Annotated in this window: 226 protein-coding genes and 1 other RNA gene (2 of these 227 only partly in view); 98 read left to right on the forward strand and 129 right to left on the reverse strand. The window is 35.1% G+C overall.

The window, feature by feature from the left end:
- Positions 1–193, reverse strand: the 5' end (the start) of a protein-coding gene (locus tag ACFSRZ_RS00530; protein ID WP_379664558.1) for an amidase family protein. 1,448 nt of this gene lie to the left of the window's left edge; only the first 193 of its 1,641 coding nucleotides appear in the window; it begins with the start codon at positions 191–193; its stop codon lies beyond the left edge, outside the window.
- A 109-nt stretch (positions 194–302) separates the two neighbouring features.
- The gene (locus ACFSRZ_RS00535) at positions 303–749 is read right to left on the reverse strand and encodes an SRPBCC family protein (RefSeq protein WP_379664559.1); all 447 of its coding nucleotides are present in this window, start codon (positions 747–749) and stop codon (positions 303–305) included.
- A gap of 21 nt (positions 750–770) precedes the next feature.
- Here ACFSRZ_RS00535 and ACFSRZ_RS00540 point away from each other — a divergent pair, with 21 nt between their 5' ends.
- The 5 genes from ACFSRZ_RS00540 to ACFSRZ_RS00560 all read left to right on the forward strand — a co-directional run bounded on the left by ACFSRZ_RS00540 (position 771) and on the right by ACFSRZ_RS00560 (position 5,107).
- Positions 771–2,633 (forward strand): sensor histidine kinase, encoded by a 1,863-nt coding sequence (locus ACFSRZ_RS00540; protein WP_379664560.1) that lies wholly within the window; start codon positions 771–773, stop codon positions 2,631–2,633.
- Positions 2,626–3,363 carry a LytR/AlgR family response regulator transcription factor gene (locus tag ACFSRZ_RS00545; protein WP_379664561.1) on the forward strand — a complete coding sequence of 246 codons (738 nt, stop codon included), beginning with the start codon at positions 2,626–2,628 and terminating at the stop codon, positions 3,361–3,363. Before ACFSRZ_RS00540 ends, ACFSRZ_RS00545 begins: the two co-directional genes overlap by 8 nt.
- Before the next feature lie 141 nt (positions 3,364–3,504).
- Positions 3,505–4,251, forward strand: a complete 747-nt coding sequence (locus ACFSRZ_RS00550) for a hypothetical protein (RefSeq protein ID WP_379664562.1) — start codon at positions 3,505–3,507, stop codon at positions 4,249–4,251.
- A 226-nt stretch (positions 4,252–4,477) separates the two neighbouring features.
- Positions 4,478–4,687: a hypothetical protein gene (locus tag ACFSRZ_RS00555; RefSeq protein WP_379664563.1), complete on the forward strand. Its 210-nt coding sequence runs from the start codon at positions 4,478–4,480 to the stop codon at positions 4,685–4,687.
- A 225-nt stretch (positions 4,688–4,912) separates the two neighbouring features.
- Positions 4,913–5,107, forward strand: a complete 195-nt coding sequence (locus ACFSRZ_RS00560; RefSeq protein ID WP_379664564.1) for a hypothetical protein — start codon at positions 4,913–4,915, stop codon at positions 5,105–5,107.
- 42 nt (positions 5,108–5,149) lie between these two features.
- On the opposite strand, the gene ftsY is transcribed toward ACFSRZ_RS00560, so the two are convergent.
- The 8 genes from ftsY to ACFSRZ_RS00600 all read right to left on the reverse strand — a co-directional run bounded on the left by ftsY (position 5,150) and on the right by ACFSRZ_RS00600 (position 10,039).
- Positions 5,150–6,103 carry a signal recognition particle-docking protein FtsY gene (gene ftsY / locus ACFSRZ_RS00565; RefSeq protein WP_379664565.1) on the reverse strand — a complete coding sequence of 318 codons (954 nt, stop codon included), beginning with the start codon at positions 6,101–6,103 and terminating at the stop codon, positions 5,150–5,152.
- A 104-nt stretch (positions 6,104–6,207) separates the two neighbouring features.
- The gene (locus ACFSRZ_RS00570; protein ID WP_379664566.1) at positions 6,208–6,360 is read right to left on the reverse strand and encodes a DUF4295 domain-containing protein; all 153 of its coding nucleotides are present in this window, start codon (positions 6,358–6,360) and stop codon (positions 6,208–6,210) included.
- Positions 6,361–6,367: 7 nt separating this feature from the next.
- Entirely contained in the window at positions 6,368–6,550 is a 183-nt protein-coding gene (gene rpmG, locus ACFSRZ_RS00575) for a 50S ribosomal protein L33 (RefSeq protein ID WP_379664567.1), read from the reverse strand.
- Between the two features lie 23 nt (positions 6,551–6,573).
- Positions 6,574–6,813: a 50S ribosomal protein L28 gene (rpmB, locus tag ACFSRZ_RS00580; RefSeq protein WP_105004371.1), complete on the reverse strand. Its 240-nt coding sequence runs from the start codon at positions 6,811–6,813 to the stop codon at positions 6,574–6,576.
- A gap of 76 nt (positions 6,814–6,889) precedes the next feature.
- Positions 6,890–8,140 carry a competence/damage-inducible protein A gene (locus tag ACFSRZ_RS00585; protein ID WP_379664568.1) on the reverse strand — a complete coding sequence of 417 codons (1,251 nt, stop codon included), beginning with the start codon at positions 8,138–8,140 and terminating at the stop codon, positions 6,890–6,892.
- An 11-nt stretch (positions 8,141–8,151) separates the two neighbouring features.
- A complete protein-coding gene (locus tag ACFSRZ_RS00590; protein ID WP_379664569.1) occupies positions 8,152–8,484 on the reverse strand; it encodes a hypothetical protein in 333 nt (110 codons plus the stop codon).
- A gap of 25 nt (positions 8,485–8,509) precedes the next feature.
- Positions 8,510–9,118: a fumarylacetoacetate hydrolase family protein gene (locus ACFSRZ_RS00595; protein ID WP_379664570.1), complete on the reverse strand. Its 609-nt coding sequence runs from the start codon at positions 9,116–9,118 to the stop codon at positions 8,510–8,512.
- 81 nt (positions 9,119–9,199) lie between these two features.
- The gene (locus ACFSRZ_RS00600) at positions 9,200–10,039 is read right to left on the reverse strand and encodes a 1,4-dihydroxy-2-naphthoyl-CoA synthase (protein ID WP_379664571.1); all 840 of its coding nucleotides are present in this window, start codon (positions 10,037–10,039) and stop codon (positions 9,200–9,202) included.
- 162 nt (positions 10,040–10,201) lie between these two features.
- Here ACFSRZ_RS00600 and ACFSRZ_RS00605 point away from each other — a divergent pair, with 162 nt between their 5' ends.
- Positions 10,202–11,362, forward strand: coding sequence for an alpha/beta hydrolase (locus tag ACFSRZ_RS00605; protein ID WP_379664572.1), 1,161 nt, complete (start codon positions 10,202–10,204; stop codon positions 11,360–11,362).
- Here ACFSRZ_RS00605 and ACFSRZ_RS00610 read toward each other — a convergent pair whose 3' ends face one another.
- The 5 genes from ACFSRZ_RS00610 to ffs form a co-directional block, all read right to left on the reverse strand.
- Complete coding sequence (locus tag ACFSRZ_RS00610) at positions 11,363–11,776, reverse strand: DNA-binding protein (RefSeq protein WP_379664573.1); 414 nt, start codon at positions 11,774–11,776, stop codon at positions 11,363–11,365.
- Entirely contained in the window at positions 11,776–13,422 is a 1,647-nt protein-coding gene (menD, locus tag ACFSRZ_RS00615) for a 2-succinyl-5-enolpyruvyl-6-hydroxy-3-cyclohexene-1-carboxylic-acid synthase (protein ID WP_379664574.1), read from the reverse strand. Before menD ends, ACFSRZ_RS00610 begins: the two co-directional genes overlap by 1 nt.
- Before the next feature lie 187 nt (positions 13,423–13,609).
- Positions 13,610–14,263 (reverse strand): fructose-6-phosphate aldolase, encoded by a 654-nt coding sequence (fsa, locus tag ACFSRZ_RS00620; protein ID WP_379664575.1) that lies wholly within the window; start codon positions 14,261–14,263, stop codon positions 13,610–13,612.
- A 21-nt stretch (positions 14,264–14,284) separates the two neighbouring features.
- Positions 14,285–15,085, reverse strand: coding sequence for an SDR family oxidoreductase (locus ACFSRZ_RS00625; protein WP_379664576.1), 801 nt, complete (start codon positions 15,083–15,085; stop codon positions 14,285–14,287).
- Positions 15,086–15,191: 106 nt separating this feature from the next.
- Positions 15,192–15,290: signal recognition particle sRNA small type (gene ffs, locus ACFSRZ_RS00630), an RNA gene on the reverse strand.
- 170 nt (positions 15,291–15,460) lie between these two features.
- Between ffs and ACFSRZ_RS00635 the strand changes: the two genes are divergently transcribed.
- From ACFSRZ_RS00635 to ACFSRZ_RS00655, 5 genes are read left to right on the forward strand one after another with little or no spacing between them, the layout of a single operon-like run.
- Positions 15,461–15,982 carry a DUF4199 domain-containing protein gene (locus ACFSRZ_RS00635; protein ID WP_379664577.1) on the forward strand — a complete coding sequence of 174 codons (522 nt, stop codon included), beginning with the start codon at positions 15,461–15,463 and terminating at the stop codon, positions 15,980–15,982.
- Positions 15,983–16,037: 55 nt separating this feature from the next.
- Complete coding sequence (locus ACFSRZ_RS00640; RefSeq protein ID WP_379664578.1) at positions 16,038–16,994, forward strand: glycosyltransferase family 2 protein; 957 nt, start codon at positions 16,038–16,040, stop codon at positions 16,992–16,994.
- 29 nt (positions 16,995–17,023) lie between these two features.
- Positions 17,024–18,733 carry a phospho-sugar mutase gene (locus tag ACFSRZ_RS00645; RefSeq protein ID WP_379664579.1) on the forward strand — a complete coding sequence of 570 codons (1,710 nt, stop codon included), beginning with the start codon at positions 17,024–17,026 and terminating at the stop codon, positions 18,731–18,733.
- Positions 18,733–20,559 carry an ABC transporter ATP-binding protein gene (locus ACFSRZ_RS00650; protein ID WP_379664580.1) on the forward strand — a complete coding sequence of 609 codons (1,827 nt, stop codon included), beginning with the start codon at positions 18,733–18,735 and terminating at the stop codon, positions 20,557–20,559. The genes ACFSRZ_RS00645 and ACFSRZ_RS00650 overlap by 1 nt, the downstream gene beginning before the upstream one ends.
- Positions 20,559–21,572, forward strand: a complete 1,014-nt coding sequence (locus tag ACFSRZ_RS00655; protein WP_379664581.1) for a glycosyltransferase family 4 protein — start codon at positions 20,559–20,561, stop codon at positions 21,570–21,572. Before ACFSRZ_RS00650 ends, ACFSRZ_RS00655 begins: the two co-directional genes overlap by 1 nt.
- Here ACFSRZ_RS00655 and ACFSRZ_RS00660 read toward each other — a convergent pair.
- From ACFSRZ_RS00660 to ACFSRZ_RS00690, 7 genes are read right to left on the reverse strand one after another with little or no spacing between them, the layout of a single operon-like run.
- Positions 21,558–21,941, reverse strand: coding sequence for a nuclear transport factor 2 family protein (locus ACFSRZ_RS00660; RefSeq protein ID WP_379664582.1), 384 nt, complete (start codon positions 21,939–21,941; stop codon positions 21,558–21,560). The two genes, ACFSRZ_RS00655 and ACFSRZ_RS00660, sit on opposite strands and share 15 nt — an antisense overlap.
- 3 nt (positions 21,942–21,944) lie before the next feature.
- Entirely contained in the window at positions 21,945–23,366 is a 1,422-nt protein-coding gene (locus ACFSRZ_RS00665) for a CCA tRNA nucleotidyltransferase (protein ID WP_379664583.1), read from the reverse strand.
- Between the two features lie 3 nt (positions 23,367–23,369).
- Positions 23,370–23,927, reverse strand: coding sequence for an L-threonylcarbamoyladenylate synthase (locus tag ACFSRZ_RS00670; protein ID WP_379664584.1), 558 nt, complete (start codon positions 23,925–23,927; stop codon positions 23,370–23,372).
- A gap of 4 nt (positions 23,928–23,931) precedes the next feature.
- Entirely contained in the window at positions 23,932–24,591 is a 660-nt protein-coding gene (locus ACFSRZ_RS00675; RefSeq protein WP_379664585.1) for a class I SAM-dependent methyltransferase, read from the reverse strand.
- Between the two features lie 6 nt (positions 24,592–24,597).
- A complete protein-coding gene (locus tag ACFSRZ_RS00680; protein ID WP_379664586.1) occupies positions 24,598–25,584 on the reverse strand; it encodes a glycosyltransferase family 2 protein in 987 nt (328 codons plus the stop codon).
- Entirely contained in the window at positions 25,565–26,335 is a 771-nt protein-coding gene (locus tag ACFSRZ_RS00685; RefSeq protein WP_379664587.1) for a glycosyltransferase family 2 protein, read from the reverse strand. Before ACFSRZ_RS00685 ends, ACFSRZ_RS00680 begins: the two co-directional genes overlap by 20 nt.
- A gap of 14 nt (positions 26,336–26,349) precedes the next feature.
- The gene (locus tag ACFSRZ_RS00690) at positions 26,350–27,165 is read right to left on the reverse strand and encodes a 2,3,4,5-tetrahydropyridine-2,6-dicarboxylate N-succinyltransferase (protein ID WP_379664588.1); all 816 of its coding nucleotides are present in this window, start codon (positions 27,163–27,165) and stop codon (positions 26,350–26,352) included.
- Between the two features lie 153 nt (positions 27,166–27,318).
- On the opposite strand from ACFSRZ_RS00690, the gene ruvX reads away from it, so the two are divergent.
- The 13 genes from ruvX (at position 27,319) to ACFSRZ_RS00755 (ending at position 36,453) form a co-directional block, all read left to right on the forward strand.
- The gene (gene ruvX, locus ACFSRZ_RS00695) at positions 27,319–27,729 is read left to right on the forward strand and encodes a Holliday junction resolvase RuvX (RefSeq protein ID WP_379664589.1); all 411 of its coding nucleotides are present in this window, start codon (positions 27,319–27,321) and stop codon (positions 27,727–27,729) included.
- A gap of 179 nt (positions 27,730–27,908) precedes the next feature.
- Positions 27,909–28,496, forward strand: coding sequence for a peptide deformylase (gene def / locus ACFSRZ_RS00700; protein WP_379664590.1), 588 nt, complete (start codon positions 27,909–27,911; stop codon positions 28,494–28,496).
- Positions 28,497–28,499: 3 nt separating this feature from the next.
- Positions 28,500–28,919, forward strand: coding sequence for a DUF5606 family protein (locus tag ACFSRZ_RS00705; RefSeq protein WP_379664591.1), 420 nt, complete (start codon positions 28,500–28,502; stop codon positions 28,917–28,919).
- Complete coding sequence (mazG, locus tag ACFSRZ_RS00710; RefSeq protein ID WP_379664592.1) at positions 28,920–29,699, forward strand: nucleoside triphosphate pyrophosphohydrolase; 780 nt, start codon at positions 28,920–28,922, stop codon at positions 29,697–29,699.
- Positions 29,699–30,784, forward strand: a complete 1,086-nt coding sequence (locus ACFSRZ_RS00715) for a glycosyltransferase family 4 protein (protein ID WP_379664593.1) — start codon at positions 29,699–29,701, stop codon at positions 30,782–30,784. The genes mazG and ACFSRZ_RS00715 overlap by 1 nt, the downstream gene beginning before the upstream one ends.
- A gap of 48 nt (positions 30,785–30,832) precedes the next feature.
- Positions 30,833–31,354: a nuclear transport factor 2 family protein gene (locus tag ACFSRZ_RS00720; RefSeq protein WP_379664594.1), complete on the forward strand. Its 522-nt coding sequence runs from the start codon at positions 30,833–30,835 to the stop codon at positions 31,352–31,354.
- Complete coding sequence (locus ACFSRZ_RS00725; protein ID WP_379664595.1) at positions 31,354–31,680, forward strand: hypothetical protein; 327 nt, start codon at positions 31,354–31,356, stop codon at positions 31,678–31,680. Before ACFSRZ_RS00720 ends, ACFSRZ_RS00725 begins: the two co-directional genes overlap by 1 nt.
- A gap of 8 nt (positions 31,681–31,688) precedes the next feature.
- On the forward strand, positions 31,689–32,504 hold the full coding sequence (locus ACFSRZ_RS00730) for a mechanosensitive ion channel family protein (protein WP_379664596.1): 816 nt from the start codon (positions 31,689–31,691) through the stop codon (positions 32,502–32,504).
- Between the two features lie 54 nt (positions 32,505–32,558).
- On the forward strand, positions 32,559–33,806 hold the full coding sequence (locus ACFSRZ_RS00735) for a paraquat-inducible protein A (protein WP_379664597.1): 1,248 nt from the start codon (positions 32,559–32,561) through the stop codon (positions 33,804–33,806).
- A gap of 62 nt (positions 33,807–33,868) precedes the next feature.
- Positions 33,869–34,492, forward strand: coding sequence for a Crp/Fnr family transcriptional regulator (locus ACFSRZ_RS00740; RefSeq protein WP_379664598.1), 624 nt, complete (start codon positions 33,869–33,871; stop codon positions 34,490–34,492).
- A 70-nt stretch (positions 34,493–34,562) separates the two neighbouring features.
- Complete coding sequence (locus ACFSRZ_RS00745) at positions 34,563–34,802, forward strand: hexameric tyrosine-coordinated heme protein (RefSeq protein ID WP_379664599.1); 240 nt, start codon at positions 34,563–34,565, stop codon at positions 34,800–34,802.
- Positions 34,803–34,862: 60 nt separating this feature from the next.
- The gene (locus ACFSRZ_RS00750; RefSeq protein WP_379664600.1) at positions 34,863–35,999 is read left to right on the forward strand and encodes a serine hydrolase domain-containing protein; all 1,137 of its coding nucleotides are present in this window, start codon (positions 34,863–34,865) and stop codon (positions 35,997–35,999) included.
- A 4-nt stretch (positions 36,000–36,003) separates the two neighbouring features.
- Entirely contained in the window at positions 36,004–36,453 is a 450-nt protein-coding gene (locus tag ACFSRZ_RS00755) for an RDD family protein (RefSeq protein ID WP_379664601.1), read from the forward strand.
- Between the two features lie 355 nt (positions 36,454–36,808).
- Here ACFSRZ_RS00755 and ACFSRZ_RS00760 read toward each other — a convergent pair whose 3' ends face one another.
- The 9 genes from ACFSRZ_RS00760 to ACFSRZ_RS00800 form a co-directional block, all read right to left on the reverse strand.
- A complete protein-coding gene (locus ACFSRZ_RS00760) occupies positions 36,809–37,147 on the reverse strand; it encodes a hypothetical protein (protein ID WP_379664602.1) in 339 nt (112 codons plus the stop codon).
- A 247-nt stretch (positions 37,148–37,394) separates the two neighbouring features.
- On the reverse strand, positions 37,395–38,099 hold the full coding sequence (locus tag ACFSRZ_RS00765) for a hypothetical protein (RefSeq protein WP_379664603.1): 705 nt from the start codon (positions 38,097–38,099) through the stop codon (positions 37,395–37,397).
- A gap of 2 nt (positions 38,100–38,101) precedes the next feature.
- Positions 38,102–39,139 carry an RHS repeat domain-containing protein gene (locus ACFSRZ_RS00770; protein ID WP_379664604.1) on the reverse strand — a complete coding sequence of 346 codons (1,038 nt, stop codon included), beginning with the start codon at positions 39,137–39,139 and terminating at the stop codon, positions 38,102–38,104.
- A 231-nt stretch (positions 39,140–39,370) separates the two neighbouring features.
- A complete protein-coding gene (locus ACFSRZ_RS00775; protein ID WP_379664605.1) occupies positions 39,371–40,984 on the reverse strand; it encodes an Eco57I restriction-modification methylase domain-containing protein in 1,614 nt (537 codons plus the stop codon).
- Positions 40,971–43,985, reverse strand: coding sequence for an Eco57I restriction-modification methylase domain-containing protein (locus ACFSRZ_RS00780; protein ID WP_379664606.1), 3,015 nt, complete (start codon positions 43,983–43,985; stop codon positions 40,971–40,973). The genes ACFSRZ_RS00775 and ACFSRZ_RS00780 overlap by 14 nt, the downstream gene beginning before the upstream one ends.
- A 72-nt stretch (positions 43,986–44,057) precedes the next feature.
- Positions 44,058–45,728: a GmrSD restriction endonuclease domain-containing protein gene (locus ACFSRZ_RS00785; protein WP_379664607.1), complete on the reverse strand. Its 1,671-nt coding sequence runs from the start codon at positions 45,726–45,728 to the stop codon at positions 44,058–44,060.
- Between the two features lie 95 nt (positions 45,729–45,823).
- The gene (locus ACFSRZ_RS00790; protein WP_379664608.1) at positions 45,824–46,705 is read right to left on the reverse strand and encodes a tyrosine-type recombinase/integrase; all 882 of its coding nucleotides are present in this window, start codon (positions 46,703–46,705) and stop codon (positions 45,824–45,826) included.
- Complete coding sequence (locus ACFSRZ_RS00795; protein WP_379664609.1) at positions 46,692–47,654, reverse strand: tyrosine-type recombinase/integrase; 963 nt, start codon at positions 47,652–47,654, stop codon at positions 46,692–46,694. Before ACFSRZ_RS00795 ends, ACFSRZ_RS00790 begins: the two co-directional genes overlap by 14 nt.
- Positions 47,655–47,795: 141 nt before the next feature.
- On the reverse strand, positions 47,796–49,322 hold the full coding sequence (locus ACFSRZ_RS00800; RefSeq protein ID WP_379664610.1) for a hypothetical protein: 1,527 nt from the start codon (positions 49,320–49,322) through the stop codon (positions 47,796–47,798).
- Between the two features lie 122 nt (positions 49,323–49,444).
- Between ACFSRZ_RS00800 and ACFSRZ_RS00805 the strand changes: the two genes are divergently transcribed.
- Positions 49,445–49,834 (forward strand): helix-turn-helix domain-containing protein, encoded by a 390-nt coding sequence (locus ACFSRZ_RS00805; RefSeq protein ID WP_379664611.1) that lies wholly within the window; start codon positions 49,445–49,447, stop codon positions 49,832–49,834.
- A gap of 67 nt (positions 49,835–49,901) precedes the next feature.
- On the opposite strand, the gene ACFSRZ_RS00810 is transcribed toward ACFSRZ_RS00805, so the two are convergent.
- Both ACFSRZ_RS00810 and ACFSRZ_RS00815 read right to left on the reverse strand, forming a co-directional pair.
- Positions 49,902–51,230: a C1q-like domain-containing protein gene (locus ACFSRZ_RS00810; protein ID WP_379664612.1), complete on the reverse strand. Its 1,329-nt coding sequence runs from the start codon at positions 51,228–51,230 to the stop codon at positions 49,902–49,904.
- 125 nt (positions 51,231–51,355) lie between these two features.
- Positions 51,356–51,601 carry a helix-turn-helix domain-containing protein gene (locus ACFSRZ_RS00815; protein ID WP_379664613.1) on the reverse strand — a complete coding sequence of 82 codons (246 nt, stop codon included), beginning with the start codon at positions 51,599–51,601 and terminating at the stop codon, positions 51,356–51,358.
- Between the two features lie 120 nt (positions 51,602–51,721).
- On the opposite strand from ACFSRZ_RS00815, the gene ACFSRZ_RS00820 reads away from it, so the two are divergent.
- Positions 51,722–52,327, forward strand: coding sequence for a hypothetical protein (locus ACFSRZ_RS00820; protein WP_379664614.1), 606 nt, complete (start codon positions 51,722–51,724; stop codon positions 52,325–52,327).
- A 257-nt stretch (positions 52,328–52,584) separates the two neighbouring features.
- On the opposite strand, the gene ACFSRZ_RS00825 is transcribed toward ACFSRZ_RS00820, so the two are convergent.
- The 3 genes from ACFSRZ_RS00825 to ACFSRZ_RS00835 are packed head-to-tail and all read right to left on the reverse strand — an operon-like array spanning position 52,585 to position 55,621.
- Positions 52,585–54,231 (reverse strand): T9SS type A sorting domain-containing protein, encoded by a 1,647-nt coding sequence (locus tag ACFSRZ_RS00825; RefSeq protein WP_379664615.1) that lies wholly within the window; start codon positions 54,229–54,231, stop codon positions 52,585–52,587.
- Positions 54,232–54,290: 59 nt separating this feature from the next.
- Positions 54,291–54,860, reverse strand: coding sequence for a hypothetical protein (locus ACFSRZ_RS00830; RefSeq protein WP_379664616.1), 570 nt, complete (start codon positions 54,858–54,860; stop codon positions 54,291–54,293).
- A 2-nt stretch (positions 54,861–54,862) separates the two neighbouring features.
- Entirely contained in the window at positions 54,863–55,621 is a 759-nt protein-coding gene (locus ACFSRZ_RS00835; protein ID WP_379664617.1) for a DUF4412 domain-containing protein, read from the reverse strand.
- 164 nt (positions 55,622–55,785) lie between these two features.
- Between ACFSRZ_RS00835 and ACFSRZ_RS00840 the strand changes: the two genes are divergently transcribed.
- On the forward strand, positions 55,786–56,334 hold the full coding sequence (locus ACFSRZ_RS00840; RefSeq protein ID WP_379664618.1) for an RNA polymerase sigma factor: 549 nt from the start codon (positions 55,786–55,788) through the stop codon (positions 56,332–56,334).
- Positions 56,334–56,999: a tetratricopeptide repeat protein gene (locus tag ACFSRZ_RS00845; RefSeq protein WP_379664619.1), complete on the forward strand. Its 666-nt coding sequence runs from the start codon at positions 56,334–56,336 to the stop codon at positions 56,997–56,999. Before ACFSRZ_RS00840 ends, ACFSRZ_RS00845 begins: the two co-directional genes overlap by 1 nt.
- Here ACFSRZ_RS00845 and ACFSRZ_RS00850 read toward each other — a convergent pair.
- The 8 genes from ACFSRZ_RS00850 to ACFSRZ_RS00885 form a co-directional block, all read right to left on the reverse strand.
- Positions 56,943–59,624 carry a CHAT domain-containing protein gene (locus ACFSRZ_RS00850; protein WP_379664620.1) on the reverse strand — a complete coding sequence of 894 codons (2,682 nt, stop codon included), beginning with the start codon at positions 59,622–59,624 and terminating at the stop codon, positions 56,943–56,945. The two genes, ACFSRZ_RS00845 and ACFSRZ_RS00850, sit on opposite strands and share 57 nt — an antisense overlap.
- Before the next feature lie 137 nt (positions 59,625–59,761).
- On the reverse strand, positions 59,762–60,055 hold the full coding sequence (locus tag ACFSRZ_RS00855) for a hypothetical protein (RefSeq protein WP_379664621.1): 294 nt from the start codon (positions 60,053–60,055) through the stop codon (positions 59,762–59,764).
- Positions 60,052–60,561: a relaxase/mobilization nuclease domain-containing protein gene (locus tag ACFSRZ_RS00860; RefSeq protein WP_379664622.1), complete on the reverse strand. Its 510-nt coding sequence runs from the start codon at positions 60,559–60,561 to the stop codon at positions 60,052–60,054. Before ACFSRZ_RS00860 ends, ACFSRZ_RS00855 begins: the two co-directional genes overlap by 4 nt.
- A 41-nt stretch (positions 60,562–60,602) precedes the next feature.
- Positions 60,603–61,004 carry a hypothetical protein gene (locus ACFSRZ_RS00865; protein WP_379664623.1) on the reverse strand — a complete coding sequence of 134 codons (402 nt, stop codon included), beginning with the start codon at positions 61,002–61,004 and terminating at the stop codon, positions 60,603–60,605.
- Positions 61,004–61,402, reverse strand: a complete 399-nt coding sequence (locus ACFSRZ_RS00870; protein ID WP_379664624.1) for a DUF2958 domain-containing protein — start codon at positions 61,400–61,402, stop codon at positions 61,004–61,006. Before ACFSRZ_RS00870 ends, ACFSRZ_RS00865 begins: the two co-directional genes overlap by 1 nt.
- Before the next feature lie 18 nt (positions 61,403–61,420).
- Entirely contained in the window at positions 61,421–62,161 is a 741-nt protein-coding gene (locus tag ACFSRZ_RS00875; RefSeq protein WP_379664625.1) for a hypothetical protein, read from the reverse strand.
- 21 nt (positions 62,162–62,182) lie between these two features.
- On the reverse strand, positions 62,183–62,482 hold the full coding sequence (locus ACFSRZ_RS00880) for a hypothetical protein (RefSeq protein ID WP_379664626.1): 300 nt from the start codon (positions 62,480–62,482) through the stop codon (positions 62,183–62,185).
- Entirely contained in the window at positions 62,466–63,929 is a 1,464-nt protein-coding gene (locus tag ACFSRZ_RS00885) for a type IV secretory system conjugative DNA transfer family protein (protein WP_379664627.1), read from the reverse strand. Before ACFSRZ_RS00885 ends, ACFSRZ_RS00880 begins: the two co-directional genes overlap by 17 nt.
- Positions 63,930–63,950: 21 nt before the next feature.
- Here ACFSRZ_RS00885 and ACFSRZ_RS00890 point away from each other — a divergent pair, with 21 nt between their 5' ends.
- Positions 63,951–64,112, forward strand: a complete 162-nt coding sequence (locus ACFSRZ_RS00890) for a hypothetical protein (RefSeq protein ID WP_379664628.1) — start codon at positions 63,951–63,953, stop codon at positions 64,110–64,112.
- Here the strand turns inward: ACFSRZ_RS00890 and ACFSRZ_RS00895 are convergent.
- The 4 genes from ACFSRZ_RS00895 to ACFSRZ_RS00910 form a co-directional block, all read right to left on the reverse strand.
- A complete protein-coding gene (locus tag ACFSRZ_RS00895) occupies positions 64,099–64,800 on the reverse strand; it encodes a hypothetical protein (RefSeq protein WP_379664629.1) in 702 nt (233 codons plus the stop codon). The genes ACFSRZ_RS00890 and ACFSRZ_RS00895 overlap by 14 nt on opposite strands.
- A complete protein-coding gene (locus tag ACFSRZ_RS00900; protein WP_379664630.1) occupies positions 64,797–65,885 on the reverse strand; it encodes a hypothetical protein in 1,089 nt (362 codons plus the stop codon). The genes ACFSRZ_RS00895 and ACFSRZ_RS00900 overlap by 4 nt, the downstream gene beginning before the upstream one ends.
- Before the next feature lie 126 nt (positions 65,886–66,011).
- Complete coding sequence (locus ACFSRZ_RS00905) at positions 66,012–66,812, reverse strand: response regulator transcription factor (protein ID WP_379664631.1); 801 nt, start codon at positions 66,810–66,812, stop codon at positions 66,012–66,014.
- Positions 66,813–66,833: 21 nt separating this feature from the next.
- Positions 66,834–68,831 (reverse strand): tetratricopeptide repeat-containing sensor histidine kinase, encoded by a 1,998-nt coding sequence (locus ACFSRZ_RS00910; RefSeq protein ID WP_379664632.1) that lies wholly within the window; start codon positions 68,829–68,831, stop codon positions 66,834–66,836.
- 403 nt (positions 68,832–69,234) lie between these two features.
- Here ACFSRZ_RS00910 and ACFSRZ_RS00915 point away from each other — a divergent pair, with 403 nt between their 5' ends.
- The 5 genes from ACFSRZ_RS00915 to ACFSRZ_RS00935 all read left to right on the forward strand — a co-directional run bounded on the left by ACFSRZ_RS00915 (position 69,235) and on the right by ACFSRZ_RS00935 (position 75,841).
- On the forward strand, positions 69,235–69,366 hold the full coding sequence (locus ACFSRZ_RS00915) for a hypothetical protein (protein ID WP_379664633.1): 132 nt from the start codon (positions 69,235–69,237) through the stop codon (positions 69,364–69,366).
- 33 nt (positions 69,367–69,399) lie between these two features.
- Entirely contained in the window at positions 69,400–70,989 is a 1,590-nt protein-coding gene (locus tag ACFSRZ_RS00920; protein WP_379664634.1) for a tetratricopeptide repeat protein, read from the forward strand.
- Positions 70,990–71,118: 129 nt separating this feature from the next.
- Positions 71,119–75,042 (forward strand): RHS repeat-associated core domain-containing protein, encoded by a 3,924-nt coding sequence (locus ACFSRZ_RS00925; RefSeq protein WP_379664635.1) that lies wholly within the window; start codon positions 71,119–71,121, stop codon positions 75,040–75,042.
- A complete protein-coding gene (locus ACFSRZ_RS00930) occupies positions 75,039–75,374 on the forward strand; it encodes a hypothetical protein (RefSeq protein WP_379664636.1) in 336 nt (111 codons plus the stop codon). The genes ACFSRZ_RS00925 and ACFSRZ_RS00930 overlap by 4 nt, the downstream gene beginning before the upstream one ends.
- 2 nt (positions 75,375–75,376) lie before the next feature.
- Positions 75,377–75,841, forward strand: coding sequence for a T9SS type A sorting domain-containing protein (locus ACFSRZ_RS00935; protein WP_379664637.1), 465 nt, complete (start codon positions 75,377–75,379; stop codon positions 75,839–75,841).
- Between the two features lie 200 nt (positions 75,842–76,041).
- Here ACFSRZ_RS00935 and ACFSRZ_RS00940 read toward each other — a convergent pair whose 3' ends face one another.
- The 3 genes from ACFSRZ_RS00940 to ACFSRZ_RS00950 form a co-directional block, all read right to left on the reverse strand.
- Complete coding sequence (locus ACFSRZ_RS00940; protein WP_379664638.1) at positions 76,042–76,533, reverse strand: hypothetical protein; 492 nt, start codon at positions 76,531–76,533, stop codon at positions 76,042–76,044.
- A gap of 43 nt (positions 76,534–76,576) precedes the next feature.
- Positions 76,577–76,933 carry a helix-turn-helix domain-containing protein gene (locus tag ACFSRZ_RS00945; RefSeq protein ID WP_379664639.1) on the reverse strand — a complete coding sequence of 119 codons (357 nt, stop codon included), beginning with the start codon at positions 76,931–76,933 and terminating at the stop codon, positions 76,577–76,579.
- Positions 76,934–77,213: 280 nt separating this feature from the next.
- Positions 77,214–77,546 carry a hypothetical protein gene (locus ACFSRZ_RS00950; protein ID WP_379664640.1) on the reverse strand — a complete coding sequence of 111 codons (333 nt, stop codon included), beginning with the start codon at positions 77,544–77,546 and terminating at the stop codon, positions 77,214–77,216.
- Positions 77,547–77,655: 109 nt separating this feature from the next.
- On the opposite strand from ACFSRZ_RS00950, the gene ACFSRZ_RS00955 reads away from it, so the two are divergent.
- The 3 genes from ACFSRZ_RS00955 (at position 77,656) to ACFSRZ_RS00965 (ending at position 80,059) form a co-directional block, all read left to right on the forward strand.
- Positions 77,656–77,838 carry a hypothetical protein gene (locus ACFSRZ_RS00955; RefSeq protein WP_379664641.1) on the forward strand — a complete coding sequence of 61 codons (183 nt, stop codon included), beginning with the start codon at positions 77,656–77,658 and terminating at the stop codon, positions 77,836–77,838.
- Between the two features lie 4 nt (positions 77,839–77,842).
- A complete protein-coding gene (locus ACFSRZ_RS00960) occupies positions 77,843–78,799 on the forward strand; it encodes a tyrosine-type recombinase/integrase (RefSeq protein WP_379664642.1) in 957 nt (318 codons plus the stop codon).
- Positions 78,800–79,165: 366 nt separating this feature from the next.
- Positions 79,166–80,059 (forward strand): tyrosine-type recombinase/integrase, encoded by an 894-nt coding sequence (locus ACFSRZ_RS00965; RefSeq protein WP_379664643.1) that lies wholly within the window; start codon positions 79,166–79,168, stop codon positions 80,057–80,059.
- On the opposite strand, the gene ACFSRZ_RS00970 is transcribed toward ACFSRZ_RS00965, so the two are convergent.
- The gene (locus ACFSRZ_RS00970) at positions 80,045–81,223 is read right to left on the reverse strand and encodes a type IV secretory system conjugative DNA transfer family protein (RefSeq protein ID WP_379664644.1); all 1,179 of its coding nucleotides are present in this window, start codon (positions 81,221–81,223) and stop codon (positions 80,045–80,047) included. The genes ACFSRZ_RS00965 and ACFSRZ_RS00970 overlap by 15 nt on opposite strands.
- A gap of 141 nt (positions 81,224–81,364) precedes the next feature.
- Here ACFSRZ_RS00970 and ACFSRZ_RS00975 point away from each other — a divergent pair, with 141 nt between their 5' ends.
- The 5 genes from ACFSRZ_RS00975 to ACFSRZ_RS00995 are packed head-to-tail and all read left to right on the forward strand — an operon-like array spanning position 81,365 to position 83,639.
- The gene (locus tag ACFSRZ_RS00975) at positions 81,365–81,832 is read left to right on the forward strand and encodes a JAB domain-containing protein (protein WP_379664645.1); all 468 of its coding nucleotides are present in this window, start codon (positions 81,365–81,367) and stop codon (positions 81,830–81,832) included.
- A 44-nt stretch (positions 81,833–81,876) separates the two neighbouring features.
- Positions 81,877–82,665: a DNA adenine methylase gene (locus tag ACFSRZ_RS00980; protein WP_379664646.1), complete on the forward strand. Its 789-nt coding sequence runs from the start codon at positions 81,877–81,879 to the stop codon at positions 82,663–82,665.
- A 30-nt stretch (positions 82,666–82,695) separates the two neighbouring features.
- Positions 82,696–82,854 (forward strand): hypothetical protein, encoded by a 159-nt coding sequence (locus ACFSRZ_RS00985; RefSeq protein ID WP_379664647.1) that lies wholly within the window; start codon positions 82,696–82,698, stop codon positions 82,852–82,854.
- A 25-nt stretch (positions 82,855–82,879) separates the two neighbouring features.
- Positions 82,880–83,236 (forward strand): hypothetical protein, encoded by a 357-nt coding sequence (locus ACFSRZ_RS00990; protein ID WP_379664648.1) that lies wholly within the window; start codon positions 82,880–82,882, stop codon positions 83,234–83,236.
- On the forward strand, positions 83,208–83,639 hold the full coding sequence (locus ACFSRZ_RS00995; RefSeq protein ID WP_379664649.1) for a hypothetical protein: 432 nt from the start codon (positions 83,208–83,210) through the stop codon (positions 83,637–83,639). Before ACFSRZ_RS00990 ends, ACFSRZ_RS00995 begins: the two co-directional genes overlap by 29 nt.
- A gap of 102 nt (positions 83,640–83,741) precedes the next feature.
- Here ACFSRZ_RS00995 and ACFSRZ_RS01000 read toward each other — a convergent pair whose 3' ends face one another.
- The 3 genes from ACFSRZ_RS01000 to ACFSRZ_RS01010 form a co-directional block, all read right to left on the reverse strand.
- Positions 83,742–84,809 (reverse strand): tetratricopeptide repeat protein, encoded by a 1,068-nt coding sequence (locus ACFSRZ_RS01000; RefSeq protein WP_379664650.1) that lies wholly within the window; start codon positions 84,807–84,809, stop codon positions 83,742–83,744.
- A gap of 69 nt (positions 84,810–84,878) precedes the next feature.
- Positions 84,879–89,537, reverse strand: a complete 4,659-nt coding sequence (locus tag ACFSRZ_RS01005) for an RHS repeat domain-containing protein (RefSeq protein ID WP_379664651.1) — start codon at positions 89,535–89,537, stop codon at positions 84,879–84,881.
- A gap of 6 nt (positions 89,538–89,543) precedes the next feature.
- Positions 89,544–92,738 carry a hypothetical protein gene (locus tag ACFSRZ_RS01010; RefSeq protein ID WP_379664652.1) on the reverse strand — a complete coding sequence of 1,065 codons (3,195 nt, stop codon included), beginning with the start codon at positions 92,736–92,738 and terminating at the stop codon, positions 89,544–89,546.
- 420 nt (positions 92,739–93,158) lie between these two features.
- Here ACFSRZ_RS01010 and ACFSRZ_RS01015 point away from each other — a divergent pair, with 420 nt between their 5' ends.
- The gene (locus tag ACFSRZ_RS01015) at positions 93,159–94,034 is read left to right on the forward strand and encodes a hypothetical protein (protein ID WP_379664653.1); all 876 of its coding nucleotides are present in this window, start codon (positions 93,159–93,161) and stop codon (positions 94,032–94,034) included.
- A gap of 35 nt (positions 94,035–94,069) precedes the next feature.
- Here ACFSRZ_RS01015 and lon read toward each other — a convergent pair whose 3' ends face one another.
- The gene (gene lon / locus ACFSRZ_RS01020; RefSeq protein ID WP_379664654.1) at positions 94,070–96,526 is read right to left on the reverse strand and encodes an endopeptidase La; all 2,457 of its coding nucleotides are present in this window, start codon (positions 96,524–96,526) and stop codon (positions 94,070–94,072) included.
- A gap of 279 nt (positions 96,527–96,805) precedes the next feature.
- Between lon and ACFSRZ_RS01025 the strand changes: the two genes are divergently transcribed.
- From ACFSRZ_RS01025 to ACFSRZ_RS01045, 5 genes are all read left to right on the forward strand, one after another.
- Complete coding sequence (locus ACFSRZ_RS01025; RefSeq protein WP_379664655.1) at positions 96,806–97,978, forward strand: threonine synthase; 1,173 nt, start codon at positions 96,806–96,808, stop codon at positions 97,976–97,978.
- 171 nt (positions 97,979–98,149) lie between these two features.
- Positions 98,150–98,716 carry an RNA polymerase sigma factor gene (locus ACFSRZ_RS01030; protein ID WP_379664656.1) on the forward strand — a complete coding sequence of 189 codons (567 nt, stop codon included), beginning with the start codon at positions 98,150–98,152 and terminating at the stop codon, positions 98,714–98,716.
- A complete protein-coding gene (locus tag ACFSRZ_RS01035; protein WP_379664657.1) occupies positions 98,706–99,236 on the forward strand; it encodes a hypothetical protein in 531 nt (176 codons plus the stop codon). The genes ACFSRZ_RS01030 and ACFSRZ_RS01035 overlap by 11 nt, the downstream gene beginning before the upstream one ends.
- Positions 99,220–100,305, forward strand: a complete 1,086-nt coding sequence (locus ACFSRZ_RS01040) for a hypothetical protein (protein WP_379664658.1) — start codon at positions 99,220–99,222, stop codon at positions 100,303–100,305. The genes ACFSRZ_RS01035 and ACFSRZ_RS01040 overlap by 17 nt, the downstream gene beginning before the upstream one ends.
- 25 nt (positions 100,306–100,330) lie before the next feature.
- Positions 100,331–101,059, forward strand: coding sequence for a head GIN domain-containing protein (locus ACFSRZ_RS01045; RefSeq protein WP_379664659.1), 729 nt, complete (start codon positions 100,331–100,333; stop codon positions 101,057–101,059).
- Positions 101,060–101,112: 53 nt separating this feature from the next.
- Here ACFSRZ_RS01045 and ACFSRZ_RS01050 read toward each other — a convergent pair whose 3' ends face one another.
- From ACFSRZ_RS01050 to rpmH, 4 genes are all read right to left on the reverse strand, one after another.
- Positions 101,113–102,288, reverse strand: a complete 1,176-nt coding sequence (locus ACFSRZ_RS01050; RefSeq protein WP_379664660.1) for a GlmU family protein — start codon at positions 102,286–102,288, stop codon at positions 101,113–101,115.
- 110 nt (positions 102,289–102,398) lie between these two features.
- Positions 102,399–103,178, reverse strand: a complete 780-nt coding sequence (locus ACFSRZ_RS01055; protein WP_379664661.1) for a choice-of-anchor V domain-containing protein — start codon at positions 103,176–103,178, stop codon at positions 102,399–102,401.
- Between the two features lie 296 nt (positions 103,179–103,474).
- On the reverse strand, positions 103,475–106,330 hold the full coding sequence (gene carB / locus ACFSRZ_RS01060; protein ID WP_379664662.1) for a carbamoyl-phosphate synthase large subunit: 2,856 nt from the start codon (positions 106,328–106,330) through the stop codon (positions 103,475–103,477).
- A gap of 106 nt (positions 106,331–106,436) precedes the next feature.
- A complete protein-coding gene (gene rpmH, locus ACFSRZ_RS01065; protein ID WP_349554834.1) occupies positions 106,437–106,595 on the reverse strand; it encodes a 50S ribosomal protein L34 in 159 nt (52 codons plus the stop codon).
- 222 nt (positions 106,596–106,817) lie between these two features.
- Here rpmH and ACFSRZ_RS01070 point away from each other — a divergent pair, with 222 nt between their 5' ends.
- Together ACFSRZ_RS01070 and yidC are read left to right on the forward strand one after the other, a co-directional pair.
- Entirely contained in the window at positions 106,818–108,431 is a 1,614-nt protein-coding gene (locus ACFSRZ_RS01070) for a CTP synthase (protein WP_379664663.1), read from the forward strand.
- Positions 108,432–108,697: 266 nt separating this feature from the next.
- Positions 108,698–110,575: a membrane protein insertase YidC gene (gene yidC / locus ACFSRZ_RS01075; RefSeq protein ID WP_379664664.1), complete on the forward strand. Its 1,878-nt coding sequence runs from the start codon at positions 108,698–108,700 to the stop codon at positions 110,573–110,575.
- A gap of 47 nt (positions 110,576–110,622) precedes the next feature.
- Here the strand turns inward: yidC and dsrP are convergent, their stop codons facing one another.
- The 6 genes from dsrP to ACFSRZ_RS01105 are packed head-to-tail and all read right to left on the reverse strand — an operon-like array spanning position 110,623 to position 116,852.
- The gene (gene dsrP, locus ACFSRZ_RS01080) at positions 110,623–111,840 is read right to left on the reverse strand and encodes a sulfate reduction electron transfer complex DsrMKJOP subunit DsrP (protein ID WP_379664665.1); all 1,218 of its coding nucleotides are present in this window, start codon (positions 111,838–111,840) and stop codon (positions 110,623–110,625) included.
- A gap of 12 nt (positions 111,841–111,852) precedes the next feature.
- Entirely contained in the window at positions 111,853–112,971 is a 1,119-nt protein-coding gene (locus tag ACFSRZ_RS01085; RefSeq protein WP_379664666.1) for a 4Fe-4S dicluster domain-containing protein, read from the reverse strand.
- A 6-nt stretch (positions 112,972–112,977) separates the two neighbouring features.
- Positions 112,978–113,592 (reverse strand): cytochrome C, encoded by a 615-nt coding sequence (locus tag ACFSRZ_RS01090; protein ID WP_379664667.1) that lies wholly within the window; start codon positions 113,590–113,592, stop codon positions 112,978–112,980.
- On the reverse strand, positions 113,585–114,280 hold the full coding sequence (locus ACFSRZ_RS01095; protein ID WP_379664668.1) for a nitrate reductase cytochrome c-type subunit: 696 nt from the start codon (positions 114,278–114,280) through the stop codon (positions 113,585–113,587). Before ACFSRZ_RS01095 ends, ACFSRZ_RS01090 begins: the two co-directional genes overlap by 8 nt.
- 3 nt (positions 114,281–114,283) lie before the next feature.
- The gene (locus tag ACFSRZ_RS01100; RefSeq protein WP_379664669.1) at positions 114,284–116,569 is read right to left on the reverse strand and encodes a molybdopterin-dependent oxidoreductase; all 2,286 of its coding nucleotides are present in this window, start codon (positions 116,567–116,569) and stop codon (positions 114,284–114,286) included.
- A gap of 43 nt (positions 116,570–116,612) precedes the next feature.
- A complete protein-coding gene (locus tag ACFSRZ_RS01105) occupies positions 116,613–116,852 on the reverse strand; it encodes a hypothetical protein (protein WP_379664670.1) in 240 nt (79 codons plus the stop codon).
- Between the two features lie 280 nt (positions 116,853–117,132).
- Between ACFSRZ_RS01105 and ACFSRZ_RS01110 the strand changes: the two genes are divergently transcribed.
- On the forward strand, positions 117,133–117,468 hold the full coding sequence (locus ACFSRZ_RS01110; protein WP_379664671.1) for a winged helix-turn-helix domain-containing protein: 336 nt from the start codon (positions 117,133–117,135) through the stop codon (positions 117,466–117,468).
- Between the two features lie 117 nt (positions 117,469–117,585).
- Positions 117,586–118,863 (forward strand): acetyl-CoA hydrolase/transferase family protein, encoded by a 1,278-nt coding sequence (locus ACFSRZ_RS01115; RefSeq protein WP_379664672.1) that lies wholly within the window; start codon positions 117,586–117,588, stop codon positions 118,861–118,863.
- Between the two features lie 72 nt (positions 118,864–118,935).
- Here the strand turns inward: ACFSRZ_RS01115 and ACFSRZ_RS01120 are convergent, their stop codons facing one another.
- The 5 genes from ACFSRZ_RS01120 to ACFSRZ_RS01140 all read right to left on the reverse strand — a co-directional run bounded on the left by ACFSRZ_RS01120 (position 118,936) and on the right by ACFSRZ_RS01140 (position 128,020).
- On the reverse strand, positions 118,936–120,198 hold the full coding sequence (locus ACFSRZ_RS01120) for an alginate export family protein (RefSeq protein ID WP_379664673.1): 1,263 nt from the start codon (positions 120,196–120,198) through the stop codon (positions 118,936–118,938).
- Between the two features lie 283 nt (positions 120,199–120,481).
- Positions 120,482–121,786 carry a sugar MFS transporter gene (locus ACFSRZ_RS01125; protein WP_379664674.1) on the reverse strand — a complete coding sequence of 435 codons (1,305 nt, stop codon included), beginning with the start codon at positions 121,784–121,786 and terminating at the stop codon, positions 120,482–120,484.
- Positions 121,787–121,788: 2 nt separating this feature from the next.
- Positions 121,789–122,790: a N(4)-(beta-N-acetylglucosaminyl)-L-asparaginase gene (locus tag ACFSRZ_RS01130; protein ID WP_379664675.1), complete on the reverse strand. Its 1,002-nt coding sequence runs from the start codon at positions 122,788–122,790 to the stop codon at positions 121,789–121,791.
- 6 nt (positions 122,791–122,796) lie between these two features.
- The gene (locus tag ACFSRZ_RS01135) at positions 122,797–125,109 is read right to left on the reverse strand and encodes a GH92 family glycosyl hydrolase (protein WP_379664676.1); all 2,313 of its coding nucleotides are present in this window, start codon (positions 125,107–125,109) and stop codon (positions 122,797–122,799) included.
- Position 125,110: 1 nt separating this feature from the next.
- Complete coding sequence (locus tag ACFSRZ_RS01140) at positions 125,111–128,020, reverse strand: GH92 family glycosyl hydrolase (protein WP_379664677.1); 2,910 nt, start codon at positions 128,018–128,020, stop codon at positions 125,111–125,113.
- Positions 128,021–128,061: 41 nt separating this feature from the next.
- On the opposite strand from ACFSRZ_RS01140, the gene ACFSRZ_RS01145 reads away from it, so the two are divergent.
- Genes ACFSRZ_RS01145 through ACFSRZ_RS01155 form a run of 3 tightly spaced genes read left to right on the forward strand, consistent with a single transcriptional unit; the run spans position 128,062 to position 133,589 of the window.
- Positions 128,062–130,344 (forward strand): beta-N-acetylhexosaminidase, encoded by a 2,283-nt coding sequence (locus tag ACFSRZ_RS01145; RefSeq protein WP_379664678.1) that lies wholly within the window; start codon positions 128,062–128,064, stop codon positions 130,342–130,344.
- A 1-nt stretch (position 130,345) separates the two neighbouring features.
- The gene (locus tag ACFSRZ_RS01150; protein ID WP_379664679.1) at positions 130,346–131,065 is read left to right on the forward strand and encodes a copper homeostasis protein CutC; all 720 of its coding nucleotides are present in this window, start codon (positions 130,346–130,348) and stop codon (positions 131,063–131,065) included.
- A complete protein-coding gene (locus ACFSRZ_RS01155) occupies positions 131,058–133,589 on the forward strand; it encodes a beta-mannosidase (protein ID WP_379664680.1) in 2,532 nt (843 codons plus the stop codon). Before ACFSRZ_RS01150 ends, ACFSRZ_RS01155 begins: the two co-directional genes overlap by 8 nt.
- On the opposite strand, the gene ACFSRZ_RS01160 is transcribed toward ACFSRZ_RS01155, so the two are convergent.
- From ACFSRZ_RS01160 to ACFSRZ_RS01205, 10 genes are all read right to left on the reverse strand, one after another.
- A complete protein-coding gene (locus tag ACFSRZ_RS01160; protein ID WP_379664681.1) occupies positions 133,528–134,484 on the reverse strand; it encodes a glycosyltransferase in 957 nt (318 codons plus the stop codon). The genes ACFSRZ_RS01155 and ACFSRZ_RS01160 overlap by 62 nt on opposite strands.
- Positions 134,485–134,564: 80 nt before the next feature.
- Positions 134,565–135,380: an enoyl-ACP reductase FabI gene (locus ACFSRZ_RS01165; protein ID WP_379664682.1), complete on the reverse strand. Its 816-nt coding sequence runs from the start codon at positions 135,378–135,380 to the stop codon at positions 134,565–134,567.
- Between the two features lie 112 nt (positions 135,381–135,492).
- Complete coding sequence (recN, locus tag ACFSRZ_RS01170) at positions 135,493–137,145, reverse strand: DNA repair protein RecN (protein WP_379664683.1); 1,653 nt, start codon at positions 137,143–137,145, stop codon at positions 135,493–135,495.
- A 24-nt stretch (positions 137,146–137,169) separates the two neighbouring features.
- Positions 137,170–138,057, reverse strand: coding sequence for a type IX secretion system protein PorD (gene porD, locus ACFSRZ_RS01175; RefSeq protein ID WP_379664684.1), 888 nt, complete (start codon positions 138,055–138,057; stop codon positions 137,170–137,172).
- Positions 138,050–139,261 (reverse strand): bifunctional phosphopantothenoylcysteine decarboxylase/phosphopantothenate--cysteine ligase CoaBC, encoded by a 1,212-nt coding sequence (coaBC, locus tag ACFSRZ_RS01180; RefSeq protein WP_379664685.1) that lies wholly within the window; start codon positions 139,259–139,261, stop codon positions 138,050–138,052. Before coaBC ends, porD begins: the two co-directional genes overlap by 8 nt.
- Complete coding sequence (locus tag ACFSRZ_RS01185) at positions 139,261–139,581, reverse strand: DNA-directed RNA polymerase subunit omega (protein WP_379664686.1); 321 nt, start codon at positions 139,579–139,581, stop codon at positions 139,261–139,263. Before ACFSRZ_RS01185 ends, coaBC begins: the two co-directional genes overlap by 1 nt.
- A 2-nt stretch (positions 139,582–139,583) precedes the next feature.
- On the reverse strand, positions 139,584–140,405 hold the full coding sequence (locus ACFSRZ_RS01190) for an outer membrane protein assembly factor BamD (protein WP_379664687.1): 822 nt from the start codon (positions 140,403–140,405) through the stop codon (positions 139,584–139,586).
- 116 nt (positions 140,406–140,521) lie between these two features.
- Entirely contained in the window at positions 140,522–141,037 is a 516-nt protein-coding gene (locus ACFSRZ_RS01195; protein WP_379664688.1) for a ferritin, read from the reverse strand.
- Between the two features lie 8 nt (positions 141,038–141,045).
- A complete protein-coding gene (dapA, locus tag ACFSRZ_RS01200) occupies positions 141,046–141,921 on the reverse strand; it encodes a 4-hydroxy-tetrahydrodipicolinate synthase (RefSeq protein WP_379664689.1) in 876 nt (291 codons plus the stop codon).
- Positions 141,922–142,035: 114 nt separating this feature from the next.
- Positions 142,036–142,551 carry a DUF6913 domain-containing protein gene (locus ACFSRZ_RS01205; RefSeq protein WP_379664690.1) on the reverse strand — a complete coding sequence of 172 codons (516 nt, stop codon included), beginning with the start codon at positions 142,549–142,551 and terminating at the stop codon, positions 142,036–142,038.
- 64 nt (positions 142,552–142,615) lie between these two features.
- Between ACFSRZ_RS01205 and ACFSRZ_RS01210 the strand changes: the two genes are divergently transcribed.
- The 3 genes from ACFSRZ_RS01210 to ACFSRZ_RS01220 are packed head-to-tail and all read left to right on the forward strand — an operon-like array spanning position 142,616 to position 144,716.
- A complete protein-coding gene (locus tag ACFSRZ_RS01210; protein ID WP_379664691.1) occupies positions 142,616–143,368 on the forward strand; it encodes a 5'-nucleotidase C-terminal domain-containing protein in 753 nt (250 codons plus the stop codon).
- A gap of 2 nt (positions 143,369–143,370) precedes the next feature.
- Positions 143,371–144,282, forward strand: a complete 912-nt coding sequence (locus tag ACFSRZ_RS01215) for a bifunctional metallophosphatase/5'-nucleotidase (protein ID WP_379664692.1) — start codon at positions 143,371–143,373, stop codon at positions 144,280–144,282.
- 47 nt (positions 144,283–144,329) lie between these two features.
- Positions 144,330–144,716 carry a DoxX family protein gene (locus ACFSRZ_RS01220; RefSeq protein ID WP_379664693.1) on the forward strand — a complete coding sequence of 129 codons (387 nt, stop codon included), beginning with the start codon at positions 144,330–144,332 and terminating at the stop codon, positions 144,714–144,716.
- A gap of 57 nt (positions 144,717–144,773) precedes the next feature.
- On the opposite strand, the gene ACFSRZ_RS01225 is transcribed toward ACFSRZ_RS01220, so the two are convergent.
- The 6 genes from ACFSRZ_RS01225 to ACFSRZ_RS01250 all read right to left on the reverse strand — a co-directional run bounded on the left by ACFSRZ_RS01225 (position 144,774) and on the right by ACFSRZ_RS01250 (position 153,200).
- A complete protein-coding gene (locus ACFSRZ_RS01225) occupies positions 144,774–145,433 on the reverse strand; it encodes a lysoplasmalogenase (RefSeq protein ID WP_379664694.1) in 660 nt (219 codons plus the stop codon).
- A gap of 139 nt (positions 145,434–145,572) precedes the next feature.
- Complete coding sequence (locus ACFSRZ_RS01230; RefSeq protein ID WP_379664695.1) at positions 145,573–147,348, reverse strand: ATP-binding protein; 1,776 nt, start codon at positions 147,346–147,348, stop codon at positions 145,573–145,575.
- A gap of 123 nt (positions 147,349–147,471) precedes the next feature.
- Positions 147,472–149,469, reverse strand: a complete 1,998-nt coding sequence (gene ligA, locus ACFSRZ_RS01235) for an NAD-dependent DNA ligase LigA (protein WP_379664696.1) — start codon at positions 149,467–149,469, stop codon at positions 147,472–147,474.
- 4 nt (positions 149,470–149,473) lie between these two features.
- On the reverse strand, positions 149,474–150,055 hold the full coding sequence (locus tag ACFSRZ_RS01240; RefSeq protein WP_379664697.1) for a hypothetical protein: 582 nt from the start codon (positions 150,053–150,055) through the stop codon (positions 149,474–149,476).
- A 188-nt stretch (positions 150,056–150,243) separates the two neighbouring features.
- The gene (locus ACFSRZ_RS01245) at positions 150,244–151,686 is read right to left on the reverse strand and encodes a glyceraldehyde-3-phosphate dehydrogenase (RefSeq protein WP_379664698.1); all 1,443 of its coding nucleotides are present in this window, start codon (positions 151,684–151,686) and stop codon (positions 150,244–150,246) included.
- A gap of 131 nt (positions 151,687–151,817) precedes the next feature.
- Positions 151,818–153,200 carry a S1C family serine protease gene (locus tag ACFSRZ_RS01250; protein ID WP_379664699.1) on the reverse strand — a complete coding sequence of 461 codons (1,383 nt, stop codon included), beginning with the start codon at positions 153,198–153,200 and terminating at the stop codon, positions 151,818–151,820.
- Between the two features lie 133 nt (positions 153,201–153,333).
- On the opposite strand from ACFSRZ_RS01250, the gene dapF reads away from it, so the two are divergent.
- The 5 genes from dapF (at position 153,334) to ACFSRZ_RS01275 (ending at position 157,230) form a co-directional block, all read left to right on the forward strand.
- Positions 153,334–154,110, forward strand: a complete 777-nt coding sequence (gene dapF, locus ACFSRZ_RS01255; protein WP_379664700.1) for a diaminopimelate epimerase — start codon at positions 153,334–153,336, stop codon at positions 154,108–154,110.
- Between the two features lie 2 nt (positions 154,111–154,112).
- Positions 154,113–154,634, forward strand: coding sequence for a GNAT family N-acetyltransferase (locus tag ACFSRZ_RS01260; RefSeq protein WP_379664701.1), 522 nt, complete (start codon positions 154,113–154,115; stop codon positions 154,632–154,634).
- Complete coding sequence (mltG, locus tag ACFSRZ_RS01265; RefSeq protein ID WP_379664702.1) at positions 154,627–155,655, forward strand: endolytic transglycosylase MltG; 1,029 nt, start codon at positions 154,627–154,629, stop codon at positions 155,653–155,655. Before ACFSRZ_RS01260 ends, mltG begins: the two co-directional genes overlap by 8 nt.
- On the forward strand, positions 155,655–156,554 hold the full coding sequence (locus ACFSRZ_RS01270) for a DUF2279 domain-containing protein (RefSeq protein WP_379664703.1): 900 nt from the start codon (positions 155,655–155,657) through the stop codon (positions 156,552–156,554). Before mltG ends, ACFSRZ_RS01270 begins: the two co-directional genes overlap by 1 nt.
- Before the next feature lie 115 nt (positions 156,555–156,669).
- Positions 156,670–157,230, forward strand: a complete 561-nt coding sequence (locus tag ACFSRZ_RS01275) for a peptidoglycan-binding protein LysM (protein WP_379664704.1) — start codon at positions 156,670–156,672, stop codon at positions 157,228–157,230.
- A 52-nt stretch (positions 157,231–157,282) separates the two neighbouring features.
- Here ACFSRZ_RS01275 and ACFSRZ_RS01280 read toward each other — a convergent pair whose 3' ends face one another.
- From ACFSRZ_RS01280 to dnaA, 4 genes are read right to left on the reverse strand one after another with little or no spacing between them, the layout of a single operon-like run.
- Positions 157,283–158,065 (reverse strand): hypothetical protein, encoded by a 783-nt coding sequence (locus ACFSRZ_RS01280; RefSeq protein ID WP_379664705.1) that lies wholly within the window; start codon positions 158,063–158,065, stop codon positions 157,283–157,285.
- A 17-nt stretch (positions 158,066–158,082) separates the two neighbouring features.
- Positions 158,083–158,790: an SAM-dependent methyltransferase gene (locus ACFSRZ_RS01285; RefSeq protein WP_379664706.1), complete on the reverse strand. Its 708-nt coding sequence runs from the start codon at positions 158,788–158,790 to the stop codon at positions 158,083–158,085.
- Position 158,791: 1 nt separating this feature from the next.
- Positions 158,792–159,241, reverse strand: a complete 450-nt coding sequence (locus ACFSRZ_RS01290; protein ID WP_379664707.1) for a low molecular weight protein-tyrosine-phosphatase — start codon at positions 159,239–159,241, stop codon at positions 158,792–158,794.
- An 11-nt stretch (positions 159,242–159,252) separates the two neighbouring features.
- Complete coding sequence (gene dnaA, locus ACFSRZ_RS01295) at positions 159,253–160,680, reverse strand: chromosomal replication initiator protein DnaA (protein ID WP_379664708.1); 1,428 nt, start codon at positions 160,678–160,680, stop codon at positions 159,253–159,255.
- Positions 160,681–160,850: 170 nt separating this feature from the next.
- On the opposite strand from dnaA, the gene ACFSRZ_RS01300 reads away from it, so the two are divergent.
- On the forward strand, positions 160,851–161,249 hold the full coding sequence (locus ACFSRZ_RS01300) for an acyl-CoA thioesterase (protein WP_379665496.1): 399 nt from the start codon (positions 160,851–160,853) through the stop codon (positions 161,247–161,249).
- Here the strand turns inward: ACFSRZ_RS01300 and ACFSRZ_RS01305 are convergent.
- The 4 genes from ACFSRZ_RS01305 to ribD are packed head-to-tail and all read right to left on the reverse strand — an operon-like array spanning position 161,238 to position 164,347.
- On the reverse strand, positions 161,238–161,846 hold the full coding sequence (locus ACFSRZ_RS01305) for an IMPACT family protein (RefSeq protein ID WP_379664709.1): 609 nt from the start codon (positions 161,844–161,846) through the stop codon (positions 161,238–161,240). The two genes, ACFSRZ_RS01300 and ACFSRZ_RS01305, sit on opposite strands and share 12 nt — an antisense overlap.
- On the reverse strand, positions 161,846–162,709 hold the full coding sequence (locus tag ACFSRZ_RS01310; RefSeq protein ID WP_379664710.1) for an EamA family transporter: 864 nt from the start codon (positions 162,707–162,709) through the stop codon (positions 161,846–161,848). Before ACFSRZ_RS01310 ends, ACFSRZ_RS01305 begins: the two co-directional genes overlap by 1 nt.
- Positions 162,706–163,320, reverse strand: a complete 615-nt coding sequence (locus ACFSRZ_RS01315; RefSeq protein ID WP_379664711.1) for an HAD family hydrolase — start codon at positions 163,318–163,320, stop codon at positions 162,706–162,708. Before ACFSRZ_RS01315 ends, ACFSRZ_RS01310 begins: the two co-directional genes overlap by 4 nt.
- Positions 163,313–164,347 carry a bifunctional diaminohydroxyphosphoribosylaminopyrimidine deaminase/5-amino-6-(5-phosphoribosylamino)uracil reductase RibD gene (gene ribD, locus ACFSRZ_RS01320; protein WP_379664712.1) on the reverse strand — a complete coding sequence of 345 codons (1,035 nt, stop codon included), beginning with the start codon at positions 164,345–164,347 and terminating at the stop codon, positions 163,313–163,315. Before ribD ends, ACFSRZ_RS01315 begins: the two co-directional genes overlap by 8 nt.
- A gap of 38 nt (positions 164,348–164,385) precedes the next feature.
- On the opposite strand from ribD, the gene ACFSRZ_RS01325 reads away from it, so the two are divergent.
- The 10 genes from ACFSRZ_RS01325 (at position 164,386) to ACFSRZ_RS01370 (ending at position 173,823) form a co-directional block, all read left to right on the forward strand.
- The gene (locus tag ACFSRZ_RS01325; protein ID WP_379664713.1) at positions 164,386–164,877 is read left to right on the forward strand and encodes a GNAT family N-acetyltransferase; all 492 of its coding nucleotides are present in this window, start codon (positions 164,386–164,388) and stop codon (positions 164,875–164,877) included.
- Positions 164,874–165,800 carry a peptide chain release factor N(5)-glutamine methyltransferase gene (gene prmC / locus ACFSRZ_RS01330; protein ID WP_379664714.1) on the forward strand — a complete coding sequence of 309 codons (927 nt, stop codon included), beginning with the start codon at positions 164,874–164,876 and terminating at the stop codon, positions 165,798–165,800. The genes ACFSRZ_RS01325 and prmC overlap by 4 nt, the downstream gene beginning before the upstream one ends.
- A 43-nt stretch (positions 165,801–165,843) precedes the next feature.
- Positions 165,844–166,605, forward strand: coding sequence for a cyclase family protein (locus ACFSRZ_RS01335; protein WP_379664715.1), 762 nt, complete (start codon positions 165,844–165,846; stop codon positions 166,603–166,605).
- A gap of 12 nt (positions 166,606–166,617) precedes the next feature.
- Positions 166,618–167,058, forward strand: a complete 441-nt coding sequence (locus tag ACFSRZ_RS01340; protein ID WP_379664716.1) for a PaaI family thioesterase — start codon at positions 166,618–166,620, stop codon at positions 167,056–167,058.
- A 19-nt stretch (positions 167,059–167,077) separates the two neighbouring features.
- Positions 167,078–167,587, forward strand: coding sequence for a hypothetical protein (locus tag ACFSRZ_RS01345; RefSeq protein ID WP_379664717.1), 510 nt, complete (start codon positions 167,078–167,080; stop codon positions 167,585–167,587).
- A 3-nt stretch (positions 167,588–167,590) separates the two neighbouring features.
- Complete coding sequence (locus ACFSRZ_RS01350) at positions 167,591–168,205, forward strand: hypothetical protein (protein WP_379664718.1); 615 nt, start codon at positions 167,591–167,593, stop codon at positions 168,203–168,205.
- Between the two features lie 24 nt (positions 168,206–168,229).
- On the forward strand, positions 168,230–168,907 hold the full coding sequence (gene trmD, locus ACFSRZ_RS01355; protein ID WP_379664719.1) for a tRNA (guanosine(37)-N1)-methyltransferase TrmD: 678 nt from the start codon (positions 168,230–168,232) through the stop codon (positions 168,905–168,907).
- Positions 168,900–170,378, forward strand: a complete 1,479-nt coding sequence (locus ACFSRZ_RS01360) for an ArnT family glycosyltransferase (protein WP_379664720.1) — start codon at positions 168,900–168,902, stop codon at positions 170,376–170,378. The genes trmD and ACFSRZ_RS01360 overlap by 8 nt, the downstream gene beginning before the upstream one ends.
- A 111-nt stretch (positions 170,379–170,489) precedes the next feature.
- Positions 170,490–170,840: a 50S ribosomal protein L19 gene (gene rplS, locus ACFSRZ_RS01365; RefSeq protein WP_379664721.1), complete on the forward strand. Its 351-nt coding sequence runs from the start codon at positions 170,490–170,492 to the stop codon at positions 170,838–170,840.
- Between the two features lie 757 nt (positions 170,841–171,597).
- Entirely contained in the window at positions 171,598–173,823 is a 2,226-nt protein-coding gene (locus tag ACFSRZ_RS01370) for an NADP-dependent isocitrate dehydrogenase (RefSeq protein ID WP_379664722.1), read from the forward strand.
- 71 nt (positions 173,824–173,894) lie between these two features.
- On the opposite strand, the gene ACFSRZ_RS01375 is transcribed toward ACFSRZ_RS01370, so the two are convergent.
- A complete protein-coding gene (locus ACFSRZ_RS01375) occupies positions 173,895–174,725 on the reverse strand; it encodes a mechanosensitive ion channel family protein (protein WP_379664723.1) in 831 nt (276 codons plus the stop codon).
- Between the two features lie 111 nt (positions 174,726–174,836).
- Here ACFSRZ_RS01375 and murQ point away from each other — a divergent pair, with 111 nt between their 5' ends.
- Genes murQ through ACFSRZ_RS01390 form a run of 3 tightly spaced genes read left to right on the forward strand, consistent with a single transcriptional unit; the run spans position 174,837 to position 176,942 of the window.
- The gene (gene murQ, locus ACFSRZ_RS01380; protein ID WP_379664724.1) at positions 174,837–175,643 is read left to right on the forward strand and encodes an N-acetylmuramic acid 6-phosphate etherase; all 807 of its coding nucleotides are present in this window, start codon (positions 174,837–174,839) and stop codon (positions 175,641–175,643) included.
- Between the two features lie 2 nt (positions 175,644–175,645).
- The gene (locus ACFSRZ_RS01385) at positions 175,646–175,891 is read left to right on the forward strand and encodes a DUF6095 family protein (protein ID WP_379664725.1); all 246 of its coding nucleotides are present in this window, start codon (positions 175,646–175,648) and stop codon (positions 175,889–175,891) included.
- 55 nt (positions 175,892–175,946) lie between these two features.
- Entirely contained in the window at positions 175,947–176,942 is a 996-nt protein-coding gene (locus tag ACFSRZ_RS01390; RefSeq protein WP_379664726.1) for a hypothetical protein, read from the forward strand.
- 55 nt (positions 176,943–176,997) lie between these two features.
- On the opposite strand, the gene ACFSRZ_RS01395 is transcribed toward ACFSRZ_RS01390, so the two are convergent.
- The 4 genes from ACFSRZ_RS01395 to ACFSRZ_RS01410 all read right to left on the reverse strand — a co-directional run bounded on the left by ACFSRZ_RS01395 (position 176,998) and on the right by ACFSRZ_RS01410 (position 179,827).
- Positions 176,998–177,414, reverse strand: coding sequence for a nuclear transport factor 2 family protein (locus ACFSRZ_RS01395; RefSeq protein ID WP_379664727.1), 417 nt, complete (start codon positions 177,412–177,414; stop codon positions 176,998–177,000).
- Positions 177,411–178,169, reverse strand: a complete 759-nt coding sequence (locus ACFSRZ_RS01400; RefSeq protein ID WP_379664728.1) for a type 1 glutamine amidotransferase domain-containing protein — start codon at positions 178,167–178,169, stop codon at positions 177,411–177,413. Before ACFSRZ_RS01400 ends, ACFSRZ_RS01395 begins: the two co-directional genes overlap by 4 nt.
- 79 nt (positions 178,170–178,248) lie before the next feature.
- Positions 178,249–179,292 (reverse strand): helix-turn-helix domain-containing protein, encoded by a 1,044-nt coding sequence (locus ACFSRZ_RS01405; RefSeq protein WP_379664729.1) that lies wholly within the window; start codon positions 179,290–179,292, stop codon positions 178,249–178,251.
- 37 nt (positions 179,293–179,329) lie between these two features.
- Positions 179,330–179,827, reverse strand: coding sequence for a DinB family protein (locus ACFSRZ_RS01410; RefSeq protein ID WP_379664730.1), 498 nt, complete (start codon positions 179,825–179,827; stop codon positions 179,330–179,332).
- A 235-nt stretch (positions 179,828–180,062) separates the two neighbouring features.
- Here ACFSRZ_RS01410 and ACFSRZ_RS01415 point away from each other — a divergent pair, with 235 nt between their 5' ends.
- A complete protein-coding gene (locus tag ACFSRZ_RS01415) occupies positions 180,063–180,752 on the forward strand; it encodes a hypothetical protein (RefSeq protein ID WP_379664731.1) in 690 nt (229 codons plus the stop codon).
- Positions 180,753–180,787: 35 nt separating this feature from the next.
- On the opposite strand, the gene ACFSRZ_RS01420 is transcribed toward ACFSRZ_RS01415, so the two are convergent.
- Positions 180,788–180,964 (reverse strand): CAL67264 family membrane protein, encoded by a 177-nt coding sequence (locus ACFSRZ_RS01420; RefSeq protein ID WP_379664732.1) that lies wholly within the window; start codon positions 180,962–180,964, stop codon positions 180,788–180,790.
- 116 nt (positions 180,965–181,080) lie between these two features.
- On the opposite strand from ACFSRZ_RS01420, the gene ACFSRZ_RS01425 reads away from it, so the two are divergent.
- Positions 181,081–182,055: a retropepsin-like aspartic protease gene (locus tag ACFSRZ_RS01425; protein ID WP_379664733.1), complete on the forward strand. Its 975-nt coding sequence runs from the start codon at positions 181,081–181,083 to the stop codon at positions 182,053–182,055.
- Positions 182,055–183,020, forward strand: a complete 966-nt coding sequence (locus tag ACFSRZ_RS01430; RefSeq protein WP_379664734.1) for a glycogen-binding domain-containing protein — start codon at positions 182,055–182,057, stop codon at positions 183,018–183,020. The genes ACFSRZ_RS01425 and ACFSRZ_RS01430 overlap by 1 nt, the downstream gene beginning before the upstream one ends.
- Here the strand turns inward: ACFSRZ_RS01430 and ACFSRZ_RS01435 are convergent, their stop codons facing one another.
- The 8 genes from ACFSRZ_RS01435 to ACFSRZ_RS01470 form a co-directional block, all read right to left on the reverse strand.
- On the reverse strand, positions 183,021–185,045 hold the full coding sequence (locus ACFSRZ_RS01435) for an oxidoreductase (RefSeq protein ID WP_379664735.1): 2,025 nt from the start codon (positions 185,043–185,045) through the stop codon (positions 183,021–183,023).
- Positions 185,046–185,167: 122 nt separating this feature from the next.
- On the reverse strand, positions 185,168–187,252 hold the full coding sequence (locus tag ACFSRZ_RS01440) for a S9 family peptidase (RefSeq protein WP_379664736.1): 2,085 nt from the start codon (positions 187,250–187,252) through the stop codon (positions 185,168–185,170).
- A gap of 137 nt (positions 187,253–187,389) precedes the next feature.
- Positions 187,390–188,262, reverse strand: coding sequence for a pirin family protein (locus tag ACFSRZ_RS01445; RefSeq protein ID WP_379664737.1), 873 nt, complete (start codon positions 188,260–188,262; stop codon positions 187,390–187,392).
- A gap of 24 nt (positions 188,263–188,286) precedes the next feature.
- Positions 188,287–188,724, reverse strand: a complete 438-nt coding sequence (locus ACFSRZ_RS01450) for a MarR family winged helix-turn-helix transcriptional regulator (RefSeq protein ID WP_379664738.1) — start codon at positions 188,722–188,724, stop codon at positions 188,287–188,289.
- Entirely contained in the window at positions 188,724–188,972 is a 249-nt protein-coding gene (locus ACFSRZ_RS01455; protein ID WP_379664739.1) for a glutaredoxin family protein, read from the reverse strand. Before ACFSRZ_RS01455 ends, ACFSRZ_RS01450 begins: the two co-directional genes overlap by 1 nt.
- A gap of 130 nt (positions 188,973–189,102) precedes the next feature.
- Positions 189,103–191,613: a S9 family peptidase gene (locus ACFSRZ_RS01460; protein WP_379664740.1), complete on the reverse strand. Its 2,511-nt coding sequence runs from the start codon at positions 191,611–191,613 to the stop codon at positions 189,103–189,105.
- A 146-nt stretch (positions 191,614–191,759) separates the two neighbouring features.
- The gene (locus ACFSRZ_RS01465) at positions 191,760–192,287 is read right to left on the reverse strand and encodes an NADPH-dependent FMN reductase (RefSeq protein ID WP_379664741.1); all 528 of its coding nucleotides are present in this window, start codon (positions 192,285–192,287) and stop codon (positions 191,760–191,762) included.
- Between the two features lie 5 nt (positions 192,288–192,292).
- The gene (locus ACFSRZ_RS01470; RefSeq protein WP_379664742.1) at positions 192,293–192,664 is read right to left on the reverse strand and encodes a DoxX family protein; all 372 of its coding nucleotides are present in this window, start codon (positions 192,662–192,664) and stop codon (positions 192,293–192,295) included.
- Positions 192,665–192,817: 153 nt separating this feature from the next.
- Here ACFSRZ_RS01470 and ACFSRZ_RS01475 point away from each other — a divergent pair, with 153 nt between their 5' ends.
- Complete coding sequence (locus tag ACFSRZ_RS01475) at positions 192,818–194,446, forward strand: acyl-CoA carboxylase subunit beta (RefSeq protein ID WP_379664743.1); 1,629 nt, start codon at positions 192,818–192,820, stop codon at positions 194,444–194,446.
- Positions 194,447–194,509: 63 nt separating this feature from the next.
- Positions 194,510–195,229, forward strand: a complete 720-nt coding sequence (locus ACFSRZ_RS01480) for a YebC/PmpR family DNA-binding transcriptional regulator (RefSeq protein ID WP_379664744.1) — start codon at positions 194,510–194,512, stop codon at positions 195,227–195,229.
- 13 nt (positions 195,230–195,242) lie between these two features.
- Here the strand turns inward: ACFSRZ_RS01480 and ACFSRZ_RS01485 are convergent, their stop codons facing one another.
- The 11 genes from ACFSRZ_RS01485 to ACFSRZ_RS01535 all read right to left on the reverse strand — a co-directional run bounded on the left by ACFSRZ_RS01485 (position 195,243) and on the right by ACFSRZ_RS01535 (position 205,170).
- Positions 195,243–196,274, reverse strand: a complete 1,032-nt coding sequence (locus ACFSRZ_RS01485) for an AMP-binding protein (RefSeq protein WP_379664745.1) — start codon at positions 196,272–196,274, stop codon at positions 195,243–195,245.
- Entirely contained in the window at positions 196,249–197,211 is a 963-nt protein-coding gene (locus ACFSRZ_RS01490) for a CPBP family intramembrane glutamic endopeptidase (protein ID WP_379664746.1), read from the reverse strand. Before ACFSRZ_RS01490 ends, ACFSRZ_RS01485 begins: the two co-directional genes overlap by 26 nt.
- Before the next feature lies 1 nt (position 197,212).
- Entirely contained in the window at positions 197,213–198,250 is a 1,038-nt protein-coding gene (locus tag ACFSRZ_RS01495; RefSeq protein ID WP_379664747.1) for an o-succinylbenzoate synthase, read from the reverse strand.
- Positions 198,251–198,778 (reverse strand): GNAT family N-acetyltransferase, encoded by a 528-nt coding sequence (locus ACFSRZ_RS01500; RefSeq protein WP_379664748.1) that lies wholly within the window; start codon positions 198,776–198,778, stop codon positions 198,251–198,253. It lies immediately after the preceding gene.
- 4 nt (positions 198,779–198,782) lie between these two features.
- Entirely contained in the window at positions 198,783–199,298 is a 516-nt protein-coding gene (locus tag ACFSRZ_RS01505; RefSeq protein WP_379664749.1) for an SRPBCC family protein, read from the reverse strand.
- Positions 199,299–199,324: 26 nt separating this feature from the next.
- Positions 199,325–200,224 carry a 1,4-dihydroxy-2-naphthoate octaprenyltransferase gene (gene menA, locus ACFSRZ_RS01510; RefSeq protein WP_379664750.1) on the reverse strand — a complete coding sequence of 300 codons (900 nt, stop codon included), beginning with the start codon at positions 200,222–200,224 and terminating at the stop codon, positions 199,325–199,327.
- A gap of 44 nt (positions 200,225–200,268) precedes the next feature.
- Complete coding sequence (locus tag ACFSRZ_RS01515; protein ID WP_379664751.1) at positions 200,269–201,045, reverse strand: (Fe-S)-binding protein; 777 nt, start codon at positions 201,043–201,045, stop codon at positions 200,269–200,271.
- A 12-nt stretch (positions 201,046–201,057) separates the two neighbouring features.
- Positions 201,058–202,368: a 4Fe-4S dicluster domain-containing protein gene (locus ACFSRZ_RS01520; RefSeq protein ID WP_379664752.1), complete on the reverse strand. Its 1,311-nt coding sequence runs from the start codon at positions 202,366–202,368 to the stop codon at positions 201,058–201,060.
- 18 nt (positions 202,369–202,386) lie between these two features.
- Positions 202,387–202,992: a carboxymuconolactone decarboxylase family protein gene (locus tag ACFSRZ_RS01525; protein WP_379664753.1), complete on the reverse strand. Its 606-nt coding sequence runs from the start codon at positions 202,990–202,992 to the stop codon at positions 202,387–202,389.
- Positions 202,992–203,960, reverse strand: coding sequence for an MlaD family protein (locus tag ACFSRZ_RS01530; protein WP_379664754.1), 969 nt, complete (start codon positions 203,958–203,960; stop codon positions 202,992–202,994). The genes ACFSRZ_RS01525 and ACFSRZ_RS01530 overlap by 1 nt, the downstream gene beginning before the upstream one ends.
- A gap of 61 nt (positions 203,961–204,021) precedes the next feature.
- The gene (locus ACFSRZ_RS01535) at positions 204,022–205,170 is read right to left on the reverse strand and encodes an N-acetylmuramoyl-L-alanine amidase family protein (protein WP_379665497.1); all 1,149 of its coding nucleotides are present in this window, start codon (positions 205,168–205,170) and stop codon (positions 204,022–204,024) included.
- A 132-nt stretch (positions 205,171–205,302) separates the two neighbouring features.
- Between ACFSRZ_RS01535 and ACFSRZ_RS01540 the strand changes: the two genes are divergently transcribed.
- On the forward strand, positions 205,303–207,975 hold the full coding sequence (locus ACFSRZ_RS01540) for a putative LPS assembly protein LptD (RefSeq protein WP_379664755.1): 2,673 nt from the start codon (positions 205,303–205,305) through the stop codon (positions 207,973–207,975).
- A gap of 11 nt (positions 207,976–207,986) precedes the next feature.
- A complete protein-coding gene (locus ACFSRZ_RS01545; protein WP_379664756.1) occupies positions 207,987–208,367 on the forward strand; it encodes a RidA family protein in 381 nt (126 codons plus the stop codon).
- Positions 208,368–208,413: 46 nt separating this feature from the next.
- Here the strand turns inward: ACFSRZ_RS01545 and gap are convergent, their stop codons facing one another.
- From gap to ACFSRZ_RS01565, 4 genes are all read right to left on the reverse strand, one after another.
- On the reverse strand, positions 208,414–209,406 hold the full coding sequence (gap, locus tag ACFSRZ_RS01550; RefSeq protein ID WP_379664757.1) for a type I glyceraldehyde-3-phosphate dehydrogenase: 993 nt from the start codon (positions 209,404–209,406) through the stop codon (positions 208,414–208,416).
- Between the two features lie 17 nt (positions 209,407–209,423).
- Complete coding sequence (pfkA, locus tag ACFSRZ_RS01555; RefSeq protein ID WP_379664758.1) at positions 209,424–210,407, reverse strand: 6-phosphofructokinase; 984 nt, start codon at positions 210,405–210,407, stop codon at positions 209,424–209,426.
- A 114-nt stretch (positions 210,408–210,521) separates the two neighbouring features.
- Positions 210,522–211,604 (reverse strand): phosphotransferase, encoded by a 1,083-nt coding sequence (locus ACFSRZ_RS01560; RefSeq protein WP_379664759.1) that lies wholly within the window; start codon positions 211,602–211,604, stop codon positions 210,522–210,524.
- The gene (locus ACFSRZ_RS01565; RefSeq protein WP_379664760.1) at positions 211,585–212,511 is read right to left on the reverse strand and encodes a sugar phosphate nucleotidyltransferase; all 927 of its coding nucleotides are present in this window, start codon (positions 212,509–212,511) and stop codon (positions 211,585–211,587) included. Before ACFSRZ_RS01565 ends, ACFSRZ_RS01560 begins: the two co-directional genes overlap by 20 nt.
- A 70-nt stretch (positions 212,512–212,581) precedes the next feature.
- Between ACFSRZ_RS01565 and ACFSRZ_RS01570 the strand changes: the two genes are divergently transcribed.
- The 5 genes from ACFSRZ_RS01570 (at position 212,582) to ACFSRZ_RS01590 (ending at position 218,040) form a co-directional block, all read left to right on the forward strand.
- Complete coding sequence (locus ACFSRZ_RS01570; RefSeq protein ID WP_379664761.1) at positions 212,582–214,378, forward strand: sodium:solute symporter family protein; 1,797 nt, start codon at positions 212,582–212,584, stop codon at positions 214,376–214,378.
- 139 nt (positions 214,379–214,517) lie between these two features.
- Positions 214,518–215,252, forward strand: coding sequence for a DUF4178 domain-containing protein (locus ACFSRZ_RS01575; protein ID WP_379664762.1), 735 nt, complete (start codon positions 214,518–214,520; stop codon positions 215,250–215,252).
- The gene (locus ACFSRZ_RS01580) at positions 215,242–216,165 is read left to right on the forward strand and encodes a DUF350 domain-containing protein (RefSeq protein ID WP_379664763.1); all 924 of its coding nucleotides are present in this window, start codon (positions 215,242–215,244) and stop codon (positions 216,163–216,165) included. The genes ACFSRZ_RS01575 and ACFSRZ_RS01580 overlap by 11 nt, the downstream gene beginning before the upstream one ends.
- Positions 216,166–217,722 (forward strand): polyamine aminopropyltransferase, encoded by a 1,557-nt coding sequence (locus tag ACFSRZ_RS01585; RefSeq protein ID WP_379664764.1) that lies wholly within the window; start codon positions 216,166–216,168, stop codon positions 217,720–217,722.
- Positions 217,723–217,728: 6 nt separating this feature from the next.
- Positions 217,729–218,040, forward strand: coding sequence for an S-adenosylmethionine decarboxylase (locus tag ACFSRZ_RS01590; RefSeq protein WP_379664765.1), 312 nt, complete (start codon positions 217,729–217,731; stop codon positions 218,038–218,040).
- On the opposite strand, the gene ACFSRZ_RS01595 is transcribed toward ACFSRZ_RS01590, so the two are convergent.
- Positions 218,037–222,461 carry a translocation/assembly module TamB domain-containing protein gene (locus ACFSRZ_RS01595; protein WP_379664766.1) on the reverse strand — a complete coding sequence of 1,475 codons (4,425 nt, stop codon included), beginning with the start codon at positions 222,459–222,461 and terminating at the stop codon, positions 218,037–218,039. The genes ACFSRZ_RS01590 and ACFSRZ_RS01595 overlap by 4 nt on opposite strands.
- A gap of 189 nt (positions 222,462–222,650) precedes the next feature.
- Between ACFSRZ_RS01595 and tsaD the strand changes: the two genes are divergently transcribed.
- On the forward strand, positions 222,651–223,676 hold the full coding sequence (gene tsaD / locus ACFSRZ_RS01600; RefSeq protein ID WP_379664767.1) for a tRNA (adenosine(37)-N6)-threonylcarbamoyltransferase complex transferase subunit TsaD: 1,026 nt from the start codon (positions 222,651–222,653) through the stop codon (positions 223,674–223,676).
- A 39-nt stretch (positions 223,677–223,715) separates the two neighbouring features.
- On the opposite strand, the gene ACFSRZ_RS01605 is transcribed toward tsaD, so the two are convergent.
- The 4 genes from ACFSRZ_RS01605 to ACFSRZ_RS01620 form a co-directional block, all read right to left on the reverse strand.
- Positions 223,716–224,348: a thioredoxin family protein gene (locus tag ACFSRZ_RS01605; protein WP_379664768.1), complete on the reverse strand. Its 633-nt coding sequence runs from the start codon at positions 224,346–224,348 to the stop codon at positions 223,716–223,718.
- 5 nt (positions 224,349–224,353) lie between these two features.
- The gene (locus ACFSRZ_RS01610) at positions 224,354–224,890 is read right to left on the reverse strand and encodes a TlpA disulfide reductase family protein (RefSeq protein WP_379664769.1); all 537 of its coding nucleotides are present in this window, start codon (positions 224,888–224,890) and stop codon (positions 224,354–224,356) included.
- A 63-nt stretch (positions 224,891–224,953) separates the two neighbouring features.
- Complete coding sequence (locus ACFSRZ_RS01615; protein ID WP_379664770.1) at positions 224,954–226,159, reverse strand: MFS transporter; 1,206 nt, start codon at positions 226,157–226,159, stop codon at positions 224,954–224,956.
- A gap of 21 nt (positions 226,160–226,180) precedes the next feature.
- Complete coding sequence (locus tag ACFSRZ_RS01620; RefSeq protein WP_379664771.1) at positions 226,181–226,963, reverse strand: S1/P1 nuclease; 783 nt, start codon at positions 226,961–226,963, stop codon at positions 226,181–226,183.
- 124 nt (positions 226,964–227,087) lie between these two features.
- On the opposite strand from ACFSRZ_RS01620, the gene ACFSRZ_RS01625 reads away from it, so the two are divergent.
- The 8 genes from ACFSRZ_RS01625 to ACFSRZ_RS01660 all read left to right on the forward strand — a co-directional run.
- Positions 227,088–227,948 carry an SPFH domain-containing protein gene (locus ACFSRZ_RS01625; protein ID WP_379664772.1) on the forward strand — a complete coding sequence of 287 codons (861 nt, stop codon included), beginning with the start codon at positions 227,088–227,090 and terminating at the stop codon, positions 227,946–227,948.
- 40 nt (positions 227,949–227,988) lie between these two features.
- Entirely contained in the window at positions 227,989–228,174 is a 186-nt protein-coding gene (locus tag ACFSRZ_RS01630; RefSeq protein ID WP_379664773.1) for a hypothetical protein, read from the forward strand.
- Complete coding sequence (locus tag ACFSRZ_RS01635) at positions 228,171–228,329, forward strand: DUF4177 domain-containing protein (RefSeq protein WP_379664774.1); 159 nt, start codon at positions 228,171–228,173, stop codon at positions 228,327–228,329. The genes ACFSRZ_RS01630 and ACFSRZ_RS01635 overlap by 4 nt, the downstream gene beginning before the upstream one ends.
- A 2-nt stretch (positions 228,330–228,331) precedes the next feature.
- Positions 228,332–228,847 carry a hypothetical protein gene (locus tag ACFSRZ_RS01640; RefSeq protein WP_379664775.1) on the forward strand — a complete coding sequence of 172 codons (516 nt, stop codon included), beginning with the start codon at positions 228,332–228,334 and terminating at the stop codon, positions 228,845–228,847.
- Entirely contained in the window at positions 228,831–229,295 is a 465-nt protein-coding gene (locus ACFSRZ_RS01645) for a DUF1648 domain-containing protein (protein WP_379664776.1), read from the forward strand. Before ACFSRZ_RS01640 ends, ACFSRZ_RS01645 begins: the two co-directional genes overlap by 17 nt.
- Positions 229,292–230,215 (forward strand): alpha/beta hydrolase, encoded by a 924-nt coding sequence (locus ACFSRZ_RS01650; RefSeq protein ID WP_379664777.1) that lies wholly within the window; start codon positions 229,292–229,294, stop codon positions 230,213–230,215. Before ACFSRZ_RS01645 ends, ACFSRZ_RS01650 begins: the two co-directional genes overlap by 4 nt.
- Before the next feature lie 3 nt (positions 230,216–230,218).
- Positions 230,219–230,383, forward strand: coding sequence for an Arc family DNA-binding protein (locus ACFSRZ_RS01655; RefSeq protein ID WP_379664778.1), 165 nt, complete (start codon positions 230,219–230,221; stop codon positions 230,381–230,383).
- Positions 230,384–230,482: 99 nt separating this feature from the next.
- Positions 230,483–230,686 carry the beginning of a VPS10 domain-containing protein gene (locus ACFSRZ_RS01660; RefSeq protein ID WP_379664779.1) on the forward strand. The gene runs 3,024 nt beyond the window's last position, so only the first 204 of its 3,228 coding nucleotides appear in the window; it begins with the start codon at positions 230,483–230,485; its stop codon lies off the right edge, out of view.

Consider the following 230,686-nt stretch of genomic DNA (forward strand, 5'->3'; position numbering starts at 1 on the left):
CAGATTTGAAAACTTGATTCATATCCAAATATTTCGATTGAAATAATTTGAATTTCATACGTGGATTTTGATGATCTTGTTGCTTATTCAACTCAGCAGACTCATCATATTTCTTGAAAAATTTTGGGGCTTCTTTTTCTTGGCATCCGTAAATAAAAGTAACGAACAGTAGTACTATAAGAATTCTTTTCATGGTTATCGGTTTGAGAAAACCAAAGATAACTCATTAATCGTTAATTTAATATTTGCCATAAACGATTCAACAGATAAGAGATTTCTGTTAGAAGTTTGTTGAAGGGTGCTTACTCTCGTTCTTCAAAAGGAATGATAGTTCCTTTCTCTACATAGTTTTTCAAGCCATTCAACAGCATTGCCCAACAGAACGAAGAATGCTTTAAATGATCATTATCTTTTGGCCAACCTGTATGACTAAAACGAACATAGGTGCCATTTTCCTTTTCTTCCAATGTAAATCCGAAGGTGGTTGGATTCCAATCTTCATCTGAATCGGTCATTTTGATAAAGAAAGAAGCGTTCTCTTTGCATTCAATAACTTTACCATACCAGTTGTATGCATCTGTAAAATTGAAATTATAAATGGAATTTAATTCAGGAGTTCCTGATGATTTTAACGGCCACCAATTATTTAAATGCTTTGGAACAGTAATTGCTACAAATATTCTCTCCGGACTAGCATTGACCAGTAGATTATGATAGATTGAAAAGCCGGTATTTTTATTTTTAGTCAAGAGTTTTTGCTAAGTTTGATTATGAAAACATCCCTCCTAAGGATATTGATTTTATTATGCTTTATTATCAGTTGTTCTCAACCTGAAGAACCTCTGCAACTAAAAATACAAAAAATTGCCGAGCTTCAGAAAAAAGCAAAATTCCCAATAAACCCAAGATCTTTTGACTATCTGAAGTCTGCTGACAGTATTATTGCAACTTCTAAAAACTTACCTGATAGTGTTATCATTGAGAATATTTTCTCAAGAGGTTTTTGCTACCGGATGAACGGGGAATTGGATTCTGCAAAAGTACACCTTCATAAAGCTATTGATCTGATAGATAGTAGTAATGTTAGAAAGAGAGATATTATCTACCACAGACATTCTTGGGAAACAGATCTTGCCTTAGAAGATTATGGTGATGTTGTGAGTTCTGCCAACAAGTTTATCGCACTTTTAGATAGGACAAAGAATTACGGAGATTTACGATATGCCTACAATGCTTTAGAACGTGTGAATTTATCTTTAACAAACTATGAAAAGGCCTTATTGTATAACGATAGTGTTCAAACAGTTTCTACAAAAATATCAGATAGGAGTTTGTCCAATATTACCAGTTTCTCTAAAGCAAGAATCCTGTTTAAATTGAACAAAGTAGCTAAAGTATTCCAACTCATGGATAGCTTGTCTAATACTTTAGAAGGAAATGATGTTAAAAGACAATTTTATAGAGATTACGGAGCTCTTTTATATCAAATATCCAATTACAAAACGTCAGTTGAGAATTTCAAAAAATCGTTGAGTTATTTAAAGAAAATTCCTCAAACAGAAATTGAAGATAAGGATACAGAGTTATTACAAGCCTATTTGAATATTACAGAAGCGTACACCAATCTTAGAAATTTTGAGTTGGGAACTAAATATTTAGATTCGGCCAAAACGTACATCAATTCCAATACTTCTGTTGAGAATTCTTCTTTTGCCGGTGAACTTCGTTTGAAGTTAGGGATTCTGAATTCAGCCAAGATTGATAACATTATGACCGATTATTATGCATTGGTCAGGAATTTAAATAAAGCTCATGAAGAAAAAATAGAGGAAGAACTTTACACTCTTAAGCTTGCCAATAAGAAAGAAAAACAACTTTTAACGGAAAACAAAGAGAAAGAGATTAGCAACCTCAAATTGAAGTCTTGGTTTCTATTTGTATTGATTCTCGCTGTATTATTGGTAATTATTGGGTTACTTTTTTACAGGCAAAAGCGATTGCGATATGAAAAGAACGACCTCTTGCTACAACAACGCTTGTTGCGCTCTCAAATGAATCCGCATTTTACCTTTAATGCACTCTATGCTATTAAAAATCAAATTGCTACTGATTCTAAAACAGCAACTGATTATCTGCTACGCTTTTCTAGATTATTACGACTCATTTTAGAGAATTCTGTTCAGAACTTTGTGGCTTTGGAAGATGAATTGGAATTATTAGACAAATACATGGAATTGCAATTGCTTCGCTTCCCTGAGAAGTTTGACTATGAGATTTCCTTGGAAAATATGGAACGTGATGAGCTTATATTTATTCCTCCCATGTTATTACAACCATTTATAGAAAATAGTATAGAACACGGATTTAATGGAATTGATTACAAAGGACAGATCCTAATTAAACTGAAAAAACTTGACAAGATTATTTCTTGTACAATTATAGATAATGGAATAGGAATTTCTGAGAGTAGTACACAAAATAAGACCTCTACTTCTACCCGATTGATTTCCGATTTTGTTTTAAAAACAACAAAAACACATATAAAGATCAATAACAGAAATGATAAAAACCCAAATGAAACGGGTGTTGTTGTTGAATTTTTAATCCCCTACAAACTAACCGAATATGATTAAATCGATACTAATTGAAGATGATCCAGAGATCAGAAAAGATCTACGTGAAAAAATAACGAGACTTTTTGGAGAAGAAATCACAATCGTAGCAGAAGCAGATGATGTAGAAACTGCTTTGTCTCATATTGAAGAACATCAACCCGATCTTCTTTTCCTAGACATACACCTCAAAGAAGGAACAGGGTTTGACGTATTAACCAACACTCCTTATAAAGATTTTGATGTAATTTTTATTACCGGGTTTGATAATCATGCAATCAAAGCAATCAAAGTAGGTGCTCTAGACTACATCATTAAACCTGTAGATGAGCTGGAACTGAAAGAAGCTATTGAAAAAGCCATCAAAAACAAGCAAGAAGACAAACATCTGGAGAAGCTAGCACAAGTATCTAGCGAATATTTTAAAGGCACAGAAAAGAAACGCATCGTTATTAAAACCTCCAATACGGTTTATGCTATTTATGAAGATGATATTCTGTATTGTAAATCTGATGGCAATTATACCACTCTTTTTACACAACATTTTGAAAAGATAGTTGCCTCAAAACCGATTAAGAAGATTCTTGAAGTACTCTCTGAAGATGTTTTTGTTCGTTGCCATCAATCTTACATCGTCAACAAAAAATACGTTTCTAAATACAATAAAAATGGTGTTTTGGTTTTGATACAAGATATCAAAGTTCCTGTTTCCAGTAGGCGTCAAGACTACGTATTAAAGAGAATTTTCTAGTTGCAAATCTGTATTAGCTAAGTACACTTATGAAATGGATTCCTACAGTAATGAACCGTGCCCTTTTTTAACTTCTTTTTGGATTTATCTTTCCAATGAACTTTAAAACATTGAGATATGAGATATTTTAAATATATATGCATGGCACTCATTTTAGCTGTCGGTTTTTCCTGTCAGCAAGAAAATGAGCTCGAATTGGAAAATGATCTAATTAATTATACAACGACTTCAAAGGCTCCTCCAATAACAAATAGTTCTATTGACGATCCTTTTGAAGCTCAACTGCAGTGGGTTTCTTTTTTAACAGCAAAAGTTATTCAGCAAAATCCCTCTGCAAGAACTCAGTTTATGAATCTTATTGGAAATATTAACCCGGATGTTGTAAGGCTCAACGATCTTCTTGTTGATGGATCTGCTTTTGAGATTGCCTTTAAACATCAATTTATTCTTCATAACGGAGGGAATACAGATGAAAAGTGTCCGGGCGGAACAAAAGATCCTAAAGGAAAGCCAAAACCACCCGGTGCAATTGGTGGATGTCAAGAAGGTTTTTGCTTAGATACTTTATACCAACAATATATTGAGTATTTGACTCAAGAGAATTGCATTGAAATATTTCTCCCAAATGGCTATGTTCCTACTACCATTTTGATCTATTCAACTGCTCATCCATTGACCAACAGCAATTACAACAAAGGCTACATTCTTCCTGAACAGTGTGATGGTGAGATTACTATTTATCCTTTTAATTTAGCTTCACTTAACAATGTTCTTGTAGCAAGACCTTATAGAGAAGTCACAATAACAGAATCTGGAGGCAGTACTTCTACATGTTCTTATAATGAATATTCCTCCATTATAGATTTTACATATTTTTTAAATTATTAATTCCCCCTAAAGAGAATTTATAAACCGTTCAAATTAAACTTGAACGGTTTTTTTTATAGCTAAAACCGATTCCAAATCCAATCAAAACGAATATGAACTAAAGAGGTTCACATATACAATATGCATTGTGTAGAGGCTAAAATCGTAGCAAATTTACATCAGAACGGGCATAAACTGTGAGTGCCTAAACAAGTTCACAGACCTTATAATCTTATTCATTAATTCTATGAAAAATCTAGCAAACCTTGGAGAAGCTTTAAATAAAGCTGAGCAAAAAAACATTTATGGAGGAAACTTAGTTGCTCATAGCAACTGTTTAACAAACGGATGTCCGGCAAATGAAGTATGTACAGAAGTATTTCATGACCCTGATGGAAGTGGACCACAACTTCCAGAAAGTCAGTGGATATGTGTTGATCCTGTAAATTACAAATAAACTTTTTTAAGAATATATTACTGAAAGGTAATACCTATTCTTCGCGAAAAAGAGAAGGTTGATTCAAAAGCTATCCTAATTTATTAGGGTAGCTTTTATTTTTTAAAACAGTTTTTAAAATACTTATTACGAATATGTAATGAATACCTACACGTATACAATTACCCTTGTGCAAGATGAACTAAAGTCAAAACTTAGGTAACGATAAATCAAATTATTTACATCATGAAAAAATCTATTTTAACTTTAGGTAAAGCTCTAAACAGAGCTGAACAAAAAACTATTAACGGTGGAGACTTTGGTACTTGCTCAAATCCTGGGCCGGGACAATTTCATACACAAGCTGATTGTTGGAGAGCAGGAATGCCTTTTTGCTATCCTTTGAACAATGATTGCTGGGGAAGTATCAACTATCAGTAAAAGCAAAAAAAAAGGCTGTTTAAGAAACAGCCTTTTTATATTTTAATTGAAGAAACTATCTACAAACTCGTGTTTATTAAACACCTGTAAATCGTCTATTCCTTCTCCTACTCCAATATATTTTACAGGAATTTGAAATTGATCTGAAATTCCGATCACCACTCCTCCTTTTGCCGTTCCATCTAATTTGGTTACTGCTAAAGAAGTAACTTCTGTTGCTTTGGTAAATTGTTTTGCTTGCTCAAAGGCATTCTGTCCGGTAGATCCGTCTAATACCAATAATACATCGTGTGGTGCATCTTCAACAACCTTTTGCATTACGCGCTTGATCTTAGTAAGCTCATTCATCAAGTTTACCTTGTTGTGTAAACGTCCGGCTGTATCAATGATTACTACATCGGCATCTTGTGACACGGCAGACTTTAATGTATCAAATGCTACAGAGGCGGGATCTGACCCCATCTCCTGACGTACGATAGGAACATCTGTTCTGTCTGCCCAAACCTGTAACTGATCAATTGCTGCTGCTCTAAATGTATCAGCTGCTCCTAACACAACTTTTAATCCTTTCTTTTTGAATTGTGAAGCTAACTTACCGATTGTTGTAGTTTTCCCTACTCCGTTCACTCCTACAACCATTAACACGTAAGGTTTCTTGTTTTCCGGTACTGTAAACTCTGTTTCTTCTCCGGTATTTGTCTCAGAAAGTAAGGATGCGATTTCCTCTCGTAAGATTTGGTTCAATTCATCTGTTCCCAAATATTTATCTCTGGCAACACGTTCTTCAATACGATCGATGATCTTAAGTGTTGTTTCTACTCCAACATCTGAAGTAACCAACACTTCTTCTAAATTATCAAGAACATCATCATCAACTTTCGATTTACCGGCTACGGCCTTCGATAGTTTGTTAAAGAAACTCGACTTAGATTTTTCTAGTCCTTTATCTAAAGTTTCTTTCTTTTCTTTTGAAAATATTTTCTTAAAAAAACTCATTTTTCCTCTGCGAAATTAAGTGCCTCAAATTTAGCGAATTTAAAGGCATAAAAAAAGCTACTCTCAATTTGAAAGTAGCTTTTGTATATTGTAAAAAGATAAACTTATTTTTTTGCTAAAAAGTCGTTTACTTTTGTAGGATCCATAATAGCTTCAACAAATGTGTAAGCTCCTGATTTAGGAGATTTTACCATTTTGATAGCTTTTGTTAATCTTTTAGAACCTGTTTGTAACGTTGCTACTGATTTCTTTGCCATGACCTACTTATTTAATCTCTTTATGAACTGTCATTCTCTTCAAGATCGGGTTAAATTTCTTTAACTCAATTCTATCAGGAGTGTTTTTCTTATTCTTCGTTGTAATGTATCTAGAAGTTCCTGGTTTTCCAGAAGCCTTGTGCTCTGTGCACTCTAAGATTACTTGTACTCTGTTTCCTTTTTTTGCCATCTTTCTATACTTTATCTAGAGAATTACTTAGTTAAGAAACCTTTTTCTCTTGCTTCTTTAATTACTGCAGAAATTCCTTTCTTGTTGATATTTTTTAACGCAGAAGCAGACACTTTTAATGTGATCCATTTGTCCTCTTCCGGAATATAGAAACGCTTAGTCATTAAATTAGCGTTGAATTTTCTTTTCGTTCTGTTCAAAGCGTGAGAAACGTTGTTTCCTACCATCGCTTTTTTTCCTGTTAATTCACAAACTCTAGACATCTTCTTACAGTTTTAGGTTCTTATCTTTAAACGAGGTGCAAATGTACGACATTTTTAAACTTCTACAAAAACAATCTTAGTTATTTTTTAGAATTTCTTCTTGAAGCATTTCCAAAGATTTATTTACGGTTCTATTGATAACCTTTTCTCTTGGTTGTCCGAAGTTAAATTCTTGACAACTTACTCCTTTATTTGAAGCTATTGCTATAAAAACAACTCCTACAGATTTATCTGTCTCATCTGTTGTAGGCCCTGCATTTCCTGTAACTGCAATTGCGTAATCTGTTTGCATCTTTTCTCTGGCAGATACAGCCATTTCTTTTGCTACTTGACTGCTTACTACCGTATATTGATGTATACTCTTTTCTGAAACGTCTAGTAAATTCATTTTCATTTCGGCAGAGTATACAACCATACTTCCTTTAAAATATTTTGAAGCTCCCGGTACAGAAACCAAAGTAGTTGCAATCTTACCTCCCGTTAAGCTCTCTGCAGTAGAAATGGTTAGGTCTCTTTCTGCTAATAATTCTCCAACATATTTTTCAATCGTTCCATTCTCGTCATAGCCCGTTATAATATCCGAGATCAAACTTTCTAAAGTATTTAACCTTTCTTCTAGTGTTTCTTCTAAAACTTCTTTATCCGGTCCTTTTGCCGACAGTCGTAAGCGAACTCTTCCAAAAGAAGGCAAATAAGCTAATTTGACAAAATCAGGAAGATTCTCTTCCCAATCTGCTATGCGTTCTGCAATTGAACTTTCTCCTTGCCCATAAGTCATTACAGTCTTATGAAGAATGTGTGGTAAATGAAACTGTTCTTGAATTTTAGGCAAGACATGATATTTCATGAGTCCTTTCATCTCATAAGGAACACCCGGCATCGATACAAAAATGGTGTCATTCTCATAAAACCACATTCCCGGAGCTGTTCCTAATCGATTCATCAACAAAGTAGCCTTTGACGGGAGTTGCGCTTGGTATTTTTGCACTTCATTATAAGGAATGTTGAATTTCTTAAACATTTGCTGAATGTGCTCAGTTACCTGAGGATAATCTATAAATTGATCATCTTCAAAAAAGTCTGCAATGGTTTTTTTGGTGATATCATCTTTTGTAGGCCCCAAGCCTCCGGTGATCAAAACAATATCTGCTCTTCCTTGTGCTTCTTCCAATGCAACTAAAATGTGCTCTCTCTCATCTTGTATGGAAGAGATTTGGTGCACAGAAACACCAATTTTATTAAGCTCGGTTGCCATCCATTGCGAATTTGTATCTACGATCTGTCCGATCAAGATCTCATCTCCAATGGTAATAATTTCTGCATTCATAAACCCTAGGGTTAATCAGTTCCTATATCATCTATATTGAGAGACCCTTCATTAGACTCTTTACTTTTTTCCCATGATCTCTTAAGGAGATAGTATAAAAGATATGCTAATCCAAGCCCAGCTGGAATAGCCGTAAGTCTAAGCGTCCAAGTATCAATATCACTTTCAAAAGCATCAGGGTTATTAATGAAAAATATAACAGAGTAAAGAACTCCGTAAATAAAAGTTCCAGCGTAATATGTGATTACCCCAAGAACTGCATATCCCCATTTGCTTTTCTGAAATTCTTCAGCTAATTTGTAAAAAAACTTCCCGATAAAGAAGAGTAGTAAGATCCCTAACATAGTAATTTATTTTTAAGTGAATAGTTTATTTAACTCGTATTTGAAAGGCTTGTTTTCCTTCTATTGTACCTTTTAAAACATCATTTTCCACTACTTTACCCACACCTGCCGGAGTTCCTGTAAAGATGAGATCTCCTTTTTTAAGAGTAAAGTATTGAGATATGTAGCTGATTAGCTCATCAATCTTCCACAGCATTGCATTTGTATTTCCGTCTTGCACTACTTCATCATTCTTTAATAACTGAAAAGAAAGATTTTCCAAATCGAATTCAGATTTTGGATAAAACTTCCCTACAACGGCACTTCCATCAAAAGCTTTGGCTTTTTCCCACGGTAGTCCTTTCTCTTTACAATGCGCTTGAACATCGCGAGCTGTAAGATCAATTCCCAAACCTATTTCATCATAGTATTTATGAGCAAATCGAGAAGCAATATGCTTTCCTACTTTATTGATCTTTACCAATACCTCTACTTCGTAATGTATGTCTTCCGAAAAAGGAGGAATAAAAAAAGGATTGTTTTTTGGTAGTATTGCTGAGTCCGGTTTTAAAAAGATTACCGGATTATCAGGTCTTTCGTTTGCTAATTCTTCAATGTGCTTGGCATAATTACGCCCTATACATATTATCTTCATTCGCTAATTTCAGATTTTGAATCTTAGAATTACGATTTTGAAATTTCTATTCGTAATTCATAATTAAACATTGTTCCTCTATTAAGGAATCCACTTTTTATCAAAGTTTGGTTTGCGTTTTTCTAAGAAAGCATTTCTACCTTCTATTGCTTCATCTGTCATATAAGCCAATCGAGTTGCTTCACCTGCAAAAACTTGCTGTCCTACCATACCATCATCTGTAAGGTTCATAGCAAACTTTAGCATTTTGATAGAGATTGGAGATTTTGCCAAGATCTCTTGTGCCCATTCATAAGCTGTGCTTTCTAATTCATCATGAGGAATTACGGCATTTACCATTCCCATTTCGTAAGCTTCTTGTGCAGAATAATTTCTTCCTAAAAAGAAAATCTCTCTGGCTTTCTTTTGTCCTACCATTTTGGCTAAATAAGCTGAACCGTATCCTCCATCAAAAGAGGTTACATCTGCATCGGTTTGCTTGAAGATCGCATGTTCTTTACTGGCTAGCGTCAAGTCACATACTACATGTAAACTGTGTCCGCCTCCTACAGCCCATCCTGGAACTACAGCAATAACTGCTTTTGGCATAAAACGAATCAATCGTTGTACTTCCAAAATATTTAAACGGTGGTACCCATCTTTTCCAACATACCCTTGATGTCCTCTTGCTTTTTGATCTCCTCCGGAGCAAAAACTCCAAATTCCATCTTTAGAAGAAGGCCCTTCTGCAGACAACAATACAACTCCAATAGAAGTATCTTCATTGGCATCGTAAAATGCGTCGTATAATTCGCTAGTTGTTTGAGGCCTAAAAGCATTTCTTACATCTGGTCTGTTAAATGCTATTCTGGCAACTCCGTTGCTCTTCTTATAGGTAATGTCTTCGTATTCTTTGACAGTAATCCATTCTGGTTGTATCATAATTTTGGACTTTATTCGTTCTAATGGTAGTTTGTATTATTCATCAAAAGCGAACACAAAAATAAAACATTCAAAATTGGCATGATAGATTTTGATAAGAATAATCCTTTTCTATTTTTTGAAAACTTATATCTTTAACACATAAATGATTCCCTCTTAATTATGAGAACACTGATCTTACTATTATTAGTTTTTTCTTTTTCACTTTCTTTTGGACAAAAAACCATCTACAAAAAATACGAGTCTGATGAATTAAAGGATATTAGAGATGTAACCATCCATTTGCCTAAAGGCTATGAAAAAGATTCTATTTCTAATTTTCCGTTAGCTATTGTACTGGACGGACAGAAACTTTTTGATCTTTATGTGGGTGTTTCTAATTATTATGCTTCACAAGACAATGCTCCTGAGCAAATTGTTGTGGGAGTGAATATGGAATCTACACGAAGCAAAGATGCGGGATATGATGTTACCGATAGCAAATTAACAACTGATGCTCGACGTTTTTATCGATTTTTGAGAGACGAATTAATCCCTTTTGTTGAAGCTAATTACAAGACTTCTCCTTTTTTAACCATTGTTGGAGAAAGTTTAACAGCAAATTTTATTACTCATTTTCTAAAAGAGAAAGACCCTATTTTTAACGCCTATATATCCATCAATCCTACGTTAGCACCTGATGTAAATGCACAAGTACAAAGCTACAACATCGAACGATTGGGAACCATGGACAATACTTTTTACTTCTACGTATCAGGAAATCCTTATGCTAAAAGTGAGAAGCTTACCAAAATTCAGGCATTTGGGAAATTTATGAAATCTATTGGTGTAGAGAATTTTAATGTGGTATTTGATGAGCTGTCTAGTTCTCCTAGTTCTGCTTCTGTAATTGGAGAAGGAATGTCGAGAGCATTTGCTAAGATTTTTGAAATCTATTCCGGAATCACTCAAGATGAATATGATAAAAAGATCAAAGAATTAGATCCTCCTAGTGCTATTGCCTATTTAGAAACAAAATATCTAGATATTGAATATTTATTTGGTTCTAATATTGGAATCAGACAGCAAGATGTGGTGGCTATTGAAGATATTATCATAGAAAAGGAAAATGGTGATTATCTTAAAGATTTTGGAGAAATGATCTTAAAATTATATCCAACATCCGAAATGGGGAACTATTATTTAGGTCGCTATTTCGAGAGTGGAAATGATTTTAAAGCTGCTTTGGAGCAATACAGATTAGGATACGGAAAAATGAATCCGGCTGATCCAAATGCAGATCTTTATTATTTGAATGTAGAAAGAATGTTAGAAAAGCTGTAACTAAGCTTTTTCTATTCGGTCTGGAAATAATCTTACTTTTTTCTCTTTATACAAAGCGCCCAAAGCTCTTTTAAAGGCTTTCTTGCTCATCTGTAATTGAAACTTAATAGCTTCAGGACTGCTTTTATCTGTAAGTTGTAAAACACCTCTATTTTGCTTGAGTCTTTCTAAGATCTTTTCTTTATCTCCGGTAATGGTATTTCTGTAACCTTGAGGTTGTAGAGAAATATCTATTTTACCATCTTCTCGGATGTTTTTAATGTATCCGGTTGTTTTTACACCTTCTTCTAAAGGTTTGAAGATTTCATTTCTATAGATCAATCCTTCATGGGTTTCATCAATCAATACGGTGTATCCAAGAGCTGTTTCAACTCCGATAATTAAATCTACTTTTTGTCCTACTTCTAATTCCATTATCTTAAATGATTGATGTATTGTTTTAAAATTTGATCGTTTTGATCGTTTGGCGTAAACACTTCCAATAACTTTGGTTGTTCTCCTTCGTAAAAATTCTCTAATCCTGCTTTTAGTGACTCCATACTATCAGCAGTAGCATATTCAAGTCCATACATTTTGCACAAATGCTCTGCAGTTAGCTCATGAGGTGCCTCAAAATAATGCAAAGAATTTGTTGTACTTGGTCCGGGAATGATCTTAAAAATTCCTCCTCCAGAATTATTAACTATGATAATTCTAAAATCTTTTGAAATATGACGGTTCCAAAGACCATTGCTATCATAAAAGAAACTTAGGTCTCCTGTTATTAATGTTACTCTATTGGCAGAAGCATAAGCTGCACCAACAGCGGTACTGGTACTTCCGTCTATTCCGCTAGTTCCTCTGTTGCAGAAAACTGTTACAGAGTCTTTCATCTTAAACAACTGAGAGTAACGAATGATAGCACTATTGCTAAACTGAACTCCAGAATTCTCAGGCAAAGTTTCTAAGATACTTTCAAAAACTTTTAGATCAGAATAAGGAGCTATTTCTAAATATTCTTTGTGCTTTTCGTTGGTATGGTCTCGGTGACTAATCCATTTAGACTCGTAATCACTTCCATTACTATAATGAGTAAGTTTACTAAAATGCTCAAAGAATGTTCTGCTATCTATTTTGATATGCTTGGTCAAAGCAAAATACGTGTCAAACGCACGCAATTCATTTACATGCCAATGGGCTTTAGGCTTATAATCTCTTAAAAACCTTTTGATCTTTTTAGATACGATCAATCCACCAAAGGTGAGTAAGATATCCGGTTGTAAAGATGTAAATTCTTCTTCTGTTAAGTTGAAGATCAGGTTATCTATAGAATTGATAAATCGATGGTTATGTAGATTTGATGTTGTTTCTGTTAACACCAAAACTGATGGATCGTTAGCCACTTTGTCTAACAGCAGTTCTAACTCTCTGTCCGGATAATGAACTCCTACCAAGATCATCTTCTTTTTGGCTGTGTTCCATTCAGAAGACAAGGCTTTGTAAGCTACATCGTCCATTTCAATTTGTTGATCTACCTTAAACGGGTATGCTTTCATAGCATCAACCGTTTCATACAAAGGCTCGTCAAAAGGAGCATTGATATGGATGGGGCCTTTTACTTGCGTTAACATAGAAAAAGCTTCCGTTAACATGTTGCAGTTCATTTCTGTTCTACCTTCTTCCAAATTAGCACTGAACAGAATGTGATTGGTAAAGACATTCTCTTGTCGTATGGTCTGACCGTCTCCAATATCGATCAAATGTCTGGGTCTATCTGCAGAGATTATTACTAAGGGAATCTGGCTGTAGTATGCTTCTGCAACTGCCGGGTAATAATTCAACAAAGCAGAACCTGAAGTACAAACAATGGCTACCGGTTTTTGTCTTTGCTGTGCAATTCCTAAAGCAAAGAAAGCTGCACAACGTTCATCTACAATACTAATCGTGTCAAAATCCGTATCATTAGAAAAACCAATGGTTAACGGAGCATTTCTCGACCCCGGAGAGATGACTACGGTTTCGATTTCAAATTGACGACAAGCGGAGATAATAATTTGTGCTAATTCCTTTTTAGGATACATTCATTTTTATGTTAGGAAGTTTCAAAGTTAAAAGTTTCAAAGAAGTAACAACAACTTAGAAAATAATAACAGAATGCAAAGTTACTTTGTTTATTTGGAATCAATTGTGACTCCATAAAAAAAGTCAGAAAATTGTTCGGAAATACATCCCTTCAATTTTCTGACTTTGTAACTTTAAAACGTTGTTTTAGTTTCCTTTCTTGTAATCTGCTAAGAACTTTTCTAAACCAATATCAGTTAATGGGTGCTTTAACAATCCACTAATTGCGCTTAATGGTCCTGTCATTACATCTGCTCCAATCTTAGCGCAATCAATAATGTGCATGGTATGACGTACAGAAGCTGCTAAAATTTCAGTCTCGAACATGTAGTTGTCATAAATCTGACGAATCTCTGCGATCAGATTCAAACCATCAGTAGAAATATCATCCAAACGTCCAATAAATGGCGATACATAAGTAGCTCCTGCTTTTGCAGCTAATAAAGCTTGTCCGGCAGAGAATACTAAGGTTACATTGGTTTTAATTCCTTTATCAGAAAAATATTTACATGCTTTTACACCATCTCCAATCATTGGTAATTTAACAACAATCTGAGGGTCTAAAGCAGCCAATGCTTCTCCTTCTTTTACCATTCCTTCAAAATCTGTAGCAATTACTTCTGCAGATACATCTCCATCTACGATATCGCAAATAGCCTTGTAGTGATTGATAATGTTCTCTTCTCCTGTAATTCCTTCTTTGGCCATTAAAGAAGGATTTGTTGTTACTCCGTCTAAGATTCCTAAAGCTTGCGCTTCTCTAATTTGATCTAAGTTAGCAGTATCGATAAAAAATTTCATGAGTGAATATTTAGTTGTGTTTTATAATTTATAATGATTCATCAATAATCGTTCATACATAGTGTCGGGTAGGATTCTTTTTAGAACGATGGAAAATTTCTCCATAAACCCTCCTACTTTATAATGAACCTTAGGTTTTCCGGAACGAATGATCTTTTCAATCTTTTGTGCCATTTTCAGTGGATCCATTCCACTATCAACATGACTATCCATCAAATCCAGGTTCATTTGGTATTTTTCTTTGTACGCTGAGTCTTCAAAAACAGGCGTATGATATCTTCCGGCAGCAATATTGGTAGCAACATCTCCCGGTGCTACGTTGGTTACTTGAATTCCAAATTCCTTCACCTCCATTCGTATTGCTTCAACAGTTAATTCCAAAGCCCCTTTGGTAGCCGAATAAATTCCTCTATAAGGAAGCCCCATATATCCGGCAATGGAAGTCACGTTGATAATGATTCCTGAACCTTGCTTTCTCATGCTTGGCAAAACAGCTTTCATTACATCTACAGCTCCAAAGAAATTGGTATTAAAAACTCTTTTCATTTCTTCTGTTGGAGTATCTTCTACAGGTCCGGTAATCCCCATTCCTGCGTTGTTTATGAGTACATCAATTCTTCCTTCTTTATCTAGAATTGTGTCAACAGCGTTTTTGATAGATTCTTGATTGGTTACATCCAAAGGGATCATTTGGTAGTTATCGTTTCCTCCTTTAGGATTTCTACTGGTTCCATATACAACAAATCCTTTACTAGATAAAAGCTCGGCTGTAGATTTTCCAATTCCGGAAGAAGCTCCTGTTATAAATACAACTTTGGACATAATGAGAAAAATATCGGGACAAATATCTAAAAAGAAACCGTGACTAGCGTGTAATTTTGGTGGTAGATATTAACAGAGTTATGAAAAGGTAACTAAAAGAAATAAAAAATGGCAAGCTATCTACATCACACTGCTACAACCAAGTACCCTTGCTGCGTTCCCGCCCTGGGGGATTCCGAGGGAGCTAGTTGTGTAGGACTTGCCGCTGCAAAGTTACAATCAATTTTTAGCATAACAAATGAAAACTTTCTCAATTTTTCTGTAACATTCCTAACTCTTTGTGTACTAATGTATTGTTTTAAGGGCCTAGAAACCTAAAAACATACTGAAAACGAAATCTTTATATTTGTATAACTAACTAAATTTAAAAACCTTATGGAAAATCAAGCTTCTAGTAAAAACATAATGCTTAACTATGGTGTTTACCTTGGAATTTTAAGCATTTTGGTAAATGTAGTATTGTATGCTACGGATAGTTTAATTGAAAACAGTTGGATTGGAGGAGTTGTAAGTTTTATTGCAATGATCGTAATTCTTGTTTTAGGAATTAAAAAATTCAAGTTTGACAACAATAATATTTTATCTTTTGGACAAGCTGTAAAAGTTGGTGTTGGTATTGCTATTGTAAGTGCTGTTATTGGTATTGTTTATAATCTTATTTTCTTAAACTTTATTGAACCAGATTTCCAAAACCAAATGTTGGAGGTTCAAAAACAAGCTTGGGCTGATGCTAACATGACTTCTGAGCAAATAGAATCTGCTGCTGAAATGACAAAGCGTTTTTCTAACCCAGCTATTACATCAGCGATCTCTATCGTAGCTGCAGCTTTCTTTGGATTCATTATTTCTGCTATCGCAGGAGCTATTATGAAAAGAACTGAGGAAGACGGATACTAGATTCCTATTTTTAGTGTTAAGATTATCGTTACCTTTGCACTATAAATAACCACTTATGGATATATCGGTAGTCATACCTTTATTAAACGAAGAAGAATCATTACAAGAATTATACAATTGGATTGCATCCGTGATGCAATCCAATCGGTTTTTATATGAAGTCATATTTATAGATGATGGAAGTACCGATAGTTCTTGGGATGTTATTGAAAAATTATCTCAAACGAATGAATCTGTAAGAGGAATTCGTTTTCAAAAAAACTATGGAAAATCTCAGGCTTTAGATGCAGGATTTGAAATTGCCAGAGGTCGTGTAGTAATTACTATGGATGCCGACCTGCAAGACAGTCCTGATGAAATTCCGGAACTTTACGACCTCATTACTAAAGAAGGATTTGATTTAGTTTCCGGATGGAAAAAGAAACGTTACGATAATGTTATTGCCAAAAACCTTCCTTCTAAACTCTTCAATTGGGCAGCTAGAAAAACTTCAGGTTTAAAACTGCACGATTTTAATTGTGGACTTAAAGCTTACAAGAATACCGTTGTAAAAAGTGTAAAAGTAAGTGGTGAGATGCATCGTTATATTCCTGTTCTTGCCAAGAACGAAGGATTTAAAAACATTGGAGAGAAAGTTGTACAACATCAAGCAAGAAAATATGGTGAAACCAAGTTTGGAATGAACCGTTTTGTAAATGGTTTCTTAGACTTGATCACAATCTCTTTTTTATCAAGATTCGGAAAAAGACCTATGCACTTCTTTGGTCTTTTAGGAACTTTGATGTTCGTTTTTGGTTTTATTTCTGCCGCGTATATTGGAATTATGAAACTATATAAGCTATCTCAAGGGATGAAAACCATCTTGGTAACTGACAATCCTTGGTTTTATATAGCTTTAACTGCTATGATTTTAGGAACTCAATTATTTATGGCCGGTTTTATTGGCGAATTGATAATTAAGTCGAAAGGAAGTGAAAAACATTATAAAGTTAGAGAAAAGTTAAATCACTAATCCTAAATTAGTCTGCTAATTTTTGAACTATGCAAAACATTTTAGAAAATGCAAAACAATGGCTAACAGAGCCATTTGACAATAAGACACAAGAAGAAATCCAACAACTGATCGATACCAACTCACCCGATTTGGCAGATCGTTTTTACAAAGATCTAGAATTTGGAACCGGAGGTATGCGTGGTGTTGTAGGTGCAGGAACCAATCGCATTAATAAATATACTTTAGGAAAAGCTACACAAGGGTTAAGCAATTATCTCCATAAGGTTATTGCTGATGATACCATCAAAGTAGCTATTGGATACGATTGTAGAAATGATAGTGAATGGTTGGCTAAAACTGTAGCCGATGTTTTAACAGCCAATCAAATTCAAGTATACTTATTTGAAGACTTACGTCCTACTCCTGAATTGTCTTTTGCAGTAAATGAATTGCATTGTCATGCCGGAATTGTATTGACAGCGTCTCACAATCCGCCGGAATATAATGGTTACAAAGTATATTGGACTGATGGTGGACAGATTGTTCCTCCTCAGGACCGAGGAATCATTGACGAGGTTAATGCCTTAGCATATGCCGATATCAATTTCAATGCAAATGAAGAATTGATAACAGAGATAGGAGCTGAAATAGATGAAGCTTTTTGGAAGGCTTCATTAAACAACGGAACTTTTAATGTAAAAGGTAGAGAAGATCTAAAGATTGTTTTTACTTCATTACATGGAACTTCGATTAAGTTAATACCTGAAGTTTTAAAACGTGCAGGATACAATCAAGTTCATATTGTAAAAGAACAGGAAGTTCCTAATGGGAATTTCCCAACAGTAAAATCGCCAAACCCGGAAGAGCCGGAAGCCTTAGAAATGGCTACCCAATTAGCAGAAAAGATTGGAGCAGATATCGTATTAGGTACAGATCCTGATAGCGATCGAATTGGAATTGCTGTTCGTGACAATCACGGTAAGATCAAATTATTAAATGGAAATCAAACTATGAGTATGATGACCGATTTCTTGATCAAACAATGGCAAGAGCAAGGAAAGCTTGATGGAAATGAGTTTGTAGGTTCTACTATTGTTTCCACCAACATGGTGAATGATATTGCCGACAGTTATGGAGTTGAGACTAAAATTGGTTTGACCGGATTTAAGTGGATTGCAAAAATGATTCTAGACCACCCTGAGCTAGATTTCATTGGTGGTGGCGAAGAGAGTTTTGGATATATGGTTGGTGACTTTGTTAGAGACAAAGATGCTGTTACTTCTGCCCTATTGGCTTGTGAGATTGCTGCTGATGCCAAAGCAAACGGAAGCTCTTTCTACGAAGAATTATTGAAATTGTATGTACAACATTCTTTCTATAAAGAACGATTGGTTTCTTTTGTAAAGAAAGGAATGGATGGGGCACAACAGATCAAACAGATCATGATCGACTTAAGAAGCAACCCATTAACTCATATTGATGGTTCTAAAGTAACTTACATTAACGATTACCAATCTTCTGTTGAAAAGAACTTAATTACCGGAGAAGAGAAAAACATGGATATTCCAAAATCCAATGTATTGATCTATCATACAGAAGACGGAACCAAAGTGGCAGCTCGCCCTAGTGGTACCGAACCTAAAATTAAGTTCTATTTTAGTGTAAAAACATCATTAGATTCAGTAGAAAATGCTGATGTTATTGAACAGGAGTTAGAAGCTAAAATAGATCGTATTATTGACGAAATGGACATTTAATGAAGTATTTCAAAAAGATATTACATTACGCACACCCGTATAAAAGATTTGCCTTTTTAAATGTGTTCTTCAACATATTATATGCAGTCTTTTCATCATTGTCTTTTATTGTTTTGATGCCTTTGTTTCAAATCATTTTTAAAGAAGACGAAAATGTAGTATACAAAAAACCTGTCTACAAAGGCTTTACCAATGCTGTAGAATATTTAAATGATTATTTTAACTATTATGTTTCTACTCAGATAGGCGAAGACCAAGAGAAAACACTCCTAATGGTTATTGTATTGATATTGGTTGTCTTTATCTTTAAAAATATCTTCAGTTATCTAGCTTTTTACTTCATTACATTTTTGAAAAATGGAGTTTTAAAAGACATTCGAAACGATCTTTATCAAAAGACTGTTTCATTGCCTGTGTCTTATTTTTCTGAAAAAAGAAAGGGTGATATTATGTCTAGAATTGGACCAGACGTAATCGAAATTCACTATTCTTTCTTATCCATTTTAGAGCTGATATTCCGTGACCCGATTATGATTTTGGTGACGATTATTTCTATGCTAGCTGTTAGTGTGAAATTAACCATCTTCATCTTTGTGTTTGTTCCTGTTGCAGGTTTTATCATCAATGTAATTGGAAAGAATTTAAAAAAGACATCCGATAAAGTTCAAGAAGAGCAAGGAACCTTTTTATCATTATTAGAAGAAACCTTATCGGGGTTACGAGTAATAAAAGCTTTTAATTCAGAAAAATTCTTCAAAGGAAAATTTGGAGAATCTACTTCTCGATTTGAAAAACTTTCTAATAAATTATTAATCAGAACCCAACTGGCAGGTCCTGTAAGTGAGATCTTAGGAATCTTGGTTTTTTGTGTTCTTATCTGGTACGGAGGGTCATTAGTTTTGGTTGAAAAATCAATTCCACCGGCTGTATTTATTCCTTTTCTAGGATTGGCCTATAATATCATTACTCCGGCAAAATCCATTTCTAAAGCAAGCTTTACCATCAAAAAAGGAAATGCTGCTGCAGAAAGAGTTCTTCATATTTTAGAGACTGAAGATCCTCTAAAAGACAAAGAAGATGCGGTTGAAAAAACAGGTTTTGCTTCTGAGATTTCATTTAACAACATCTCATTTAAATACGAAGATGAATACGTGTTAAAGAACTTCTCTTTAAAAGTTCCAAAAGGAGAAACTGTAGCATTAGTGGGTCAGTCAGGAAGTGGAAAATCTACTTTAGCAAACCTGGTGACTCGTTTTTATGATGTAAATGAAGGTAGCATTACCATTGATGGAACTGATGTAAGAGATATTAAAAAGAAATCTTTGTTAGGCTTGATGGGGATTGTTGCACAAGATTCAATCTTATTTAACGATACAGTTGCTAATAATATCAAGTTAGGAAATCAAACTGCTTCTGATGACGAAGTTATAAAAGCTTCAAAAATTGCCCATGCTCACGAGTTTGTTAAAGATATGTCTCAACAATATGAAACCAACATTGGTGATAGTGGTAATAAACTCTCTGGAGGTCAAAAACAACGTTTATCCATTGCTAGGGCTGTTTTAAAGAATCCGCCTATTATGATCTTAGATGAAGCTATGTCTGCTTTAGATACTGAATCCGAACAAATTGTACAGGTAGCTTTAGAAAATATGATGGAGAATCGTACTTCTTTAGTAATTGCACACCGTTTGTCTACCATTCAGAATGCCGATAATATTGTAGTATTAAGAAAAGGAGAGATTGTAGAGCAAGGAAAACATGAAGAATTGATGGCACAAAAAGGAGAGTATTTCAAGTTGGTGACCATGCAAAACCTTCAATAATGTTGGGAGAAAAGATCATTTTCAATCTCTTGTACAAATGGAAATATCTTCTGGCATTTCTCAAAGCTAAGTCTTTACCCAAATCGAAATCCAAAGAGTTTACAACTATCACTTATGTAGCTCGTGAAGCCGATCAAGATTGGATTTTTGGTGCTAAAGTGAGACGATTGGCTAAATTCTCCGGACTGGATGCAAAAGCCTATTATCACGATCGCTTGCGTGACCTACCTGATTCTGATGGATATTTCTTTGTCTTTCATCAGTATTTTTACAGAGCCATGCGTCACAATCCAAAGATTCTAAACAAGACGAATATTGTAATGTTTACCCATCCTAATTGGACTTTTTCTTATTCTAAATCACATGTGATCTGGTGTTTAAACAAAGCTGATTATGTAATCTGTTTGAACTCTGAAGTAAGAAAAGAACTCATAAGCTTAGGTTTAAAAGAAGAAAAAGCTGTTTTAATGCCTATTGCTTCTGATCCTAACTTCTTTTACTCTCATAAAAGAACAAGTGGTTCTGTTGGTTTCTGTAGTGCTTTTGGAGATCGTAAGAATCCCGAAATGGTTTACAACTTGGTAAAGCATATGCCCGAACGACAGTTTTATATGATAGGTCGTTATTGGGATCAATATGAAAAGTATGATGAATTAATCTCATTTCCTAACTTCACTTATTTTGAGAATGAAGACTACGAGAAATATCCTAGTCTCTATAACAAAATAGATGTATTTATTTCTCCTTCTACTTTAGAAGGCGGACCTGTTCCAGTATTAGAAGCTATGTTATCTAACTGTTTCCCGATTGCATCTAAAACAGGATTCTGCCCGGATGTGATAAAGCATGGTGAAAATGGGTTCTTATTTGATATTGATGCTGATTACAAAGAAGTAGTTGATCTTATCAATAAAACTGACGGCAAAGATGTAGATGTGCGTGCTACCGCAATGGAACATACTTGGGAAAACTGTTCGAAAAAGCTGGATCAGTTGTTTTTAACGACGAAGTAAGATCTCTCCCATTTTTTGATGAACCAAGTTGATGGCTTTTAATGGTCGGATCATTACTTTGAAATCTATAATTTTTCCTTCTTCATTCCAAGTGATCATATCAATTCCATTGATCAGTACTCCATCCAGCTCTACTTCAAATTCTAAGAAACTACATTGGTCATTCTCTACTTCTCTTACATATTTGAACTCTCCTGATAAAAATACTTGTAAAGCTGCTAGAAGATATATTTCGGTAATCTTCTTTCCTTTTTGTGGCGAATGAACTACCGGTGAGTGAAAAACAACATCATCAGCCAAAAGCTTAGAAAGAATCTCTGGGTCTTTCTTAGTTACTACTTCGTGCCAATGTGCTGTATAGCTATTCATGCATCAAGGTTTTTTTAATCCTAATTCTGCTCCTTTTTTTAGCATATATTCATAAGAAGCGTCATATTCATTCGGAATTTCTCCTTCTAAGATAGCTTCTTTGATCGCCTCTTTGATCTGACCTATTTCTCGACAAGGCTTCAATCCGAAGGTTTCCATGATCTTTTCTCCGGTAATCGGTGGTTGAAAATTACGCACTCGATCACGCTCTTCTACTTCCTTGATCTTTTTACGAACCAATTCGAAATTTTTGTGGTAACGCTGAAACTTTCTTGGGTTTTTTGTGGTAATATCTGCCTCACATAAGGTCATTAAAGAATCAATATCATCACCGGTATCAAAAACCAAGCGACGTACTGCCGAATCGGTTACTTCAGAAGCCAATACAATTGGTCTAGAGCTTAGCAACACCATCTTCTGAACAAACTTCATCTTGTTGTTCAACGGCATTTTTAAGCGCTTAAAAAGCTTGTATACCATCTTAGATCCAACAAACTCATGAGAATGGAAAGTCCACCCTACTTTTTTGCTAAATCGTTTTGTAGGTGCTTTCCCTATATCGTGCAATAATGCTGCCCAGCGCAACCAAACATCTTCTGTATTTCTAGAAATGTTATCTACCACCTCTAGTGTATGGTAAAAATTGTCTTTATGCTTTTGCCCTTCTACCTCTTCTACTCCTTTTAGAGCAATTAATTCAGGTAAGATTCTTTCTAACAAGTTGGTCTTTTCTAACAATAAAAAACCAATGGAAGGTACAGGCGAAGCTAGTATTTTATTTAACTCATCAACGATTCGTTCTCTTGTGATGATATCTATTCTAGTGGCATTCTTAGTAATTGCTTCTAGAGACCCTTTCTCTATTTGAAAGTTCAACTGTGTTGCAAATCGAATAGCTCTCATCATTCTAAGCGGATCATCAGAATAGGTAATATCCGGATCTAAAGGTGTTTTTATGATCTTTCTTTCAAGATCTTCTACTCCACCAAAAGGATCTAACAAGGCTCCGTAGTTTTCTTCATTTAGACTAATGGCCAATGCATTAATGGTAAAATCTCTACGGTTTTGATCGTCTTGTAAAGTTCCTATAGAAACCTTAGGGTTTCTACTTTCTTCTGAATACGATTCTTTTCTAGCGCCAACAAACTCCAATTCGATGTCCTTATATCGTAACATCGCAGTTCCGTAAGTTTTAAACACCTGAACTTTAGGTTTATTTGGCAATAAACTAGCTACTTTTTTTGCCAGCTCAATCCCACTACCTACAGCAACCACATCTATATCCTTTGCATTGCCTCTTTCTAAAATAAAATCACGGACAAATCCGCCTATCACATAACTCTTTACATTCAATTCTTTGGATGCTTGAGAAATGACAGAAAAAATATCAGCAGCAATGGCTTGTTTGTAGTTGTTCTTATGCATGAATTAAGCTCTTATCACTTGAATCTCTTCTCCATTAATTTTAATGATCGTAGAAGATTTTGTTGTGATTTTTTCGCGCTCCAAATTTACTACATAATCTACGCCCTCCAAAATAGGGCTAGAGATTTCTGAAAATGATTTTGGAGTAGGCTCTCCGCTAATGTTAGCTGAAGTAGATACAATTGGTTTTCCAAACTTCTCTATCAAGGCTTTACAAAAGTTGTGTTGCGGAATTCTAATTGCTATGGTATCATCTGAAGCAATCGTATTTTTTGCCAATCCCTTAGGTTGAGAATAGATAATTGTTGTAGGTTTCTCTTGTTTACTGATAATCTCCAATGCCTTTTCAGGTATCGTAGAAATATATTCTTGAAGCATTTCAAGTGAGCTTACCAATATAACCAAGCTCTTACTTTCTTCTCTATTCTTTAGCTTGTAGATCTTCTGAACAGTATCTTCAAGAGTTGCATCACAACCAATACCCCAAACTGTATCTGTAGGATATAGTATAGTACCTTTTGATTGTAAGGCATCTAGTGTACGTTGCAATTCGTTTTCCACAGTACTAGTCTTTTTTCTTCTTAGCTACGGTAGCAAATTGCATGTAAAACATGTCTAACTGTGTAAACAGAAGTGGAATATTAAAAATGATTGAAAACGGAGCATACAACATAGATTTGGTTCTGTTGATGCCGCTTGATTTTACTACTTCATAGCCGCAACTTTCAAACATTCTTCGAATGCTCTTCTTTGTAAAGAAACGAAAGTGAGTAGAATCTAAAATTCCGTGCTCTGTATATTTCCAATCCTTTTTAAGCAACATATTAAAGATGTTCTTTGCATATCTAACATTTGGTATGGAAGAAACAAAAACACCTTCGTCATTCAATTTTGATTTTAGTTTTTGGATATCATCCCAAGGCTCTAACAAATGCTCTATAACATCATTCATGATAATCACATCAAAATAATTATCAGGAACCTCACCAATTTTTTCGTCTATAGTACCTTCTATGACTTTGGTTAATTTCTGAGCTGCATTTTTTGCAGAATTAGGATTGGGTTCAATGGCCCATATTTCAACTCCATCTTTCATCAATTGGGCAGAAAAATTTCCTTCACCACAACCAACCTCTAAGATTTTGGTTGCACTGTTTGGAATAAACTTCAACATTTCAGGTCGAACGTTTGCGTAATATTCTGCACTTTTTTTATGATTGCCCATCAAGTTTTATTTTATGTTCATAGATCGTTTGCTCAACCAACTCATTCGTAGTAAAGAAGATCCGTAATGTCTCATTAATTTCAGGAACAAATATACGTTTAATCGCATTTTTGGAACAAAAAATAGTAAAACTCCTAGGATTGCCAGCAATAGCTTGACAATGCAATTGTTAAGGATCAATATCAATTGACCTACCAATTTTCCTATTCCTCTAAAATGATTATTGATATATACGTGTTTGGATATTTGTACTTCTGTTTTTGTAATGGAAGCTGTCTTGATATTTAAACGAGAAGCTCCACCGTGATCGTGAATGATCTCTGCATCTTTTAACAGCGCTACTTTACCATTGGCATACTCAACTCTTTTACAAAGATCCATATCTTCATAGTACATCCAGTAATCTTCATTCCAACCATCTACCTGCTCTATCCACTCTTTACTCATAAAAACAACAGACCCGGAAACCCAATCGGGATATAAAACCGTTGCTTGTTCTGCAAACTTGTTTTGTAGTTGTTGTTTATTTAATGATTTGTACAAAGCTCTGGTGAGCCCAAAAAGTGTATAAAAGTTTAGAAAAATACGTTTGTTCTTTTCGTAACCTCCTCCTGATTTTTTTTGTTCACACGAAACAATTCCAACTGTTGGGTTCATTTTAGCAAACTTCCACATCTTCCCTATTGCTTCTTCATTTGCAATGGTATCAGGGTTTAAAAACAGTATGTATTTTCCCAAAGCATGTTTTGCTCCTAAGTTACATCCGTTGGCAAATCCGTTGTTTCCTGAGTTTTCCAGAAATTCTACTTCCGGAAATTCAGTTCTAAAAACATCTAATTTCCCATCTGAAGAATTGTTATCTACAACAAGGGTTTGGAATGAAAATTCTTTGTTTTGAAAACGTAAAGAAAGCAGGCAATTTCTTAAGTGTTTCCAACTTTTATAGTTGACAATAACAATAGAAATATCTGTATTACTTGTCGAATTTGTCATTTCTTTTATGCTTCTGCTTTAGGTTCCAAAGCTTAATATATCGTACTAAAACACCGTATGAAAGTGCAAATGAAATGATAAAACCGTAAAAACCATCTAAGATTCCTAGTTTTATAAAGTAATGCTTTACAAAACGTGCAACGGGTTTTACTATAATGTGAAAAGGTGTTATTACCAACCCTTTCTCATACAATTCTTCTGCTTTTAGTGCCGAGTGTTGATTAAGCTTTACAATATAGCGATCAAAGCTAATATAGGAATAATGTAAGATCTTATGCTGGAGAGTGCCTAATTTTCCTTCCGGCTTTATCTTTTCGTGTACTTTTCCTTCGTACTTGCAATGCTTTCTGTTGAATACACGAATCAACTTGTCGTTTTGAGTTCCTGTATATCGCATTTTCTTCCCTTTAAAAAAGAAGACTCTATATACATAAAACCCAACAAGATCTCCGGCATTGCTTGCAGCCGTTTTCATTTCATCCTGAAGCTCTTTTGTTAAAACTTCATCAGCATCTATCCACACGATCCAATCGTTGGAAGCTTGTTCAATAGCATAATTTTTTTGAGAAGAAAAATCGTCAAACTTCCGTTGCAATAGTCTTGCGTTGGATTGTTTGACGATTTCTACAGTACGATCTGTACTATATGAATCTATGACAATGATCTCGTCGGCAAATTCTGCTGATTTTAGTGAGTTTTTTATTCGTTCCTCTTCGTTTAGAGTTGGAATAATCGCAGTGATCTTAGTCATAGGGGGTTTTTGGATTAAACTGCTACATCATATTCACGTAGCGCATCATTAAGTGATGTTTTCTTATTGGTACTTTCTTTTCTTTTCCCAATAATCAAAGCACAAGGTACATTGTATTCCCCTGCAGCAAATTTCTTGGTATAACTTCCCGGGATTACCACAGATCTTTCTGGTACATATCCTTTCATTTCTACTGGTTCATCTCCAGTTACATCAATAATCTTGGTACTCATCGTTAATACCACATTGGCTCCTAAAACAGCTTCTTTACCTACTCTTACTCCTTCTACTACAATACAACGAGAACCAATAAAAGCTCCGTCTTCTATAATTACAGGAGCAGCTTGTAACGGTTCTAAAACTCCTCCAATTCCTACTCCACCGGATAAGTGTACATTTTTTCCTATTTGAGCACAGCTTCCAACAGTAGCCCACGTGTCTACCATTGTTCCTTCATCTACATAAGCTCCAATATTTACATAACTGGGCATTAAGATGGTTCCTGCAGAAATATAAGCCCCATGTCTGGCAACAGCATTAGGAACTACACGAATTCCTTTGGCTTCGTAACCTCTCTTTAACGGAATCTTATCGTGGTATTCAAAAATACCCGCTTCCAAAGTTTCCATTTTCTGAATAGGAAAATACAATACAACTGCTTTTTTCACCCATTCATTTACTTGCCAATCATCTCCAATTGGTTCTGCTACACGCAAGCTTCCTTCATCTAAAAGGCTCACAACTTCTCTTATGGCATTAATGGTTGTTTCTTCCTTTAAAAGAGCTCTGTCTTCCCAAGCTTTTTCTATAATTTCTCTTAAAGCGTTCATCTTTTTAACTTTGAGTTTTATGGTTATTTCTTTTTAGTTTTTTATAAACCTACAAAGATACCATTCGTGTCAGTCTTTGGTTACGAAGATACATTTTTTAAACAGATAAAAGTTGCTTGTTTAAAATCGTTATTTTTGTCCCAAATTCATCATATGGGAAGAATATTAGCCATTGATTTTGGGAAGAAAAGAACAGGTATTGCTGTTACAGATGAGCTTCAGATTATCGCTTCTGGTTTAACAACTGTTGCTACAGATGATCTTCTATCGTTTTTACAGGAATATGTTCGTAAAGAAAAAGTGGAATTATTTGTGATTGGCGAGCCTAAACAGATGAATAATACAGAAAGTGAAAGTGAACAGTACATTCAACCTTTTTTAACTTCTCTCCAACAAAAATTCCCTAATATACCTGTAGAAAGGGTTGATGAGCGATTTACTTCAAAAATGGCTTTTCAAACAATGATTGATAGTGGATTGAACAAAAAACAACGCAGAAATAAAGCACTTGTTGATGAAATTAGTGCCACCATCATTTTACAGTCTTATTTGTACAATAAATAGTTTGTGATTAGTTTTTAGTACTTAGTGGTTAGGATGTTTGTAAATATATTTACAAAGCTCTTTTTCTTTCTTTTATCACATTACTGCTTCAAACTTCTCAACTTTGTTTTTCTAAGGTTTTATTTTATCCTTTTAACTTTCGTACTTTTGCCGAGAATTAAGAGAATTATACTTTTACTATGATTTTACCTGTTGTTGCTTATGGAGATCCAGTGCTAAGAAAAGTAGCCAAAGAGATCGATGCAGACTATCCGAATTTAACTGAGTTAATCGCCAATATGAGGCAAACTATGTACAATGCTTCCGGTGTTGGTATTGCTGCTCCTCAAATTGGAAAGTCTATCCGTCTTTTTGTGATCGATGCAACTCCTTTTGCTGATGATGAAGAGCTTACTGAAGCAGAGAGAGAACAATTAAAGGATTTTAACAAAGTATTCATCAACCCAACAGTTCTTAAAGAGGAAGGTGATGAATGGGCTTTTAGCGAAGGATGCTTGAGTATACCGGATATTCGAGAAGATGTTTTCAGACAAGAGAGCGTTACTTTCGAGTACTTTGATGAAAATTTCGAAAAGCATCAGCAAACACTTACCGGTGTTGCGGCTAGAGTTTTTCAACATGAGTACGATCATCTAGAAGGAATTTTGTTTACAGACAAATTATCTTCTTTGAAAAAGAGAATCTTAAAAAAGAAATTAGAAAAAATATCACTAGGAAAGATCAATGCAGATTATAGAATGCGCTTTCCTAACATCAAGAAAAAATAATACATGGAGTTTAGTAAAGTTATCGCAATATCCGGAAAACCGGGATTGTATTCAGCAGTATCACAAACCAAAACAGGATTCATAGTTGAGTCTTTAACTGAAAAGAAGCGTTTTCCTATTGCTTCTACCAACAATGTTAGTTTGTTAGAGAATATTGCTATTTATACCTATGAAGAAGAAGTTCCTTTATTAACTGTTTTTAAAGCTATCTTCGAAAAAGAAGAAGGTAAAGAAGCTTTGAGTCACAAAGAAAGTGGAAATAAATTAGCAGCATATTTTGCTGAGGTTTTACCTGATTATGATGATGAACGTGTGTACACTTCTAACATCAAGAAAGTGATTCAATGGTATAATATTCTGGTAAAAGCCGGATTGGATTTTTCTACAATCGAATCTGAGCAGGAAAATACAGAGGAAGTATAAATGAACTCAAGAGCACAGCAGCTAGAAGCCTTTAATCGTTTGCTTGATATCATGGACGATCTCAGAGAGAAATGTCCTTGGGATAAAAAACAAACCTTAGAATCTTTACGTCATCTGACTATTGAAGAGACTTATGAGCTTGCTGATGCTATCTTAGATAACGACCTGGAAGAGATCAAAAAAGAACTTGGCGATCTCTTATTGCATATTATTTTCTACGCGAAAATAGGTTCTGAGAAAAAAGCATTTGATATTGCAGATGTTGCCAATTCTATTTCTGAGAAATTGATTGACAGGCATCCTCATATCTACGGAGATGTTGAAGTTGAAAATGAAGAACAGGTAAAACAAAATTGGGAAAAACTCAAACTAAAAGAAGGTAAAAAGTCTGTTTTAGAAGGAGTTCCCAAAAGTTTACCTGCCATGGTAAAAGCCAACCGTATTCAAGATAAAGTTTCGGGAGTTGGGTTTGATTGGGAAGAACCTCATCAGGTATGGGAAAAGGTACAGGAAGAACTTTCTGAACTGAATGATGAGATCAAAAAAGGAAATCAAGAACGCATTGCTTCAGAATTTGGAGATGTACTATTTTCTATGGTCAACTATGCCCGTTTTATCAAGGTAAACCCAGAAAATGCTTTAGAAAGAACAAACAAGAAATTCATCCAACGATTCCAATATTTAGAAAAAGCAGCTCAGGAGAACGGAAAGAAACTGGCTGATATGTCATTGGCAGAAATGGATGTTTTTTGGGATGAAGCAAAGAAAATACATCAATAATGAATGTACTTTTTGTCATTAAAGGAAATGAGCCTTATGTTTCTCAACAGGCCCAAATTGAATTGGCTGTTGGGTTACAGGAAAAAGGGGTGAATGTTCTTTTGACGGGAAATTTTTCTGAAGAAGTTGAGCATTATCTCAAAGATCTTACCATTCAATACAAAAAAGTTTTTCCAAAAAAGTCTATTGACAAGAAGTATACAGAAGATTTTAAACAACTTGTAAAAGAGTATCAAATAGATTTGGTGCATTTTGTAGATGGCACATCATCTCGAAATGCAATTCCTGTATTGAGGAAAACAAATATCAAATCGGTCATCTACTTTGGGTCTGCAAGTTTGCATTGGTACGATCCTAGCTCTTATCTTACTTATTTGAACTCTAATATAGATGCCATTATTTGCAATAGTCAGTTTGTGTACAATCATGTCAGAAACCAACTCTTTGGAAGTAATAAAGAAAAGGCCGTTAAGATATACAAAGGATATAACCCCGACTGGTTTGTAGATTTCTCACCCAAAGACTTATCGGAATTTGGAATTCCGCAAGATGCTATTGTGGTTACCTTGGTTGGAAACCATAGAAAAATAAAAGGAACCAAATATTTCTTAGAGTCTTCTTATCATCTAAAAACAGATAAAAAAGTTCATTATATCCTCATTGGAGAAAGAACACAACAAGCATCTTTTGAAGCTATGAAAGAAAAAAGTCCTATCAAAGATCAAATTCATTTATTAGGACGAAGAGATGATGTGGTTTCCATTCTAAAAAGCACCGATATTTACACGCAAACTTCGTTAGAAGAAGGTTTTGGAAGAGCTATAAGCGAAGCCATGTCTGTTGGAAAACCTATTGTAATGACTGATGCCGGTGGATGTACTGAATTAATTGATGAAAATTCCGGTATTGTAGTCCCTAAAAAAGATTCGAAAGCAATAGCTGGCGCCATCTCAAAATTGGCAAATGATGATGCCTTACGAACTCAAATGGGAAACAATGCACAAGAAAGGATTCGTTCTGTATATCACATAAACGATACTGTAAAAGCTACGTTAAATCTTTACCAAGACCTTCTAAATCAGTAAGTTTTTCTCAATTTAATTGCTAACTTTAGACAAACTAAACGAATTATTATGAGAAAATCAGCTTTCCTATTTAGTACATTTTGTCTCGTTGCAGCACTTACAATTTCTTCTTGTAAAGGAGAAGGTGATCATGGTGAAAAGCACGACAATGATAAAAAACACAAAGAGCATAAAGCTTGGAATGACCAAGATCACAAGGCAGTTAAATCTGCAATCTTAGATTATGTTGAAGGTATTTATGAAGTAGATTCTACCCGTATTCAAAAAAGTGTAGATACTACCTTACGTAAAATTGGATACTGGTACAACAAAAAAGATAGTGCTTATATGGACAATCTTCCTATGACTCATGATCAATTGGTACGATTGGCAGCTCGTTGGAACAAAGATGGTTCTAGAGCTAATGAAAATTCTCCGAAAAAAATTACGATCTATGACATCAATTCTAAAACAGCTTCTGCAAAACTAACAGCAGAATGGGGAATTGATTATTTCCACTTGGGGAAATACAACGGGCAATGGAAGATTATGAATGTAATTTGGCAAAGTATGCCCGAAAATGAAAACTAATGTGGGAACAGCACTTACAACTCTTTGATGAAATAGCTGCTGATGCGCAGCTGGAAAGAAAAGGAAAAACCATGCCCTACACTTCTTCCAACGGGTATATGTTTTCATTATTAAACAAAGATGGTGAGTTGGGAATCCGACTATCTAAAGAAGATCAAAAAAAGTTTATTGAAGAGTTTCCGGAATCGGGTCTGTTCAAATCTCACGGAGCTACCATGCGTGATTATGTGTTAGTTCCGGAATCTTTGCTAAAAACTAATAAAAAAATAGTGACTTTTTATTTGAAAAGGGGTCATAGCTATGTAAATACTTTAAAACCTAAATAACCAATCGTATGGATACAGACAAAATCTTAGAGAAGATTACCAACATGGCCATTGAATATGGACCAAGATTACTAGGAGCAATTCTTGTTTTGATTATCGGATCATGGGTGATCAAGATCATCATGAAGAGCTTTACCAAAATTCTTAACAAACGAAACATTGATGAGTCTTTAAAACCCTTTTTAAGAAGCATATTTGGCATTCTATTGCGCATTATGCTTATCATTAGTGTATTAGGAATGGTAGGCATTCAAATGACTTCTTTTATTGCTATTTTGGGTGCGGCCGGTTTGGCAGTTGGAATGGCTTTGTCCGGGACGTTACAAAATTTTGCAGGCGGAGTTATGATCTTACTATTCAAACCTTTCCGTGTAGGAGATTTTATTGATGCACAAGGTCATACAGGAACAGTAAAAGAAATTCAGATCTTCAATACTATTTTAACTACTCCAGACAACAAAACTATCATCATTCCAAATGGTGGCTTGTCTACTTCTTCATTAACAAACTATTCCATTGAGCCGTTACGAAGAGTGGATTGGACGTTTGGAATTGGCTACGGAGATAGTGTAAAAACCGCTCGCGATGTCATTCAACGATTAGCAAATGAAGATGCTAGAATCTTAAAAGACCCCGCTTTGTTTATTGGTGTTGCCGAATTGGCAGACAGTTCTGTAAACTTTGCCGTAAGAGCTTGGGTGAAATCTGAAGACTACTGGGACGTTTTCTTTGAAATGAATGAAAAAGTGTACAATACTTTTGATAATGAAGGATTGAATATTCCTTATCCACAAATGGATGTACATTTACATAAAAACGACTAGGTAAGTAACAAAATTCTTATAAATTAGTCTTAAAGCTAAGTAAACAAAAAAACCATGAAAGCTTTAAGACTAATTTTTTTAACTGCACTTTTAGGAGTTTCTTCCTTTTTCGGATACAAAATCTATCAACAAGAAAAACAAAATCAAGCCTATCATGATCATCTGGTAGAACTTGAAGACATAAAATATGGCCTGTTTAATGTTGATGAATGGAAACAGGTCTTTGCCGGACTTATCGCCAAAAAGATGGATGATTTTAATCTGGAAAACACAGATGAAGAGGAAGTAAAAAAAGAGATTGCAGCTTTCTTAGGAAAAGCCATCGATAACTTCGAAAAACGTTACAACGAAGAAAACAAAGGCGGCGGAATTACCAGTTTGCTCAAAAGAAGTATTTCTTCCTTTGCCGGCATCTTTGATCAGGTACGAAAAGATATTCCTGTTTTTACAGACGAAATTTATAATTTCCTTACCAAAGGAGGCAGTAGAGAGCTCCTTCAAAAATACTTGGAAGATCAGCTAGATGCTTATACAAAAGACACTTTCTTAGCTACTGATTATACAGCTATGAACAATATCATCAGTAAGTACGAAGCTACCGATAAAGCGGATGCCATTCAAATCATCAAAACAAAAATAGACGAGAATAATTCTAACAAGAACATGTACAATTATGCTCTTTTAGCCATGTTCTTAGCTTCTATGGTCTTATTGATCTTCTTAAAAGCAAAAACCAAAGTAGAATTCCTTTTGTTTACTTTATATAGTATATTTCTACTTTCTCTGGGAATTTTCTTACCTATGATCGCTATTGATGCAAGAATAGAAGAATTGAACTTTCCTTTCTTAGGCGAAACCATTCAGTTTAAAGACCAAGTACTATTCTATAAGAGTAAGAGTATTATGGAGGTTGTAGATCTAATGATCTCTCAAAACCGATATGATCTTCTTTTTGTGGGAATTTTGGTATTGCTATTTAGTGTTCTCTTCCCGGTTTCTAAATTAATTTCTTCTCTTGGATATGTGTTTAGTGACAAACTCAAGAACAATAAGATCATTCGATTCTTAACATTCAAAACCGGAAAATGGTCTATGGCAGATGTATTTGTTATTGCATTGTTTATGGCCTATTTAGGGTTTGACGGATTGATTACTGAGCAGTTAAATCAGATGCAAACACTTACAAAGTCAACGGCTATTTTAACCACAAACAATTCCGGATTGTTATTTGGATTCTATGCCTTTACAGCTTTTGTTCTAATGAGTATTTTTATCTCCCAAAAAGTAGAGAAGTTGAAATAATCAGTTTGTTCCGTAAATAAAATCACATAATTTAGTTGTTGCATTCACCATTACTAAATTCTGTGTCTCAAACTGCCATCAATCAATGTTTGCCTAATCTGGAGAAAGATCTTTTAAAAGAGATCTACGAGAGTTCTGAAATAAAAGATTTTTCAGCACAAAGTTATGTTGTAAAGCAAGGACAATTTGTTCGTTTCCTCCCTATTGTAATTAAAGGAAGCATCAAAGTGTTTAGTATAGAGGAAGACAATCAATTTCTTTTGTACCATATTACTTCGGGAGAAACGTGTATTTTTAGTTTTGCTCATATTTTTAATGAAAAACCTATTGAGTTTTCTGCGATTACTGAAATTCAAAGCGAACTTTTATTATTACCCATAGATTTGGCAACTCGGTGGATTAAAAAATATCCGTCGTTTAGCAATTTGTTGCTGCAAAACTATCAACGTCATTACGAAGATCTTTTGCATACTACCAAACAAATTATGTGCTACAATCTTGAAGATCGTTTGTTCTCTTATCTAAAAAACAAGACCACTATTGAGAATTCAGTAACCTTATCTATCTCTCATCAACATATTGCTGATGATTTAGGAACTTCCAGAGAAGTGATCTCTAGATTGTTAAAGAAAATGAATCTCGATAAAAAGGTAGAACAGATAGGGAGAAAAATAAAATTGTTGTAATGTGACCTAAGTCACTGTTTTTAATTGTTGCATCATCTAATCTTGTATTGTAAAACAAAACAGTACAAATATGTCAGAATCTATCACATTAATTCCCAACAATTCATTACTAACAAATACGCCAGAAGAAGGAAGACAATTGGCTGTAAAAATGGCTCGTTTGATTATAAAAATGACACAGCCAGATGCTGAGGTAAGAGACCGCTTACGCCCTACTTATGCAGAAGATGCATCTATGTTAATTGCCATTGGTCAGGTAGTAGCTACGGAATTTGCAACCATTGCCAAAGCAAATGATTATTGGAAATAATTAACAAAACTGTTTTCTATAATCGTTTATCTTTAAAGAATAATTTTATTTCTTGCTCTTATGAGAAAATTATTCTTTACAATTTTTTGTTTACTCTCAACAATAACATTTGTTGCTCAAAACAATAGCCAAGTATTTAAAGCTATAGATCAAAAATTAGATGAGATCTGGAAAACATCGCAGGCTCCCGGCTTGTCTTTTTCTGTAGTTCTTCCAAATGGAGCATCTAAAACGTTTACCAGAGGTTTTGCTGATGTTGAGAAAAAAACTCCCATGTCTGCTACCACAAAGATGTTGGGAGGTAGCACAGGGAAAGTTTTTTATTCTGTGGTTGCTTTGCAGTTGATTGAAGAAGGCAAACTAACTCTTGACGATCCTATCTTTCCTAAAATGAACCAATACCAATGGTTTTCTAGAATTCCCAATGCCAAGACATTAACGGTACGAAACTTAATGCAACATCAAACGGGAATTCCCAGGTATGTTTTTAGTCCCGATTTCCAAAAAGATGTTCTAAAGGATGCTGATAAAGTTTGGAAGCCCAAAGAGTTGTTGTCTTATATTTTTGATGCCAAACCTGAGTTTGAAGTAGGAACCAATTTTGCATATTCAGATACCAATTACATTATTCTGTGTATGCTTATTGAAAAAGTTACCGGTAGTTCTATTTATGATCTTGTTCAAACTAGAGTACTGAACAAAGCCGGATTGAAAAATGTGGTACCTCAAACCAAAAGAAGTTATAAAAATATTGCTCAAGGGTATAACGGAGCTAATGATCCTTTTTTCCCCGGATTGCAGTTTGACAGCAACGGGAAGAGCAATTACAATCTACAATTTGAATGGGCCGGTGGCGGACTCGTCATCACGACTCATGATTTGGTAGTTTTGGGTAAGAAAATCTATGAAGGAAAGATGTTTGATCCTAAACTACTGAACGAATATTTTAAAGGTGTTGATGCAGGAAGATTAGGCGGAACATGGGGCTTGGGTGTTCATATTAGAGAAACGCCTAACGGTAAAACTTATGGACACAGTGGTTATATGCCCGGATATATTACCAACATGATCTACAGTGCCGATGGTAAATTTGCTATTTGTTATCAGTTGAATACTTCTGATAGAAATAAGCTGTCTATAATGAGAAGTTTGCCTTCTTTAGTTGGTTTGGTTCATGAGACTTTGAAAAGAGATTGAACCTATGGAAATAGAAACTAAACCTTATTTAGGAGATCGAATTGTTGCTGGTTTTTTAGATTACCTACTTATTTGTGGATTTCTTTTTTATTACGCCATTAATTTTGGTGAGCCTAATGAAGATGGGGGTTATCATTTGACAGGTATATCTGCATTTGCTCCTGTAGTATTTTGGGGTATAATAACAATAGGCTCCGAACAACTTTTTGGCGCTACAGTTGGCAATCTTTTGGTTGGATTAAAGCCTCTATCGATTGATGAGAACACACATGACTACTGGGGTAATCGGGTTACATTTTCCCAATCTTTGAAAAGGCACCTTTTAGATCCAGTTGACATGTTCTTCTTTGGTATTGTTGGTATCGTTACTATCAGTAATTCTGATAAACACCAAAGAGTTGGTGATATTTGGGCCAAAACTATTGTCATTAGAAAAGCTGATTTGGAAAATTAATTTCTATACTTATAAATACCCCTAGTAGGATACACGAATGCTTTTATAAAAGTACAAAAACAAGTAACTCTTTGGAAGCCGTTTTTTAACTGTATCTTTTCTTATAACACTTTCGTAAATATATTTATCCGTTTACGGGAAATCTATTTATGAAAGTACCTTTTTTAAAAACCATATCTCGGCTTACAATGTGTTACGGTTACATTTCTCGTAAAATAAAAAAACTACGCTAATCTCTTAACTTAGTTTTTATTTAACTCTATATACATATCTCTACTTTACCACACGAAACACTTCGGCAAGCTCAGTACAAGCATTTCCCGTAAATACGAGACAAGCTGTGCAGGAGCAGGGATTACAAATCCACGCCATCGGAGTAGTCTAATTCGATTACTACATCTTTCAAGTTAATTTCATATGTTTTTTTGTATTCAAAAAAACAGTTCTCACAATAAGGTGATTCTAGAGGTAATTCAGAATGAATTCTTTCAAATTCTTCAAACTCTTTTACATTCTTAAATTTCTCTATATCTTCAACTTCAGCGAAAAAATATATAAAATCAGAAAGGTTATTAATCTTAAAAATTAATTTAGTTACTTGTGTTTTTTCATTATTTAACAAGTATTCTCGTAACTTATTGCTCACCAATATTATAAAACTTTCACCATGGTTTTTACATTTAATTTTTCCCATTTTTTAATTATTTAACATCTTTCTTATAAAACCAAATTGTTTAATTGCCCTTAGCTGGTGCGCCCTCGCGTTCCAATAAAAATAAAAAACTACGCTAATTTCTTAACGTAGTTTTTATTTATTCTACATGCCTTCTACTTTACCACACGAAACACTTCGGCAAGCTCAGTGCAAGCATTTCCCGTAAATACGGGACAAGCTGTGCGGGAGCGGAGGTACTAAAATTGTAATTAGTATCCCTGAATAATTATTTTTCTACTTTTTGTTCTTCTAAGATTTTTCCATCAGAATATAAAACTTTTGTTTTTATCTTTCCTCTTTCATCAAAAAAAACTGACCATCCATCTAACTGATAACCTTTGATACTATCATATTTCCGAGAACTAATTTTTTTAATAACTCCATTATCATAAAAACTTAGGTTTTGCGTGTGACTGTTATTTTGAAAAGTTTCAGATAAATAATTCAATCTTCCCTCATTATTGAATTTTAAAGTCAATCCATCTTTAAGGTTATCGTTCTTGTAGGCTGCAATTGTATTTGGTATTTTAGTATCTTTTGAGAACACCATAGCTATACCGCTTCTAACTCCATTATTGTAATTAATAGTTCCAGAGATTTCTCCTTTATTATTATAATAATATACTAGTCCATTTAATTTCCCTTCCTTGAGAAAGCCTTCATATTGTTTATTTCCATCTTTTTTGTAAAATGTTACAAAATTATCTTTGACTAATCCTTTTCCTTGATAATTCCCTCTTATAAATTTTTGTATACTATCTAATTTACCTTTATTCCAGAAATGATATTCTTTTATTTGAGAATTATTGAAAATAATTGTGTCTATTCTTGTTAGTTCTTTTTTCTGTTTAACAAGTTTTTTTTCTTTTTGTTCGTTACTTTTATTACAAGCTATAAAAGCTAATAATAGTATAAAAATTACTTTTCTCATTTTTAATCTTTTATTTCATAAGTTTTCAATATATAGATGTTATTACCCAATTGAGTAGCAACATTAGCATATTTCCATTTTTTAGTAGCATGAGGAGAATCAATAACATTAGTATTACTTTCACTAATAGAATTTGTAGATGTAAGTAATTCATTTGAATAAACTATAACAACATTATTAAAATCTTCTATACCTAGTAAAGAATCCAAACTATTCCTTGCATTATCCCATGTAACTATATAGTCAGTTTCTCTTAATGTTTGTTCTATAGGGTCATCTAACATATCTATAAAAAATCCAAAAATAGGCAAATTAGCTAAGCTTCCATTCTCACTAGTAGCACCAGCTGTAGCAATAATAAAAGATAAAGGTGATATTGAACCTGATTTTTTAAGTAAATTAAGAAGTCCTTTAACTTTTGATGCTCCAACTCCTAGTTTTTTTAATAACTTTTCCTTAGCATCATCACTTTTAAGATCTTTTATAGCGTTTATAAGTTCACTAAAATATAATTCTTGCTGATCCTTAGGATCAAACCCATAACCTATAATATCATTTGCTGTATTATCTTTTGTAGGGTGTGTAATTTTAAGTTTATCTCCTATAAAAAATGCATTAAAAATTTCATATTTACAGTCTTTACATTTAGTTTTTTGATTCTTATTACTTGAAAAAGTTCCATCATTATTGTTAGTCCACTTTTCTCCATTTGAAGATCTACCAAAAATATCCATTATGAAAGAAAAAGAGTCAGCCCCACTAGGGTCAGCCCAAAAAATAGGATTGTTATCAAATGCATTGTACGTGGATGTAGTATGATGTGTTACGGGGTCAATAGAAATCCATCTAGCTAAGGCTGGATCATAATTTCGTATCTCCATTTCATAGAGATTCAACCCTAAAGCTTCTTCAAATTCGATACTATTGTACTTAAACTTCTGCGCCACGGAATTCCCATTCGAAGAAATCACGTTATTATACCCTTTATGCTTTAAACCAAATGGATAATAGTGTACCGTCTTTTTTAAGGGCTTTTCCATTTTTTTGGAGTATGCCACCCTTAAAACAGGTTCACTTTCAATATGTAATCGGAAACATCCCATAGCAATCCAAAGCTACAGAAAATAATTCCCTAGACCTAATTTTTAACTTAAATGTAACTTGAAAAAACATTACCTTTGAAATAGAGATGGAAACATCTCTTTCTTTTTCATAGCAATTTTTCCCACTCAATCTTGAGTGGGTTTTCTTTTTTATAAAGCAAAATATGATTAACCTTTTCGACCTCTATTTAATCTTCTTTGAGAAAGTTTTTTCCAAATGCTATGTGCCATGTTGATTTCATTATCTGAAAAGCCTAAGTTATTCTTAAGTATTTTTTCATTTGTGATCTTTAAAATTTCAGAAATATCTTTTTTATTTCTGATCATGGCGTCGATGAGAGGCAATAGTTCTTGATTGGTAGAGTTGTACGGTAATAGAATTTCTTCAACTTCATTTGGCATGAGTTCGAGAACTCCACCACCATGACTCCTCCCGCATATTTCAGAAAAAGCTAAGGAAAGAGAATTATAGTAACTAGCAGTTAAGGCTTCTATATTGACGTCAGGCTTAATAGAGACCCTATGCATGGTGTCGGTAGTATAAGCTTTAGCTTGGTTGATAATTAATTTAGGGTAGATATTGTTTCTTCTTATAAACAATGCATCTGAAACTCTTAATGAGGGGATTACTTGCCACTCCTCTCTGATGCGACATTTATAACCTTCATTTATTTTTTGTTCTACTCCCCAAGCTATATAATCTCTAGCTCCAATCGAACCATTTAAATCCTGCATCAATGGGAAAGTAAGAAGATGTGATCGTGCTTCTGAATTTTTATTCTGTTTCCAATCTTTTTTGGTAAAAATAGTACTTGGTACCTGAACACTTCTACCCACCATTGGTTTTGCATATTTTTCAAGATTATATCGTTGAACCGTAGATAGAGGTACTGTAAAGAACGGATTAGAACCAGTAGTGATACCTACTTCTACCTTTGCAAACTCACCTAACTTAGGAACAATCTTCTTTCGCTGAAGCTTTTCAAGGAAATTAATTTCTTTTTGACTTAAAAAATAAAATGTCCATTTATTAGATTTAAAATCAATTTTCTTTTTAGGACTCTTTAATTTTTCTACATCAAGTTTTGCTAATGCACTGGCATCTTTCAATTCAAGATGCTCGATTAGATGTTCATCTGATTCATTTTTCTCACATAGCAAAAGAACAACTTCTTGTTGAATATCCGGAAATACTAATTTTTCAAATGAAACTATATTTATCTTGTTGTAGAATTTTGACAGAAACTCTCGCAGAGTTTGAGCGTAGGATACTTGAAGGATTTCAGCAGGCAGTACAAAGCCTATCTTCCCCTTATCTTTTAAAAGTAAAGAGGAACCCACTACAAATGAAACCCAGGCATTAGTCAATTTGTTATACTTGAGGTTTGCCCTATCAAAAATCTCAGAAGCAAACTTTTGTTGTTCCTTTTCAAAATACTGATAACGGATGTAAGGAGGGTTGCCGACAATTAAATCAAACTTTTTCTTGGTTCCTAGACAGTACTTATGAAAGTCGGAATTAACAATTCGCGATTTACTCAATTTAATCTTCCTCGCCTTATTGGCTTCTTCCTTATCGTATTCAATAGCGGTTACAGAATTGTATCGATAGTTTCCGTTCTGAATTTCTTCAAGAAAGACTCCATCTCCACAGCTAGGCTCTAATATATCTAAGTCTTTTTTCCCATTAAATGCCCACCTCAAAATAAACGAAGCAATCGCTTCTGGCGTGTAAAATCCACCTCTTAATTTTTCTTTTGATGCGTTTTTAATTAGCTGCATATATTTCTGAAATCAACGGTACTAAATTATCTCTTTCACCTAAACCATACAACTCTCTTAAAAGGTTATCTAATCTTGTTTTATGATTCCTAAAGTGACTAACAAATGGGGCTAATGCTCTTCTATTCCCTGCATTCTGATCTATCTGACCCTGAAGAGTAATAAGTCTTCTTTGAAGATCAGCAATCTGATCATGCATTAACCTTTCATTTTCTTTTTCAAAGTTAATTATTCTAATTGGAAGTTTTTTCAAAACCTTTGTCCCTCTTGCAATATATCCTCCTCGAAAAACTTCTCCATACAGACCTGAGAACCATTCAGAATATTTTGAATTAAGAATAGCCTGAATGTAATAAATCGAATATTTTGAATCATCGGGTAATGTGATCATGCAATACCCTGCTGTTCCTCCAGAAGAAATGAGGGTTCCATGATAGTCTATAGCATATTTATCACCTTGAGATAATACACCAACTATTATCTTGGCTGGAACATCACATTTATCGAGACTTTGATGCCTTCCATATCTGTACCATTCATTTTCTGTCTGAGGGGTAGGCTTGACATCTCTTTTTGGATTACTGAGCACATATTTATATGAATTAAGATATTCATATAAATATGGATAAAACTCTTGCAGAGTTTCAATATCTATAAATTCAATCGAGTCACCTGATTTGTAATACGGATAAATAACAAATGAGTTCGGTTCAAAAGGGCGATAGGTGTTTAAACTATTACTTGAGCCAACAGTTTTGAAATATGGTTTTGTTAATGCTCTTTCTATTTTCCATTCAACACCATCTTTGAGGAAATAAATAAAGTCTTCATCTTCTTTTAAAGCTCTGTGAATGTAAATACTATTTGCACTTGTTTGAATCCCATTGTAAATATTATCTGAACCCACAATGTTTTCTAAGGGAGAAGATTTGGATAAAATTTCCAAGTAGATACCCTTTAAGTGACCAGGTACCAAAACCCACCTCTCATTATCTAACTCATCAAGACTAACGCTATCAGGAATTGATGAATCATAATTTCTGACTTCCCAATCTTTAAGAGAATCAACCTCAGTATACTCCAGATTTGTTTGAGAACTCCCTCTTAAAATTAATAAACAAGTATAGGTAGTTTTATTTTTAAAGATTTGATTCGCTCCGAATGAAAATATTTTACTTAATGCACCTTTTTCTACGAGCATCTCTCTTAGTCTTTTTGCGGCACCAACCTTGGTCAATTTGCTAGGAACGATATAACCTAGGTAACCATTTTCAGTCAAAAGATTTAATCCTCTTTCAATGAACAAGAAGTATTTATCATATTGTTTAAAAGCGGAGTAATATTCTTTTGAGTAAATGGGATATTCTAAAGGAATTAATTGCCTCATGTGTTCAGTTGCCATATATGGAGGGTTTCCGACGATGACATCAAACTTCTTATCTTCGAAATCAAATGGATTTATTGACTCAACACTCTGATTGGTGATGACTTTAAAATCAATCAAACTATTTCCATAGTTAATATTAGCATCAATATTAGGAAGTGCAGGACTAGGGATAGAGTCATTGGTTTCTCCTTCAAGCAACTTAAGTAGAAGTCCGAATTTACAGGCTTCAACCGCATTGAAGTCTTTGTCCACCCCATAAATACAATTAACAAGTATTGAAGTCTTAATTTCAAACTTAAGTTTATAGCTATTAACTCCGTTAGGAATTATGTTCTCTGGATTATTTTCTAAATAATAGTCAACTAAAGTATCATGGAGTAGTTGATATGTTTCTAGTAAAAATGCTCCCGAACCACATGCAATATCTGCAAATGAGCCATTTAAGATTTCTTGATCTGTTTTGTCCCTGCAAAATTCAAGTACGGTTTGTCGCAGTATATCTTGTATTATGTGGGTAGGAGTGGTAACTATATCTCTATCTAAATGCTCAGGCTTTTTCGTTAATATTATTCCCTCTTCTGTAATCTCAAGTCTTTCGGCTAGAAAAATTTCATAAATATTGCCTAAAATATCAGATGCAAAAACAGAAAAAGAGAATGTACTTTCGGGGTAATAGAGTTGATGTATTACCTCCCAAAAGGCAGAATGACTGTTGTTGATGATTTCTTGATTGTAGGGCTGATTAAAAAGACCTGCATTAAACTTTGTATCTGCATCAACAAATTTCTCCAATAAGGCCGAGAAATCTTTATTGTCAGCAAAGTTGAGAAGTGTTTTGTACTGCTCTATATTCCGATCCTCGCAAACCCTAAGAAAAATAATACTATTAATATAACTCTGAACGATATCATTCAAGGTTGTGCTATCGAGGTTTCGGTTATGTTGATAAATAGTATTACCGAGAATTAACCTCCAGTCATTTATTTGTGTTAGAAATAAATCGTCTACGCTAGATAATCTAATTTGATCTTCTATGTCACTCCAATGCTCATCAAACGTACCATCGTAAACAGAATCTTTTCCTAGCTCTTTATTGATATCTTCAAAGTAATCAAGGTATTCAGAGTAATGATATAACTTTATTCTCGAGTAATTGACATCGTCAGTTTCATCAACTTTCCTTGAACAATCATAGATAGCTAAGTACTCAAAATTGGAGAGAACCGATATTTTTAGTTTAGCTGTAAAACCATAACGCCTAATCTGTTTGGCAGGATCATTATCAGAATCTATTTTAACACTAGGCTTTTTTGCTTCAAGGAAAAACTTCCTTTGAGAAAATAATCTAAACGTATAGTCTGGTTTCTTAGTATTTAATAAAACTCCCGTTTTAAGACTTTCTTCAACAAGTACTTCCCTCTCGTTGGTTGGTTTTCCCTGATTATTTACAATATCCCATCCTAGTAAATTGAACAACGGATCTAAAAAATCTGTTCGTAGTTGAGTTTCATTATATGCATTAGTTAGATATGTATCCCTATTAGACTCATATTTCTTAATTAGTTCTTTAAGTTTTTCTAGCTTCATTTTGTATCCGATGACTTCTCCAGACATATATTTATTTTACCTTATAAGGTAATTAATCAAAGGTAGAGTATTTTGATTAATTCATTTTTTAATCTATTCCTAAGAGCTTCTCCCTTCATCTTGAATTTCTATGTCTTCATACGTAATTAACTCAATACTATCCGATTCTTGGGGAATAATTCTTGCTGTTAATTCCTTAGAAATTTTATTCAATCGAGAATTAAAAAAAAGATCATAGTCATTTTCCAGAATTCCATAGGTTTCTAAATCATCAATCAAATGCGTTTTCATAGTGTCTTTTAAGTTTATATTACAATTTGAAAATTCACTCATATATTGAGATGGAGCTTTGGCACGTATTTTATTCTTATTAAGATAGCCATCGACAATTGTAATATTAACTATGTGATTATAGAGCCAATACTCCACTTCTGGCTTGTTTTTTCTCATGTAAGACTTTGGGAAAAAGTGATGATAATTTTTTGAGGTAGCAATTTTTAACCAACTGTTATCAATATTTACATCTAAATGGTTATCGAAAGACTTTGGTTTAAAAATTGTATACAAACACAGTATTGCTTTGGTAAGTGACTTTCCTGTACTAAAATAACCGTTATTCTTTATAAAATCAGGTGTTGTATTAATACTCCACTCGTAACGTGGTTGTTCTTCTCTCAAGATTTGATCTATCTTATCAATATCTTGAACAAGTTTCCCTTCTACGGCAGATGAATAACGAAATCCTAAAGATACTCTCCAAAAGAAGTCTTCAAGAAGTTGTAGTTTTTTCCCTGTTGGGTTATTTGGGTGGTGGTAGAAAAAATATCCAAAAGGAACAATAAGAGCATTGTATGGGAGTAGTTTTGACACAGGTATTCCATAACTCCTAAAGAAATCTACTGCACTTTTTACACATTCAACTACCTCAAACCAAGTATCAATAAATTTCTGTTTCTCTAGTTTTAAAATCGTCTTTCTTTTGCACTCTCTTTCTAGCAAAAGAGATGTGAGTTGTAATATGCTAGATGCGGAAATTGTGTCATATTTCGATTGGGATAGTTCGACTCTTAATTCATCAAATTTTTCTGATAGGTCAAACTCACGTTGAGGGTCGTATGTTTTTGCGACCATTATTTCAAACAATGTTAAATCTCTACCTCCTACATTAAGTCTTGTAAATACCTCTGTTGCTATATCTATTTCAGCCTGCTTGAGATTAATTCCTTTGAACTGATACGACTGTAATATCTCCCTGTAATTATCAATTGTGTCATCATACTTTTCAGGAAAGTCATTAAAAAACCTTCTTCCTTGGTTCATTAGATCTGTCAGTTTTACATAGGTGAAAGGCTTTTTCCCTACTACTTCTACCACAACTATGTCTTCGTCTTTTTGTGCGTCAAGATCAATATAAATTGAGGAAAAATCTTCATGCTTCCCATTATCACGAATGATTGTTTCTCCTCTCAGGGCTGCAAAAAGTGATGTGATTCTTTGTTGACCATCTAATACATAATTAACAAATTCTCCCTCTTTAGGTTCAGGTAGCTTTATATTCCCAATATCTCGAATTGCTCGCAATCTCTCATTGGTTCTCCAATATATAAATGTACCTATCGGATACCCTTTAAGAATACTGTCGATTAACTTTGCCGAAGAAGCTAAACCCCAAACAAATTGACGCTGGAATTGAGGAATTTTTATTTGCCCTGTTTCGATTTCATTTAAAAGAGTAGAATACTTTTTATCTCCATTTTCTATTATAGCCATAGCAGAATTTAAAAAATTAAATATCCCATAAAGCTAGGTAATATTGATTTAAGGACAATAATTTTTGGCTACTTAATTAATACGAAAACTTCAGATCACGAAATAGGATGTAAATTCTCAATCAAATCATGAAGACTCTCAAGATCATCTTGCAGATATCGTTCTGTGGAAGAAATGTAACGATGTCCTGCCATGTACTGTACCTCCCTAATGTTAATGCTCTTTAGCCAATGGGAGATGACAGAAGCCCTAAGCTGTTTGTTGTTAGTCACCTTGTGGTTCGTTTTCTTGAGCTTGGTAAAAACTCGACTGATAAGAGCGAGCTTCTCAGTGTTACAGAGAAACAAATCATTAGAGTAGTTGTGTAGTTTGTCCTGTAGCAATTCTCGGTGCTTTTCTAAATATTGAATAATAGGAATCATCTGCTGTGGTTTCAGCTCTAAAACTCTGCTGTTTGAGTTTCTGGTACTCGGAACGTAAATTCTTCCCTTCTCTAATTGTATATGTTCATACTGGAGAGCTCTAAGCGTTGTGGTACTTAACCCTTGGTAGACCATAAGTCCAACAATCACCTTGTTGCGAATCGCCACCGATACATCGTCAAAGGATGCTAAGTTTTCAGTCCTATAGCTGTAGTATAAATCCTCAAGTTCATCAAACTCCAAGAGGTTATGATTGAGTGTTCGGCTTACGCCTCGGATATTGATACTCTGAACGGGATTATCGAAACGGTGTTCGATTTCTACGAGGTAGTTAAAGTAAATCTTTAGTGACCCGACAATATGCCTCACGGTGCTCTTTGTGGGCTTTTCTCTGCGTAGTTTCTTTACATACTCGAGGCAATCCTTGTATTCCATTTCAAAAGGCTTGTAACCCTTCTGGTCGCACCAACGAACAAAGAAATTTTTGTTACGAGCGTAGGTTTCAACCGTGCTCTTGGCGTAGCCTTGTCTATGTAAGTATTCACGAAACTCCATAATACTCGCCTGACTTTTCTAACTTATCGCTTGGCATTGCCAAGTGGGTATATATTTGTGTTGATTCTAATGATGAGTGACCAAGAAACTTACTAATGGATTTCATCGGCACTTTATTCTGAAGTAGGTGGGTAGCAATACTGTGTCTGAGCGTATGAAGCGTTATTCCCTTTTCCTTTATCGTTTCGTTATCTGCGGACTCAATAATCGCTTCTAGCCTTAGAGCGATGGTTTTATCTCCCATACGTTTTCCTTGATGAGAAACGAGGAGTGAATCGGTTTCCTTGTTTCGTAAAAAGTCTAGTCGTCCGTCATACATATACTCCTCAATTATTTGCAGATTGTGGGTGTTGATAGGAACGAATCGCTCCTTGTAGTTCTTCCCTTTGCGAACATACACACGTCCTTTTTCAAAAAGGATGTCAGAGCAATTTACGTGTACTGCTTCGTTTCTTCTGAGACCACAACTATAGAGTAGAGCAAGTATAGTTCTATCCCTTTGGCGGAAGTGCTCCTGCATGTGAGAATAATCACAAGCATTGAAAAGCTCTTTGATTTCAGATTGCGTAAGTACATTCTTGATTCTCTGCTGTTCAATCTTTTCTCCTTTAAGGTGTACTCCAAATCTCCTCTTCACATTGTGTTCCTTCAAGTACGTTTGAAAGAGTTTGAGTGCCTGTTGATGCTTGTTCAAAAAAGCCTTACTCAGTCCACCGCCTCTTCGAGCATTGGTTCTACCTGATAGGTGCTTGTAGTAATCTTTGATCGTGTGGTTGGTAATAAGACTAATGTCTCGCTGTCCTTTTTTCTCTAAGTAGTAGAAGAACTCACGCAGGTGGTTCGGAAGATTGTATACCGTAGACTCAGCGTATCCCAATACTTCAAGCCATGACTTATAGGACTCCAAAAGAGTCTGAAATGTCTCGCTATGTATTGGTAATTTCTTCATTTTTAACTTACCAGCCTTTTACTTTTCTATTTTTATGGCGAGTCTCTCACCACTCTTTGATTATCAGGTTGTTATCCTCGCCATTTTTGCAATGGCGACCCTATGGCGACCCTGGCGGAGCGGAGCCCGCTCTGGCAGGTACTATTTTTCTATCAATAAACTCTCAAGACATACATCTAATGCCTTGTTGATGCTCTTTTCTAAATCACCAAACTCATCTACATCGACAATTACATAAGAAAAAGAACTGCCTACTGGCGTCTCCTGCTTTTTGAGATACCCTTCTTGCACAAGCAAATTGTGGTATCGCCTTAATGAGCTTTCGGCAATTCTTAAATTCTTACGGATTTCACTGTTGGTGAACATCTCTCTCTTTTTCATCCCTAAGTAGGCTTTGAGCCTCTCAAGGTAATTTCGTGTGGCTCCGTTAAGGGAATCTGATTTTCTAAGGAGGGTGCCTTTAATCAGATCGTTAGCCATTTTAATATCATCAAGTGTTGTTTCTATATACTCCTCACCAGTCTGGGTGTCGAACTTCGACTCACGTTGGTGCTGGTGGTAGAACGTCACCGCTTCGATGAACTGTAAGTAGTGAGCGTTTGTTCTTCGTGGTTTAAAGACTGACTTTGGAAGCGTTAGGTATTCAGCAAACGGATTGCGAACGGTAACTGAAGTTAAAAGCCTCTGTACATTCTTAAGCAATGTTTGAGCGTCTATTTCCTCTTGGTAGTTAACCTTCCCCGCCGACATCTTTCGCTGGTAATTCATGATACGTTCGTCTTGCTCCTCGCTTTCATCTATGTAGAGCAGAAAGCTCCTGTTTGAGTTGTCCTCATACAAGCTTTCCTTGGTGGTACATCCTGCTACCGAGACAGGGCCCTCAACTACGAGGTTGGTGGTCTTACCCTGTCCGCCGAGTGATTTCTGAACTACCGACTTTGAGATACGCTTCTTGGTTTGCAATTCTCGAAGTGGATACAGAACATCATCGGCTCCATCTAAATCTTCAATGAGTACCAGCTTGTTTTTAAGCTCATTCTTCTTGAAGTAGTAAAAGCTATTGCTTGATAAGCTAGTGAGGCTGAGCCTCTCTTCTTCGGGGATGAGTTCGGCAACCTTACTCTGTAAATGAGTCTTCCCTGAACCGCTACTTCCAAAGCTCACACAGTGAAGCGGGTTCTCCATCTTGCGAGAGGTAAAGATGAGATACATGAGCAATCGGTTGGTTTCTTCTCCAATCACTCCGCTTTGCCCGATGTACCTATTGGTGTTTCTAAGCAGGTGTTTCGCCTTTAGAAAGTCCATTGCCGACCTACGCTCTTTTTTCTCCAATAGGTATTCTTCTGCTTCCTTTTCCTCAGCTTTATCCAAAACCTCAATGCGATAGTTCTCTAATAGGTGGATGAGCTCTTGGAGGCTTCGTCTTATAATCCCTGTGGAGATTTCCAAGTATTCGGCAATTCTCCTAACAAACTTTTCAACCCCATTGTGGTTATATAGGTCTAGGTTATGACGGATGGCATTGAACTCATCTTCGCACCTGTTTACCTTTAGCGTTACCTTCAACCTATCCAAACTGTATGCTCCCAGACCACCTAAAATGTGGAATTCAAGCTCCTCGGTTTGGAACAGAAAGTGGTGTTTATTGGAAGTATCAAATTGACTCATATTTTTTGAAGCACATATTTTATTCAAATATATGCTTTTAAACACAAATAATAAAATGTTTTTGTGTTTAATTGTATTTTTAAGTTATTTGACCTACTTTTGAAGTGAATTAAGACGATATTATGACTGAAACACAGCAAATCATCTCTCAGAATTTAAAAGCCATTAGAAAGGAGAAAAAGATATATCAGAAGGATATAGAGAAAAAGACGGGACTCCTGGCAAGTACCTATTCTCGTATAGAGAACATGGAGGTGGTTCCCAACTTGGGAAGCCTTGAAAAGATTGCAGAGGCACTAGAGGTTCCAGTCATAGAGCTCTTCAAGTCTCGTGAAGTTAAGGATAAGTCTTTGTTGGATAAGGTTGAAATGCTCAGTGGCTTATCGGAGTACAACCAAGAGGTCGTCAATATTATGATTGACACCGTTGTTGAGAAAGATCAACTGGAAAAATCGCAACAGGTGCAAATGAAAAAGAGATTGAAAGAATTAGATAGAATACGTAAAAAATAGATAACTATTCAAATCCTTTTTCTTCATTCTATTTTTTAAAATGGATGACTAAAAAATTCACATAATATCAAATACAATTCGAACAAATTAAATGCCCATTAAAAACATAATAGGCAACATGTCTTTTCTTTTTAGAATCACTATGAATTTGGGTAAATACCTTGTCTCCTCTTTTGAGTTTAATATTTACCTGAAAACTCCCAGTACTTCTCCTTCCACTTCCTTCTCCACTCCAAGCATGACCAATAGATAATTCATTTTTAAAAAGTATAATATGTACATCATCTTGAGTACCTCCATGATAGAAAGTATCTTTAACAAATGAAATAGAAAAATTATAAATACCATCAACTGGAGTAATAAATTCTGATCCGTTCCAACTCCACCCTTCATTAGATATTGTATTTGGGTAATTAAGAAGTTTATCAGTTCCAAATGAAACATGATTATCTCCTTGACCGCTAAAAGCTACACATTTAAAGCAACACCCTTTATTAGCATATTGACCTACACTTAGATTTTGAAGACTGTAATGCATAACTGCAGCTTGAAGTGTTGTGATAGTCCATGACTCCTGACCTCCCATTAGGTTATTATTGTTTAGAGAAGGTTTAGGAATGGGGCATTGCTTTGTGGGGCTGCATCCATGTATATCATAGATATAAAAAGGATCATTTTCATCACAAATCGGTGAAGCCCCACCTCCATTATAGGTATGAGTTAACCCTAGAACATGCCCTAGTTCATGAGCCCAATGTTGGGATAAAAAATAAGGAGGTATTGGGTTTAGCCGATTTCTAAAAGAATGAATATATTGTTTAAATGATAAGTTTGAGCTTGGAAATCGGGTATATCCTAGGGCAGGTTGAGGATTGTCAGGATCTGTCAAAAAGATATTCAATTGTGAATTCATTGATGCATCTCTTTGAAGCATTGCATTTACTAAAGGAGTATAATCCCAAGCCCCTAGATTACATAAAGCATCATCCTGATAAAACTCAATCCTATTCAAAACAAATCTAATTCGTGTATCTATTTTTTGTTCTAAAACTGGTTTTGAATTACATACACCTATATAGTTTGGTTCGTATATATTTTGATAGGATGCATTTATCCAATCGAAGATCTCTCTAAATCCCTTTATATGAGATTCATTATAATTTTTTTGCCCTGTTGAATCTTGAAAGACATGTAAATTCACACAAATAAAAGTTATAGGATCATCTTTAGAAGGAATGTAATCGATTAAATTAATTGATGACCTACTAATATATTGTGCCTTTTCATTTTCAATCGATTCAGGCATACAGCAAATAGTCTGCTCATTTAAGGGTTTAAACCCTTTATCTAGTTCTCTTTTTAAAGCTTGTTTTGATAGTCTTTCTAATTCTTTCATAGAGTTTTATAGAGTTTCAGGCATTTAATTCCCAATAATCAACGCCTCTAAAAATCTCTCTAAAATACTCATAATCAAACAATAAGAGAAGTGTAAAACCGCATTGAAAAATGCGGTTATCTGCATCAAAAACTTTTAAAAAATTCTGAAAGACTTATCTGGTGTGCATCCAATATTTTAAGCAAGCTTTCAAATTGGAAGTTTGTTCCTTTTTCCATTCTCCAATACTGCATTCGTGAAATGCCATGTTCGATAGCAAAGTTCTCATAACTGGTATAGCCTCTTTCCTTCCTTATCCTCTCTAATTCTTTAGCTATTAGAACAATTCTTGAATCCAGCTTTTTCTCATCCTTTTTTATCTGTTTTGCCATAATAATGGGTTTAAAACAAAGATGAGAGTTCAATAACTTTTATATTACCTCAATTAAATTACATCATTTATAAACATTTTTTTCTTATGTTTGATCTTATTAACCTAAAAATCAAGCATTATGAAAAAACAAATTTTAACCACCTGTTTTATTGCCTTGCTTTCTATGAGTTGTAGCGCTCAACTTTCAAAGAGTGAAGCTTTGAAAATAGCACGAAAGCAACTTCGAATTCAAAATTGTTACTGTGAAATCACAAAGTCAACAAGAAGCACTTGGAAAAGCTACAAACAAGATGCAAGTACCATTAGAAAACTGGAGAAAATTGGATTGATTACCACACGAAGCTACCAAGACACTCATTCAAAATTAGATAGAAGAACACATACCGTTATTGACTTTAAAGGAACAGCCAAAGCACGGAAGAGATATGGTTTCAAAGACACTCGGCATGGCTTTGGTGGGGCTAAAGCTCAAGTTATTTACTCAAGAGGTATAGTTACTAAAATATTGGGAATTTCTCTCTCTGCTGATAAAAATAAAGCAACCGTTCTTGTACGGATTGACTATGCTAAAACTCCGTTTGCTGAATTAGTAGGTGAACGCCATGAGCCTAGAAATTGTCATAAAAGAAGATATGAGGAAAAAGAAATCAACTTAATTAAATACGATACTGGTTGGAGAATAACGAAGAAAAAGAAATTTATGGGAGTTGAGTGGCCTGAGTAAATTAAACGTAATTGTCCTTTAGAGAAAAATGTCCTAAGTCGATTCGCCAAATTTCAAATGGCAATCTTTTAGGACATTTTTGGTTCGATTTAACGTAAGTTACTGGCTTTTACGACAAATCTCAATCCATTTTTTTTTGGATGCCCAAGATTGCATGTTGCTACAAACATAGTTTCCACAACATGCTATCTTGGCAAAGGAGCTCCTTTGCAATCCCTACCTTGGCAAAAAAAACGAATCTAATTCGAAACATGTTTTTATCTTTTAATAATTTTTTTAGTTAATACCCTTCCTTCATTTGACTCTAAAAAAAGTATGTAAATTCCAGAATCAAGGTTCTTCATAGATATTTTCTTAGTTATTTTGTTATAAGGTACATTATCAATTTCTCGTCCTAAAACATTATAAATCTTAATTAATTTTATAGATAGACTTCCTTTAAGTTGAATTGATAATTCGTTTGTAACCGGGTTAGGGTATAATTGGAAGGCTTCTTCCTTAAATTCATCAGCACTTAATGTCCCAGATGACAGGCTCGTCAATTCATTACCATTGTCCATATCTGTACCGCTAAACCAAAGCTTATTTTGATACACCAAAGGTTCAAATGAAGAAATAAGTATAATCTCTTTTGCGTTTCCTGTTAGGGCTTCTGTACCTATTGATGTCCCATCTGTTACCCAAAGCTGTTGAGAGTCAAAGTAAAACAGTTTCCCGTCATATTCTGTTGCATGCAAAAACTCTATTGACTCTCCTGTATCTGAAACACTTACAACTTTTATCGTTCCATTTTCTGTACCATCCGTTTTCCATAATTCAAAATCAGAAGTAGTGTTGTCGGAGGCTCTAAAATATAATTCATTTTCAAAAACAGTAAACCTTGGTAGGTTAATTCCATCTTCATTATTTCCTGTTTTTATGTCCTTAACTAAGCTCACCGAATTTCCATCTGATTTCCAAAGCTCTCTCCCTGTACTTTCATTATTTAAATAACCATGAGCTGTAAAATAAAGTTCATTATTAAATATGAATAAGTCTCTTGGATTACTTCCTATAATATTAAATCCACTACTTTGCGTATCATTTGGAAAAATATCAAACTTTAAGACGGTTCCTGAAGATGTTCCATCTGAAACCCATATTTCCGAGCCTGTAGGAGTACTTTCGGTACCTGCAACAAAATATAATAATCCATCAAACACTATAAATTCTTTAATCCCTGAAAGGTTTTCCTTTACTTTTACTGTTCCTGCTTCCGTACCATCTGTTTTCCACAATTCATTATTCATGATAAAAAATAACGCATTATCAAATTCTAGTCCCATTGTAGATGTTTCTCCTTTTTGAATATAATTTGGAGAGTTGCCAGAACCAAAATCTTTCACAGCTACGGTGCCTGCTTCTGTACCATTCGTTTTCCATAATTGAATAGAAGTATCTGTATTTCCTCTGAAATAAAGCTCTCCATTGTATTCAGCAAAGATTTCTCTATCATTTGTATTACTATCCATACCGTTAGAAGAACCTGTTCTGACATCCTTCACTAGAACAGTACCTACATCTGTACCATCTGTTTTGTACAATTCCATACCTACTCCAGAAACCGTAGCTGTGAAGAAGAGTTCACCATTCATTACATACATAGATTCTGGGGAATAACCTGCTCCTCCATTCAAATTTGTAGCAATAACCTGTGTTCCCGAAGTTGTACCATTTGTTTTATACAATTTTTTAAATGATGGTGTAATATCAAATGCTTGAAAGTACATTTCTCCTCCAAACTTGGTAAAATATCTAGGAGAACTCCCATTGCTTCCTGACCAAATATCAATTTGTTCAAAACTATATTGTCCATAACTTAGACTTGAAATAATAAGGGCTAAATAGAATAGTTTTATTTTCATAATGGTTTAATTTCTTATTTGATTATACAGTGTGTTTAAGTTATTTTTTAACTAACACTTTATTTTCTTCGTGATTCTTGAACTTGAAATTCAACTTCAATGTTAGATTTTACTATTTTCTCGGTACCATCATCCATTCTGATTTTCATTGTAAGAACATCAGAAAAACTTCCCGATACATTTCTTCTACTTTTGTAAACAGATTTTTTCCAACCTCCTACGGAACTGATTTTAGTATTCGTACACCCACTGAAATCTCCATCAATCCTCTTATAAGATTGATTGTTCTTTAAATCAATAAAGTTTAAGCTTCCACAACCTCTTGTGTATTCTTTTGCCTTGTGTTCTCCTACTTTGGAATCTCCCTGATAAGGTCTAGATATATAGTGTACTTGAAAACCACTTTCTGTCGTTAGCTTCGATGCATTTAGTTTGCTTACTCCCTCAAAAAGTTCTAGATTGATCTGACTCAAATAATTTCCTTTTTCTGGAGTAAAAACATGTGTTCCTTTTAGCGGCCCTTGATCAAAAGTAATTTTGATAAAATATTTTGGTTTCTTTTGACTATAACCAGCAGTTGCGATCAACATAAAAACCATTAGCCCTGCAAATAAAATCTTCTTTTTCATCATTAAAACATAGATTTATATTCACCTGAATTGATGGTTACCTTTTTCTTTCCATCGATCTTAATTACTTTAACATCTGCTCTTTCTCCACTTTTGGATTTTGAATTCAATTCAAGAACAAACCCTTCAATTGCACTCTTTTTCGTCATCCCTAGCATTGGCGCATATTTTGATTTGATAGGAAAATTATCTTTAGTAATCCACGCTGAAATACTTCCTCCGTCATTTGAATAGAAATATTCATGACATGTATATCCCATGATTGTTTTGACATTTCCTGTTTTCTTTAAGTCTTCTTTTGAAGGTACTTTGTCTGAATTGTCTAGTTGTGAAAATTGGTCTGCTGAAGATGATTTCTTAATCTTCATTCCGCCAGCATTGATAAATGCAATGATTTTTTTTGCAGTTATTACATTATAGATTTGTCCTGATTCACCATTATCCATCATCATACAAATCGTTTCCTTATTCTCATTGCTAAAAAGAATTTCAAAGGATGCTGTATCTCCTTTTTCTGTTGAAATCTCAATGGTTACACTTCCATCAAACTTATATGTAGCCTTTTCATCGGACTTCTTATTTTCTGAATCCGAAAGCGTCTTATCCAAAATTTTGTCTGCTTTCTTATCTATTTTATCTTCTACTTTTTTGGATACTTTGTTTTTTAGTTTCTTCCAGATTTGACCGTCTGTCTTGTTGATTGAAAATGCAAGAAGCATTATCAATATGACGATTTTCTTACTATTTGAATTGATAATCATTTTTAAAAATATTTCAGCTTAATGCAATTTTCTTCAAAAGGTTAACATCTTTCTTCAATTTTTTTATTCTAACTCTCCTCTTATTTTCTTTCAGAAAATCATAAGACCTTCCACAGGAAAAAAAATCGTGTATTTTTGTTTACCTTTTAAACTTTCTACCATTAATGACGGAAAATGAAGTAATTACTCTTCTAAGTTCTGGTGATCGTAAAACCCTTAAAAAAGTGTATACAGATCATAGATCTGCTTTTATTGCTTTTTCAAGAAAGTTTTCATTGGCAACAGAAGATATTCTTGATGCATATCAGGATACTATGGTTATACTTCAACAGCAGGCTTTAGAAGGAAGGCTAGAAAATCTGACATGTACTTTACGAACATATATATTCAGTATAGGGAAACGTATTTTATATGAAAAGATTCGTGTTAAAAATAAAAGGAGTGATATTCCTCTTTCTATCTCGGGAGAATACAATTACAAGGAAATTGTATCGGATTATTTGAATGATAAAAACGACGAAGAGTTACAGAGGTTAAAAAAAGTATTTCTTCAGCTAGGAAAGAAATGTCAAGAGGTGCTGACACTTTTCTACTATCGAGGTTTTACAAATGATGAAATTGCGGAAACCTTGGATTATGAAAATAAAAATGTTGTAAAAAGTCAGAAATCACGGTGTTTAAAAAAGCTAAAAGAACTCTTTAAACAGAAGTAATGGAAGAACAAAATTCATTTGACCATAAGGTAAAACGCATTATCAAATCTGTTGAACGCGATAAGCTTATTCAGGAATTCAAAGACTATGAAAATACTATAGGTCCTGAAATTGAGAGGAAGTCCTATTGGAAATATTGGATGAGTGCTGCTGCTATTCTATTGCTTTCATTTATTGTCTACTTTATGAATTCTGATAAAACGATGTCTACTGAAGAAATATACGATACTCATTTTTCCATGTATAAGAATACTGTTGTTCCTATTATTCGAAATGGAGATTTGAAAGGTTTAAGTTTAACAGAAAGAGCATTTACATACTACGAGTTGAAAAAGTATGATCAAGCACTTGTTGCTTTTGATTCACTAACTCGAACTAGCTCTATTGATACAGAGGCTATTAACCTATATCAAGCAAATATTTATTTACACAACAACCTCCCTGAGAGGGCTCTTTCATTACTTGATGCAATCTCCCTTGATCATGAAAAAAGAGATCAAGTGTTGTGGTATAGAGGCCTTACTTATTTGAAACTTAACAAAGTGCAAAAGGCTAGAAAAAGTTTTCAAAAATTAAAAGGATCGTCTACTTACAGGAAGGAACAAGTTTTACGAATTCTTGAAAGCCTTTCTAAGGTTTCTTCTAAAGAAGAAAACAATCAGTAGAATCAAAGAAATTCCAATGTAGTTCCAATAACTATTTTTGTCCAGTGGAGTTGTATTTCCTGAAATGGTAAATGCCGCCCAATAATAAGGTACTGCTAAAGAAGGCTCTTGATTCGTTTCTAAATAGTCTATTTTCGCCATTTGTAATGCCTTCGATTTTGAATTCCCTTCTTTTAAATGTTTGTAAAAAGAGACCATTATTTGCTGTGTGGCATCATCTGGAGCTTCCCACAAGCTAGAAACCGTTGCAGAAACGCCTGCATATGTAAACGCCCTTTGTAATGAAATATGTCCTTTGATATCGTCCATTGCTCCTTCTCCTGTACTACATGCACTTAAAACAGCCAAATCAGCTTGTAACTTCATTCCATACAACTCTTCTAAATACAATTTTTGACCTAGGTCTTCAGAAAAAATAAAATAACTCAACTCTGGGTGTTGCCCGTTAATTGAAGCATGCATCGACAAGTGTAATATTTTTGCATCAGGTGATTTGTTCAGAAAAAAGCTTTTGCTTGACTGGCTTCCTTCAAATAATTTCGTTTTATAAAGCTCGCTGATTTTCTCTGTTTCTTCTTTAGCTCCATTCAACTTTACAGAACTTCTATTGGTGATTTTATTAGAATAATTGGGTCTATAAATCTGTATCTCTTCAACTGTCTGGTTTTGTTGTTTTTTATTCGCAAAAACAAGATATGATGCATAAGAAATGGATTGATTATAAAGTAAATATTTTGAATCTTCATCAACCAATGCCTCAAAAGGAAGGTGGTACAAAATATCATCTGGTAAAATGATGATTTGTTCAAACTCACTTAAGGAAAAAGGGAGTATTTTTTTATATAGATTGTTTCCTTTCTCAAGGTCTTCTTTTCTAGTTTTTAGAATTCTAATGTATCCCTTTATTTCCTCTTGTAGTGTTGTATCAAATTCTATAGGGGATACATCTATTTCATCTTGTGTTATCCTGAATAGATACATCCTATCTCCTATTCTTTTATACTTCAAAGCACAAGTGTTTTCATTTAATTGCTTTTGAAAATTCTCATATTTGAATTCATTAAATATCGATGATGATATTGCAGGAAAATTCTTTTGTAAATATTCTCTATGATTTTCAATTTGTTTTTCTAAGGCAATGATTTGTAAACTATCATTCTTCTTCCTTAGTTGCACTATTTCCTTTCTCAACTGAAGCTCTCTATTAAAAATAGAATCGGGTAAAATCTCTTTGGTATGTTTTCTGTTTTGTAAGAATTCTTTCCACGCCAATCGATTCTCTATATTCTCTATTGCATTTACCATCTCTCCTACCTTTAAACTACCATTTTTTAAGATCCCATCAATTGCTAAGTGGTAATAGCTTTTTAACTTATCATTTAGTTCTTCTTTTCTATAACAATTTTTGAATTGCTGAAGTCCTATTACATACATTTGAGAGGAAAGTTGTAAAGCATCTCTATGTTCTGGAAAATGTTTTTGAATAATCCCAGGAATCTCAACTAATAAACCTGTATGGTGCAATTCTTCACTTGGTTGAAAGTTGGAAAAATCTGACGATAATTTCTCACCTCTGTGAATTAGAGTAATCATTCTTGAAAGCTCCACCTTAGCTTCACTAAATTTCCCTTGTTCTAAATATAGAATTCCTCTCTGAGCATGAAAAAAAGGAAGTCGCTCATCGTTTGCTTCAACACGTTCAATAATTTCTTTATTGACAAACAATGCTTTTTGGTATTCTTTACTATATCTAAGCTGCTTCGCAATATTGAACTTGAATTGTATTTCGTTCTTTGGGTATTTCTCTTTGTCTAGTATTGTTAGAGCTTTCTCAATGTATTTACCTCCTTCTAAAAGGGCACTTTCTCTTTCCAAATCTTCCAAATTATTGAGATAAAAGTCACCCACTATATTTAAAGATACAGCATACATCAAATTCTCGACATCATTAAACCTTCTTAGGTTTTTCATTTTTGAAAACTCCTGAATTTGTTTCACTAATTCTTTTTCTTGCTTTTTTGAACTGTACAATTCTACAAGTTTGTATCGGAATAACACCTCTTTAGAAGCTTGATTCTTATCAGCCACTACCTTCGATTTATTCTCTTTATAAACCGAAATCCCTTTTAAAATATAATATTCCGCCTCTTCTAAATATCCATATGTTATTGCTGTGCCTGCAATGTCGGCATAAATGGATAGTAAATAATCTAAATTTGGAGCTTTTAACGTTGTTAATATAGACTCAGCTTCTTTCACCGATTCATAAGATGTTCGATATTTTCCCAATGAATATTCAGAAAAAGCTCGGTCGAATAACATCATCCCTTTGAGATTTTGACCTCCCTCGTTATTCGGAGTATAAAGAATCGACTGGTTGGCTAGTTCGATTGCTCTTGTGTAATTGCTCAATTCATAATGAGCATTGGATTGCAATGCCAGTAACTCGGCATAAAACAAGCTATCAGTAGTATTTGGATCGGGAGGAATTTGAAAGCTTTGTTGAGTTACTTCTTTGTATTTACCTTCTTTATAGAGATTCTCAATAGAATTCAGTATATTACGTGTTTGAGCGTAGCTGAAAGAACTCACTAGTACTAAAAGGTAAATAGTTGTTTTTCTCATAATAAATACTTCAAAATGATTTTAAATATACTTAAATAAAGTAGGTTTATTAGGCATTTAAATTAAAGTGTTATTTTAACTTTACTATAAAAAGCTCCTTTGTAATCCTTGCACATTTCACAACAATAAAATGCCTTTTACCACTCTCTACCTCTACGGTTTTTTTGATTTTTGCAGCGAAGACCGTCTAGCCTTTTCTGCTCTCTAGTAAGAGCTTTTAAATGAGATTTATCAACACCTAAGGTAGTAAGGCGTAGCTTCCTATTTCCAAGCCGTACTCCAGCGAGTAGCTCTTTTCTATAGTAAGGTTGTAACTGTTGTTCTCGGAGCTTCTTAGTGAGTTCATCCAATGATTTACATTGCTTTGCTATTTTTTTAACTAAGAGACTGAGTCTCTCTTTTTCTGAGAGCACCCCACGAGACTTTTTCATATGCTTTTCTTTCTGCGTAAGGCGAAGCGAGAGGGCTTTTTTTTTGAGTGCTCAACAATTGAGTGACTGAGCTCCGGGAACCTCTGTTTCTGGTACTCCTGCAAACGAATCTTAAAAGCCTTGAAGTTCCCTCTGCTAATGCGGGTAGATTTACCATCCAAACCAACCCCTGCAATGACAAAGTGCAGGTGGATAGACTCTTCCCAATGCACCGCACAAACGCCAATTGACTCACTTCTGTTTCTTAAGTACCAAGCACCAATCTCTTCTAGCATATCTACTGTAATTTTGTGATTGTCCTCTGGTGAGAATGCAACAATCTCATGCCTGAGAACAACCCTGTTCTTATGGGTAAAACTTCTGTTCTCATCATTACGCTTAAAGGCGTCCACCCACCTCTTTGTATCATAGCCACGAATGTGACGTTTTACCAACACAGCTTCTCGGCCACACTGTTTGTCCATTGTCTTTTCAGGGGCAAAGCAGTAGTCCAGTAGCTTTTTCATAGCTGACCTCTTATCGCTCTTATGGGATATGGCTTTTACAATCATAACTGCTCTTCTATCTTTTCCAATCCATTTAGAATGCTGATGGGGTCTATACCCCTATTTTTATAAAGAGCCTCTTCAATAATGTCCATCAGTTCCGAGAGCTGAATTTTAACCTTGACATTGTCATTCGCAGTTGTTTTCAGAGCCCTTTGCTTGGCAAGGGTTGTGACCTTGATTTTCTTTTGTTTAGCACACTCTTTGAGCTGTCCAAACTGGTGCTTTGATACTCGAAAGGTAATCTGAGTATGGTTTTCTTTGTAGGTTTCTCGGTAGTGTTTTTGATACAGTTTTCGATATGTTTCTTTGGCTTTTTTTATCTCCTTATCGGAAGGATTCTCACCTGTAAAAAAAACATCCATGTACTCATGGACACTTTTGTATTTGCTATTCTTTTCCATTAGCGTTCTTGGTCTTGTGATTTTTCTTTCTTGCTGTTATTTAGCTTAGCTAACCGTCCCTTTTCAGGAAACAGATCGTAGAAGCGTATTTCTTTAAAGTCAATTTCTCTTTCTATCCAAAGTCCTAGCTTAGAGGTATGCCTCACTCCATCTATTACAACCGTAGTAAACCTTTGTATGGATTCGAGCTCAGAAACAGAAAAATACCCCCACTCATCTTCTAACATACCTGTGGCATATCCAAAACAAGTATTGGTTTCTTTGTCATACTCGGTAGCATACCATGTTGCTGAACCTAAAGGATCAAAAAACTTGGCTACAATAAGCGGGTTTTCATTTTCGGATTGGTCTCCAATCTCTTTAAATCGTGCTTCTAATTCTGGTGTTATCAGTTTCATAGTATTTGGTTTTAGTGGTTATTGTTCTCTCTGGTTATCCTTTTGCTTATCCTTGGCGAGCCTTTTGATTTCTGCCATACGTTGAGGAGTTGTTTCCTGAAGCATTTGGTGCGTCTTCTCTTTTATCTTTCGCATGTCTCTAATGTGAGAAAAGAGGTCTTTGTTGTTATCAAAATCAGGGAGACCTCCATAGCTGAGCTTTAAATTGGGATCTTCTAGAAAAGAGAAATAAATGTTTCCTGGACTATCTTCTCTTGGAATGCAACCCGTGAAGGTTCTATACATGTCGTAGATAGCTTCTCGGTGTTTTGCTTCGCCTAGTTCAAAGAGCTCCTTTTCACCTTCTATCTGGTGACTCTCCTTTAGAAAGTTCAGGACTAGTTTTCTTGAGATATTTTGCACCTCTTTAGGAGCTTTATATAACTTGTCGGGAAGAGAAAACTCCTTTGATTGCTTTATTAGGTTAAGACGCTTGTGGTAGCCCCTTAGCAAATAATCAATGGCATCGTGAAGCTCATGTAGAGAGTTAATCTTCTCCAACTCGACAACTTCAGTAGCGAACATAATTCCCTCCATATCTCGAGTAAAGTATTTGCTGGACTTATCATAGTCAAACTCTGCAAACTCTTTAATCGCTGAAAGAACGACCTTTTCGATTTCCTCTCTATTGTAGGTGTTAAATAATTCATCAGGATCAATAACCTTTTGATCTTCTATTATAAAGAGATAAAGTGCTAAGTAGTTTTGTAAATTTTTCATAGTGTTTAGTTTTATTTATAGTTACCGATCTGGTTCCTTGGCTTGGTCTGTATTGTTTTGTTTAAGTTCACTGAGTCTTTGCTGAGCTTTATTTCTATTTAGAGCAGAAGCAAAAAACGCATCCGCTTCATCGCGTTCAACCTTGCTCAATAACTCTTGTTCTCTGAACTTTTTCTGCTCTTTGTTCTCCTTCCTCTTATCGAGTCTTTTTACAGTTCGCTTTACCTTGCTCGCCTTAAAAAAGAGCCTGTGAAGCCCCTTCTCGGCAAGCTCCAGCAGTTTCGCTGGAGCGTTTGTAAGCACATCATTTTTTGTCCCCATCTTTCTGAGTTTTGTATTTGTCTAGTGGCAGGTATTGAGCCGTGTATTCCAACTGGAATCCTGACTCATAGTCTTCGGGAAGCTCCATTTCCATGTACCTGAGATACCTTCTGTTTTTATAGAAAGGTGTTGCCTTACAATAGAGAGGAAGAAGTCCACCGTTAGGCAAAATAATGACCCTGTCTCTACTCATTGTGCGTAATTCTTGTGCGGTCATCAGTTTTCGGGTACGCAAAATCTTCTTCTCCTTGTCCTCGTAATACTGGTACTCTCCGAGAGCCTTAGAGATACGTTCACACTCGGTATCTAGTCCACTCATATACACCTTGCATGCGTTGTTTAAGATGGTTTTAGTTGAATGCTCACCGTAGTTTTCGCTCAATTGCGATTCGCTCTGAAGTATCCCAAGAATAGAGAAGTATTTTCTCGCATTTGCTATCACCACTGGTAGGCTAGGTAGCGGAATTGAAGAAAGTTCATCTATTAGTAAAAACAGTGGATTATCTGTCGGATTGGGAATGTCATTCATTAGCTCTGAAAAGAGCTGTTCAAAGAACAACCCCAATATGGGGCTATAAAACTGCATGTCCATAGTTTTGATGTTTAAAAACAGGCAAATCTTTTCAGATTTTAGCCTTGAAAAATCAAAATTGTCTACGCTTGTAACGTCACATAGCTCAGGTGAGTTCCCAACAAAAGACAAAGCACTAATGGCAGAAGAGATAATGCTCGCCTTGGTATTCTCACTGTTGGCAATCACCGCCTTGTATGCGTGCCACTGTTTTTCTGTTGCCTTATCTGCAAAAAGCCTGTTAATAGTATCTTCATCACCTGCAAGATTTTGAAGCAGATAATATACATTAGCAATGTTCTGATGCACTTTAGAAGCATGACCTAAGAGAAACTCGATCATCAAACTAATCAGTTCTACCGACTTAATTTGCCAGAAGTCCTTAGATTTTTTGCTCCCCTTCACGACAAGCATTTCAGCTATCTTCATCACATCCGTAGAGGATTTTATTCGAGCCAGAGGGTTGTAGTAAATCGAACGTCCTTTATCGTTTGGGTTAAACTTTAGGACAGTATATCCTTTGGAAACTAAAAAGGCTTCGAGTTTTTCATTTTCTCCCGAAGGGTTGTTGATGATCATGCTCGAGTCAGTTTTCGAGCTTCCGATGCGAATGGCACTGGGTATCAGGCATACCGTCGTTTTTCCCGATCCTGAGGGTCCAAAGAACATCACGTGTTCCTTGGACTTCTGAATACTTAAAAACTTGGTTCCCGTAAGGGAAAGCCCCTCGTTTCTCTTGGAGAGTAAACTGCTCTCTTTTCCAAACTTGGCAGAGAGGAGCTTTTCTTTTTTGCCGAATCCTGAGATGGCGTCCAAGGCAAACTCGCTTCCCTCTTTTGCCATGTCAGATAGTGTGTCGATTAGTAACTTTATCATTTTTCGTAAATTTTTTAGTGAATGAATTTTTCTGTAACCTTGCTAACAAAGCCTGCAAGTATTTCTACCATCCGTGCTATGGCGTATATCAATAGCAACAGTAACTTCCATATCCCTTTAAGGATTCCTCCCAGAGCCTTTGCAAATGTGCTTCCTTTGCTACTCATAACTAAAGCGTTATGATGTGTACCTGAGATACCTTCACGGTAGCTCCCCTTGATTCAAATAAGCTTCGGTAAAGAGCAACCATAGCGGTGAACCCGAGGTCTTCCTCTGGCTTGGGTCTGTAGAGAATGTGTAGGGTAATTCCGGAGAGATTCTCAGGAATTACCACATGATCCTGAAACAGTTCTACTAGAGTCATTGGTTCTCTCAGGAGTTTTTGCAACTGACCCTTGTCGTACATCGAGAAGAGCGAGCTGTGCTCCTTAATATCAGAAACCAACAAGAGCGTTCGCTTCCCTTTCTGCTTCGACAGGTGTTCCAGTTCATCTACCACCAGTCGGAAGATCTCTGACCTTTGCAAGGGTTGTTGACTTTCTAGGGTACTCTGGAGCGTGTCTTTAAACTGCTTTAATAGCAGTCTCTTCTTTCTTCTCTGCGTATCCTCGTTAGAGAGCCAGCCGACTTCACCTTGCTGTAGCACAAACTGGTACTTCGGAGCGTACCTCGTTTCCGATACATACCGTAAGGAAATCTCAATACCATCGCTGTGGTGTCCCTTTTTGAGATAGGAGAGTATTTCCTTCGACGTAGGCTTGTAGCTTCCCTCTTCACTCAGATCAATAATTGTGCTTAAGTACTGAGTCTTGGGGTTGTGCTTATCACACCCTATAAAAAGCACAATAAGTATAATTGCTAACTTTTTCATGTGCTTTCTTTTATGAGGATGTGATCAAAGTAAGTTTTAAGCTTTGTAGGTTCTTCCAGAAAGGCTTTTGGGCTAACACCATCTTTCCGCTGAAAAAGGTTCTTTGAAATAAAAAGGCTAACCGCAGATTTGTATTCTGAAGCGATCGCATTCTCATAATGCTTTGCCATAAAACGCAAATTTTTCATCTGTGAGAGCCTCTTTTCCAATTCCTGTGGAATTTCTAAGAGTCGATCGTCAATCTCTCGAATATTATTTTGAATTTCCTTTAACTGATCCTTGATTTTGCTGTACTCAATATTCTTAGCAATATCAGTCTTTAAAGGTTTGTAGATAAGAGCGATAATCACCCCTGCTATCCACATAGCAAAGTTGATAATCACAAAACTCCACTGAGAAACCCCAGAGGTAAGTTGTCCCTCATTTTGCATATAGGAAATTCGAATGGTATTAAGGTTATAGAGTAATAGAAGTACCCCTATGACAATTCCCATTCCTACTAAAAGCTTTATCGATTTAGGTGAAAAATAGTTTAATACATCTTTAAACGAGTGAGCAATGACAAATAACACCGTGCAAAGACCAACCGATGCAACTAGAGCAGTAGCCTGATTTGGAGTAACAATGAGCAGAATTTTATAATTCACAGCAACTTCTCCAATACTAAGAGTCAAAAGCACTAACCTCCATTTGTATTTCCATCGTCTTATTAAATGAGAAATATCAGAAAGCTCTGAAAGTTCTTTTTGTAACACACGAATATCTTCAGATAGTTTTGCTTGCTTTTCCTTAAGTGCCTTTTGCTCCTTTTCATACGATCTTACAAGATCATCATCTGTTCTACTAAGTACAGCAAAAGCTCCAATGATCTTGAGTACTGTCTCCAGTAATACCTCAAACAAGCTTTTAATCTTAGGAAGAAATAAGATTTGTGGATCGTTAAGTTGTGGTCTTCCTTGCCTGGCCATATCTATGGCATAGGTGACGACTTCTTTTTGAATGAGCGGAATTCTTTTTGTAATCAGCTGATCCGCTTTTGGATGATAGAAGCTTACAACTTCTACCTTAGATTTTTTACGATTCATCTATATCATTTTTATGGTTATCCCACAAAAGTGATATAGGTAGCAATGTCATTTATAATCAGGGTGAAAAGTAGTTTATTCCTTGTGGATATATAGGTGTTTTACGTGAGAGGTTTCCCTATATTACTACTCATAGAGTAATTTAAACCGATTTTTCACCTCTTTCTTATATCGCTCACTAATGGTAAACATCTGGTTTACAACCGAAATTCTTGATTCGCTGATCTGCCCCGTTAGGTGCTTGGCTGAAATATTTACAATATAGCTCTCATTGATGCGTACAAAATGATAAGGGAGTTTTCCGATAATATCTGATAAGGACGAACGTAAGAAATAGTAATTCTTGTCTTTGGTTTGAAACCACAAATAATTAGCCTTGAGCCTCTCCTGTTTATCATCTTCATTTATAAAAGGCTTAACGGTAAAAAAGCTGATATCTGAAAACTGTACCGGAACTTTAGTGATTTCTTTATGACTGGTATCTTTCATATCACTGAGGTACATAATAAGCCCCATTATGCCATTTTTGAAAAAGACGTTGGTCTCGCTATTTCTCTTTTGAAGTGTTGTATGTATGGAACGAATGATTTCTTTTTCATTGAGCCTGGGTTTACTTTTAACAATAAAATGCTCGTGATGTGTATTAAGTCCTTCGTAAAAAGTCCTATCATCATCAAATCCCGTAAGATAGATAAACAAAATGCCATAAGTTTCATAGAGCATTTTGCCCAAATCCAATCCTGATAGTTTACCCTGTAGATCAATATCTAAAAGGACAATATCAGGTCTCTTCTTTTGGATTCTCTCTAATGCTTTTTCTACACTGGGTGTAAAATCATCAATCGTGTATCGTTCTTTTCCCAGTACTTTTTTTAGGCGTTTGTACAAAAGTGCTTCATCTTCTACTATTAATATATGCGCTCTCATAATATTAGGGTAATGTTTAGTTTATTTCTTTTCAAAAGAGCAATGAAATTTTACTCCATCAGCCCCATTTAACTCAAAGCTTCCTCCAAGTTGCTCGGCAAGGAGTTTGATAACGTCCATACCGAAAGTATCAACTGAGTTTAGATCAAAATCTTTAGGTAATCCGATTCCATTGTCTGCAAGATCTATTCGGTAGTATTTACCTTGAGCTGTAATGCTGATAGTCACTGTTCCGTCGTTTCTTCCTTTAAATGCATATTTATAGGAGTTGGTCAAAAATTCATTGACAATAAGTCCAACAGGAAAGGACTGTTCTACCTCAAAAGTTACCTCAGAACCAATATCCATTAAGATGGTTACAGGCTTATCAGAAAACGATTGTTGCACGCCCTTTATCAAAGCACCTATGTACTCTTTAGCAGATACCTGAGTAATCCTTCCTTTGGTTTTATACAATAGCTCGTGTACTTTGTAGATGCTTTCAATGCGATTTTGGAGCTCAGAGAGCTTTTGTTTTCCCTTTTTATCTGGCATTCCATCTTTTGCCGTATCAATAAAAGTATCAATGATCGCAAGGTTGTTTTTGATACGATGGTGAAGTTCTCTCTGTAATTTTTCAATGATCTTTTTCTGCTTTTGGTTTTTTCGGTAGAAGTAGAAAAAGACCGTCAGAATAGTTATTGAGGTCGCAAGTCCAATAGCAAAAAACCACTTCCGTTTGTTTTCTATCTCCAGTTCCAACTCTTGCTGGGCGGTCAGTTGTATTAGCTTGGCATTTTCTGCTTCTTTCTTTTGGGTTTCGTATTTAGTCTCAATCTCATTGATATCTTTTAGCTTTTCAGCAGAAAGCAAACTATCACTTAATACTTTGTATTTCTCATAATAGATAAGAGCATTTTTGTAATCCCGCTTACTTTTTCTAATATCAGCTTTTGTCTTATATACACTTGCCAAAACTGTTTTAAGTAAATATTTGCTAGAGCCTTGATTTAAAACCTGATTTATATACCTTTCTGACTGATCAACTTTTCCATTTTGAAACAATGCCCTAGATAAAAATACTTTAGAACTCAAAACGTTATCTTTCATTTCAATTCTTTGAGATAACTCTAGTGCGTTTTTATGATAAACAATCGCTTGTGGGTAGTTCTTTATCTTCTCATAGGTTTCCCCCAAATTTGAATACGCTTCAATCAAGAAAACATTATCAGAAAGCTTTTTATAAAGATCAATAGCTTGCTTAAAGTACTCAATGGCTTTGTACAAATCTACTTCGAGAGCTTTCAAACATTTCCCTAAATTCTTTTTATTATCGGCAATCCCTATTGTAAAATCAATTTCCTTAGAAATCTTAAGCCCTTCTTGTGCATACTTTATTCCTTTCCCATATTGTTTTAACTCATAATGACAAACCGAAAGGTTGGTCAGTGTATTGATATATCTTCTTGGGTTTTTGTTAAAGTCTTTATGCTCTAGTGCTTTGACGTAATATTTTATTGCCTTCTCAAAATTTTCCTCGGAGAATGCCATTCCCCCGAGATTGTTATAAACTACAATGTATTTATCTTTCCTGCCGTACTTTTCAATAATCTCAATGCATTTTTCATAATAGAGCTCCGCTTGTTTGAAATTTCTTGCATACCTATATGTAGTTCCTATGTTTAAATAGTCAGAGTATAGGTTTTTCTTTTGCCCAATCCCCTCTAGAATTTGCACGTTTTTTTTAAATAGAGAGATGGCTTGTCCAAACTTCCCTTCCGTTATAAGCAGGTTTGCTTTATATCGATTACCAAAAGTGAGCATTTTGTAGTCTCTTGTTTTCTTAGAAAGGAGCATTAAAGTATCCAGATAAATAAGCCCTGCTTTACTATCGGTATAATAAAATTGCGTGCAAATTTTTTGAAGCAATTTGATTTTTGAGGAATCACTATGGTGCTTTCTATACTCTAAAAGTAGACTGTCTAGTTTAGCTTGTTGAGCAAAACTCACAGTAGTTATAAATGTCAAAGCAATAACCAAAAGAGCGATAATTCTTTTTCTAAAATTGAGACTGCGTTTCATTTTTTATGATCTGAGTAAATCAAATCTATGCAATCAGGCTGCTAATTTTCCACGTAAATTACCTTAAACAAGAAGTGTAAACAAATTTCACCCTGTAGGGTGAACCTATTTTTTGCTTGAGAATTTTCATTTCCACGCTACTTCTTGTTTTTTTCACGCCATTTATAGAGGTTCTCTCAAAGATGAAATTCCATAGTAATTCCATAGCTAATTTTACAATCGAAATAGAGCTTGTGCACCAATTGATGGCTCTTTCAAAAGCGTTTTGCAAAACAGATTGTGTAACATCCAATTACCAGAATCCTAGGTACTGAATTGGAAAAACCAAATGAGGGAAATGAAAAAAAGAATCCTCTATTGTTTGTTTGCACTCTGTATAATTGGAACAACAACATCATGCTCAATCGACGAAAGCGATGATATACTTATTCCTACTTACAGCACAGGAGACGAAGGAGATGATCCGGTAATTCCTCCTAAGGGTGGTGATTAAATTTGCTCTTCTAATGTTTGAAAAGCCTTTTACTTGAAATACAGTAAAAGGCTTTGTTTTTTTCTATCTTTAACCTGTCCCGAAAAAAAATTACTAGTTATTCCAATGAGTCGGATTTTTCCACTAATACTTATTTGCGTTTTTTTTACTTGTTTCTCTTTTGGGCAATCGGTTGAGCAATCAGAACTTGAAACTATCATTCAGACAAAAAGTGATTCTTTAAAAAACAGACGCTTACATGATTTTATTTATCGTAGTTACGTAAAAAAACAATGGGATTTATTCCATAAAGCTCGAAAAATACATCTTAAGTTTTCAAAAAAAAGAAAAGATTCAGCTTCTTATGCCAACACCTTAGAGTTTACCGGTTCTTACTTTCAAAACCATGCGGTAAGACCCGATAGTGCTTTTTACTATTTTACAAAAAGTAAACACATCTATCAGCGTCTTAAAGATTCTTCTGGCATTGGAAGAACACTTCTCAATAATGCAATCCTTAGAAAAAACATTCATGATTACGCCGGGAGTATTGCAACATCCTTTGAATCACTAAAGTATATCAATCCAAACCAGCAAAGATCAGTAGCGTCAGCATATAATAATTTGGGAATTTCTTTTAACCAACAAAAAGATTCTGCCGATGCCATCAAGTATCACTTAAAATCATTGACTCTTCGGGAAAAGCTCACCAAGTATCCGCATCTAAAATTACAATCGATTAACAATTTAGCTAAGGTCTATAAAGACATTGCTCATTATTCAAAAGCAATTGACTTACTAGAACCTTTTATAAAAGACAGCAATGCTTATAAAAAACACCCTAAGACCTATGCTATGATGTTGGATAATTATGGTCATGCACTTTTTCTGTATGGAAAAAAGAAAGAAGGATCAGGGGCTATGGAAACAGCTCTTAACATCCGAAAGAAAATCGCTCACAAAGACGGAATCGTGATTAATAAAATTCATCTCGCTGAGTATTATCTGTGGGAAAAAGATACTACAAAAGTCATTTCTTTTGCTAGGTCTGCAAATGTTCTTGCCAAACAAATCCTCAATTATCGTGACTATCTAGCTTCTATGAAATTCCTTGCCGATGTCTATAAAGGCGATGATTCTAAAAAGCTATATCAAAAATATAATCATGTTAAGGACAGCTTAGCCCTTGCAGATAGAAGGCATAAAGATCTGTTCAATCAATTTGAGTTTGAGTTAGATGAAAAACAAAACGAACTCTTAACTAAAGATAAAAAGTTAGCTGCTAATCAATACATCTTTATAGGCATTGGAATTATTGCTTTTTTAGGAATTATCCTTTTTATGATTCACAGGCTTAAAATTCGTAAGCTTAAAAAACAATTTGAAAAAGGTTTTAGACAATACCTTATCGATAAATACAATCTGTCTTCACAAAATATTGAGTTTTGGGAAGCTTGGCTACTAGACCTAAAACCAAAAGAGCTTTCTGAAAAACTCTTTATATCCATTGATGCTGTAAAATCTAGGCGACAATCACTTCGAGATAAGGTCTATAAAATTCAAAAGCTAGAGGGAAACTTTACTCAATCTAGAGCTATTAGAATCTACAATCAGGAGCTGGAAAATTTCAAAAATCACAGCTAAAAGTAACTCTTAATTCTCTAAAGCATAAAAATGCTGCACCCTGTAGGGTGATATATGTGTTGGAGAAGGTTAATAGCTTTTTTATATAACCGTTTCGTTATAGTTTCAGAGCAAATTTTTGCACTCAAAATGAAGCATTGGATTTTTTTTATTCTTTTTTTCTCGCTCAACACCGGATTTTCACAAACGGTAAACAAAACTTATCTTACCAACGAAGTCTTTCGATCCATTTATGGAAATGGAGCCGATCCAGATGAATATCCAGCAGCAAATTATCCTGCTGTCTACCCTGACTTGCAAGGAAGTGGAGGATTTGAAAAAAAAGCACGTCTACTAATTTATCTTGAGTTTCAAGACAACATTCCTGTACTAAGGCGGGATTTATGTTCTTTTAATGCTGGTTCAATTCCATATAGAACAAGTGTGATCAAAACATTATTAGAAGCATATAAGGTTCCTCTTAATCTGACAGGCTCCCTTCCCTACAACGATGTAAATGCTTCAACCCTATATTATCAGCACATACTAACAGCATATAATCTTGGGATGCTCTCCAGTTCATCTTCTTTTATCCCTCAAGGAAGTATAAATGCAAATGAACTTGAAGGTTATATTGATTTTTTGGAAGGATCTTCATTAGTTGATCCCCCTACTCAATCAGAGCTCAAAGACAGTAACAATTATTTTAATCCAGGGTTATACAGTCCTGAAACCTTAGGGCAATTTCGTGGAATTGAACATGGTGTATTTAGTCATTATGCTAAAAATAGTTTTGCCATACCAGATCGGAAGATGAATCTAAATTTTTCTCATTTCTACAGTACATCAATGGTAGAAATTCCTGATGACTATTTTCCAATACGTCCTTTAGGTAAAGGATGGTCACACACCTACAATTCGTACATTATCAGAGAAAACAATGTAGGTGATCAAAATATCGATTACTATTACATCGTCTGGCCAGATGGAACTATACATGTATACAATGAGGATGAAAACGAGTATGTAACCCTCGGAGTGTATGATGAAATTGATCAAGGCTCTACAGTTATTACCATAACCAAAAAAAATCAAGTTCGCTATAAGTATCAGCGATTAGATAGTGATAGACTTTTGTACTACCTAGTGGAAATTAGGGATCCTAATGACAACAAAACCACAATTGATTATGAAAATGCAGAGGAAGATGACACAAAACGTATCGAATATGTAGAAGCTCCATCAGGAAAACGATTGAATTTTGAATACACTAACAATACTGATTATATAGAAAAAGTTATTGACCCTATAGGAAGAGAGATCCGTTTTGACATGGATGAAGATGATGATAACCGATTGGAAAAGTTTTACGATGCCAAAAACAATAGAACTCGATATCGATATATAGAAAATAATGCCAATGCTCCACTTTCAGAACAAATCAATCGGTTTCTGCTAGATGAAATTAAACTACCCAAAGGGAATAAGATCACAGCTAGTTATGACAGTAACAATGCAAAACTTTCTTCTTATAGAATCAACAATGACGACCCTGTAGCGGTAGGGGTTTACTTTGACCATCAATCGGATAGTTACACTTCTGAGGTAGTGAAGCCCACCCCTAGTGGAAACAGTCTCACTCAAAATTATACTTTCAATCAAAACGGAAGAGTTACTTCATACCAAAGTGATACCGATAATGTGAATATCGAATACCCAACCTCTGGCATTAATATTTTTCTACCGGATAATTTAAATACCAATGGAGTAGGTATTGAATACGAATATGATGAGAGAGGAAACATAACCAAAATAGACAAAGAAAATGGAGATGTCGTTGAGGAGTTTGGGTATGATAATGACAACAATCTAACCGAATATACCGATCCTAACGGAAACATTACCAAGTTTTTTTATGATGGTGATGAAAACCTTATCAGAGTGGAAGATGCTTTTGGAAACTCGATCTTTTATGATTATGATTCTCATGGTCAATTAGAATCCGTAACCAATCAAGAAGGAATTACCATTAATTACACCTATGAGAGTGATGGGGCTGTTTCTTCAATAACTGCCCCTGCTGATATTGAAAGTAGTTTTAGTTATGATGGTGTCAATCGTTTGTTACAACGAATTGATAACGGTCTTACCTCTAGTTACGATTACGACGATAACGATAATATTACCTCTGTGACCAATTCTGGTGGATTTACCACCAGTTACAACTATGATGATAATGATAATTTAACCTCCATCGTTAACGCTAATGGCATTGCTACTTCATTTAGCTATGACGAGCAAGATAGGCCAGTCTCAGAGACTTTTGGAAATCTTACTAAAGAATATAAATACTCTGATGAAGGTTTTTTAACTGAGTTCACCAAGCCCTCAGGAACTGATATTGACTATGAGTACGATAATGATGGGCGACTTAAAGAGACTGGAACAATTACAGATATTGATTACAACAGTCGAAACTTATTAGAAGATGTTGAAAATGATGCAGGAAGCGTTTCATTCCGATACGACAACCTTAATCGAGTTGAAAAAATTACAACAGTACACGGATTTGATGTTGAGTATGATTATGAAGATACGGGCAAGATAGATGATATCGAATACCCCGATATTAACGGAATAGAATTAAAGGTATATTACGTCTATGATGATAAGAATAGAGTAACTAAAATAGGGCTATTGAGAAATGTTGGGCAAGACGGCTTAATCATAGCAGAGTACGATTATTTGAAAGATGACAGGTTGAAGAGAGTTGAGTATGCCAATAGCTTTAATACTTATTATAATTACGATGACGCAGGTAGACTCAATGATATTTATCATAATGATCTAACGACCGGAGGTTCTATCTATAATGCGACATTCAGCATCGATAATCGAGGAAATATCACTGATGCTATAGAATGGGTGCCAGCTATCCCCTCCTTACCTCTTAATAATTCTTCAGGAAGTTATACATACAATCAAAACAATCATATTACACAAGCTAATGGAATTCCCTATATAGTTGATCTAGATGGAAATACTACAGGGATTGATTCTGGAGTAACACTCAATTATGATGTCGATGATCGCTTGACCTCATACTCAGATATTGACAACGATTTTGAATATAAGTATAATGGTTTTGGTCAGAGAGTTGAAGTAACTCACAACGGGGTAACCACTAAGTTTATTCGTGATGTTCTACGTGACAATATTCTTATTGAGTTAGACCAAAATAACAATCCACAGTACTATTACATCTATCATCCTAACGGAATGTTGGTTGCTCGAATGAAACCCAATGGTGATTTGCAATATTATCATGGGGATATACGCGGAAGCACTGTAGCAATTACCAATGAATCAAGTGAAACAACTCACTTATATCGTTATAGTGATTTTGGAGAAATAACTCATGCCGTTGAGCCAAGTAATGATCCTAACAGATTCAAGTATATTGGTACCTATGGGGTAGAATATGATTTGCAAGATCTGTACTATATGAGAGCGAGATATTATCTCCCATCGATAGGTAGGTTTCTTACTGAAGACCCTATTTGGAGTACAAACCTGTATCCGTATGCGGATAATAATCCGATTAGTAGGATTGATCCAAATGGAGAGTTAGCTTTTTTAATTCCAACTGCACTTGTGGTCGCAGAAATTTCATTAAGTGCTATAGATGTCTATTATTTAGATACTATTGAAAATGATCCATATTCGACTCAAGATGAAATAGATGAAGCTCATTTTAGCGCATTCTTAGGTTTAGTTGCTCCTTTGGGGGGGTATGCATCGTTAAAGAACTCAAAGTTTTACAACTCAGTAGAAGAAGTAATGGGCTCAAGCTACAGGAAAGCTGGAGAAGTTATAGTGAATATAAAAGATAAATCTCTTTTAGAAACCCTAAATAAAGCTTCTTCAGGTGATTGGGTAAAGGTCTATGAGGCTGCAAAAATAAATGGGAAGAGGGTCGAAATCCACTATTTTAGAAATAACTCTACTGGTGAATTATTTGATATAAAAGAAAAATATCAATATTGGCATCAAAGAATATTTAATAAGCTATGATAATTAATAAAAGAAAAATAACAGATTTATCGAAAAGTGAAAACTTAAGGAACGAAGAGAAAGGTATTCTCTGTGCAGTTTTGAATGCAATGAATGATTGGCCTAATCAGTTTAATGATATTGAAGACTTTGAAAAAGACATTGAGTTATTTTTAGGGGGAGAAGTAAATAGATTAAATATAGAGAGCGTACTAAAAAAAGAGAGAAATTTAAATGATGGTGGTTGGAAAACAGAAGCTTTAGCATCTTTAAATGAAATTTTTAATCATGAATCTTACCAAAATTTATCATTAACTCAAACTATTAAACTAATAAATTCTATTAATAATTAGCAATGAAAGCAACAATCAAATACATATTATTTTTTATAGGCTTCATAGTAAATGCTCAACTAGAGCAGGTAACTACAGAGTACGAATACGATAACCTCAACCGCTTGGTAAAGGTTGTTTTTAATAATGGAGCAGAAAAGAATTATGTCTACGATGATTTAGGTAATAGGATTCAGTTGAATACAACGACTCTTAGTATTGATTCTGAAACCTTACAAAACACTATTACCGTATTATACCCAAATCCTACAAATCAGTTTCTGAATATTAAGTTACCTGAAATACTTAAATCAAAAGAGCTTATAGTAAAGCTCTTTGATATCAATGGAAAGCAATTATTACATCAAAAATATTCCATCAAAGACGATTTTATTAAAATAGATGTTCAAAGGTTATCCAATGGAGTCTATTTGCTCAATCTTTTTGATGGAAATACTAGATGGTCTCAACTATTTATTAAAAAATAAATTACTCTATTTCACTCTTACATTGAATCATAATGCTTGCCGAGGCAAGCAGTCGTCCGTTTACCTCATGAATGCTCATATTTAGTTTGTTGCAAATCTCTCTGAGATTGAGCTTCTCTAGGTAGTACGCATCGCAAACGTCTTTCATCTTCTGGTCGATGATAATCAAATGAATCCGCTCTCTGTTTGCTAGGTAAAATTCAGTTAGGTTGCTGATGGCTCTCAAGTTCATGTTTCTGCTCTTTGTTAGGGCTTATAGTGGCAAAGTGGGTACACATAAGGGCGTGTGCATCGAAGATTCCCATGTAGTAATCTTCTGTTTTGGTTAGGGTTCGCTTTGGGGCAAGTAGGTGTTCAAGGTTGGGATACCAGCGAGATAGTGTGAGGGAGATGCCAAACTTGTTGGTCTCTCCAAACTGACTGAAAATCTTTATCATCTCAGACCGTGAATAGCGGTGGACAGTCAGCCCCTCTTTGTAAGCTACATTCTCAATGGCTTCTATGACTTTTCTCACCCTAGGCTTTACCATGTAGAGCCCTTCCCCGTAGTCTTTCAGGACAATCACGTGGGGCTTATAGGTTTCAATGAACTTGCACAATCGCTTCACATAATAGTTCGGTGCGAGGATTTTGAGGTAGCCGAGCCCGTAGTCGATAATGTCTCTAGGGGTTCGGCAGATAACGTAGCCCATGCCTCGGTAGTTTGGGTAGATGGCAACCGTAATGTTACTCCCTCTACTCATACTGAGACTCGAGTTCCTCTAGTCGGCTAATGATAATCTCAATGAGGCTCAGTCTCTTGTGGATGGATGTCGTTGATCTTTGATCTAGTAATTTCTCTTGTAGGTCTTCAGCATTACTCAAACAGCTTTTCACAACTTTAATAACGTGCTCCTTAAAGAGTTTCTCTATCGAGAGATCTAAAATGAAATGATACGCAAAGATTACCTCAATCCCTGGAGTAATTATTCCTGATTCGATTCTTGATAAGGTAGCAGGGTGCATTGCCAGCACTCCAGCTATATCTTGCAAAGAGAAACCTGATTGCTCTCTGTAGTGTTTTAAGTAATTGAATGTTTTAATTTTTTTCATAGATTTTTTTAAAAGAAATAAGTGTCAATTAGCCGACACTTACTAGCTATGATAAAAGACTTAAATGTATTCTCTTAGGCTCGGAATATTGCGTGAGAGGTAATTTTTTTCGCGGTAGCGTGAATATTCTGTGAATAAGTCGTCTTAGTTGGGTACAGCGACATTCTATCTGGAAAAATGTTCACAGTACAATGTATGTCTATAATAATATGTAGTGTGAAGATTCTTCACTCGGATGGTTCTCTTTTTGTTAGTTACCCACATTTGCCCCACAAAAAAACTACTCCAAGGTAGTTTTGAAGTAGAGTTTTTTACTGAGTCTGCGAAGCTCTGGAGTGTGCACCAGCATTCCCCTCTCATTTTTAACCATAATGAGTCGTTTGTTAATGAGTAGTTGGATGGCTAATCCTATCGCCTTTCTTGACTTTGACGTTTTTTTGACAAAAAACGAAATGGTGAGCCAATCCCACTCTTTATGACGACCTCTCTTTTTATCGTAATACCCGTAGGTTTGGCGTATCACCACCAGCAAAACCTTCAGCTCCACTTCCTTTAGATGCAGATGCTTATCGAAAAGTTCGTTGGGAGTACAGGTTCGGTAGAAATATGCCATTCAAACAGCTTACAAGAGCAGTTGTACACCTCTTAGTATCATACTATTGCGTCAGAGGTAAAAAGCAGTGTCTAAGAGAAAAACTCCCTATCCTTATACTCACCGATATATGAGTACAAAAAGATTACTAGAAAAAGTTAGAGAGTTTATTAAAGAAAGTGGTAACGAAGCTCACCTAAAAGGAATTACGGATGAGATATTACTTGAAATCATTGAAGAATGTTTAGCTAATCGGTTGATAGAGGAAGCCAAAGAACATCGTAAAAATTCAGAGAGTGTAATTGAATTTTAAGCTTATGATTTATGACAGTAAGCAACTAAAGACTTTAAGTGTTCTTTTTGAAAAATACCTTTGTGAATGTCAGTACAGCAAGGGTTTAAGACCTAGAACCCTTGCTGGGTATTCAGAGGTTTTTGGTACATTTCAAAAAATTGTTCCAGAAGTAATAACCACTGAGGATTTAAGCCCGCAAGTAATGACTGTTTTTTTCAAACGAATTAGCACCCGAGAGCGTATTGTTGGAAGAGATACTATCAGGATAGGAGTAAAACCCTCAACAATAAAAACCTATCACAATAAACTAATAGCATTTTTTAAGTGGCTCGAAGAAAACAATCATATTGAAAATAAATCGTTGACAGAAAAAATCATTACGCCTCCTGAGCCTATATACAATGATGAAAGAGCTTTGACTAAGGAGGATATTTCAAAAATTATCGCTTCCATTGCATTAAACACAACTCATAACGAATTTTTATACAAGAGAGACATGCTCATTATCAGTCTTTTAATATATACAGGAGTTCGTAAAACAGAGTTACTCTCTCTTAAAGTTCAAGATGTAGACTTTAACCAAAGGTCACTTTTTATAGATGGTAAAACATCTAAATCTAAAAAAAGTAGATCCATACCACTTCATATTACAGTCATCATGCACTTAAAAAACTACCTAGCACAACGCAAAGCAAGAGGAACAACTACCGATGCTCTTATCATATCCAGTAAAAGAGATAAGGGGTTTTCAGAACATGGTTTAAAAAATTGGATACAAAAATATAGACGGCTTTCGGGAGTTAAATTCCACCTTCACCAAATGAGGCATAGTTTTGCTTGTTCATTGGCTAGATCGGGGGCGGATATTACAACTATTATGAAAGCCTTGGGACACACCACCATGCGGATGACAGAAAGGTATCTTCGCTCTATAAGTTCAGAAAATTCAAGGGATTATATTGATAAATTATCGTACTAAAAATGAGTTGTAATAAGCAGTTTATTGTGAAATAATTAAAAGGTCGATACATTTATAAATTAACTAAAATGTATCATCTCTATCAATAGAATCCTGGAAAAGAGGTGCTAATAGAAAAACAGGTAAAAAATTAGGCTCATGCCGCTAAAACCCTTATAAAATAACAAAATATAAGGATGAGCCTTTCAGTTCACTACTTGCACTGAGGAGGTGGCAGGTTCGAGTCCTGTCAGGTCCACCAATTCGCCTTATTTACCAACGTTTTAGACGTATCGGTATGTTGGAAAAAAGGTACCTAGTAGCACCTACCGTAGAAAGGTGGTAGCACAAAGGGAAATTTGAGAGATGATATGTGTCATCACTTACATGAATATTACATTACTCTTGGAAGATTTTTGTCATCATGCTTATTACATGAAAGGACAATCTCCTAAGACAACCAAACGTTACAAAGAGCAAATAACATACTTTTCTAAAGCGTCAAAAATTGATCGCATTGAACAAATTGACACAGACCTTATAAGGTCGTTTTTCCTGTTTGGGAGAGTTGAAAAAAAATGGAAAGCAACAACCTGTCATACCTACTATATGTCGTTAAGGTCGTTCTTATCTTGGTGTTTAGAAAATAAATATATAGCTCAAGATTACCTTCAAAATATTGAGCTCCCCCCAATTAAAAAATCACTCCCTAAAGGGCTTAAAAAACAAGAAGCCTTAAGGCTTTTAGAGATTATATACAACTACTCTTATACACAAGATTTTGTTCGTTATCGAAACCACGCTATTTTTTCTATGTTCTTATTCGCAGGGTTAAGAAAAAATGAGCTTCTTAATTTAAAGCTAACCGATGTGGATGTAGATAACCTCACTATTTTTGTGCGTCTTGGTAAAGGAGCAAAAGACCGAATTATACCAATGAGTTTTACTCTAGCTCAAAGTTTAAAAAGATATCTTGAAAAGAGAAAAAAACAAGGCAGAACCTGCCCTGAGTTTTTTGTATGCTCTAATAGAGATAGAGGATTTTCAGAACATGGTCTTAAATCGTTTTTAGATGACTTTCGCAAAGCAACTAACATTCACTTCACTATTCACCAGCTACGTCACACGTTTGCAACACTTATGCTTGAAGGAGGGTGTGATATTTATAGCCTTTCAGGTATGTTAGGACACAGCGATATTAAGACCACAACAATTTATCTTTCTGCTACACCTGAGCACTTACGGTGCCAGATGGCTAAGCACCCTTTAAATCGTTTTTAACTCATCTGTCGTTACTGTTTTTGCAGAGAAAGCATCCGATACCCTCCCTCTTACCAAAAGCCTTAGGTAAACATGGTAATGTTCTAGTTCCACAAAATCAGAAGCTGAAAAGATGGGGTAAAACTCTTTTTCCATGTGTTTTGCATCAGAAAGCCCTAGCTTAAAACACACGATCGTTCCAATGTTTCCCAATACTGCATCTCGAACCTGAGTAGAAAGTTGGCTTATGTACTGATGAGCAAGCGTATATCCGACAGCGAACTTACGATGCTCCGAGAGCATCCCTACCACAGAGCCCGTGGTGTAATTATGAAACTCGTCTAAAAATACGTGGAACGGTACCCGCTTTTCTATCGGAATATCAATCCTGCTAAAGGCAGAGGATGAGAGTGCGGTTAGAAGCAATGAACCAAGTAAGTAGGCTCCGTCTGCTCCCAAGCTTCCCTTTGAGAGATTTACCAGTACAATTTTTCGGTTGTCCATAGCGTACCTCAGTGAGAGTTGCTGTTGGTTCTCGACAAGCACCTTCCTTAGAAAAGGAATGGAGAGAAACGAACTCACCTTGTTAATCACAGGCAGAATGTCTGACTTCCCATACTTGGGTAGCTCCTCTAAGAGAAACTTTTTCACGTGAGGATTGATTACCCTTTTTGCACAGGTATTCCTGTAGGGTTCATCCAGTAAGAGTCTCGGAATATCCTCGAGGTTGGAGTGCTCCTGATCCAAACTAGCTAGAATTAAGTTTCTTAAGATGTACTCGAGTCGGACTCCCCAACTCTGACCTCCCCAGGTCTTTTTAAAGGTCTCCAACAAGCTCGATGCAATTAGAGCCCTCTTTGGGTAACTCACCTTTCTTAAGGGGTTGTATCCCCACTCACAATGTGGGTCATCAGGATTTAAGTAAATGACGTCCTTCTTTCGATGCTTTGGAACAAGCTTCAACACATCTCGTATCAAATCACCATTGACATCTGAGAGGTACAATCCCCTGTTATGAATCAAATCTTGATAAACCAATATTTTTATCAAATTCGTCTTTCCCGAGCCAATTTTCCCGAGTATGTACATGCCCATCATGCGGTCTCTTTGAAGGATGCCGAAAAGTCTGTTGTCATCTCTAAAGTCCACCCGCGCGAAGTATGAAATTTCTGGAGAGAGTCTCATGTTTCGCATTTTCTCGTGACGTTTCGCCTTTTGGTAGTAACGTCTTTTTTCGTGGTTGCACCTCACGCAAAAAGCAGAGTCTAAGAGGAATTTCCAATCTGGGAGATACTCCTTCCCAGATTAATCCTTAAATAAATATTTATGAAACTAAAAAATCTTACCACTCAGATTCTGAGTAGTTCGGTTATCAAAATTCACTACAAGCGACCACTGTTTGATTCAATGACGCACATCACTCGCTCTAGAGATGCGATGGCGGTTCTCAGGAACTATGCTGATCCCGATAGCATTGACCTGAAAGAGCACTTTTATGTGCTAATGCTCTCTAACGCCAATAGGCTCTTAGGGGTTTCCCTAATCTCTATCGGTGCTACCGCTGGTGTTTGCGTGGGCTTAAAAGAGATTTTACAGCTTGCTCTTATCACCAACAGCACGGGAATCATTATCGCCCACAATCATCCGTCAGGGACTCTGATGCCTTCACAAAGTGATTGTGAAATGACCGAGAGAATCAAAGAGGGCTTGTCTCTTGTAGATATCAACTTACTCGACCACCTTGTATTCACCTCAGATGGATACACATCCTTTGCTGACAATGGATATCTATAGAAGTCACTGACTCAATTTACCAGACTTACTTTCTTCTTTTCTTTATGCCCAAAACCCCAATCACGTACTATGGAGGTAAGCTGAATATGCTCAAGCATATTCTTCCACTTATCCCTCCTCACAAAATTTTCACAGAAAGCTTCTTCGGAGGCGGAGCGGTATTCTTCGCAAAAGAGCCTGCCGAATCCGAAGTAATTAACGATAGGTTAAACCTTGCCATTGTATTCTACGAGCAGGTGCGGACAAACTTCGATGCTCTCAAAGAGAAGATTGAAGCCACCCTGTTTGCTCGCAAGAGCTACATGAAGGCAAAGTACATCTGTGAGAATGCAAACCTATACAGTCCGCTCATGCAAGCGTGGGCGTTCTACATAGGGACTAACATGGGCTTTAGCTGTCAGATTGGATCATGGGGGTACGATAAGTACGGAAAGCGGGTGAGAGCATTTCTCAACAAGAAGATGCTGTTTAATGCAGATATCGCTAAACGCTTGGAGAACGCTCAGATTGAGAACAACGATGCGTGCAAGGTCATTCAAACCCGTGATGCCGATGATGCCTTTCACTACGTTGACCCGCCATACATCGACTCCTCACAGGGGCACTATGGTGGCTATACCGAGAAGCATTTCAAAGATTTACTAGATACGCTTTCAAACGTAAAAGGAAAATTTCTTTTGAGCTCATATCCTTCAGATATTTTGGAGAGATACACTACTGAAAATGGGTGGTATACCAAAACTTTTGACAAACCGCTCTCTGCCCGAAAAGCTAAAAATGGAAAGGCTCGTGGGCGCAAAACTGAAGTCTTAACGGCCAACTTCCCCATCTAAACTGAATATTAATTTTTAAATCTAAATATCATGAAGGACAACAAGAACATTTGTCCAGATGAAGTATGGGAGGTTCTCTCTCAACTCGGACACCACACACATTACCTAGCTTCTAAACCCATAGAGTTATGGGATGAATATGATCATAGCAACTATAGATCTCTCAGGCGAAAAGCGGGAAAAGAATAATTGTATAACCTTAAATTTTTTAATCATGAAAACAGATACACAAAATCTGATGAAACACTTTTCCTCTGTGCTAAGAACCAGAGCAAATAGTAAAGAGGCTACCGAACCTAGCATAAGCAAGTCTATTTCAAGGTTTCTATCTCGAAAGGAGCTCATCGAAATTATCAAAGAGAAATTCTCCGGTTCAATCCCTAAAGAGCACAATCTTGTGGAACTGGAGAATGAACAGCTCTTAGATATTATCGGTGATGATATGTACATCATTGCCTACTGCACTCAAAAATGGTGCGGAGAATCTCCGCTGATAGGTAGTAAGAAAACTGAAAAGAAAGAACCTACTAAACCAAATTCAAATGGCAAAGGAACCTCACAAAAGAAATAGCCTCCAGAAAGCTTTAGATGAAGCAGTGTGGATTAACTTTCGCCACAGAAATACTGATTATAAAGTAGGAGTGATTGAGAGCGTTAAGGGTGGGTATATCATAGCTCACCCTGACCACTCAGCTTTTGAAAGAGAACATTTTGAAACTTTACCTTCAGATTACAGTGATATGACCTACAAACATATTGCCTCTATCGGAATGGATGAAGATCCGCTCAAACATTGGGAGGAGATTCGTGGCATGGTATCGGTAGTGGATGGAGAAATCTTACGCTTTATACTTGCGAAAAACGTACCTCTTGAAAAACTGATACGATTTGAGCTTGCCTGTCGTGGCTACGATAAAGATCACGAATGGGTTGGTTTTGAAAAAGCCAAAGAAATTTGGCTTACAAATGAATAATTAAAAAACCACTCTTGTTACAGAGTGGTTCTTATTTTAGAATCTGTTTAATAATATGCACAGATTACAAATCCGCACTATCGGGTTATGTTTCGTTTTTTATCATTTATTTCTATTTTCAAGAAAGAAAGCAATTTGATCTTTAAGCCACTGTACATCATACTCTTCATACTTTTTCTTATAAGCTTCAAAGAGATTTTTATATTCACTACCCTCTACAATATTGATAATAATTTTATACCCTTCGTTCATATAATTACTCATATTTACTTTGATTGACTGATTAAGGTACTCTCTAGCTTTAAGTAAATTTTCATTTAATAAATAGAAATTCATAATTTGATTAAATATCTCCTGATCTTTTGAAATTTCTAACATTGTTAGAATTTTTCGTTCAGCTTCATCATACTTGCCTAAATCATATAATAACCAAGAATATGCATTAATTGCATCTGAATTACTAGGTTCAAGTTCTAGACTTCTTTTATATAATCTTTCAGCCTCTCTAAAATTTTGAAAATATTCATGATAAAATTGCCCTAATGAAAAACAATTATTACTAGTCTCTTTAATCTTTATTGATTTTTTTAAAGATTCTTTAGCTCCTTGAATATCTCTACAATTAATCTGAGCAACTCCTAACATATTAAATGCATCGCTATCATTATATGTTTCTGGCAGATCTTTAAGTATTTCAATAATTTCAATACAATTTGCAAATTCATCAAACTCAAAACTTTTTTCAACTCTTGCCCAATAAAAATCAGGGTCTATTTTAAGAGCCTCCTCTAAGTATTTCCATGCCTCATAAGGAATTTCATCTTTTAAAGCAGTAAATAATTCAAGTCTAACCCATTTATTCTCGTTATTGGTGTCTAATTTTACCGCATCTTTTAAAAGCTCAATTCCTTGATTTTTTTTTCCTTCTTCTATTTTTAGAATCCCTTCATTCATTTTCATCAAACTTTCAAAAAATGAATTTTTATCAAAATCTAATTTTGAAATTAATTCTTTTGCTTTGGATGTATTTTTATCATTAAGATATTTATATATCAACATTATCTTTAAAAATGAACTATTATTATTAGAAATCTCTTTTTCAAAAAAAGAATAAGATAGATTGTAATTGTTCGTTAAAATTCGATCATAGTTTTTTGTTAATTCATCCATAGATTGAGAGTGTAATAATTGAATATTAATAAGGCAAAAAATAATAAAACTTCTTAAAAACATATAAAACTAATTTGTTGGATTAATTTGTAAAGGTTTTCTTGTTATAACATTATATTCTTCGGCCTGACCCTTTTTTAAAGCTTCCTGAGCAACAGCATTTACAGTTTGTAAAGGTGATGGTCCTAGCATCATCATCACTTCAAATTTATGATATTTAAAAGTTTCGTTTCCATCATCATCAGTTACCGTTTCAGACATTAGTGAACTGAACTCTTTTTGATATTCAGCTTCTAACCCTATAAGTTTAATAGCAGTATCAAAATCTTTAACTCCAATGCTTCCTTTATCTAAATCTTTAGTCAAAGGAATTCCTAGACCTCCTGTTTCGCCTACTTCACCAATACCTACTGTTTTGAAAAAATCTTGGGTGTCAGCCACTAACTCTAATGTCTTCAGAGCATATAACCCAGGACCTTCAGCTTTTCCAGATGCTTCAGAAGGATCTCTTGGTTTAAGGTTATGGCTTTCTACCATATTTCTTACATTTTTTGCAAAATTAGTTGATTCTATTCTGAAACCTTCTTTTAATCTTATCGAAGATTCTCTAATAAAGGTAGCTTTAGCTCTAGCTCTATTGTTACTATATAACCTTCTATTCCTATTTGTATTAATACGAGGTCTTGGTCTTGGGCCTGTTCTTGCTCCACTACCACAACATGCAACTGGTTTCATTCCATCAGGGTCCATCCAATAAACTGGGTTATCAAATGCATAATTATATGGAGAATGTCTTCTCATTTGTTCAGCTAATGGGTCAAGATTCATCCAGCGCCCTAAACTAGCATCATAGTTTCTAGCTCCAAAGTCGTACCAATTTAATCCAAGTTCATCTTGAAATTCCATACTACTATATGTAATTTTTTGCGCCACGCTATTTCCGTTTGAAGAAATCACGTTATTATACCCTTTATGCTTCAAGCCAAATGGATAGTAATTAGACTCTTCTACAATCTCTGTGCTAGCATTAATAGTACCATTGTTGTCAGAATCTGCATAGGTCAATCTTACATTTCCTAAATGGTCTTTGTATTGGTACATATAAGACATCTCGACTCCGCTCGATGTGACATTCGCTTTTACATAGCCTTCTGCATGGTTAAAGAACTGTAATTTTGCTTCCTCTCCTTCTAATACTTCATAAATAAAATTACCTGCGTATTCTGTAGCAATAGGGTCTTCAGTTGCAGATTCTACTTCCTTTCTTAATTTCTCTCCTGTTGCATCATATTTGTAAATGATATGACCTCCATTTGCAAATGTTACCTGTTCTGGCAAGTTTAGATGATTGTACGTTATATTGGTAATACCCTTATTATCATCACGAGTCATGTTTCCATTGGCATCATAGGCATAATCATCGCCATTATCCGGAGTTGTATCAACTGCATCATCCTTAAACCCAAACTGATCTATAAGAGCTGCATCTGCAACTCTAAGTAGTTTGTTTCCATCATAAGAATATGTTAGGTCGTCCATAACTCCAAACGAGGTAGCAGCACTGTTGGTATGCCCCTGTCTTTGCAAGGTAAGAATGTTTCCGTTTTTATCATAGCTAATACCTGTTAAATTATAATTACCCGTATTGTCTACAGCCGATGTAATCCTGTTCAGTGCATCGTAGCTATAGGTATACAAGTTACTTACAGGGTTTCCTGTGGTATTGGTGCTTGCTGTTGTCCAACTGGTTTGAGAGATGTTTCCGTTAAAGAGTTTTGTAGCGCTCCCTGTTGGGTTGTTGTAACGAAGTGTAAAGTCAAACAGATCATTGTCACTCTGCGTATCGTTATTGATGTTAGTCAACCAACCTCTTACATTGTAATTGTAATCTACATTTTGCAATCCTTTGCTGTTGTCTACCAAGTGTAAATTCTTGATCTGCGTGCCATCTGTACAGATACTTAAATCTCCTAATAAGTTTCCTGATGATAGTGTTTCTGAGATGTAAATAACTTCTCCATTTTTCTTGTAGTAGATCTTATTTCCTATACGCTCTACTCTAAACACGTCTCCAACGCTATAAGTTCCTCCATGATACCCTTTGTGAACGGCATTCTCATAGATAACAGTATTTCCCCCTTCATGGTAAATAGCATAATCAATAGTAGTCCACACAGCATTTACATTACTGTCAGATAACCCTACCATAAAGTTAGAAACTGTTCCTGCTTCGTACTCTATATAACCGTCTGCCTGGAAGTTTCCTAAAGTAGCTGCCCCAACATACCAACAAGAACCCGATGTTTTACTAATCACATTCTCATTAATAACCAAACCACTGGTTACATCTGTTAACCCTGATTGGGTTCCGTTTCCGGTAAGCTTACTTTTTAATTGCCCAAGATCGTCATAATTGTTCTTTACAATACGCTCCGGAAGCCTATTGTTAACCTTCTGTGTTTGAGAGATCAATCTATCCTGATGGTCATACTCAAATACATCTATAGTTACAATATCTGACTTTCCTGTCTTTTTGTGTGTAGTTCTTGTTTCCAATACTTTTCCTGTAAAGTCCAACTTAGATTCTACAATATCGGTAGTCTCTAAAAACTCATTATAACTGTATACATACACAGGTCTTGCCAAATCATCATAGTAAGTAATGGTTGTGATCCACTTTTGTGGATTTTGCCCTAAAACTCTTACTTTACTTACCGTTGCCAATCCTTTTGTATTGGTTGTAGATGCAACACCATAATAATTGGTTACTGTATTTGTCATTCCAGAACCATTAGGAAAATCAATGTAGGTGTCGTAATAGTTCACCGTATGTACCTCAAAGGTACTGGAAACTGGAAGTGCTGTATTTGTATAATATAGTCGTGTTCCGGCTAACCAATCTACTGTTGTTAAAGATTCAGCAACAGGATACGATGTCCCATCTGCAATGGATTGTGTATGTGTTCTTGATCCGCTATACTGCCAGATTCCTGTATAGGCCACTCTTCCAAAGTCATCATATTTGGTAAAAGTCCATTCCCTAGGAGATTTGTCATGTTGAATCTTATCTTGGGTTAAAATAGGTCTATCCAATCTGTCATATACAATATATTCCCATCCTTTTCCAGGGATCTTCTTTTCTACCAAACGGTTTCTATTATCGTACTTGTACTGATAGCACAACCCATCTAATATCGTAGATGAAATGGTTTGATCCGAAGCTTTAGGAGGCAATACATAGGTCAAGTTCCCATAATCATCATATACATAATAAGTATCATGTGGTGATACACTGGTATCCATACCTTTTTTACCATAGGTTCTCTTTAGGACAACCTGTCCTTGCTTGTTCTTAAATTCTTCTGTTGTATGAGCCAGTCCATCACTAACTTTCCAATTTTCATCTTTGATAATGGTTTTAGCAAGCTCTTTAGCATTATAATATCCATTTTGAGAAATACTCGGCGTATAGGTATTGTTGGATAAACTCAAACTCACATCAAAACGTTTTACTTCATTAAGTATATTAACCCCATATTCAAAACGAATACTATGTCCATCCGAATAGCCTTTTCCTGATATGGTATTGCTTCCTTTTTTCCAATCTTTCCCAGGTGCTGTTTGTTCCAAGATTCTTCCCAGTGGAGAACTTTCTAACACCTTATCTGAATAGGAGTTAATATCTGCTGTATTCGTTACTCCTGAAAAATCGTCTGCATAGTTGTTTTGATAATAGCTCTGTGTTGCCAAACCTGCTCCTGTATTGATTCTTCCATCAGAAAACGCACTCGCATATGGTAAGAATTCTTTGGTTTGCCTTCCTATAGAATCATACTCAAAATGCGTTACAATATCCTTTGCATTTATCTCTTCACTGTTAAATACTGTAGCGGTAGTCAACAAATCATTTATAGGTGTTTCTGTTCCGTCGATCTTTTGTACTACAGGACTCCATAAATATTGTCTTGTACTACTATCTGCATTGAACAAATAGTTTCTAAACTTAGAATACGTCCCTCCCGAGGTCCATTTAAACTCTGTTCCATCTAAAACCTTGTTCCCTTGCATGTCATACACTCCAGATACTCCTGTATCTCCTCCCGTGTAATCTGAAGGGTGAACAATACCTACCAATAAATACCAAACATCATTCTGAGGAAGTGTATTGGCAAAAAAGTATGGGTTACTGTTTGTAGTTCCGTTTAGATTATTAATGTTGGCATGAACTCCATGATAGGTTCTTCCGTTCAATGGGTTATTTCCTGTCTTCTTTACCCAAGTGGTATATCGATAGGTTTTCGTATGATCTATAGACACATGATCACTTATCCAACCTGAGCCTCCACTTATATTCTTACATTCCCATAACAGGTCTGTATCTCCAAAAGGTGTGGTTCCATTTACGATCTCATTCTCTGTACTTGAGCCCTCTAAATTGTAAAAACCTGCGTTGGTTGGGGTTCCTAAAGACCAATCATAAGGCAGATGGTTGTTTCCATAGCTACCACTTCCTCCTTTAACCAATACACTCTGTTTGGCTCTTCCCAAACCGTCCATGTATTGGATTGCTGTGTTTACAGTATCTGTGTTTTGTGTATTTAAAACTGTGGTGCTTTTTACCTTATAAGTTTTGGTTACTACATGATTCTCTGTAGTACTCTGGGCACCTAGTGCCATGGGTAGCGCCGCTATAGCTAAGGCTACCATCTTTGTTATCTTCTTTCTCATAGCTGCTTAGTTTTTATAGTGGTACTGGTTCTCACTTACAATATGTCCGTCTTTGTCTTTTACCAACTTCAATCGGTTAAATGAATCGTACTCATAGTAGATCACATTGCCTCTAGGATCGGTCATACTGGTAATTCCTACCAGTGGATCGTAAGTAAACGTAGTAACCATGGCTCCAGAAAGATTAGTGTGATTACGTAAAGCCTCTAACTCATCTCTAAGTAATTTCTCTGTTGCTGTGTCTACATCGTTATTTGAGGTACTTAAAATATTATTGTAGATAGTTGCCGGAATGCTACTAAAAGATATATTCTCAATTTTTGCTACCGGTAATGTTTGATTATATCCCCAGATATATACCACGTGAGTTCCATCCTTTTTGCTTACCTCTTTGATGTTTCCATTAGCATAATAACTATGATATGTTAAACGGTCTTCTAGAGGTCCAGTTCCTTTAGATGTTTGTATTGTACTTGGTAAAAAATATGTATTATGAGTTCCAAAAATTGTTTTTTGAGTTGAAAGCTTATTTGTTCCACTATATGTTTCTACTTGAACAGGAGAAGCAATTCTATTTGCATTAACTAAAGTTGTATTGCTAACATCTAAAGGATAAGAATTCACTGTTTTAAGAACCAATCCTTTACTATCACTAACAGTTGATTCGTCTAAATAACCTGAATTAGAGTCGTATTGGTAAGATTTTGTTACCGTTATACTATCCAATTCTTGTATAGATGATGTTAAATGATAAAACTCAGGACGATTACTAAACGAATTTTCCTCAAAATCGGTGTTATCATATTCAATTAAAGCGCCTTGCACTCCTCTATAATCAAAAATATTTCTTCCAATAACCTGTCCAATAGAGTGCTTTCTAGTAGTAGTATTAGAAACATACGGATAAACAGTCGCATATGTGTTGACTGTTTTACTCACCGCTATTAAAGTACCTTCTCTCTTAGCATATTTAGTTTCTGTTAAAAGATTTCCTTTTCTCCAGTCTCTACTATTGATAGGCGGGAATGGATATCCAGGAGCTGCATTTACTTCACTAGAAAATGTTAATACTGTTTTACCATTTGTGTCATTCCCATTTTGTAATACCTCTACACGATCATAAAGTACAGGTGCCCCTTGGAAACTGGCCAAAGGAATACTGCTATTAGATGAAACATTTTTAAATGTACATTCTCCATTAAAATCTGCTAACGTCTGAATATATTCATATATAGGAGTAGATAATAATTGTCCACTTGTTTTCCCATCAGTTCTTATGTACTTATAAGTTTTATTAATACAATCGTTAACTGTATTACAATCTGAAGTAGACTTCACTCTTATTCCCCCTACTCTCGGTGTAATATAGGTTGTTCCATTCTCTATAATCTCTGTATAATCATCCAACTGATCTTGGGTGGTAGGATCAAAATACTCCAACTTGATAAAAGCCTTACCCTGAGCACTAAACTCCTGAAGGTTTGCAGATATAGTAATTGAAGCCCCAGCATCAACATAATAATAATTTGTGTAATTTTTATTAGAACTTCCTCCAATTACATTACCTTGTTCTGCTATTGTTTCCGCTAACAGTAGACAGTTACTCCCAAAAGTTCCATAGGTATTACATTCAAAATTACTAGCACCTCCAGCGGCCGATAACTCAACATTAGATTCCATTAATCCATTTCCACTGTTAAATTGTGTGATCATAGTAACTTTTATTACCTGTCCAACAGGTAGCGTAACTGTTTTGGAATTAGATCCCGTAGCCGTTAGGTTAATTTCTTCAGATTTATTAGGCTGTACAGTTTGTGTCATTAAAATCAGGTTTTTATGACTATCAACACTCATTTTAGCTCTATTAGGTTCGTAAGTGATCTCACTATATCCTTTGGTCGGATATATGATCTTTGTCAAAGCCCCTAAAGAAGCTTGGCTAAAATCTACTGATCTATCATTCTGAAAAAAGTTAAATCCTGATTTTCCATTATAATATCCCCAAACATCTTGTGCTCCATAAGTTATGTTAGAAGGTGGTGTTCCGTTATATTCAAAACTGTAAAAAGGATGTTCATTATTGGAGGCGTCATATTTTCTAATCTTCTCTAATAATTTAACTTTTGAGTTAATATTATCATATTCAAAAGTATATAAAGAGATTATATCCCCAGAGGAGTTCTTCACCGTAATAGAATGTAAATAACTTGTTAAACCAGAAGCTCCGTCATTCACATCTCTAATATCAAATTCAACACTACCTTTAGGGAAACTAATAGTAGAAATCTGAATCCTATTTATAATAGATGTATCAAAATGACTTTTGGTAATAGCTCCAGAAGTAGAAGAACATAACTGGCTATTTCCTGTTTTACTTGTATATATTTTCCGAGATTCAGAATGAGAAGTCTTGTCATATGCCCCCTTTAAAGCATATGAAAAAGTGATCTCTTTATCGTTTGTTGGAAACGATATTTTTGACAACCCCCAACTTGAAACATAAGTAGTAGGTGGACTCAACTGTTCATTGTTAGACATCGCCTCTGCAGTCGTAGTTTCCTTATCGTTGAACTCGTATGTAATACCCTGATCATCTTTAATTGTATAATTATTTGAAGACTTGGATATGATATAGTTTTTTTGTGGATAAAAAATGGCATCTCCAACTTCATTATAAGAAAAAGATCCTCCAATACTGGCAGCATTAATTACAAACTTGTCTGGTTGAGTATCCCAACTCCCATCTAACCCATTCCTATATAGCAAATTAATTTTATTCGCTTTTTCCGATGGCGTTAAATTATCCCAAAGGTTAAAATTGTATGGTATTACCCAATTTAGTCCAATGTTCCCTCCTACATAACCATTAGAGTCTTCATCTGGCTTTCCTCTCATCTGTCTTATAATTCTCCCTCCTGCATTTAAAGTCCACCCTAGCCCCGCTACTCCGGTATCTTCTTCTGCAAGAAGCCCCCCATTGTTGTAAGAAAGTGAAATCGGCAGTTGATAACCATTGACATCAATGGTGAAAATTGGAATGTTATATGAGAGTCTTCCTGTAGATAAATTTACAGGTAGATCTCCATATTTACCTAAACTAGCAGCTTCCGGTGATACCGGTACTACTTTAGGCATTAGATCTTGGGCATAAATAGTACTTACCGCTAATAGCAGTACGCCCAGTAATGTTGTTCTTTTCATACTGTAACTTTTTAAGCATGGTTAATAAAAATTCCTTTGAAAAAGAAATTTGAAGGAGAGGTCTTTCAACTAAGCAAATAGCAATCCATAGGGTCCTAAAACCCATAGACATACCATTTATAAATTAGCTGAGAAGCTTCATAGCATTTTTTTCTTTTTCAGCAGTTTAAAGATATCAAAAAAACTAAACCGTACTCCTTTTTTATTTTTAAAAAATGGTTAGCTTATTTTAAATTTCTTTTCACATCATTTCCCACAACCTTCTAGTTATTAGCATTTAATAGGGTTTGAAGTTTTTTTGGTCTATAAATTTTTAATGAGCTTACCTTAAAATCAAAGACCAAAAAAAGTGGCAATAAATACGTCATATAGCGTATGTTTTGACAGAGTTTTGATCTCTAATTTGCCTCAAAATCAATTATGAGGCTCATACAAACCATACTTTGTCTTTTTATTACCTCTTTTAGCTATTCTCAAACCAATATTGTAGAAAGCTCCAAGCATGGATTAAAGAATGGTGTGGTGTCTGCAAAGACATACAACTACTACCCCGACAGTCAAAAGCTCAATAGAATTACGCATGCAACCTACAAGAATGGAAACATCACTTCTTTAGAAGAAGACTACATCCATCTTGATATGAAACACTTGTATACATTCTCCTATTTAAAAGATGAAAAAGAGCTTCTGATCGATTATAAACATTTTTACAAAGGCACCAAGAATATCGACTCTACGACATTATACCAACGTGTAGACTTTCATGGATTTCATTTTTATTATCCAAAATATAATTTGAAACAAGCATCATATCAACTCTCAAACAATTTGGAGATAACATATACTTTAGATGAACAAGAATATTTTACTCAACTTATTTTCAATAAAGACAGTACGATTACAGAACAAAATCAATTTGAAGATTTTAAAAGACAAACCTTTAATCAAAAAGGATGGGTTACTTCTAAAAAATATTCAAATACCTATCGCACTGACTATTATTACAATGACCAAGGGCAATTGATTACAGATTCATTTCATGATAAATTGATGAATCGAAATCGCATTCCTGCCATCAATACAAATTATTATTACGAATATGATTCTAGAGGAAATTGGGTCAAACAAGTAATCATTACACCTCAACCTTACAAAAAGAAAGATGTTCTTTGGGTTCGATTTGTATCCCGTCAATTGGTTTATAAAGACGGACTTTTATCCGGTAAAGTTGATTATGATGAAAAGTTTGTAGAGAAAACAATGTTAAAACATCGTTCTAAAAAGCGTAAAATTTAAAAAAGCTGCCTGATAGGTTTCAGACAGCTTTTTATTTATACTAATTTCTTTGCGTTCTTTGCTTTCTGCTTGGTGAGCGCAATATCTATTACCTCACTCATCTCTGTTACATAGTGGAACTTCAATCCTTTTAAGTAGCTCTCTTTAATTTCAGCAATATCTTTTCTGTTCTCTTCACAAAGAATGATCTCTTTGATATTTGCTCTTTTTGCAGCTAAGATTTTCTCCTTGATTCCTCCTACCGGTAATACTTTACCTCGCAAAGTAATCTCACCGGTCATTGCCAATCTACTTTTTACTTTACGTTGCGTAAATACAGATACTAGTGACGTTAGCATGGTTACTCCGGCACTAGGGCCATCTTTTGGAGTTGCTCCTTCCGGAACGTGAATGTGTACATTATAGTTTTCAAGAACTTCCGGTTTAATCCCAAACTCTTCTGCATTTGCTTTGATGTATTGCATTGCAATGGTAGAAGATTCTTTCATAACCGTACCTAAGTTTCCGGTAATGCTCAAGTGACCTTTTCCTTTTGATAAAATTGATTCGATAAATAAAATATCTCCTCCAACACTTGTCCAAGCCAATCCTGTAACCACTCCTGCTACATCATTATTCTCATACTTATCTCGCTCTAATCGAGGAGCTCCTAAAATAGTTTCGATATCTTCATCGGTTAAGGTTACATTGTACTCTTCTTCCAAAGCAATCGATTTTGCTGCGTATCTAACAACTTTAGCCACTTGCTTTTCTAAACCACGAACTCCGGATTCTCTAGTATATCCTTCTACAATCTTTTCGATTTGTGCTTTTCCTAGTTTTAGATCTTTAGACTTTAACCCGTGTTCTTTTAATTGCTTAGGCAACAAGTGTCTCTTAGCAATTTCAACTTTTTCTTCTATGGTATATCCTGTAACGTTGATGATCTCCATACGATCTCTTAACGCCCAAGGAATTTGACCTAAGTTGTTTGCCGTAGCAATAAACAACACTTTAGAAAGATCGTATCCAACTTCTAAATAGTTGTCGTAAAACTCAGTGTTTTGTTCTGGGTCTAAAACTTCTAACATTGCTGATGAAGGGTCTCCTTGATGACTTTGCCCTAACTTATCAATCTCATCTAAAACAAAAACAGGGTTTGAAGTTCCTGCCTTCTTCAAATTCTGAATCAAACGACCCGGCATTGCTCCGATATAGGTTTTACGATGCCCTCTAATTTCTGCTTCGTCTCGCATTCCTCCTAAAGACATTCTTACATATTTACGCCCCAAAGATTCAGCAACAGACTTTCCTAACGATGTTTTACCAACTCCCGGAGGCCCGTACAAACAGATGATCGGAGATTTCATATCTCCTTTCAACTTTAATACAGCAAGATGCTCAATGATTCTTTCTTTTACCTTCTCTAACCCAAAATGATCACGATCTAAGATCTTCTGTGCATTTTTAAGATCAAATTTATCTTCAGAATACTCACCCCAAGGAAGTTCCAACATCAACTCAAGATAGTTGCGTTGTACACCATACTCTGCCATTTGAGGATTCATTCTTCTCAGGCGTTTTAATTCCTTATCAAAAGTCTCTCCTACTTCTTTGCTCCATTTTTTCTTCTGAGCTTTTAATCGCATCTCATCCAACTCCTCTTCATTAGAAGCACCACCTAATTCTTCTTGAATGGTCTTTAACTGCTGATGTAAATAGTATTCTCTTTGCTGCTGATCAAGGTCAGAGCGTGTTTTCGACTGAATATCGTTACGCAATTGCAGCTTTTGCAATTCTTTATTCAAGTTCTTTAATGCTAATAAAGCGCGCTCTTTTAAACTATCCTTTTCTAGTAAAACTTGCTTTTGCATTACAGACAGATCCATATTAGACGCAATAAAATTGACTAAAAATGAATCACTCTGAATGTTCTTAATGGCAAAAGATGCTTCTGAAGGAAGCATTGGGTTTTCCTTAATTACTTCTAAAGCTTGATGCTTTATCGAATCGATAATCGCGTCAAACTCTTTAGGATCATCAATTTCTCTATCTTCTAATGCTTCTTGAACTGTTGCCTTTAAATAAGGTTGTTCTTGAATCATATCAAGGATCTCGAAACGCTTTTTACCTTGTATGATAACTGTTGTGTTTCCGTCAGGCATTTTTAATACCCTCAAGATCTGTGCTACCACACCTGTCTGATAAATATCATTTCTTGTAGGCTCTTCTACTTCTTCGTTCTTTTGTGCAACAACTCCAATAACTTTATCTCCTTTGTTTGCTTCATTGATCAATTCAATTGATTTATCTCTACCTGCCGTAATTGGAATTACAACACCCGGAAACAAAACTGTATTTCTCAAAGGAAGAATAGGAAGTATTTCCGGAACTTCTTCTTTATTAATAATCTCCTCATCTTCAGGAGTCATTAAAGGAATCAATTCAGAATCTTCATTCAATATATTGGAAAGCGACAAACTGTCTAGTGTTACTATCTTGGATTTACTCATATCTTATTTATCTGTCATTGTGACATTGTTTTCTTTACACCGAAAACAACCAAACTTTTTAAAACAATTTTAAATTGCTAGAAATCAACGCTTTAATCAATTAAAAACATTCATTCTCAATTAATAAAGTCAATTGTTATGCCAAGTATAAATCGCAAAGCAAATTTGTTAGTATAGCTTAGAATCATAATTTTTTCTTAAATTTTATAAATCCTATAGGAATGATAGGAAAATAAAATGAATCCCTATATCTTTGACTTCCAAACCCAAAGCCAACTTATGACCACCAGTTTATACGAAACCCTACTATGTCCTGAGTGTAATGAAAGATTCGACACAAATACAGTTCATGACTTTTGCCAGAAAGATAGCCACCCTTTGATAGCAGATTATCATTTAAATGGTTCTTTTCCTAAGGAATCTTTACAAGGCAGAGAATACAACATGTGGAGATATGCAGAAGTTTTACCTATTGTAAAACAAGAAAACAGAGTAAGTTTAGGAGAAGGTTTTACTCCTCTTCTATCCTTAACAACTCTATCAGGCACCTATTCGCAAAACCAACTCTTTCTTAAAGATGAATCTGGCAACCCAACCGGATCTTTTAAAGCTAGAGGCTTGAGTATGGCTGTTAGCAAGGCAAAAGAGTTAGGTGTAACAGAAATTTGTATTCCAACTGCCGGTAATGCAGGTAGTGCCTTAAGTGCCTATTGTGCTAAAGCAGGAATAAAAGCACATATTTTTATGCCGGAAGCAACACCAAAAGTTTTTCAATTGGATTGTGAGATCATGGGAGCTCATGTCACTCGTGTTAAAGGAAACATTGCTGATGCAGCCAAGCTGATGAAATCTCAAAATGACGGTTCTTGGTTTGATGTATCCACCCTGAAAGAACCTTTCCGATTGGAAGGTAAAAAAACAATGGGCTATGAAATTGCAGAGCAACTCAATTGGGAATTACCCGACGTGATCATTTACCCAACCGGAGGTGGTACAGGTTTGATTGGTATATGGAAAGCTTTTCAAGAAATGAAAAAAATGGGGTGGATCGAAAATATTCCAACTCGTATGGTGGCTGTGCAAGGCACAGGTTGTAACCCTATTACTCATTCGTTTCAAGCGGGTATTGAAACTATTGAAGCTTTTGAAGATCCGGCTCCTACCATTGCAAATGGTTTGAGAGTACCCAGACCATTTGGAGATCGATTGGTTATGAAAACCATTTATGAAAGCAACGGTACAGTTGTAGACATTTCTGATGAAGAGATCAAACAAGGTTTGCAAGAGTTTGCAGAAGCCGAAGGTTTGTTTATTTCTCCAGAGGGAGCAGCTGTTTGGACAGCCTATAAAAAGTTAAGAACTAGTAATTGGATTAAGCAGAATGAATCAGTAGTGATGCTCAATACTGGCTCTGCTTATAAATATGCAGAAAACTTATACTCATTATCTTAAGTTTATCGATAAGGACTTTGTCCTTTCTTTTTTGAAATAGCACTCTTTATTGGGTGCTATTTTATTCTTGCCAACTATTCTTTTCTTATCTGTTTTCAAAATTTATCTAACTTTATTTTCAAAACTGTCACAAACAAAAAAGTAGATTGTCTCTAGAATAGAACTGTTTCTTTGGAAGCGAAAAATCAACATATCAACCAACTGTTAGAACGCTGCAAAAAATCTGATCAAAATGCTCAGATGCAGGTATACAAAGGCTATTATAAAGCCATGTATAACGCTGCATTCAGAATTTTGAGAGATGAGTATGAAGCTGAAGATATCATGCAAGAGGCATTTCTAACAGCCTTTACCAAACTACATACTTTTAAAGGAGAAGTAACGTTTGGAGCTTGGTTGAAACGTATTGTGATCAACAAGAGCTTGACACAGTTAAAAAAGAACAATCGCTACCAAGAAGTAAAGATGGAAGTAATACCAAATTATGAGGTTCAGGAAGAACGAATTGATTATTCGGTACTCAAAGCAACAGAAGTAATGGATAAGATCAATTCTTTAAAACAAAACTATCAGTTGGTATTGAACTTGAATCTAATTGAAGGGTATGATTATGAAGAGATTGCTCAAATTTTGGGATATACCAATGAAAATGTGAGAACCACAATTTCAAGAGCAAAGAAAAAATTAAAACAAGCCTTGTCTGAAGGGCCTATAAATACACAGATGTATGGAAGATAAATTACATAACTTTTTTAGTGAAAATGAATTTGATTTTCACGAACCACATTCTGGTCATCTACAACGTTTCGAAAAGCGTTTACAAGGAACAAAAACTCAGAAGAAAGTTTCCTGGAAATGGATGAGTGTAGCCGCTTCAATCATTTTAGCTCTAGGTTTCTTCTTAGGGCAAACGATGAGACCAAATACTGAAGGGCCTATTTTAAGTAGCATTTCTCCTAAAATGCAAGAAGTAGAAACCTACTTTGTAAACACCATTAACGTTGAACTCCAAGAGTTAGAGAAGAATAGAAGCTTAGAAACTGAGAAAGTAATTGAAAAAGCACTGGATCAACTGGAAGAGCTAGAAGACGATTACAAATTATTTATCAAGGAGTTGAGCGAAAACGGAGAACAACAAAAGGTCATCACTCAGATGATAGAAAATTATCGAAAACGTCTAGAAGTTCTAGAAAACACTCTTATACAAATTGAACTAATCAAAAACCAAAAAACCTTAGAAGATGAAATCTATATATAAGTTAGCTTTTCTGTTATTATTGATTCCATCCGTTGTATTTGCAAACAATGATAACGACAAAAAGAAACATGAAAGAAGTAAAGAAATCAAAAAATCTTTCGATGTAAACAGCGATGCAAAGTTGGTAATTATCAACAAATACGGAGATATTAATGTAACTACATGGAATCAAAACAAAATTCAGATCGATGTTAAAATAACTGTTCGAGGAAATGACTTGGACGATGTTGAAAACAGATTGGAGAAAATTGATGTAGACTTTAATGGTTCTTCAAGCTTAGTAGAAGCTAAAACTATTCTCGGAAGTAGAAAGAACAACTGGAGTATCTGGAAGAAGAGTAAGAACATTTCTTACAAGATCAACTACACTGTAAAAATGCCAATTACCAATAGTACTAGTTTAAACAATGACTATGGTAGTATTAGCTTGAACGAATTGGAAGGAAAGGCTACAATCAACTGTGATTATGGTAAGATCAGCATTGGAGACTTAAAAGGAAACGATTCAACCATCAACTTAGATTACTGCTCTAGTTCTACCATTAATTCGATGAAAAATGGAAATGTGAATGTTGATTATTCTAAGTTAACTATCGATAATGCAACTGATATTAAGCTAAATACAGATTACTCTACTGTAAGAATAAAGGAATTAGACAACTTTACTTTTAGTGCAGACTATGGTAGTGTAGAAGCCGAAAATGTTGTAAATGCAACTGGTAATGGAGATTACACAAGTTTCCGATTTGGTACCGTAAAGAAAAACCTAAAACTAACTTCAGATTATGGTTCTATCCGTATCAAAGATTTAGCCAACGGGTTTGAAACGGTAAACATCAACAGTGAGTATGCAGGAATAAAAATAGGAACATCATCCAGTAATAATTTCAGCTTTACAATTGACCTACAGTATGCAGGTTTCAAAAGAACAGATAGCAATATAGAAATGTTCAAAAGCATTGTAAAGAGCACTAAAAAATATTATGAAGGTGTTTATGGAAAAGGAAAATCAAATTCAAAAATAACTATCAAATCAGAATACGGTAGTGTTTCATTGTACGAAAATTAATCAAAACTTATAAAACTAAAATATCATGAAAAAATTTATTCTAACAGCATTTATTTTGACCATCACATTCTCTGTGGATGCTCAAAGTTGGTGGGGAAACAAAAAAGTGAGAGGTAACGGAAATGTTACTACAATTACTCGCAGCACGGGAGATTATGACGGAGTAAGCCTAGGAGGTTTCTTTGACGTGATCTTAGTAAGAGGAACTGAAGGGAAAATTAAGATCGAAGGGGAAGAGAACTTAATGGAGTACATTGTTACAGAAGTAAGCAGAGGTACGCTAAAAGTAAAAGTAGAAAAAGGAATAAACCTTAAAACTACTCGTAGAATCACGGTTACTGTTCCTGTTAGAGAAATTGATCATGTTTCTTTAGGAGGTTCCGGAAATGTGAGAAGTGAAATTCTTTTAAAGGCAGAAGATTTTAAAGTAAGCTTAGGAGGTTCTGGAAACATTGAACTAGAAGTTGATGCTACCAACGTAAAAAGTTCTATCGGTGGATCAGGGAACATCAAATTATCGGGAAAAGCTGATCATATGAAAGGTTCTATCGCCGGATCAGGAACCATTAAAGCTTACGAGTTACAGGTAAACTCAATCAAAGCTAGTATTGCTGGATCTGGAGACATTAGAGTAAGTGTAAAAGATGAGATCAAAGCTACTGTTGCAGGATCTGGAAGCATCTACTACAAAGGAAACCCTCCAAAGATTGACACGAAATCTGTAGGATCTGGAAGCGTAAAAAGCAGAAACTAAAACAACCATTTTTATCCATAAAAAAAGCCTTGAAGTATCAAGGCTTTTTTTATTTAGTAGTTTCTATAGGTTTTGGTCATTTCAAAGACCGTATCTAAAATATTCTTATCAACTTCAGAAAGTTCGATGCTTCTACGCTTCATAACTACTTCAGCCACTTCTAAAACTTTTCTCATTTGGTAGGTTGTAAACCCAGATGCTCCTCCCCAACTGTAGGACGGGATAAAATTTCTTGGGTATCCACTTCCAAAAACATTGGCGCTTACTCCTATAACTGTTCCTGTATTAAACATGGTATTGATTCCACATTTTGAATGATCTCCCATGATCAATCCACAAAATTGCAATCCTGTTCTGGCAAATCTCCCTGTTTCATAACTCCAAAGTTTTACTTCGGCATAATTATTCTTTAAGTTAGATGTATTGGTATCAGCTCCTAAATTACACCACTCTCCTATTACAGAGTTTCCTAAGAAACCTTCGTGTCCTTTGTTAGAATATCCAAACATTACCGAATTGTTTACCTCTCCTCCTACTTTACAGTAAGGTCCTAAAGTTGTTGCTCCGTAGATTTTTGCTCCCATTTTTAGTACAGAGTTCTCACACATCACAAAAGGTCCTCTAACAGAACAAGATTCCATAACTAAGGCATTCTTTCCAATATAAATTGGACCGGTAGAAGCATTCAATGTAGAAAATGTAATCTCTGCACCTTCTTCAATAAAAATATTTTCTTTGTTGATGCACTGTACACCTTCCGGAATGGGTTGCGATTTTCTTCCTTCAGTAATCAATTCAAAATCAGCCTGAATTGCTTTATCATTCAATGAAAAAATATCCCAAGTATTCTTTACTTGTATAATTTCCTCGTCGAATTCAATAGCTTCATAAGAGTCAAAATCTACTTCTTCCTGGGTGTCCGATGTAAAAAATGCAATTACCTCTTCTCCTTTAAAAATTGCTTGATTCTGAGATAAACTCTTTACTTTTTCTACCAAACTTTTGGTAGGCAGAAAAGAAGCATTAATCATTACATTCTCTGCCATTTCTACCATTGGATATTTTTCTTCCAAATATTCTTCGGTAATGGTTGTTGTAGTTAATCCCAGTACTTTTTCCCATTTCTCGCGTATGGTTAAAATCCCTATTCTTATATCCGCTACTGGTCTGGTGTAGGTAAATGGTAATAAAGCATCTCTAACATTACCATCAAAAAGTATATAATTCATTGAGTCTTTTTTTTAAGGGGAATCCTTACGCAAACTTACTTTAAAAAAGGCACAAAAAAAACCGATTGCTACTAATACAATCGGTTTTCTCAAAATACTCAAATAAATTTTTAGCTCTTAATAAATCGTTGAGCTCCTATTTTATTATCAGCTGTAACTCTAATAATGTATATTCCGCTAACCAAGTTGGTTACGTCTACTTTTCTATTAGAACTGGTTACTTCTTGAGAGCTGATTAGTCTTCCTGTGTAATCAAACACTCCTACCTTGGCTTTTTCTGTTCCGCTTGGTAGTTGAATTGTTACTTCATCGCTGGAAGGATTCGGATACATTTCAAATTTTAACAATCTTGCTTCCGAAATACTAAGGGACGGTGAAGAAGACGAGGTTGTTACCACTTGATCTGATCCATCAAATGCCTGACCATTTCCATTGGCTGCATTTACAGCAGCATAAAATGATACAGTACCTTCATCAGTCGTTGGTGACCTCCATGAGAAAGTCCAACTAGATTGATTCGGATTTGTATGTGTTATATTTCCGTCAGAGTTTACCAACTGGCTTCCAGAACCTGCAATAAGAGTTCCCATTTTCCCATTGTCAGAATCTCTTTCTGCTGTTAATTGGAATCCGTGAGCCGGAGCTGTAGAATTTGCAGTAACAGTTACATTGTAAACAGTATTTAACTCATAACCTGTAACAGGTATATTAGTAGTGATCGTTGCTGAAGCATTAAAATTCCCACCATTATGACAAGCAACACAAGTTGCTCCTCCATCTCCGGGAGAACCGGAAGCGGGTGCAAATCTACCGCCTGCATTAGACATTAAAAACAATGCAAGTACCGGTATGAAAAATAATGTAAGTTTAAAAAGGTAGTTTTTTTTCATTCTTCTTAGGTTTAGAGTTTTTTTTAAGTTTAGATATAAGTTTTTGTAATTCAATCACATAAATTTAAGCAAATATTTTCACTTCAACCTTTTTAAGTAGGAGGTAACATATTTGATATCAGCAATTTGACAATTACATTGTAAATGTAACTTGATACCTTTCAGTGTGAAAAAATTTTTCTCTAATAGGGAAAAAAAACCTTTAAAAGGGAAAAAAAGGGCTTAAGCGGAATGCTTTTTTAAAAGATAAAACCCTTCTAAACATAAAAAAGGCTCCCATTTTGGGAGCCTTTTGTTTATTTACTTAAGTACATTTTTCGTTTCGAGTAGAGATCATAAAATTCATCATCTCTTAAGTTATCTATAAATAAGATACTCTCTCCTGTAGATTTCATTTCAGGCCCTAATGTTTTGTCTACATTTGGGAACTTATTGAATGAGAACACAGGTTGCTTAATTGCAAATCCTTTTTTGTATGGATTAAATTCGAAGTCTGTAACCTTCTTCTCTCCTAACATTACCTTTGTTGCATAATTTACATAAGGCTCTCTATAAGCTTTTGCAATAAACGGAACGGTTCTGGATGCTCTTGGGTTAGCCTCAATAATGTATACTACATCGTCTTTAACAGCAAACTGAATATTGATCAATCCTACAGTATTCAAAGCTTTTGCAATGGTACGTGTATGATCTTTTATCTGATGCATTACCAGTTTTCCTAAATTAAATGGTGGCAATGTTGCATTTGAATCTCCGGAGTGAATTCCACATGGTTCAATGTGCTCCATGATTCCAATGATATATACATTTCCATCCGCATCACAGATTGCATCTGCCTCTGCTTCAATGGCCCCATCTAAATAGTGATCTAATAATAATTTGTTGTTAGGAATCTTTCTCAACAAGTCAACTACGTGTTCTACTAAGTCTTCTTTGTTAATTACAATCTTCATTCCTTGTCCTCCTAATACATATGAAGGTCTTACTAAGATTGGGAAATCTAGTTCGTCTGCCAAAGCCAAAGCTTCATCAGCTGACTCTGCCACTCCAAATCGTGGGTAAGGAATATCATTTTCTTTTAATAGAGTAGAGAAACTTCCTCTGTCTTCTGCTAAATCTAATGATTCAAAGCTTGTTCCAATGATCTTGATTCCGTAACGATCTAACTTTTCGGCAAGCTTCAAAGCAGTTTGTCCTCCTAACTGAACAATAACTCCTTCCGGTTTTTCATGACGGATAATATCATAGATATGCTCCCAGAAAACAGGCTCAAAGTATAACTTGTCGGCTGTGTCAAAATCTGTAGATACTGTTTCAGGGTTACAGTTGATCATGATGGTCTCATAACCACATTCTGCAGCTGCTAACACTCCGTGTACACAACAGTAGTCAAACTCGATTCCTTGTCCAATCCTGTTAGGTCCGGAACCTAGAACAATGATCTTTTTCTTATCAGATACAACACTTTCATTTGCTGTGATTACTTCTCCATCTTTCGTTTCTATTGCATTTTCAAATGTTGAATAGTAATAAGGTGTTTTAGCGGTGAATTCTGCAGCACAAGTATCTACCAATTTGTAAACTCTTTGGATATTCATTTCGTCACGCTTATTGTAAACTTGACTTTCTAAACATCCTAACATATGTGCGATCTGACGATCTCCGTATCCTTTTTGTTTTGCTTCTAGTAATAAGTCTTTATCAATCGTATCAATTGTGTAAGTAGAAATCTCTTTCTCTAATTGATACAATTCTTCGTATTGTTTCAAATACCACATATCAATCTTAGTGATATCGTAGATTTGACTTAATGGAATTCCCATAGCAATGGCATCGTAAATTACAAATACACGATCCCAAGAGGCATGAGTTAACTTTTCTATAATTTGATTGTAGTCTTTGTACCCTTTACCATCTGCTCCTAAACCATTTCTCTTGATCTCTAGAGATTGAGTGGCTTTGTGAAGTGCTTCTTGGAAAGAACGTCCAATTCCCATTACCTCTCCTACAGCTTTCATCTGTAATCCTAGAGTACGGTCACTTCCTTCAAACTTATCAAAATTCCAACGTGGTATTTTTACGATCACGTAATCTAATGTAGGCTCAAATAGAGCTGAAGTAGATTTTGTAATTTGATTTTCTAATTCATCTAAAGTATATCCGATCGCTAATTTAGTAGCTACTTTTGCAATTGGATATCCGGTAGCTTTACTTGCCAATGCTGATGATCTTGATACACGTGGGTTGATCTCAATAGCAATGATCTCTTCCTTCTCATCAGGGCTTACAGCAAACTGTACGTTACATCCTCCTTCAAAATCACCAATACTACGCATCATCTTTATTGCCATATCTCTCATTTTCTGATATGTTTTATCAGAAAGTGTCATGGCTGGAGCTACTGTAATAGAATCTCCTGTGTGGATTCCCATTGGATCCATATTCTCAATAGAACAGATAATAACTACATTATCATTCTTATCACGTAGTAATTCTAATTCGTATTCTTTCCATCCCATCATGGCTTTATCGATCATCACCTCGTGAATTGGTGAGATCTCTAAACCTCTACGCAAGTTTTTATCGAAATCTTCTTCGTTATAAACAATAGCTGCTCCTGCTCCTCCTAGTGTATAAGATGCTCTAATACATAACGGGAAACCAAATTCTTGTGCAATTTCTTTTCCTTTTAAGAAAGATGTTGCAGTTGCTTGAGGTGCCATTGGAACATCTATTTGTCCCATTAGTTCTCTAAACTTCTCTCTATCTTCTGTAATATTGATTGCGTTGATGTCAACTCCAATTTGTTTTACACCAAAATCGTCCCAAATTCCTTTCTCATCTGCTTCAATACATAAGTTCAAAGCTGTTTGTCCTCCCATAGTAGGCAGTACAGCGTCGATCTGCGGATGCTCTTTTAAGATTTTGATAATAGACTTTGTGGTTAGTGGCAGTAAGTAAACATGATCTGCCATAGAAGGATCAGTCATGATCGTCGCAGGATTGGAATTGATCAAGATCGTTTCAATACCGTCTTCTCTTAAAGAACGTAAAGACTGGGATCCTGAATAGTCAAATTCGCAAGCTTGTCCGATCACAATAGGACCTGAACCGATAATTAAAATGGATTTAAGATCTTCTCTTTTAGGCATGTTGTTGTGTGGTTTTCTTTCGGTTTGTAAAAATAATTCGTGGATGGGTATAAAAAAAGGTGTTACTTAAAAAAGTAACACCTTTATTATTAACAATTGTTAATCATTATTTCTTGTGTCTAGATTCAGATGAAACAGACAATTTCTTTCTTCCTTTGGCTCTTCTACGAGCTAACACTTTTCTACCATTAGCAGATGCCATTCTTTCCATGAAACCGTGCTTGTTTCTTCTCTTTCTCTTAGATGGTTGATACGTTCTTTTCATTTCAAGTAATTCTTAATTCTTTATCTAATTATTTAGCTGAAATTCCGTCTGCTAAAAGCGTGGGCAAATATACAACTGTTTTTATCTCTGACAAACACATTTTTCAAAAATTTTAAAATATTTTTTTTTGAGGGGTTTTTAAGGCAACTGTTGATGCTTTTTTAAGATTTTTATTTGTGAGAAAATCTAGAGTTAGTACTTTTGCTCAAACCTAAGGAAACCATGAACAACACCAAATACGTTTTCGTTACAGGAGGCGTAACTTCATCCCTTGGAAAGGGAATTATTGCAGCATCACTAGCAAAACTTTTACAACAAAGAGGATTTTCTGTCACTATTCAGAAGCTAGATCCATATATTAATATTGATCCGGGAACTTTAAATCCATACGAACATGGAGAATGTTATGTAACTGATGATGGTGCTGAAACCGATCTTGATCTAGGACATTACGAACGTTTTTTAAACATTCCTACTTCTCAAGCAAACAATGTTACAACAGGAAGAATCTATCAATCTGTTATTGACAAAGAGCGTAAAGGAGAGTTCCTAGGAAAAACCGTTCAGGTTATTCCACATATTACTGATGAGATCAAGCATCGTATTCAAATCTTAGGAAATACCGGTGATTACGATATTGTAATTACAGAGATTGGAGGAACTGTTGGTGATATCGAATCATTACCTTATGTAGAATCTGTTCGTCAATTACTTTGGGAATTGGGTGAAGAGAATGCAATTGTTATTCATTTAACTTTAGTTCCTTACTTATCTGCAGCCGGAGAATTAAAAACCAAGCCAACACAACATTCTGTAAAGATGTTAATGCAAAGTGGTGTAAGTCCGGATATTTTGGTTTGCAGAACCGAGCATGAGATCTCAGACAATATCAAAAGAAAATTAGCATTGTTCTGTAATGTAAAGAAAGAGGATGTAATACAATCTATAGATGCAGAAACAATATATGACGTTCCAAATTTGATGTTTGAAGAAGGATTGGATCAAGTTGTTTTAAACAAATTGAACTTATCTTCAGAACAGAAACCTCATTTAGAGGCATGGAATCAATTCTTGAAGAAACATAAAAATCCAACTTCGCAAGTAGAAATTGGGTTGATCGGAAAATATGTAGAGCTTCACGATTCTTATAAGTCTATTACAGAAGCGTTAATTCATGCAGGTGCTACAAACGAATCTAAAGTAAAGGTTCGTTGGATACATTCTGAAGAATTAACTCCTGATAATGTTGCTGAACATTTAGAAGGTCTTAACGGTATCTTGGTTGCTCCTGGTTTTGGAGATCGTGGTATTGAAGGAAAGATCAAAGCTGTACAATATGCCAGAGAAAACAATATTCCATTCTTTGGTATCTGCTTAGGAATGCAAATGGCTGTTATAGAGTTTTCCAGAAATATTTTAGGTTTAGAAGGAGCCAATTCAACTGAAATGAATGAAAGTACTCCTCATCCGGTAATTAGTTTAATGGAAGAGCAAAAGAGTGTTACTGAAAAAGGTGGAACCATGCGTTTAGGTGCTTGGGATTGCAAAATTACAGAAGACTCAAAGGTTTTTGCCGCTTACCAAAATGAATTGATTAGTGAGCGACACAGACACCGTTACGAGTTTAACAACGAATATTTAGAGCAGATCAAAGCTGCCGGAATGCAAACTACAGGTATCAACCCAAAAACAGGATTGGTAGAAATTGTAGAAATTCCAACTCACCCTTGGTTTGTGGGTGTTCAATACCATCCTGAATACAAGAGTACTGTATTGAATCCGCATCCGTTGTTTGTAAGTTTTGTAAATGCTGCTTTGACACACTCGAAGAATTAATTCATATAGTAACTCTAATTCCCTAAAAGTTCCCTTTAGTAAGTTGTTCCTGTAACAAACTTTAATGGAATGGGTCATATAGAAGATATTACAGAAAAAATACTGTTCAGTTTAGAAAGTTACTAAAACGGAATACTGTTTGAACTATCATAGTTAACTAAATAATCAACAGCAGAAACACTAAAAACACGTCTATTTTACTACATTTGTCATCGATTTTCCAGAATCTGATTCTAGAAAATGTGACAAACTGACACGAAAAACATATGGAGCAAAAAAAATTTGATTTTACATCCTTTATAGGAATGATTTTATTGGGAGCCATTTTTTTATGGTGGATGAACTCTAGTCAACCGGAAGTTACAGAAGATCCAACATCTCCTACCGAAAAAGTTGTAGATACTACAAAAACTACCAAAGTTACTACTCCAACCAACTTAATGAATCCTTCTGAGAATGATTCTTTAAAAAATGCGGCTTTACAAAACAAATTAGGAGCTTTTGCTTTTAGCGCTATCAACGGTAAAGAAGGAGAAACAGTTATTGAGAACAATGTTTTAAAATTAACTGTTGACAACAAAGGGGGACAAATTGTATCGGCTCAACTAAAAGAGTTCAACACATACGACTCTCTTCCTTTGTACTTAATTAAAGATAAGAATGCTTCTTTCAATATCAATTTTGGAACTACAGATAACAGAATCTTAAACACAAAAGATCTGTTCTTTGCACCTTCTTTGACTGAGAATGGAGATACCAAGGTGTTATCTATGAAGCTAATGGTTTCTGAAACTCAGTTTTTGGAATACCGTTATGAGATGAAGCCTGATCAATATATGGTTGATTTTGCTGTAAGATCTCAAGGGTTAAGTTCTGTGATCAATTCATCAAACCCTATCAGTTTAGATTGGGATTTAAAAGCATTCAGAACGGAAAAAAGTCAACGTACAGAAAATATGTACTCTTGTCTTCACTACAAATCTGATGGTAGTGTAGATGATCTAAGTGCTAATGATACTGAGGTTTTACCACAAGTAAATTGGGTAGCCTATAAGCAACACTTCTTCTCTTCTATCTTATTAACAGACAAGCCTTTTGAAGGTAGTACATTAACTTCTGTTGATCAAAAAGGTGAAGATATCGATTCTTTGTTCACAAAATCATACGCTTTAAAAACTCCGTTAGAGTTAAGCAGTGGCGAGTTGAACTATAATATGAAGTGGTACTACGGTCCTAACGACTACAATCTATTAAAGTCTTACAAAGGAAGTAACTTAAGTGAGATTGTAGACCTTGGTTGGGGAATCTTCGGAACTATTAACAGATGGATCTTTATCCCTGTTTTTGATATGTTACAAGGATTCCTAGGAAACTACGGATTGATCATTATCTTAATGACTATTGTAGTTCGTATCTTAATGTCTCCATTGGTATACAAATCGTATTTATCAAGTGCGAAAATGAAAGTAATTCGTCCTGAATTGAACGAATTGAATAAAAAATATCCAGGGAAAGAGAATGCAATGAAGCGTCAGCAAGAAACCATGGCTATCCAGCGAAAAGCCGGTGTAAGTATGATGTCAGGATGTATTCCTGCCTTATTGCAAATGCCTATTTTCTTTGCTTTGTTCAAGTTCTTCCCATCTAATATAGATCTACGTGGAAAAAGCTTCTTATGGGCAACCGATCTATCTTCTTATGATGTAATCTACCAATTACCATTTGATATTTGGGGTTATGGAAACCACGTAAGTTTGTTCCCGATCTTAGCTTCTATTGCTATTTTCTTCTATATGAGAATGAACCAAAGTCAGCAAATGAACATGCAGGCTCCTACACAAGAAGGTATGCCTGATATGGCCAAGATGATGAAGTGGATGATTTACTTCTCTCCTATCATGATGTTGATTTTCTTCAACAACTACGCGAGTAGTTTGAGTTTGTATTACTTTATCTCTAACTTGTTAACGATCGCAATCATGTTAGTGATCAAGAACTATGTAATTGATGAGAAAAAGATCATTGCTCAAATTGAGGAGAACAAGAAACGTCCTGAAAAGAAAAAGAGTAAGTTCAGACAACGTTTGGACGATGCAATGAAGCAAGCACAAGAGCAGCAAGCTAAGCAACAAAAGAGAAAATAAAATAAAACCCCGCCATATGGCGGGGTTTCTTTTTATATCTAAGGTTGTTATTTTTTATACCTCAACTTACCAGTTTCAATTCCTATAGCGGTTTTTGCCAGCATTGTAAATATAAAAGCTCCTAAGGCCCATATTCCTAAAGTCACACCAATCTCAATACCAGTTGGAGTGTATTCTGCAATTTTACCATAAGGTCCCGGTATAAATCCAGGTACGATCAAACCAAAACCTTTCTCTATCCAAATAGCTATAAATAGTATAGAACATGCAAAAAACAAGACTTTGAAATTGTTTCTAAGCTTATGGAACGTGAGCAACACTGTAGCTAAGACATTTAAAGAAATGGCTGTCCAAATCCAAGGTAACAAAGCTGTTTTTCCTTCCAATCCAAAAAATAGGTAGTATGCACTTTCACTATGATGCGTAGGAGCATAAAACTCTTTAAACAACTCAGAAATTAACATGATCAAATTAATCTGAGCGGCTACCGTTACTACCATCGCAATCTTCTTGATGGTTTTGTCTTCAATTTTAAACTCAGTAAACGCTCTGATAATAGCCAATACTAAAATGATCAAAGCCGGTCCTGCAGCAAAAGCAGAGGCTAAGAATCTTGGCCCTAATAAAGCATTGTTCCAAAACGGTCGTGCTTGTAATCCTTGGTATAAGAAAGCTGTAACTAAATGGATTCCTACTGCCCAAAAAACAGACAATAAAGCTCCGGGTATATACACGCTTTTTTTAGATGGTTTTCCTTGATAATGTCTGAAAAGGATATAAAAAGGAATGGTAATATTTAAGAACAGATAACCATTCAATACAATAACATCCCACGTAAGCATAGAATTTGGAAAGTTAAACACTCCTATTCCCGGAATCATATGCCAGAGAACCGAAGGACCTCCCATATCTGCAACTACAAATGCAAGACACATGATCAAGGCAGCTACTGCCAATCCTTCACCTATTAATACTGCTTGCTTAAAATCTATATCTTTTAATACATAAGTAGGCATCACCAACATCACAGCGGCTGCGGCTACACCCACTAAGAATGTAAAGTTAGAAATATACAATCCCCAACTTACTCTATCTGTCATTCCGGTAACACTTAAACCTTGATCTAATTGAATTGAATAGCAATACATTCCAATTAACATGATCAATGTTAACAATCCCATCCATAGATGATATCGTTTAGAACCTTTGGTTATAATATCTAAACTATCTCTAACTAAACTTATAAAAACTTTAAATCTTCTCATTCGGAATGCTATTTAGTCCATGAAATACCAGAATTTAGGTTCTGTACCTAAATCTTCTTTTAAACGAAATACTTTTTTGTTTTCCAACACCCAACGTATTGTACTATTGGGGTCTAATAAATTCCCGAAAATTCTTGCTCCTGTAGGGCAAGCTTCCACACAGGCCGGGTTTTTACCTTCTCTCGATCGTTGCACACAAAATGTACACTTCTCCATTACTCCTTTCTTTCTCATTCGATTTCCAAGGTAATGTTGATTTTTGTTCATCTCTTCTTCAGGAACCTCGGGTTTGCTCCAATTAAAGCGTCTTCCATCGTAAGGGCATGCTGCCATACAATATCTACAACCTACACACCAATCGTAATCTATAACTACCAATCCATCATCTTCTCGCCATGTTGCCTGTACCGGACAAACATCTACACAAGGAGGATTATCGCAATGAAAACATTGGGTTCCCATATAAAAATGTCCTTCAGCAGGTACTTCATGATAATAGTTATCATCGGCTTCATTAAAATTGAATCCTTTCCCATCTTTCATCTCATGGATTCTGATGTACTGCATTTGAGAGTTTCTGTCTTGATTGTTTTCTTCTACACAGGCTGTAACACAATCCATATATCCTTGACATTTGGAAATATTAAAAGCATAGCCGTACAGCACGTCTTTTTGTGCATTCTTAGACGACATACTGATGGTTTTTCCTGTACGTAACTGATACGATCGAACCAATCTGTTTACCGTAGCTTCTTTTTCCTCATCGGTCATTAACTTATAGTTCCCTTTGAACTGCTCTTCCCAGTCTATTTGAGCTTTTTCTTTGCTTTCGCCACTTGCAAACGTACTACAAGAAGTGCTTACTGCTCCGGCACCTATTAGCAAACTAGCTGTAAGTTTTTTGAATGCATTTCTGCGGTTCATTTTTACATCAAAGACTTGGTCAAAACCATCTTTGTGTACTTCTTCTCCTATAGAAGCATTTACTGCAGCATCAAAAAATTCTTGATCACTAAGTTCTGAGTGAGAGTTACACCCTCCGCTAGTTTTACCACAACCACAAGAGTCTGAGCTCTTTTTATGCCTTGTACCTAGGTTTAGAGAAAACCATTTTTTTGTATTGTTGCTCATGCCTTTCTATTTACGTTCTTCTATTTTCTGAGTGTTAAACCTTGCCGGCCATTTGCTTTCAAAGGAAGGATTATGAGGGTTGTGACAGTTTACACATGTCAGAGAAGCTCTTGGAGGAGCCCAACCACCTATTTTCTTTCCATGCGCTCCGCCTTTCCAATCATCAAACTGTTTTGTATGGCATTGGCTACATAGTTTATAACTCATATTAAAATCGATACTCTTTCCGGTAATACTTGTTAATTCATCCATATTATCACTGTTATGACAGGTAATACAGTTCATTGTTTGACTACCGGCATGCTTTATTTCTATATTCCAATGTGCTTTCTTTACATCCTCCCCTTTCATTTTGGGTAATGGCTTTGTATGACATTCTGTACATGCATAAAGCTTTATTTCTCCTTTTCTCTCTGGAATTAAGAAGGCATGTTCTCCTTCGGATATCTTGATCATCTTAAAATCTCCAAAAAATGTTTCAGATGACAGATCAACTCCGTGATAGTTCTTACTCTCTGCTTCAATCTTATCAGTAATACTGTGATATTCTTCTTTATGCTTTTTACATGAAGTAATCAGCAATGAGAAAAGAAGAAAATATATGAGACTATACTTATTCATTGGCTTGAGGTTTTCTGATAAAAATTCCGATGTCTTTTATCTCTTTATTATTCATCACATGACACTGCCTGCAATTCACTCGCTCCGGATGTGTTACACGTATTTCTTTAGGAGCACTTGGGCCTGCGTGACAAGCCAAACAGTTCTCTCTTAACTGTAATTGATGCGGAATGATTGGAGGACTGCCTTCTAATGCGTTATTTACTCCTACTTTAGGAACTACTATCCTTCTAAAATTGGTTCCCTTAAACATCGATTGAGTTTTTTGGCTCACATGACATTGTTTACAGTTTACCATTTCCGGGTGCGGTGTTACCGGAGCATAGGCCTTGTATTTTTCAGTAAAGCCTCCGTTTTGGTGACATTTTAAACAGCTGTTTCCTCCCATATTCTTTTCATCTGCTACCGGATGAGGAATAATAGGTGGTGCACCATGATATGCTCTGTTCTTATAATATTCGTATAAAGTTCTTTGATGATTTTCATCAACTGGCATCTTGGCATAATCCAAGGCAAACTCAGAGCGCTGAAAAACTCCTGTTTCAGAAGGGATCAAAGGTACAGGTCTATTATTCTCTATAGGAATATATGCCTCTTCTTGCCCTTCATAGTAACTGTAATTCCAGATGGTAATGAATCCAACAAATAGAATCACAAAAAGAGAGATGATACCTAATCGTTTTCTCATAACCTATACTTTTTGAATGTTAACAGCACATTTTTTATAATCCGGCTCTTTAGAGATTGGACAAAAAGAATCTAATGTGATATCATTGATCAACATGTTCTCATCAAAGAAAGGAACAAACACTTGCATTGGTGCCGGCACTCCTCTTTGATTGATAGATGCAGGTAATACAATTTCACCACGTCGTGTTGTCAATTTTACTTTATCTCCGTTTTTGATCTGCAATCGTTTTGCATCTCCCGGGTTAAGTTCAACATAAGCATGTGGCATAGATTTATGCAAAACCGGAATACGTCTGGTCATCGATCCTGTATGCCAATGCTCAACTACACGTCCTGTATTTAACCAATACGGGTACTCTGCGTCCGGTACTTCTGCTGCAGGCTCATAAGGTCGTTGCCAAATGATAGCCTTTCCATCTGGTTTTCCATAGAAATGGAACTCTTCTCCATTACTACATGCCGGATCGTATTTTGAATTGAAACGCCATTTGGTTGGCTTTCCGTCTACATAAGGCCACTGCATTCCAGAATTCTCTTTCAAGACTTGTAGTGGAGCCATATTATGTTTTTTATTATCGTGATGTTTACGGTACTCTGTGTAAATCTCCTCTACATGAGTTTCTTCATTGTAGTAGAATTGTTTTTCATATCCCAATCGTTTAGCTACCTCAACTATTTGCCAAGTATCACTCATAGCTTCTCCAGGTGGCTCTACCATTTGCTCAAAGTATTGTGTTCTACGCTCTGAGTTTCCATACATTCCTTCTCTCTCTACCCACATCGCAGAAGGTAAAATGACATCTGCAATATCTGTAGTAGGTGTTGGGTAAATATCTGAAACAACAATAAAACGTCCTTCTTTTTTGGCTCCATCCCTATAGCGTTTTAGTTTAGGCATTGTAACCATCGGGTTGGTAACTTGAATCCACATGAAACGAATATCTCCTCTATCTAAGGCTCTAAACATTTCCACTGTATGATAGGTAGGTTTTGAAGGAATGTTCTCTACCGGTACATCCCATATCTTCGCAGCAAACTCCCTATGTTTTTTGTTCATAACAACTCCATGAGGTAGTTTATGCGTTAATGTTCCTACTTCTCTTACTGTTCCACAGGCACTAGGCTGCCCTGTTAAAGAGAATGGACTATTTCCCGGAGTTGATATTTTACCGGTAAGTAAGTGGATATTATATACAAGGTTGTTGATCCAGGTTCCTCGAGTATGCTGATTCATCCCCATACACCAAAGCGACATCACCTTTTTGTTAGGATCTCCGTAAAAAGATGCCATATATTTAATGTCTTTTGCTGAAACTCCGGAGATCTTCTCAACTTTCTCCGGTGTATAATCTTCTAAGAACTTTTTATATTCTTCGAAACTGATCTTTTCGGGCTTGTCTTTAAATTTATAATTGTCTTCTAAGCCATATCCCATATTGGTAAGACCTTTGCTGAAGTTACAATGCTTCTCTACAAAAGAGGTATTGACCCAATTGTTTTTAATGATCTCATAACAAATAGCATTGGCTACTGCCAAATCTGTTTGAGGTAAGAAAAGAATCGATTTGTCTGCCGCAGTACTGGTTCTTGTGGTTCTTGTAGCAAAGTCAATAATTTTTGCGCCTCTCTTTAATCGTTGATCTAAGAGTCTTGAAAATAACACCGGGTGCATTTCGGCCATATTGTTTCCCCATAGGATAAAAACATCGGCATGATCTATATCTTCATAGCATCCCATAGGCTCATCTAATCCGAAGGATGTTAAAAATCCGGTTACGGCACTTGCCATACACAGTCTTGCATTTGCTTCTACATTATTGGTACCTATACATCCTTTAAATAGTTTTGATGCTACATAACCGTCTGGAATAGTCCATTGTCCGGAACCGTAAATGGATACAGAATCTTTTCCATGGTCTTTAATTGTTTCTTTCATTTTAGAAGCAATGAGGTCTAACGCTTCTTTCATGGATGTTTCTACATATCTTCCATTCTTCTTTACTAATGGTTTTCTCAAACGATCTTTACCATACATAGCCATCACAGAGTGATATCCTTTGACGCAGCACAATCCTTTGTTTACTGGAGATTTTGGATCTCCTTTTACAGCTACAGCTTTTCCGTTTTCTACACCGACCAAAACACCGCAACCTACTCCACAAAATCTACAAGGTGCTTTTTTCCAATCTAAATTTCCTCCTTTAGGAATTCCTTTTTCTTGCTCGCTTGCAAACAGGATTCCCGGAAACATTGTAGCGGCTGCTGTCATAGCCGATAGCATTGCCATTTTTTTTATAAAGCTTCGTCTGTTTGTTGTTGAAGTATACATATTAGTTTTTTTTAGGTGTATTAAATCCTGAAACCATTGCCAACAGTTTTAAGCTTTCAATGGTTTCTAGTTTATGCTTTAAAATTTCTTCTTCTTGCTTAGATTCTGTCTCAGTAACTACCACCAGAATATCTTTGTTCTGTGCAGGAATTACTTCACATTGTTCAATCTCAGAGATCTTATTGATAAGCTCATTTTTTTTACCTTCATGAGGGTGAGCTAAGTAACTTTTTATGGGCATAGTAATCTCGGTATTAATGTCTTATCAAATTAAAAAATATTTGCATACAATAAACATGATAATTGTCATAACCGGCAGATTACCAATTCGTTGTGTTTTTAAAGAAACAACGAAATGAAAATATCCCTCTATTTCTCAAGCCTCTAAACCCATATAGTGAATTAAAAAAAGAAGTGATTTTCAGCTAATTTATTTTGATTATAAATAAGCATAAGGCTATGACAAATGTCATAGTTTGTGATTACTGTCACTGCTACCTTTGAGGTGAAATAGTATTGATATGGAGTACAAAATAAAAAGCAGGATATGGATAGAAATAGATGGTAAAATCTTTCTGGGTGAAGGAAGAATAAAACTATTAAAAGCAATCCAAAATACAGGTTCTCTCTCCAAAGCAGCCAGAGCTTTGGATATGTCTTATAAAAAAGCATGGAACTTAATTGACTCTGTAAATAAGGCTTCAGAACAAGCTGTGGTTATAAAGAACACAGGAGGTAAAGGAGGCGGAGGAGCTGAAGTTACCTCATATGGTTGTGATCTTATCGATTCTTTTGATCGTATCAATAAAAATTGCTGGAAATTTTTAGACAAACAAACTTTAGTAAACTTCCCCTAAAAACACCTGTAAAAAAACAATCATAACATTCTAGAATAATAGGTCCATACTATGACATATGTCATAGTATGAATTGTTGATTTCCTAAACCTTTGCACTTTCAAAAACCAATTTAATATGCGTAGAGACATGAATATAGTAACGGCAGAGGAAGCTGTTTCTATTGTGAAATCAAATGATCGAATTTTTTTTCAGGGAGCCTCCATGACTCCAAACTTACTTATCAATTCTTTATGTGACAGATATCAAGAGCTTTCTAATGTAGAGATCATCCAAGTTCACACACATGGAGAAGCCAAATACATGCAAAAACCTTACAGCAACTCTTTTAAACTAGTAAGCTGCTTTGTTGGAAATAATGTAAGAGAAGGTGTTAACACTAATAATGGTGATTACGTGCCTATCTTTTTGAGCGAGATTCATCTACTTTTCAGAAGAGCTATTCTTCCTTTAGATGTAGCTTTTATACAAGTTTCTCCTCCGGATAGACATGGGTATTGTTCGCTAGGAACTTCCGTAGATATTACACTTCCTGCTATTCAAACAGCCAAAACAGTAATTGCTCAAATAAATTCTCATGTTCCTAGAACACATGGTGATGGGATTATTCACATTAATAATATCGATTTTGCTGTGAATGCTGATGCTCCAATACACATCTCGGAGTTAGGAACTCCTTCTGAAATAGAGAATCAGATTGGAGAGCACGTTTCCGGTTTAATTGAAGATGGCGCTACTTTGCAAATGGGTATTGGTAATATTCCTAATGCTGTATTGCATAACTTGACAAATCATAAACGCTTGGGAATCCATACTGAGATGTTCTCTGATGGTATTTTACCTTTAGTAGAAAAAGGTGTGATCACAGGAGAAGAAAAGGAAATAAAGACAGGTAAAATTGTTACGTGTTTTGCTGTTGGTTCAAAAAAACTATACAATTTTATTGACGACAATCCTTTGGTACACTTTAAAGAAGCAGGGTATACAAATGATACTTCTATTATTAAACTAAACCCTAAAGTAACAGCCATTAACAGTGCCATTGAAATTGATATTACCGGACAGGTTTGTGCAGATTCTATTGGTACTTATCAATATTCTGGTGTTGGAGGTCAAATGGATTTTATTCGCGGTGCTTCTTTATCTAAAGGAGGAAAAGCAATTATTGCTATGCCTTCTATAACTCAAAAGGGAGTTTCTAAGATTGTTCCTTTCCTCAAGAGAGGAGCTAGTGTGACTACCACAAGAGCTCATGTACATTATATTGTTACTGAGTATGGAGTAGTTAATCTTTTTGGAAAAAGCTTAAAGCAGCGAGCTAAAGAGCTTATTTCTATTGCTCATCCGAATTTCCGGGAATCATTAGAACGAGAGGTTTACGAACGTTTCCATTAAAACTAATAAAAAAGAGCATTCAAAATGAATGCTCTTTTTATTTATTGAAAATTTGGTGTTGCTATTTTAGCATTATTTTGAACCATTAAATATGGTAGGCTTCACTACTAACATAACCCATCCCCAGTTGTTTGTATTTCCGTCGGTGTTTCCTTTCAGGATTTCCATTCCTTCAGAAGGGAATAATTGAGAGTATCCAACTTTTAGGAAAAGGTCTTTTTGAATCTTGTAAGAATACACCATATCCAATTCGCTTCCAAGTTGTTTTTTATTTGAGTTCATTAAGTCTGCCTGTGCTGAGAAATTGTGATAAGCAATTACTAGATTCGACTTCGCATTTAGCTTAAAGTTTGAATTCACATAAATGTCTTGTAATCCTACATTGTTAAAGTGGTTTCCAACAAAGAAATAATCCATCAATCCGTTAAACTTGTGATTGGTTCCATAGAAAGGTGAGAAAGCTTTGTTTTTACCATTGGATGGAGCTCCATTATCATTACCACTTTGTATCTCAATACCTAAACCTAGTTTGGTCTTGTCTGATGCTTTGTAACTAAGATCCAATCCTAATAAGTAGGCATTCAAATCGTTGTCAGCCACATCACTTCCAAATTGGTAATAGAAATTCCCTGTAAACTTTAGTCTTTTCTTACCATATTTCATATGACTTCCTAAAGTTTGACTGTATCTAGTTTCATTATTATCCGAGTTTGCAGCGTCTATAAATTGCAAACCATTATTTAAGAATAAGAAACTAGCAGAGAAATTAGACCAGTCTTTGTGGTACCATACATACTGAAATGCTTTATAGGTTCCCGGTGTGGTTAATGTAGTTCCTGTTAGAGATTCATTGTCTTGATTGAAAGCAAAACCTATATCAAATCTTTCAGCTCCTTTTTTATATTGCAAAAGAGCTACATCATGACTACGTGCTTGTTGTGCCCAATCTACGTTTCCAAAGAATCTACTATCGTCATAGATAATCTCCTGACGTCCTATTTTTAATGCAAAATTACTATCGAAACGAATCTTTGCCCAAGCTTGATGTATTGATAGTCCGCTATTATCTGCTGTAACTAGCTGAGGAACATCTCCCCAAACTCTAATGTCTTGTAAGCTGATATAAAAATCGTACTTCTCTACTTTATAGTTCAATTTCAAGCGTGTACGCTGTGATATAAAAGCAGCCGGATCTGCATTGTCTGGGAAAAGAGTTTTAAAACCGTGTCGATATTCAAATCGAGGGCGTAATTCTGCGTCTACTTTTACCTGAGCATTTGCGCTCATCAATATTGTGAAAAGTAGGAATGAAAAGCTAAATCGTACAAACTTCATATCTATGTAATTAAAATTTATATGACAAAATTCGCTTTAATCAGAAGCTTAAAGAATGATATTTGTCATGAATTGATTTTTCATGATCTGTAAAATACCATTCATCTTTAAAATGTATTGTTTCAACGAAAGAAAACCTACTACTCACCTATTATTCAAAAAAAATATCTTACATCACCCCTTATCTTTGAAGTATGTTTTCATAGTTGTAGAAAATTTAAGTTTTGATTAGGTTGATTATATAAAGAGCGTTCAGGTACTTTCTGAACGCTCTTTTTATTAGTTAAGCTTTTTTGGTTTTCAGCTTTCCGTAGAAGAAAATATATCCATAGCAGAGGATGACTAAAAAGAATGCTAGTTTAAATCCAAAGTGATCTGTCAATTTTCCATACAAAGGAGGAATAATAGCTCCACCTACAATCATGGTACATAAAATACCCGATGCTTGAGGTTTTAGCTCATCTAAACCGTCAATTGCCAATGTAAAGATGGTTGGGAACATAATGGAATTAAACAATCCTACAGCCAAGATACTCCACATAGCCACAAATCCTGTAGTAGACATAGATATGATAATCATTAATAAGGCTCCTATGGCAAAAGCACTTAATACTTTGGCTGGCTTTAATACTTTTGTCAGATAGGCTCCAATGAATCGTCCTATCATGGCTCCACTCCAATAGAAGGTTACAAAAGCTCCTACAATTGCCAAGTTGCTAACATCTGCTACGCTTTTACCTAAAACTGTTTCAGAAACACTTCTCATAAAATCGCTGTTCTTGATCATATCAGCAAGTCCCATCTTATCAAAATAGTTAACCAAATAACTTCCTATAGCTACCTCGGCTCCTACGTAGACAAAAATTCCAAAAGCACCCATCATCAAAGATCGGTTTCTCAATAATTGAGCATATCCTTCCTTTGGCGCTTTTTGTAATATTTTAGGCAGTTTTACAAATACAAACACTAGTGCTAAGACAATAATAAAGCCTGCTATTCCTAAAAAAGGTGATTGAACGGCTGCAGCTTCACTTGTTAAATAAGTTTCTTTTGCTGTCTCAGACAGGGCTTCTATTTCTTCTGTAGATTTAACCTTATCACTCAAGATCAACATTGCTCCGACTGCAGGGGCAATGGCTGTTCCCAGTGAGTTAAATGCCTGAGATAGATTCAATCTACTAGACGCTCCTTCTTCAGAACCCAAAGCTGCTACATATGGATTGGCTGCCACTTGCAAAATGGTCATTCCGCCCGCAAGTACAAAATAAGCCAGCATGAAAATACTGAACTCTCTATAGGATGCTGCCGGATAGAATAACAAACATCCAATAGCCATCGTGGTTAGACCTAGAACAATTCCTTTTTTATAACCTATTTTAGATAAGATCAATCCTGCTGGAATTGAAAGAACAAAGTAAGCACCAAAAAAAGCAAATTGTACCAAACCAGCTTGAAAGTATGTCAAGGTAAACAGCTCTCTGATTCTAGGGATTAATGAATCTACTAAAACAGTAATGAATCCCCACAGAAAGAAGAGAGAGGTTAAAAAGATAAAAGCGGTTCTATAAGATTTGTTGGATTGGTTCATACTTACCCTTCTTTAATATAAAAGTCTGATTTGTGATTCTTGTTTTCTTTGTCTTTGTATAGGTTGTAACTAAAATGTTTATGAATAGAATAGGCTCCGTAGTCTCCTTGTTTGTTCACAGCTACATATCCTACTTGGAAGTTCTTGTAATTACTTCCCGGTTTGTCTACAATTCTTTTAATAGCTTCTTCACAAGCTTCTTGTGGTGTTTTTCCTTGGCGCATCAGTTCTACGATCAAGAAGCTACCTACGGTTTTTAAAACCTCTTCACCCAATCCTGTAGCTGTTGCTCCTCCAACTTCATTGTCGATGAACAAGCCTGATCCAATAACTGGCGAGTCTCCTACTCTACCAGCCATCTTATAGGCTAGACCGCTAGTTGTACACGCTCCAGAAATATCTCCGTTTTCGTCTATGGCTAACATTCCAATAGTATCGTGATTCTCAATATTGATAATAGGCTTGTATTCTGATTTTTCCTTCCATTTTTCCCAAGCTTTTTTTGAGCTCTCCGTTAGAAGGTTTTCTTTTTTAAATCCTTGCGAATATCCAAATTGTTCTGCTCCTTCTCCAACCATAATTACGTGAGGCGTTTCTTCCATTACCTTTCTAGCTAGGGAAATAACATGGGTTATGTTTTGCACACACATTACTGCACCATATCCTCCTTCTTTATTCATAATACATGCATCCAAAGTAACACGACCATCTCTATCTGGCAATCCACCTTTTCCTACAGTTGTATTTTTTACATTAGCTTCTTCTACGATACAACCTTGTTCTACAGCATCTAATGAAGTGCCTCCTTTTGCCAATACTTCAGCTGCTGCATTTACCGCAGAAGGGGTATTCCAAGTTGCAATAACTAACGGTCTTACAGGATCTTTTCCTGTAACTGGAATTGCTTTTTCTTCTTTTTTTGTTTCACATCCTGCAACATTTACTGCTGCAACGACTCCTATAGTTGAAAGTGACGCATTCTTTAAAAAGTTTCTTCTTTTCATTTTTTGTTAATTTTTTGGAGTATCAGACATCGTAAAAATAAATTCTCCTCCATTCATTAGTTCTTGATGCAAGATATAGTTTCTATCAATACGTTTTCCGTTGATAGTTAAACTGCTTACATACACATTTTCCTTACTTTGATTTTCAGTTGATATAGTTAATTTTTTCCCGTTTTCAAGATTGATGATTGCTTTTTTAACAAGAGGGCTTCCTAAAGCATATTTATCAGAACCGGGTACAACCGGATAAAAGCCTAAAGAACTAAAGATATACCATGCACTCATTTGTCCTGCATCATCATTTCCACACAAACCTTCAACACCCGGTCCGTACATTGTATCCATAATCATTCTTACTCTTTCTTGAGTTTTATAATCGTCTCCTGTCCAGTTATACAAATAAGGAATATGATGTCCTGGCTCATTACCATGTACATAGTTACCTATAATACCGTCTCTTGTAATGTCTTCGTGTTTAGCAATGTATTTATCATCTAATTCCATTGTAAATAACGAATCTAAACGCAAAGAGAATCTTTTCTTTCCTCCCATCATTTCTACCATTTTATCTAATTGATGAGGCACATACAAACCGTAATTCCATGCATTTCCCTCAATAAAACCCTGTCCATGGGTATCTAATGGATCAAAGTTTTTTCTAAAAGTTCCATCAGATAACTTTGGGCTCATATAACCGTTTTCTTTATTGAAAACATTCTTATAGTATTCAGATCTCTCTAAAAATACTTTTTCCGTTGAAGCATCTCCTACATTGTTTGCGATCTGCGCAATTGTCCAATCATCATAAGCCAATTCTAACGTCTTTGAAACCGAAGAGTGACTTTTATCATCTGGAACATACTTGTATTTAATGTAATCACCCAATCCGTCAAAATAAGAAACATTAGCTGTTTCTACAGAGGCCAGCAATGCTTTCTTCTTATCAAAATCTCCAACATTTTTAACAACTGCATCTGCAATAACAGAAGTTGCATGATATCCAATCATACACCAGTTTTCATTAGCGTAATGACTCCAAATAGGTAGCATATTGTGTACACTTTCTTCTTGATGGGCTAACATAGATTTTACCATATCGTTATTTCGCTCCTGTTGAATAATATTAAACAATGGGTGTAATGCTCTGTAAGTATCCCAAAGCGAAAAAATGGTATAGTTAGTAAATCCTTTAGAGTTATGAATATTTTGATCTAACCCTCTGTAGTTCCCATCTACATCTTCATATAAAATGGGACTCAACATGGTATGATATAGTGCAGTATAAAAAACTTCTTTTTGAGATTCCTCTATTGTCTCTACTTCAATTTTAGAAAGCTCTTTATTCCATTTATCTTTAGCTTGTTTTTTTGTCTTATCAAAATCCCAATCAGTAATTTCTGCTTGCATATTTTTTAGTGCTCCATCTGTGCTTACTGATGATAATGCAAACTTCAATTTAATTTTCTCTCCTTCTTTAGTATTGAAGTTAAAATACGCTCTTATATTTTTTCCTGCCATTTCAGGAAAGTTTTCATCCTGCTTAAAACGCCTGTAAAAACCATCATACGTTTCTTGATCATATTTCTTATGCCCATAACTTTTAAATGGTTTTGAGAAAGAAATCGCAAAAAACACTTTTTTTGTTCGTGCCCATCCTTTTGTTTGTCTATACCCTGTAACTAGAGTATCATTCTCTACTCGTAAGAAAGTCCATACATTCTTATTTTCGTGATGATAAACATTGTACACTAGATCCAACAAAATTCTTGATTCTTCAGATTTCGGAAATGTATATTGATGAAATCCTACGCGTTCTGTTGCAGTTAGCTCGGCCTTTATATTGTAGTCTTCTAAATCTACTTTATAATACCCTGCCTTGGCTTCTTCTCTGTCGTGAGAAAATTTTGAATAAAACCCTTTTGTGTTCTCTTTTGTTCTTATTGGGTCCAAGATTAATTTCCCAACGGTTGGCATTACCAATAGATCTCCTAAATCTGAATGACCTGTTCCACTAAAATTTGTGTGAGCAAATCCTATAATTGTAGAATCTTTATATTGGTATCCGGCACAATATTCATAAGTCTTGGTATTGTATTTCCCTTCTTTGAACATTACCTCAAAGTTCGTTTGAGGGCTTAATTGAACCATTCCAAAAGGAACTGTAGCTCCCGGAAAAACATGTCCCATCTTACTGGTTCCTATCATAGGGTTTACATGTTCTGATAATTCTTTTTCGAATACAGCCTCTTCTGCTGATTCTTTTTGAGTATTGCAACCAATACAAAAGACAATAGAAGATACTATTAAAAACTTCTTCATCTTATTTGATCTGAATTTCATCAATAAAGATCCAAGATCTTCCGTCATGTGGGTATCCTAAATGCCATTTTGGTAGTTTTCCAAGTTTTTTAGCAACTACTTTAATGTATCTGGAATTGATCTTCTGAGAAGCTTTTACCTCTTCAATAATCACATCATCTGTATTAAATGGCTTAGGTGCTTTCCAATCTTTAATCTTTCTGAATTTCTTTCCATCTGATGAATGATAGAATTCAACTTCTGTAGGTAAGAAGATCCAACTACGTTGATCTCTTAAGAAATTAACTTCAATAGAAGATATTTCTTTCTTTTTTCCTAGGTCTACAATTGCAATTACATCTTCGTTCCAATATCCTTGCCAGGTACCTGTTCTAAAGTCTTCTGCCCCCAATATTCCATCAATAAGAGCATCATCTCCTCCTGCGTTGTATTGGTTTGCATATTTTGTTTTCAGTTCAATCTTTATATTCGGATCGATCTTATAAAAATCAGTTGTTATAGTAGCACTTTTATCTTCTCCGTTTTGTGCGTACACCTTTAATGTAGATTTTTCTGAAATGGTAAATGGTTGTTCATACTTAGTAAACTCACCACCTAACGTATAATAGATCTCAGAGTTTTTATCTACAGATTGTAAGCTAACCTCTGTACTTCCTTTAAAAGCTACATCACCTTTAGCAATAAAAGGTGCCGGAACAATTTGATATTCTTCAATTTCGGTTGAAGGAATATATTTATCTTGTGTTCCCCAGTCTGAAGGTGTGTTTGTCATTTCAAAAATCAAACTTCCTCCATTTACGATATCTTCATGAGAGATATAAGAATATGGGTGCTCTTTTCCGTTTAAATATACTGCCTTGATGTATTTGTTATCTGCAGACAAAGATTCTGCTGCTACTGTAAATTGTTTGCCGTTTTCTAAATTAATAGTTGCTTTGTCAAACAATGGTGTTCCTATAATATATTCATTGGCAGCCGGTGTTACCGGGTAAAATCCTAAGGAGCTAAAAATGTACCAAGCACTCATTTGACCACAGTCTTCATTTCCTGAAATTCCATCAGGAGTATTGGTATATAACTCTGTTAAGATTTGATATATTTTTTCTTGTGTCTTGTGCGGTTTGTTTACAAAATTGTACAGATAAGCCATATGATGACTCGGTTCGTTTCCGTGTGCATATTGCCCTATTAACCCTGTAATGTCTGCTTGATTTCTTCCTGATGTTTCTTGTTTGGCAGTAAATAATTTATCCAACTGTGCTTCCAGTGCTTGTTTTCCTCCCATCAACTCCATAAATCCGGTAACATCTTGAGGCACATAAAAACTGTACTGCCATGAATTGGCTTCTGTATAATTGAAGTTTACTTCATAAGGATCAAAAGGAGCAAACCAAGTATTTCTGAAACGCCCTCTCATAAATTGACTTTGCGGATCATATATATTCTTATAGAACTGTGCTCTTTCTGTATAGTTTTTATAATCGTCTTGCTTACCCATTGCTTTTGCCATTTGAGCAATCGTCCAATCGTCGTAAGCATACTCTAAAGTTTTAGATACCGATTCTGATTCTTTTTCAACCGGAATAAATCCAAACTCCTTATAGCTTTCCAAACCTAGTTTATCTCTGGTAGCCGAATGCTTCATTGCTTGTAATGCTTTTTCTGCATCGTATCCTTGTATTCCTTTTAAATAAGCATCAGCAATTACAGGCACTGCATGATATCCAATCATACATCCTGTATAACAAGCAGAAAGATCCCAAATAGGCATGATTCCTCCTTCATCATATTTTGCTAAGAATGTATTGATAAAATCGTTGGTTCTTTCCTGTTCCAAGATGGTATATAATGGGTGCGCTGCTCTATATGTATCCCACAGAGAGAATACGGTATAGTAATCAAAATCTTTAGCTTCATGTACATTCAGATCCATTCCTCTGTATCTCCCATCAACATCTTGATACAAGTTAGGAGCGATCATCACATGATACATAGAGGTATAAAAATTAGTTTTGTAATCGTTGTTAGAACCTTCAATAACAATTTTCTCTAGTTGGCTTTCCCATTTATCTTGAGCTTCTTTTTTAACCTGAGTGAAGGTTTTATCTCCAATCTCTGCCTCCATATTCTTCTTTGCTCCTTCTTCATCAACAGGACTGATTCCTACTTTTATATATACAGGTTCGTTATTAGGATTTTCTAATTCAATTCCGGCAATTCTCTTATCCTTATTGTACTTGATAGATTTGATCGTATGCGAAAAACTCATATGAAAAAACAACATTTGCTTTGTTGCCCAAGCCTTGGAATGACGGAATCCTGAAATTGTGTTTTTATCTACTTCATTGATCTTTGCTTCTAAAACCTCATCTCTGTGTTCTAGATCCAACATAATGATCTGTGGAGCATTCTTAGGAAACATATATTTATGAATACCGCTTCTTTCAGATACAGTCAATTCAACATTAATATTCTTATCATCTAACAAAACTTTATAAAATCCAGGCTCTGCTACTTCATTATCATGCGAAAAATGAGCACGATATCCTTCTTTTTTGTCTGCCCCATTGTTAAACACAACTTTGTTTGTAGGCATCAACAAAATATCTCCGTAGTCAGAAACTCCGGTTCCACTTAAATGTGTGTGAGAAAAACCATAGATGTATTCATCTGAATAATGGTATCCTGAACAACCGTCCCAACCATCTAAACGAGTATCAGGGCTTAATTGCATCATACCAAACGGCATTGTTGCTCCAGGGTACGTATGGCCGTGTCCTCCGGTACCAATAAAAGGGTTTACATAAGAAATAAGCGGTTTGTCTTTGCTAGCTTCAGATGGGGTTTCTTTGTCTTTGCAGGAAAAAAAAGTAGCTACAAAAACAATAAGAAGCCAATTGTAGTTCTTCATTGAATTGAGTTGTTTATTTTTATGAACCGAATATACTAAAAATGAAGCACCCATATTACCTTATTCTCTTTATTGCATTATTCTTGTTCAATTGTCAGCAACAGCCTAATAAAGTTGATGAAATTGCAATTATCCCTAAACCTTTAGAGCAATCTATTTCGTCTGGAAATTTTGTCTTTGAAAGCACAATCTCTTTAAAAACAGAAATACAGTTTGCTTCTGTTGCCAATTATTTAACTGATTTTTTAAAATCTGAATTGGATATTACTACCAAAAATTCCGATGAGAAACATCAAATCGTTTTTTCTTTAAATGATGAAATTGATAATGATGAAGGATATGAACTCTCTGTTACTCCTAATCAAATTCATATTCAGGCTAAAACAAAGAAAGGTGCCTTTTATGCAGTGCAAAGCTTGCTTCAGTTGTTTCCTGTTGATATTGACAAAAATAAAACTACTGCACTTCCTTGTGTAGAAATTAAAGACAAGCCTCAATTCCGATATAGAGGGATGCACTTAGATGTTGGGAGACATTTTTACTCAGTTGATTTTATCAAAAAGTATATCGACTTGATCTCTCGATTAAAGATGAACACTTTTCATTGGCATCTGACAGAAGATCAAGGTTGGAGAATTGAGATTAAAAAATACCCAAAACTGCAAGAGGTCGCAGCTTTTAGAAAAGAAACACTGATTGGTCATTACAGTGATCAACCTCACAAGTTCGACGGAAAAAAATACGGTGGTTATTACACTCAAGAGCAGATCAAAGATATTGTTGCTTATGCTCAACAAAGACAAGTTACTGTGATTCCGGAAATAGAAATGCCCGGACATTCACAGGCTGCTATTGCAGCTTACCCTGAATTAGGGTGTACAGGTAAGCAAGTAGAAGTTGCTACCAAGTGGGGAATTTTTGAAGAAGTGTATTGCCCAAGTGAATCTACTTTTAAATTCTTAGAAGATGTAATTGATGAAGTAATTACGCTTTTCCCTGGAAAATACATTCATATTGGTGGTGATGAAGCTCCAAAAACTCGTTGGAAGAATTGTAGTCATTGTCAAAAATTGATCAAAAAAGAAGGATTAAAAGATGAACACGGATTGCAGAGCTATTTCATTCAACGAATGGAAAAATACATCAATTCTAAAGGGAAGCAAATTATTGGATGGGATGAAATTTTGGAAGGAGGTCTAGCTCCTAATGCTACTGTGATGTCTTGGCGTGGAGTTGGCGGTGCTGTTCAGGCTGCCAAAGAAGGCCATGATGTGATTCTTACTCCTACTTCACATTGTTATTTTGATTATTACCAATCAGATAACGAGAAAGAGCCTACAGCCATTGGAGGTTTTCTTCCTTTGGAAAAAGTGTATTCTTTTAATCCGGTTCCAAAAGAACTCACAGAAGACGAAGCTAAATATGTATTAGGAGGGCAAGGAAATGTATGGACCGAGTACATTCCTACTTCTCAACAAGTAGAATACATGACATTTCCAAGAGCTATTGCTTTGAGCGAAGTTTTATGGTCTACTCCAGAACATAAAAACTATAACGGTTTTATCAATCGATTGGAACAATTTCAAAGAAGGCTTGATCATTTAGACGTTAATTATGCAAATCATATTTATGAAGTAAAAGGAAAGTTGCAGAATCATGATGGCAAGCTAACTTATGAGTTAAGCACTGTATCTCAATCCTATTCGATCTATTATTCTACTGATGGAAGCGAACCAACAACTCTATACAAATCTCCTATTCCTGTTGATGCTTCCATGAACATCAAAGCCGTTGTAAAGAATGACGAAGGAAAAGCAATGGGTTATGAGTTTGAACAAAAGGTTAAATTACACAAAGGTGTTGGCGCTAAGATCAGTATCAATAAAGAGCCACATCCTTCTTATAATGCTGGTGGAAAAGAAGCTTTAGTCAATGGTATCTCAGGAAACAACAAACGTTATGGAGACAAAGAATGGCTAGGTTTCTGGGGTGAAGACATCGAGATTACCATTGAATTTGATAAACCTACAGAGATAAATTCTATCTCTACTCGTTTTCATAACGGAAATGGGCAATGGATCTATGCTCCTGTATCATTATCTATTGAATTTAACAAAGCAAACGAAAGTAGTATTACGCAAACAGTTGGGCTTTATTCTAACAAAAAAACTATTTCTGATGTACAAATAGACTTCTCAGAAGAGGAAAATTTATTTTGTAAGAGTATTAGATTAATCATTCCTAATTATGGTATTATTCCTGAAGGAAAACAAGGTGGAGGAAACAAAGCGTGGACTTTTATTGATGAAATAGTTATTGAATAACATGGTTGTAGAAATTTGTGCTAATTCATATCAATCAGCTATCAATGCAGAAAAAGCGGGAGCTCACAGAATTGAATTGTGCTCAGAGTTAGCTGTGGGTGGCATTACTCCTTCCTACGGATTGCTCAAAAAAGTGATGAGTGAACTCTCTATTCCTGTTCATGTGCTGATTCGCCCCAGAGGTGGCGATTTTACATATTCTGATGATGAATTTGAGATCATGAAACAGAACATTCTCTTATGTAAAGAATTGGGTTGTGCTGGAATTGTATCAGGAGTTTTGCATCCCAACGCTTCTATAGACCTTGTAAGAACCCAAGAACTGGTTGAACTTTCTCATCCCATGAGCTTTACTTTTCACAGAGCTTTTGACTGGATTTCAAATCCTAAAGATGCAATAAGTGATTTGGAAAAAATTGGAGTACACAGAGTACTTACATCCGGTCAGAAAACTTCTGCCGAAAAGGGAATTTCTTTACTAAGAGAACTAAAAGACCTTTCACCTGTTAAAATACTACCAGGAGGAGGCATTAAAGTACATAACATACAAATGTTTAAAGAAGCCGGATTTAATGAAGTACATTTTTCTGCTTCTACGCAGATACAAACCATTGCTACTCCAAAAATTTCTATGAACAGCCCGTCTTTTTTTGACGAAACAACAATTACATTTTCAGATATAGACACCATCAAAAACATTCTTTCTAAAATTCATGAATAAGCAACTTCTCCTTTATTTCTTTTGTTGTGTTTTCCTATGGAATTGTCAACCTAAAAAAGAACTCCCTATTGTTCAAAAGCTTCATGCTAATTGGTCATTTAAAAGTAAAAGTGCCGGTGAATGGAATGTTGCTACTGTTCCCGGAAATGTTTTTACCGATCTTTTAAACAACAAACTCATTGAAGACCCTTTTGTAAGCACAAATGAAGAAAAAGTACAATGGGTATCAGAAACAGATTGGACATATCGCTCTGAGTTTTCTGTGGATGAAGAGTTCTTAAAGAGAAAACATATTGAACTGACTTTTGAAGGTCTAGACACTTATGCTAAAGTTTATTTAAATAATCAATTGATCTTAACAGCTACTAATGCTTTTAGAACCTATTCAGTTTCGGTAAAAGAATCGCTTACATTAGAAAATCAATTGCGTATTGAATTTGAAAGCACAGAAATTCAAGAAGTTCGTGAAAAAGAAAAACTAGCGTATGAATTGCCAGAAGGCAACCGTGTTTTTACAAGAAAAGCTCAGTTTCAATATGGTTGGGATTGGGGTCCAAAACTAAATACTTCCGGGGTTTGGAAAGATGTATACCTAAAAGCATGGAACACTGTTGTTCTGAAAGATGTTTTTGTTTCTCAAGGTTTGATTACTGAAACAGATGCATCACTATCTGCTGAACTTATTCTTTCTTCTGATATTAGTTCGGAAGCTGAAATTATTGCAGAAGTAAACGGAAAGAAATTTCAACAAACAATTCAATTAGAAAAAGGCACTTATGATTATACAGTTCCTATTTCAATAAATAAACCTCAGCTTTGGTGGCCGCATAATTTAGGAGATCCACACCTTTATGATATTGACTTAAAAGTTATTTCTAAAGGTACAATTTTAGCAGAAAAAAGCATCAAGCACGGTGTTAGAACTATTGAGTTGGTTACAGAAAAAGACAGTATTGGTGAATCTTTTTACTTCAAGGTAAATAACGTTCCTGTTTTTATGAAGGGAGCAAATTATATCCCACAGAACAGTTTACAAAATCAAGTTTCTCAAAAACATTATCAAAATTTGCTGGATGATGTTGTAGACGCCAATATGAATATGCTACGTGTTTGGGGTGGTGGTATATATGAGAATGACATTTTTTATGATTTATGTGATGAAAAAGGGATTTTGGTTTGGCAAGACTTCATGTTTGCTTGCGCAATGTATCCCGGAGATCAAGCGTTTCTTGAAAATGTACAACAAGAAGCTATCGATCAGGTTGAACGATTAAGAAATCATGCCAGTATAGCTGTATGGTGTGGTAACAACGAAAACTCTGAAGGTTGGCATAGATGGGGATGGCAAAGCGGCAAAACCGAAGAACAGAAAAAAGAGATCTGGAGTAACTATCAAAAAGTTTTTGACAGCATACTTCCGTATACTGTTGATAGGTTAACTAATACTTCTTATTGGGAGAGTTCTCCAAAATACGGTAGAGGAAATCCTAAATATAAATTTGAAGGAGATGCTCACGATTGGTGGGTTTGGCATGATGGATATCCATTTGAACATTTTGAAGAAAATGTTCCTAGATTTATGAGTGAGTTTGGGTTTCAATCATTTCCTAGTTATGAAGCCATCAATCATATCAATGAAAATGATGATGTTGCTATTTTTTCTGATGCGATGAAATCTCATCAAAAACATTCCAGAGGTTTTCAACTAATCGACGATTACATGAAACGAGATTATCCTGAAGTAAAAGCCAATAAGGAATATGTGTATTTGAGCCAATTAACACAAGCAAAGGGAATCACTATGGGTATAGAAGCTCATAGAAGAGCCAGACCATACAATATGGGAAGCTTATATTGGCAATTAAATGATTGCTGGCCTGTAATCTCATGGTCTAGCATAGATTATTTTGGAAACTGGAAAGCATTACATTATAAAGCCAAAAGATCATTTAGAGACCTTCTGATCTCTTCAGAGATGAGACACAACAAAGTATCAACCTTCCTTGTAAATGACCACTTACAAAGTATCACAGATACGCTGTCTATTAAGATCATTAATTTTAATGGGAATGAATTGTGGTCTACAAAGAAATATAGTACTGCCAGTGCCAATACTAGTACTAAGGCATATGAGTTTTCTTTAGATGAACTTAGTATAGATCCTGAGAAAGTTGTGATGATTGTTACTTTTCAAGATCGATCTTCTAATTTTTACTTTGCTAAACCTAAAGAGCTTCAACTTTCTAAAGTTCAGATCGATCGTAAAATTCAGAAATCCAAAGAAGGTTTTTCTATTGAATTAACATCTCCTACTTTACAAAAAGACGTGTTTTTATCTGCTAATGCAAAAGGTCATTTTTCTGACAACTTTTTTGATCTCCTTCCCAGAGAAACCAAAAAGATCATTTTTGAAACAAAGGCAGATGCTATAGAGAACTTGGAAATAATGAGTTTGAATCTGGTTAATCGTTTGGAAAAAGCAGAGACTGTAAGAACCCAAGACCATAACCAAAAAACTGAGTAAGTGCAGTAATAATACTTAAAAAACCTACTTTAAAACTTTTATTCTCTACAGTTGCATCAGAGAAAAGCGCGCTAAAATAGATTCCGTATACAGCAATGAATTGCCAATAACCAAAAAGCAATAATAATATAGACAAGTCAAAACCTAAAGCGAAAAGACTGGGAAACCAATAGGTTAATTTCTTTGTTTTAGGATATTTTCTATTGAGAATGGGTCTTGCTGTACCAAATGCAAAAGTTTGATTGAAAAAACTAGGAATGGTATTTCTACGTTTGTGATATACATAGGCCTCTTCTATAAGTTGTGTTGTATATCCTGATTTCCACAATCTAAAAGTCATATCAATGTCTTCCCCTGCTCTCATATCGGAAAATCCTTGTGTTACCTGAAAAGCTTTCTTTGAGATTCCCATATTAAAACTTCTGGGCTGAAACTTTCCTACTCCTTTTTTCTTCCCTCGAATTCCACCTGTTGTCAAAAAAGAGGTCATTGAATAATTGATCGCTTTTTGCAATGGAGTAAAATCTGGGTGAGCAGCATCGGGACCTCCAAATGCATCTGTATAGCTCTCTTGTAATCGCTCGGATACAACTTTCAGGTATTGCGTGGGTAGAACCACATCTGAATCTAAAATGATAAAGTAACTTCCTTTCGCTCGTTCCATACCGTAATTTCTACTTCCTCCCGGACCAGAATTTTCTTTGTAGAAATACTGAATGGCCAGCTTAGAACTAAAGTTTTCTACTACTTCTTTACATGTAATTGAGGATCCATCTTCAACGATAATTACTTCAAAACTATCCGAATAATCAAGTTGAGAGATACTCTGCAAAAGTTCTTCGATCTCTTGAGGTCTGTTGTATACAGGAACAATTATGGAGAAATTTAATTTCAAGTTGGAAATTTACAAAATTGTGAAAACAAAAAACGCAAACCTCTTCAGATTTGCGCTTTCATATTTTTATTTCACTTACTTTATTCTTCAGTAAACTTTTCCATCACAGCATCACTAACACCCATGTTAGAGAACCCTCCATCGTGGAATAAGTTCTGTAAAGTCACTTTTTTTGTTAGGTCTGAGAATAAGCTAATGGTATAATCTGCACATTCTAATGCAGTAGCGTTTCCTAATGGAGACATTTTTTCTGCATAGGCAATAAATCCATCAAAGCCTTTTACTCCTTGTCCTGCTGTTGTTGGTGTTGGCGATTGAGAAATTGTATTCACTCTTACCTTATGATCACGTCCGAAGAAATAACCAAAACTACGAGCTACACTCTCTAAATACGCTTTATTATCTGCCATATCGTTGTAATCTGGGAATACTCTTTGCGCTGCCATATACGTTAATGCAACAATACTTCCCCATTCATTCATAGCCTGTTTATTGTATAAAACATTCATTGTCTTATGAAATGAAACAGCAGACACATCCCAACCTTTGGTTGTAAAATCGTACTTAGAATCTGTATAGTGGCGTCCTTTACGAACATTTACAGACATTCCTATTGAGTGCAATACAAAGTCGATCTTTCCTCCTAAGATTTCCATAGACTTTTCTACTAAGTTCTCTAAGTCTTCCATAGAGGTAGCATCAGCAGGAATGATCTCAGAACCTGTTTTTGCAGCTAGGTCTTTAATTCCACCCATTCTCATTGCAATAGGTGCATTGGTTAACACGATCTGAGCTCCTTCTTCATGAGCTCTCTCTGCAACTTTCCAAGCAATAGAATTCTCATCTAACGCTCCAAAGATGATTCCTTTTTTTCCTTTTAATAAGTTATAAGACATACTTCTTTTTTTAGTTGATGTTTTAAGTGGCAAATATACTTTTTAATTTTTAGTTCTTAGCTGTTAGTTATCACCGAAATTGAAGGAAGTGTATACCAATTTAACTGTCAGATCAATTTAGCAATTGCCTAGCATGAGTCATAGCACTATCAGAAATATCTTTCCCTCCCAACATTTCAGCAATCTCAACAATACGTTCGTCTTCAGACAATTGTTTTAGCTGAGTGACTGTTGTGTCTTTTTGCTCTTCTTTATATACTTTATAATGTTGATTTCCTTTCGCTGCAATTTGTGGTAAGTGCGTAATTGTGATCACTTGCATGTGTTGACTCATCTCATGCATGATGTTTGCCATTTTATTGGAAATCTCTCCGGAAACTCCGGTGTCTATCTCATCAAAAATAATCGTAGGCAACTGACTGTTCTCAGAAAGTACTTTTTTTATTGCCAACATGATTCTAGATAACTCTCCTCCAGAGGCTACTTTTTTTAGCTCTCCAAAATGTCCTCCTTTGTTTGCTGCAAACAAAAAGGATAATTCGTCTTTTCCATTTTTAAAATACGTGTCCGACAGATTTAGCTCAATTGAAAAACGTGCTTGTGCCATTCCTAAATCTGCTAAAATCCCTTCCAAATTTCGTGTTAACTTTGGAACAACCTTTCTTCTAGCTTCTGAGATCTTCTTGGCTAATTCATCTAGCTTTATAGCTACAGCATTCACTTTTTCTTGATGCTCCTGAATAGCATGTTCTGCATTTTCAACAACTTCAACTTTTTGTGCAAGACTCTCTTGAAGTTCTAACAGTTCTGAATTTGAGCTTACATAATGTTTCTTTTGTAAGTTGTAGATGAGTTGCAATCGGTCGTTTAGTTTTTCTGCTTTTTGTGGATCGAAGTCTACATTCTCATTAGCACTTTCTAATTCTACCGCAATATCATTTAATTCGATCTTTAAACTTGTTATTCTGGAAGATAGTTCTTCGTACTCCTTTGCATACGGAGCTATTTTGCTAAGCTTACTCTCCAAGGTTTGTAACAATGTTTGCAAGCCAATCTGATCATCAAAGGTCATCTGTAAAGCTTCAGATAAGTGAAGCTTGATTTCTTCTACATTGTTGATCTTTTCCAACTGCTCTTCTAGATCTTCCTGCTCATCTTCTTTCAAGTCTGCTTCCATCAACTCATTATAGAGATGCAAATTATAATCGTACTGTTGATTTGCTTCTCGTTGTTGCAAGACCAACGCTTCTAATTCTTTTTTAGCATGCTGGTATTGGGTCAAACCTCTTTTGTACGATTCTAATTTGTTTTGATTTCCTGCCAAAGCGTCCAATAATTGAAACTGGAATTCCTGGTCTGACAGTTGCATTGTTTGATGTTGTGAGTGAATATCAATCAACCTAGTTTTTAGGTTGTTCAATACACTTAAGGTAACCGGAGTATCATTTACAAAGGCCCTTGATTTTCCTGAAGGCAAAATCTCCCTTCTGATGATCGTGTTGGATTCGTAATCTAGGTCTTGCACCTCAAAAAAACGTTCTAGTTTGTATTTTGCGATATCCAATTGTGCTTCTACAATACACTTTTTCTCTACATCTTTTAATGTAGAAGTATCTGCTCTGTTACCTAAAACCAATCCTAACGCTCCTAAAAGAATGGATTTTCCTGCTCCGGTTTCTCCTGTTATAATAGACAAACCTGACTGAAAATCAATGTTTAGCTCATTGATTAAAGCGTAATTTTTTATGGATAAAGATGTAAGCAAGTTTCTAAATTTCGAAAATTAAAATTAATTAATTTTTCTCCACTTATTACTATTGTTGGGTGAGATTTTTTGAACGACTACCAACATCCTCTGCTTGCTTCTTGTGTTGGGTCCTTCGGAGTATAAATTTACGATTTCATCTGCTTTGGCATCAAAAAACAATCGGATCATTGGGTTTCCAATTACTTTATTGAACAGTCGATCTAAGGTGATGATGTTATTTTCTATCGTTTGCTTTCCTTGTGCCTTGTTTTTAGACAACACATCAAACCCGTTTCTGTGATAATTGTACATCACAGATCTAAATTGTCTCATGTTAGGAGCTAGTATATTATCAATCAATTGAAATCTATTCTGAACTCCAACCTGATTTGTCCATGCAGTTAAACCACTTTGCTGAGCTTGTAAAACCACATTCTCTGCTTGTTTAAAATACTGCTCTCCTCCTCTTAAAGCAAAAGTATCAGCGTCCATTCCTAAAATCACATAAACGTAAAACGTGACCATAGAGATCAAGTTGCTATCAAATGTAGTAGGGTTGTAAATAAATTGATCGAACTCATTATAACTAAAATTAAAGTCGTTGTCTTTAATGTTTAGAATGGGAGTTTCATAAGAGGTTCCGTAAACAGGTCTTGTAGATTGTACCTGAATAGTTCCTTCAAACTGATTATTGTCTCGCTTGGTGATGATAATATTCATCGCGCAATTGATACGCTCTTGTGGTTTCACATCTCTGTTTGTCCACTTCTTTTGATTCACAAACTCTGTAATGGTTCTTTCCAGTGTTCTGAATACTTGTTTGTTTGATCCTATTACCTGATTATCATTAATAGTTACCAAACAATTCAGTTCTTGAGATTGTAGTGATAGTGTAGAGAGAAAAACAATAAGAGCTAAAAACTTACGCATCGAGTCTTTTTAATATTTCACTAAGGATATCATCAGCAACTTCTACTTTGGATTTCAATCCGAAAGATACCTGAGCTTTATTTTTATCTATAAAAGTAATCTTATTTGTGTCAGTAGCAAATCCTGCACCTTTATCTTTTAAAGAATTCAATACAATTGCATCCAAGTTCTTTCTTTCTAACTTCCCAAGAGCATGCTCTAGTTCATTGTTGGTTTCTAAAGCGAATCCAACCAAGAACTGCTGTTTTTTAATCTTTCCTAAAGAAGCTAAAATATCCTTTGTGGGTTCTAATGCTATCTCTAACGAAGTATCCTTCTTTTTTATTTTCTCATTAACTACATTTTTAGGTCTGTAGTCGGCAACAGCCGCAGAGAGAATTGCAATATCAGCATCCGGATAGTGTGCATGACTCGCTTCATACATCTCTTCTGCTGATGTTACATCTATTCTTTTTACAAGCGAATGTGCTATTTTTTGTTGACTAGGTCCGGAGATCAAATACACCTCTGCTCCTAAATTGGCAGCAGCATTGGCAATAGCAAATCCCATTTTTCCTGATGAATGATTCCCGATAAAACGTACCGGATCAATTGCTTCATAGGTTGGTCCGGCAGTAATCATTACTTTCTTCCCTTTTAATGGTAATTGAGAAAGGATGTCGTTCTCAATAAAAGCAACAATATCTTCTGGCTCTGCCATTCTTCCTTCTCCAACCAATCCACTTGCCAATTCGCCACTGGTGGCCGGTATCATGGTATTGCCAAACTCTTGGAGTTTGGTTAAACTTTGTTTGGTAGAAGGATGTTTGTACATATCCAAATCCATTGCCGGAGCAAAATATACCGGACACTTAGCAGAAAGATATGTAGCTAATAAAAGGTTATCACAAGTACCATTAGTCATTTTAGATAAGGTATTGGCAGTTGCCGGTGCAATAACCATGTAATCTGCCCACAATCCTAGATCAACATGATTGTTCCACAACTCATTCTCTTCTTCTTTGTCATAAAAAGTAGAGTGAACCGGATTTTTTGAAAGTGTTGATAAGGTAAGTGGAGTGATAAAATCTTTTGAGGCAGGAGTCATAATAACCTGCACTTCTGCCCCTGATTTTATAAATAAACGGACTAAGTTAGCCGTTTTATAAGCGGCAATTCCGGCTGTAACGCCTAAAAGAATCTTTTTACCGCTTAGAATAGACATTATTCTGTTTCTGGGTTTCTGTGGTATACTCTATTTTCTAACCACTCTTCTACAGCAATCGCAGTAGGTTTTGGTAATTTTTCGTAAAACTTAGATACTTCGATCTGCTCTTTGTTTTCAAAAACTTCCTCTAAGCTATCGTTATAGGTAGCAAACTCATCTAACTTTTCGATCAATTCTTTTTTCAAATCAGTATTGATCTGAGTAGCTCTTTTTGCAATAATAGAAATTGCCTCATAGATATTATCTGTTGACGCTTCAATTGCATCCTTGTCATAAGTTACCGTAGTAACTGCAGCTTTGGTTTCTTTATAGTTCATAATTAACTCTTTACTAACTTTTTTTGCTCTTCCTTAATTTCTGACAATAATTTATCAGAATCTTTTAAAAATTTAGACTTCGGGAAGTTTCTTACTAGTTTATCGTAAGCATTTACAGCATCCGTCAACCTTTGTTCCTTCTTTCTTTCTGTACTTACCAGTGCAAGATCGTGATATGCTTTGAATCTGTAATACAAAGCTTCTTCTTTCAACTCTGTTCCTAAATAATCAGAGATCAAGTTATCAAATGTTACAATAGCAGATTTATAGTTTCTAAAGTCGGTAACTGCTGTTCTGTAATAGTTTTTTCCAACTTCAAAAACCTTCTTCTCTAATTTGTAACGCAATTCTTTGTAATGTTTATTTGCTTCTTCTACTCTAGGAGAGTTTGGATAATCATTAATGAATAGTTGAAATGCCAATAATGCTTTATTGGTATCTGTTTGATCCAAACTATATCTTGGAGATGCCAATTTATAACTAAAAGCTGATAAGAAAGCTGCTTCCTCTTTTTTAGAACTTCTCGGATACGTTTTTGTAAATCGATCAAAGTAGTAAGCAGAAAGCGTGTAATTCTTCTCGTTAAAATTGGATTGGGCTATCATGAATTGAATTCGTTCCATTTGAGGTTTTCCCCTGTAAGCAGGCATAACTTTCTCAAACAAACGAAGTGCTTTGGCATACTTTTTTGACTCGTATAATTTTACGGCCATTTTGTATTGCTCCTGACTAGTTCCCTTATTCAACACTTTTTGATATTCTCCGCAAGAACTTAACAATAAAGTGCTAAAAAAAATAAGCGTTAAAATTTTGATTTTTCGCATTCGGCAAAAATAAGGATTTTTAATGGATTACTAAAACGCAATTTTCAATTAAAAATTGCTTGGGCAAGTAACCACAAAAACTCTTAAAAGCTAGATAAAGTCTTATTAAATGTTTGTTAATTTGGATTTGCAGGGTTTGCAGTAGTGATCAACTGTTTTACATCATTGTCAAACAAGTACAATCCACCTTTGTCATCTCCAATCAAATTAATCTTATCTAAAATGTTTCTGGCTAAAGCTTCTTCTTCAATTTGCTCAGACACATACCATTGTAAGAAATTATGTGTTGCATAATCTTTTTCTTGCAAAGAAATATCAACTAGATCATTAATAGATGCTGATACTTTTACTTCGTGCTGAAATAAATTTTCAAACATTTCTCTAAACGATCCGAATTCTGTTGGAGGAGCACTCAATTGAGAAACTTGTGCATGTCCTCCTCTTTCGTTGATAAACTTGATTAGTTTTAACATATGCTCTCTTTCCTCATCAGAATGAGCGTACATAAATGTTGCTACACCTTCAAATCCTTGTACTTCTGCCCAAGAGGCCATTGCTAAATATACCTGAGAAGATTCTGCTTCTATAGTTACTTGCTTGTTTAATGCGTCTTCAATTACTTTTGATAACATATGTTCTATTATAAATTTTGAACAAAATTAGCAATTTCTTTTTGAAGTTTCTCAGAAGCTTTCACTAAAGGTAAACGTACTTCATCTGAACAAATTTCTAAGGTTTGTAACATCGATTTGATTCCGGCCGGATTTCCTTCTGCAAAGATCATATCTATACTATCTGCTACTTGATAGTGAATCTTATATGCTTCTTCATTTTTTCCTTCTAATCCTAACTGAACCATAGTAGAGAATTCTTTAGGCAATCCTTCTCCGATTACACTAATTACTCCCGCTCCGCCTGCTAAAACCATTGGTAAAGTAACCATATCGTCTCCAGAGATCACTAAAAAATCTTTTGGTTTTTGCTGAATGATCTTCATCGCCTGAACCATGTCTCCGGCTGCTTCTTTAACTGCAATGATATTATTGCAATCATTTGCTAATCTTACAATGGTTTCCGGAGCCATATTAGAAGATGTTCTTCCCGGAACGTTGTATACAATAATAGATTTGTCTGTAGCTGCTGCTACAGCTTTAAAATGCTGATAAATTCCTTCTTGAGTAGGTTTGTTGTAATATGGAGAAACTGAAAGAATCGCATCAAAATTTGTTAGGTCTGTCGTTTGAATTTCGTTAACAACAGCCGCTGTGTTGTTTCCTCCAATTCCCAATACCAAAGGCAAACGTCCATTATTTACTTCTATGATCTTTTTCTTTACAGCTTCTTTTTCTTCTTTAGATAGTGTAGCAGGTTCTCCTGTAGTACCCAGAACAACCAAGTAATTTATTCCATTATCGATTTGATAGTTTACCAGTCTTTCTAAACCATCAAAATCAATCGATTTGTCTTCATTAAATGGGGTTATCAATGCAACTCCCGTACCTACAAACTTTTGCATACCTCTCTTGAATTTATTTTGTGTAAAATTACTCTTTTCCTAAGAATTCCTGTGCTTTTCTTCTGTGCAAAAATCGAATTTTACAAATCTTTTCGCTTTGTTAAATTCTAAACGCTAAAGCTTCTGTAAAATAGATAAGTATTTTTTTAGTTCCGTAAAAAACTCATCCGTTTGAGAAATATCTACAGAAATTTCCATATCAAACAAATTTGAGTTCACACCGGCAAATCCAACTTTAAAACTGGCATTGGAAAGTAACGTAAGGTATTCTAAGTATGAGTGTTGTTTAGGATAAAAACAAATCAATAGATCTATAGGCTCTTCAACAAAACTTTTCAAACTACTATCAATAATTTCTCCTCTCCAATTAAAATCCTTTTCTGAAAAATGTTTGTATGATTTCTCTTCTGATTTATTGAAGTTTTTAAAACTATATAACTTGGAATTCTTCAATTCTAATCTATCAGTAACCATCTCCTCTAAAGAAAACTCTCTGTAATATTTCTCTTTGGTAAGTATTCCTACGTTTCGGATTTTGGAGTTACCTACTGATCTTAGGTCAGTTGTATTAGTTAACAACTTCTGTATTTTCTTCTGTATAAAATGATGTTTTAATTTTGATGAAATCATAGATTTGAAAAAACAAAAGACCTATCTTAGTCTCACAAATGTAATTAAAATCATCTGCCCGAAAATGAAAAAAATCTTAAGTCTTTTCTTACTCGTTTTTTTTATGGTTGCATGCAACCGTCAACCACAAAATGTTGCTAAAATAACTGGAAAGACAAATCAGATAGATACCTTATTAAAACAAGATAGTCTTATTATCAAAGAGTATTTACCTTACAAGAACAAGATGATTAAAGAAGTAAATACTATTATTTCTTATGCTCCAGAAAATCTCTTGAGAACGGATGGTAAACTACAAAGCTCTCTAGGAAACCTAATTGCTGATCTTTCTTATGACAAAGCCAATGAACTTTTTGAAAAGGAGACCGGAAAGAAAGTAGATTTTGCCATGTCCAACTATGGTGGAATCAGAGCTGGAATATGGAAAGGTGATGTAAAGGCATTACACACTTTTAATTTAATGCCTTTTGAAAATACGATCGTAGTAGCAGAATTGACTTCTGAGAAAGTAGAAGAGCTTTTCGAATATTTCATAGTAGAAAATAGAGCTCATCCTTTATCCAAACAAATCCAGATTACCATTGGGAAGGGTGATAAGATTGATATTAAGATCAATGGGAAGCCTATAGAAGATGGAAAGACCTATTTTGTGGCAACTTCTAATTATTTACAAAAAGGAGGAGACAATATGAACTTCTTCTTACAACCTGAAAGCTTATATGAAAGTAACTTTTTGGTAAGAGACGCTATTGTAGAGTACTTTAAACAACACGACACTTTAGTGTCTAAACTTGACAACCGTATAATTATTCGTTAGTTATGAAGAGAAGAGATTTTATCAAACAAACCAGTGCAGGGGTCGCATATGCAGGATTAGGTGGATTGACATTGAGTTCTTGTACGACCGAATCTACCAAACATATTACCATTCTTCATACAAATGACACACATAGTCAGATTGAGCCTTTTGAAGCCAATCATCGACGCTATGCAAATAAAGGAGGTGTTGCCAGACGTGCAACAATGGTAGAAGAAATTAGAAAAGAAAACCCAAATACTCTCTTGTTAGATGCCGGTGATATTTTTCAGGGAACACCATACTTTAATTACTTTGGTGGTGAGCTGGAATTTAAGCTTATGAGTATGCTTAAATATGATGCTGCTACATTGGGAAATCACGATTTTGACAATTCTATTGAAGGTTTTAAAAAGCAGTTACCGAATGCTAAGTTTGATTTTGTTTGTGCCAACTACGATTTTAAGAATACTGTTTTAGATACTTTGGTAAAGCCTTATAAGATTTTTGTAAAAGATGGCATTCGAATTGGTGTTTTTGGACTGGGAATTGAATTAAAAGGATTGGTAAATCCACGTTTGTATAAAGAAACAAAATACTTAGATCCTATTAATGTTGCTCAAAGCATCAGCAAGGAGTTGAAGGAAGAGCAACATTGTGATTTGGTTATCTGCTTATCTCATTTAGGATACAATTACAGGAATTCAGATAAAGTTTCTGATCTCAGTTTAGCCAAAGCTACAGAAAACATTGATTTAATTATTGGAGGTCATACACATACCTTTTTACCCAAACCTACTGTTGTAAAGAACAGAAAAGGAGAAAATATGTTGGTAAATCAAGTAGGTGCTTATGGTGTGAATTTAGGGCGAATTGACTTCTTTTTTGATGAAGAGAAGAACAAAACTTCTAAAGAAAAAATTATTCTTGTGTAAGTTCGTTTTTTTTCTTCGTCTAAAATTGCAAGCAACAACCTTTTATAATGAAAAAGTATATACCACTGATTTTAAAGCTCATAGCAGCTGTTATTATGCTACAAACTTTATTTTTTAAGTTTACCGGAGCACAGGAAAGCATAGACTTATTTACTAAGATCGCAGGAGAAAACGAAGCTTTAATGCGTGTAGGAACAGGAATTATTGAATTAATCGCTTCCGTCTTGCTATTCGTTCCAAAGAGAACATGGTTAGGAGCTTTACTAGCTGCCGGAACCATGTCTGGAGCTGTCTTCTCTCACTTAACTATTTTAGGAATTGAGCACGACAATGATGGAGGAGCTCTGTTTATAAGCGCCGTTGTAACACTTATAATCAGTGTGATACTATTAATTCAAAATAAAAAAGATATTCCATTTATAAACAAGAATTAAACGTCTGATTTGTTAACTATAAAAACGATCCTAGAAAGTAGTTTCAGGGTCGTTTTTTTATTTTTTTGTTGATTTGATTATTATGGCTTTACAGATCAAGTATTGTGCTATGATGTAAGTAATCATGATAGAGATCCCTAAAATCTCTGAAGCTTCATAAAACTTATTTAAAGCCAAAATACTATCGGAAACAATAAACGTTAATGCTCCTAAGAACAGCCATAAATTTTCGGTTGTCTTCTTTCCTGTATAAACCAACAAGGTCACTACTCCAAATACTGAGATCACAATTCCATAAACAATGACAGGAATTAGCAAATCTCCTAAGTTTGGGTAGATCATATACATTAAACCAAACAAGATTAATGCAAACGGAATGGAATGCGTAATGATTTTGGAAACGGGAGTCTTTGATACAAATTTTGAGGATACAGTGATATAGAGAATATGCGCTAAGAGAAACGAAGCCAGTCCTAAAACAAAGTATTGATCCGGGAACATCAACAGCACATCTCCCCAAAAAGAGAAGAAGACTGCAGACACATACCAGAAATTCGGTTTCTTGACTGACAGTAAATACAATACTACCAAAGAAGTAGTGATCAGTGGTTTTGCAATCATTTCAATATCTCTGTTGTCTACCAAAATAGCATAGATATCAGCAATGGCTACCAACAAAAAGAAGATAGAGGCTACAGTTGTTTTGGTTAGTTTCATATAATATTAGTTTTTTAAATCTTTTAGTCTGTTGTTAGCTAAAGTTTCTCCCCTCGAGCGGAGTCGAGAGGTAGAAACTCTTTATCTCTTTATGTATTAGGTCTCGACTCCACTCGACCTGACATAGACAATGAATTATTTATACCAATGGAATTTTGAGTTCTAGCACAGTACCTTTACCTGTTTCAGAACTAACTCTCATCGTTCCTTTTAGTTTTTCTATTCTTGATCTAATATTTTTCAATCCAATGCCCTTAGATTTCTTTTTAATATCGAAGCCTACTCCATCATCTTCTACTGCTACTACCAGAACATTGCTCTTAGCTCCAAAACTTACATTTACGTTTTTTGCTTTGGCATGTTTTATAACATTTTGTAAAGATTCCTGAAGAATTCGAAATAAATTCATCTCTAAAACCCCATCTAGCTCTTTCCACGAAAAAGCATCATCTATTTTCAATTGAAAATCAAAATCTCCTAATTTACTTTTCTCTTTTAACAACTGGTTGATTGCGTTTAGCAAACTTGTTTCAGAAAGTGAAATATCACTACTTAACTTATGTGACACTTCTCTAATCTCTTTTTCTATGTTTTGTAATTCCTCTAGGTATTTTTGATATTGACCTTGTGTTTCTTTATCACTATCTAGCTCTAAATACCCTAACCCTATTCTACTTCCGAACAATTTACTAAGAATCCCGTCATGCAATTCTTGAGAGATTCGTTTTCTTTCTGTTTCTTGCCCTTCTAGGTTTGCATTCAGCACTTGTATTTGAGATTCTGTTTCTTTTTGGGATAGCTCTAAACTTAGATTTTTCTGACGCAACCTGTTTTGATTAAGCATAAATGCAAGAAAAATAATTATAATAAAGCTACTCAATCCTATGATCCATAAATTTCGCTCTGTTTTTTGCCTCTTAAGCTCTTCCTGAAAAACCCCTTCTTGTTTTCCTTTTTCAAAATTTCTATCCGCATAGATATCCGCTATTCTCTTTTGAGTCTCTCTATCCTTTATAGTATCATATAAATTCCATGCTCTCTCCTGATAAATATATGCACTGTCCTCTTTCAATTTGTGTTTAACGTATGATATATTTAAATACAGAGCAGCTCGAATTTCATCTACATTTTCGTTTTTTGTTTTTTCTATAGCTTTTAAACCTTTAAACAAAAAGTCTTGCGATTCTTTGTATTTAAATTTAGAAAAATAAATGTTAAATAATAGATTATATACTAAGGCTACATCACTTTTTTCTCCATAAATTTTAAACATTCTAATCGCCTCTAAAGCGTACTTTTCTGCTAATTGGTATTTCCCGCTTCTAGTATATAAGCCTGAAAGATTGTTATAAGTAGATGCTTTGTACCCCATAGCTTCTACAAGCTTTGAACTAGATTTTAAAACTTTCTCATAGAAAAAGACCGTGCTATCACTATATCTCTTTTTTAATATCGAATCTTTACTTTGAAATTCAATTTCATAAAGTCTTTGATAAGATTTTCCTATCTGAAAATTGCATTTTAATAAACGAAAACTTATTCCTGTTTTCTTTTCTTCATTTACATCACTCTCTTTCAACCTGCTATTTAACTCAAGAAAATACGGCTTTAAATAATTTATAGTTTTTTTATAAGCTCTAGTTTTATACCAGATCTTGCCTGCCAAATATTTCGCTAAGAATTCTAGTTCATTATCATTTGTTTCATCGACAACTTCCAAAATTACTTTTAAAGCTAAAGCATAGTTTTCAGAATTATAAAGACTATCAGCTTTATGATATAATTTATATAACGTTGAATCTTGCTTCTTTCTTGTTGCCTGTTCAATACTGACAACATTAATCATATTGTTCTTAGCATAGACACTAGCACAAATAAGAAGCAATAAACTAACTATATAAACTTTCTTCTTCATGTTTTTAGGCTATGACACATTGTTTTTTATTGTCTTTACGATCACGCTAAAGCGTGAGAAGTAATCTTTAGATGTGATCTTGGAAACTAAAGATTGCTTCGTTATTCCTCCTCGCAATGACCTTTAATTAATCATATCAATAAAATCCTGTTCTGAAATAATAGCTACACCCAAGCCTTCTGCTTTGGTCTTCTTACTAGGCCCCATATTATCTCCGGCAACCACATAATCCGTCTTTTTAGAGATAGATGAGCTTACTTTTCCTCCATTGTCTTCAATAGCTTTCTTCAGGTCATTACGGCTCATCTGATGGAATACTCCTGAAACCACAAACACTTTCCCTTGTAATTTATCTGTTTGATTCGCCAAATCTTCTTCTGAAACCTGCATTTGCACTCCATAAGATTTCAATCGGTTTACCAATTGAATATTACTCAAATCATTTGAGAATTCAATGATGCTTTCCGCAATCTTATCTCCAATCTCATCTACAGCTACCAATGTTTCAAAATCAGCAGCCATCAAATTGTCAATGGATTTAAAATGTTTGGCTAGTTTTTTTGCCACAGTTTCTCCCACAAAACGAATACCTAAAGCATACAATACTTTCTCAAATGGAATTTCTTTGGATTTCTCAATTCCGGCTATCATATTTTGAGCAGATTTCTCTGCCATTCTTTCCAGAGGAATGATCTGCTCTACTCGTAAATCATACAAATCGGCATAGTTTTGCACCAATCCTTCTTTACGTAAAAGCTCTACGGTTTCTCCTCCCAAGCCGTCAATATCCATCGCTTTTCTACTAATATAATGCTGAATTCTCCCTGCAATCTGAGGAGCACATCCATAAGTATTCGGACAATAGTGTTTGGCATCTCCTTCTGTACGTACCAGTTCTGTACCACATTCAGGACAATGTGTTGCATATTGAGTAGAGGCAGAATCTTGTGGTCTTTTCGAGAAATCAACGGCAATGATCTTTGGAATGATCTCTCCCCCTTTTTCTACAAATACTGTATCGTTGATTCTAATGTCTAGTTTCTCTATTTGATCGGCATTGTGTAAAGAGGCTCTCTTTACAATGGTTCCTGCCAATTCTACAGGTTCTAAGTTTGCCACAGGCGTAATTGCACCCGTCCTTCCTACTTGGTAGGTAATTTCATTCAATTTGGTAATAGCTTGCTCTGCTTTGAACTTATACGCAATTGCCCAACGAGGAGATTTCGAGGTATATCCTAGCTCTTCTTGTTGTTGTAAATTGTTCACCTTGATCACTACTCCATCAGTCTCATAAGGCAGATCGTGGCGTTTTTCATCCCATTCATTCACAAATTGTAAAACTCCATCAATATCTTTAGCTTCTATGATGGTTGTTGGCACTTTAAATCCGGCATTTCTGGCGGCGTTCAAACTTTCATAGTGAGATGTATATTTTCTTTCATCAGTGACTACCTGATACAACAGACAATCTAAAGGTCGCTTTGCTACCTCACTACTATCTTGCAGCTTTAAACTTCCACTGGCAGTATTTCTTGGGTTTCTATAAGGTTCTTCTCCTTCTGCAACTCGTTTTTCATTCATTTTGTTGAATCCATCCAGAGGTAAGATGATCTCTCCTCTCATTTCAAAATCAGAAACAAAATCTGCTTGCATTGATAAAGGAATCGATTTGATCGTTTTCACATTGGTCGTTACGTCATCACCTTGAAAACCATCTCCTCGAGTTACTGCTTTTACAAACTTTCCGTTCTCATAGGTTAGATTGATAGACGCTCCGTCGTATTTCAATTCACAGGTATAGGATATTTGATCTGTTCCCAAGATCTTTTGAATACGCTTTTCCCAATCCAATAGGTCTTCTTTTGAATACGAATTATCCAACGAATACATGCGGTTTTTGTGGGTAACCGTTTCAAAATTTTTGGTGATCTGTCCTCCTACTCTTTGCGTAGGCGAGTTAGGATCGGCAAATTCGGGATGATCTTCTTCCAACCTTTCCAACTCTTTAAGTTTAAGATCAAACTCCAGATCGGAAATAGTTGCATTGTCTAGTACGTAATAGTTATAGTTGAGTTGATGTAGTTCTTCTCGTAAAGAATCAATTCTTTCTTTAACGTTCATATTGTTATTGTCTCTTTTTTCCTGTTAACACACTTACTCCTTTTGGGAATGGGTTTCCTGACGATCTTCTAAACGACACAATTTGTCCTGTATGCCACAAAGCATCAGAAATAGGTCCGTTGATCTGGTTCCAAAAAGGGAATTCGGTTTTATTTTCTCCACGCTGAAAAACAATGGTAAACTCAGACATATCTTTAGCCTTTCTAAAAATTTTACTGGCTTTTTCTAAGTTTAATAAGGTTTGTTTTCTCATTTCAGCAAAAGTCATGTCCGGTACTTTCTGACCTGTATTTGGTTTCTTAAATGCCGAGTTTAAAATCACGGTTGTTAAATCATAAATATGACGTAGTGTTTCCTGTGCAGTTCTTGCTTGATCATTGGGTTTAAAATTCAAATCTTCAGGGCGTAATCCTTCTGTTGCCCAATAAAAACGGAAACCTAAACCATCTACCATTCTACTTGCCACAGTTCCTGCCGTATACTCTTTGGGAGCTTCCGGAATTTCGTAATAAGGTAATTTTGAATCTTGTGCCATAATTGTACTTGAAATAAGAATTGTAAAAATGAGAGTGTAAAGCGTTTTCATCGATGTTTGTTTTGCGTTAAAATTAATGAAAAAAATACGGGGAAAAAGAAAACCCGAAACGTTTTGTTTCGGGTTTTTATGAATCAATCTATTTTTAGACTTAGCTATCTGATCTAATCAAGTTTAATGTATTATAAGATGTCTTTACTCTAACATTTCTAAAACCTAATTAACCAATATGCTAACTACTAATAGTATGTATATCTTCTTACTTTGGCAATATGCTTTGCTAATCTGATTACTTGATGGCTATATCCATATTCATTATCATACCATACATAGATCACAACTGTATCATTATCTGTAATGGTTGCTTTGCTATCAAAAATAGATGGAGCCGTTGTTCCTACGATATCAGAAGAAACCAACTCATTGTCTAATGAGTATTGAATTTGCTCTACCAATTCTCCTTCTAAAGCATTGTGCTTCATCATAGCATTCAAAGCTTCAGCTGTTGTTTCAGTTCTTAACTGCAAGTTTAATACTGCTAAAGATCCGTTTGGAACAGGAACACGAATTGCATTAGAGGTTAATTTTCCTTCCAATGCCGGTAATGCTTTAGAAACTGCTTTTCCAGCACCTGTTTCGGTAATTACCATGTTCAAAGCAGCTGCTCTACCTCTTCTGTATTTCTTATGCATATTGTCTACCAAGTTTTGATCGTTGGTATATGCATGGATAGTTTCTAAATGCCCTTTCTTGATTCCGTAGTTATCTTCAATTACTTTCAATACAGGAGTAATTGCATTGGTTGTACAAGAAGCAGCAGAATAGATATCTACTGTATCCGGATCATAATCTTTATGGTTTACACCGTGTACAATATTAGGAACTCCTTTTCCTGGAGCTGTTAATAATACTTTACTAGCTCCTTTGGCTTTTAAGTGACGTGCTAAAGCTACATCATCTCTGAAAGCTCCTGTATTATCAATAATCAATGCGTCATTGATTCCGTACTCAGTATAATCGATATCTTCCGGTGCACCTGCTGAGATCATGTATACTGTAGTTCCATTGATGATCAATGCTTTGTTTTCTACATCAACTTGTACAGTTCCTAAGAAATCTCCGTGAACAGAATCTATACTTAATAAAGATGCTCTCTTTTCTAAAACAGTTTGGTTGATCTCTCCACGAGTTACAACAGCTCTCAATCTTAATTGAGACCCTTTCCCCATTTTGCTCATCAACTCTCTTGCTAACAAACGACCAATTCTTCCAAATCCGTATAAAACAACGTCTTTTGGCTGAATGTCTTTTGCTTCAGTAACATCACTAAGTTGGTTCTTAACAAATTCTACCTTGTCTTTACATCCATCAACATTCAAATAGCATTCGTACGCTAATTTTCCGATATCTAATTTAGATGATGGTAAGTCTATTTGCTGAATTGCTTTTGCAATATCTAAAGCATCGTGAATAGAAATTGGCTTGGCTACAAACTCTTTTGCGTAATCAATTAAATTCAATACTTCACTTGCTCTCTTATCTACCAATGGGTTTCTAAATAAAACCAATTCGATTGATTTATCGTACCAAAGATCATTAACAATATTGATAAACTCTGTGGTTGCTCTTCTTGTTTGAGCCTGAGAAGCAACTTCTTGTTCGTAATTTGTGAGTGGTGACATTGTCGTGTTGTTGTGTTTTAAAATTTGTGCAAAAGTATTAATTTCAAACGATTTCGTAATACTATTTTATCATAAAAAAAACCCTGATTTTCATCAAGGTTTTTCCCTATTTATTTCTTACTAAATTCTATTTAAAATTTATAGTGCTCTATTTCTCCGTTTTCATTGCGAACTTTCATCGTTATAGGTCCTCTACTTCGCACTGCAGATTCTAAAAGATCAATAGCATGAGAGGCATCTAGCACATCTTTTTTATTTATACTTATGATAATAGAACCTTTTCCTATTCCGTAGTAGTTCAATGTTTCATTGATACTTTGTATCAATTTTGCACCTCCTTTTAAGTTGTATAACTTTTCCTCCCTCTTAGTAAGATCTTTCAAAACCAATCCTAATCTCTCTGACCTATGTGTGTTTCTCTTTCCTAATTTCACTTTCTTCACCAGTTCTCTACCTTCTCTATTGATGGTTACATTCACAAAATCTCCAGGTCTTTTAGCTTTCAATTGTCCGCTTAATTCAGAGAACTGAGAAATATTTACATTTTCAACTTTCTTAATAACATCTCCTTCTTTCAATCCGGCAATCTTTGCTCCGCCTTCTTCAGAAAGCCCTGTTATCTTTACTCCATTGATTGTTTCATCATTCACATTGTCGTACATAATCCCAATGACAGCTTCCTGTACTTTTCCAAACTCCAGAATATCATCGATGATCTTTTTTGTGATGTTTGACGGTACAGCAAAAGAATATCCCACATAAGATCCGGTTCTTGAACTGATTGCAGTATTGATTCCTACCAATTCTCCTCTGGTATTCACCAAAGCTCCTCCACTATTTCCCGGATTAACTGCCGCATCTGTTTGTATAAAAGAATCGGTAATTCCACCGTTCCCTTTCAAATCTCTTCCTTTAGCACTCACAATACCAGCCGTTACCGTTGAAGTCAGATTATATGGATTTCCAACTGCCAATACCCATTCTCCCACCTGTACATTGTCTGAATTTGAAAACGGAATAAATGGCAATGATTCATCTGCATTGATCTTTAGCAGTGCAATATCGTTTTTTACGTCTGTGCCAATCAATTCGGCTTTATATTTTTTACGATTGTTCAAGGTGATCTCTAAACTTGTAGCGTTTGCAATCACGTGGTTGTTTGTTACAATATACCCATCCGTAGAAATAATTACACCACTTCCGGTACCTACTTGTTCGTATTTTCTACCTCCGTTAAACAGGTCTGACCAAGAGGTAACACCCGATTTAACTGCTGTATTCTTCACATGCACTACCGCATGAACTGTTCTTTTAGCTGCCTCTGTAAAATCAGTAGGCGCATAGGTGGCATCGGTCGTTTCAAATGCCGGTTTAAAATTTGTTTGAAAGGTTTGTATGGGTTGCTGATGGCTTCTTTCTATGACTACAGGTTTTTCCAGAAAAACTTTGTATCCTCCTAATGCCACTACTCCTCCCAAAACCGCGATACTTAAAAAACTTAAAAACTTCTTCATTCTTATTAAAATTTACACTCTATCAAAAATACTAATTTTAACACTTAAATCAATGCAGTTAACAGTTGTTAACGGTTTTTAACCCTGCTTTAACAGACAAAAATTGAGATGCATTTTTGTATCTTTGTCAGCTATGAACATAAACTTTTTTAAATATCAGGGAACCGGAAATGATTTTGTCATTTTAGACAATAGAACAAACACATTTCCTAAAGAGAATAATTCTTTGGTTGCTTCACTTTGTGATCGTCACTTTGGAGTTGGAGCCGATGGATTAATTTTATTGGAAAATGATGACTCTTCTGATTTTAAAATGGTATACTACAATGCAGATGGTAATGAAAGTACCATGTGTGGAAATGGAGGAAGATGCATTGTAGCCTTTGCCAAAAAGTTAAACTTATTTGAAAACAAAACAACGTTTGTGGCTGTAGACGGGCTTCATCATGCTGAAGTTGATGGTGATATTGTCTCACTCCAGATGATTGATGTTGATAGTGTAAAAGTAATGGAGGAAGCTATTTTTGCTGATACCGGATCTCCTCATCATGTTGAAATTGTAGATGCTTTAGACAACTATCCTGTATTTGAAAAGGGGAGAAAGATTCGCAATGAGATTTACGGAAAAGAAGGTAGCAATGTGAATTTTGTAGAACAAATGAATGAAGACACTTTTCGTATCAGAACATACGAGAGAGGTGTTGAAGATGAAACTTTGGCATGCGGAACAGGTGTAACAGCTGCTGCCATTGCCATGCATAAAACACAAAAAACATCTTCTAATCAAGTAAATTTATTAGTAGAAGGAGGAAAACTTCAGGTAAGTTTTGATGTTGAAGACAATAGATATACCAATGTTGTTCTATCCGGACCGGCTCAATTGGTTTTTGAAGGCTCAATTCAAATTTAATCATGTTTCTAGTCGGACAACATATCAAGCTTCGCGCTCTTGAACCGGAAGATCTGGAGTTCCTATACAATATGGAAAACAATCCATTGTTTTGGGAGGTAAGTCATACCAAAACTCCTTTTTCTAGATATGTTTTACGTCAGTATCTTGAAAACAGTCATTTAGACCTGTACGAAGCTAAGCAACTCAGGTTAATGATTACCGAAAAGGATACTGAAAAGCGAATTGGCATGATCGATCTGTTCGATTTCAATCCTCAACATCAAAGAGCAGGTATTGGAGTTGGAATTCATTCTGAATTTCAAAAAAAGGGATACGCTTCTGAAGCCGTAGAGCTTTTAATTACCTATTGTTTCCAGCATTTAAACTTGCATCAACTTTACGTCAATATCACTCCAGACAATACAAAGAGCATTGCCTTATTTACTAAATTTGGCTTTGCAAAAGCAGGAGTAAAAAAAGATTGGCTATTGGTAGAAGGAACTTATAAAGACGAACTTATTTTTCAATTGATCAATGAATAAAAAAGTTATTTTTTCAATCATCGCAATCGTTTTGATTGCCGGAGGCATCATAGGGTTTAACTATTATCAAAAGATATTTGGTAACAACATTCTTAAATCAGGGTTTCTTTATATCAAATCATCAGATAAACTAGAAGATGTTGCTAACGATCTAAAGGAGTTTATCAAAGATCAAGAAGATTTTCTTTGGGTTGCTGAAAAGAAAAAATTCTCTACTGTAAAAGGAGGGAAATATAAGATCGAAGAAGGAATGTCTAATAATGATTTGATCAACTTATTAAGAAGTGGTAATCAAACTCCTATTAAGATATCTTTTAACAATCAAGACACATTAGAAAAGCTTGCCGGCAGGATTGCCACTCAAATTGAAGCTGACTCTACTTCCCTCATAAAAGCTTTTAAAGACAGTGCTTTTATAGCCAATAAAAAAATCACGGAAGCGCAAATGTTAGGGTATTTTATCCCTAATACTTATGAATTCTTCTGGAATACAACTGGAGAACAATTTAGAGATCGCATGTTCAAAGAGTCTAACAGATTCTGGAATAAAAATCGTTTGGAGAAAGCAAAGAAGTTAGGCATGACACCTAATGAAGTAATGGCTTTAGCCTCTATTGTTCAGAAAGAAGCAGCCCAAGTATCTGAAAGATCTAGAGTTGCCGGTTTGTATTTGAATAGAATTAGAATAGGAATGCCATTACAAGCAGATCCTACAATTATTTATATTCTAAAACAACAAAACGGACAAGATTTTCAGGTAAAAAGAGTTCTCTATAAAGATTTAAAAATTAAATCTCCTTACAACACATATTTGAACAGAGGCCTTCCTCCTAGCCTTATTGCCATGCCAGATATTTCATCTATCGACGGTGTTTTAAACTACGAAAGACACAACTATATCTATATGTGTGTGAATGTAGAAAAATTAGGGTATCACGCTTTTGCAAGTACCTCAAAAGAGCACAGTAGAAATGCTAAGAAGTATCATAACTGGCTGAATAAACAAGGAATTAGGAGATAATGAAAAAGAGTGTACTGATCATCTTCCTACTTTTTCTCTCTCTTTTCTCTTATGGTCAGGATACATCCAATTTTTGGAAAAAATCAGACACACTCAACAAATCCAGGCGAAATGCGATTGCTATTTCTGAAGCTGCTTTAGGAGGAGTTACTCTTCTCGCTTTAGATCGAGTGTGGTATGCAGATTTTCCCAGATCTGGATTTCATTTTACCAACGACAACAATCAATGGAAACAAATGGATAAGATTGGTCATGTAATGACTTCTTATTATGTTGGAAAAATTGGAATGGAGTTGTTGGATTGGGCCGGAGTACGAAAAAAAGATCAATTAATCTATGGTGCTACGTTAGGGTTCAGCTTTTTAACTGCCGTTGAAGTTCTTGATGGTTTTTCTGATGAATGGGGGTTTTCATGGGGAGATTTTGCAGCCAATGCTGCCGGTACAAGTTTATTGGTTGGTCAAGAGCTATTATGGAACGAACAGCGAATCACCTTGAAATATTCTTTTCATCAAACCGATTATTCGAAAATTCGCCCGGGAACTTTGGGTAAGAACTTTTTAGAACAAACCATTAAAGATTATAACGGGCAAACCTATTGGCTCTCTGCCAATGTTTGGTCTTTTGCAAAAGACAGTAATTTCCCAAAGTGGCTAAATATTGCTTTTGGATATGGTGCTGATGGAATGTTATACGGTGAAAATTTACCTACAAATCAGTTTCCTCAAAATCCATTTCGTCAATTTTATTTGAGTTTAGACCTTGATTTGACTAAAATAAACACGAAATCAAAATTCTTACAATCTGTCTTTTCTGTTGTTAATTTTATAAAGATTCCGGCTCCTACATTAGAATTTCGTAGCAAAGGAGGTATAAAATTCCATTATCTATATTTCTAAAAAACTCAAAAGAACTGATTATCAGCTATTTAAAAAATAATTTGTACCTTTGCGCCCGCAAAACAGAAAGATATAAATTATTAGAAGGTTTTTATTTTTAGTTATTGTTTTTCTTTTGTTTGTCAATGCCATTGAGAAACCGGAAGAATTTAGAAGGGTACCCTCTTTTGCTCCTGTTACTGTAACAGTAGCTATTGAGGAAGATTCTTTTCAAATCCCTTTTTTACAAAATAACTTCGTTGGATTTAAAGAAGCTTTAGCTTTTAAAGAATCCCAAGGTAGATACAGAGTGATCAACACATTAGGATACTTAGGAAAGTATCAATTCGGAAAAACCACACTTGAACGTTTTAGAATTTATGATACAGACGGATTTTTAAAGAATCCTGAGCTACAAGAACGTGTTTTCTTAGCCTACTGTAGAGTAAACAAATGGATCTTACGTAAAGATATTGAGCGTTCTGTAGGAAAAGTAATCAACGGAATTGAAATTACTGAGTCAGGTATTTTAGCAGCAGCGCATTTAAGCGGTGCCGGAAATGTAAAGAAATACTTGAGAAGTAATGGGAATTACAATTTCTCTGATGCTTACGGAGCCACCATTCAGTCTTACATGAAGAAGTTTGCCCACTATGATGTTTCGGAATTAGAAGCAAATAGGTTAGCAAAAGTTTAAGGTTAATAAATAAAGTTTAATTAAAAAGCTCTCGGAATTCTGAGGGCTTTTTTTATTTCTTTGTATTAATAAATGACTGATAGCAACTTATTGTTGAAAGCGGAAATAAAATCATCCAATACATCAATTCTTCCACCGGAAATCTTACCTCAAACAGATTCACAAATCCAATATAAGACCCTTGAAAAGACCACCATTCTAACTTCAAACCTATCAACTCAAGTGTAAAGTACATTACAAAAAAATAGCTCATTAGAGGAAGTATCTTTACTATGAAACGAGGCTTTTTTATTAGATAAACCAGAAAAGGTGCCAAAATTACAGATCCAATTATCAAATAGGAATACTTCTTAGGAAAAAACGTAGGATTGTATATACAAGTAACTACCATTAGTAACGAAAGTATAGACGCAACCAAGGTCACTTTCTTAAATCTTTCCGAAATTCCTTTTTTAACCGTATTAAGACTAGGAAAAAAGTGTTGATAAACAACCACAGTTAACGCTACCATAAGCATCCAAGCAATAACAATTGGAACGAAAAAGACACCTAACATTTTATAACTGTCTACGTGAATTGCCCAAGCATTGGTTAATTCTCCTATAAAGGTAAAAGGGAATCCTATTACGAAACCAAATAAAAAAACTGCAGCTAAAATTTTACTCCAATCCTTCTTCTTTCTCAAAGACAAATAAATAATTGGAGAAATTATAAAGGTATAAGAAGTTAAGTAGGGTAAATCTAAAAAGGTACCTTCTACAAGAAACAGATAAGAAACGGATAAAGCAATTAGTAGTAGCAATACCAGAACATCAATTTTTATCTTGTTACTCATTATCGTTTTAGCAATAACTATTCTTTATGAATAATAAATATAGCTGGTCTTTTATGAAGATCGGGCTGTTGTCGTTTCCAATCTGCAATTGTATAGGTTTTAATGTACTCATCAGGCAATGTAATATCTGCCGCAATACACAAACGAGTTTGTGGTGTTAAGGTTGCTTTCAGATCAGAAAACATCTTTTCATTTCTGTAAGGAGTTTCAATAAAGATCTGAGATTGGTTTCGCTCTTTCGAAAGTCGTTCTAATTCTTTGATCGCTTTTTTACGCTCCCCTTTGTCAATAGGCAGATACCCATTAAATGCAAAACTCTGACCATTCATACCCGAAGCCATCAATGCTAATAAAATAGAAGAAGGCCCAACCAATGGCACTACCTGAATTCCTTTCTCGTGAGCCAATTTAACAATCGTTGCTCCAGGATCTGCTACAGCAGGCACTCCTGCTTCTGATAATAAACCAACTGATATTCCCTGCTCACAAACATCTAAATAAGTACGTGTTTCTAATTCATCGGCATACTTATCTAACTTCATCATCACTAAAGAAGGTTGTGATTTCTTAGGTGTAATTTTTTTGATGAATCTTCTAGCTGTTTTTTCGTTTTCTACAATATAATGATCGATCAATTCTACCATTTTTCGCACAGAATACGGCATCACTTCCAAAGGCTCATTTTCACCTAAAGTTGTTGGAATTAAGTATAGTTTTCCTTTCATTTTACAATCGATTAGCAATTATATCACAGGCTTCATCTAGCATTTGGTATACATTTTCAAAACCTTGCTCTCCTCCATAATAAGGATCCGGAACACTTAAATTTTGCTGCGGATTTATCTCATTAAGAATCATTTTTACTTTTTTAGCCTCTTCCTTATTCTTAGCTAAAGAAAGAATATTACGATAGTTGTGTTCATCCATCGCGTAAATCTTATCAAACTTCGCAAAATCTTTCTCAGTAAATTTTCTAGCACGTTGATACGTAAGATCAATTCCGTATTTTCTAGCTACATCAATTGATCTAGAATCCGGAAGTTCTCCAACATGGTAGGCTGCTGTTCCTGCCGAGTCTACAAAAACCTCATCCGAGTTTACTTTAGAACGTAAGATTCCCTCTGCCAGGGGAGATCGGCAAATATTCCCTAAGCAAACCATTAGTATTTTTTTCATGGAATTGAAGTTTAGAAAGTCAACTTCTTCGTTAGATCTTCTACGTATTTCCTGAACTGCTTATCAGTTTCCGTTAAGTTATCAACTGTTTTACAAGCATGTAACACAGTAGCATGATCTCTCTGTCCTATCTGAGCCCCAATACTTGCCAAAGAAGTTTTGGTCATTCTCTTTGCAAAATACATAGCTAACTGACGCGCTTGTACAATGTGTCTCTTTCTTGTTTTCGATTGAAGTGTTACCACATCCATATCAAAATATTTAGACACAACTTTCTGAATGTAATCGATAGAAACCTCTTTCTTCGTATTCTTTACAAACTTATCTACAATCTGCTTAGCCAATTCTAAAGAGAACTCTTTTCTGTTAAAAGAAGCTTGGGCAATCATAGAGATGATCACTCCTTCTAATTCCCTTACATTCGACTTTATATTCTTTGCAATGTATTCTACAATCTCGTCAGACATTTCAACACCATCTCTAAACAACTTGTTCTGTAAAATAGACACGCGTGTTTCATAATCCGGTAATTGAAGTTCTGCTGACAATCCCCACTTGAAACGAGATAACAATCGTTGCTCAATATCCTGCATATCAACAGGAGCCTTGTCTGAAGTTAATATTACCTGTTTCCCATTTTGGTGCAGGTGATTGAAAATATGGAAGAACACATCTTGTGTTCCTGCTTTACCTGATAAGAATTGTACATCATCAATAATCAACACATCGATCATTTGGTAGAAATGAATAAAATCATTTCTGGTATTTGATTTAACAGAATCTATAAACTGTTGTGTAAATTTCTCTGAAGAAATGTATAATACAGTTTTATCAGGGTATTTGTCTTTAATATCTACTCCTATGGCATGTGCCAAGTGAGTTTTTCCTAATCCTACTCCACCATATATTAATAAAGGATTGAAAGAAGTTCCTCCCGGTTTATTGGCAACAGCCATCCCTGCAGAACGAGCCAATCTATTGGAATCTCCTTCTACAAAGTTTTCAAAATTATAATTTGGGTTTAATTGCGATTCGATCTTTACTTTTTGCAATCCCGGAATCACAAAAGGATTTCTTAATTCTCTCTTATCTACCTCTACAGGTACAGATACTTTTTGAGGTTTAAGTGGATTTCTATTAGAACTTGGAATTTTAACAATTTGAGGACGGTTACTACTATACGTATTTTCCATACGCACATCATAGATCAATTTGGCCTCTTTTCCTAATTCTCTTACCAAGGCAACACGTAATAGTTTAATATAGTGTTCCTCTAACCATTCGTAGAAAAATTTGCTAGGAACTTGAATCGTCAAAGCTTCTCCTGACAACTTAACTGGTTTAATCGGCTCGAACCACGTTTTATACGCCTGAGGCTTAATGTTGTCCTTAATAAAAGACAAGCATTCATTCCAAACCGAATCTGCAGTTTTAGTCATAAAACAGTGTAAAGAATTTAGTCGTTAAAAATTGTTCTTTTTCCTTAAGGGGTATCCTTTTTCAAGAGCTTTACAAAAGTGTGAATAATTTTCAGTATAAAAAAATGAAATTGCTATTGATTATTAATTTTTTTTTCCGTAAAATCACAACATATTCTTGTTCAAAATTTTTGAAAAATTTCTCAACACACATCCGAGTACGATATGGCGAAACCGATCAAATGGGAGTCGTTTATCATGGCAATTACGCCAACTATTTTGAGGTTGCCCGAACCGAGTGGCTTCGCAGCCTAGGTGTTACATACAAAGACATGGAAGAAAGCGGAATTATGTTGCCGGTTATTTCGCTATCCTTTAATTTCATTAAACCTGCCAAGTATGACGACATTTTAACAGTCTCGGTTTTATTGAAGAAAAAACCATTAGTTAAAATTGATTTTGACTATGAAATTATCAACCAAAATAAAGAAAAGATATCAACAGGAAATTCAGTACTTGCTTTTATTGATATGAAAACCGGAAAACCCACAAAATGTCCCGATTATATTTTGGAAAAGTTAGACCTCTAATTGACGTATTTCTAGCTGATAAATTGCATCGAAAATTTCAAAGATTTTAACAGCGTCTGATTTTCGGACTGAAATTTGGATCTCACATTTCTCTTCCAACTTCTGTGAAAGTATTTGAAGTCGGTTTTCTTTAATGATTTTCATTGCCTTACTCATCAACTCATAACCAAAAGTCAATTGATAAGAAATGTCTATTGTTTTTTCTATAATTTGACTTGCCTCTATAGCCAATCTTGCTGAAGATCTATAAGCGTTTATCAAACCTCCTACTCCAAGCTTAACTCCACCAAAATAACGAACGGACACAACCAAAACATTAGTTAAATCAAAAGATTGTATTTGTCCGTAAATTGGCATTCCTGCAGAATTACTAGGTTCGCCATCATCATTTGCACGATAACTGATCTTTTCTGTACCCAATTGCCAAGCATAACAAAAGTGACGAGCAGAGTGATGTTGTTTCTTTAAACCTTCTAAAGCATTTTTGATATCTTCTTCAGACCTTACCGGAAAAGCATAGCCGTAAAATTTACTGTTTCTATCTTTAAACAGTGTCTCTTCAGAGTTAGATGCTATGGTTTTATAAGTGTCTTTCATTAAAATAATGCAACCAAAACAATACTTATGATTGCGATGCCAATTCCGATCCAATTTTTCTTGATCAACTTTTCTTTAAAGAACAACAATCCAAATAAGGTAGACAGAATAACTACTCCTACATTATTTAAGGTAAATAAAGTAGAGCTTTCCAAACCTTCGGTACTTAAGGCTTTTAATAAATAGTAAATTGAAAAATAGTTAGGCACTCCTAATAATATACCTCCTAAGATATTCTTGAATTGAAACTTAAACTCTCCACGTAGTATTGGCACAATTAAAAAGAGGAGTCCTAAAACAAAAGCAATTAAAAAGATTGTTGCTGAAAATAGTGGCACGCCTCCCTCAGGAACATACGTAGTCTCTACATATTTAAGTGTTGTATCTATACACCCTGATCCCAAGAAAAGTAATACAGGATAGATTAAATTCTTTGTTTTTACAGGTTGGTTATCACTTTTAGATGATGCTAAATACACCGCTACCAAAGCCAATAGAATTCCTAGAATCTTTACAAATCCGGCTGACTCATTATAAACAATAACTCCAAATACAATAGGAATTACTACCGACATCTTACCGGCTACCGCTGCTACAGAAAGTCCATTCTTTTGTGATGTTATTGCCATTACGTTGAATACTGTAATGAAAAGAACTCCAAGGAAAAGAGCTCCTAAAAACCAAGGTTGACTGGGTATTTCTTGTAATTCTAACGAAACATCTGACAAATAGATACCAAGAACACCGGCTACTAAGTAATTAACAATAATTGCCTGCGGTGTATCGATCTTTAAAACCTCAAACAATTTAAAGATCACAAACAGCAGACTAAGAATAATAATACTTAAAATTAGATAGATCATTCGTCAAATTCTTTTTGGGCCAGCAAATCTACAATATCTTCTGTTAGCGGATCAATGTTCCACACTTTTATTCCCAATTCGGCAGCAGCATCTGTATTTTCCTGAGTATCATCAATAAAAAAGGTTTCTTCGGCTAGCAAACCATTTTCATTAAGAACAAATTCGTAAATATTCAGGTTAGGCTTCCTCAGGTTTATTTCATGAGAGAGGTAAAATTGCTCAAAACAATCTTTGAACTCATTATACAACTCCATACCCCAATCGTTTTGAATCCAGGAAATATGCAGATCATTTGTATTACTCAGTAAAAACAATCGATATTCTCCTGATGCTTTTAGCTCTTTTATAAAATCTAATCTATGTAAAGGGAAATCCAGTAAGATTGCATTCCAGGCATCTATAAATTTATGACTGGGAATGTTTGGGTACAGCTCTTTAAATCTATTGACAAATTCACCCGTTGCTATTCCACCAACCTCATAAAGCTTGTATACATTCATCATCTCCTCTGAGATATCTTTAACTCCCAGCTCATGCAAAACCCTTACTGTTGCAGGCTTATCTAAATTGATAAATACATCTCCGTAATCAAAGACAATATTCTTAATCATTCTTGTATACTTTTAATATATCCTGATCTATAGTTGTAATTTCTTTTGCTTCTTTATTTAATTGAGGTGCTTCAACTCCATTTAGAAACTTTATCTCTCCTGAGAAAACTCTGGCTTCGTCCCACAAATCTTCTTCTATAAAAGTTTGCAACGTTTGTGTTCCTCCTTCAACAATTAAAGATTGAATATTTTGCCTGTGCAAGGCTCCACATATCTGACTTGCTAAAGGCTTTGAAAAGTCTACTTTCTCAAACACCAAATGACCTTGTGATTCTTTTTCTTCCGCTGTGATGAAGATTGTTCTTACCGTTTGATCATAAACATGAGAATCCTGATCTATTTTTAATGATCTATCAACAACTATTCGAACAGGGTTTTGGCCTTCCCAATTTCTAACATTCAACTTTGGGTTGTCGGCTATTACAGTGGTTGTTCCCACTAAGATTCCGTGCTCTTCAGCTCTCCATTTGTGAACCAATTGACGAGATCTTTCATTTGTAATCCAAACAGGCTCTCTTGTCTCCCTCTTGTCTGGCGCAATGAATCCATCCTGAGATTCCGCCCACTTTAAAATAATGTAAGGTCTTTTTTTATTGTGAAATGTAAAAAACCTCTTGTGATGTTCTTTACATTCTTCTTCTAAAACTCCAACATGTACTTCGCATCCGGCTTTCTTTAATTTCTCAATTCCTTTCCCGGCCACCAAAGAATTGGTATCTAGACAACCAATAACAACTTTGGGTATTCCTTTTCTAATGATCAGGTCTGAACAAGGCGGTGTTTTACCAAAATGAGAACAAGGCTCTAGGGTTACATATAAGGTAGCTTTGGCAAGTAATTCTTCATCTTTTACCGAAGAAATCGCATTTACTTCAGCATGACTCCCTCCATAAGGGCTCGTAAACCCCTCTCCTATAATCTGATCATTTGCCACCAAAACTGCTCCAACTGAAGGGTTTGGTCTACTTGACCCAATTCCCTTTTGGGCAATTTCCAGACATCGTTTTATGTATTGTTCGTGGCTCAAAAAATAGGTAACTTGCTGTCACAAAAATAGTGGAATAAATGACACCATCTGATTTTATCATAAGAGAAATAGAACCTCGCGACAATGCTCAAATTGCCAACGTTGTTAGAGAGGTAATTCTTGAAATGGGGGCACCTAAAGTTGGTACTGCTTATGAAGATAAAGCCCTAGATGATCTTCATGCTGCCTACCAAAAAGAAAAAGCTATTTATTATGTAATTGAACATCAAGGAAAAGTTGTTGGTGGCGGTGGAGTTGCTCAGTTGGATAATTTTGAAGGAAACACCTGCGAATTACAAAAAATGTACTTTTTGCCAATTGCCAGAGGTCGTGGTTTGGGTTCTAAAATGATCAATAAGTGCTTAGAAAAAGCAAAAGAATTTGGATTTGATCAGTGTTATTTAGAAACCATGCCTTATATGACTGCTGCCAGATCTTTGTACAAAAAGAGTGGGTTTTCTCAGATTGATGGCCCAATGGGAAATACCTGTCACTATTCTTGTGATGTTTGGATGATAAAAAAACTATGACGCTTAAAACCTTTCATGATCATTTTTCTAATGAATTAACTTCTATTTTCCCAAAGACAGAGGTTGATACCTTCTTCGCTTATTTGATCGAAGAGTATTTAGGGTTGCAACGAATTGACCTGATCATGAATCCGGATCGTGAAATTTCTGATCAAGAACAAGAATCTCTAGACATTGCACTTCAACGGTTAAAAAAAGAAGAACCTATACAATATATTATAGGTAAGACCGAATTCTATGGATTTCCTTTTTACGTAGATAAAAATGTATTGATCCCCAGACCCGAAACTGAAGAATTGGTAGAGTGGGTAATTAAAGAAGTTAAAGAAAAAGGAGAAAAGGTAAAGATCTTGGATATTGGTACCGGTAGTGGTTGTATTCCTATTTCTCTGAAAAAACATTTACCAAATGCTGAAATATCAGCAATAGATATTTCTAAAAAAGCTATTGAAGTTGCTAAAAAAAATGCTGAACTGAATCAGGCAGAGATTAGTTTTATAGAACTAGACATTCTTCAAGTCAATAATTTAAATAGTGTCATTGCGAATGAAATGAAGCAATCTCATGAGATTACTTCGTCATCCCAAAACTTAGGGATTCCTCGTAATGACATAAAATTTGATATTATCATTTCCAACCCACCTTATGTAAGAGAGTTGGAAAAAGCGGAGATGAAAAACAATGTTCTTGAGAACGAACCCGAACTAGCTTTATTTGTTGATGATACTGATCCTCTGATCTTTTATGATACAATTGCAGGTATAGCCAAACAACATTTAACAAAAGGTGGACTCTTGTTTTTTGAGATCAACCAATATCTCGGAAAAGAAATGTTAGCTCTTCTGCATGACTATCAATTTCAAAACATCGAATTAAAGAAAGACTTGTTTGGAAAGGATAGAATGACCAAAGCTACGTTTTAGTATATTTGAGGATCAAGGTAAAATCTCTAAACCAAACCTCGTTGTGAAAATCATAGATCTATCCAAACCCATCCAATACAATAAGACCGATCCTTGGTTTATGAAAGTTAAGATCAAACATAAACCTCATAAAAAGGCAGGGTTATTATTGAGAATTCTCGGGCTACCCAAAAGGCTTTTCCCAAAAGATTTTAAAGGCTGGGCTGATGACACGATTAAAAAAATGGGAGTTCACTCAACAACACATATCGATGCACCGTGGCATTATTCTCCTACTGTAAATGGAGAAAAAGCCAAGACCATTGATGAGATCCCTTTAGATTGGTGTTATGGAAACGGAATTGTGATCGACATGAAACACAAACAAGATTTTGATCCTATCACCTCTTCAGACATCAAAACTTTTTTAGAGAAAGAAAAGCTCTCTATTGAGTCAGGAATGATCGTTCTAATCAAAACCGGAAGGGATATATATAATGGTACTAAAGATTTTCCGGATAAAGGAACCGGCATGAGTGCCGAAGCTACTGAATGGTTGATAAACCAAGGAATTAAAGTTATGGGAATAGATTCTTGGGGATGGGATCTACCTTTAAAATACTTGATCAAAAAAGCAAAAGAAACCAATAACTCAGAATTGTTTTGGGAAGCACATCTTGTAGGTCAAAAAAAGGAATACTGTCATATGGAGCAGCTCGTTAATTTAGACGCCTTGCCTTATACAGGATTTAAAGTTGCTGTTTTTCCTTTAAAGATCGTTGGAGCTTCAGCTGCTCCGGCAAGAGTGGTAGCGATGATCGATTAATTTAATTTTTGAATGGAAAATAAAGAACATTACAGAAAACTGGAACGCATGTATTTAAATGCCAATTTAAATACTGAGATCTACGATACAACAGAATGCAAGATTGGTTTTGAAACTGCTGAGATTGGTCTTACCATCTCCGAAAAATACTTTCATGCATTGGGAGCTATTCATGGCTCTGTGTACTTTAAACTACTGGATGATGCTGCTTTTTTTGCCGTTAACTCTATTGTAGAAGACGCTTTTGTATTAACCACCAGTTTTAATATTAATTTGATTCGTCCGGCAAACAAAGGAAAGATCAGAGCGGTTGGTAAAGTAAAATTTAAATCAAGGAATTTATTTGTGGCTGAATCTATTCTTTATAATGAAAATGGAAAAGAAATTGCTTTTGGTACAGGGAACTTTGCAAAAAGCAAAGTACAACTGTCAGAAGAAATTGGCTATAAATAATTTGCAAACAATTCATCATATGAAAAAAATAACCCTCCTCTTCTTCTTAGCTTCTATAACCCTACAAGCTCAGAACACTGATTATTTAAAAAAAGTACAGACCATAGATAGTACGGTAAAAACTCTATACGCTGTTATTTCCGGTGAAAAAGGTGAAGAACGAAACTGGGAACTGTTCAAATTCTTATTTCACAAAGATGCCAAATTGATTCCTTCAGGAACCAATCCTCAAGGAGTTACAGGCGCTCGTTTTTTAACTCCGGAAGGCTACATCAAAACTTCAGGAAAATGGCTCTATGAAAATGGTTTTTACGAAAAGGAAATTGGCAGAAAAACCGAAAGGTTTGGCAACATTGCTCACTTATTTTCTACTTACGAAAGTTTTCGATCTAAAAAAGATACGAAACCTTTTATGAGAGGAATCAACAGCATTCAATTATTATACGATGGAAAGCGCTGGTGGATATTGAATGTTTACTGGCAAGCCGAAAATCAAAAGCATCCGATCCCAGAAAAGTATATCGACTAATAAATGAACAATACTGTAGAATTATCTATCAGAAAGGGAATTACCGAAAATAATCCTCAAAGACTTATAATTTCGGATCAGTTTATTCAATACGATAATTTCAAGAAGACTCCTACTAAATTTTTAAAAACAGATATTAAGGATTGTAGATTTGGTATTAGATGGATAGAGGTAGAATTTACAATTGGACGTGAGTATCAGGTTTTCATACGAAATAAAAAAGACGAATTATTAAAAATCCAATTTAAAAGTTACTTTGGTTACAAAAAGACACAGCTTTTAAATGATTATAACACTATATTAGAAAATCTCTGGAATTTTTATTTTGATGATATCGCACAATCTTTTATCAATCAGTTTTGGGAGAATAAGCCCTTTTTTATTGACAAAACTCAAATTTCCAAAGAAGGAATAACCATCAAGTTAGATAAAGTGCTTAAACAAAAAGAAGTACTTATCAAATGGGAAGATGCAGGAACTACTGACTATGTAACATATTTTGTAATATATTCAAAATCAGATCAGAGAAATATAAATAGAGCATTCTATTATTTAGAAGATTGGAATACTCATATATTATACAGTGTAGTTAGAACTATCTTAAGAGATATAAACTAACTCAAAACTTGTACATTTGTGGCTATGCGAATTGACATTATTACAGTAGCACCGGAACTCTTAGAAAGTCCTTTTAATCACTCGATCATTCAACGAGCCAAAGACAAAGGTTTAGCAGAAATTCATTTGCATAATCTAAGAGATTACGGATTGGGAAATTATCGTCAAATAGACGATTATCAGTTTGGAGGTGGTGCAGGTATGGTTTTAATGATAGAACCCATAGCTAATTGTATCGAAGATCTTTTGAAAGAAAGAGATTATGATGAGATCATTTATATGACTCCGGATGCTCAAACATTAAATCAATCTATATCAAATACACTCTCACTAAAAGAGAATATTTTGATCTTAACCGGCCATTACAAAGGCGTAGATCAAAGAATTCGCGATAAATATGTCACTTTAGAAATTTCCATTGGAGATTATGTATTAACAGGAGGTGAATTGGCTGCTGCCGTTGTTTGCGATAGCATTGTACGATTGATCCCGGGAGTTTTAGGTGATGAGACTTCTGCCTTGACAGATTCATTTCAAGACAATTTATTATCTCCACCTGTATATACCAGACCGGCAGATTACAAAGGAATGAAAGTACCGGATGTGCTTCTTTCAGGAAATTTTCCTAAAATTGAAGAATGGCGTTCAGAAAAAGCTTATGAGCGTACACAAAAAATAAGACCAGATCTATTGGATGAATAAATTTTTAGCCCTCATAAAAAAACACCCTGCCTTAAGTTGGGTATTAGGTTTTCAAGCTTTTCGCTTATTGTTACTTCCTTTTATGGGATTAATGCCACAAGATGCCTACTACTATCTTTATGGTCAGAATTTATCGTTATCTTATTTCGATCATCCGGGAATGATTGGGTATCTCTTGAGAATTTCCAGCGAAATATTTGGTCAATCTGTATTGGTTGTTAAGCTTACAGATTTTATCATTACCTCTTTAACCCTTTATAGCTTTTACAAGCTTTCATCACTTTTCCTATCAAAACACAGAATATGGAAAAGTATGGTTTTGATGGCTTCTACCATATTTATCTCCATTCTTTCGTTCAATTCTACTCCGGATGTTCCACTAATCTTATTTTGGACATTGAGTATTTCGTTTTTATACAAAGCGGTTTTTGAACAAAAGAAATGGTTCTGGATCATTGCCGGAATTACAATGGGGCTAGCTTTCAACAGTAAGTATACAGCACTTTTACTTCCTATTGGGTTGATTGCTTTTCTTGTCTTCTCTTCGAAATACAGAAAGCTATTGATATCGCCTTGGCTATGGATTAGTTTGATCTTATTTGTTGGTACAACTTTTCCTGTTTGGTGGTGGAACTATCAGAATGAATTTGCTTCGTTTGCATTTCAATCTACAGAAAGAACAGGTTCTATTTCTAAGTTTGAGATCAAACCGAAATCCTTTTTTGGAGCTATTGGTCATCAATTATTTTTATTGATCCCTATTTTGTTTGCCGTATTTATTGCATTCACATTTAAGCACATCAAAAAAGCACTTGTTAAATTCAAGCTTCCTTCTCAAAAGACTCTTTTTCTTTTGGCATTCTTTGTTCCCACTTTTGTAGGGTTCTTTTTATTGACTCCTTTTTATTGGGTAAAAATGAACTGGATGATGCCTTCTTATATAACCGGAGTTATTATTGCCGCTATGTACATCAATAAAAAACTCTTAAAATGGCAGCTTATAATCTCTGTTGTTTTTCATGTTGCATTAGCCGCACAGGTAATCTTTTTCTTTGTTCCTATTAAAAGTGATGATACATGGACAGGTTGGGAAGAGCTATCTGAAGAAGTTGCTAAACTTCAAGAAAAGCATCCTGATACATTTTTGTTTTCAATGGACGGATACAAAACATCTGCACAACTTCGCTTCTTTCTGAATAAAAAAGTGTACGCTCAGAATGTTGTTGGGCTTAACGCTCTGCATTTTGACTACTTGGGTGATGATATGGAGCTCTTAAGAGGTACTGATGCCATCTTTATTGATTCTGACAAACGTTTTAAAAGCGATCAGAAAAAAGGAGAGATAGATCCTAACGTTAAAGAAAACTTTAGTTCTGTTGTTGAGTTAGAACCAATTATCTTAAACAAGGACTCTGGCAGAGCCCGAAAGTTCTGGGTATTCTATTGCTCTAATTATCAGCCAAAAAAATAATCTTAATAGGTTTTATTTACAAAAATAAATTTCTAAATTTGCACTCGCTAAAATTAACCTCTGACGAAGGCCGTGAATGTTGATTTTACTTAAAACCATAAATTATTAAAAATGGAATCTTTAGTAAAATTTGTACAAGACGAATTTGTTACAAGAAAAGAAAACCCAGAATTTGCAGCTGGTGATACTATTACAGTATACTACGAAATTAAAGAAGGAAACAAAACACGTACACAGTACTTTAGAGGTGTAGTAATTCAAAAGAGAGGAAGTGGAACTTCTGAAACTTTTACTATCAGAAAAATGTCTGGTACTGTTGGAGTAGAAAGAATTTTCCCGGTAAACTTACCATCTATCCAAAAGATTGAAATAAACAAGAAAGGTAAAGTACGTAGAGCACGTATCTACTACTTTAGAAACCTTACTGGTAAGAAAGCTAGAATTAAAGAGAGAAGAAACTAATTCTCAACTTTCTAAAAAACATATAGAACAGGCTTCAAATTATTGGAGCCTGTTTTTTATTAACAAATGTTGAAAACACCTGTTAGTACTTTGTTGATTTTTAATCACTTAAAAAATTTGCATCTTTCATTTTCAGTTCTATATTTGAATCATAATTGCTGAGGGAAGTAGGAAAGATTTCGAAAGAAATAGGGAATACTAACCAAAGTAATAAATAAAGTAACGTTCTTTATTTTTTGGATTTCTAGACTTAGTCGATTAGTCTGCGTTTGAGTTTCCTCGGCAAAGACAATAAGGGAAGAGTGAAGTTATGTAAGTAACAGAATGAAACCCTACAATGTATAATTATTTAGTTGTACAAAATGGATTAAGTTAGAAGTTCAGTAGAAGCTCCAATAAAGTTGAGCGGAGGCAACATGCCAAAGTAAGGCGGAGTTTCTAACTGAGGTGGAAACAAGAAACAGTTTCTTTGTTTGAAAGAAACATAGAGTCATATCTCTATTTGATTGTGTAGCAATACAAATCTTTGTTTACAATCTACCTCGAAGAAGCCATATCAGTCAAGCAATTGAATGATATGGCTTTTATTTTTCTCCACATGTATCAAAACCCATAAACATCTTTAAATTTAAGAGTAAAATAACGCCTTACGGACTCGTAAAATAGGCTTATAATTCTTAAATTTGCGCTGCTTTACAGCAAACTTAATTCTTTAATTCACAGACTTTCCCAAAAGTCTTTTCTAGAAAATACTATTATGACGAAAAAAGCTAAAATCATTTATACCATTACAGACGAAGCTCCAGCATTAGCAACTCGTTCTTTTTTACCTATTGTAAAAGCTTTTACCCAAAGCTCGGATATTGAATTTCAAACAAAAGATATCTCTTTGGCCGGTAGAATTTTAGCCAATTTTTCAGATTTACTTCCGGAAGACCAAAGAGTAGAAGACGCGTTAAGTCAACTAGGTGATTTGGCAAAGAAGCCTGAGGCCAATATTATCAAGCTGCCTAACATTAGTGCTTCTGTTCCTCAGTTGAAAGCTGCTATCAAAGAATTGCAAGCATTAGGGTTTGATCTTCCTGATTATCCTGAATCAGCCGATACAGATGAGCAAAAAGATGTTTTGGCTCGTTACAACAAAGTAAAAGGATCTGCTGTAAACCCGGTATTGAGAGAAGGAAACTCTGACAGACGCGCTCCTAAAGCTGTAAAAAATTATGCAAAGAAAAACCCTCATTCTATGGGAGTATGGTCTTCAGACTCTAAGTCGCATGTGGCTACCATGACTGAAGGAGATTTTGCACACAACGAAAAATCAACAACTATTAACGGTGCTACGAGTGTTAGCATTGTACATACAGATACAAACGGTCAAAAAACAGTTCTTAAAGAGAACATTGCTTTACAAGACAAAGAGATCATAGATTCTACAGTAATGAACAGAAAAGCTCTTTTACAATTCTTGGAAGAGCAAGTAGCAGATGCTAAAGAAAGTGGACTATTGTTCTCTTTACACATGAAGGCTACCATGATGAAAGTTTCTGACCCTATCATCTTCGGACATGCTGTAAAAGTATTCTTTAAAGATGTGTTTGAAAAGCACGGAGAAACATTAGCTTCTGTTGGAGTGAATGTAAACAACGGTTTTGGAAACCTAGTAAGCAACTTAAGTGAATTACCAGCAGAGAAACGTACAGAGATCGAAGCTGATATCGCTGCTGTTTTTGAAAACAACCCTGATTTAGCAATGGTAGATTCTGATCGTGGAATTACCAATTTACACGTTCCTTCTGATGTGATCATTGATGCATCTATGCCGGCAATGATCAGAACTTCAGGTCAAATGTGGAATAAAGAGGGAAAACAACAAGATACCAAAGCTGTTATTCCTGATAGCTCTTACGCTGGTATATACCAAGCAACTATTGATTTCTGTAAGAAACATGGTGCTTTTGATCCAACAACTATGGGAACTGTTCCTAACGTTGGTTTGATGGCTCAAAAAGCAGAAGAATACGGATCTCACGATAAAACTTTCGAAATTGCTTCTAACGGAACTGTACAAGTAATCAATGCTGAAGGTGTTGTTTTATTAGAACACTCTGTTGAAGAAGGTGACATTTGGAGAATGTGCCAAGTAAAAGATGCTCCAATCCAAGATTGGGTAAAATTAGCTGTAAACAGAGCTAGAGCTACTAATACACCTGCTGTTTTCTGGTTAAACGAGAACAGAGCACATGATGCTGAATTGATCAAAAAAGTAAATACATATCTTCCAAATCACAATACAGAAGGATTAGACCTAAGAATCTTATCTCCTGTAGATGCTACTCAGTTTAGCTTAGAAAGAATCAAAGACGGAAACGATACAATCTCTGTAACAGGTAATGTGTTACGTGATTATTTAACAGACCTTTTCCCTATCTTAGAATTGGGAACTTCTGCTAAAATGTTATCAATCGTTCCTTTAATGAACGGTGGTGGGTTGTTTGAAACAGGTGCCGGAGGGTCTGCTCCTAAACACGTACAACAGTTTGTAAAAGAAAATCACTTACGTTGGGATTCTTTAGGAGAGTTCTTAGCATTGGCTGTTTCATTAGAGCACTATAGCGAAGTAAATAACAATAGCAAGGCTAAAGTTTTAGCTGAAGCATTAGACAATGCTACTGGAAAGTTCTTAGATAACAAGAAATCTCCATCAAGAAAAGCCGGTGAATTGGATAACAGAGGTAGTCATTTCTATTTAGCAACGTACTGGGCTGAAGCTTTGGCAAATCAAAACGATGATGTTGAATTAAAAGATCAATTCTCAGGAATTGCTGAAAAAATGCTAGCAAATGAAGAGGCAATCGTAAATGAGTTGAACTCTATTCAAGGAAATCCGGTTGATATTGCTGGATACTATCAACCTAATGATGAATTGGCAAACAATGCAATGAGAGCAAGTGCTACATTGAACTCAATTGTAAACGGTATATAATTTCTATTTTAATAGAAACAAAAAAGCCAAGTATTCTACTTGGCTTTTTTTATTGTCTTTTTCCTCTTTTTCTATTGAACCATCGTAACAACTCGTTGTGGTAATGGTGCTTCATATCCCGCTGTTCCTAAAGCTTCAACGATTCTTTGTCTTGTTTCCCAATACACATCCCAGTAAGCTTCGCAAGTTGCATAAGGCATAGCCAAAAGCTCAATACCGTTTTCTCCTAAATTATTAACTACAACACTAGGCTGCATGTCTTTTTCATCAAGTATATTCTTATCTGTTCTCAATACTTCCATCACTATTTCTTTTGCCTTTTTAATATCAGATCCATAACGAATCGCAAATGGCATATCTACCCTTAACTTCCCTAACTTGGTAAGGTTGGTAATTCTACCTGAAGTAATGGATGAATTAGGAATGATCTCAGTTTCCATTTGAAATGTTTCGATCACAGTTACAAAAACTGAGATCTCTCTTACAAATCCGAAAGCTCCATTGGTTTTGATCAAATCTCCCACCTTAAAGGGTCTAAATATCAATAACATAATTCCGGAAGCTAGATGACCTAACGAGCCATTAAAAGCTGCTCCAATTGCCACACCAATACCAGCTATTAAAGCTGCAAATGAGGCTGTAGGCACTCCTACAATTCCTGCGATAGATATGATCAATAAGGCTTTTAAAGAAAAACCAATCGCTGTTAACAAGAAAGGACGCAATGTTTCGTCTATTCGTCTGCTTTCAAAAGCTTTGGCTACTCCTTTCATGAACATTCTAATGATCCATAATCCTAGGATCAATGCTGCAAAAGCTCCTAATAATTTTAATCCCCAGTCTCCTATTCCTGATGCTATCGCATCGTAAAAATTGGCAAATGATTGTTTAATAGTATTCATAGTATATTTCTAATTAATTGAACTTCATTTAATATGACACAGCTTTTATCAAAATGTCACTTTTTGATTTAATTTCAAGCTTAGATTCTTCATTAATGTGTACTTTTGGGTATGGGTTTTATCAAAACTACTGAGCAAGATTCTTACTACGATCATTTAGAAGAGATGAGTACTTCTGATCTCATTCAGAATATCAACAAAGAAGATCAAACAGTTGCATTGGCTGTTCAAAAAAGCATTCCTCAAATATCTCTTTTAACAGAGCAGATCACTGAGAAGTTAAAAGAAGGCGGAAGACTTTTTTATATTGGCGCAGGTACCAGCGGTAGATTAGGAATCTTAGACGCTTCGGAGTGTCCGCCTACATTTGGTGTTTCTCACGGATTGGTCATTGGATTGATTGCCGGCGGCGACTCTGCTATTAGAAAAGCTGTTGAATTTGCCGAAGATTCCGTGACACAAGGATGGAAAGATCTTCAAGAATATGATATTAGCTCAAAAGATGTTGTTGTTGGAATTGCTGCTTCGGGTACAACTCCTTATGTGGTATCTACATTAGAAGTTTGCAATCAGCAAAATATTATCACCGGATGTATTACATGCAATGAGAACTCTCCTTTAAGTAAAGCTGCTCAATTTCCTATTGAAGTTGTTGTAGGGCCTGAGTTTGTAACCGGAAGTTCTAGAATGAAGGCCGGAACAGCTCAGAAAATGGTCTTAAACATGTTATCTACAGCTACCATGATCAAGTTAGGAAGAGTTAAGGGTAATAAAATGGTAGACATGCAACTTTCTAATGATAAGTTAGTTGACAGAGGAATTAGAATGCTTGTTAAGGAATTGGATATAGAACCGTCTAAAGCATCAGAATTGCTAAAAAAGTATGGAAGTGTTAGAAAAGTAATTCAAAACTATTAATAATGGGAACAGATTTTTCAGTTTTAAGGAAAGGATTAAAAAGGTTGGCAATTTTGCTGTTCTTATTTATTGCTTCTCCCATTTTGTTAAGCATGTCGTTTAAAGCAATTGCTATTTATAAAGAAGGGGCTCAATATTGGTTTAGTATTGCTTTCTTAGTAATCTCTTCTTTACTCATGCTCTTTACAATCTTTTATGCTTTTATGACTTTCCGTGTTATTTTAAGCGCTCTTTTTCACGAAAAATAAATTGGCAAATACTCGACTCCATAAAATTTTACATTGGGAACATTGGCCTTTGCTAATGTTTTACATTCCTAATATTCCTTATGCATTTGTTCATGGAATTGTAGCAAGAAACCTTGTATTTTATACCGCAGTAAACCCTTCAATAAGAAACTCCGGTATTGGTTCTGAGTCTAAATACAAAACCCTAAAATTATTACCCGAAAATTATATTCCTAAGTCGGTTCTACATGAAGAAACTTCTGAGATAGATAAAACAATAGAGCTTCTTAAAGAAGAGGGTATTTCCTACCCTATGATTGTAAAACCAGATGTAGGTTTTAGAGGTTTGTTGGTAAAAAAGATAGAAAATGAGAGTGATTTGATCTCTTATTTGGAAAAATATCCTGTTTCTATTATCATTCAAGAATTCTTAACTCATTCGAATGAATGTGGTATTTTTTATTACAGACATCCTGATCAAGAAAAAGGAACTGTTACTTCTATTACACTCAAAGAGTTTTTAACGATTATTGGAGATGGAACATCTACAATTAAAGAACTAGTTGCTTCTGATGAACGTGCTTTTCTGTACTATGAGCTTATCAAAAATGATCCTTTGATCAATTGGGATATGATTCCTGAAAACGGAAAGCACATCAAGCTATCGTCTATTGGTAATCATTCTAAAGGGACTCGATTTATCAATGGAAATCACTTGATTAATGATGAGCTTATAGCTTCTATGAATACATTGAATCATCAAGTAGAAGGATGGTACTACGGAAGGCTTGATATAAAATACAACACGCTGGAAGAGCTCAACCAAGGTAAGTTCAAAATTCTTGAATTGAACGGAATTTTAGCTGAGCCCACGCATATTTATGATGCTACAAAAATGAACTACTGGAAGGCCCTAAAAACCATTAGGACGCATTGGAAACAGCTTTATAAGATTGCGATGTACAATCACAAACATCAGAATGTTCCTTATCGTAAAACCTTCCCTTTTATCAAAGAGATGCTTGCTTTAAAAGCGTATTCGAAGCGTTTGAAAAAATTGTCTAAGAAATAGGTTTATGTTTTAGTACCCTGCGTACAAAATAAGCGCGCTAATACAATTACTCTTCTCATTTTGGGTAATTTTTAAAGGTGAACGATTTGTGAATGATTTTCCACTTATCCTTGATTTTCAATAGCAATAAATAATCAGTATATATCCGTTTACGTGAGGGCATTAATATCTCTATTTTGGCAACTGCTGCATTTCCTTCATAGTCTATAGATAGCACTTTACCAATTCGATTACTTTTTCTTCCTTTTTTTACATTCCCTATATATTGCTTTCCGCTCCACACTCTTAAGGAATCGTTGGCTACAAAATACAGGTTAAAGTTTTCATCAAAAGCTTGTTTTAGCCTTTCCGGTTCTCCATTGGCAGTACCTTCAATGTAATCGTAAAGTACTTTATTAATTGCTTCAACTTCAGATTGAGCTTGAACTGACAGTCCAATAAAGCACGTTATAAGTAAAACTAGTTTTTTCATTTTCGAAGTGTATTTAATTGTTTAATAATTTCTTTTGCTACAGTAGCTGCTGCTGTTGGATCTTGACCCGTAATTAATCTACCGTCTATTTTATAAAAGTTATCCCATCCTTTTTTGGAATACAGAAATTTCCCTCCTCGTTCTTTAATGGTCTCTTCAATAGAAAAAGGAAATGTTTGATAGTATTGAGCATTTTTATTTTCAAACATGTCAGGAAAACCATTTACTTCTCTATTAGCATATAAATAGGCTCCGTCATCTGTTTTTAGATTTACAATTCCTGCTGTTCCATGACAAATAGCAGAAACAATTCCGTTGCTATTGTAAATAGCCATAGAAATTTTCTGAATGTTCTTATCTTCCGGAACACCAAACATTGCAGAACCTCCACCTACGTAGTAAACAGCTTTATAATTAGAAGGGCTTATGTCTTGTGGTTTTTGAGTAGCTTTAAGTTTACCCATAAGGTGTTCGTCGTATAAATAGTGTTTCTGAATACTATCTGACGTATTCAAATATCCTAATGGTATAGCTCCTCCTTTTGGACTAACAAAGTCTACTTGATAGCCTTCCTTTATCAACACATCATAAGCTGATACAATTTCTCCAAAGTGATTTGCAGAATTTAACTTGGTATCTCCATACGTATGTTGGTTTGAAACAATAAATAAGATTCTCTCTTTGCTTACTTTTTCTTTTGTTTTATTACAGCTCGCAAAAAAGAAAATAGATAAGACTAAAACAATAATTCTCATAGGGATGATTTTAAATTTCAGTCAATATGAAAATTGTATTTTGAAAAGTAATTTTGAGTTATAAATTAGAAGTTCGGATTTATAAATTTGAACTTCTAAATTGTGAGGGGGTTATTCCAACAATCTTTTTAAATGCGGTATAAAATGTTGATTTTGAGTTAAAACCACATTCGTAAGCAATTGCTTCTAAAGTAAAACTGGAGTTTGACAATAATTTCTTTTTAGCTTCTTCTATTCTGTATTCATTAACGAAACTAGCAAAGTTTTTACCTAAATTATCGTTTAATAATTGAGAAAATTGATGAGTAGTCAGTTGAATTTTCTTGGCAACGTCTGATGACTTTAAATTCGGGTTTTTGTATAATGATTCTTCTGACATCACATTTTTTAGAACCTCAATTAAAGCTTCTGCTTCAGAAGACTCAAATTTCTTATCGGCATATTTCTCTGTAGGATTAAAAATAATCTTACTCTTTTTTCTATTGAAGAATAAAAACAATATCATCAAGTAAAAGAGAAAAGAAAAAGTCAGTGCCCCTGTAATATAGCTTGTAAAATAGGAGAATTTATAAGATGCCCAAACAGCAAAATTTCCAAAGAAAATACTCAACACCCAAACATCTGAACTCGTTACTTTTGATCTGCCTTTGAGTGCTTCTTTTAAGGCTGGTAGTAATTTATATAATGAGAGTAAAGTATACACTAACCATACATAATAAATAGCATCTATAAAATAGGGGCGCCAAAGATCTATATTTGTTTTAAAAGGATATAAAAATCCTACGACCAAAGCTGTTATCAACAAAAAAGTAAAATGATATATCCATTCCTTTTTAATTGAGTTGTGAGCGCCTTTTACAGACATTATATAGAAATATAAAAAAGGGCCTATAAATAGGCAGGCGGTTAATCCAAATTGTAAATAATGAAATGATAAATCAGGGTTGAAGTAAAAGAATACCGACTTTCCGGTTCTAATACTGATCATGAGTAGAAAAGCTCCTAAAAATTTATTGGAAATGTGTCTTGATTTGACAAAGAACAAAAAATATAAGCTTAAGATAACTCCGTTGAATGCTCCTAATGCACTGAAGAAAAATAAAAGCTCTTTACTAATTTCCACTCAGACTAACGTTTGAGTAAATATAAAAAAGAATCTCTTAAGAATTTACTAATTCTTTCTTTGGAGTTGTTGGGTTGTATCCGAAATCCTCATCCGGTAATTCAACACCAAGTCTATTGACAATAAACCCAATAGTAGCAAAATGGTGAATGGCATGACTATGTGCCTGAATTAAAGCGCTAGCCAAGGTATAATTTGCAGTAACCTTTCCGGTTCCTAAATCATCAGTAACTGAGATCATCATTTCATAATCGTCATCAGACAATTGGTGTAATTTCTGAATAATTGTATTAAAATATTCTATTCCTGCTGCAGTAGTTTGTTCGGCTAAAGGGTTTCTTTCTCTTGCAGAAAAATCAACCTTTTTACTTTCCATTCCATTAAAAATACACGAAAAGACATCAAGTATATGTCGCATATGCGATCCAATACTAGAAAAATAGGGCGGTGTAGAAGTGTTACTATATTGTTCGTCGGTGATAGAATTTAGTAATTTTATTCCCCTGTTCAGGTTCTTTTCGATGGCGTCAATCATAGATGCGATTTTCTCAGTGATAAATATATGAGTTTAATTTAAAATTTGTGAAGTTTTCTGACGAATTCTGTCAAAATCTGTTCACTTTACAACAGTAGTCGCAATAAAGACTTTCAATTACAAAAATTGTTTCAAAAACATGTTTTCATTTTTTTTGGCACGCTCTTTGGAATTTAGTTTTCAAATGCGGAAGCCGAAAAGCATACGAGTAGGCACAACCCTAAAACCACAAATTATGAAAAAAGGTGTACTATTATTATTAGCAATGTTCATGATGGTTTCTTATGTTGAAGCCAAAAATGGCAAAAAATCAACTGAGATCTTTGGGGTAGAAAATCGTTATGATGATGCTGTTACTTTTGTAGAAAGAGGAATTAGATTTCATGTTTTCTTAAATGGAGATTTCGATTTTGACTCTAGGTATCTTAGAAACAACAGAAGAAACCGAAGAATTAGAATTCAAAGAGATTACCAAGGTAGAATTAAACGAATAGGAAATGTTAACATTAGATATGATTACAGAGGGAATGTAAGAAGAATCGGAACTGTTTACATGAGATACAACAGAGGAAGATTAACGAATGTAGGAGATCTAAGAATCAAATACAACAGATGGGGAACTCCAAGGTTTTACGGAGAAGTGAGATATAATGATTATTACAACGATTATTATTATGATGATGGTTTTTCTGTTGGATTTAATATCAACCTAGGAACTGTTTGTTCTTACAACGATCCTTATTTCTATCAAAGAGAGTTTAGAAACAACTATAGAAAGTTTAAAGAAGATGATAACTTCTATTATTACAGAGCAAATCCAAAAGCAAAGGTTTCTAGAGATAAAGTTCTTAAGAGAAGAAAACCAGCAAAAGTTGTGAAGAAAAAGAGAACAACTAAAGAGTATAAAAAAAGAAAAAGATCATAAAAAAAAGACCGCCTAATGGCGGTTTTTTTTATTTTCTAAACTCTTCCTTTTAAAGCATTAAACACCCAGGCTATGGCAAAGAAACCAATTCCAACTGCTCCAAATCCCCATCCAGCTACATCATCATATCTAAAAGCACCCAAACCAATTAGGGCAATACCAACTACAACCATGATGATTGTAGCCCAAGCTAAAACTCCATTTTTATTCATTCTTGTTAATTTAAAACTAAAACTCTCTTAAAAAGAGATGTTTTTTGTAACGATTGTTGACAAATATCGTTCTTTTTTTTAAAAGGTCATTACAATATCTATTCATACAATAGTTAATGAAATCTATATTTAATTTTTTTCTCTTTTTTTGTGTTTTTACCGCCTTTGCTAGCTCAGATCCTAACAAAGAGATAGATGATATAGATACCTTTCATTTTACAAATGCTGAAGTCATTAACAAGTATACAACTCGTATCCCTTTTAAGTTGGTTGACAGGCTTATTGTTATTGAAGGTGTTCACAAGAAAAAGAAGGGATGGTTTGTAGTAGATACCGGTTCTGAAAAATTGCTTTTGAACAAAGTTCATTTCTCACACCTGGCTACTCGAAACAATCGAGTAAACAAATCTTCCGGTGTATTGGACTTTGTAGATAATCCTATTGAAAAAAGAGTTCAGCAATTGTCTTTTCAAAATCTAAATATTCGTGATAAGCGCTCAGATATCATAGACCTCTCCCATATAGAGAAAAGCAAAAAGATTAAGATCTTGGGAATTATAGGCTACAATATTCTTAAAGACTATGAAGTCTTTGTAGACATGTACTTAAATCAGATTACTTTGACTAAGATCGATACGAAAGGGAACAAACTGGGCAAGCAAAAATATCTGGAAAAAGTTATTGATAGTATTGACTTTGAATTGAAAAAACACACCATTGTTATCGAAGGAAGTATCAATGGAAAAAAACTTAAATTTGGCTTGGATACTGCTGCTGAATTTAGTCAGCTTAACAGTAAAGTATCTCGTAAAGTTCTAAGGTCATTTTACCCGAAAAAAAGAATCAAATTAAGAGGAGCCAGTAGCGCAGAGATTGAAGTTATTTCGGGGCGATTGTTCAAATTAAAATTAAGTGAGACTGTGTTCTTCGGTCCTATTAATACGATCTTGACCAATCTACGAAGTATGAATCATGCCTTTGGCACAAAATTAGACGGCGTATTAGGATATGACTTTTTTGCTCAGAAAAGAGCCATCATCAATTATAAAAAAGAGAAAATATATTTTATTAATTACCCTTTGATTCGATAATGAATAGAAAAACATACATATTATTTTTCATTCTTTCGCTAGCTTGTTTGTTCAGCTTCGGACAAAAAAGCGATGTAAAAGGATATCGAATTGAAGGTGATGAAATTGTTTTTTCTTTCAACAAAAGTGACTATGCTATTGTGACACATGAAAAAAGCAAGGCTAAATTTGATTTTGATGATTTTGATATTGATAAAGTGGTTGTATCCGGTCAGTTTAACAATTGGTCTCGAGATGGATGGAAAATGAAAAAGCTTACTGATGATTCTTACGAATTGAGAAAAAAAATAGCTCATTTTCAAGATGACTTCACCTGGGAATTTAAATTCTACGTCAATGATGCTTATTGGGCTGAGCCTTCGGGTGATATTGCGAATGTAGTTCCTGCCAAAAGCGAAACCGGAAAATCGTATTATACCTACAACCTGAAAATTCACAAAGGCTATCCATCAGAAAACGGGAACAAGACATTTCTTTTAAAAGGTTTTTCTGATGCTAACAAGGTTATCTTAACAGGATCTTTTAACAAGTGGGATGAGGAAAATTTTGAGATGAAAAAAACCAAAGAAGGTTGGAAGCTTACGTTACAATTACGCCCTGATACTTATGAATATAAGTTTATTGTTGATGGAGAGTGGATACACGATCCTCTTAATCCTGCTAAAGTAAAGAATGAATACGAAGGATATAACTCTGTATTTTCCATCACATCTAACATCACTTTTATCTTAAAAGGTTATTCTGAAGCTCAGAAGGTAATTCTTGCCGGATCTTTCAATAATTGGAATGAAGGGGGTATTCAAATGAAGAAGTATAGTAAGGGTTGGAAAATCACTCTACCTCTACACAGAGGGAAACATCACTATAAATTCATTGTAGACGGAAGATGGATGGTAGATCCTACCAACTCTGTAAAAGAGTATGATGGTCATGGAAATATCAATTCGGTAAAAATGGTCAAATAACTACAAGCGAGCGGCTAAACGACTACCTTGATCAATAGCTCTTTTTGCATCGAGTTCTGATGCAACATCAGCCCCACCTATTACGTGTACTTTCTTACCAGAAGCCACAACAGGTTCATATAGTTCTTTAAATGGAGTTTGCCCTGCACAAATTACAATATGGTCTACCTCTAAAACCTTTGCTTCTCCTCCTTGAACATAGTGCAATCCCTGATCATCAATCTTTGTGTATTGTACTTCATTGATGAACTGAACGTTTTGCTTCTTTAGGTTTGCTCTGTGAATCCACCCGGTTGTTTTTCCAAGCTTTCCACCAAACTTCCCTTTGCTTCTTTTAAACATAAAGATCTCTCGTTCGCTAGGGTGAATTACAGGCTTAACTCCTTCAATACCTCCTCTTGCATTAATTGTTTTATCAATACCCCATTCTTCTAGCCATTTGTCTAAGTTTAATGTAGTAGATTCTCCTTCATGTAATAGATATTCAGACAGGTCAAAACCAATTCCTCCCGCACCAATCACTGCTACCTTCTTTCCTACTGGTTTTTTATGTTTTAACACATCTAAATAGCTCAGTACCTTTTCATGCTCTATTCCTTCAATTTTAGGAGTTCTAGGCTTGATTCCAGTCGCAATTATAATTTCATCATATTCTGAATTGATCAAATCTTCTTTGGAAACTCTAGTATTCAATTTTAACTCTACATTGTGTAGTTCTATTTGCTTATTGAAATAGCGAATGGTTTCGTAAAACTCTTCTTTTCCCGGAATTTGCTTGGCTATATTAAACTGTCCTCCAATTTCCTTATCGGCATCAAATAAAGTAACATGGTGCCCTCTTTGTGCAGCAATTGTTGATGCTGCCAAACCAGCCGGTCCGGCTCCTACAACTGCAATCTTCTTTTTATGTGTAGTAGGTTCATAATTTAATTCTGTCTCATGACATGCCCTAGGGTTTACCAAACAGCTAGCAACTTTTCTTTTGAAAACATGATCTAAACAAGCTTGATTACACGCAATACAAGTATTGATCTCATCTTCTCTTCCTTCTTCGGCTTTATTAACCCATTCCGGGTCTGCTAAAAAAGGCCTAGCCATTGAGATCATATCTGCATCTCCTCTAGCCAAAACTTCTTCTGCAATATCCGGCATATTAATTCTGTTGGAAGTTATCAATGGAATTGACACTTCTTCTTTCATTTTTTTAGTTACCCAAGTAAAAGCTGCTCTAGGAACTGATGTGGCAATAGTAGGAATTCTTGCTTCATGCCACCCGATACCTGTATTGATAATGGTTGCTCCTGCTTTTTCTATTTCCTTTCCTAAGCTTACTACTTCTTCCCAAGAACTCCCTTTCTCAATCAGATCTAACATGGATAATCTATAGATGATGATAAAATCTTCACCAACAGCTTCTCTAACAGATTTTACCAATGCGATTGGGAGCTTCATACGATTCTGATAAGAACCTCCCCATTCGTCAGTTCTTTTGTTGGTATGCTCTACAATAAACTGGTTGATCAAATATCCTTCAGATCCCATGATCTCAATCCCATCATATCCTGCTACTTTTGAAAGCTTGGCACAGTTTACAAAATCTTTGATCGTTCTTCGAATACCTGACTTAGTCAGCTTAAAAGGTTTGAACGGATTGATAGGTGCTTGGATTTTAGAAGGAGCTACATTGAACGGGTGGTATCCATATCTTCCTGCATGCAGAATTTGCATACATATCTTTCCTCCTACATCATGTACCGCTTTGGTAATCTTTTGATGTTCTCTGGCATGTTTTTTTGAAGACATACGTGCTGAAAAAGGACCTGTCCATCCTTGAATATTCGGAGCAATTCCTCCAGTTACAATCAATCCTACTCCTCCTTTTGCACGTTCTGCATAATAGGTAGCTATTTTCTCAATTCCATTCTTTTCCTCTTCTAATCCGGTATGCATAGAACCCATTAAAATCCTATTTTTCAAAGTGGTAAAACCAAGATCTAAAGGCTCAAAAATATGTTTGTATTTCATAAAAAAACTTGCTTAATTATTATGCGTGCATAATAATTGCAAGATACAATTTTTTAACAACTAAAAAGAAATAAAAAAAGTCGCCTAAAATTAGACGACTTTATATGGGTAGTAAGCTCAAATTATTTGTTCAATACCAAATGTTGGATAAAGAACTCCATCATTCTGTCTCTATTCACAGCTGTATGTCCTCTATCTGGCCCTACTTGTACTTCAAAGCTTTTTCCTTCTCGTTGTAATGCTTGAATTAGTTGTAGAGAATTAGATGGATGTACATTGTTATCATTGGTTCCGTAGTAAATCATCAATTCTCCTTTTAAATCTTTCGCGTAGTTCATCAATCGAGATGCTTCGTATCCTTTTTTATTATTTTCTAACAGATTCATATAGCGCTCTGTATATATATTGTCATAGTTTCTCCAATCTGTTACAGCTGAGTTTGCTACAGCTACGTGATATACATCCGGGAATCTCAATATACATGATGCTGCTGTTGTTCCTCCATAAGAGGTTCCATATACTCCTACTCTATTTTTATCAATATAAGATCTGCTATACAATGATTTAATTCCGGCTGTAAAATCATCCATTTCAACAATTCCTAAGTTACCATAGAGTTTATCCAACATTCTTTTCCCTCTTCCTCTTACATTTCTTCCATCTATTTTTACAATGATGAATCCATATTCAGTTAACGGGTTTGGATAAACAAAAGATTCTCTAAAAGCATTGGTAGCCGGTCCGCCATAATTATCTAAGATCAAAGGATATTTCTTAGAAGGGTCAAAGTTTGACGGAAATTGAATCATTCCATGTAATTGAGTTTCTCCATCGGCAGAAGTAAATGTAAATACTTCGGCTGTTTTAAATCCTAGTTCTTTAAATCTAGACATATCGCTTTTTGCAATCTCCTTTACCAGTTTTCCTTTTGAGTCTACAAGGTTTACAAATGGAGGAATCTCATGAGTTTGTGCAATGTCTATAAAGTGTTTTCCTGTTGGAGATAATACAACTCTGTGGTTGAATTTTGGATCTGTAAGTCGTGTATTCTTCTTTCCATTGAATCGTACTCTATGCAATTGCATTTTCATATGATTCTCTCCGCTTCTTGCCATGTAATACAACAGTTTATTTTTCTCATCTACTTTTACAATTCTTCCAACTTCAAAATCATGATTTGTCAATGCATTTACTAACTGTCCGTTATAGTTGTATAAATAATAGTTGTTAAATCCTGTTCTCTCAGAAGCCCAAATAAAATGTTGCTTGTCTTCTAATTCATAAATTTCTGGAGAATTTTCTGTGAAACTAGCCGGCCACTCTTCTCTAACAATAACTCTGGTTTTCCCTGTTTCAGGATTACCAGCTCTATACTCCATAATATCTTGTTTACGATTGGTGCTGTGGAAGAGTAATTCTTTTCCGTCCGGTGACCATTTGATATCGTATAGATAGGTTCCAACGGCTCCATCATGGAATGGCTTTCCATCTCTGGTTTCTAGTTTGATCGTTTTCTTAGTTTCTAGATCATATACCAACAAATCTACAGGTAAGTTTTTGGCTCCTACTTTTGGATACGCTTCAACCTCCAAAGAGTCTTGTATTCTGGTTTGGTGATAAAGTACATAGTATTTTTTAGCATCTTTTTCTTCAAATCTGTAAAATGCAATCTTCTTATTATCTGGAGACCACCACATAGCAGTATTTTGCCCCAATTCTTCACCATAAACCCAAGTAGCTATTCCATACTTTACTTGATTTTCATCATTTCCATCTGAAGTAATCGCAACTACATTAGAACCATCAGCATTGCTGATATACATATTTCTATCTTTTGTATATGCTGTTAGTTTTTTATCTGGAGAAGTTGCAGAAGCGTATTGTCTACCTCTAGCAGGTCTATTTCCTCTTCTATAGGGTTGTCTTTTTGGTCTTTTATAAGCTTCAGATTTTACCACCTTCTTTTTTCGAACATCAAAAGTATGTACTTGATTATTCTCTAGATATGTAAATGTTTTACCATCTTTACTCCAATTGATATTGGTGTTGGCTCTTTTAATAGATCCATATAGTTTGGGTGCCATTTTTCTATATTGAGTATACCCTGGCATTTTTTTCAATTTATCCTGAGCTGTACTCGTCATAGACATTAGACAAGATACCATTAAAAACAACGGAATTGCTTTTCTTAAGTTGTTAAGGTTCATTTGAATTTGGTTAATATTAATGTTGTAGTAAAAGTACTATTTAATTATATAGACTTGTTCATTTGAAATAAAAAAGAATGATCAAAAACTAAGGTTTCTGATCATTCTTTTTCATAAGGATTGAGAAATAATATTCTTTAATATAAATATCCCATTTTTCCTTGCTGATAATCTCTCAATGCTTCCATGATCTCGGTTTGTGTGTTCATTACATACGGTCCCCAAGACGCTACCTTCTCATTGATCGGTTCTCCAGATAAGATTAACAAGTTGCTTACCTCTGTAGCTTTCATATGGATATGAGTTCCTTCTTGTGTAAAGGTGACCATTTGCGTGGCTCCTTTTTTCAGGTTTTGCTCATTGTTTACAATTGCTTCACCATCCAACAAATACAAAGCTGTATTATGTCCTTCAGGAATATTTATTGTTATTTCACCTGCTGTATGAGCTTTTACAGTAAACACATTTATTGCCGTTTGTGTTTTGATCAACCCTTTTTTACCAGCTTGTTCACCTGCTACAACCTTTAACTCTAAACTCTTATCGTCATTTTGTACTACAGGTATGTCTTCACTTTTTACATGCTGATAAGCAGCGGGCATCATTTTCTTCTTTGCAGGAAGGTTTAACCATAATTGTATTCCTTCCAACTCTCCTCCTCTTTCCACAAATTCTTTGCTGGGTCCTTCTGCATGAATGATTCCTCTTCCTGCTGTGGTCCACTGTACATCTCCTGCTTTTACAATCATTTCATTTCCTAAAGAATCTCTATGCAATTGCTCTCCTTTGAACAATAGTGTAATTGGCTCAAATCCTCTGTGAGGGTGAGGCCCCAGATCAAACGGATTGTTTAATGGGCTAATAGCATAGGGTCCATAGTGATGTAATAATAAAAATGGGTCTACTTGCTCCACTTCCTGATTTGGAATGGGCTGACGTAATCGGATAGGTCCCATGCTTACTAATGGGCTATCCATTTTTTGCTGTATTCTTTTTAATTTATTTTCCATGGAAAATATTTGATTAAAATTTTTTTATCGAATCTTGTCTAATAAATCGCTCAGAATTGTTGCTTCTTCATTTGTAAAGTTCTCTAAAAACTCAAGGTTTAGCTCCTTGTCTATTTCAGACAACAACTTTAATCCAGCTTCAGCAATACTGATATACACAACTCTTCTGTCGCTATCACATCGTACACGTTCAATGAGACCTTTATCGCAAAGTTTATCCATCAAGCGTGTTGCGTTGGGAGCTCTTTCAATCATTCTGTCTTTGATCGTTTGTACCTTAATGGGCTCTCCTGCTCCTCTTAAAATTCGTAAAATATTGAATTGCTGTGGTGAGATTCCGTAAGGCTTAAATGTCTCATTCTCATGACTGTTGATCCAATTTGCTGTATACTTAATATTGATCAATGCTTTGATCTTTGGATCTGTAAACTTAGAATTGATATCTTTTGATATGTCTCCCATTAACCTCTTAATTTTAGTTCTTTCATGATCTTGTTAAAATCATCAGATGACGGTGTTAAATATACGTCATCATCTACAAACAAGGTTGGAAATTTTAACTGTCCTTCATACAGCTCTTTGGTGTGCAACTTTGCCTTTTCATCTTTTAACACATCTACATATTGGAACTCAACATCAGATGTTCTTAAAAAATTCTTGAAAGCTACTGTATGAGCGTGTCCTTGTTTTCCGTATAAAGTAATTTTCATGTTACCTCCTTTCAAGGCACAAAGTTACGAAAAAATAATTTATTTTCCAAGGGATATATTTCCAACACACATTTTTTGATAGTGTAAAAAAAAAGCCAAGCTATTTCTAACTTGGCTTTCTGTTTTTGTTTTATTTTTTCTTGGGTCTTTCTCTGTTCATCTCATCCATATTCACATTATCAATTTTAACTCCTAACAAGTGTTCACTAAAATAATCTGCCTTTAGCCAGAAGAAGTATTCTGTCATTCTTCCAAAACCATGTCTTTGTCCCGGCATGATCATAAAGTCGAATCGCTTGTTAGCCTTAATTAATGCATCTGCCATACGAATGGTTCCTCCAGGGTGTACATTATTATCTACATCTCCTGTAACCAACATCAATTTACCTTTTAGATTTTTTGCCAATGATTGGTTCTTGTCTATTTGGTATTTATACGAAATATTTCCTTTTGCATCTTTTATTTCTTCTATACCGTGGTGTGTTTCACTCCACCAGCTATTATAGATCGTATTATCGTGGTTTCCTGCAGAAGAAACAGCTACATTAAAGAAATCAGGATATACCAACATGGCAGCTGTAGACATGAACCCTCCTCCTGAGTGACCAAAGATTCCTACTTTTTCAATATCAATGAAATCGTGCTTATCAGCTAATTGTTCTGCTACGTATTTCTTATCAGCCAATCCGTAATCTCTTAAGTTTCCGTACCCGTAAGTATGGTACCATTTTGAACGACTTGGGTGACCTCCTCTGTTTCCTAAAGTAATTACAATAAATCCTACTTGTGCCATTCTATCTGTACGGTTCATTCTTGGTGAGAATGATTTACTTACTGCCTCAGTTTGTGGTCCAGGGTATACGTACTCGATTAACGGATACTTCTTGTTAGGATCAAAATCAAAAGGCTTGTACATTACACCATAAATATCTGTAATACCATCGTCTGCTTTTACTTTAAATGGTTCTGGGAATTTGTATCCGGTAGCAAACAATTGTGAAAGGTCTGCTTCTTCAAAACTCATGATCAAAGCACCACTTGAACTTCTCAACTCAGATTTAGGAACAGTATTTACTCTAGAGAAGTTGCTAACAAAGAACTTCTTAGAATCAGAAACATTTACTCCAGTATTAAAATCTCCTGGATTCAGGTTTCTCATTCCAGATCCGTTCAAATTGATTCTATATAAATGTGAGTAATAAGGGTCTATATCTTTGTTAACTCCATTTGCTGTAAAGTATAGAACTCTGTTCTTCTCATCAATTCCTTCAAAGCTATCTACATGGAATGGTCCGTCTGTTACCTGGCGCTTTAGTTTTCCGTTAGAGTCATACAAATAAAAATGCCCCCAACCATCACGCTCAGACCAGTGTAAGATCTCTGTTTCATTGTTGAACAAACGAATTGCTTTTCCTCTGTTCTCAATGTAAGTATTAGAATGCTCTTCGATCAATGTTTTTACCTCTCCGGTATTAATGTCGGCCACATGGATATCCAATCTCTTTCTGTCTCTGCTTACTGTACTAAAATATACTTTTCCTTTTTTAGATAATAAATAGGTTGGATTTAACTCATCCCAATCGATAGCTTTCTTTCTAGGTGCTGAGTAAACAGAAACTGATTGCTGAACTGTAGAGTCTAGTTTTACTTTGGTAATGTCTTTAGAAGCAATATCAAAGATCAATAATTCCGGCTTGTAGAAATCTTTTTCTCCAGCCATGTGATATTTATAGGTTTCTAAAGTGGGTCTCTTTCCTGATGTAGTATTAATTACCCAAAGATCGTTGATATGACGTGAGTCTGTTCTTTGGAAAACGAATTTTTTAGAATCACGTGACCAGTTCACAAAAACTCTTTTCTTTTTGTCTTTATTCTTCTTTTTAGTCTCGTTGTTTTCTCCCCAAGAACCTCCGCCGTAACCGTAGTTCTCAACACCGTCTTTGGTCCATTGGTTTTCAACAATTGTAGAGTCCTTTTCATCTTTTGTTGCTTTTAAAAAGTTCTCTTTATCCATCCAATACAAATTATGATTCTTTGAATAGATTACAATTGAGCTGTCTGGAGCAACATTAGCCCAACTTTGCCATTTTTTTCTTTCTTCTTTTTCATTGTCAATAATGGTTAGTCCGTTACCACCTATTCTATACTCTAAGTGATATACTTTCTTTTCCATTTTAGGCTTTTTCTTAGCCCCTTTTTTCTTCTTTCCATCCTTCTTGTCTTCTTTAGCCTCAACTTTTTCGTTTGAGGTAACACGGAAGCGAATGGCTGTTTCGTTTTTAACAAACTTGAAGCTAAATCTAGGTAAGTGTTTAGCTTCATAAGGATCTTTAGTGATCTCAGATAACCATTTGGCCATCTTTACATTATCAAATAATTCTGTTCTTTTTCTTGCATCAGCATCTACTAAATAGTATTTAGAACCTTCACTGGTTTTGTATTGATACCAAAAACGATTTCCTCTTTTTAACCAATTAGGTCTTACAGAGGTAGAGTGTACCAATTTTCCAATATTTGTTGGAGAAAATCTTGCTGCCAAACGATAATTAGGCTTAGGTGTTTTCTTTTCTTCAGGGGTTTCTTGTGAAAAATTTGGTGTAGAAACTAATAACAATAAAGCGAAAAGTAAAAGTTTTTTCATGATTAAGTTTAGTTGTTTTTTTGAAGTTCGATCAACGAATTTAGTAAATAAAAAGCTACACTCTTTTTTTTTAACATAATCAAAGAAAGGATTCAACATATCTAATCTAAATGTTAAATCCTTTCTGCTTTGATTTTCAGTTTTTTTTACAATTCCGTCTCAAAACTGACCACCTTTGTTTTTAATGTCTCATTAAGACCTTGGTCTGTAATTTTTCCTTCTTTAAAGTTCTCGTAGAATGTTGGTAAAGAGAAGTCTTCCACAACTTTTGCTCCTGCTCTCGGATAGTATCCTTTTGCTGTTTCTAAAACTCCTATTCCTCCTCTAGCTCCCGGCGAAGTAGCCATCAACAACATAGGCTTATCATTAAACATATTTCTTTCTACTCTAGACAACCAATCTGTAGTATTCTTGTATGCTGCTGCATAAGAACCGTTGTGTTCTGCTAACGAAACTATAAAACCATCTACAGAATGAAGTTTTGCTGCAAGTTCTTTGATAACTTCCGGAAAACCATTCTTCTCTTCATCTTCACTAAACAATGGAGCTGTATAATCGTTCATATCAATCACCTCGTATTCTGTGTCATTTAATAATGTAGCTGCATAAGTAGCTAACTTCTTATTAATCGAAGTAGAACTGGTACTTCCGGCAAATGCTAGTATTTTTTTCATCTGTCTTAATTTTTAATCGTTTGTTTAGAAGTTCTTCTGTAATAGATATATGATGCTGTCAAGAAGACAAAAGCTAAGATAGAAAACAATTGCTCTCCATCACTGATCATCACATGTGCAAAGAATGCTAGAATTACATTGATAAAAAAGGCTGTATAAGCCCACTCTTTGATTGTTTTGAATTTAGGATACCAAAGGGCAAATAGTCCTAAAAGTTTAGCTACTGCCAATGGATAAACTAAATATGAAGGGTAACCCATTGCTGTAAAAGCTCCTTTGATCATCTCTGTTTGTGTTAAATACATACTCACAGAGAACAACATGATCCCTGAGAAAAGAATTGTAGCTATGTAAAAAATTACTCTGTCCGTTTTCATTTTAATGTTTTTACTAATTATGGGGACAAAGTTAGAAAATAAAAATTTATTTTCCAAGGAATATATTTCCGTGTAATATTTTAAAAGCTTTTTAAGAAATAGAAACTTCTTCTTGAAGCTAAACTTTTGTAAATTCGCAGTAAATTTTTTTGAATGGATATTAACTTCAATAAAAACGAAGATCACAATAAACTTTTAGCATCAGATTTACGCAGAAGACTTGCTCAGGTAAAATTAGGAGGAGGTCAGAAAAGAATTGATAAGCATCACGAGAAAGGAAAAATGACAGCTCGTGAGCGTATTGATTATCTTTTGGATAAAAATTCTGAGAGCATAGAGATTGGTGCTTTTGCCGGTGAGGGAATGTACAAAGAGCACGGTGGATGCCCTTCCGGAGGAGTTGTTGTGAAGATCGGATATATACAAAAGAAACAGTGCATTGTTGTTGCTAATGATGCTACTGTAAAAGCGGGTGCTTGGTTTCCTATTACAGGAAAAAAGAACCTAAGAGCTCAAGAAATAGCTATAGAAAACAAACTACCTATTATTTATTTAGTTGATAGCGCTGGTGTGTACTTACCTATGCAGGATGAGATCTTTCCTGACAAAGAGCATTTCGGGCGTATTTTTAGAAATAACGCTGTGATGAGCAGTATGGGAATTACTCAAATTGCCGCTGTTATGGGAAGCTGTGTTGCCGGAGGTGCTTACTTGCCTATTATGAGTGATGAAGCTTTGATCGTAGACAAAACCGGAAGTATTTTCTTAGCCGGAAGCTATTTGGTAAAAGCTGCCATTGGTGAGACTATTGACAATGAAACTTTAGGCGGTGCTACTACCCACTGTGAAATATCAGGCGTAACGGATTATAAAGCCAAAGACGATAAAGATGCTTTAAATACTATAAAGAATCTTGTAGGTAAGATTGGTGATTATGACAAAGCCGGATTCAACAGAGTTGAAGCTGCTAAGCCTAAAGAGAATGAGGATGATATCTTTGGAATCTTACCAAAAGCACGTCATGAGCAGTACGACATGAAAGAGATCATCAAACGATTGGTAGATAATTCTGAGTTTGAGGAGTACAAAGAAGGATATGGAAAAACCATCATTACTGCTTATGCTAGAATTGATGGATGGGCTGTAGGTATTGTTGCCAATCAACGTCAGGTAGTAAAAAATGCCAAAGGTGAGATGCAGTTTGGAGGAGTGATCTATTCGGATTCCGCCGACAAAGCAACTCGCTTTATTGCCAACTGTAATCAGAAAAAGATTCCATTGGTTTTCTTACAGGATGTAACTGGGTTTATGGTTGGGTCTAAATCTGAGCATGGTGGAATTATTAAAGATGGTGCCAAAATGGTAAATGCCGTAAGTAATTCTGTTGTTCCTAAGTTTACTATTGTTGTTGGAAACTCTTATGGTGCCGGAAATTATGCAATGTGTGGTAAGGCTTATGATCCAAGATTGATTGCTGCTTGGCCTAGTGCTGAGCTGGCTGTAATGAGTGGAAATTCTGCTGCCAAAGTATTGTTACAAATAGAAACAGCTGCCTTAAAGAAAAAAGGTGAAGAGATTACCAAAGAGAAAGAAACTGAGTTATTCAACCAGATCAAGTCTCGTTATGATGAGCAAATCTCTCCTTACTACGCTGCTGCCAGAATATGGACAGATGCTGTAATTAATCCGTTGGATACACGTACGTGGATTTCTATGGGGATAGAAGCGGCAGATCATGCTCCTATTGAGAAAAAGTTTAACTTGGGCGTGATTCAGGTGTAAGAAGAAAGAAGTAAGGAGAAAAGAGTAAGAATTAAAGAAGATTAAGATAAAAGAGTAAAGTACATGGGAAGAGCATTCGAATTTCGAAAAGCACGTAAAATGAAACGTTGGTCGGCAATGGCCAAAACGTTTACCAGAATTGGAAAAGATATTGTAATGGCCGTTAAAGAAGGTGGCCCTAATCCTGAAACGAATTCAAGATTAAGAGCTGTTATTCAGAATGCCAAGGCAGCTAATATGCCAAAAGACAATGTTGAACGCGCCATTAAGAAAGCTTCGGATAAAGATACTGCTAACTATAAAGAAGTATTGTTTGAAGGGTATGCTCCGCATGGAGTTGCTATTATCGTAGAAACAGCTACCAATAACAACAACCGAACGGTTGCCAATGTAAGAGCTGCTTTTAACAAGTGTGATGGTAATTTAGGAACTTCCGGATCGGTTGTTTTTATGTTTGATCACACATGTAATTTTACAGTGAAGAAAGAGGACATTACCATAGACATGGAAGAGTTAGAATTGGAGCTTATTGATTTTGATGTTGAGGAAGTGTTTGATGATGAGGAAGGAATTATTATCTACGCTCCATTTGAGCAGTTTGGAGCTATTCAATCTTTCTTTGAAGAAAACAACGTAGAAATTATTTCTTCCGGTTTTGAACGTATCCCTACGTCTACTACTAAACTTGAAGGCGATCAACAGGCTGATGTTGAGAAATTATTGGAAAAGCTAGAAGACGATGATGATGTACAGAATGTATATCACTCTATGGTCACAGAATAAAAGACAATCAATTTTATATCAAATCCAACGTTTTATTTCGTTGGATTTTTTTTGTCTCTGTTTCTACAAATTCTTTGACAAAATAGATCTGTTTGGGTCTTTCGTATTTTGATAGGTTTGAAAATATATTTTCGGAAATAGAATACGCTTCACTTTCTATAACCAACACTAATTTTTCTCCTAATTCTTCATCAGCAATTCCGGCAACAAAGAATTGGTTTTCTATAAATTCTGATAGTTTTCGTTCGATCTCTTCGGGATGCAATTTAATTCCGCCTGAGTTGATCACATTGTCATATCGCCCTTTCCACTCAAATTCATTTGACGAAATAATTTTGACAACATCATTAGTTACCACACGTTCTTTTGAAACCTTTGGCGCATCGATCACTAAACAATTTCTATCATCTGTAGAAATAGCAATATTGGGCAATGTTTGGTAATGATTCCAAGCTCCATGATTTAATTTTTTGACAGCTATATGAGTAATGGTTTCTGTCATACCATACGTTGCATAAACTTGAGTAGATACTTGCTGTAACTGTTGTTGCAACTCAAAGGAAACGACACCTCCACCAACGATCAACTTACGAACTTGATCTAATTTCTCTAGAGAATTTCTCACTTGAAGCGGTACCATGGCAGAAAAATCATACTTCTTGTGTATTCCTTCTAGTGGTGATGAGCTAGGTGCAACCACATCTATATGCCAGCCAAGTGTCATTGCTCTTACGAGCATCATTTTTCCGGCTATAAAATCTATAGGTAAACAACACAAAGCTTTGGTCTTCTCTCCTATTTGAAAGAGAGCTCCTGTTGCTTGTGCAGAGTTCTTCATAAACTCTTTTTGAAGCTCTATGTTTTTAGGTTTTCCTGTAGAGCCTGATGTTGTAACACTAACAAAAGGCTTTTCTGAAAACCAATCGGATAAAAAGGTATGCAGTGCATTGGAAATGGACGCAGAAAATTCCAACAGCTCTTTCTCATCAGAAAAAGAACGTCCATTCAATTGAAATTCTTTATGAACCCAATTCTTCAATGACATCTTGATTGATAGGTTTTTCTACTTTTCCAAAAAGTTTTTCTTGCCAGTTTTTCCAACCGTATTTTTTAGAGAAAATAATAAGTACTAATGGGTATAAAACAAATACAGGCAAGAACATTTCCCATCCAACAGAAGGGTCTGAAGTATCTACATACAATGCATCTGTTCTAAATACTGTCCAATCTGTAGTTACAAATAGCGCTGCTATGATATTGTTGATGGCATGCATTCCAATAGCCAATTCTGTTCCTTCATCCAACAGCGTTACAATTCCAAAAAAGAATCCGGTACCTATATAAAATACAAAAGCAATATATCCTATTTTATCGATCTCTGGATTGGCTCCATGCAACAGACCAAAAACAACTGAGGTAACAATTAATGGAAACCATCTGTTCTTTACCCACATTCCTATGGCTTGCATATAATAACCTCTAAAAAGGTGTTCTTCTAAGCTGGTTTGCAACGGAATAAAGAGAACTGATACTAATACTAACGTAAAGAAAGGAATAGGCTTGAAATTCCATTCGTAACTTTCAGGTGATAAAAAGATATCTAGCCCAATGAAGATTATTGATATCGCTCCCCAAACAGTTACTCCAAAGAAGACTCTCTTCCAATCTATATTATCTCTTGAAGTAACAATCCATTTCCATTTCTTTCTATGGATTGCTCTTACTGCTAAGTACAGCATTAATAGACCTGCAACAAAGGATAAAATCATCAAGAATAAGTATAAGTTAGAATCCATACCGATGTTTAGCCATGCATCATTGGCCGTCTCAGAAAAACGTTGCATGTCTCCATCTACTTGATTATAGGCTGCAATAGCCAAAGGAATAGATCCTACTTGAGTTCCTATAAACACTAGGATTAATGTAACTATGTACATCCACCAGTCATTTTTTCCTTTATATCCTGTCTGAAAAAAATTCATATTAGTCTAAATTAAATTTCCAATTCTTGGTTTTATTGTATTGTAAATATCCGTTTTTTACTTCTAACGGACTATCAAAATTGTTTGTAAATAAACTTCCGGTACCCAAACCTTGTGGCATTGGGTTTTGTAATGTGTAGGTCCACTGCGCTATGGCATTTAATCCTACATTACTTTCCAAGGCACTTGTGATCCACCACCCTATCTCGTTCTCATTTGCCAGATCAATCCACTCCTGGCTTCCTTTAAACCCTCCTACCAAACTTGGTTTTAGAATGATATACTGAGGATTTATTGTTAGTAGTGTTTCTTTCTTTTTTGTTACATCAAAAACTCCAATAAGCTCTTCATCCAAAGCAATAGGCAATGGTGTTTCTTCACACAATCTCGCCATTTCTTGCAACTGCCCTGCTTTGATTGGCTGCTCTATGGAATGTAATTGATATTGAGATAGTCTTTTTAATTTTTCTAAAGCTTCTTGTGGAGAAAAAGCTCCGTTTGCATCTACACGTAGTTCTATATCTTCTGCAGTAAACTCTTTACGAATGGATTTAAGCAAGCTCAATTCTGTTTCAAAATCTATAGCACCAATCTTCATTTTGATGCATTTGAAACCTTGTGCTAGTTTTTCTTTGATCTGAGATTTCATAAAATCCTCGCTTCCCATCCAGATCAAACCGTTGATATTGATTGCTTTTTCTGTAGTTGTAAAGACTGATGGAAATAAAGAAAATGGAGTTTCGCTACTTAGAGATAAGAAAGCTTGTTCTAATCCGAATTGAATGCTTGGAAATTCTCTTGTTTCTTGTAACAAAGCAGCTAATCCCAAATGAATATTCTGACATACCCACGCTATTTTATCTTCGTAATCGGGTCTGTCATCTACACTTAGTGTTCTTAGAATTCCACATTCGCCAATTCCTTTCTTCCCGTTTTCTTCTAAAAGGATGAACCACGTTTCTTTGGTTTTCAAGATTCCTCTTGAAGTCCCGCTAGGTCTTTTGAATTCTAATATGTATTTATGATAAGATGCTTTCATTTATATGAGTTCTTTTTGCATAACATCAAATTCAAAATGCTCTTTTCCGATCTGAAAATCGTGTTCTCCTACAACTTCAAATCCATTTTTCAGGTAAAAGCCTTTGGCTCTTTCATTTTGCTTCAGTACAGATAACCAAACAGTTTCTGATCCGTTTTCTTTTGCTGATGCTAAAAGTGTCTCTTGAAGCTCCAATCCTACTTTTTGAGATAAGAAATTTTTTAGTACATATATCTTCTGTAGCTGCGATAGGTTCTTTCCTGAAACAAATGGAGAGGGTGAGTTGAGTTTGAGTTTTGCATATCCTACTGCATGATCTTCATAAAACCCAAGCCAAAAAATATTGTTCTCTTTTTGAATACTGTCTGATATCTTTTCTACGGAAAAGGTACGATCAAAATATGAGAGTAAATCCTTAGGGTCTCTAAAATAATGTCCGAAGGTTTCTGCAAAGGTTATTTTTGCCAATGCCGAAATTGTTTCCGCATCTTCTATGGTAGCTATTTTTGTTTGAACTAAAGAGTTCACTTGACTATTGTTTTTCTGCAAAAGCTTTGAAATTTTGCAAATATCCTTCATCAATTCCCTTGAAGGTTCCTTTAAAATATGGGAATACACAACTGAGTATGTACGATTCTCCTTGATAAGTTACATCTAGTTTGATCTTTGTCTTACCTCCTTCGCTTGTAAAACTGTAATCGTTTGTTTTTAAAACGCTTTCCGAATCGACATAAAAAGTTACTTTCTCATTCTCTACATAGGCTAAAACCTTCTCTTTCATAGTTATTGTTTGCCCATTATTGTCTACAGTAATTCGGTATTCACTTCCGGTTACTCCCGGTTTTTCATTGATCACTTCAACTTTTTGAAACTCCGGAATCCATTCTTTGGTTTTAGATTGATCGTTGAACAATCTAAAAGTTTCTGAGATTGGTTTATTCACTTCTACTTCTAAGGAATAATTATTCTCTTTCACCACCAAACCTGTTCCAAAGAAGATAAGGGTTAAAACAACCAAAATGATTAAAATGACTTTTACAACTTTCATAAATTGAGATTAGTAAGAAATTAAAATTACAAAACTTGACCTATTCCAAAAAGGATCGCGAATAAAAAAGTGCTTAATGCAACCACTTTTAATTGACCATCTAGCAATGACTCGTCTTTGTTCTTAAGTACAAAAAAGATGTGCTTCATCAATGGGATATAGGCTATTAAAAAAAGAAACTGAATTGGCTTTTCATAATGCATAGAAACATAGGCTAAAGCAAATAGTAATGAAGCTCCAATTAAGTAATAATGATAGTATTTAGCGAATTCACTTCCAATCTTTACAACGATCGTATTCTTTCCTGCCTTCTCATCATTTACACGATCTCTCATGTTGTTCAAGTTTAATACGGCAGTACTTAACATCCCAATAGAAAATGCAGGTAAAAAGATTAAGAAACCTACTTCTTTTGTAAATAAAAAATGGCTTCCTACAACGCTTAACAGACCAAAGAATATAAACACAAAAATGTCTCCATACCCACTGTAGCCGTAAGCTGAACTTCCTACCGTGTATTTTATTGCGGCGGCTATAGAAGCTACTCCCAACAAAAAGAAAAGTACTGAATATGAGAAATTATCTTTTCCGAAAGCTAGGTAAATAAGATACAAAGCAACGATCAAAGTAATAATCGTTGTTACTACCATTGCTTGTTTCATTTGCTTTGGACTAATTGCTCCGGAGGCAACCATTCGTTCTTCTCCGGTTCTATATTTATCTGTTCCTTTGACACCATCACCGTAATCATTTGCAAAATTGGAAAGAACCTGAAACCCTATAGTGGTTAGCAAGGCTAGTATAAAAATACTCCAATCAAACATATCCTTAGACATGGCCAACAAACCTCCTACAATGATTCCTGATATGGAAAGGGGAAGTGTTCTTAGTCGTGCTGCTTTAACGTAGTGCTGTATCATAGACATAAAAAAAGGAAGATCGCTCTTCCTTATTCGTATAGAAGTATATTTTATAATTTTTCTGCTTCGGCAATAAGCTCAGCAATATCTTTTACTTGAATTTCTGCTTCCTTTTCGTGAAACTTCACACCATCCGTCATCATGGTATTACAGTACGGACAACCTGTAGCAATTACTTTAGGGTTGGTTGCTAAGGCATCTTTGGTTCTTAGTACATTGATATCCATATCTCCTTTTTCAGGTTCTTTGAACATCTGCGCTCCTCCGGCTCCACAACACAAAGCTCTGTTTTTGCTGCGTTTCATCTCTACCAAATTCACCCCCAATCTTCTGATCAGATCTCTTGGTGATTCATACTCATCATTGGCTCTTCCTAAATAGCAAGGGTCGTGAAAAGTTACTCGCTCTCCTCCCATTGAGCCTGATAGACTCAACCTTCCTTCATCTATCAGTTGCTTGATGTATTGTGTATGATGGTATACTTCGTATTTTCCTCCTAATCCCGGATATTCATTCTTTAAGGTATTGAACGAATGCGGATCGCAGGTTACAATCTTTTTTATTTCGTAAGCATTCAGGATCTCGATATTGGTCATGGCCTGCATTTGAAACAAGAATTCATTTCCTGCTCTTTTTGCAGCATCACCGGTAGAACTTTCTTCTGTTCCCAGCACAGCAAAATCTACATTGGCTTTGTGCAATATTTTTACAAAAGCTTTTGTGATCTTCTTTGCTCTATCGTCATAACTTCCTGCAGACCCAACCCAAAACAACACTTCCGGTTGTTTTCCTTGAGCCATCATTTCTGCCATTGTTGGTACGTTCATATCGCTTACTTTTTATTCGTCTTTCCAGTTTAATCTATCCATTGGACTGTACTGCCACATCGCTCCATTGTTCTCTACATTGGTCATCATCATATTCAACTCTTGTGGAGCTGCTGATTGTTCCATAACCAAATATCTTCTCATATCCATGATAATGGATAGCGGATCTATGTTTACCGGACATTCTTCTACACAGGCATTACAACTTGTACATGCCCATAATTCTTCTGGAGTTATATAATCATTCAACAACTGTTTCTGGTCGTCTTTAAACTCTCCGTTCTTGTCTATATTCTTCCCTACTTCTTCCAAACGATCACGAGTTTTCATCATGATTCCTCTTGGCGATAATTCTTTTCCTGTAAGGTTTGCCGGACAAGCTGATGTACAACGCCCGCACTCTGTACAGGTATATGCATTCAACAATTGTACACGGTTTAAATCCATGACATCACTAGCTCCAAATTTTTCCGGAACCTCTTCTTCTGCTCCTTCTGCCGGCATTGCATAAGGGTCTGCATCAGGATCCATCATCATTTTTACCTCGTTGGTTACAGATTCTAAATTTGTAAACTGACCTTTAGGGTTTAAGTTGGCGTAGTATGTATTTGGAAATGCCAAAAGGATATGCAAGTGCTTAGAATAGTATAGGTAATTTAAGAATACCAATATTCCCAGAATGTGAACCCACCAAGCTGATCTTTCGATCAAGTGAATGGTATCTACTGATAATCCGGAAAACCAAGGTGCTACAAATTGACTGATTGGGTTTCCAATTCCTGCTTCTTGAAACGATGGATCTGTAGCATTCATTACAATAAACAAACTCATCAACACCATTTCAAAATATAAAATGAAATTCCCATCATTCTTTGGCCATCCTTTCATTTCCTTGTTTAGAAAACGCTTCAATCGAATTACATTTCTTCTTAACCAGAAAACAATAACAGACACAAAAACTAGCAGAGCCAATACTTCAAATGTTCCGATAAGGAACCCGTATACCCCATCTCCTAAAAGAGGTTGAAAAACTCTGTGCGTTCCAAAAAGTCCATCGATGATAATCTCCAGCACTTCTATATTGATAATGATAAATCCAATATAAACAATGATGTGAAGGATTCCTGCAATGGGCCTGCTTACCATTTTTGATTGCCCTAAAGCTACTCTTGCCATGTTCTTCCATCGAGCAGATTTATTATCTGAGCGATCTACTTCTCTTCCTAACTTGATGTTTCTGATGAGTTTTCGAACATTCATCACAAAGAACCCAACTCCTGCAAGTAATGCAACTGCAAAAAGGATGTTCGATATGTAATCCATAGATTTGGTTTAGTTAATTTATTGATGATTCCAATTTGTTTCATCGCTAGAATCGTTTGGAGACAATCCTAATATATCTCCTTTTGTAGAAACTCCTAAGCCTAATACGGTTCTATTGGCATAATTGAAGTAACTCACAACCTGATTGATCTCTAAGATTTCTCCATCGGTCAAACCAGATTTACGCATTGCGATGACATCTTCTTCTGTTACTGATTTAGCATCCAAAGTTAGCTTTTCAGCGTACAGTATTCCTTGCACAAATTTATCGTTTAAAATGTTTAGAAACATTCTATTTAGCAGCGAGTTTCTAATCTCATCTGCTCTTTGATCATTGTCTAACAATCGTTTCAATCCTGCAAAATGATGCTCGATACAATACTCGCAATCATTCAACATACTTACAAACACTCCCAAAACTTCTAAATACCATTTGGGTAATGTATTATTGCTGTTGTGCAGTACATTTTTGTATAATGACATGTGACCTACCATGGTATGTGGTCTGAGACCGTGTACCATCATAATATTATCTACATTATGATTGGGTCCGGTAACTTTATCGTATAAACGCCTTAGTTTACCTTTGGATTCTTGGTAGGATATGAGTTTGATCCAACTCATTATTTTTTATTGGAAACGTTTTTCTTGTTATTCTCTTCGTTGTATGGCTTTGCTTTTTTACCAAATAAAGAGAAGTGTACAAAGCGTTTAGGGTTAAGTTTCATTTCTCTTAACAGCTCTTCCAGTTCTTTTGAAGCATTGGTAAGATTGACATACAAGGAATCGTTGGTCATTAATTTTCCAATTGTTCCCTTTCCTTCTTCCATCCCTGACAGTAAGCCATTTACATTGTCTAGAGTTCCTTTTAGGGTTCTAATGGTTAATCCCATATTGGCATTTACCAAGGTGTCTGATACTTTCGCAAAATTGTCTGTTACTCTTTTGGTGTTTTCCAATGTTACATCAATATCCAACCTACTAGAGTCTATCATTTTATTTAAAGAACTCAGTGTTTTGTTCATTGTAGAAGTCATATCCTCAAAACCGCGAATTGTTCTTTTGAAGCTACGGCGAGTTTTATCATCCAGAATGTCATTCAAAGCAATGAGAAGTGAATCTGCTTCAATGATTACTCTTTCTACTTTTGTCTTAAGAGGATTCAAGGATTGTCCAACTGAAGTAAATATATCAGACTCTACTTCTCCTTTCAAAAAATCGCCGGAAACTGCTAATTCGCCTTCATAACTAGGAATAATAGCTAAAGATTCTCCACCAATAATTCCTGTTGAATAGATTTTTACCACACTGTTTTTGGTAAATGGAAAATCGTTTTCAACCGCAATTTCCACAACCAACATTCCTTTTTTATCAGGATCTGTATTGAAGGTAATGTCCGAAACTCTACCCACCTGCAAACCATTGATGCTTACAGTACTTGCCTTATTTAATCCTCTAATATTATCGTATTCTATATAGAATGTTCGTGAGTTTGCCTCAAAAAGGTTTTGCCCTTTTAAGAAATTATATCCCCATACAAAAAGCGCGATGATCACAAGTGATACAATACCCGTTTTTACTTCTCTAGACATTTGTTCTTTTTTGTCTTACAATAATACTCATTTTTTTCCTCAGAAAACAGGAACTCTTCGCCTATTTCAAAGCTTCAGCCAAGGAGATTTTTTTCCCTTCTTTAAACGCTACAATAAACGCAGATTTGTATCCTTTCTTTTTTGCCTTCGCAAAAGATGCTTTGGTCTTTTGGTAATCATCTGAATGTCCGTAATAGTATTTGTAATACCTTCCTACTTTCACTCTTTCAACGTTTCTCAAGCCTTTAAAATTATAGGATTTGGTTTTAATCCTTTTCTTACTTGATGCAATCTGTATTTTAAACAGTATATCTCCTTCTTCCTTTGTTTCTTCTTTTTCTTCTACAACAACATCATCATCTTTTTTGTCATCATTCTTTACAACTACCGTATCAGTATCTGTTGAAATGGTATTCAATTTTAATTGATTAATATATTTCTTAATGGCTTTTGCAATAGCTTTTGCCATTTGTTGTTGTCCTTTTTTTGAATTTAGGTAGCGTCCTTCAGTTTTGTTGGTTAAGAACCCTAATTCTACCAAAACACTTGGCATATAGGTTTGGTGTAATACAATAAAACCTGCTTGTTTTACTCCTCTGTCTTTTCTTTTTAAGCTTCCTCTAAAATTCTTTTGAACACTATGTGCTAATGCAAGACTCTTGTCTAAGTTTTCTTCTTGCATTAGGGTTAGTCCCAAAACTGATTCTGCAGAATTAGGATCAAAGCCCTTATAGCGTTCTTTATAGTTATCTTCTAATAAGATTACAGCATTTTCTTTTTTAGCTACTTCAAAATTCTGCTTATTAGCATGTAAACCTAACACAAAGGTCTCTGTTCCGTAAGCATTTGATGTATGCGCATTACAATGAACAGAAACAAATAAGTCTGCTTTGGCTTTGTTGGCAATCTCCCCTCTTTTCCATAAATCGATAAATACATCTTTGGTTCTTGTGTACTTTACATCGATTGATTTTTCGTTTGCCAATTCTTTACCAATTGCCAAAACTACTTTTAAGGCAATATTCTTCTCTCTATAACCGTTTCCTACATTGCCTGGTTCATGCCCACCATGACCGGCATCTAACATCACAACAAACTTTTGTTTTTGTGCAAATGTTTCGTTGGGAAACAAGAAAAGTGAGAAAATGAAAATAAATACCAATACCTTGTGTAAGTTGGTACTAAATTTGTGGTTTTGTAAGGATTCTATCAACAAAATTTAACTAATTTTGGCGTTTCAAATTTGGTGCTTCAATTATTGAGCCATATTTTTACCCAGACACAAAAATAGCATATTAAAATATTGCAATCAAATCTGTCATACATACTGCTATTCTTGCTCTTGTTTTGCTCACTACATGTAACATCGCAAGATATAAAACCGAAAGGAAAAAAGATTCCTGTAGTTCGTAAGGATACACTTCCAAAAATAAAAAAGGATAGCACTAAGCTAATCAAAAACGATAGTTTACTTCTCAAGAAAATAGATACCGTAATAAAAGACACTATAAAACCTAAAGAGGTTATTACTGATATTATTACTGATTTTGCGAAGGATTACAAGTTTTTAGATAAGAAGAAAAAAACAGTAACGCTGTACAACGAAGCGCGTGTAAAGTATACAGATATTGACTTACAGGCCGGAATTATTATTATCGATTACCTGAACAATACAATCTTTGCGAAGGGTATTAAAGACAGTACTGGATACAAACAACGTCCTATTTTTAAGCAAGGAGGGCAAGAATCTGAACAAGATTCGATGTTGTATAATTTTAAAACCAAAAAGGCAATTATTTACGGGATCAAAACCACACAAGATCCGGGTGTAATTGTTTTGGGAGAGAAAGCAAAACGGGTGAACGATTCTACGATCTTTATGCGTAATATCCGTTTTACGACTTCCGACAAAGAGAATCCTGATTATTATATTGGTGTAAACAAGGCTAAAGTTGTTCCTAAAAAGAAGATTGTAGCCGGATTTAGCAACTTGGTTATTGCTGATGTTCCCACTCCTGTATTTTTACCTTTTGCTTATTTTCCTCTTGGACAAAAACGAACTTCCGGATTTATTATCCCCTCTTGGAGTTCCAGTACCAGTAGAGGACTGTTCTTACAAAATGGAGGGTATTACTTTGCCATTAACGATTATGTAGATCTTGAACTTCTGGGAGATGTATATTCCAATGGTAGTTGGGGGCTTCGGACCAACTCACAATACTATGTTCGTTACAAGTTTTCTGGAAATCTGAATCTGAGTTTTGAAAAGATCATAGAAAGTACTCGTGGGTTTGATGATTTTTCTGAAGCAACAAACTTTAATTTTAGGTGGAGTCATCGACAAGATCCGAAATCTAATCCTACTTCCAATTTTAGTGCTCAAGTAAATATTGGTAGTAGTCAATACTTTAGACAATCGTTGAATGAATTTAACAATTCGAATTTCTTATCGAATACCTTTAACTCTTCGATCTCCTATCAGAAGACCTTTGTAGGAACTCCGTTCAATTTAAGTTTGACAGCTACACACTCACAGAATACAAACACAGAGCTTGTTTCTATGACCTTACCTACATTACAGGTAAACATGAACAGGATCTATCCGTTTGCTGGTAAAGGAGGAATTAAAAAGAATCCTCTTCAAAACATCGGCCTTACGTATAATTTGCAAGGGCAATACCAAATAAATACAACAGAGGAAGATTTCTTTACTTCTAAGATGTTTGAAACTGCCAGATCCGGTGTGCAGCACAGAACTGACGCCAGCACTAATATTACCTTACTAAATTATTTTACCTTATCTCCTAGCATTAATTATAGAGAGGTATGGAACTTTCAAACGGCTAATAAAACTTTTGACCCTACAGCTCAAAATTCAGATGGTTCTTTTGGTGCGGTTGTTACAGATACGATTAGAGGGTTTAGAAGTTTTAGAGAATACAGTACAAGTTTAAACTTATCGACCAATATCTACGGAACTTTTAACTTTAAGAGAGGTCGATTAAAAGCAATCCGACATACGATCCGTCCTTCTGTTTCTTTTACTTACAGACCGGATTTTGCGGATAGATACAACATGCAAGTTGCGCAAAGTTCTGATCCCACAGATCTTATTACCTATTCTCCTTTTGGAGATGGAACAAGTTTATACGGAACACCTAGTGCCGGGTTGAGTAGTTCTATTGGAATCTCTATTAACAACGTTCTGGAAGCCAAAGTTGCCCCCAAGGACCCCGATAGTGATGAAGAGGATCGGAAGATCACTATTTTAAACAATTTAAATTTTCAAACCGCCTATAATATTGCTGCTGACAGTTTACGCTGGTCGCCGGTAAACATGACTGCGGGTACACGTCTCTTTAAAGACAAGCTTGCTGTGAATTTTAATGCTGTATTCGATCCATATCAAGTTGATGATTCCGGAAACCGAATCAATAAATTCAACAAAGGATTACTGCGTATGACTTCTGCCAATGTAACGGCAAATTATTCGCTCTCAAGCAAGGATTTTAGTGGTGAAGCTGACGATACACAAAACAACAACTCAGGAAATGGGAATCAAAATACTCCTGATGTTTTAGGAAGAAATATAGATCCTACCAATAGATTTGCATCTACTCCTAGTAGTAGTCAAAACAACAGAACTGAAGAAAAAGAAACAGAGTTATACCGAGCAACGATTCCGTGGACATTAAACTTAGCGTATTCTGCATTTTACTCAAATGATGGAGTAACTCCGGGTAAGATTAGAACACACTCATTGATGTTTGGTGGAGATCTTGAACTAACTCCAAAATGGAAAGTTGGGTTTTCTTCCGGATATGATATCTTTAATGGCGGATTCTCTTTTACTCGATTGAACTTCTCGAGAGATTTGGATAGTTGGCGATTGAACTTTAACTGGGTACCATTTGGAGTTAATCAATCGTACACCTTCTTTATTGGGGTGAAATCTTCTGTATTAAGCGACTTGAAATACGATAAAAACAGACCTCCGAACAGAGTTTTGTTCTAATATAAATCATCATGAAAAAAATCATTCAAACACCAAACGCACCTGCACCTATAGGGCCTTACAATCAGGCTGTTCTATCGGGCAACACTTTATACACTTCCGGACAGATTGCTATCAACCCGGAAACCGGAGAGTTACAATTGGGATCTATTCAAGAAGAAACTCAGCTAGTTATGGAAAATATGAAAGCTGTTTTAAAAGCTGCGGATATGACTTTTGAAAATGTAGTAAAAACTTCTATTTTCATTTCAGACATGAACAACTTTGCTGAGATCAATAAAGTATATGGTTCTTATTTTAATGAAGATACCGCTCCGGCAAGAGAGACTGTAGAAGTCGCCAATCTTCCAAAATTTGTTAATGTAGAGATCAGTATGATCGCTGTAAAATAAAAAAAGCCCTCAATTGAGGGCTTTTCTTTTTTGTAATTGTATTGTTTTATAAGGATGCTGAATGCTCTAGTAAATCTACGATCTTAGTAGCATATCCATACTCATTATCATACCAAGAGATCACTTTAAAGAAGTTCTCATTTAATGATAAACTAGCTTTGGCATCAATGGTAGAAGTGTTGGTTTCAGAAACAAAATCCTGAGAGACTACTTCTTCTTCTGTATATCCTAAGATTCCTTTTAATTCTCCTTCTGAAGCTTCTTTTAAGGCTCCTAAAACATCTTCTAGAGAAGCAGGCTTTTCTGTTCTGAAAGTTAAGTCTACTAAAGAAACATCTGCTACAGGAACTCTTACTGCCATTCCTGTTAATCTTCCTTCTAATTCCGGAATTACTTTTGTTACAGCTTTTGCTGCTCCGGTAGTTGCAGGAATGATGTTGTTTAAAACAGAACGACCTCTTCTTCTTGCTTTGTTTGGACTATCTACTACTCCTTGTCCTGAAGTTGCAGCATGAACAGTAGTCATTAACCCTTCTACCAATCCAAACTTTTCGTGAATTACTTTTGCAATCGGTGCTAAACAGTTTGTGGTACATGAAGCATTTGAAAAAACAGTTTCTTCTGCTGTTAATTCATGATGATTTACTCCCATTACAAACATCTTTGCATCTTTAGATGGAGCTGAAATAATTACTTTCTTCGCACCTCCTTTGATGTGTGTTCCGGCAGTTTCTTGAGTTAAGAAGAAACCTGTTGATTCAATAATATATTCTGCTCCAACAGCATCCCATTGTAAATTCTCAGGGTTTCTTTCTGCTGTAACTCTAATGGTTTGCCCGTTTACAACTAACTGACCATCTTTTACCTCTACTTCACCGTCAAACTTTCCATGAACTGAATCATGAACTAATAAATACGCCAAATAATCTACATCTAAAAGATCATTAATGGCTACTACCTGCATATTCTCTCTACTCATTGCAGACCTGAAAGCTAATCTACCGATTCTTCCAAATCCGTTAATTCCAATTTTAATCATTTCTAAAATTTAAGTGTTTATGTGGTCATTATATCTGAAACCCTAAGTAGTTCTCTGTTGATTTCATGACCTCCTTTTATTGCTTTTTCCAGATCAGTTGAGGCTACTTCATTATCTTTTAGCCCTACCATAAGGTTGGTTTTACCATCCAATAACAACTCAACTGCTTTTACTCCCAATCTACTGGCAAGAACTCTATCAAAACACGAGGGCGCGCCTCCTCTTTGCATGTGTCCTAATACAGATACTCTTACCTCATATTCGGGTAAATTTTCTTCTACATAGTTTGCTAATTCGTATACATTTTTCCCGGAACGATCTCCTTCAGCCACTACAACGATGCTCGAAGATTTTCCTGTTCTTCTACTCTTCTTTAAAGATTCTAACATACGTTCTAACCCTAAGTCTTCTTCCGGAATTAAAATCTCTTCTGCTCCTGCTCCTACTCCTGCATTTAAGGCGATAAAACCTGCATCTCTTCCCATCACCTCAACAAAGAATAATCTGTTGTGAGAAGATGCTGTATCTCTGATCTTATCGATAGCTTCTACTGCGGTATTCAAAGCTGTATCATATCCTAGAGTATGTGAGGTTCCATAGATATCATTGTCTATAGTTCCCGGTATTCCAATGATTGGAAAATTGTATTCTTTATTAAATACAACTCCTCCTGTAAAGGATCCGTCTCCTCCAATAACCACCAAAGCATCAATCTTGTGTTCTATAAGGTTTTCATGTGCCTTTTTTCTTCCTTCCGGAGTTCTGAATTCTTGAGATCTTGCTGATTTTAAGATCGTACCTCCTTTATTAATGATATTATTAACGCTTCTAGCGGTTAGAGACACAAAATCTCCTTCTATCATTCCTTGGTAACCTCTGTAAATTCCTATACATTCTGTTCTGTAATACGCACAAGTTCTCACTACCGAACGTATTGCTGCATTCATTCCCGGAGAATCTCCTCCAGAGGTCATTACTGCTATTTTCTTAACTTTTCCCATAATATTCCAAGTGTAAAATTACTCAATATCGTTCACTTTGAGTAAAAAAAAAACGAAATCGATTTCGATAGTATTCAATCTTTAACCCCTATCGTTACGGGCTTCTAATGAGTTTTACGCGCGTAAATCTTGTATAAAACCGTCTATTTCTGCTGATTTTTTTTGTGCATCTACGAATAACTTCATTTGGTTTTCTGCTCTCTCCAGATTATGAGTCTTATGGGTTACTTTGTAATAAACATCTCCACAAAGATAATCTGTCAAAAAACGCAGTCCCATGATAAAAATCATCTCAAATATACTGCCAGATAAGTATTGTGCTTCTTTTGAAGTCATGCTTCCGCGAAGCCCTTGGAAGAAACCTTGGGTGTAGGCTTTGAAAAAAGAAAGGTTGAAGCTTACCTTATTTAGGTCTTTTTCATCTTCATTTGCATTGTTGCAAATTGTTCTGATCGCGTCTCCATAATCATAATGAAGAATTCCTTCCATAACGGTATCAGTATCGATCATACAGATTCCCTCATCATCTTCTGCAAATAATATATTAGACATCTTAGTGTCTGAATGTGTTACTCTTAAAGCAAGGTCTTTTTGCTCTATAGCTTTCTCTAAGCTATACATCATCTGTTTTGTACTTTCGTAAAAAGCGATGGTATTTTGTGCTTGTTCTAGACGATCTGCGTTTGCATTTTGGAGAGCTTTTTCAAAATTCTTCACTCGAAAAGACATCGTATGAAAATTTGAAAATATAGGCGTGAGCTTCTTACTATCGAAGTTTCGAGTATCATATAGAAAGCTACCCGTTATTCTTCCTGCTTCAGAAGCTACTCTTTCGTTTGGAGTTTTTGTGTATGTTTTGGATCCTTCTATGTAATGAGAAAGGTTCCAAAAATCCTCTTTATCGTCTTTATAATAGTTTTCTCCCTTCTTAGTTTGTACAAAACTTAGTGTATTGGAGGTGTTATTCTGTTCTTGCTCTAATAAAAACTTACTGATCTTAGCTTTGTTATTGATCAACTCGGCTCCGTCCTTAAACACAAATCCGTTGATTTTTTGTAAGATATAGCTCGCCTTTTCAGTGGTTATTTTATAGGTATCATTGATATGCCCAGAAGTAAGTTTCAGATAGGAAACAACAGTTCCCTCAACATTAAAATGCTCCAGAATGTAATTCAGTCTATCCTTTAATGAACTCATTTTGTAAAGTGATTCTTTCAGGGTAATGTCCTAACGACTGCAATCTTTTTATTTCTGAAACAACATGAGGTTTATCTTCTTTGTAGGTTACTCCCATCCAATCAGCATCTGTAGTATGTACTTTTATCGTTGCTGTATTGGTTTTTATTAGTTTATTGATAACCAACGGCAGGAAGTATTCTGCTTTTTCGCTCAGATAGTTTTCTTCTAAAAATTCGTTTAACTGTTCTTCAAGTTTTTGAAATACTTTTGGTGTGAATCCCCAAATATTCATCGAAACAACAGTATTAGGTGATAATTCAACTTCTGATGCTTCCTGTTGATAAAAAATTTTGTCTCCCTTCTTTTCTATATGGGTTCTTTCGGTAATTCCTTCTAAATACTGATCGTCTCCTGTAATGCATTCTCCTCTAGATACACTTCCAAAATCAGATAATGTATTTTTCAACAGGTAACCTACCATTGAAAACTCATAACTATCTTCATCTGCTTCTAGAAGAGCATTTCGCATCATCTTAAACGCATTTCTTCCATAAAAATCATCGGCATTGATCACACAAAAATTCTCTTGCACAACATCTTTTACCATCAAAACGGCATGAGCTGTTCCCCAAGGTTTTGTTCGTTGGTTTTCTAAAAACTTTTCCGGAATCTTATAGAGCTCTTGACAAACATAGTCTACTTCTACTTTTCCTTCCAATCTTGGATCAAAGACTGCTTTTACATCTTCTAAAATTGCTTCTCTTACAATAAATACGATCTTTCTAAAACCTGCTAAATAAGCATCATAAATAGAAAAATCTACGATGGTTTCTCCATAACTTCCTACAGCATCTATTTGCTTTGTAGAGCCATATCTACTGCCCATTCCGGCAGCCAAGACAACTAATGTGGTTTCTTTCTTCATAATTCTGATAATGTCGACAAGATAATTCAATTTGAATTAGTATTTTGCTCTTTTTTTTAAATCTTTTCACATGGAAATCGCTACTATTGATTACGTTTTTATATTCTCATTCTTCGCTATTACATTGAGTATTGGGATTTTAGTGTCACGTAAATCAAAGCAAAGTACTTCTGAATACTTTCTATCTGGACGTAATATGCCATGGTGGTTATTAGGAGTATCTATGGTAGCCACTACTTTTTCTACAGATACTCCCAATTTGGTAACAGATATTGTGAGGACAAATGGAGTTTCCGGTAACTGGGTTTGGTGGGCTTTTCTTTTAACAGGAATGGTAACCGTTTTTATATATGCCAAACTTTGGCGAAAGAGTAAAGTAACCACAGATCTAGAGTTCTACGAACTCCGATATGGTGGGAAACCTGCTAAATTTCTACGAAACTTTAGAGCTATTTATCTAGGGCTTTTCTTTAATGTTTTGGCAATGGCAGGGGTTACATTGGCAGCTATAAAAATTGGAGAGGTAATGTTAGGTTTAACTCCATTACAAACTGTAGGGATTGCTTCGGTTATTACCGTAATTTTTAGTGCTATTGGAGGGTTTAAAGGTGTGGTATATACGGACTTCTTATTATTCTTTGTAGCGATGATTGGAGCTATTGGAGCTGCAGTTGTATCTGTAAATCATCCTGATGTAAATGGATTAGGTAATTTATTATCGCATCCTGATGTAGCGGACAAGCTTTCCATTTTACCTGATTTTAGCAATAAAGAACTTTTAATATCTGTTTTCATTATTCCGTTAGCAGTACAATGGTGGAGCGCTTGGTATCCAGGAGCTGAACCGGGAGGTGGAGGATATATTGCACAAAGAATGTTGGCTTCTAAAAATGCAAATCATGCAATTGGAGCAACTTTCTTTTTCAACCTTTTACATTATGCTTTACGCCCTTGGCCATGGATCTTAGTAGCTTTAGCTTCGATAATAGTTTTTCCTGACTTGGCAAGTATACAAGAGGCGTTTCCTAATATTTCTCAAGATAAATTGGGGCACGACCTTGCTTATCCTGCTATGCTTACCTTCTTACCTCATGGTTTGTTAGGAATTGTACTAACTTCATTAATTGCTGCTTATATGAGTACTATTTCTACGCATTTAAACTGGGGTGCTTCGTATATTGTTAATGATTTTTATAAGCAGTCTGTAGACAAAAATGCTTCTGAAAAAACATTGGTTAGAGTAGGAAAGTTAGCCACAGTTGTACTGATGGTTTTAAGTGCTCTCTTAGCACTATCGTTTACCAATGCATTAGAAATTTTTGAATTTATCTTGATGTTTGGAGCAGGTTCCGGGTTGATATTTATCTTACGTTGGTTTTGGTGGAGAATTAATGCTTGGAGTGAAATCTCTGCTATGGTTGCTTCGGGAATTTTCTCTTTACTATTTAAATTTAAAGGTGATCTATTCTTTGGAGCAGAAGCTTGGTTTCCGGAGTACATGAAATTCCCAATGGTAGTGCTGCTTACTTCTATTGTTTGGATACTCGTCACTTATGCAACCAAAGCAGAAGACGACAAAGTCTTATTAGATTTTTATAAAAAGATCAGACCTTTTAATACAGGGTGGAAGCAGTTTTTAAAGACTCAAAACACCATCGACGATTTAGAACCTGATCAAACTCCTTCAAATTTCACTGCAAGTTTATTATCTGTATTTGTTGGTTGTATCTTAATTTTTAGCGGTCTTTTCGCTACGGGTAATTGGATCTATGGAAAAACTACTTTGGCTATCGGCTTAACTGCTTTGTCTATTGTTTGCGTATTCATAATCATACGTTTGTGGAAAGAGGTTAGACAAACAATCTAGCAATCATCTTGCTAAGTAGTGAGTCCTCGATCTACAAAAGTTTCAACGATTTGAGTAAGAAATTCTTATAATTTCAATACATTAGTAGCAAAATGCTATAAGAATATCCTATTGAAAAAAATTGCACCAATAAATCAATATGAATCAACAAAGAACAACAATTAGTGATATCCAAAGGGGTTCTACTTTTAGATACAATAATGAAGTTTGGAAAGTTACAGAGATCTACAGATACGAATGGAATGACGGATCTAAGTCTAAAGAGTTTAAGATCAAATCTAAAACCGGAGCTGTAAGGTATCTTGAAACCGAACTGAATGACAATGAAGAACTCGTCTGTAGAATATGGATCGATATCAGATATAAAAATCTAAGGCATAAGTGGCGAAAAAAAGAAGCTACTGCCGAATATTTTTCGTTTAATGGAAAATCTTACCCTAAAAAGATACATCATGATGGAGAAGATATGTTCTATTTCGATCAATCTTCGGGATACTGTTCCTACGGGTTTACCAGAGAAAGTGTAGATTCACTAACCTATGCTACTCAAGATAAAAAGCATTATCTATCTCTTGAAGTATGGGAAGACGAAAAAGAACTTTCATACGGAACGCTGATCGACGAATCCAGTATCACAAATATTACAGAGGGTAAAAAAGGAGTGAGTGATTATGGAATTGTTCGAGTAATTGGTAGGAGCATTTCATGGGTTGTTATTGGGTTTTTCATTTTTATTGTTGCAATGATGGATTCATGCGACACCTCATTTGGTTCAAATTCTGGTGATCCTTATTATGAGAATGATTCTTCCAGAGTGAACAAGTCTAACAGAAATTATTACAGAAACAGAAACTCTAGAGGATATGGAAAGTAACATCATTTTAGAAGACAACACTTGGCTGTGGATCGTAAACACACTATTTTACTTAAGCCTTTATTTTTTGATTTTTGTCATTTCCAATGCCATTTTCAAATTCAAATACAGAAAAAAAGGAATTGACGTTAACAGCGAACTCACGGTTAAGGACAATGCTGCCTTTTCTATATTAACAGTAGGATATTACCTTGGAGTATTGATCATCTTTTTGGGTGTGATTCAAGGACATTCTGCAGGCTATTTAGAAGATGCTCTAATCATAAGTTCTTATAGCATGATTGGTATATTACTACTCTTATTAGCCTCCATTTTTAACGAGAAAGTCATCTTCATTAAAAAATTCAAGTTTTATAAAGAGATTATTAGAGATGAGAACAAAGGAACCGGGTTTATAGAGGCTGCTAATTTTATTGGGTCTGCTCTTATCATTTATGGTGCTATTACAGGAACTACCATTAACTTTTTTGCAGAACTAGAAGAGATAGGATTGTTTCTTTCCGGTTGTATTAGTCTAATTGCCTTTTGGATACTTGGTCAATTACTTTTGTTCCTTTTTTTCAAAATTTACGCAAAGTATTCACCTTACAATGTTTTCAAACAACTTGAAGAAGACAATGAAGCTGTAGGGATTGTATACTCTAGTATCTTTATATCTATCTCCTATTTATATTCTCAGGCGATCAAAGGAAATCTTGAATCGTGGGAACTGATGCTGGAGAACATTGCCTATTATCTTGTTTTAGGACTTATACTATTGCCTGTTTCCAGATTTATTATTGATAAGATCATCTTACCTAAAAGTTCTCTTACAGATGAAATTGTACATCAAGAAATTCCAAACAAAGGAGCTGCAATTATTGAAGCGTTTGCCTATATAGGAAGTGCTATTTTAATTAGTTACTGTATATAAATGAAAAGTGTTCATGTAAAAAAGAGAGCTCTTTTTACAGCACTATTTGCCACAGGATTATCCGGTATAGTTGCTGAATATTGTTTTGCTACTTTATCTACATATTTTATTGGAGATTCAGTAAAACAATGGTCTATTGTGATATCTCTTATGCTTTTTAGCATGGGGGTTGGAAGCAGGATTACCAGATCTATCAAGACCAATCTTTTTCAGTACTTTATTTTAACGGAACTCATTCTGTCTCTTGTTGTTTCTTTTTCTGCGGTTTCAACCTATTTTTTATTTTCATATGTAGAATACATTGGGCTTTACATCTATTCCATGTCGTGTCTTACGGGAGCTTTGATTGGTATGGAACTACCTCTTGCTATGAGGCTAAACAACGAGTTTCAGGAATTGAAGTTGAATGTTTCCAATGTTTTAGAGAAAGATTACTACGGTAGTTTGATCGGAGGTTTGTTCTTTGTTTTTGTCGGACTGCCTTATTTGGGTCTAACCTACACTCCTTTCATTCTTGGTAGCATCAACTTGTTTACAGCTATTATTCTTTTGGTTGTTTTCAAAGACAAGTTCACTCAAAAAATGAATAGAGTTTTCTCTATAGGTTCTATTGTACTTTTGACCTTAGTTGTATCTGGAAGTTATTTTTCAGAAAAGATCATTTTGCATGGAGAACAATTAAAGTTCAGTGACAAGATCGTTTACCAAGAGCAATCTATGTATCAAAAAATTGTGGTGACTCAGTGGAAGAATGATTACTGGCTATACTTAAACGACAATCTTCAATTCTCTACATTTGATGAACCTCTGTATCACGAAGTAATTGTACATCCTGTGATGCAATTGTTAAACAACCCTCGCAGAATCTTGATCTTAGGTGGTGGTGATGGTTGTGCTGCAAGAGAACTATTAAAGTACGAGAGTCTTAGTGAGATCACCTTGGTAGATCTCGACAAAAAATTGACAGACCTTTTCACTGAAAATTCTGAATTTGCAAAGATCAACAACCAATCATTATCCAATGAAAAAGTAACTATTGTAAATCAAGATGGCTTTAACTTTCTAGAAAATACTCAGGAGTTCTATGATCTCATCATTGTTGACCTTCCTGATCCCAGAAGTGTTGAGCTATCAAGATTGTATTCTAAAGAGTTTTACCAACTATGTCGTTTAAAGCTGACTCCTAAAGGAGGTATTATAACTCAGGCCGGAAGTCCTTACTATACACCTAAAGCTTTTCAGTGCATCAACATTACCATGCAGAGTGCTAATTTCAGTACATTACCTATTCACAATCAAATTTTGTCTATGGGTGAATGGGGATGGATTATTGGCACCAAAGAAGAAAAAAGCAAAGATCAGATGATCAAGTTATTGGCTAACTATAAAGACGGCCAAATAAAAACCCAATGGCTTAATAAGGAATCCATGAAATTGATTACCTCTTTTGGAAAGGATTTCTATTTAAAAAACAAAAAGAACTCGTTGGAAGAAAATAGCATTAACAACCCTGTTCTATATAAATATTATGAGCAAGGAAATTGGGATACATATTGATAATATATGGAGAAGAAATTGAACTATACCGAAGTACAACCTCAGATGTTTCATTATGAAACATGGGTAGACACAGCTAATGAAAATATATTGAAAGACCTATTAGAAAAAATCATTATCTCTTCAGGGTTTACGGTTGTAAGTTTTTCAGAACATTATTTTCCTGTCAAAGGATATACGTGTATTTGGTTATTGGCAGAGAGTCATGTTGCCTTGCATACATTTCCAGAGAAGGAAACATCTTTTGTACAAGTAAGCAGTTGTAATTCTGAGAAGTTAGAACTCTTTAAACAAGCTCCTTTTCTAAATACACTTTAGTTATCTTTAAAATTGATCAATCGTTTGTGAGGTGTTATAATTGAATCTTTCTTTTTCTTAACCTTCTTTGTTTTTTCTTTTTTCTTCAAACCAACTTTTTGAAGTAATTCTGACAATGTATTGAAGTTTACCTGATAAGAAAGTCCAATCCCTTGAGTGTAACCTTCTTCCTGTGCAGAGTATTGAATCTCATTTTGCCTGTTAAAGATTACCCCTCTAAAGTTACCTGATTCGTTTAGCAATACCTCAACTTTTACCTCTCCTACCACACTCGATTGTGTTTGTGTTCCTACCGGAACCCCTACCTTTCCATTTATGATTACCCTGTCACTTACTTGCGTTCTTACAGAGAAATCAACACGATCGCCTATATTTAAATTGGTTTGTGGGTTTTGATTGTCGTCTGTGGTATAATTGAATCCGATTTGAACATTTTGACTACTAATTAAATCTGACAGTATAGATCCTACTACGTTTGAAGTTGTTCCGGTTACCAAACCACTTCCGTTGATGTTATTATTGTTAGGATTGAAAAAGTTACCAAAAGCCAATAAAGAAACGAATTGTCTCATTTTCGAGTTGATATCGTTGTCATTCAATATAAAATCTAACTCAGAGTTAATAGTCGATTCTGTGTTGGGTATGTTTATATCAAACTCTTGATTCGAATTGAATAAACTACCGGATATCTTGGTGATCAATTCAACATCAACTTGCCTGTTTGCATTAAAGTTTTCTAACAGTACAGCAGGATTGGCTTGTGTTGTATACACCGCAGTTACGTTCAAGTTAGCTTCATAAGGGCTACCACTCCATGAAATGGTTCCTCCTTTTAAAATAGAAAAAGGTTTATTGATAACTCCTCCATATTTAAAGTTATAGAATCCGTTGTCAATGGTGAAATCTCCAAACATATTGAACTTCCCTCTCGTATTGATCTCTATCCTTAGATCTCCTGTTCCGCTTCCTTTCAATTCGCTTCCGTTCACCTCATCAATCACAACTTGAGCCACGGCATCTTTAGTTACTTCCAAATTGATATTCAGAGAGACTCCTTCAATGGCTTCAATAGCTAATTCTTTTTGAATATCTTCAGCTTTCTTTTCAGATTTAAAATGAATCAATCTATAGTTGTCTACAGAAGCAATATCCTTTAAAGGAATTACAAAAAGAGTTTCGGGTTTTGTTTTTGCATTGACATCGATAAAGATGTTCTTGGTTAAACCATAGATATTAGCTTCTCCTTCAATAAAGCCTTTACCATAATACAAGGCTTCTTCAGAATCTTCCGTATCCAGCACCAAAAGGTTATCAGAATTGATCCGTAAATTCAAGTACCAAAGGTCAAAATTCTGGTGCGTGATGTCTCCATTCAAATACCCTATGGTTTCATGCTTGGTGTCCTTTAATTTTATATCATTGAATTCAAACGACTGCTCTTTCAAAATAACGGCGGCATCTCCATCAAAATCATAATCAACATTCAGGTAAGGGAACTTCATTCCTGCATCTTTCAATACCAAACCTCCATACATATCCGGATTTCTCAAATATCCTTTTAATGTAAAATCTCCTGAAGCCGATCCTCTAAGGCTGGATAAAACATCTTCTCCTAATGGGCTAAAAGCACTCAACTCAAAGTCTTTCATAAAGACTCTTAAATCTATTTCAGGTCTGGCTTTGGAAAAATCGATTTCTCCTGTAGCATCAATACTCTTTGCTCGTTCTCTATTCAAAGACAACCCCACATTGTATTTCTCATAAGAGTTATTTCCTGTAACATTTAGTAATAAAGAATCTCCTTGCTTTACATTATTGATATAAAAATCTTTTACCTTTAAAACTCCTTCTGGACTGTACAAACTATCTTTCTGCGTAAAATCTACAATACCACTTAACCTTCCTTTAAACGATAAACTATCTACCTTAGGCAAGAAACTTTCTAGAGAAACATTGGTGAATTTTGCCTTTAGATCTTTGTAAGTAGAATCTCGAAGAACACCCCTAAAATTAATCTCTTGATCTTTTGCCTTCATTAAAAATGGTGAGAAAATATACTCGTTTGCTTTAACATCAAAGACTACTTTATTATCCTTATCGTCATTAGGGTTAATGCTCCAATTATTGTTATTGAAATTAAAGTTAGATTTCTGAATACCCACCACAGATTTTTTATCCTCATTGATGGTAAAATAAAAATCTAAATTGAAATCTTCTCTAGCTTGATCCCCTCCCAAGAAAGTCGACTTAAAGAAAAGCGTATCATTCTGAGTGATGTTTACCAAGTTAAGTTTAGACACATCATAGTATGGTGTTTTTAACTTCTTAGCTGTTAAAAACGAGTCGTACGGAAGTTTTGGGTTTTTGTTATCTGTTCTTAGCAACAATGTATCAATTGTATTTCCGTATGCTGTTATTCTAGGTGATGAAATCGTAAGTTTTAAATGATCGTTATCTGCATTAATTCTTCCTTTGATGGTTGTATTGGGAGCAATGGAAACCTCTGGGAAGAAAACCTCTACAATCTGATTGTAAATGGTAAAATCAAAGCTCAAAAACTGGTGTGGCGCTACTTTGTATGGGTTATAATTCGAATAAATACTTCCCAATGCATTTTGTGTAATCGATAACAGCTCTTCAAAGTTGAAGTTTCCTTCTATATCTCCTTTAACAATATCCTCAGAATCTATTCTGATCTTTTTTACACCATCCTGAATATTTGAAAGCACCAAAAATTGCTTGAAAGGATACGTATCTTTTTGGTTCTTGTACTCTACATTCTTAAAGTTAGCCAGTCCAACAATATCATTCAATGTATTTCCTTTCATATCTAACTTGATGAGTCCTTTAAACTCAGAAATACTGTCTTTTGTGTAAAGCCCTGTTGCCTTTAAATCTGCATAAACGATATCTGCATTGAAATCAAATCTATTCTCCTCTCCAGAAAAATCGGCCTCTCCGTTAAACTCCATCTTTAAATTGGCGTCTTCTACATCTAACTTTCCATTGAATAAATTATTTGCATACTTCCCGTTTACATTGATATTTTGATATGCATAATCTTTAAACTCTAACTCAGTAGCATCACCAATCAATGTTGTATTGATATTGTCTATACGAAAGCCTTTCCCATCAATTACATCACCTTTAAAGGTAAAGGTCCCAAACAAAGGGTCGTTGAAGAATTTTCCTAAGTCGAACTTTATAAATTCTATTTCTCCTTCGTAAGTTGCCTCATCTATATCTCCAAAATTTGTAATCTCCATATCAGAAATTACTTCTCCAATTTCTGAACTGATATCTAGTGTTGCCTCAATAGTTTCCGGAGTTAACTTAGTAATACCCGACAAGGTAAAACCTCCTAACCTTTGAAATTCTGTGGGAAGAGTTTTTCCTAAAAGGTTGGGTAAAATAGCTTTTAGCTTGTAATAATCTGCTGTTACATTTTCTAAATCTGATGTAAAAATAAACCCATATTCATCATTCACTGCATTGATAAAGTTTAGGTTTCCATAGATTCGGATTCCTTTATCTGAGTTCAATTTTAAATTGGTGGCCGAAAAGTTGTTCAGAGATCCATGCAAATTCGTTGTAAAATGCAATACGTCATCGCCACTTAACTCATTGTATAATTTTTTCAGATCTAGTACAGAGAGATAACTTTTATCAAAAACAGCATCTACTTCTACAAGTTCATTAAAGTTTCCAAGGTTCTCCCGTTTATAATCAAATCTGATCTCTGCTTTTAAATAGGAATGAGGAGTTTTTACCGTAGTATGTTTAAACACCATTGCTTCCTTAGAATAAGAAAAATCAGTAGTTAAACTTGTAATATCTACACCTCTGTTGTCTGTAAAGTATAGGCCGCGTATTTTGGTAGACACATTAGGTCCTTCTATTTTAAAATCTTGCAGACTTCCTCCTCCGTTATAAGCTGCAAATGCCAGAGGCACTACATCATTATCATCCTCATGTCTAAAATTCAAATCTTCAAGAAAGATGTTTGACGTTCTTAAAAGAAAAGGAGCTGCTGTAGAATCTCTTGGATTGTCATCTTCAAACTTATCTGTAAAAACAGTCAGGTTGTCTAGCTCTTCTCCTTTGTAGGTTTTCAAATGAAAGTTAATACCCTTCATAGAAACACTTCCCAAGTCTACTTTGTTATCCATGATCTTCTTTGCGTTGACCAACGAAGTTCTAAGACGATCAATAAAGATCAACGTGTCTTTGTGATGATCACGAATCTCTACTCCTTTCAGCGCTACAGTTCCCAATAAGGACAGGTCTACTTTCTTTATGACCAAATCGGTCCCGTAATCCTCATTAATATTCTTAGTGACAATACTGGCAAGCTTAGTTTGAACAGCAGGAATAGAGAAAAGAATAACGAGGAAGAGAAGGAAAAGTACAATGTACTTCAACCACTTTAATGCTATTTTCCCAGCTTTTTTGATAAATAATTTTAATTAACAGTTCCTCTTACAAAAAAATAAACGCAAAAATAGAGCCTTTCTATACAAAGTACGATAAAATTAACAAACTATTAAATTTCTGATTCAAAAAACAACCGAACAAATGTATAATGGTTAATTTTGTCAATCGTAAAGATCATGCAAGAAAAAACATACATTTTAGGAATCGAATCATCCTGTGATGATACCAGTGCAGCTGTCATTTGTGATGGCGTAGTTTTAAGTAATGTAATTGCCAACCAAGAAGTACATGCCCAGTACGGAGGTGTAGTGCCTGAATTAGCCTCAAGAGCGCATCAACAAAATATTGTTCCTGTTGTGCAACAGGCTATAGAAAAGGCAGGCATTACCAAAGAAGACCTTAGTGCTATTTCTTTTACTAAAGGTCCGGGATTAATGGGATCGTTATTGGTAGGAACTTCTTTTGCCAAATCATTAGCATTGGGATTGAATATTCCTTTAATTGATGTGAATCACATGCAAGCTCATGTATTGGCTCATTTCATTAAAGAAGAAGATGCTAAAATGCCTCCGTTTCCTTTTATCTGTTTAACAATTAGTGGTGGACACACACAGATTGTTAAAATGAATGGCTATTTTGATATTGAAATCCTAGGTGAAACTATTGATGATGCTGTAGGTGAGGCTTTTGATAAATCAGCAAAGATTTTAGGATTGCCTTATCCCGGAGGACCACTTATAGATAAATATGCTCAGTTAGGAAACCCAAAAGCATATTCTTTTACAAAACCTAAAGTAGGTGATCTAGAGTTTAGTTTTAGTGGTTTAAAAACAGGTATTCTTTATTTCATTCAAAGGAATGTAAAAGAAGACCCAAACTTTATTAAAGATAATTTATATGACATCTGTGCTTCTATTCAACATACGATCATTGAAATCTTAATGGATAAGTTGAAGAATGCTGTGAAGCAAACAGGTATTCAGCACATTGCTATTGCCGGAGGGGTTTCTGCAAATTCTGAAATACGAAAGCGATTAGGATTGGCAGAAAAACATTGGGGTTGGAATACATACATTCCTAAATTTCAATACACAACAGACAATGCTGCCATGATAGCTATTACAGGTTATCTAAAATACTTAGAAGGAAGTTTTTCTGAGATCTCTACTAAAGCTGAAGCACGATTAAAAGTAACTGAATAACAGAATTCATAAAAAAAGCGAGCATCAGCTCGCTTTTTTTTATCTGTAATTCGATTTTTTTCCGAGAGTTTTAATTGAGCATCCTATCGCTCTTGTGTATGTCTTAGCTGGTTTCTTACCTTTCAACAATGCATCTACTGCATCTTCAACATACTTTTCTGTTACTCTAGACGCATCTCTAGAACTGTTATCGATAGCTCCAATATATTCTACGATGTTTTTCTTTCCGTCTTTTCTCAGGATGTATACATGAGGAGTTTTAGTTGCTCCGTATTTTGGATATACTTTTTGTCCTTTATCAAATAAATAAGGAAATGTAAATCCTTTTTCTTTAGCTCTTACTTTCATAGAAGCCATGTCGTCTCCTTTTTTTGCAGCCGGATCATTTGGGTTGATAGCAATTACCGGGTATCCTTTTTTCTTGTATTTCTTATCTAAAGCAATGATTCTGTCTTCATTTGCTACAGAATAAGGACATGTATTGCATGTAAATACTACAATAAATCCTTTTGCTTTGCTATAATCTGATAAAGAGACCATTTTCCCGTCTATGTTCTCCAATTTAAAATCAGTAGCCACATCTCCAACCTTATACCCATCTCCAGGCCCCGTTGTAAATGCAGTTGCTATAGTAAAAACTGCAAGCACAAGTAATGTTTTGATTGTTTTCATAATAGTTAATTAATAAATGATTGTACTTCTTTTTGTAATTCTTCTTCAGTAAAAGACTGCTCAAAAAATTTGCGTTCTCCTCTACTGTAAATAAGTGTTGCCGGTAATGCTCCGGACCATTTCTCACTTATATCTCCAATCCAAAATTGCTCGTTAACGTCGTCTAATAAAACAACTTTCGATTGTATATTCTTCTTGGCAATGAAAGGTAATAGTTTGGTTTCCTTTTTCTTAGGAAAATCCAAACTCACTAATAAGACCTCTACATTTTTGTCTTTGTATTCTTTATTGATCTTTTCAAAGTATGGTAGCTCTTTTACACAAGGAGCACACCAAGTAGCCCAAAAATTCACAACATATACCTTGTCGTCATTTTTATGAAGCATGGGTTTCAATTGCTCGTAATTTAATGTTGGAACGTCTGCGGTAAGGTTCTTTGCAACTGTTTCTTTTGCATTGACAACAGATGTTGTTTTGTTGGCTTCTTTCTTACATGAAAAAAGAAATAAAGCACAACAAGCTACTAACAAAAAGTTTTTCATAATGAATAAAAATACAAAATAAGGAACCTCTTCATATGTTTATTAACGAAACCTTAACAGGCTCTATGATTTCGTAAGGTGTCTCTTATCAAAAATTATCAATACCAATACAAAAATGCTCAGTCCAAAAAATGCAGTCATTCCCAACTCAAAAATACCTTTGTGTGATTCATCTATTAGCGAATCGTTGGATAAGAACCTATCCAAAATTTTGGAAGGAATAAAGACCAAACTGGCTACAATTGCCAGATACTTGGGGTTACTGTATTTTGTAATAATGGAATATAAAACAGGTGCAATTAAAATTTCAGCTATGGTGAAAAAAGTTGTGGCAATTATAAATGTACTTACCGTAGTATTTGATTCTTGACCGTAATTGAAGTGCAAATAACAAAATGCTCCAAACCCTGCTAAGCATCCTAAGATAATCTTTACATAAGAACTCGTATACACCTTAGTCCAAACAATTGCCAGAATAATTCCTAAGATCACAACCAAACCGATATTTAAAGTTCCTGAACCTGAGAATATAATACTGTCTCCGACTATTTCTTTTGCTGTTCTTTCCATATCAAACATCACTGTAGCAGAAAGACTATATACATTCCAGAACATGGTAACTGCTAAAATCCCAACAGTTATGAAAAGAACACTCTTACCTAGCAAGAATTCTGAACTCTTTTCATAAACTTCATTTATCCTTTTAGCAAATAATGGAAGTGCTACTGAAAGTATCATGAACCCTCCTGCAATTGCAAAACCAATCCTAAAATCTTTTTCTGCAAAGAGTCCTATAAAAAGAACTCCAAAGAATGATCCTATATTGATGAGTGCGTACAAAAGTGTAAATCCTGAATCAAGAAGTTTCGTATTCTTCAGGAAAGATTTTCCGTAAATCGCTATAAAATTAGAAGAGTAAAATCCCGTACCTAAAACGATCAATACAAGTCCAGTATATAGTCCCGTTTTGTTTGAAAAACACAAAGCAAAACAGCCTAAAACTTGTACCAAACCTCCTAAAAGTAACGCTCTTTTATTCTTTAAAAGAAGATCTCCGAGAACTCCTCCTATAATTTGAGATATTAAAACAGCACTAGCAAACAACCCATAAAGTTCAATAGCTTCTATATCTGACATCTTATGAGTTTCTCCAATCATATAAAGAACCAACAATGCTCTTACTCCATAGAAGGATGTTCTTTCAAACATTCTTGAGAAAGCAAGAAAAAAATGATCGCTCGTGTATGTTGCTTTTTGTAATTTTTCCATAGCAGCTTTTTTAGTATTAGATTATCCGAATAATTCATTTAAGACTTTCGCCAAACGCAATCCCCCTTTTTGCAACTGGGATTTTACAGTATCAAAATGATCATACATATATCTGTAACTCAAGTTTTCATCTGCTTTTGCCGAATCGTAGATCTTCATTGTAAGTACTCTGGTTTCTTTTACCCAATCTAAAACAGATCCTTGCTGAATTGCTTTCACTTGTTTTTTAGAAAGTGTGTTTAAGTTTGAAGAAAGCTCAGAATAGCTCATATCAAACTGGTCTAACATTTTAGAGTCCCACACAGAATGTAAGTTTGTATTTCTTCTAAACCACTGAACTTTAATTGCATTTCCTCCCCTATCTTCTGCTCTTCCTATATGTAACGGTTGATGCAAATCACCTATCAAGTGCACCAATAATTTTAAATAAAACACCTTGTCTTCTTTTGATGCGTTTGGATCTTGAATTACCTCTTTGCATTTTTTAATTCCTTGAATCAAATCTCCTTTAGGATTCTTTTTTGAGGTTTCATAGGTTTCTCCATCTTTGAAATTCACATAATGCCAAGGCTTGAATTTGTCGTATTTTCTGTCAGATTTAATTTCATCTGCATAGGTAGACAAGATAGCCAACCCTTCTTTCCCTAGTAGCTTTTCTAGGTTCTTTTTTGCTCTTTTGCTTAAATTCTGAGATGCAATTTCACCTACAACTCGATGCCCCGTCTGTCCCCAATACAGATCATTATCATTTGCAAACACAAACAAGCTAACGAATAAAAAAAGGGATAAGATTCTGAATTTCATGGTCTTTATTTTGATGATTGATTGCTGCTAAGTTAAAAAATATGTGGTTTTAACGTTTGGAAATATCAAAAATATTTTTATATCTTTACGATATCATTTTGATATCACTTTAAATTAATTAAACATGGAAGCAGAAAAAATCATAAAACCCGCCAACGGTTATTTAATGTTGGCCATCTTTTTAGTCTTGTTCTTTGGGAGCATTGCTTTGATGATTAGATATGAAAACCCTATATACATCATCACAATAGTTATAGCCATCATTATGTTGTTTGGATTTATTTTGGTAAATCCTAATACTTCAAAAGTTATTTTGCTTTTTGGAAAGTATGTTGGCACCATTAAAAAGAACGGTTTGTACTGGGCTAATCCATTCTACACAAAAAAGAAGATCTCTTTAAGAGCTAGTAACTTTGATAGTGAGCGATTAAAGGTAAATGACAAATTAGGAAACCCTGTAATGATCAGTACAATCTTGGTTTGGAGAGTTACCAATACATTTAAAGCCGCTTTTGATGTTGATAATTATGAGAACTTTGTCCGTGTACAAACAGATGCTGCAGTTAGAAAGTTAGCCAGTATGTATCCTTATGATAATTTTGCTGATGAAGGTCATGAAGAAGACATCACATTACGTTCTAGTGTAAATGAAGTAAGTGAAGCTTTGGAAAAAGAATTGGAAGAGCGTTTATCTATCGCCGGAATTGAGGTATTGGAAGCTAGAATTGGTTATTTAGCTTATGCACAAGAGATTGCAAGTGCAATGCTAAAACGTCAGCAAGCTACCGCTATTGTAGCAGCAAGACATAAGATTGTGCAAGGAGCTGTAAGCATGGTAGAAATGGCGTTAGAAGAATTGAACAAAAAAGAGATTGTAGATCTTGACGAAGAGCGTAAAGCTGCAATGGTAAGTAACTTAATGGTTATTTTGTGTGGTGATAAAGAAGCTTCACCAGTATTGAATACAGGCACATTAAATCATTAAAATGAAGGAATTTATTTAAGAATTCTAATAAAAGACAAACATGAAAATGATACCTAAGAACACCGAGACAACTCTGGCATCTGGCATTGCTTTAGGCGCAGGTATAGGAACCGCTCTTGGTGTTAGCTTTGACAATTTAGCTCTTGGCGTTCCTATTGGAGTTGCCTTAGGAGCAGCGCTAGGAATTCTTTTAGGGCAAGTAGCAACAAAAAAATGTAAAAAATGAAAGAATACAAGGTTGTTAATTGGAAAATGGGACTCTCTAAGAACAATGAACGTTTAGAAGATCTATTGAACCAATATGCAAAAATGGGATGGAGAGTAATCCATATAGGAGAGCAAAGCACCCGAATTGTTTTTGAAAGAGATAAAAACAGATAATTATGAGAGTTTTTAAAGAAGAACAACGCTTTACCCAAGCATGGCTTATTGTATTGATGGTTATGAGTGTTCTTGTTCCTATAGGACTAATCATTAAAGAGTACACCTCTGAGAATAGTACTATGAGAACTGTAGAATTTGTTTCTATATTGGCTACAATCATTGGTTTGACATTGCCCATATTCTTCTTTAAATTGAGAACTCGAATTGATGAAAAGGGAATCCATTATCGTTTCTTTCCTTTTCACAGAAAATTTAAAACCATTCTGTGGGACGAAATCGCCACAGCACATGTTAGAAAGTATGATGCTATTACTGAATATGGTGGTTGGGGATTTAAAGGTGGTTTTAGAAGAAAAAAAGGGAGAGCCATTAATGTAAGTGGTGATATAGGAATCCAGTTAGAATTGAAAAACTCAAAAAAAATATTGATTGGAACTCAAAAAGAAACTGATGCAAAAAAGGTTATAGAAACCTATAACTATAAATTACAAGAAACTCATGAGCAAGCATATTAACTATACCGGCATCGATTATTTGATCTTAGGAGCAACTTTCTTTTTGTTCTTAGCTTCTTTGATCTACATCGGCATGGAATATTCTAATTTACCTGAAACTGTCCCTTCTCACTTCAATGCACAAGGAGAAGTAGATAGTTATGAGAGTAAAAGTATTTTATGGATTGTGACAGGAATATTTAGTGTTGTAGCTGTAGGCTTATATTTTTTGGCTAAATCTACATCGGTTCATAACATACAATTGAGATCCAAAGAAGCCAATTTTAGATCTATTGCGGTATTTATGCCTTTTATAGCACTCGTTAATAGTATCGTAGTTTATTCAATTATACAAAGTGCCAAAGGTCCTTTTTCGTTTTCTAAATGGATACTTCCTTTATTATTAGTGATCACGATCATTTTCCTGATCATTATGTTTAGAATCTTATATACAAACAAGAAATCATGACACGAATTATAACATACTTCATCTTATACGTTGCAGGAATTGCCGTTTCCTATGCACAAATAAAAACGGAAGACTTCCTCATTAAGAATGGAAACATAGAATTACCTGGTACGTTATCTTACCCTACCGGGGCTAAAGACCTTGTTATTTGGGTACATGGATCTGGAACTGTAGATCGAAATGGAAATCAACCGGCAGCTAATGTAAAAGCAAACTATGTTAAGCAACTTAGAGATGAGTTGAACAAAAACAATATTGCATTCTTTAGTTACGATAAGAGAACTTCTAACCCTAAAAATGCTCCTTACTTTGGAGGTATTGTTTTGGATGATTTTGTTTCTGATGCAAAAAAAGTAGTAAGTCACTTTACAAAAAAAGGACAGTTTAAAAACATTACTTTGATCGGGCATAGTCAAGGATCTTTGGTTGCAATGTTGGCTTTAGACAATGTAGATAAATACATTTCACTTGCCGGACCGGCAGAATCTATTGATGTTGCTTTGGTACGCCAGATCACCAATCAAAATGCCGAAGTTGGAAAGATAGCTGCTGCTCATGTAAAAGAACTGAAAGAAACCGGAGAGGTAAAAGAAGTTAATCCATTTTTGGTAAGTATTTTTGCAAAACAAAACTTTCAATTTCTTAAAAATTGGATGTCATACAATCCGGTGGAAGAAATCAAAAAAGTTAAGGTTCCAACGTTGATCATCAACGGAACCAAAGATAGCCAGATCACAGTAGAAGACGCTAAGGGTTTGCACAAAGCCAAATCAGATGCAAAACTTGTGATTATCGAAAAAATGAATCATGTATTGAAAGTCGTAGAGAATGACAGCGACAACTTAAATTCATATTATTCACCTGATTTTAAACTTTCTACTGAACTGGTAAAAACAATTACTGAATTTGTAAAAAAGTAACTCATGGCAAAGAAGAAAGCATTTGCACTAAGGATCAATGAAGAGATGCTAAAAGCCATAGAAAAATGGGCATCCGACGAGTTTCGATCGACCAATGGTCAGATTGAGTGGATGCTTATGAAAGCATTGAAAGATGCACAAAGAGAACCCAAAAAGAAAGACGAGTAAACCCTACTCGTCTTTTTTCTTTAAGATTTTCTTAAGATTTTTTTAACAAGTGTAACTTGTACCTTTAATGTCTTTTAAAGACAACTAACAATTTTACACATGAAAAAATTCATTACCTTTTTATTTTTATTGATTTCTGCTTCGCTCTTTCCGCAAGAGTTTTCAATGGATCTGGTAAAAAACATGAAGCCCAGAAACATTGGTCCTGGAGGAATGAGTGGTCGTGTTACTGCTATTGATGTAGTAGAATCCAACCCAGACATTATGTATGTAGGTACCGCATCCGGTGGATTATGGAAGTCT

It is taken from the genome of Pseudotenacibaculum haliotis (assembly GCF_042684245.1).
GTDB lineage: Bacteria > Bacteroidota > Bacteroidia > Flavobacteriales > Flavobacteriaceae > Polaribacter > Polaribacter haliotis_A.

Excerpts from the sequence above, each read along its gene's own strand:
- ACFSRZ_RS01485 (WP_379664745.1), bottom strand. The coding sequence starts at position 196,274 with ATGTCATTGAAGAATTGGGTTCATAAAGAATTTCAATTGAATGGACGT.
- ACFSRZ_RS00540 (WP_379664560.1), top strand. The coding sequence starts at position 771 with ATGAAAACATCCCTCCTAAGGATATTGATTTTATTATGCTTTATTATC.
- ACFSRZ_RS01105 (WP_379664670.1), bottom strand. The coding sequence starts at position 116,852 with ATGCCCATAAAAAGTTACTTAGCTCACCCTCATGAAGGTAAAAAAAAT.
- ACFSRZ_RS01245 (WP_379664698.1), bottom strand. The coding sequence starts at position 151,686 with ATGTCACCACTCACAAATTACGAACAAGAAGTTGCTTCTCAGGCTCAA.
- ACFSRZ_RS00980 (WP_379664646.1), top strand. The coding sequence starts at position 81,877 with ATGCCCAAAACCCCAATCACGTACTATGGAGGTAAGCTGAATATGCTC.
- ACFSRZ_RS01480 (WP_379664744.1), top strand. The coding sequence starts at position 194,510 with ATGGGAAGAGCATTCGAATTTCGAAAAGCACGTAAAATGAAACGTTGG.
- ACFSRZ_RS00665 (WP_379664583.1), bottom strand. The coding sequence starts at position 23,366 with ATGCATAAGAACAACTACAAACAAGCCATTGCTGCTGATATTTTTTCT.
- ACFSRZ_RS01440 (WP_379664736.1), bottom strand. The coding sequence starts at position 187,252 with ATGAACCTTAACAACTTAAGAAAAGCAATTCCGTTGTTTTTAATGGTA.
- ACFSRZ_RS01465 (WP_379664741.1), bottom strand. The coding sequence starts at position 192,287 with ATGAAAAAAATACTAGCATTTGCCGGAAGTACCAGTTCTACTTCGATT.
- ACFSRZ_RS01515 (WP_379664751.1), bottom strand. The coding sequence starts at position 201,045 with ATGAACGTACCAACAATGGCAGAAATGATGGCTCAAGGAAAACAACCG.
- ACFSRZ_RS01230 (WP_379664695.1), bottom strand. The coding sequence starts at position 147,348 with ATGAAGAAGAAAGTTTATATAGTTAGTTTATTGCTTCTTATTTGTGCT.
- ftsY (WP_379664565.1), bottom strand. The coding sequence starts at position 6,103 with ATGAGTTTTTTTAAGAAAATATTTTCAAAAGAAAAGAAAGAAACTTTA.
- ACFSRZ_RS01340 (WP_379664716.1), top strand. The coding sequence starts at position 166,618 with ATGGAAAATAAAGAACATTACAGAAAACTGGAACGCATGTATTTAAAT.
- ACFSRZ_RS00735 (WP_379664597.1), top strand. The coding sequence starts at position 32,559 with ATGAAAGCTTTAAGACTAATTTTTTTAACTGCACTTTTAGGAGTTTCT.
- ACFSRZ_RS00930 (WP_379664636.1), top strand. The coding sequence starts at position 75,039 with ATGATAATTAATAAAAGAAAAATAACAGATTTATCGAAAAGTGAAAAC.
- ACFSRZ_RS01495 (WP_379664747.1), bottom strand. The coding sequence starts at position 198,250 with ATGAAAGCATCTTATCATAAATACATATTAGAATTCAAAAGACCTAGC.
- ACFSRZ_RS01130 (WP_379664675.1), bottom strand. The coding sequence starts at position 122,790 with ATGAAAAGAAGAAACTTTTTAAAGAATGCGTCACTTTCAACTATAGGA.
- ACFSRZ_RS00595 (WP_379664570.1), bottom strand. The coding sequence starts at position 9,118 with ATGAAGATAATATGTATAGGGCGTAATTATGCCAAGCACATTGAAGAA.
- ACFSRZ_RS00800 (WP_379664610.1), bottom strand. The coding sequence starts at position 49,322 with ATGAGTCAATTTGATACTTCCAATAAACACCACTTTCTGTTCCAAACC.
- ACFSRZ_RS01220 (WP_379664693.1), top strand. The coding sequence starts at position 144,330 with ATGAAAAAGTATATACCACTGATTTTAAAGCTCATAGCAGCTGTTATT.
- ACFSRZ_RS00815 (WP_379664613.1), bottom strand. The coding sequence starts at position 51,601 with ATGGCAAAACAGATAAAAAAGGATGAGAAAAAGCTGGATTCAAGAATT.
- ACFSRZ_RS01580 (WP_379664763.1), top strand. The coding sequence starts at position 215,242 with ATGGAAAGTAACATCATTTTAGAAGACAACACTTGGCTGTGGATCGTA.
- ACFSRZ_RS01185 (WP_379664686.1), bottom strand. The coding sequence starts at position 139,581 with ATGAACTATAAAGAAACCAAAGCTGCAGTTACTACGGTAACTTATGAC.
- ACFSRZ_RS01630 (WP_379664773.1), top strand. The coding sequence starts at position 227,989 with ATGAAAATGATACCTAAGAACACCGAGACAACTCTGGCATCTGGCATT.
- ACFSRZ_RS01585 (WP_379664764.1), top strand. The coding sequence starts at position 216,166 with ATGAAAAGTGTTCATGTAAAAAAGAGAGCTCTTTTTACAGCACTATTT.
- ACFSRZ_RS00755 (WP_379664601.1), top strand. The coding sequence starts at position 36,004 with ATGGAAATAGAAACTAAACCTTATTTAGGAGATCGAATTGTTGCTGGT.
- ACFSRZ_RS00845 (WP_379664619.1), top strand. The coding sequence starts at position 56,334 with ATGGAAGAACAAAATTCATTTGACCATAAGGTAAAACGCATTATCAAA.
- ACFSRZ_RS00850 (WP_379664620.1), bottom strand. The coding sequence starts at position 59,624 with ATGAGAAAAACAACTATTTACCTTTTAGTACTAGTGAGTTCTTTCAGC.
- lon (WP_379664654.1), bottom strand. The coding sequence starts at position 96,526 with ATGAGTAAATCCAAGATAGTAACACTAGACAGTTTGTCGCTTTCCAAT.
- ACFSRZ_RS00750 (WP_379664600.1), top strand. The coding sequence starts at position 34,863 with ATGAGAAAATTATTCTTTACAATTTTTTGTTTACTCTCAACAATAACA.
- ACFSRZ_RS00610 (WP_379664573.1), bottom strand. The coding sequence starts at position 11,776 with ATGGAATTAGAAGTAGGACAAAAAGTAGATTTAATTATCGGAGTTGAA.
- ACFSRZ_RS00785 (WP_379664607.1), bottom strand. The coding sequence starts at position 45,728 with ATGGCTATAATAGAAAATGGAGATAAAAAGTATTCTACTCTTTTAAAT.
- ACFSRZ_RS01000 (WP_379664650.1), bottom strand. The coding sequence starts at position 84,809 with ATGGATGAATTAACAAAAAACTATGATCGAATTTTAACGAACAATTAC.
- carB (WP_379664662.1), bottom strand. The coding sequence starts at position 106,330 with ATGCCTAAAAGAGAAGATCTTAAATCCATTTTAATTATCGGTTCAGGT.
- ACFSRZ_RS00855 (WP_379664621.1), bottom strand. The coding sequence starts at position 60,055 with ATGAAAAAGTCTCGTGGGGTGCTCTCAGAAAAAGAGAGACTCAGTCTC.
- ACFSRZ_RS01605 (WP_379664768.1), bottom strand. The coding sequence starts at position 224,348 with ATGAAAACAATCAAAACATTACTTGTGCTTGCAGTTTTTACTATAGCA.
- ACFSRZ_RS00990 (WP_379664648.1), top strand. The coding sequence starts at position 82,880 with ATGAAAACAGATACACAAAATCTGATGAAACACTTTTCCTCTGTGCTA.
- yidC (WP_379664664.1), top strand. The coding sequence starts at position 108,698 with ATGGAGCAAAAAAAATTTGATTTTACATCCTTTATAGGAATGATTTTA.
- ACFSRZ_RS00605 (WP_379664572.1), top strand. The coding sequence starts at position 10,202 with ATGAGAACACTGATCTTACTATTATTAGTTTTTTCTTTTTCACTTTCT.
- dapA (WP_379664689.1), bottom strand. The coding sequence starts at position 141,921 with ATGCAAAAGTTTGTAGGTACGGGAGTTGCATTGATAACCCCATTTAAT.
- ACFSRZ_RS00560 (WP_379664564.1), top strand. The coding sequence starts at position 4,913 with ATGAAAAAATCTATTTTAACTTTAGGTAAAGCTCTAAACAGAGCTGAA.
- ACFSRZ_RS00960 (WP_379664642.1), top strand. The coding sequence starts at position 77,843 with ATGATTTATGACAGTAAGCAACTAAAGACTTTAAGTGTTCTTTTTGAA.
- ACFSRZ_RS00820 (WP_379664614.1), top strand. The coding sequence starts at position 51,722 with ATGAAAAAACAAATTTTAACCACCTGTTTTATTGCCTTGCTTTCTATG.
- ACFSRZ_RS00690 (WP_379664588.1), bottom strand. The coding sequence starts at position 27,165 with ATGAACGCTTTAAGAGAAATTATAGAAAAAGCTTGGGAAGACAGAGCT.
- ACFSRZ_RS01310 (WP_379664710.1), bottom strand. The coding sequence starts at position 162,709 with ATGATCTATCTAATTTTAAGTATTATTATTCTTAGTCTGCTGTTTGTG.
- ACFSRZ_RS01305 (WP_379664709.1), bottom strand. The coding sequence starts at position 161,846 with ATGAAAGACACTTATAAAACCATAGCATCTAACTCTGAAGAGACACTG.
- ACFSRZ_RS00715 (WP_379664593.1), top strand. The coding sequence starts at position 29,699 with ATGAATGTACTTTTTGTCATTAAAGGAAATGAGCCTTATGTTTCTCAA.
- ACFSRZ_RS00730 (WP_379664596.1), top strand. The coding sequence starts at position 31,689 with ATGGATACAGACAAAATCTTAGAGAAGATTACCAACATGGCCATTGAA.
- ACFSRZ_RS01190 (WP_379664687.1), bottom strand. The coding sequence starts at position 140,405 with ATGCGAAAAATCAAAATTTTAACGCTTATTTTTTTTAGCACTTTATTG.
- rplS (WP_379664721.1), top strand. The coding sequence starts at position 170,490 with ATGGAATCTTTAGTAAAATTTGTACAAGACGAATTTGTTACAAGAAAA.
- ACFSRZ_RS00935 (WP_379664637.1), top strand. The coding sequence starts at position 75,377 with ATGAAAGCAACAATCAAATACATATTATTTTTTATAGGCTTCATAGTA.
- ACFSRZ_RS01395 (WP_379664727.1), bottom strand. The coding sequence starts at position 177,414 with ATGAAAAAACTAGTTTTACTTATAACGTGCTTTATTGGACTGTCAGTT.
- ACFSRZ_RS01240 (WP_379664697.1), bottom strand. The coding sequence starts at position 150,055 with ATGAAAACGCTTTACACTCTCATTTTTACAATTCTTATTTCAAGTACA.
- ACFSRZ_RS01085 (WP_379664666.1), bottom strand. The coding sequence starts at position 112,971 with ATGAGCAACAATACAAAAAAATGGTTTTCTCTAAACCTAGGTACAAGG.
- ACFSRZ_RS00625 (WP_379664576.1), bottom strand. The coding sequence starts at position 15,085 with ATGTCCAAAGTTGTATTTATAACAGGAGCTTCTTCCGGAATTGGAAAA.
- mazG (WP_379664592.1), top strand. The coding sequence starts at position 28,920 with ATGAACTCAAGAGCACAGCAGCTAGAAGCCTTTAATCGTTTGCTTGAT.
- ACFSRZ_RS00760 (WP_379664602.1), bottom strand. The coding sequence starts at position 37,147 with ATGGGAAAAATTAAATGTAAAAACCATGGTGAAAGTTTTATAATATTG.
- ACFSRZ_RS00875 (WP_379664625.1), bottom strand. The coding sequence starts at position 62,161 with ATGAAAAATTTACAAAACTACTTAGCACTTTATCTCTTTATAATAGAA.
- ACFSRZ_RS01435 (WP_379664735.1), bottom strand. The coding sequence starts at position 185,045 with ATGAAATACAAACATATTTTTGAGCCTTTAGATCTTGGTTTTACCACT.
- mltG (WP_379664702.1), top strand. The coding sequence starts at position 154,627 with ATGAATAAAAAAGTTATTTTTTCAATCATCGCAATCGTTTTGATTGCC.
- ACFSRZ_RS00925 (WP_379664635.1), top strand. The coding sequence starts at position 71,119 with ATGAAGCATTGGATTTTTTTTATTCTTTTTTTCTCGCTCAACACCGGA.
- ACFSRZ_RS00645 (WP_379664579.1), top strand. The coding sequence starts at position 17,024 with ATGCAAAACATTTTAGAAAATGCAAAACAATGGCTAACAGAGCCATTT.
- pfkA (WP_379664758.1), bottom strand. The coding sequence starts at position 210,407 with ATGGGAAAAGTTAAGAAAATAGCAGTAATGACCTCTGGAGGAGATTCT.
- ligA (WP_379664696.1), bottom strand. The coding sequence starts at position 149,469 with ATGAACGTTAAAGAAAGAATTGATTCTTTACGAGAAGAACTACATCAA.
- ACFSRZ_RS01350 (WP_379664718.1), top strand. The coding sequence starts at position 167,591 with ATGAACAATACTGTAGAATTATCTATCAGAAAGGGAATTACCGAAAAT.
- ACFSRZ_RS00790 (WP_379664608.1), bottom strand. The coding sequence starts at position 46,705 with ATGGAGTTTCGTGAATACTTACATAGACAAGGCTACGCCAAGAGCACG.
- ACFSRZ_RS01370 (WP_379664722.1), top strand. The coding sequence starts at position 171,598 with ATGACGAAAAAAGCTAAAATCATTTATACCATTACAGACGAAGCTCCA.
- ACFSRZ_RS00905 (WP_379664631.1), bottom strand. The coding sequence starts at position 66,812 with ATGAGAGCGCATATATTAATAGTAGAAGATGAAGCACTTTTGTACAAA.
- ACFSRZ_RS00830 (WP_379664616.1), bottom strand. The coding sequence starts at position 54,860 with ATGAAAAAGAAGATTTTATTTGCAGGGCTAATGGTTTTTATGTTGATC.
- ACFSRZ_RS00955 (WP_379664641.1), top strand. The coding sequence starts at position 77,656 with ATGAGTACAAAAAGATTACTAGAAAAAGTTAGAGAGTTTATTAAAGAA.
- ACFSRZ_RS00655 (WP_379664581.1), top strand. The coding sequence starts at position 20,559 with ATGTTGGGAGAAAAGATCATTTTCAATCTCTTGTACAAATGGAAATAT.
- ACFSRZ_RS00570 (WP_379664566.1), bottom strand. The coding sequence starts at position 6,360 with ATGGCAAAGAAATCAGTAGCAACGTTACAAACAGGTTCTAAAAGATTA.
- prmC (WP_379664714.1), top strand. The coding sequence starts at position 164,874 with ATGACGCTTAAAACCTTTCATGATCATTTTTCTAATGAATTAACTTCT.
- ACFSRZ_RS01110 (WP_379664671.1), top strand. The coding sequence starts at position 117,133 with ATGGAGTACAAAATAAAAAGCAGGATATGGATAGAAATAGATGGTAAA.
- ACFSRZ_RS00705 (WP_379664591.1), top strand. The coding sequence starts at position 28,500 with ATGGAGTTTAGTAAAGTTATCGCAATATCCGGAAAACCGGGATTGTAT.
- ACFSRZ_RS00895 (WP_379664629.1), bottom strand. The coding sequence starts at position 64,800 with ATGAAAAAGTTAGCAATTATACTTATTGTGCTTTTTATAGGGTGTGAT.
- ACFSRZ_RS01610 (WP_379664769.1), bottom strand. The coding sequence starts at position 224,890 with ATGAAAAACTTTTTGTTAGTAGCTTGTTGTGCTTTATTTCTTTTTTCA.
- ACFSRZ_RS00780 (WP_379664606.1), bottom strand. The coding sequence starts at position 43,985 with ATGTCTGGAGAAGTCATCGGATACAAAATGAAGCTAGAAAAACTTAAA.
- ACFSRZ_RS00805 (WP_379664611.1), top strand. The coding sequence starts at position 49,445 with ATGACTGAAACACAGCAAATCATCTCTCAGAATTTAAAAGCCATTAGA.
- ACFSRZ_RS00775 (WP_379664605.1), bottom strand. The coding sequence starts at position 40,984 with ATGCAGCTAATTAAAAACGCATCAAAAGAAAAATTAAGAGGTGGATTT.
- dsrP (WP_379664665.1), bottom strand. The coding sequence starts at position 111,840 with ATGAGAAGATTTAAAGTTTTTATAAGTTTAGTTAGAGATAGTTTAGAT.
- ACFSRZ_RS01450 (WP_379664738.1), bottom strand. The coding sequence starts at position 188,724 with ATGGGAGACATATCAAAAGATATCAATTCTAAGTTTACAGATCCAAAG.
- ACFSRZ_RS01475 (WP_379664743.1), top strand. The coding sequence starts at position 192,818 with ATGGATATTAACTTCAATAAAAACGAAGATCACAATAAACTTTTAGCA.
- ACFSRZ_RS00900 (WP_379664630.1), bottom strand. The coding sequence starts at position 65,885 with ATGAATCGTAAAAAATCTAAGGTAGAAGTTGTAAGCTTCTATCATCCA.
- ACFSRZ_RS00870 (WP_379664624.1), bottom strand. The coding sequence starts at position 61,402 with ATGAAACTGATAACACCAGAATTAGAAGCACGATTTAAAGAGATTGGA.
- ACFSRZ_RS01525 (WP_379664753.1), bottom strand. The coding sequence starts at position 202,992 with ATGAGTTGGATCAAACTCATATCCTACCAAGAATCCAAAGGTAAACTA.
- ACFSRZ_RS01530 (WP_379664754.1), bottom strand. The coding sequence starts at position 203,960 with ATGTCTAGAGAAGTAAAAACGGGTATTGTATCACTTGTGATCATCGCG.
- ACFSRZ_RS01115 (WP_379664672.1), top strand. The coding sequence starts at position 117,586 with ATGCGTAGAGACATGAATATAGTAACGGCAGAGGAAGCTGTTTCTATT.
- ACFSRZ_RS01430 (WP_379664734.1), top strand. The coding sequence starts at position 182,055 with ATGAATAGAAAAACATACATATTATTTTTCATTCTTTCGCTAGCTTGT.
- ACFSRZ_RS01620 (WP_379664771.1), bottom strand. The coding sequence starts at position 226,963 with ATGAAATTCAGAATCTTATCCCTTTTTTTATTCGTTAGCTTGTTTGTG.
- ACFSRZ_RS01290 (WP_379664707.1), bottom strand. The coding sequence starts at position 159,241 with ATGAAAAAAATACTAATGGTTTGCTTAGGGAATATTTGCCGATCTCCC.
- ACFSRZ_RS01635 (WP_379664774.1), top strand. The coding sequence starts at position 228,171 with ATGAAAGAATACAAGGTTGTTAATTGGAAAATGGGACTCTCTAAGAAC.
- dapF (WP_379664700.1), top strand. The coding sequence starts at position 153,334 with ATGAACATAAACTTTTTTAAATATCAGGGAACCGGAAATGATTTTGTC.
- ACFSRZ_RS00860 (WP_379664622.1), bottom strand. The coding sequence starts at position 60,561 with ATGAAAAAGCTACTGGACTACTGCTTTGCCCCTGAAAAGACAATGGAC.
- ACFSRZ_RS01250 (WP_379664699.1), bottom strand. The coding sequence starts at position 153,200 with ATGAAGAAGTTTTTAAGTTTTTTAAGTATCGCGGTTTTGGGAGGAGTA.
- ACFSRZ_RS01420 (WP_379664732.1), bottom strand. The coding sequence starts at position 180,964 with ATGAATAAAAATGGAGTTTTAGCTTGGGCTACAATCATCATGGTTGTA.
- ACFSRZ_RS00635 (WP_379664577.1), top strand. The coding sequence starts at position 15,461 with ATGGAAAATCAAGCTTCTAGTAAAAACATAATGCTTAACTATGGTGTT.
- ACFSRZ_RS00745 (WP_379664599.1), top strand. The coding sequence starts at position 34,563 with ATGTCAGAATCTATCACATTAATTCCCAACAATTCATTACTAACAAAT.
- ACFSRZ_RS00975 (WP_379664645.1), top strand. The coding sequence starts at position 81,365 with ATGAAACTAAAAAATCTTACCACTCAGATTCTGAGTAGTTCGGTTATC.
- dnaA (WP_379664708.1), bottom strand. The coding sequence starts at position 160,680 with ATGACTAAAACTGCAGATTCGGTTTGGAATGAATGCTTGTCTTTTATT.
- ACFSRZ_RS00550 (WP_379664562.1), top strand. The coding sequence starts at position 3,505 with ATGGCACTCATTTTAGCTGTCGGTTTTTCCTGTCAGCAAGAAAATGAG.
- murQ (WP_379664724.1), top strand. The coding sequence starts at position 174,837 with ATGGGTTTTATCAAAACTACTGAGCAAGATTCTTACTACGATCATTTA.
- ACFSRZ_RS01410 (WP_379664730.1), bottom strand. The coding sequence starts at position 179,827 with ATGATTGACGCCATCGAAAAGAACCTGAACAGGGGAATAAAATTACTA.
- ACFSRZ_RS00840 (WP_379664618.1), top strand. The coding sequence starts at position 55,786 with ATGACGGAAAATGAAGTAATTACTCTTCTAAGTTCTGGTGATCGTAAA.
- ACFSRZ_RS01055 (WP_379664661.1), bottom strand. The coding sequence starts at position 103,178 with ATGAAAAAAAACTACCTTTTTAAACTTACATTATTTTTCATACCGGTA.
- ACFSRZ_RS01325 (WP_379664713.1), top strand. The coding sequence starts at position 164,386 with ATGACACCATCTGATTTTATCATAAGAGAAATAGAACCTCGCGACAAT.
- ACFSRZ_RS01385 (WP_379664725.1), top strand. The coding sequence starts at position 175,646 with ATGGGAACAGATTTTTCAGTTTTAAGGAAAGGATTAAAAAGGTTGGCA.
- ACFSRZ_RS01470 (WP_379664742.1), bottom strand. The coding sequence starts at position 192,664 with ATGAAAACGGACAGAGTAATTTTTTACATAGCTACAATTCTTTTCTCA.
- rpmH (WP_349554834.1), bottom strand. The coding sequence starts at position 106,595 with ATGAAAAGAACGTATCAACCATCTAAGAGAAAGAGAAGAAACAAGCAC.
- menD (WP_379664574.1), bottom strand. The coding sequence starts at position 13,422 with ATGTATCCTAAAAAGGAATTAGCACAAATTATTATCTCCGCTTGTCGT.
- rpmB (WP_105004371.1), bottom strand. The coding sequence starts at position 6,813 with ATGTCTAGAGTTTGTGAATTAACAGGAAAAAAAGCGATGGTAGGAAAC.
- ACFSRZ_RS00720 (WP_379664594.1), top strand. The coding sequence starts at position 30,833 with ATGAGAAAATCAGCTTTCCTATTTAGTACATTTTGTCTCGTTGCAGCA.
- ACFSRZ_RS01520 (WP_379664752.1), bottom strand. The coding sequence starts at position 202,368 with ATGGATTACATATCGAACATCCTTTTTGCAGTTGCATTACTTGCAGGA.
- ACFSRZ_RS00795 (WP_379664609.1), bottom strand. The coding sequence starts at position 47,654 with ATGAAGAAATTACCAATACATAGCGAGACATTTCAGACTCTTTTGGAG.
- rpmG (WP_379664567.1), bottom strand. The coding sequence starts at position 6,550 with ATGGCAAAAAAAGGAAACAGAGTACAAGTAATCTTAGAGTGCACAGAG.
- ACFSRZ_RS00965 (WP_379664643.1), top strand. The coding sequence starts at position 79,166 with ATGAATATTACATTACTCTTGGAAGATTTTTGTCATCATGCTTATTAC.
- ACFSRZ_RS00765 (WP_379664603.1), bottom strand. The coding sequence starts at position 38,099 with ATGAGAAAAGTAATTTTTATACTATTATTAGCTTTTATAGCTTGTAAT.
- ACFSRZ_RS00835 (WP_379664617.1), bottom strand. The coding sequence starts at position 55,621 with ATGATTATCAATTCAAATAGTAAGAAAATCGTCATATTGATAATGCTT.
- ACFSRZ_RS00865 (WP_379664623.1), bottom strand. The coding sequence starts at position 61,004 with ATGGAAAAGAATAGCAAATACAAAAGTGTCCATGAGTACATGGATGTT.
- ACFSRZ_RS01150 (WP_379664679.1), top strand. The coding sequence starts at position 130,346 with ATGGTTGTAGAAATTTGTGCTAATTCATATCAATCAGCTATCAATGCA.
- ACFSRZ_RS00660 (WP_379664582.1), bottom strand. The coding sequence starts at position 21,941 with ATGAATAGCTATACAGCACATTGGCACGAAGTAGTAACTAAGAAAGAC.
- ACFSRZ_RS01010 (WP_379664652.1), bottom strand. The coding sequence starts at position 92,738 with ATGAAAAGAACAACATTACTGGGCGTACTGCTATTAGCGGTAAGTACT.
- ACFSRZ_RS01215 (WP_379664692.1), top strand. The coding sequence starts at position 143,371 with ATGAAGAGAAGAGATTTTATCAAACAAACCAGTGCAGGGGTCGCATAT.
- ACFSRZ_RS01650 (WP_379664777.1), top strand. The coding sequence starts at position 229,292 with ATGACACGAATTATAACATACTTCATCTTATACGTTGCAGGAATTGCC.
- ACFSRZ_RS01125 (WP_379664674.1), bottom strand. The coding sequence starts at position 121,786 with ATGAACCAATCCAACAAATCTTATAGAACCGCTTTTATCTTTTTAACC.
- ACFSRZ_RS01575 (WP_379664762.1), top strand. The coding sequence starts at position 214,518 with ATGAATCAACAAAGAACAACAATTAGTGATATCCAAAGGGGTTCTACT.
- ACFSRZ_RS01565 (WP_379664760.1), bottom strand. The coding sequence starts at position 212,511 with ATGAAGAAAGAAACCACATTAGTTGTCTTGGCTGCCGGAATGGGCAGT.
- ACFSRZ_RS01155 (WP_379664680.1), top strand. The coding sequence starts at position 131,058 with ATGAATAAGCAACTTCTCCTTTATTTCTTTTGTTGTGTTTTCCTATGG.
- trmD (WP_379664719.1), top strand. The coding sequence starts at position 168,230 with ATGCGAATTGACATTATTACAGTAGCACCGGAACTCTTAGAAAGTCCT.
- ACFSRZ_RS00890 (WP_379664628.1), top strand. The coding sequence starts at position 63,951 with ATGAATTTTTCTGTAACCTTGCTAACAAAGCCTGCAAGTATTTCTACC.
- ACFSRZ_RS01490 (WP_379664746.1), bottom strand. The coding sequence starts at position 197,211 with ATGAATTTTTTTCAGACAGGATATAAAGGAAAAAATGACTGGTGGATG.
- ACFSRZ_RS01315 (WP_379664711.1), bottom strand. The coding sequence starts at position 163,320 with ATGATTAAGAATATTGTCTTTGATTACGGAGATGTATTTATCAATTTA.
- ACFSRZ_RS00675 (WP_379664585.1), bottom strand. The coding sequence starts at position 24,591 with ATGGGCAATCATAAAAAAAGTGCAGAATATTACGCAAACGTTCGACCT.
- ACFSRZ_RS01545 (WP_379664756.1), top strand. The coding sequence starts at position 207,987 with ATGAAAAAAATCATTCAAACACCAAACGCACCTGCACCTATAGGGCCT.
- ACFSRZ_RS01360 (WP_379664720.1), top strand. The coding sequence starts at position 168,900 with ATGAATAAATTTTTAGCCCTCATAAAAAAACACCCTGCCTTAAGTTGG.
- tsaD (WP_379664767.1), top strand. The coding sequence starts at position 222,651 with ATGCAAGAAAAAACATACATTTTAGGAATCGAATCATCCTGTGATGAT.
- ACFSRZ_RS01345 (WP_379664717.1), top strand. The coding sequence starts at position 167,078 with ATGAAAAAAATAACCCTCCTCTTCTTCTTAGCTTCTATAACCCTACAA.
- ACFSRZ_RS01050 (WP_379664660.1), bottom strand. The coding sequence starts at position 102,288 with ATGAATTATATACTTTTTGATGGTAATGTTAGAGATGCTTTATTACCA.
- def (WP_379664590.1), top strand. The coding sequence starts at position 27,909 with ATGATTTTACCTGTTGTTGCTTATGGAGATCCAGTGCTAAGAAAAGTA.
- ACFSRZ_RS00985 (WP_379664647.1), top strand. The coding sequence starts at position 82,696 with ATGAAGGACAACAAGAACATTTGTCCAGATGAAGTATGGGAGGTTCTC.
- ACFSRZ_RS01025 (WP_379664655.1), top strand. The coding sequence starts at position 96,806 with ATGACCACCAGTTTATACGAAACCCTACTATGTCCTGAGTGTAATGAA.
- ACFSRZ_RS01205 (WP_379664690.1), bottom strand. The coding sequence starts at position 142,551 with ATGATTTCATCAAAATTAAAACATCATTTTATACAGAAGAAAATACAG.
- ACFSRZ_RS01285 (WP_379664706.1), bottom strand. The coding sequence starts at position 158,790 with ATGAAAGGAAAACTATACTTAATTCCAACAACTTTAGGTGAAAATGAG.
- ACFSRZ_RS01505 (WP_379664749.1), bottom strand. The coding sequence starts at position 199,298 with ATGAAAGTTGTAAAAGTCATTTTAATCATTTTGGTTGTTTTAACCCTT.
- ACFSRZ_RS01070 (WP_379664663.1), top strand. The coding sequence starts at position 106,818 with ATGAACAACACCAAATACGTTTTCGTTACAGGAGGCGTAACTTCATCC.
- ACFSRZ_RS01560 (WP_379664759.1), bottom strand. The coding sequence starts at position 211,604 with ATGAGTTCATTAAAGGATAGACTGAATTACATTCTGGAGCATTTTAAT.
- ACFSRZ_RS00640 (WP_379664578.1), top strand. The coding sequence starts at position 16,038 with ATGGATATATCGGTAGTCATACCTTTATTAAACGAAGAAGAATCATTA.
- ruvX (WP_379664589.1), top strand. The coding sequence starts at position 27,319 with ATGGGAAGAATATTAGCCATTGATTTTGGGAAGAAAAGAACAGGTATT.
- ACFSRZ_RS00590 (WP_379664569.1), bottom strand. The coding sequence starts at position 8,484 with ATGTTAGGGATCTTACTACTCTTCTTTATCGGGAAGTTTTTTTACAAA.
- menA (WP_379664750.1), bottom strand. The coding sequence starts at position 200,224 with ATGTCTATGATACAGCACTACGTTAAAGCAGCACGACTAAGAACACTT.
- ACFSRZ_RS01140 (WP_379664677.1), bottom strand. The coding sequence starts at position 128,020 with ATGAAGAACTACAATTGGCTTCTTATTGTTTTTGTAGCTACTTTTTTT.
- ACFSRZ_RS01100 (WP_379664669.1), bottom strand. The coding sequence starts at position 116,569 with ATGGCAATGCTATCGGCTATGACAGCAGCCGCTACAATGTTTCCGGGA.
- ACFSRZ_RS01165 (WP_379664682.1), bottom strand. The coding sequence starts at position 135,380 with ATGTCTTATAACTTATTAAAAGGAAAAAAAGGAATCATCTTTGGAGCG.
- ACFSRZ_RS01400 (WP_379664728.1), bottom strand. The coding sequence starts at position 178,169 with ATGAGAATTATTGTTTTAGTCTTATCTATTTTCTTTTTTGCGAGCTGT.
- ACFSRZ_RS01445 (WP_379664737.1), bottom strand. The coding sequence starts at position 188,262 with ATGGAAAATAAATTAAAAAGAATACAGCAAAAAATGGATAGCCCATTA.
- ACFSRZ_RS01225 (WP_379664694.1), bottom strand. The coding sequence starts at position 145,433 with ATGAAACTAACCAAAACAACTGTAGCCTCTATCTTCTTTTTGTTGGTA.
- ACFSRZ_RS01260 (WP_379664701.1), top strand. The coding sequence starts at position 154,113 with ATGTTTCTAGTCGGACAACATATCAAGCTTCGCGCTCTTGAACCGGAA.
- coaBC (WP_379664685.1), bottom strand. The coding sequence starts at position 139,261 with ATGTCTATTCTAAGCGGTAAAAAGATTCTTTTAGGCGTTACAGCCGGA.
- ACFSRZ_RS01145 (WP_379664678.1), top strand. The coding sequence starts at position 128,062 with ATGAAGCACCCATATTACCTTATTCTCTTTATTGCATTATTCTTGTTC.
- ACFSRZ_RS01570 (WP_379664761.1), top strand. The coding sequence starts at position 212,582 with ATGGAAATCGCTACTATTGATTACGTTTTTATATTCTCATTCTTCGCT.
- ACFSRZ_RS00585 (WP_379664568.1), bottom strand. The coding sequence starts at position 8,140 with ATGAATGCAGAAATTATTACCATTGGAGATGAGATCTTGATCGGACAG.
- ACFSRZ_RS01460 (WP_379664740.1), bottom strand. The coding sequence starts at position 191,613 with ATGAAAAAACTTTTACTTTTCGCTTTATTGTTATTAGTTTCTACACCA.
- ACFSRZ_RS01415 (WP_379664731.1), top strand. The coding sequence starts at position 180,063 with ATGAAAAAAGGTGTACTATTATTATTAGCAATGTTCATGATGGTTTCT.
- ACFSRZ_RS00995 (WP_379664649.1), top strand. The coding sequence starts at position 83,208 with ATGGCAAAGGAACCTCACAAAAGAAATAGCCTCCAGAAAGCTTTAGAT.
- ACFSRZ_RS01655 (WP_379664778.1), top strand. The coding sequence starts at position 230,219 with ATGGCAAAGAAGAAAGCATTTGCACTAAGGATCAATGAAGAGATGCTA.
- ACFSRZ_RS00950 (WP_379664640.1), bottom strand. The coding sequence starts at position 77,546 with ATGGCATATTTCTACCGAACCTGTACTCCCAACGAACTTTTCGATAAG.
- ACFSRZ_RS00885 (WP_379664627.1), bottom strand. The coding sequence starts at position 63,929 with ATGATAAAGTTACTAATCGACACACTATCTGACATGGCAAAAGAGGGA.
- ACFSRZ_RS00810 (WP_379664612.1), bottom strand. The coding sequence starts at position 51,230 with ATGAAAGAATTAGAAAGACTATCAAAACAAGCTTTAAAAAGAGAACTA.
- ACFSRZ_RS01195 (WP_379664688.1), bottom strand. The coding sequence starts at position 141,037 with ATGTTATCAAAAGTAATTGAAGACGCATTAAACAAGCAAGTAACTATA.
- ACFSRZ_RS00970 (WP_379664644.1), bottom strand. The coding sequence starts at position 81,223 with ATGAGACTCTCTCCAGAAATTTCATACTTCGCGCGGGTGGACTTTAGA.
- ACFSRZ_RS01035 (WP_379664657.1), top strand. The coding sequence starts at position 98,706 with ATGGAAGATAAATTACATAACTTTTTTAGTGAAAATGAATTTGATTTT.
- ACFSRZ_RS01045 (WP_379664659.1), top strand. The coding sequence starts at position 100,331 with ATGAAAAAATTTATTCTAACAGCATTTATTTTGACCATCACATTCTCT.
- porD (WP_379664684.1), bottom strand. The coding sequence starts at position 138,057 with ATGCGTAAGTTTTTAGCTCTTATTGTTTTTCTCTCTACACTATCACTA.
- ACFSRZ_RS00545 (WP_379664561.1), top strand. The coding sequence starts at position 2,626 with ATGATTAAATCGATACTAATTGAAGATGATCCAGAGATCAGAAAAGAT.
- ACFSRZ_RS00685 (WP_379664587.1), bottom strand. The coding sequence starts at position 26,335 with ATGACTAAGATCACTGCGATTATTCCAACTCTAAACGAAGAGGAACGA.
- ACFSRZ_RS01270 (WP_379664703.1), top strand. The coding sequence starts at position 155,655 with ATGAAAAAGAGTGTACTGATCATCTTCCTACTTTTTCTCTCTCTTTTC.
- fsa (WP_379664575.1), bottom strand. The coding sequence starts at position 14,263 with ATGAAATTTTTTATCGATACTGCTAACTTAGATCAAATTAGAGAAGCG.
- ACFSRZ_RS01625 (WP_379664772.1), top strand. The coding sequence starts at position 227,088 with ATGGAAGCAGAAAAAATCATAAAACCCGCCAACGGTTATTTAATGTTG.
- ACFSRZ_RS01095 (WP_379664668.1), bottom strand. The coding sequence starts at position 114,280 with ATGAGAAAACGATTAGGTATCATCTCTCTTTTTGTGATTCTATTTGTT.
- ACFSRZ_RS01590 (WP_379664765.1), top strand. The coding sequence starts at position 217,729 with ATGGAGAAGAAATTGAACTATACCGAAGTACAACCTCAGATGTTTCAT.
- gap (WP_379664757.1), bottom strand. The coding sequence starts at position 209,406 with ATGATTAAAATTGGAATTAACGGATTTGGAAGAATCGGTAGATTAGCT.
- ACFSRZ_RS01615 (WP_379664770.1), bottom strand. The coding sequence starts at position 226,159 with ATGGAAAAATTACAAAAAGCAACATACACGAGCGATCATTTTTTTCTT.
- ACFSRZ_RS01455 (WP_379664739.1), bottom strand. The coding sequence starts at position 188,972 with ATGAAAATTACTTTATACGGAAAACAAGGACACGCTCATACAGTAGCT.
- ACFSRZ_RS00725 (WP_379664595.1), top strand. The coding sequence starts at position 31,354 with ATGTGGGAACAGCACTTACAACTCTTTGATGAAATAGCTGCTGATGCG.
- ACFSRZ_RS01040 (WP_379664658.1), top strand. The coding sequence starts at position 99,220 with ATGAAATCTATATATAAGTTAGCTTTTCTGTTATTATTGATTCCATCC.
- ACFSRZ_RS01210 (WP_379664691.1), top strand. The coding sequence starts at position 142,616 with ATGAAAAAAATCTTAAGTCTTTTCTTACTCGTTTTTTTTATGGTTGCA.
- ACFSRZ_RS01280 (WP_379664705.1), bottom strand. The coding sequence starts at position 158,065 with ATGAGTAACAAGATAAAAATTGATGTTCTGGTATTGCTACTACTAATT.
- ACFSRZ_RS01015 (WP_379664653.1), top strand. The coding sequence starts at position 93,159 with ATGAGGCTCATACAAACCATACTTTGTCTTTTTATTACCTCTTTTAGC.
- ACFSRZ_RS00555 (WP_379664563.1), top strand. The coding sequence starts at position 4,478 with ATGAAAAATCTAGCAAACCTTGGAGAAGCTTTAAATAAAGCTGAGCAA.
- ACFSRZ_RS00880 (WP_379664626.1), bottom strand. The coding sequence starts at position 62,482 with ATGGGGACAAAAAATGATGTGCTTACAAACGCTCCAGCGAAACTGCTG.
- ACFSRZ_RS01120 (WP_379664673.1), bottom strand. The coding sequence starts at position 120,198 with ATGAAGTTTGTACGATTTAGCTTTTCATTCCTACTTTTCACAATATTG.
- ACFSRZ_RS00770 (WP_379664604.1), bottom strand. The coding sequence starts at position 39,139 with ATGGAAAAGCCCTTAAAAAAGACGGTACACTATTATCCATTTGGTTTA.
- ACFSRZ_RS01090 (WP_379664667.1), bottom strand. The coding sequence starts at position 113,592 with ATGAATAAGTATAGTCTCATATATTTTCTTCTTTTCTCATTGCTGATT.
- ACFSRZ_RS01640 (WP_379664775.1), top strand. The coding sequence starts at position 228,332 with ATGAGAGTTTTTAAAGAAGAACAACGCTTTACCCAAGCATGGCTTATT.
- ACFSRZ_RS00680 (WP_379664586.1), bottom strand. The coding sequence starts at position 25,584 with ATGACAAATTCGACAAGTAATACAGATATTTCTATTGTTATTGTCAAC.
- ACFSRZ_RS01390 (WP_379664726.1), top strand. The coding sequence starts at position 175,947 with ATGTTTTACATTCCTAATATTCCTTATGCATTTGTTCATGGAATTGTA.
- ACFSRZ_RS01645 (WP_379664776.1), top strand. The coding sequence starts at position 228,831 with ATGAGCAAGCATATTAACTATACCGGCATCGATTATTTGATCTTAGGA.
- ACFSRZ_RS01005 (WP_379664651.1), bottom strand. The coding sequence starts at position 89,537 with ATGAGAAAGAAGATAACAAAGATGGTAGCCTTAGCTATAGCGGCGCTA.
- ACFSRZ_RS00650 (WP_379664580.1), top strand. The coding sequence starts at position 18,733 with ATGAAGTATTTCAAAAAGATATTACATTACGCACACCCGTATAAAAGA.
- ACFSRZ_RS00600 (WP_379664571.1), bottom strand. The coding sequence starts at position 10,039 with ATGATACAACCAGAATGGATTACTGTCAAAGAATACGAAGACATTACC.
- ACFSRZ_RS00945 (WP_379664639.1), bottom strand. The coding sequence starts at position 76,933 with ATGAAAAAAATTAAAACATTCAATTACTTAAAACACTACAGAGAGCAA.
- ACFSRZ_RS01135 (WP_379664676.1), bottom strand. The coding sequence starts at position 125,109 with ATGAAGAAGTTTTTAATAGTATCTTCTATTGTCTTTTGTATTGGTTGC.
- ACFSRZ_RS00825 (WP_379664615.1), bottom strand. The coding sequence starts at position 54,231 with ATGAAAATAAAACTATTCTATTTAGCCCTTATTATTTCAAGTCTAAGT.
- ACFSRZ_RS01425 (WP_379664733.1), top strand. The coding sequence starts at position 181,081 with ATGAAATCTATATTTAATTTTTTTCTCTTTTTTTGTGTTTTTACCGCC.
- ACFSRZ_RS00940 (WP_379664638.1), bottom strand. The coding sequence starts at position 76,533 with ATGGGCTACGTTATCTGCCGAACCCCTAGAGACATTATCGACTACGGG.
- ACFSRZ_RS01375 (WP_379664723.1), bottom strand. The coding sequence starts at position 174,725 with ATGAATACTATTAAACAATCATTTGCCAATTTTTACGATGCGATAGCA.